This is a genomic window from Novosphingobium sp. BL-A-28-Hi1-0D (genome assembly GCF_055521755.1).
Genome location: NZ_CM145502.1, coordinates 890,520 through 1,115,326, shown reverse-complemented (window position 1 = coordinate 1,115,326; position 224,807 = coordinate 890,520). Strand labels below are relative to the sequence as shown.

At 62.6% G+C, this 224,807-nt stretch carries 209 protein-coding genes, 3 tRNA genes and 1 riboswitch (2 of these 213 cut by a window edge); of the genes, 92 read left to right on the top strand and 120 right to left on the bottom strand.

The genetic code is table 11. The features are described 5' to 3' along the window. From ACZ1JW_RS05560 to metK, 3 genes are all read left to right on the top strand, one after another. Nucleotides 1-896, top strand: partial view of a DUF4167 domain-containing protein gene (locus ACZ1JW_RS05560; protein ID WP_465142274.1) — the 3' portion only. The gene continues 49 nt to the left of window position 1, outside the view; the window shows 896 of its 945 coding nt (coding positions 50-945); its start codon lies beyond the left edge, outside the window; it ends in the stop codon at nt 894-896. A gap of 61 nt (nt 897-957) precedes the next feature. Continuing rightward, the gene (gene lnt / locus ACZ1JW_RS05555) at nt 958-2,565 is read left to right on the top strand and encodes an apolipoprotein N-acyltransferase (RefSeq protein WP_465142273.1); all 1,608 of its coding nucleotides are present in this window, start codon (nt 958-960) and stop codon (nt 2,563-2,565) included. A gap of 72 nt (nt 2,566-2,637) precedes the next feature. After that, nucleotides 2,638-3,849, top strand: a complete 1,212-nt coding sequence (gene metK, locus ACZ1JW_RS05550) for a methionine adenosyltransferase (RefSeq protein WP_465142272.1) — start codon at nt 2,638-2,640, stop codon at nt 3,847-3,849. A 77-nt stretch (nt 3,850-3,926) separates the two neighbouring features. On the opposite strand, the gene ACZ1JW_RS05545 is transcribed toward metK, so the two are convergent. Next, nucleotides 3,927-5,441: a DEAD/DEAH box helicase gene (locus ACZ1JW_RS05545; RefSeq protein WP_465142271.1), complete on the bottom strand. Its 1,515-nt coding sequence runs from the start codon at nt 5,439-5,441 to the stop codon at nt 3,927-3,929. 327 nt (nt 5,442-5,768) lie between these two features. Here ACZ1JW_RS05545 and ACZ1JW_RS05540 point away from each other — a divergent pair, with 327 nt between their 5' ends. Further along, nucleotides 5,769-7,079, top strand: coding sequence for a M20/M25/M40 family metallo-hydrolase (locus ACZ1JW_RS05540; RefSeq protein WP_465142270.1), 1,311 nt, complete (start codon nt 5,769-5,771; stop codon nt 7,077-7,079). Beyond that, the gene (locus ACZ1JW_RS05535) at nt 7,076-7,264 is read left to right on the top strand and encodes a DUF1289 domain-containing protein (RefSeq protein ID WP_465124498.1); all 189 of its coding nucleotides are present in this window, start codon (nt 7,076-7,078) and stop codon (nt 7,262-7,264) included. Before ACZ1JW_RS05540 ends, ACZ1JW_RS05535 begins: the two co-directional genes overlap by 4 nt. On the opposite strand, the gene ACZ1JW_RS05530 is transcribed toward ACZ1JW_RS05535, so the two are convergent. Continuing rightward, nucleotides 7,237-8,571 (bottom strand): alginate export family protein, encoded by a 1,335-nt coding sequence (locus ACZ1JW_RS05530; protein WP_465142269.1) that lies wholly within the window; start codon nt 8,569-8,571, stop codon nt 7,237-7,239. The genes ACZ1JW_RS05535 and ACZ1JW_RS05530 overlap by 28 nt on opposite strands. A gap of 89 nt (nt 8,572-8,660) precedes the next feature. Then, nucleotides 8,661-8,863, top strand: a riboswitch (yybP-ykoY riboswitch). A gap of 11 nt (nt 8,864-8,874) precedes the next feature. Here ACZ1JW_RS05530 and ACZ1JW_RS05525 point away from each other — a divergent pair. Together ACZ1JW_RS05525 and ACZ1JW_RS05520 are read left to right on the top strand one after the other, a co-directional pair. Beyond that, nucleotides 8,875-9,450: a TMEM165/GDT1 family protein gene (locus tag ACZ1JW_RS05525; RefSeq protein ID WP_465142268.1), complete on the top strand. Its 576-nt coding sequence runs from the start codon at nt 8,875-8,877 to the stop codon at nt 9,448-9,450. 38 nt (nt 9,451-9,488) lie between these two features. After that, complete coding sequence (locus tag ACZ1JW_RS05520) at nt 9,489-9,980, top strand: MmcB family DNA repair protein (RefSeq protein ID WP_465124501.1); 492 nt, start codon at nt 9,489-9,491, stop codon at nt 9,978-9,980. Here the strand turns inward: ACZ1JW_RS05520 and ACZ1JW_RS05515 are convergent. Then, nucleotides 9,977-10,372: a hypothetical protein gene (locus ACZ1JW_RS05515; RefSeq protein ID WP_465142267.1), complete on the bottom strand. Its 396-nt coding sequence runs from the start codon at nt 10,370-10,372 to the stop codon at nt 9,977-9,979. The two genes, ACZ1JW_RS05520 and ACZ1JW_RS05515, sit on opposite strands and share 4 nt — an antisense overlap. A gap of 140 nt (nt 10,373-10,512) precedes the next feature. Between ACZ1JW_RS05515 and ACZ1JW_RS05510 the strand changes: the two genes are divergently transcribed. Both ACZ1JW_RS05510 and ACZ1JW_RS05505 read left to right on the top strand, forming a co-directional pair. Further along, a tRNA-Arg gene (locus ACZ1JW_RS05510) sits at nt 10,513-10,589 on the top strand. A 153-nt stretch (nt 10,590-10,742) separates the two neighbouring features. Further along, nucleotides 10,743-12,005: a tyrosine-type recombinase/integrase gene (locus ACZ1JW_RS05505; RefSeq protein WP_465142266.1), complete on the top strand. Its 1,263-nt coding sequence runs from the start codon at nt 10,743-10,745 to the stop codon at nt 12,003-12,005. On the opposite strand, the gene ACZ1JW_RS05500 is transcribed toward ACZ1JW_RS05505, so the two are convergent. Further along, on the bottom strand, nt 12,002-12,904 hold the full coding sequence (locus tag ACZ1JW_RS05500) for a hypothetical protein (RefSeq protein ID WP_465142265.1): 903 nt from the start codon (nt 12,902-12,904) through the stop codon (nt 12,002-12,004). The genes ACZ1JW_RS05505 and ACZ1JW_RS05500 overlap by 4 nt on opposite strands. Nucleotides 12,905-12,961: 57 nt before the next feature. Next, nucleotides 12,962-13,561, bottom strand: a complete 600-nt coding sequence (locus ACZ1JW_RS05495; RefSeq protein ID WP_465142264.1) for a tyrosine-type recombinase/integrase — start codon at nt 13,559-13,561, stop codon at nt 12,962-12,964. A gap of 712 nt (nt 13,562-14,273) precedes the next feature. Between ACZ1JW_RS05495 and ACZ1JW_RS05490 the strand changes: the two genes are divergently transcribed. The 4 genes from ACZ1JW_RS05490 to ACZ1JW_RS05475 all read left to right on the top strand — a co-directional run bounded on the left by ACZ1JW_RS05490 (nt 14,274) and on the right by ACZ1JW_RS05475 (nt 16,125). Continuing rightward, nucleotides 14,274-14,471, top strand: a complete 198-nt coding sequence (locus ACZ1JW_RS05490; RefSeq protein WP_465142263.1) for a hypothetical protein — start codon at nt 14,274-14,276, stop codon at nt 14,469-14,471. After that, a complete protein-coding gene (locus ACZ1JW_RS05485) occupies nt 14,468-14,659 on the top strand; it encodes a hypothetical protein (RefSeq protein WP_465142262.1) in 192 nt (63 codons plus the stop codon). Before ACZ1JW_RS05490 ends, ACZ1JW_RS05485 begins: the two co-directional genes overlap by 4 nt. A gap of 115 nt (nt 14,660-14,774) precedes the next feature. Continuing rightward, nucleotides 14,775-15,413, top strand: a complete 639-nt coding sequence (locus ACZ1JW_RS05480; RefSeq protein WP_465142261.1) for a hypothetical protein — start codon at nt 14,775-14,777, stop codon at nt 15,411-15,413. Between the two features lie 412 nt (nt 15,414-15,825). Further along, entirely contained in the window at nt 15,826-16,125 is a 300-nt protein-coding gene (locus ACZ1JW_RS05475) for a hypothetical protein (protein ID WP_465142260.1), read from the top strand. A gap of 2 nt (nt 16,126-16,127) precedes the next feature. Here ACZ1JW_RS05475 and ACZ1JW_RS05470 read toward each other — a convergent pair whose 3' ends face one another. The 5 genes from ACZ1JW_RS05470 to ACZ1JW_RS05450 are packed head-to-tail and all read right to left on the bottom strand — an operon-like array spanning nt 16,128 to nt 23,302. Beyond that, nucleotides 16,128-16,811, bottom strand: a complete 684-nt coding sequence (locus ACZ1JW_RS05470; RefSeq protein WP_465142259.1) for a hypothetical protein — start codon at nt 16,809-16,811, stop codon at nt 16,128-16,130. A 9-nt stretch (nt 16,812-16,820) separates the two neighbouring features. Beyond that, nucleotides 16,821-17,549 (bottom strand): M48 family metallopeptidase, encoded by a 729-nt coding sequence (locus ACZ1JW_RS05465; RefSeq protein ID WP_465142258.1) that lies wholly within the window; start codon nt 17,547-17,549, stop codon nt 16,821-16,823. Next, a complete protein-coding gene (locus tag ACZ1JW_RS05460) occupies nt 17,549-20,572 on the bottom strand; it encodes a type I restriction endonuclease subunit R (protein WP_465142257.1) in 3,024 nt (1,007 codons plus the stop codon). Before ACZ1JW_RS05460 ends, ACZ1JW_RS05465 begins: the two co-directional genes overlap by 1 nt. Further along, the gene (locus tag ACZ1JW_RS05455) at nt 20,572-21,807 is read right to left on the bottom strand and encodes a restriction endonuclease subunit S (protein ID WP_465142256.1); all 1,236 of its coding nucleotides are present in this window, start codon (nt 21,805-21,807) and stop codon (nt 20,572-20,574) included. Before ACZ1JW_RS05455 ends, ACZ1JW_RS05460 begins: the two co-directional genes overlap by 1 nt. After that, on the bottom strand, nt 21,797-23,302 hold the full coding sequence (locus ACZ1JW_RS05450) for a type I restriction-modification system subunit M (protein WP_465142255.1): 1,506 nt from the start codon (nt 23,300-23,302) through the stop codon (nt 21,797-21,799). Before ACZ1JW_RS05450 ends, ACZ1JW_RS05455 begins: the two co-directional genes overlap by 11 nt. Nucleotides 23,303-23,650: 348 nt before the next feature. On the opposite strand from ACZ1JW_RS05450, the gene ACZ1JW_RS05445 reads away from it, so the two are divergent. Continuing rightward, entirely contained in the window at nt 23,651-24,415 is a 765-nt protein-coding gene (locus tag ACZ1JW_RS05445; protein WP_465142254.1) for a TIGR02391 family protein, read from the top strand. Here the strand turns inward: ACZ1JW_RS05445 and ACZ1JW_RS05440 are convergent. Then, nucleotides 24,412-24,915 carry a hypothetical protein gene (locus ACZ1JW_RS05440; RefSeq protein WP_465142253.1) on the bottom strand — a complete coding sequence of 168 codons (504 nt, stop codon included), beginning with the start codon at nt 24,913-24,915 and terminating at the stop codon, nt 24,412-24,414. The two genes, ACZ1JW_RS05445 and ACZ1JW_RS05440, sit on opposite strands and share 4 nt — an antisense overlap. Before the next feature lie 682 nt (nt 24,916-25,597). Between ACZ1JW_RS05440 and ACZ1JW_RS05435 the strand changes: the two genes are divergently transcribed. From ACZ1JW_RS05435 to ACZ1JW_RS05425, 3 genes are all read left to right on the top strand, one after another. Beyond that, nucleotides 25,598-25,966, top strand: coding sequence for a hypothetical protein (locus ACZ1JW_RS05435; protein WP_465142252.1), 369 nt, complete (start codon nt 25,598-25,600; stop codon nt 25,964-25,966). A 10-nt stretch (nt 25,967-25,976) separates the two neighbouring features. Beyond that, on the top strand, nt 25,977-26,318 hold the full coding sequence (locus tag ACZ1JW_RS05430; protein ID WP_465142251.1) for a hypothetical protein: 342 nt from the start codon (nt 25,977-25,979) through the stop codon (nt 26,316-26,318). A gap of 760 nt (nt 26,319-27,078) precedes the next feature. Further along, complete coding sequence (locus tag ACZ1JW_RS05425; protein WP_465142250.1) at nt 27,079-28,056, top strand: bile acid:sodium symporter family protein; 978 nt, start codon at nt 27,079-27,081, stop codon at nt 28,054-28,056. Nucleotides 28,057-28,093: 37 nt separating this feature from the next. Here the strand turns inward: ACZ1JW_RS05425 and katG are convergent, their stop codons facing one another. Further along, a complete protein-coding gene (gene katG / locus ACZ1JW_RS05420) occupies nt 28,094-30,313 on the bottom strand; it encodes a catalase/peroxidase HPI (protein ID WP_465142249.1) in 2,220 nt (739 codons plus the stop codon). 548 nt (nt 30,314-30,861) lie between these two features. Between katG and ACZ1JW_RS05415 the strand changes: the two genes are divergently transcribed. The 4 genes from ACZ1JW_RS05415 to ACZ1JW_RS05400 all read left to right on the top strand — a co-directional run bounded on the left by ACZ1JW_RS05415 (nt 30,862) and on the right by ACZ1JW_RS05400 (nt 34,860). After that, nucleotides 30,862-32,286, top strand: a complete 1,425-nt coding sequence (locus ACZ1JW_RS05415; RefSeq protein WP_465142248.1) for a tyrosine-type recombinase/integrase — start codon at nt 30,862-30,864, stop codon at nt 32,284-32,286. A gap of 38 nt (nt 32,287-32,324) precedes the next feature. Next, nucleotides 32,325-32,663, top strand: a complete 339-nt coding sequence (locus tag ACZ1JW_RS05410; protein ID WP_465142247.1) for a type II toxin-antitoxin system RelE/ParE family toxin — start codon at nt 32,325-32,327, stop codon at nt 32,661-32,663. 5 nt (nt 32,664-32,668) lie between these two features. Then, the gene (locus ACZ1JW_RS05405; protein WP_465142246.1) at nt 32,669-32,992 is read left to right on the top strand and encodes a helix-turn-helix domain-containing transcriptional regulator; all 324 of its coding nucleotides are present in this window, start codon (nt 32,669-32,671) and stop codon (nt 32,990-32,992) included. A 140-nt stretch (nt 32,993-33,132) separates the two neighbouring features. Continuing rightward, nucleotides 33,133-34,860 carry a competence protein CoiA family protein gene (locus ACZ1JW_RS05400; protein ID WP_465142245.1) on the top strand — a complete coding sequence of 576 codons (1,728 nt, stop codon included), beginning with the start codon at nt 33,133-33,135 and terminating at the stop codon, nt 34,858-34,860. A 66-nt stretch (nt 34,861-34,926) separates the two neighbouring features. On the opposite strand, the gene ACZ1JW_RS05395 is transcribed toward ACZ1JW_RS05400, so the two are convergent. From ACZ1JW_RS05395 to ACZ1JW_RS05350, 10 genes are all read right to left on the bottom strand, one after another. After that, nucleotides 34,927-36,129, bottom strand: a complete 1,203-nt coding sequence (locus ACZ1JW_RS05395; protein WP_465142244.1) for a MalY/PatB family protein — start codon at nt 36,127-36,129, stop codon at nt 34,927-34,929. 15 nt (nt 36,130-36,144) lie between these two features. Then, a complete protein-coding gene (locus tag ACZ1JW_RS05390) occupies nt 36,145-37,359 on the bottom strand; it encodes a metal-dependent hydrolase family protein (RefSeq protein WP_465142243.1) in 1,215 nt (404 codons plus the stop codon). Then, nucleotides 37,337-38,578 (bottom strand): purine-cytosine permease family protein, encoded by a 1,242-nt coding sequence (locus ACZ1JW_RS05385; protein WP_465142242.1) that lies wholly within the window; start codon nt 38,576-38,578, stop codon nt 37,337-37,339. The genes ACZ1JW_RS05390 and ACZ1JW_RS05385 overlap by 23 nt, the downstream gene beginning before the upstream one ends. Nucleotides 38,579-38,651: 73 nt before the next feature. Next, the gene (locus ACZ1JW_RS05380) at nt 38,652-40,325 is read right to left on the bottom strand and encodes a hydantoinase B/oxoprolinase family protein (protein ID WP_465142241.1); all 1,674 of its coding nucleotides are present in this window, start codon (nt 40,323-40,325) and stop codon (nt 38,652-38,654) included. Nucleotides 40,326-40,336: 11 nt separating this feature from the next. Further along, nucleotides 40,337-42,385, bottom strand: coding sequence for a hydantoinase/oxoprolinase family protein (locus tag ACZ1JW_RS05375; protein ID WP_465142240.1), 2,049 nt, complete (start codon nt 42,383-42,385; stop codon nt 40,337-40,339). Nucleotides 42,386-42,389: 4 nt separating this feature from the next. Continuing rightward, the gene (locus ACZ1JW_RS05370) at nt 42,390-42,716 is read right to left on the bottom strand and encodes a cupin domain-containing protein (protein ID WP_465142239.1); all 327 of its coding nucleotides are present in this window, start codon (nt 42,714-42,716) and stop codon (nt 42,390-42,392) included. Nucleotides 42,717-42,727: 11 nt separating this feature from the next. Next, nucleotides 42,728-43,519: an aspartate/glutamate racemase family protein gene (locus ACZ1JW_RS05365; RefSeq protein WP_465142238.1), complete on the bottom strand. Its 792-nt coding sequence runs from the start codon at nt 43,517-43,519 to the stop codon at nt 42,728-42,730. Nucleotides 43,520-43,608: 89 nt separating this feature from the next. Beyond that, nucleotides 43,609-45,735 carry a TonB-dependent receptor gene (locus tag ACZ1JW_RS05360; protein WP_465142237.1) on the bottom strand — a complete coding sequence of 709 codons (2,127 nt, stop codon included), beginning with the start codon at nt 45,733-45,735 and terminating at the stop codon, nt 43,609-43,611. Nucleotides 45,736-46,034: 299 nt separating this feature from the next. Beyond that, a complete protein-coding gene (locus ACZ1JW_RS05355) occupies nt 46,035-48,710 on the bottom strand; it encodes a LuxR C-terminal-related transcriptional regulator (RefSeq protein ID WP_465142236.1) in 2,676 nt (891 codons plus the stop codon). Between the two features lie 27 nt (nt 48,711-48,737). Further along, nucleotides 48,738-49,217, bottom strand: a complete 480-nt coding sequence (locus ACZ1JW_RS05350) for an Lrp/AsnC ligand binding domain-containing protein (protein WP_465142235.1) — start codon at nt 49,215-49,217, stop codon at nt 48,738-48,740. A gap of 114 nt (nt 49,218-49,331) precedes the next feature. Between ACZ1JW_RS05350 and putA the strand changes: the two genes are divergently transcribed. Together putA and ACZ1JW_RS05340 are read left to right on the top strand one after the other, a co-directional pair. After that, on the top strand, nt 49,332-52,442 hold the full coding sequence (gene putA / locus ACZ1JW_RS05345; protein WP_465142234.1) for a bifunctional proline dehydrogenase/L-glutamate gamma-semialdehyde dehydrogenase PutA: 3,111 nt from the start codon (nt 49,332-49,334) through the stop codon (nt 52,440-52,442). A gap of 14 nt (nt 52,443-52,456) precedes the next feature. Then, entirely contained in the window at nt 52,457-53,530 is a 1,074-nt protein-coding gene (locus ACZ1JW_RS05340) for a Glu/Leu/Phe/Val dehydrogenase family protein (RefSeq protein ID WP_465142233.1), read from the top strand. A 24-nt stretch (nt 53,531-53,554) separates the two neighbouring features. Here the strand turns inward: ACZ1JW_RS05340 and ACZ1JW_RS05335 are convergent, their stop codons facing one another. Genes ACZ1JW_RS05335 through ACZ1JW_RS05320 form a run of 4 tightly spaced genes read right to left on the bottom strand, consistent with a single transcriptional unit; the run spans nt 53,555 to nt 57,787 of the window. Beyond that, nucleotides 53,555-54,856, bottom strand: coding sequence for an MFS transporter (locus ACZ1JW_RS05335; RefSeq protein ID WP_465142232.1), 1,302 nt, complete (start codon nt 54,854-54,856; stop codon nt 53,555-53,557). Next, entirely contained in the window at nt 54,853-55,827 is a 975-nt protein-coding gene (gene lhpI, locus ACZ1JW_RS05330) for a bifunctional Delta(1)-pyrroline-2-carboxylate/Delta(1)-piperideine-2-carboxylate reductase (RefSeq protein WP_465142231.1), read from the bottom strand. Before lhpI ends, ACZ1JW_RS05335 begins: the two co-directional genes overlap by 4 nt. After that, nucleotides 55,824-57,095, bottom strand: coding sequence for an NAD(P)/FAD-dependent oxidoreductase (locus ACZ1JW_RS05325; protein WP_465142230.1), 1,272 nt, complete (start codon nt 57,093-57,095; stop codon nt 55,824-55,826). Before ACZ1JW_RS05325 ends, lhpI begins: the two co-directional genes overlap by 4 nt. 5 nt (nt 57,096-57,100) lie before the next feature. Beyond that, complete coding sequence (locus ACZ1JW_RS05320) at nt 57,101-57,787, bottom strand: GntR family transcriptional regulator (protein WP_465142229.1); 687 nt, start codon at nt 57,785-57,787, stop codon at nt 57,101-57,103. A gap of 164 nt (nt 57,788-57,951) precedes the next feature. On the opposite strand from ACZ1JW_RS05320, the gene ACZ1JW_RS05315 reads away from it, so the two are divergent. The 3 genes from ACZ1JW_RS05315 (at nt 57,952) to ACZ1JW_RS05305 (ending at nt 62,359) form a co-directional block, all read left to right on the top strand. Continuing rightward, nucleotides 57,952-58,947 carry a dipeptidase gene (locus tag ACZ1JW_RS05315; RefSeq protein ID WP_465142228.1) on the top strand — a complete coding sequence of 332 codons (996 nt, stop codon included), beginning with the start codon at nt 57,952-57,954 and terminating at the stop codon, nt 58,945-58,947. Nucleotides 58,948-59,095: 148 nt separating this feature from the next. After that, the gene (locus tag ACZ1JW_RS05310) at nt 59,096-61,339 is read left to right on the top strand and encodes a TonB-dependent receptor (protein ID WP_465142227.1); all 2,244 of its coding nucleotides are present in this window, start codon (nt 59,096-59,098) and stop codon (nt 61,337-61,339) included. A gap of 123 nt (nt 61,340-61,462) precedes the next feature. Further along, nucleotides 61,463-62,359 carry a LysR family transcriptional regulator gene (locus ACZ1JW_RS05305; protein ID WP_465142226.1) on the top strand — a complete coding sequence of 299 codons (897 nt, stop codon included), beginning with the start codon at nt 61,463-61,465 and terminating at the stop codon, nt 62,357-62,359. Here ACZ1JW_RS05305 and ACZ1JW_RS05300 read toward each other — a convergent pair. The 13 genes from ACZ1JW_RS05300 to ACZ1JW_RS05240 form a co-directional block, all read right to left on the bottom strand. Beyond that, on the bottom strand, nt 62,347-62,574 hold the full coding sequence (locus tag ACZ1JW_RS05300) for a DUF2274 domain-containing protein (RefSeq protein ID WP_465142225.1): 228 nt from the start codon (nt 62,572-62,574) through the stop codon (nt 62,347-62,349). The genes ACZ1JW_RS05305 and ACZ1JW_RS05300 overlap by 13 nt on opposite strands. Further along, on the bottom strand, nt 62,574-63,779 hold the full coding sequence (locus ACZ1JW_RS05295; RefSeq protein ID WP_465142224.1) for a TraB/TrbI/VirB10 family type IV secretion system protein: 1,206 nt from the start codon (nt 63,777-63,779) through the stop codon (nt 62,574-62,576). The genes ACZ1JW_RS05300 and ACZ1JW_RS05295 overlap by 1 nt, the downstream gene beginning before the upstream one ends. Continuing rightward, nucleotides 63,776-64,753, bottom strand: a complete 978-nt coding sequence (gene trbG, locus ACZ1JW_RS05290) for a P-type conjugative transfer protein TrbG (RefSeq protein WP_465142732.1) — start codon at nt 64,751-64,753, stop codon at nt 63,776-63,778. The genes ACZ1JW_RS05295 and trbG overlap by 4 nt, the downstream gene beginning before the upstream one ends. A gap of 41 nt (nt 64,754-64,794) precedes the next feature. After that, a complete protein-coding gene (gene trbF, locus ACZ1JW_RS05285) occupies nt 64,795-65,478 on the bottom strand; it encodes a conjugal transfer protein TrbF (RefSeq protein ID WP_465142223.1) in 684 nt (227 codons plus the stop codon). A 3-nt stretch (nt 65,479-65,481) separates the two neighbouring features. Beyond that, the gene (gene trbL, locus ACZ1JW_RS05280) at nt 65,482-66,798 is read right to left on the bottom strand and encodes a P-type conjugative transfer protein TrbL (protein WP_465142222.1); all 1,317 of its coding nucleotides are present in this window, start codon (nt 66,796-66,798) and stop codon (nt 65,482-65,484) included. Nucleotide 66,799: 1 nt separating this feature from the next. Then, nucleotides 66,800-67,141, bottom strand: coding sequence for a putative entry exclusion protein TrbK-alt (gene trbK-alt / locus ACZ1JW_RS05275; RefSeq protein WP_465142221.1), 342 nt, complete (start codon nt 67,139-67,141; stop codon nt 66,800-66,802). 5 nt (nt 67,142-67,146) lie between these two features. Further along, nucleotides 67,147-67,902, bottom strand: coding sequence for a P-type conjugative transfer protein TrbJ (trbJ, locus tag ACZ1JW_RS05270; RefSeq protein ID WP_465142220.1), 756 nt, complete (start codon nt 67,900-67,902; stop codon nt 67,147-67,149). Nucleotides 67,903-67,907: 5 nt separating this feature from the next. Continuing rightward, nucleotides 67,908-70,367, bottom strand: a complete 2,460-nt coding sequence (gene trbE, locus ACZ1JW_RS05265) for a conjugal transfer protein TrbE (protein WP_465142219.1) — start codon at nt 70,365-70,367, stop codon at nt 67,908-67,910. A gap of 4 nt (nt 70,368-70,371) precedes the next feature. Further along, complete coding sequence (locus ACZ1JW_RS05260) at nt 70,372-70,647, bottom strand: VirB3 family type IV secretion system protein (protein ID WP_465142218.1); 276 nt, start codon at nt 70,645-70,647, stop codon at nt 70,372-70,374. Then, nucleotides 70,647-70,976 carry a TrbC/VirB2 family type IV secretion system protein gene (locus tag ACZ1JW_RS05255; protein WP_465142731.1) on the bottom strand — a complete coding sequence of 110 codons (330 nt, stop codon included), beginning with the start codon at nt 70,974-70,976 and terminating at the stop codon, nt 70,647-70,649. The genes ACZ1JW_RS05260 and ACZ1JW_RS05255 overlap by 1 nt, the downstream gene beginning before the upstream one ends. Before the next feature lie 2 nt (nt 70,977-70,978). Then, nucleotides 70,979-71,959 carry a P-type conjugative transfer ATPase TrbB gene (trbB, locus tag ACZ1JW_RS05250; protein WP_465142217.1) on the bottom strand — a complete coding sequence of 327 codons (981 nt, stop codon included), beginning with the start codon at nt 71,957-71,959 and terminating at the stop codon, nt 70,979-70,981. Between the two features lie 255 nt (nt 71,960-72,214). After that, entirely contained in the window at nt 72,215-72,598 is a 384-nt protein-coding gene (locus tag ACZ1JW_RS05245; RefSeq protein WP_465142216.1) for a CopG family transcriptional regulator, read from the bottom strand. Further along, nucleotides 72,595-74,580 (bottom strand): conjugal transfer protein TraG, encoded by a 1,986-nt coding sequence (locus tag ACZ1JW_RS05240; RefSeq protein WP_465142215.1) that lies wholly within the window; start codon nt 74,578-74,580, stop codon nt 72,595-72,597. The genes ACZ1JW_RS05245 and ACZ1JW_RS05240 overlap by 4 nt, the downstream gene beginning before the upstream one ends. 217 nt (nt 74,581-74,797) lie before the next feature. Between ACZ1JW_RS05240 and ACZ1JW_RS05235 the strand changes: the two genes are divergently transcribed. The 8 genes from ACZ1JW_RS05235 to ACZ1JW_RS05200 all read left to right on the top strand — a co-directional run bounded on the left by ACZ1JW_RS05235 (nt 74,798) and on the right by ACZ1JW_RS05200 (nt 88,337). Next, nucleotides 74,798-75,802, top strand: a complete 1,005-nt coding sequence (locus ACZ1JW_RS05235; RefSeq protein ID WP_465142214.1) for a nucleoid-associated protein — start codon at nt 74,798-74,800, stop codon at nt 75,800-75,802. Beyond that, nucleotides 75,789-76,979 carry a hypothetical protein gene (locus tag ACZ1JW_RS05230; protein WP_465142213.1) on the top strand — a complete coding sequence of 397 codons (1,191 nt, stop codon included), beginning with the start codon at nt 75,789-75,791 and terminating at the stop codon, nt 76,977-76,979. The genes ACZ1JW_RS05235 and ACZ1JW_RS05230 overlap by 14 nt, the downstream gene beginning before the upstream one ends. A 112-nt stretch (nt 76,980-77,091) precedes the next feature. After that, nucleotides 77,092-78,648 carry a site-specific DNA-methyltransferase gene (locus ACZ1JW_RS05225; RefSeq protein ID WP_465142212.1) on the top strand — a complete coding sequence of 519 codons (1,557 nt, stop codon included), beginning with the start codon at nt 77,092-77,094 and terminating at the stop codon, nt 78,646-78,648. Continuing rightward, nucleotides 78,648-81,323, top strand: coding sequence for a DEAD/DEAH box helicase (locus tag ACZ1JW_RS05220; protein ID WP_465142211.1), 2,676 nt, complete (start codon nt 78,648-78,650; stop codon nt 81,321-81,323). Before ACZ1JW_RS05225 ends, ACZ1JW_RS05220 begins: the two co-directional genes overlap by 1 nt. 126 nt (nt 81,324-81,449) lie before the next feature. Next, a complete protein-coding gene (locus tag ACZ1JW_RS05215) occupies nt 81,450-82,076 on the top strand; it encodes a DUF2026 family protein (RefSeq protein WP_465142210.1) in 627 nt (208 codons plus the stop codon). A 326-nt stretch (nt 82,077-82,402) separates the two neighbouring features. Further along, the gene (locus ACZ1JW_RS05210; protein WP_465142209.1) at nt 82,403-84,277 is read left to right on the top strand and encodes an ATP-dependent nuclease; all 1,875 of its coding nucleotides are present in this window, start codon (nt 82,403-82,405) and stop codon (nt 84,275-84,277) included. Nucleotides 84,278-84,285: 8 nt separating this feature from the next. Next, nucleotides 84,286-86,115, top strand: a complete 1,830-nt coding sequence (locus tag ACZ1JW_RS05205; protein WP_465142208.1) for a UvrD-helicase domain-containing protein — start codon at nt 84,286-84,288, stop codon at nt 86,113-86,115. Nucleotides 86,116-86,396: 281 nt separating this feature from the next. After that, nucleotides 86,397-88,337, top strand: coding sequence for an ATP-binding protein (locus ACZ1JW_RS05200; protein WP_465142207.1), 1,941 nt, complete (start codon nt 86,397-86,399; stop codon nt 88,335-88,337). A 150-nt stretch (nt 88,338-88,487) separates the two neighbouring features. Here the strand turns inward: ACZ1JW_RS05200 and ACZ1JW_RS05195 are convergent, their stop codons facing one another. From ACZ1JW_RS05195 to ACZ1JW_RS05150, 10 genes are all read right to left on the bottom strand, one after another. Beyond that, nucleotides 88,488-90,179, bottom strand: a complete 1,692-nt coding sequence (locus ACZ1JW_RS05195; protein WP_465142730.1) for a relaxase/mobilization nuclease domain-containing protein — start codon at nt 90,177-90,179, stop codon at nt 88,488-88,490. A 292-nt stretch (nt 90,180-90,471) separates the two neighbouring features. After that, nucleotides 90,472-91,173: a lytic transglycosylase domain-containing protein gene (locus ACZ1JW_RS05190; protein WP_465142206.1), complete on the bottom strand. Its 702-nt coding sequence runs from the start codon at nt 91,171-91,173 to the stop codon at nt 90,472-90,474. Nucleotides 91,174-91,176: 3 nt separating this feature from the next. After that, nucleotides 91,177-91,506 carry a DUF736 domain-containing protein gene (locus tag ACZ1JW_RS05185; RefSeq protein ID WP_465142205.1) on the bottom strand — a complete coding sequence of 110 codons (330 nt, stop codon included), beginning with the start codon at nt 91,504-91,506 and terminating at the stop codon, nt 91,177-91,179. Nucleotides 91,507-91,509: 3 nt separating this feature from the next. Further along, nucleotides 91,510-92,100 carry a S26 family signal peptidase gene (locus ACZ1JW_RS05180; protein WP_465142204.1) on the bottom strand — a complete coding sequence of 197 codons (591 nt, stop codon included), beginning with the start codon at nt 92,098-92,100 and terminating at the stop codon, nt 91,510-91,512. Beyond that, a complete protein-coding gene (locus ACZ1JW_RS05175; protein WP_465142203.1) occupies nt 92,097-92,636 on the bottom strand; it encodes a DUF2840 domain-containing protein in 540 nt (179 codons plus the stop codon). The genes ACZ1JW_RS05180 and ACZ1JW_RS05175 overlap by 4 nt, the downstream gene beginning before the upstream one ends. Before the next feature lie 146 nt (nt 92,637-92,782). Continuing rightward, a complete protein-coding gene (locus ACZ1JW_RS05170; RefSeq protein ID WP_465142202.1) occupies nt 92,783-93,661 on the bottom strand; it encodes a replication initiator protein A in 879 nt (292 codons plus the stop codon). An 8-nt stretch (nt 93,662-93,669) separates the two neighbouring features. Continuing rightward, entirely contained in the window at nt 93,670-93,942 is a 273-nt protein-coding gene (locus tag ACZ1JW_RS05165) for a helix-turn-helix transcriptional regulator (protein WP_099185576.1), read from the bottom strand. A gap of 133 nt (nt 93,943-94,075) precedes the next feature. Further along, the gene (locus ACZ1JW_RS05160) at nt 94,076-94,576 is read right to left on the bottom strand and encodes a DUF2285 domain-containing protein (protein WP_465142201.1); all 501 of its coding nucleotides are present in this window, start codon (nt 94,574-94,576) and stop codon (nt 94,076-94,078) included. Next, complete coding sequence (locus ACZ1JW_RS05155; protein WP_465142200.1) at nt 94,521-94,835, bottom strand: transcriptional regulator domain-containing protein; 315 nt, start codon at nt 94,833-94,835, stop codon at nt 94,521-94,523. Before ACZ1JW_RS05155 ends, ACZ1JW_RS05160 begins: the two co-directional genes overlap by 56 nt. A 168-nt stretch (nt 94,836-95,003) precedes the next feature. Beyond that, nucleotides 95,004-95,270 carry a DNA -binding domain-containing protein gene (locus tag ACZ1JW_RS05150; RefSeq protein WP_465142199.1) on the bottom strand — a complete coding sequence of 89 codons (267 nt, stop codon included), beginning with the start codon at nt 95,268-95,270 and terminating at the stop codon, nt 95,004-95,006. Nucleotides 95,271-95,492: 222 nt separating this feature from the next. Between ACZ1JW_RS05150 and ACZ1JW_RS05145 the strand changes: the two genes are divergently transcribed. Continuing rightward, entirely contained in the window at nt 95,493-95,720 is a 228-nt protein-coding gene (locus ACZ1JW_RS05145) for a helix-turn-helix domain-containing protein (RefSeq protein WP_465142198.1), read from the top strand. 49 nt (nt 95,721-95,769) lie between these two features. On the opposite strand, the gene ACZ1JW_RS05140 is transcribed toward ACZ1JW_RS05145, so the two are convergent. The 11 genes from ACZ1JW_RS05140 to ACZ1JW_RS05090 all read right to left on the bottom strand — a co-directional run bounded on the left by ACZ1JW_RS05140 (nt 95,770) and on the right by ACZ1JW_RS05090 (nt 109,312). Next, entirely contained in the window at nt 95,770-96,090 is a 321-nt protein-coding gene (locus ACZ1JW_RS05140) for a DUF736 domain-containing protein (RefSeq protein ID WP_120222423.1), read from the bottom strand. A gap of 609 nt (nt 96,091-96,699) precedes the next feature. Then, nucleotides 96,700-97,101 carry a hypothetical protein gene (locus ACZ1JW_RS05135; RefSeq protein ID WP_465142197.1) on the bottom strand — a complete coding sequence of 134 codons (402 nt, stop codon included), beginning with the start codon at nt 97,099-97,101 and terminating at the stop codon, nt 96,700-96,702. Nucleotides 97,102-97,248: 147 nt separating this feature from the next. After that, nucleotides 97,249-97,413 (bottom strand): hypothetical protein, encoded by a 165-nt coding sequence (locus ACZ1JW_RS05130; RefSeq protein ID WP_325465746.1) that lies wholly within the window; start codon nt 97,411-97,413, stop codon nt 97,249-97,251. Nucleotides 97,414-97,630: 217 nt separating this feature from the next. Then, nucleotides 97,631-98,332, bottom strand: a complete 702-nt coding sequence (locus ACZ1JW_RS05125; RefSeq protein WP_465142196.1) for a hypothetical protein — start codon at nt 98,330-98,332, stop codon at nt 97,631-97,633. A gap of 27 nt (nt 98,333-98,359) precedes the next feature. Then, nucleotides 98,360-99,271, bottom strand: coding sequence for a DUF2493 domain-containing protein (locus ACZ1JW_RS05120; RefSeq protein WP_465142195.1), 912 nt, complete (start codon nt 99,269-99,271; stop codon nt 98,360-98,362). Between the two features lie 308 nt (nt 99,272-99,579). Beyond that, nucleotides 99,580-100,629 (bottom strand): DUF7146 domain-containing protein, encoded by a 1,050-nt coding sequence (locus tag ACZ1JW_RS05115; RefSeq protein WP_465142194.1) that lies wholly within the window; start codon nt 100,627-100,629, stop codon nt 99,580-99,582. A 1-nt stretch (nt 100,630) separates the two neighbouring features. Then, nucleotides 100,631-104,968, bottom strand: a complete 4,338-nt coding sequence (locus tag ACZ1JW_RS05110; RefSeq protein WP_465142193.1) for a strawberry notch-like NTP hydrolase domain-containing protein — start codon at nt 104,966-104,968, stop codon at nt 100,631-100,633. Nucleotides 104,969-105,009: 41 nt separating this feature from the next. After that, a complete protein-coding gene (locus ACZ1JW_RS05105; protein WP_465142192.1) occupies nt 105,010-105,228 on the bottom strand; it encodes a DUF6117 family protein in 219 nt (72 codons plus the stop codon). Nucleotides 105,229-105,291: 63 nt separating this feature from the next. After that, the gene (locus tag ACZ1JW_RS05100; protein WP_465142191.1) at nt 105,292-107,379 is read right to left on the bottom strand and encodes a ParB/RepB/Spo0J family partition protein; all 2,088 of its coding nucleotides are present in this window, start codon (nt 107,377-107,379) and stop codon (nt 105,292-105,294) included. A gap of 129 nt (nt 107,380-107,508) precedes the next feature. Then, a complete protein-coding gene (locus tag ACZ1JW_RS05095; RefSeq protein WP_465142190.1) occupies nt 107,509-108,702 on the bottom strand; it encodes a DUF932 domain-containing protein in 1,194 nt (397 codons plus the stop codon). Nucleotides 108,703-109,237: 535 nt separating this feature from the next. Further along, nucleotides 109,238-109,312 (bottom strand) — tRNA-Gly (locus ACZ1JW_RS05090). 217 nt (nt 109,313-109,529) lie between these two features. On the opposite strand from ACZ1JW_RS05090, the gene ACZ1JW_RS05085 reads away from it, so the two are divergent. Beyond that, a complete protein-coding gene (locus ACZ1JW_RS05085; RefSeq protein WP_465142729.1) occupies nt 109,530-110,426 on the top strand; it encodes a tetratricopeptide repeat protein in 897 nt (298 codons plus the stop codon). A gap of 5 nt (nt 110,427-110,431) precedes the next feature. Beyond that, complete coding sequence (locus tag ACZ1JW_RS05080) at nt 110,432-111,061, top strand: LON peptidase substrate-binding domain-containing protein (RefSeq protein WP_465124558.1); 630 nt, start codon at nt 110,432-110,434, stop codon at nt 111,059-111,061. Between the two features lie 151 nt (nt 111,062-111,212). On the opposite strand, the gene ACZ1JW_RS05075 is transcribed toward ACZ1JW_RS05080, so the two are convergent. The 7 genes from ACZ1JW_RS05075 to ACZ1JW_RS05045 all read right to left on the bottom strand — a co-directional run bounded on the left by ACZ1JW_RS05075 (nt 111,213) and on the right by ACZ1JW_RS05045 (nt 116,403). Continuing rightward, nucleotides 111,213-111,833: a MarC family protein gene (locus ACZ1JW_RS05075; RefSeq protein WP_465142189.1), complete on the bottom strand. Its 621-nt coding sequence runs from the start codon at nt 111,831-111,833 to the stop codon at nt 111,213-111,215. Nucleotides 111,834-111,837: 4 nt separating this feature from the next. Continuing rightward, complete coding sequence (locus tag ACZ1JW_RS05070) at nt 111,838-112,611, bottom strand: hypothetical protein (RefSeq protein WP_465142188.1); 774 nt, start codon at nt 112,609-112,611, stop codon at nt 111,838-111,840. A gap of 176 nt (nt 112,612-112,787) precedes the next feature. Then, nucleotides 112,788-113,681, bottom strand: coding sequence for a bifunctional methylenetetrahydrofolate dehydrogenase/methenyltetrahydrofolate cyclohydrolase FolD (gene folD / locus ACZ1JW_RS05065; protein ID WP_465142187.1), 894 nt, complete (start codon nt 113,679-113,681; stop codon nt 112,788-112,790). A gap of 22 nt (nt 113,682-113,703) precedes the next feature. After that, nucleotides 113,704-114,003 carry a YggT family protein gene (locus ACZ1JW_RS05060; RefSeq protein ID WP_465142186.1) on the bottom strand — a complete coding sequence of 100 codons (300 nt, stop codon included), beginning with the start codon at nt 114,001-114,003 and terminating at the stop codon, nt 113,704-113,706. A gap of 178 nt (nt 114,004-114,181) precedes the next feature. Beyond that, complete coding sequence (locus ACZ1JW_RS05055; RefSeq protein ID WP_465142185.1) at nt 114,182-114,691, bottom strand: hypothetical protein; 510 nt, start codon at nt 114,689-114,691, stop codon at nt 114,182-114,184. A gap of 61 nt (nt 114,692-114,752) precedes the next feature. Then, nucleotides 114,753-115,661 (bottom strand): acetylglutamate kinase, encoded by a 909-nt coding sequence (gene argB / locus ACZ1JW_RS05050; RefSeq protein ID WP_465142184.1) that lies wholly within the window; start codon nt 115,659-115,661, stop codon nt 114,753-114,755. Nucleotides 115,662-115,737: 76 nt separating this feature from the next. Then, the gene (locus ACZ1JW_RS05045; RefSeq protein WP_465142183.1) at nt 115,738-116,403 is read right to left on the bottom strand and encodes a queuosine precursor transporter; all 666 of its coding nucleotides are present in this window, start codon (nt 116,401-116,403) and stop codon (nt 115,738-115,740) included. A gap of 85 nt (nt 116,404-116,488) precedes the next feature. Between ACZ1JW_RS05045 and ACZ1JW_RS05040 the strand changes: the two genes are divergently transcribed. Next, nucleotides 116,489-117,745 carry a NupC/NupG family nucleoside CNT transporter gene (locus ACZ1JW_RS05040; RefSeq protein ID WP_465142182.1) on the top strand — a complete coding sequence of 419 codons (1,257 nt, stop codon included), beginning with the start codon at nt 116,489-116,491 and terminating at the stop codon, nt 117,743-117,745. Nucleotides 117,746-117,862: 117 nt separating this feature from the next. Here ACZ1JW_RS05040 and ACZ1JW_RS05035 read toward each other — a convergent pair whose 3' ends face one another. Continuing rightward, nucleotides 117,863-118,474 (bottom strand): 5'-methylthioadenosine/S-adenosylhomocysteine nucleosidase, encoded by a 612-nt coding sequence (locus tag ACZ1JW_RS05035; RefSeq protein ID WP_465142181.1) that lies wholly within the window; start codon nt 118,472-118,474, stop codon nt 117,863-117,865. Between the two features lie 158 nt (nt 118,475-118,632). After that, entirely contained in the window at nt 118,633-121,209 is a 2,577-nt protein-coding gene (gene mutS / locus ACZ1JW_RS05030) for a DNA mismatch repair protein MutS (protein ID WP_465142728.1), read from the bottom strand. A gap of 155 nt (nt 121,210-121,364) precedes the next feature. Between mutS and ACZ1JW_RS05025 the strand changes: the two genes are divergently transcribed. After that, complete coding sequence (locus tag ACZ1JW_RS05025; RefSeq protein WP_465124569.1) at nt 121,365-123,023, top strand: hypothetical protein; 1,659 nt, start codon at nt 121,365-121,367, stop codon at nt 123,021-123,023. Between the two features lie 160 nt (nt 123,024-123,183). Further along, entirely contained in the window at nt 123,184-125,448 is a 2,265-nt protein-coding gene (locus ACZ1JW_RS05020; RefSeq protein ID WP_465124570.1) for an NADP-dependent malic enzyme, read from the top strand. 142 nt (nt 125,449-125,590) lie between these two features. On the opposite strand, the gene thiS is transcribed toward ACZ1JW_RS05020, so the two are convergent. Together thiS and ACZ1JW_RS05010 are read right to left on the bottom strand one after the other, a co-directional pair. Beyond that, nucleotides 125,591-126,586: a sulfur carrier protein ThiS gene (gene thiS, locus ACZ1JW_RS05015; protein ID WP_465142180.1), complete on the bottom strand. Its 996-nt coding sequence runs from the start codon at nt 126,584-126,586 to the stop codon at nt 125,591-125,593. Between the two features lie 43 nt (nt 126,587-126,629). Then, nucleotides 126,630-127,001: a MerC domain-containing protein gene (locus ACZ1JW_RS05010; protein ID WP_465142179.1), complete on the bottom strand. Its 372-nt coding sequence runs from the start codon at nt 126,999-127,001 to the stop codon at nt 126,630-126,632. 129 nt (nt 127,002-127,130) lie between these two features. Between ACZ1JW_RS05010 and ACZ1JW_RS05005 the strand changes: the two genes are divergently transcribed. Continuing rightward, nucleotides 127,131-128,195, top strand: a complete 1,065-nt coding sequence (locus tag ACZ1JW_RS05005; RefSeq protein ID WP_465142178.1) for a COX15/CtaA family protein — start codon at nt 127,131-127,133, stop codon at nt 128,193-128,195. Further along, nucleotides 128,192-128,524: a divalent-cation tolerance protein CutA gene (gene cutA / locus ACZ1JW_RS05000; RefSeq protein WP_465142177.1), complete on the top strand. Its 333-nt coding sequence runs from the start codon at nt 128,192-128,194 to the stop codon at nt 128,522-128,524. The genes ACZ1JW_RS05005 and cutA overlap by 4 nt, the downstream gene beginning before the upstream one ends. A gap of 6 nt (nt 128,525-128,530) precedes the next feature. On the opposite strand, the gene ACZ1JW_RS04995 is transcribed toward cutA, so the two are convergent. Then, nucleotides 128,531-128,983 (bottom strand): DUF2442 domain-containing protein, encoded by a 453-nt coding sequence (locus ACZ1JW_RS04995; RefSeq protein WP_465142176.1) that lies wholly within the window; start codon nt 128,981-128,983, stop codon nt 128,531-128,533. Next, the gene (locus ACZ1JW_RS04990; protein ID WP_465142175.1) at nt 128,980-129,207 is read right to left on the bottom strand and encodes a DUF4160 domain-containing protein; all 228 of its coding nucleotides are present in this window, start codon (nt 129,205-129,207) and stop codon (nt 128,980-128,982) included. Before ACZ1JW_RS04990 ends, ACZ1JW_RS04995 begins: the two co-directional genes overlap by 4 nt. Before the next feature lie 190 nt (nt 129,208-129,397). Between ACZ1JW_RS04990 and rplM the strand changes: the two genes are divergently transcribed. The 3 genes from rplM to ACZ1JW_RS04975 all read left to right on the top strand — a co-directional run bounded on the left by rplM (nt 129,398) and on the right by ACZ1JW_RS04975 (nt 131,275). After that, nucleotides 129,398-129,877 carry a 50S ribosomal protein L13 gene (gene rplM / locus ACZ1JW_RS04985; RefSeq protein ID WP_011446923.1) on the top strand — a complete coding sequence of 160 codons (480 nt, stop codon included), beginning with the start codon at nt 129,398-129,400 and terminating at the stop codon, nt 129,875-129,877. 2 nt (nt 129,878-129,879) lie between these two features. Next, a complete protein-coding gene (gene rpsI / locus ACZ1JW_RS04980; protein ID WP_465124578.1) occupies nt 129,880-130,422 on the top strand; it encodes a 30S ribosomal protein S9 in 543 nt (180 codons plus the stop codon). Between the two features lie 157 nt (nt 130,423-130,579). Continuing rightward, entirely contained in the window at nt 130,580-131,275 is a 696-nt protein-coding gene (locus ACZ1JW_RS04975; protein ID WP_465142174.1) for an HPP family protein, read from the top strand. A 2-nt stretch (nt 131,276-131,277) separates the two neighbouring features. On the opposite strand, the gene ACZ1JW_RS04970 is transcribed toward ACZ1JW_RS04975, so the two are convergent. Beyond that, nucleotides 131,278-131,913 (bottom strand): SOS response-associated peptidase, encoded by a 636-nt coding sequence (locus ACZ1JW_RS04970; RefSeq protein WP_465142173.1) that lies wholly within the window; start codon nt 131,911-131,913, stop codon nt 131,278-131,280. A 48-nt stretch (nt 131,914-131,961) separates the two neighbouring features. Between ACZ1JW_RS04970 and ACZ1JW_RS04965 the strand changes: the two genes are divergently transcribed. Together ACZ1JW_RS04965 and ACZ1JW_RS04960 are read left to right on the top strand one after the other, a co-directional pair. After that, nucleotides 131,962-132,726 carry a class II aldolase/adducin family protein gene (locus tag ACZ1JW_RS04965; RefSeq protein ID WP_465142172.1) on the top strand — a complete coding sequence of 255 codons (765 nt, stop codon included), beginning with the start codon at nt 131,962-131,964 and terminating at the stop codon, nt 132,724-132,726. 32 nt (nt 132,727-132,758) lie between these two features. Further along, complete coding sequence (locus ACZ1JW_RS04960; protein ID WP_465142171.1) at nt 132,759-133,268, top strand: (2Fe-2S)-binding protein; 510 nt, start codon at nt 132,759-132,761, stop codon at nt 133,266-133,268. Nucleotides 133,269-133,324: 56 nt separating this feature from the next. Here the strand turns inward: ACZ1JW_RS04960 and ACZ1JW_RS04955 are convergent, their stop codons facing one another. Then, nucleotides 133,325-135,406 carry a TonB-dependent receptor gene (locus ACZ1JW_RS04955; protein ID WP_465142170.1) on the bottom strand — a complete coding sequence of 694 codons (2,082 nt, stop codon included), beginning with the start codon at nt 135,404-135,406 and terminating at the stop codon, nt 133,325-133,327. 200 nt (nt 135,407-135,606) lie between these two features. On the opposite strand from ACZ1JW_RS04955, the gene arsC reads away from it, so the two are divergent. Continuing rightward, nucleotides 135,607-135,948 carry an arsenate reductase (glutaredoxin) gene (gene arsC / locus ACZ1JW_RS04950; RefSeq protein WP_465142169.1) on the top strand — a complete coding sequence of 114 codons (342 nt, stop codon included), beginning with the start codon at nt 135,607-135,609 and terminating at the stop codon, nt 135,946-135,948. 845 nt (nt 135,949-136,793) lie between these two features. Here arsC and ACZ1JW_RS04945 read toward each other — a convergent pair. From ACZ1JW_RS04945 to ACZ1JW_RS04930, 4 genes are all read right to left on the bottom strand, one after another. Continuing rightward, the gene (locus ACZ1JW_RS04945) at nt 136,794-136,925 is read right to left on the bottom strand and encodes a hypothetical protein (RefSeq protein ID WP_465142168.1); all 132 of its coding nucleotides are present in this window, start codon (nt 136,923-136,925) and stop codon (nt 136,794-136,796) included. Nucleotides 136,926-137,198: 273 nt separating this feature from the next. After that, nucleotides 137,199-138,329: a M14 family metallopeptidase gene (locus ACZ1JW_RS04940; RefSeq protein WP_465142167.1), complete on the bottom strand. Its 1,131-nt coding sequence runs from the start codon at nt 138,327-138,329 to the stop codon at nt 137,199-137,201. Next, entirely contained in the window at nt 138,326-138,919 is a 594-nt protein-coding gene (locus ACZ1JW_RS04935; RefSeq protein WP_465142166.1) for a DUF4136 domain-containing protein, read from the bottom strand. Before ACZ1JW_RS04935 ends, ACZ1JW_RS04940 begins: the two co-directional genes overlap by 4 nt. Nucleotides 138,920-139,003: 84 nt before the next feature. Beyond that, nucleotides 139,004-139,672: a DUF4136 domain-containing protein gene (locus ACZ1JW_RS04930; protein ID WP_465142165.1), complete on the bottom strand. Its 669-nt coding sequence runs from the start codon at nt 139,670-139,672 to the stop codon at nt 139,004-139,006. A gap of 118 nt (nt 139,673-139,790) precedes the next feature. Between ACZ1JW_RS04930 and galE the strand changes: the two genes are divergently transcribed. Beyond that, the gene (gene galE / locus ACZ1JW_RS04925) at nt 139,791-140,792 is read left to right on the top strand and encodes a UDP-glucose 4-epimerase GalE (RefSeq protein ID WP_465142164.1); all 1,002 of its coding nucleotides are present in this window, start codon (nt 139,791-139,793) and stop codon (nt 140,790-140,792) included. On the opposite strand, the gene ACZ1JW_RS04920 is transcribed toward galE, so the two are convergent. Further along, complete coding sequence (locus ACZ1JW_RS04920; protein WP_465142163.1) at nt 140,789-141,511, bottom strand: hypothetical protein; 723 nt, start codon at nt 141,509-141,511, stop codon at nt 140,789-140,791. The genes galE and ACZ1JW_RS04920 overlap by 4 nt on opposite strands. A gap of 178 nt (nt 141,512-141,689) precedes the next feature. On the opposite strand from ACZ1JW_RS04920, the gene ykgO reads away from it, so the two are divergent. Beyond that, complete coding sequence (ykgO, locus tag ACZ1JW_RS04915) at nt 141,690-141,815, top strand: type B 50S ribosomal protein L36 (RefSeq protein WP_011446910.1); 126 nt, start codon at nt 141,690-141,692, stop codon at nt 141,813-141,815. A 132-nt stretch (nt 141,816-141,947) separates the two neighbouring features. Continuing rightward, nucleotides 141,948-142,556 (top strand): HAD-IA family hydrolase, encoded by a 609-nt coding sequence (locus tag ACZ1JW_RS04910; protein WP_465142162.1) that lies wholly within the window; start codon nt 141,948-141,950, stop codon nt 142,554-142,556. Nucleotides 142,557-142,713: 157 nt separating this feature from the next. Here ACZ1JW_RS04910 and ACZ1JW_RS04905 read toward each other — a convergent pair whose 3' ends face one another. From ACZ1JW_RS04905 to pepN, 4 genes are all read right to left on the bottom strand, one after another. Further along, nucleotides 142,714-143,589 carry an OmpA family protein gene (locus ACZ1JW_RS04905; protein WP_465142161.1) on the bottom strand — a complete coding sequence of 292 codons (876 nt, stop codon included), beginning with the start codon at nt 143,587-143,589 and terminating at the stop codon, nt 142,714-142,716. Between the two features lie 272 nt (nt 143,590-143,861). Further along, nucleotides 143,862-144,491, bottom strand: a complete 630-nt coding sequence (locus tag ACZ1JW_RS04900) for a glutathione S-transferase (protein ID WP_465124593.1) — start codon at nt 144,489-144,491, stop codon at nt 143,862-143,864. A 5-nt stretch (nt 144,492-144,496) separates the two neighbouring features. After that, the gene (gene pgeF, locus ACZ1JW_RS04895; RefSeq protein ID WP_465142160.1) at nt 144,497-145,258 is read right to left on the bottom strand and encodes a peptidoglycan editing factor PgeF; all 762 of its coding nucleotides are present in this window, start codon (nt 145,256-145,258) and stop codon (nt 144,497-144,499) included. Next, entirely contained in the window at nt 145,255-147,906 is a 2,652-nt protein-coding gene (pepN, locus tag ACZ1JW_RS04890; protein ID WP_465142159.1) for an aminopeptidase N, read from the bottom strand. Before pepN ends, pgeF begins: the two co-directional genes overlap by 4 nt. Nucleotides 147,907-147,962: 56 nt before the next feature. Between pepN and ACZ1JW_RS04885 the strand changes: the two genes are divergently transcribed. Further along, nucleotides 147,963-148,811 (top strand): Rossmann-fold NAD(P)-binding domain-containing protein, encoded by an 849-nt coding sequence (locus tag ACZ1JW_RS04885; RefSeq protein WP_465142158.1) that lies wholly within the window; start codon nt 147,963-147,965, stop codon nt 148,809-148,811. Here the strand turns inward: ACZ1JW_RS04885 and ACZ1JW_RS04880 are convergent. Together ACZ1JW_RS04880 and ACZ1JW_RS04875 are read right to left on the bottom strand one after the other, a co-directional pair. Further along, on the bottom strand, nt 148,721-149,659 hold the full coding sequence (locus tag ACZ1JW_RS04880) for a DMT family transporter (RefSeq protein WP_465142157.1): 939 nt from the start codon (nt 149,657-149,659) through the stop codon (nt 148,721-148,723). The two genes, ACZ1JW_RS04885 and ACZ1JW_RS04880, sit on opposite strands and share 91 nt — an antisense overlap. Further along, on the bottom strand, nt 149,656-150,672 hold the full coding sequence (locus tag ACZ1JW_RS04875; protein ID WP_465142156.1) for a threonine aldolase family protein: 1,017 nt from the start codon (nt 150,670-150,672) through the stop codon (nt 149,656-149,658). The genes ACZ1JW_RS04880 and ACZ1JW_RS04875 overlap by 4 nt, the downstream gene beginning before the upstream one ends. An 81-nt stretch (nt 150,673-150,753) precedes the next feature. Here ACZ1JW_RS04875 and ACZ1JW_RS04870 point away from each other — a divergent pair, with 81 nt between their 5' ends. Next, nucleotides 150,754-151,044 (top strand): GNAT family N-acetyltransferase, encoded by a 291-nt coding sequence (locus ACZ1JW_RS04870; protein ID WP_465142155.1) that lies wholly within the window; start codon nt 150,754-150,756, stop codon nt 151,042-151,044. A 20-nt stretch (nt 151,045-151,064) separates the two neighbouring features. Here ACZ1JW_RS04870 and ACZ1JW_RS04865 read toward each other — a convergent pair. Then, nucleotides 151,065-151,139: transfer RNA gene (locus tag ACZ1JW_RS04865), tRNA-Thr, on the bottom strand. A gap of 154 nt (nt 151,140-151,293) precedes the next feature. Between ACZ1JW_RS04865 and ACZ1JW_RS04860 the strand changes: the two genes are divergently transcribed. The 9 genes from ACZ1JW_RS04860 (at nt 151,294) to ACZ1JW_RS04820 (ending at nt 159,174) form a co-directional block, all read left to right on the top strand. Next, on the top strand, nt 151,294-151,473 hold the full coding sequence (locus ACZ1JW_RS04860; RefSeq protein WP_465142154.1) for a hypothetical protein: 180 nt from the start codon (nt 151,294-151,296) through the stop codon (nt 151,471-151,473). 47 nt (nt 151,474-151,520) lie between these two features. Further along, on the top strand, nt 151,521-152,207 hold the full coding sequence (gene gpmA / locus ACZ1JW_RS04855; protein WP_196277274.1) for a 2,3-diphosphoglycerate-dependent phosphoglycerate mutase: 687 nt from the start codon (nt 151,521-151,523) through the stop codon (nt 152,205-152,207). A gap of 30 nt (nt 152,208-152,237) precedes the next feature. After that, entirely contained in the window at nt 152,238-152,723 is a 486-nt protein-coding gene (purE, locus tag ACZ1JW_RS04850) for a 5-(carboxyamino)imidazole ribonucleotide mutase (protein WP_465142153.1), read from the top strand. Next, nucleotides 152,723-153,781 carry a 5-(carboxyamino)imidazole ribonucleotide synthase gene (locus tag ACZ1JW_RS04845; RefSeq protein ID WP_465142152.1) on the top strand — a complete coding sequence of 353 codons (1,059 nt, stop codon included), beginning with the start codon at nt 152,723-152,725 and terminating at the stop codon, nt 153,779-153,781. Before purE ends, ACZ1JW_RS04845 begins: the two co-directional genes overlap by 1 nt. Continuing rightward, complete coding sequence (locus ACZ1JW_RS04840; protein ID WP_465142151.1) at nt 153,778-154,275, top strand: dihydrofolate reductase; 498 nt, start codon at nt 153,778-153,780, stop codon at nt 154,273-154,275. The genes ACZ1JW_RS04845 and ACZ1JW_RS04840 overlap by 4 nt, the downstream gene beginning before the upstream one ends. Further along, a complete protein-coding gene (locus ACZ1JW_RS04835) occupies nt 154,272-155,195 on the top strand; it encodes a bifunctional riboflavin kinase/FAD synthetase (RefSeq protein WP_465142150.1) in 924 nt (307 codons plus the stop codon). The genes ACZ1JW_RS04840 and ACZ1JW_RS04835 overlap by 4 nt, the downstream gene beginning before the upstream one ends. 273 nt (nt 155,196-155,468) lie before the next feature. Further along, nucleotides 155,469-158,243 (top strand): isoleucine--tRNA ligase, encoded by a 2,775-nt coding sequence (ileS, locus tag ACZ1JW_RS04830; protein ID WP_465142149.1) that lies wholly within the window; start codon nt 155,469-155,471, stop codon nt 158,241-158,243. Continuing rightward, a complete protein-coding gene (gene lspA / locus ACZ1JW_RS04825; RefSeq protein WP_465142148.1) occupies nt 158,243-158,761 on the top strand; it encodes a signal peptidase II in 519 nt (172 codons plus the stop codon). Before ileS ends, lspA begins: the two co-directional genes overlap by 1 nt. Next, entirely contained in the window at nt 158,761-159,174 is a 414-nt protein-coding gene (locus tag ACZ1JW_RS04820; RefSeq protein ID WP_144905106.1) for a DUF3035 domain-containing protein, read from the top strand. Before lspA ends, ACZ1JW_RS04820 begins: the two co-directional genes overlap by 1 nt. A 51-nt stretch (nt 159,175-159,225) precedes the next feature. Here ACZ1JW_RS04820 and ung read toward each other — a convergent pair whose 3' ends face one another. Beyond that, nucleotides 159,226-159,909, bottom strand: a complete 684-nt coding sequence (ung, locus tag ACZ1JW_RS04815; RefSeq protein ID WP_465142147.1) for a uracil-DNA glycosylase — start codon at nt 159,907-159,909, stop codon at nt 159,226-159,228. Nucleotides 159,910-160,007: 98 nt separating this feature from the next. On the opposite strand from ung, the gene ACZ1JW_RS04810 reads away from it, so the two are divergent. Then, complete coding sequence (locus ACZ1JW_RS04810; protein WP_465142146.1) at nt 160,008-161,312, top strand: UDP-glucose dehydrogenase family protein; 1,305 nt, start codon at nt 160,008-160,010, stop codon at nt 161,310-161,312. Nucleotides 161,313-161,401: 89 nt separating this feature from the next. Here ACZ1JW_RS04810 and rtcR read toward each other — a convergent pair whose 3' ends face one another. Further along, nucleotides 161,402-162,985, bottom strand: a complete 1,584-nt coding sequence (gene rtcR / locus ACZ1JW_RS04805) for an RNA repair transcriptional activator RtcR (RefSeq protein WP_465142145.1) — start codon at nt 162,983-162,985, stop codon at nt 161,402-161,404. Nucleotides 162,986-163,386: 401 nt separating this feature from the next. On the opposite strand from rtcR, the gene ACZ1JW_RS04800 reads away from it, so the two are divergent. The 3 genes from ACZ1JW_RS04800 to ACZ1JW_RS04790 all read left to right on the top strand — a co-directional run bounded on the left by ACZ1JW_RS04800 (nt 163,387) and on the right by ACZ1JW_RS04790 (nt 166,916). Continuing rightward, on the top strand, nt 163,387-164,613 hold the full coding sequence (locus ACZ1JW_RS04800) for an RtcB family protein (RefSeq protein WP_465142144.1): 1,227 nt from the start codon (nt 163,387-163,389) through the stop codon (nt 164,611-164,613). A 42-nt stretch (nt 164,614-164,655) separates the two neighbouring features. Beyond that, entirely contained in the window at nt 164,656-165,669 is a 1,014-nt protein-coding gene (gene rtcA / locus ACZ1JW_RS04795; protein ID WP_465124611.1) for an RNA 3'-terminal phosphate cyclase, read from the top strand. Between the two features lie 305 nt (nt 165,670-165,974). Next, nucleotides 165,975-166,916, top strand: a complete 942-nt coding sequence (locus ACZ1JW_RS04790; RefSeq protein ID WP_465124612.1) for a division plane positioning ATPase MipZ — start codon at nt 165,975-165,977, stop codon at nt 166,914-166,916. A 46-nt stretch (nt 166,917-166,962) separates the two neighbouring features. Here the strand turns inward: ACZ1JW_RS04790 and ACZ1JW_RS04785 are convergent, their stop codons facing one another. The 6 genes from ACZ1JW_RS04785 to ACZ1JW_RS04760 form a co-directional block, all read right to left on the bottom strand. After that, entirely contained in the window at nt 166,963-167,550 is a 588-nt protein-coding gene (locus tag ACZ1JW_RS04785; RefSeq protein WP_465142143.1) for a hypothetical protein, read from the bottom strand. Then, entirely contained in the window at nt 167,547-168,893 is a 1,347-nt protein-coding gene (locus ACZ1JW_RS04780) for a sensor histidine kinase (RefSeq protein WP_465142142.1), read from the bottom strand. The genes ACZ1JW_RS04785 and ACZ1JW_RS04780 overlap by 4 nt, the downstream gene beginning before the upstream one ends. Continuing rightward, nucleotides 168,890-169,579, bottom strand: a complete 690-nt coding sequence (locus ACZ1JW_RS04775; protein WP_465124615.1) for a response regulator transcription factor — start codon at nt 169,577-169,579, stop codon at nt 168,890-168,892. The genes ACZ1JW_RS04780 and ACZ1JW_RS04775 overlap by 4 nt, the downstream gene beginning before the upstream one ends. A 369-nt stretch (nt 169,580-169,948) precedes the next feature. Further along, entirely contained in the window at nt 169,949-170,803 is an 855-nt protein-coding gene (locus tag ACZ1JW_RS04770) for an SH3 domain-containing protein (protein ID WP_465142141.1), read from the bottom strand. 177 nt (nt 170,804-170,980) lie between these two features. Continuing rightward, nucleotides 170,981-175,840, bottom strand: coding sequence for a hypothetical protein (locus tag ACZ1JW_RS04765; protein WP_465142140.1), 4,860 nt, complete (start codon nt 175,838-175,840; stop codon nt 170,981-170,983). A 17-nt stretch (nt 175,841-175,857) separates the two neighbouring features. Continuing rightward, nucleotides 175,858-177,159 carry a tetratricopeptide repeat protein gene (locus tag ACZ1JW_RS04760; RefSeq protein ID WP_465142139.1) on the bottom strand — a complete coding sequence of 434 codons (1,302 nt, stop codon included), beginning with the start codon at nt 177,157-177,159 and terminating at the stop codon, nt 175,858-175,860. Nucleotides 177,160-177,313: 154 nt separating this feature from the next. Here ACZ1JW_RS04760 and ACZ1JW_RS04755 point away from each other — a divergent pair, with 154 nt between their 5' ends. From ACZ1JW_RS04755 to galK, 4 genes are all read left to right on the top strand, one after another. Next, on the top strand, nt 177,314-178,225 hold the full coding sequence (locus ACZ1JW_RS04755; protein ID WP_465124619.1) for a LysR family transcriptional regulator: 912 nt from the start codon (nt 177,314-177,316) through the stop codon (nt 178,223-178,225). A gap of 87 nt (nt 178,226-178,312) precedes the next feature. Continuing rightward, nucleotides 178,313-179,644 carry a family 1 glycosylhydrolase gene (locus tag ACZ1JW_RS04750; protein WP_465142138.1) on the top strand — a complete coding sequence of 444 codons (1,332 nt, stop codon included), beginning with the start codon at nt 178,313-178,315 and terminating at the stop codon, nt 179,642-179,644. Nucleotides 179,645-179,740: 96 nt separating this feature from the next. Next, a complete protein-coding gene (locus tag ACZ1JW_RS04745; RefSeq protein WP_465142137.1) occupies nt 179,741-180,766 on the top strand; it encodes a UDP-glucose--hexose-1-phosphate uridylyltransferase in 1,026 nt (341 codons plus the stop codon). Next, a complete protein-coding gene (gene galK, locus ACZ1JW_RS04740) occupies nt 180,763-181,905 on the top strand; it encodes a galactokinase (protein WP_465142136.1) in 1,143 nt (380 codons plus the stop codon). The genes ACZ1JW_RS04745 and galK overlap by 4 nt, the downstream gene beginning before the upstream one ends. An 18-nt stretch (nt 181,906-181,923) precedes the next feature. Here the strand turns inward: galK and ACZ1JW_RS04735 are convergent, their stop codons facing one another. After that, nucleotides 181,924-185,100 carry an autotransporter domain-containing protein gene (locus ACZ1JW_RS04735; protein ID WP_465142135.1) on the bottom strand — a complete coding sequence of 1,059 codons (3,177 nt, stop codon included), beginning with the start codon at nt 185,098-185,100 and terminating at the stop codon, nt 181,924-181,926. A gap of 306 nt (nt 185,101-185,406) precedes the next feature. On the opposite strand from ACZ1JW_RS04735, the gene ACZ1JW_RS04730 reads away from it, so the two are divergent. Genes ACZ1JW_RS04730 through ACZ1JW_RS04720 form a run of 3 tightly spaced genes read left to right on the top strand, consistent with a single transcriptional unit; the run spans nt 185,407 to nt 187,368 of the window. Continuing rightward, nucleotides 185,407-186,054 carry an RNA polymerase sigma factor gene (locus ACZ1JW_RS04730; RefSeq protein WP_465142134.1) on the top strand — a complete coding sequence of 216 codons (648 nt, stop codon included), beginning with the start codon at nt 185,407-185,409 and terminating at the stop codon, nt 186,052-186,054. Beyond that, complete coding sequence (locus ACZ1JW_RS04725) at nt 186,054-186,821, top strand: hypothetical protein (RefSeq protein WP_465142133.1); 768 nt, start codon at nt 186,054-186,056, stop codon at nt 186,819-186,821. The genes ACZ1JW_RS04730 and ACZ1JW_RS04725 overlap by 1 nt, the downstream gene beginning before the upstream one ends. A 55-nt stretch (nt 186,822-186,876) precedes the next feature. After that, on the top strand, nt 186,877-187,368 hold the full coding sequence (locus tag ACZ1JW_RS04720; RefSeq protein ID WP_465142132.1) for an asparaginase domain-containing protein: 492 nt from the start codon (nt 186,877-186,879) through the stop codon (nt 187,366-187,368). A gap of 263 nt (nt 187,369-187,631) precedes the next feature. Here the strand turns inward: ACZ1JW_RS04720 and ACZ1JW_RS04715 are convergent, their stop codons facing one another. The 7 genes from ACZ1JW_RS04715 to ACZ1JW_RS04685 form a co-directional block, all read right to left on the bottom strand. Beyond that, complete coding sequence (locus ACZ1JW_RS04715; RefSeq protein WP_465142131.1) at nt 187,632-188,030, bottom strand: type II toxin-antitoxin system VapC family toxin; 399 nt, start codon at nt 188,028-188,030, stop codon at nt 187,632-187,634. Beyond that, nucleotides 188,027-188,284: a type II toxin-antitoxin system Phd/YefM family antitoxin gene (locus tag ACZ1JW_RS04710; protein WP_465142130.1), complete on the bottom strand. Its 258-nt coding sequence runs from the start codon at nt 188,282-188,284 to the stop codon at nt 188,027-188,029. The genes ACZ1JW_RS04715 and ACZ1JW_RS04710 overlap by 4 nt, the downstream gene beginning before the upstream one ends. Nucleotides 188,285-188,315: 31 nt before the next feature. Continuing rightward, complete coding sequence (locus tag ACZ1JW_RS04705) at nt 188,316-188,738, bottom strand: GNAT family acetyltransferase (RefSeq protein ID WP_465142129.1); 423 nt, start codon at nt 188,736-188,738, stop codon at nt 188,316-188,318. A gap of 182 nt (nt 188,739-188,920) precedes the next feature. After that, nucleotides 188,921-189,346: a DUF6641 family protein gene (locus tag ACZ1JW_RS04700; protein ID WP_465142128.1), complete on the bottom strand. Its 426-nt coding sequence runs from the start codon at nt 189,344-189,346 to the stop codon at nt 188,921-188,923. A gap of 279 nt (nt 189,347-189,625) precedes the next feature. Further along, nucleotides 189,626-190,258, bottom strand: a complete 633-nt coding sequence (locus ACZ1JW_RS04695; RefSeq protein WP_465142127.1) for a hypothetical protein — start codon at nt 190,256-190,258, stop codon at nt 189,626-189,628. 321 nt (nt 190,259-190,579) lie between these two features. Further along, on the bottom strand, nt 190,580-190,741 hold the full coding sequence (locus ACZ1JW_RS04690) for a hypothetical protein (RefSeq protein WP_465142126.1): 162 nt from the start codon (nt 190,739-190,741) through the stop codon (nt 190,580-190,582). A gap of 82 nt (nt 190,742-190,823) precedes the next feature. Continuing rightward, entirely contained in the window at nt 190,824-191,129 is a 306-nt protein-coding gene (locus tag ACZ1JW_RS04685) for a DUF6626 family protein (RefSeq protein WP_465142125.1), read from the bottom strand. A gap of 66 nt (nt 191,130-191,195) precedes the next feature. On the opposite strand from ACZ1JW_RS04685, the gene ACZ1JW_RS04680 reads away from it, so the two are divergent. Both ACZ1JW_RS04680 and ACZ1JW_RS04675 read left to right on the top strand, forming a co-directional pair. After that, nucleotides 191,196-191,795 carry a hypothetical protein gene (locus tag ACZ1JW_RS04680; RefSeq protein ID WP_465142124.1) on the top strand — a complete coding sequence of 200 codons (600 nt, stop codon included), beginning with the start codon at nt 191,196-191,198 and terminating at the stop codon, nt 191,793-191,795. A gap of 236 nt (nt 191,796-192,031) precedes the next feature. Further along, nucleotides 192,032-192,598, top strand: a complete 567-nt coding sequence (locus tag ACZ1JW_RS04675; RefSeq protein ID WP_465142123.1) for a tyrosine-type recombinase/integrase — start codon at nt 192,032-192,034, stop codon at nt 192,596-192,598. 21 nt (nt 192,599-192,619) lie between these two features. On the opposite strand, the gene ACZ1JW_RS04670 is transcribed toward ACZ1JW_RS04675, so the two are convergent. The 4 genes from ACZ1JW_RS04670 to guaA form a co-directional block, all read right to left on the bottom strand. Further along, entirely contained in the window at nt 192,620-193,294 is a 675-nt protein-coding gene (locus tag ACZ1JW_RS04670) for a hypothetical protein (protein WP_465142122.1), read from the bottom strand. Between the two features lie 358 nt (nt 193,295-193,652). Then, a complete protein-coding gene (locus ACZ1JW_RS04665; RefSeq protein WP_465142121.1) occupies nt 193,653-194,078 on the bottom strand; it encodes a hypothetical protein in 426 nt (141 codons plus the stop codon). Nucleotides 194,079-194,515: 437 nt separating this feature from the next. Next, complete coding sequence (locus ACZ1JW_RS04660) at nt 194,516-195,757, bottom strand: tyrosine-type recombinase/integrase (RefSeq protein WP_465142120.1); 1,242 nt, start codon at nt 195,755-195,757, stop codon at nt 194,516-194,518. Between the two features lie 184 nt (nt 195,758-195,941). Continuing rightward, nucleotides 195,942-197,501 carry a glutamine-hydrolyzing GMP synthase gene (gene guaA, locus ACZ1JW_RS04655; RefSeq protein WP_465142119.1) on the bottom strand — a complete coding sequence of 520 codons (1,560 nt, stop codon included), beginning with the start codon at nt 197,499-197,501 and terminating at the stop codon, nt 195,942-195,944. Between the two features lie 421 nt (nt 197,502-197,922). On the opposite strand from guaA, the gene gluQRS reads away from it, so the two are divergent. From gluQRS to ACZ1JW_RS04630, 5 genes are all read left to right on the top strand, one after another. After that, nucleotides 197,923-198,768, top strand: coding sequence for a tRNA glutamyl-Q(34) synthetase GluQRS (gluQRS, locus tag ACZ1JW_RS04650; RefSeq protein WP_465142118.1), 846 nt, complete (start codon nt 197,923-197,925; stop codon nt 198,766-198,768). Continuing rightward, nucleotides 198,765-198,995, top strand: coding sequence for a hypothetical protein (locus ACZ1JW_RS04645; RefSeq protein ID WP_465142117.1), 231 nt, complete (start codon nt 198,765-198,767; stop codon nt 198,993-198,995). The genes gluQRS and ACZ1JW_RS04645 overlap by 4 nt, the downstream gene beginning before the upstream one ends. A 19-nt stretch (nt 198,996-199,014) precedes the next feature. After that, nucleotides 199,015-199,575: a cob(I)yrinic acid a,c-diamide adenosyltransferase gene (locus tag ACZ1JW_RS04640; protein WP_465142116.1), complete on the top strand. Its 561-nt coding sequence runs from the start codon at nt 199,015-199,017 to the stop codon at nt 199,573-199,575. A 94-nt stretch (nt 199,576-199,669) separates the two neighbouring features. Next, the gene (locus ACZ1JW_RS04635) at nt 199,670-200,542 is read left to right on the top strand and encodes a 3-hydroxyacyl-CoA dehydrogenase NAD-binding domain-containing protein (protein WP_465142115.1); all 873 of its coding nucleotides are present in this window, start codon (nt 199,670-199,672) and stop codon (nt 200,540-200,542) included. A 51-nt stretch (nt 200,543-200,593) separates the two neighbouring features. Next, nucleotides 200,594-200,914, top strand: coding sequence for a hypothetical protein (locus tag ACZ1JW_RS04630; RefSeq protein ID WP_465142114.1), 321 nt, complete (start codon nt 200,594-200,596; stop codon nt 200,912-200,914). 12 nt (nt 200,915-200,926) lie between these two features. Here the strand turns inward: ACZ1JW_RS04630 and ACZ1JW_RS04625 are convergent, their stop codons facing one another. Continuing rightward, entirely contained in the window at nt 200,927-201,280 is a 354-nt protein-coding gene (locus ACZ1JW_RS04625; RefSeq protein ID WP_465142113.1) for a hypothetical protein, read from the bottom strand. 102 nt (nt 201,281-201,382) lie between these two features. Here ACZ1JW_RS04625 and ACZ1JW_RS04620 point away from each other — a divergent pair, with 102 nt between their 5' ends. After that, nucleotides 201,383-201,730: a DMT family protein gene (locus ACZ1JW_RS04620; protein WP_465124642.1), complete on the top strand. Its 348-nt coding sequence runs from the start codon at nt 201,383-201,385 to the stop codon at nt 201,728-201,730. On the opposite strand, the gene ACZ1JW_RS04615 is transcribed toward ACZ1JW_RS04620, so the two are convergent. Continuing rightward, nucleotides 201,717-201,929, bottom strand: a complete 213-nt coding sequence (locus ACZ1JW_RS04615) for a hypothetical protein (RefSeq protein WP_465142112.1) — start codon at nt 201,927-201,929, stop codon at nt 201,717-201,719. The genes ACZ1JW_RS04620 and ACZ1JW_RS04615 overlap by 14 nt on opposite strands. Before the next feature lie 133 nt (nt 201,930-202,062). On the opposite strand from ACZ1JW_RS04615, the gene ACZ1JW_RS04610 reads away from it, so the two are divergent. Beyond that, nucleotides 202,063-202,509, top strand: a complete 447-nt coding sequence (locus ACZ1JW_RS04610) for a thermonuclease family protein (protein WP_465124646.1) — start codon at nt 202,063-202,065, stop codon at nt 202,507-202,509. Between the two features lie 3 nt (nt 202,510-202,512). Here ACZ1JW_RS04610 and ACZ1JW_RS04605 read toward each other — a convergent pair whose 3' ends face one another. After that, nucleotides 202,513-203,148, bottom strand: coding sequence for a TetR/AcrR family transcriptional regulator (locus tag ACZ1JW_RS04605; RefSeq protein WP_465124648.1), 636 nt, complete (start codon nt 203,146-203,148; stop codon nt 202,513-202,515). A gap of 194 nt (nt 203,149-203,342) precedes the next feature. Between ACZ1JW_RS04605 and ACZ1JW_RS04600 the strand changes: the two genes are divergently transcribed. Beyond that, a complete protein-coding gene (locus ACZ1JW_RS04600; RefSeq protein WP_465142111.1) occupies nt 203,343-205,091 on the top strand; it encodes a bifunctional metallophosphatase/5'-nucleotidase in 1,749 nt (582 codons plus the stop codon). A gap of 132 nt (nt 205,092-205,223) precedes the next feature. Continuing rightward, entirely contained in the window at nt 205,224-205,520 is a 297-nt protein-coding gene (locus ACZ1JW_RS04595; RefSeq protein WP_465142110.1) for a hypothetical protein, read from the top strand. Between the two features lie 376 nt (nt 205,521-205,896). On the opposite strand, the gene ACZ1JW_RS04590 is transcribed toward ACZ1JW_RS04595, so the two are convergent. The 3 genes from ACZ1JW_RS04590 to ACZ1JW_RS04580 all read right to left on the bottom strand — a co-directional run bounded on the left by ACZ1JW_RS04590 (nt 205,897) and on the right by ACZ1JW_RS04580 (nt 208,111). Continuing rightward, nucleotides 205,897-206,706 (bottom strand): DUF1295 domain-containing protein, encoded by an 810-nt coding sequence (locus tag ACZ1JW_RS04590; RefSeq protein ID WP_465142109.1) that lies wholly within the window; start codon nt 206,704-206,706, stop codon nt 205,897-205,899. Beyond that, a complete protein-coding gene (locus ACZ1JW_RS04585; RefSeq protein WP_465142108.1) occupies nt 206,699-207,310 on the bottom strand; it encodes a lysophospholipid acyltransferase family protein in 612 nt (203 codons plus the stop codon). The genes ACZ1JW_RS04590 and ACZ1JW_RS04585 overlap by 8 nt, the downstream gene beginning before the upstream one ends. 138 nt (nt 207,311-207,448) lie before the next feature. Further along, a complete protein-coding gene (locus ACZ1JW_RS04580; protein WP_465142107.1) occupies nt 207,449-208,111 on the bottom strand; it encodes a ferritin-like domain-containing protein in 663 nt (220 codons plus the stop codon). 151 nt (nt 208,112-208,262) lie between these two features. Here ACZ1JW_RS04580 and ACZ1JW_RS04575 point away from each other — a divergent pair, with 151 nt between their 5' ends. The 3 genes from ACZ1JW_RS04575 (at nt 208,263) to ACZ1JW_RS04565 (ending at nt 212,201) form a co-directional block, all read left to right on the top strand. Beyond that, on the top strand, nt 208,263-210,155 hold the full coding sequence (locus ACZ1JW_RS04575; RefSeq protein ID WP_465142727.1) for an alpha/beta hydrolase family protein: 1,893 nt from the start codon (nt 208,263-208,265) through the stop codon (nt 210,153-210,155). 78 nt (nt 210,156-210,233) lie between these two features. Next, on the top strand, nt 210,234-210,653 hold the full coding sequence (locus tag ACZ1JW_RS04570) for a DUF983 domain-containing protein (RefSeq protein WP_465142106.1): 420 nt from the start codon (nt 210,234-210,236) through the stop codon (nt 210,651-210,653). A gap of 132 nt (nt 210,654-210,785) precedes the next feature. Further along, nucleotides 210,786-212,201: a sugar porter family MFS transporter gene (locus ACZ1JW_RS04565; protein WP_465142105.1), complete on the top strand. Its 1,416-nt coding sequence runs from the start codon at nt 210,786-210,788 to the stop codon at nt 212,199-212,201. A gap of 4 nt (nt 212,202-212,205) precedes the next feature. On the opposite strand, the gene ACZ1JW_RS04560 is transcribed toward ACZ1JW_RS04565, so the two are convergent. The 4 genes from ACZ1JW_RS04560 to ACZ1JW_RS04545 form a co-directional block, all read right to left on the bottom strand. Then, nucleotides 212,206-213,510, bottom strand: a complete 1,305-nt coding sequence (locus ACZ1JW_RS04560; RefSeq protein WP_465142104.1) for a cytochrome P450 — start codon at nt 213,508-213,510, stop codon at nt 212,206-212,208. 18 nt (nt 213,511-213,528) lie between these two features. After that, nucleotides 213,529-215,070 carry an acyl-CoA synthetase gene (locus tag ACZ1JW_RS04555; RefSeq protein ID WP_465142103.1) on the bottom strand — a complete coding sequence of 514 codons (1,542 nt, stop codon included), beginning with the start codon at nt 215,068-215,070 and terminating at the stop codon, nt 213,529-213,531. A 171-nt stretch (nt 215,071-215,241) separates the two neighbouring features. After that, nucleotides 215,242-215,802, bottom strand: coding sequence for a fasciclin domain-containing protein (locus ACZ1JW_RS04550; protein WP_465142102.1), 561 nt, complete (start codon nt 215,800-215,802; stop codon nt 215,242-215,244). A gap of 33 nt (nt 215,803-215,835) precedes the next feature. Beyond that, nucleotides 215,836-216,765, bottom strand: coding sequence for a hypothetical protein (locus ACZ1JW_RS04545; protein ID WP_465142101.1), 930 nt, complete (start codon nt 216,763-216,765; stop codon nt 215,836-215,838). A gap of 73 nt (nt 216,766-216,838) precedes the next feature. Between ACZ1JW_RS04545 and ACZ1JW_RS04540 the strand changes: the two genes are divergently transcribed. Together ACZ1JW_RS04540 and ACZ1JW_RS04535 are read left to right on the top strand one after the other, a co-directional pair. Further along, nucleotides 216,839-217,522 (top strand): spermidine synthase family protein, encoded by a 684-nt coding sequence (locus ACZ1JW_RS04540; protein ID WP_144907751.1) that lies wholly within the window; start codon nt 216,839-216,841, stop codon nt 217,520-217,522. Nucleotides 217,523-218,479: 957 nt separating this feature from the next. Continuing rightward, a protein-coding gene (locus tag ACZ1JW_RS04535) for an IS5 family transposase (RefSeq protein ID WP_465140710.1) occupies nt 218,480-219,237 on the top strand; the annotation gives its coding sequence in 2 pieces (ribosomal slippage) (nt 218,480-218,813 and nt 218,813-219,237; 759 coding nt in all). Nucleotides 219,238-219,685: 448 nt separating this feature from the next. Here ACZ1JW_RS04535 and ACZ1JW_RS04530 read toward each other — a convergent pair. From ACZ1JW_RS04530 to ACZ1JW_RS04520, 3 genes are all read right to left on the bottom strand, one after another. Beyond that, nucleotides 219,686-220,258, bottom strand: coding sequence for a Smr/MutS family protein (locus tag ACZ1JW_RS04530; RefSeq protein ID WP_465142100.1), 573 nt, complete (start codon nt 220,256-220,258; stop codon nt 219,686-219,688). Then, on the bottom strand, nt 220,255-221,454 hold the full coding sequence (gene mltA / locus ACZ1JW_RS04525; RefSeq protein ID WP_465142099.1) for a murein transglycosylase A: 1,200 nt from the start codon (nt 221,452-221,454) through the stop codon (nt 220,255-220,257). The genes ACZ1JW_RS04530 and mltA overlap by 4 nt, the downstream gene beginning before the upstream one ends. A 183-nt stretch (nt 221,455-221,637) precedes the next feature. Continuing rightward, nucleotides 221,638-222,324, bottom strand: a complete 687-nt coding sequence (locus tag ACZ1JW_RS04520) for a Tim44/TimA family putative adaptor protein (RefSeq protein ID WP_465124666.1) — start codon at nt 222,322-222,324, stop codon at nt 221,638-221,640. Nucleotides 222,325-222,561: 237 nt separating this feature from the next. Between ACZ1JW_RS04520 and secB the strand changes: the two genes are divergently transcribed. The 3 genes in view from secB to trpS are tightly spaced (at most 36 nt apart) and all read left to right on the top strand, a layout consistent with a single transcriptional unit that may run on beyond the window. Continuing rightward, nucleotides 222,562-223,080, top strand: a complete 519-nt coding sequence (gene secB, locus ACZ1JW_RS04515; protein WP_465142098.1) for a protein-export chaperone SecB — start codon at nt 222,562-222,564, stop codon at nt 223,078-223,080. 36 nt (nt 223,081-223,116) lie between these two features. Then, a complete protein-coding gene (gene murJ, locus ACZ1JW_RS04510; RefSeq protein ID WP_465142097.1) occupies nt 223,117-224,688 on the top strand; it encodes a murein biosynthesis integral membrane protein MurJ in 1,572 nt (523 codons plus the stop codon). A gap of 10 nt (nt 224,689-224,698) precedes the next feature. Continuing rightward, nucleotides 224,699-224,807: the 5' end (the start) of a tryptophan--tRNA ligase gene (gene trpS / locus ACZ1JW_RS04505; RefSeq protein WP_465124670.1), read on the top strand. The gene runs 911 nt beyond the window's last position; the window shows 109 of its 1,020 coding nt (coding positions 1-109); the start codon lies at nt 224,699-224,701; its stop codon lies off the right edge, out of view.

Below are 224,807 nucleotides of genomic sequence, written 5' to 3'. Positions count from 1 at the left end.
GCAACAACAATCGCCCGCAGAACGGTGGTCAGCAGCTGAACCGGATCGACAGCCGCGCAAGGGGCAATGCCCCGCAGATGCTGGAGAAGTATCGCAAGCTTGCGCAGGACGCGCACCTCAATGGTGATCGCGTGCAGGCGGAATACTACCTGCAGTTCGCCGACCACTACTTCCGCGTGATCGCCGACACCCGCGTCCGCCAGGAAGAGCAGCGCGCCCGCCCCAATGGCGAACGCTGGCAGGAGCAGGAAACCGACGACAACGGCGACGACTTCAGCGTCGAAGGCGATTTCCCCGCCTTCGACCGCCCGAGCTCGACCCGCCACGATCGCGAAGATCGCGGCGAACCTCGCCAGCGCGACGATCGGCCGCGTGAAGACGGGCAGCGCGATGATCGTCCCCGCGAGGACCGGCAGCGCGAAGATCGCGGCGAACCCCGCCAGCGCGATGATCGCCCCCGTGAAGACAGGCCGCGCGAAGACAGGCCGCGCGAAGACCGTAACGAAGGCCGTCGCGAGCCCCGCCGCTTCGACCGTAACCGCAGCCGCGATGCCGAGGCCGAAGTCGCCACGGAAGAACGTCTCCCCGGCGAAGGCGTCCCCGCCATCGAGGGCGAGCCGATTGCCGAAGTCGCCGACAACCCGTTCGTCCGCGAAAGCCGCGCCGGCCGTGGCCTGCGTCCGCGCACCGAGCGTCGCCCCCGTCGCGCAGCCGAAGACGAGGCACCGGCCACGCTCGACGCCTCGTTCCTGCCGCCATCGATCAGCGCTCGCAGCGAGCCCGAGCCGGAAACGGCACCTGCAGCCGCTGAGGACGCACCGGCACCTGCGCCCAAGAAGCGCGGTCGCCCGCGCAAGACGCCGCTGCCCGAGGCAAGCGAACCGGCTGAAGGCTGAAATCTGACGCCGGGGGCAGGCTGCTTGCGGTCTCTCCCGGCGCACCCCATAGCAGAGGGGCATGAGCCGCTTCAGCTTCCCCCTCCGTTCTGTCTCGGGCCCGATCCCCCGCGATTCCCTGCTCACCATCGCCGCCGGAGGTCTGGCCGCCTGCGGGTTCCAGCCACTGGGCCTGTGGCCCCTCACGTTGGCGGCTTTCGCCTTCCTGATCCACCGCCTGCACGTGGTGAAGACCTGGCGGCAGGCATTGCTCGCCGGATGGTTGTTCGGGGTCGGGCATTTCACCGTCGGCAACGGCTGGATCGCCACCGCTTTCACCTATCAGGCTGAAATGCCCGCGTGGCTCGGCTGGATCGCAGTGTTCCTGCTGGCGCTCTATCTCGCGGTCTATCCGGCGCTCGCCACATGGGCCGGCTGGTGGCTGGCGAATACCCGCCGCGCCATGCTGCTGCCCGCCTTTGCCGCAAGCTGGATCGTCTCCGAATGGCTGCGTTCATGGGTCTTCACCGGCTTTGCGTGGAATCCGCTGGCGATGGTCACGCTCGGCGAATTCGAACGCCCCGGCCTCGCACTCGCGGCGCAATGGACCGGGACTTATGCGCTCTCCGGGCTCGTCGTGCTGCTCGCAGGCTGGTGGCTTTTCGCGCTCAGGGCATGGCGGCAGGGGACGAAGTGGGCCGCAGGCGCCTACGCGCTCGGCCCCGCGCTACTGATGGTCCTGCCCCTCCATGGCGAGAGGCGCGAGGGCACCTTGCCCTTCACCCTGGTCCAGCCTGACGTGCGCCAGGAACTGCTCGCCGATCCTGCCAACTTCGAGAACCAGTTCCGCCAGACCGCCGTGCTCTCGCTCGCCCGCAAGCCCGGCGAGAAGCGGCTGGTGCTCTGGCCCGAAAGCGGCGTCCCCGATTTCCTGCGCCCCGGCTACGCCCAGTTCTGGTACGACGAGACGACTTACGCCTCCGACCCCGCTCTCGCTCGCGAACGCCTTGGCCGCGTTGCAGGCAGCGGTGGACTGCTGCTGACCGGCACGACGGACCTTGCGATGAAGGGCCGCAAGGTCATCGGCGCGTGGAACGTGGTCACCGCGCTCGATTCGTCCGGCATGATCCGCGGCTCCTACGCCAAGGCCCATCTCGTGCCCTATGGCGAATACCTGCCAATGCGCGACATCCTCGAACCGCTCGGCCTGTCGCGGCTGGTCGCCGGTAGCCTCGATTTCTTCTCGGGGCCGGGCCCGCGCACGGTGGACTTCGGCCCCGTCGCGCAAGGCGGCTGGGGCAAGGCGGGCTTCCAGATCTGTTACGAGATCATCTTCTCAGGCCAGGTCGTCGATCGCGCCCATCGCCCCGACTACCTGTTCAACCCATCCAACGACGGCTGGTTCGGTGCCTGGGGCCCGCCGCAGCACCTTGCCCAGGCCAGGATGCGTGCGATCGAGGAAGGCCTTCCGGTCCTGCGCGCCACGACCACCGGGATCAGCGCGGTGGTCGATGCCGACGGCGTCGTGCGCCAGTTCATCCCACAACAGCGCGCGGGTCGGCTCGACGGCAAGGTGCCGCCCGCCCATGCGCCGACCCTGTTCGCGCGTACCGGCAACATGCTCGCGCTTGCATGGGCAGTAGCGCTTCTTTTTGTTGCACTGGTTGCAAGAGCTACGCGGAAACGCTAAGCGGGACGGGACATAAAGGTTTCTTTATATCGCTGGCTTCCTGGCATAGGCCCACTTGGCATAGGATTTCCAATGCGCACCGACTATCTGTTCACTTCCGAATCTGTTTCCGAAGGCCACCCGGACAAGGTTTCCGACCAGATCAGCGACGCCATCGTCGACCTGTTCCTGTCGAAGGACCCCGAAGCGCGCATCGCCTGTGAAACGCTGACCACAACGCAGCTCGTCGTGCTCGCCGGTGAAATCCGCTGCAAGGGCGTGTACGAGAACGGCGAATGGGCCCCCGGCGCGCAGGAAGAGATCGAGAAGACCGTGCGCGAGACGGTCAAGCGCATCGGCTATGCGCAGGACGGCTTCCACTGGGAAAAGTTCGAATTCATCAACCGCCTGCACGGCCAGTCTGCCCACATCGCGCAGGGCGTTGACGCTGGCGAGAACAAGGACGAAGGCGCGGGCGACCAGGGCATCATGTTCGGTTATGCCACCGACGAGACGCCGGGCCTCATGCCCGCGACGCTCTACTACAGCCACAAGATCCTCGAGCGCATGGCCGCCGACCGCCACTCTGGTGCGGCGCCCTTCCTCGAGCCCGATGCCAAGAGCCAGGTGACCCTGCGCTACGAAGGCTCGCTCCCCGTCGCCGCCACCGCCATCGTCGTTTCGACCCAGCACAAGGCCGGTTACGACGAGAACGATCCGGCCAAGCAGGCTGAACTCGAAGCCTATGTGAAGGGCGTGATCGCCGACGTGATCCCCCCGGTCCTGCTGCGCGAGACCGAATACTTCATCAACCCGACTGGCAGCTTCGAAATCGGCGGCCCTGATGGCGACGCCGGCCTGACCGGCCGCAAGATCATCGTCGACACTTACGGCGGCGCATCCCCGCACGGCGGCGGCGCGTTCTCGGGCAAGGACCCGACGAAGGTTGACCGCTCGGCAGCCTATATCACCCGCTACCTTGCCAAGAACGTGGTCGCAGCAGGCCTCGCCACGCGCTGCACCATCCAGATCGCTTATGCCATCGGCGTTTCCAAGCCGCTGTCGCTCTATGTCGACACCCATGACACCGGGACCGTCGGCGACGACAAGATCGAACAGGCGATCCTCGGCATCGCGAAGCTCGGTGGCCTGACCCCGCGCGCGATCCGCACGCATCTCGGCCTCAACAAGCCGATCTACCAGCCGACCGCCGCCTACGGTCACTTCGGCCGCAAGGCAGAGGGCGACTTCTTCCCGTGGGAGCGCACCGATCTGGTTGACGACCTCAAGGCCGCACTCGCCTGATCCTGCGATACGGCTGAAACACAAAAGGCCCGCTTCCGGCAAGGAAGCGGGCCTTTTCTTTGTCGGCGCCAACCAACTCAGCTGGCGCGGCGAACCTTGTTGCGGTGTGCGCCGACGCCCGGAGCGCCGCGCGGGCGGAAGTTGCGCGGCTGGTTCGGATCGCGCTCGCCACCGTTGAGGGTTGCCTCAAGCACCGGATTGCGCACGGGACCACGATCGCCCTGCGCGCCATCACGGCGTTCCTGGCGGGGCGAGGTATCGCGCGGACGACCGTCGCGGCCCTGCGCCTTGCCACCGAAGTTCTGGTTGCCGCGCTTCTGGTCACCCCTTGGCTGGCCGCTTCCGCCACGGCCACCGTTGCCACGCTGGGCGCGGGCATCGTGGCGGGCATCGCGTTCCTGCTCTTCCGGCTTGCGGCTCGGGGCAGGGAGCTTGGCGGCTTCGGCCATGAAGTTCTCAGGCAGAGCCATGGTGTCGATCTTCAGCCGCGTCAGCTTCTCGATGTCCTTAAGGTAAGGCTTTTCGTCCGGCGCGCAGAAGCTCATCGCGATGCCGTCAGCCCCGGCGCGCGCGGTGCGGCCGATGCGGTGGACGTACTGTTCGGGCACGTTGGGCAGTTCGAAGTTGAACACGTGGCTCACCCCCGAAACGTCGATGCCGCGTGCAGCGATGTCGGTGGCGACGAGCACCGGGCACGAACCCTGACGGAACGCTTCCAGCGCGGCGGTGCGCTGCGCCTGGCTCTTGTTGCCGTGGATGGCGCGGGCGTCGATCCCGGCGGATGACAGATGGCGCACAACCCGGTCGGCGCCGTGCTTGGTGCGGGTGAACACCAGCGCGAGGTCCAGTTCCTTGGTCGCCAGGAGGTTGCGGATGCGCAAGGTGAGCAGCGCCTGTTTCTCGGCCTGGTTGACGAAAGTCACGTACTGTTCGACGCGCTCGGCCGTGGTCGAGTTCGGGGCGACTTCGACGCGCACCGGGTTGACGATGAACTGCTTGCCCAGATCCTCGATCGCCTTGGGCATCGTCGCCGAGAAGAACAGGCTCTGGCGCGTCTTGGGCAGGAGGTTCGCCACGCGCTTCAGGGCGTGGATGAAGCCGAGATCCATCATCTGGTCGGCTTCGTCGAGCACGAAGATCTCGGTACGGCCGAGCGTCAGTGCGCGCTGGTCGATCAGGTCAAGCAGGCGGCCCGGCGTTGCCACGAGAATGTCGATGCCCGGCACGAGGCGGCGCGCCTGCTTGCCAATGGGCACGCCACCGAACACGCAAGCCACCGAAATGCGCAGGTTGCGGGCATAGCCCTCTATGTTGTCGGCAATCTGCGCGGCCAGTTCGCGGGTCGGCGAAAGGATCAGCATGCGGCACGAGGCCGGCTTGCGCTCGATCGGGTTGGCGGCAAGGCGGTGCAGCGAAGGCAGCGCGAAGGCCGCGGTCTTGCCGGTGCCGGTCTGGGCTATGCCGAGCAGGTCGCGGCCCTGCAGCAGCGCAGGGATCGCCTGACGCTGGATCGGCGTCGGATCGTTGTAGCCCTTGGTTTCGAGGGCGCGGAGAATGGGTTCGGCAAGGCCGAGTTCAGCAAAAAAGGACATGAATATGCTTTCGTCAGCGCATCGGCGAAAAGCCGACGCGCAAAGGGAGTTCGCTTGTGCGCTCATGCCGAAAAGGCACGAGCGGGGTCGATCGTGCGACCCATGCGTGAAAGGGGAAGCGGGCGGGGCAGAGACCGTTCGTCCGGGGCGGATTTCTGCTTGCACAGCGAAATCTCACGCCAGCACCCGGATTGCAGCGGATTGCCCGCCGCCGGTCTTGCTGCGGTGCACATAGGGACGAGTTCCCGATAAGGCAAGGAAATTCGGGCAAAAGGCGGTTGCATGGTCCGCACGAGGTCGCCAACGTGCCCGCCAAAGGAGCGGGTCATGCGTGTGTTCTTCGGGTTTGCCACTGGTCTGGCCATGCTGTGCAGCACGGCCCACGCCGCGCCATCAGGCAGCGACGCCAAGATGATCGCCACGGTCGATGCCGAACAGGCGCGCACGCTGGGGTTGCTCGAAACCATGGTCAACCAGAACTCGGGCAGCCGCAATCTCGAAGGCGTGCGCAAAGTGCGCGATATCGTCGTGCCCGAATTCACTGCGCTTGGCTTCACTTCGCGCTGGATACCGATGGAGCAGACCGGGCGGGCCGGGCACCTCGTGCTTACCCACAAGGGCCGCAAAGGTGCCAGGAAGCTCCTGCTGATCGGCCACCTCGATACTGTGTTCGAACCCGATTCCCCATTCCAGCGCTACGTTCTCAATGGCGACAAGGCGACCGGCCCCGGCGTCGGCGATGACAAGGGCGGCATCGCGGTAATCGTCGCCGCCGTCCGAGCGATGCAGGCCGCTGGCACGCTCAAGGGCGCCAACATCGAAGTCTTCCTGACCGGCGACGAGGAAGAGGCCGGCTCCCCCACCGATGTTGCCCGCGCCGATCTCGTGGCAGCGGCCAAAGCCGCTGATGTCGCGCTCGATTTCGAAGGCCTCAGCCGCGAGAACGGGCGCGACATGGGCTCCATCGCACGCCGCTCCTCGCAAAGCTGGTCGTTGACCGTCGAGGCAAAGTCCGGCCACTCCAGCGGCGTCTGGGGCGCAAACGCGGGCGACGGCGCGATCTACGCCGCCGCCAAGATTATCAATGCCTTCCGCGAGGAACTGCCCGAGCCCTATCTCACCCTCAACGTCGGCCTGATCGCGGGCGGTGCCGAAGCCGACGTGGCGGAAGACAACGCCCACGTCTCGGCCCAGGGCAAGACCAACATCATCGCGGGCAAGGTCGTCGCGCGCGGCGATCTGCGCACGCTCAGCCCCGAACAGAACGCCGCCGCGATGCGCAAGATGGAATGGATCGTCGCACGCAGCTATCCGGGCGTCACCTCCGCCAGGATCGAGTTCAGTGAAGGCTACCCGCCCATGGCCCCGACCGAAGGCAACAAGGCGTTGCTCGCCAAGCTGAACACGGTCAACGCCACGCTTGGCCTTCCCGAAATGCTGCCGCTCGATCCGATGAAGCGCGGCGCGGGCGACATCAGCTTCGTTGCTGCATACGTCGACGGGCTCGTCGGCCTCGGCCCGCACTCGACCGGTGACCATGCGCCCGGCGAGACGGTCGATGTGCCCAGCATCTGGACCCAGGCCAAGCGCGCCGCCCTGCTGATGACCCGGCTCTCGGCGGAGAAGTCCGCCAGATGAACGAAAGCGATCCGCCAAGTCCCTGCACCGGCGTCTGCAAGATCGAACCGGTCACCACGCAGTGCCGCGGCTGCCACCGCACGCTAGCTGAAATCACCGCATGGTTCACCGCATCGCCTGCGCAGAAGCACGCAATCCTGCGCAACCTTGCCGAGCGTCAGAGCGTCAGCGTAAGATCGATGTAGCCGTAAGTCGTGTTGCCAGTCGCCGGAGCATTCGGCGCATCACGCAGAAGCCCGCGCTTGAACAGCACCGCCGCCCCACCATCGATCTGCAAAATTCCCGGCACGATCCAGTGCCGCACGCGCCCTTCGATCTGGTGCCCGGCCAGACTGCCCGAAGCGCCACTCGCATCGCGTACGCCCGTTGCCGCAAACTGGTCGCGCCGGCTCTCCGCCCAGGCACTGCGCCAAGCCACGAAAGCGTCGGTCCGCTTTGACGGCGTCACTTCCAACCGCAGCGATGGCGAGACGATGTTGCTCCGCCGGAAGGGACCATAGAGCCCGTTCGGCCCGAACTCGAAGCGTCGCGCCGAATAGAGCGTGTCGAACCGGGTGAACTTGCGTGAGCTTCCCTTGTCCCCGCTCGCCGCATCGAACATCGCCACCAAGCGCGGCTTCCATCCCCCAGCAAAGGTGTAGCCCGCATCGGCATGAACGAACCACGCGAAGACATCGAGGTCGGTCCGGTCCGCCGCCCCCGCCGTCCGCCGCGCCTTGCCGAACTGCATGGCGGCTTCAATGTCGTGGTCCCAGCCGCCAGCTTTTGCCTGAACGAAATGCCGCGCACCCACCGTCCCGATCCGCCGGTTCGCCGTCGCCAGCTTGGCGCCATCGCGCTCGATCAGGCCGAAAGCATAGGGCTGAAGCGTTCCCCCAAGCACTTGCGGCAGCGTGCCATGCGCGCCAAAGAACACGACGTCGAAGCTCTCGCGATCCCACTTCACGCGATCCTCGCGAATGCCTTCCACGTCATCGGGCAGGCGCTGGTGGGGCAGGGCGAACAGGACGTCGAGCCTGCGCCCCTTGCTGCTGCCAAGCGCAAGATGCGCACCGGTGAAGGCATTGGTCGTATTGCGGAACCGCTGCCGCGCCACCATGCGCCGGTTGCCGAGATCGAGTGTGTATCGCCCGAGCGTCAGCGCGCTCTTGCTGCCGAGCCTCACCGCGACGTTGGCCTGCACCAGTTCCAGCGCGTTGACCTCGCCGCTATTGGCCGAAGAGCGCGCATCCTGTCCCCAGGCCCGCGCGTCCCACATCTCGGCATTGAACCGCACCGGTCCCGTGTCGTAGCTCGCCGCCACTTCCGTCCGCAGCGATACCATCGTGTCGGTTGCAGGAGCAGGTGCCGGCCGGAACTGCCCGTCGATCGATTCAACCCGCAGCCGTGCACTGGCGGCGATGGTGAACGGCCCCGGTGCTTCATCGGCGGCCCGCGCTGCCGTCGTGCAGCACAGCAGCGCCACACCCAGCGCCGTGGGAGTCTTCTTCACTTGGCGTCTCCGTCGCGCCCGTGGTCGGGTGGCGTACGCGCAGGCCCTTAGCCCGCCCTTGCGCGCTGCGCCATAGGCCGCTAACGCGCCCCCACGTCACTTGGGGAGTAGCCACCGCTTCTTTTGAGCGGCCCTCAGCGTCAACATGCTTGGTCGAGAGGCCATGGCGCAGGCGGCAGGACCTACGAGTCAGAAGGCTCTGGTCCACCGGGCGAGACCAATGACAGCGAACCCATCGTCCGGGCCGGGCGGAGGGGCACGCTGTCGTTGGCCTGATCGCTCCGCCCGGCCTCGGAATTGCTTATGCTCGAAGCTCTCACCACCTCCACCGCAATCGTCGCCCTCGCCGAAATCGGCGACAAGACGCAATTGCTGGCCATCATCCTCGCCACCCGGTTCAAGCGCCCGGTGCCGATCGTGCTCGGCATCCTTGCCGCCACGCTTGCCAACCACTTCCTCGCGGCCTTGCTCGGCGCGACCGCTGCCGCCTACCTCGATGGCCAGTGGTTCCGCTTCGCCGTCGCCATCGGTTTCGTCGCCATGGGCCTGTGGACCTTGGTGCCCGACAAGATGGACGAGGACGAAGCGCCCAGGCCCTCGCGCTATGGCGCTTTCCTCACCACGCTGGTCGCCTTCTTCCTCGTCGAGATGGGCGACAAGACCCAGATCGCCACGATTGCGCTCGGAGCGCGCTTCAACGATGCCATCGCTGTTACCGCCGGGACCACGCTTGGCATGATGATCGCCAACGTGCCCGCGGTGATCTTCGGCAACGAACTGATCAAGCGCGTACCCCTGGACGTCGTCCGCATGATCGCAGCAGCCCTGCTCGTCGCCACCGGCGTCTGGCTCTTCGTCCAGACGCTGGGCCTCTGGTAAGACTTTACCTGTTCGGCATTTGTTCTTAGGCTGGCGGCATGATCGAATCAGCTGTCAGCCTCGATGTTGTCGAACGGGAATCCCGCGCCGTCGCGCGCGGGATCTGCCGCCTGTTCGCGCGCAACGATATCTGGTGCCTGCCGGAGATGCCGCTGCGCTCCGGCCGCCGCGCCGATCTCATGGGCATCGATGCCAAGGGACAGGTGGTAATCGTCGAGATCAAGGTTGCCCGCGCCGATCTGCTCGGCGATGGCAAGTGGACGGACTATCTCGATCATTGCGATCGTTTCTACTGGGGTCTCGCCCCGCATCTCGATCGCGCCGTGCTCGATACCGAGGATTTTCTGCCCCACGCCTGCGGGGTGATCGTTGCCGATGGCTATGATGCCGAAATCCTCCGCCCCGCGCCAACGATCCCGCTAGCAGCTGCACGACGCAAGGCCGAAGTCGAACGGCTGGCTCGCGCTTCGCTACGCCGCCAGTTGGTCGGTCTCGATCCCCATTGCGCAAGCTGGGGCGGTCAAGGTTAGGACCTGCGTTTGATCCCCAGCGGGGGGATCAGCGCGATCAATCCCGCGCGCGCAACGAGAAACTCCTGCCACAGCGCTCCCGCCGCCGGTGCCGGTGACTGTCCCCGTGCCGAGACCGCCAGCAGCGCGGCGAGCCCCGGCTCCATGAACGCGGCCAGATCGTCGACGCCCTGCTTCGCCAGCTCGCAGCGCCAGCCGCCGGTATCGCGCATGATCGCCGGGAAATTGCGCACTTCGGGCTTGCGGATTTCGGGCTGCAATCCGGCAAGCGTGCAGACCACCGCCGCCGCGTCGTGCAGCGCAGACCACTTCATCGACATCGCATTGCCCGATGCATGGCCGAACTCGGCGCGTCCGGCCTTTGCCGGCGGGGCCGCTGGCGAATCGCTCAAAGGGGAAGGCGTTGCGTGCATGCATCCGCATTAGGCCCAGCAGCGCTACCAAATTGCTAAGCCCGCTTGGCCGTTGTTCCCGCCTGCACAAAATCGCTGGCAAGCGCGCAAACGCGCTGCTAGGTGCCGGGTCGGCCCAGGCACCCGTAGCTCAGCTGGATAGAGCGTTGCCCTCCGAAGGCAAAGGCCACAGGTTCGAATCCTGTCGGGTGCGCCATTTTCTCCCTAATAAAAACAATAACTTGGGAAAATGGCTTTGGGGCGGATCGACCCCGAAACACCCCAAATGGGGATATACAAACCTTTACAAAAACGGCGTTTCCAGACCCACCCCACTGATATATCTAGGGAAGGTGGATCGGGAGGCAGGATGGGACACTCGGTAGAGCTAAACGAAGAACGTCACGACGTTCGTGGGGATGGCAGGATCATCCTCTACAAGCGTGAGGGGTTGAAGAATCCCAAGTGGCAGGCTCGCATTCGGGTCCCGAACGCAAACGGCTATAAGATCGTCACCACCAAGACCGACAACCTTCGGGAAGCCGAGCGGTTCGCCCTCGACCTGTATGAAGATCTATACCTCCACGTGAAGTCGGGCGGGTCTGTCCAGTCCAAGACCTTCAAACAGGTCTTTGAGGAATGGAAGAAGCACCTCTCTACGATGGGAACCCATCGAGGCGGGTCGTGGAATTCGACCATCGACCGGGTGGAGACCTACGCCCTCAAGTTTTTCGGCAGCCACCGGATCAGCGCCATAGGCGAATCTGAGTTCACCGACTTCTGGGCATGGCGGAAAACCAACTTCAACAGGAAGCAGCCCTCCAACGATACCCTGCGGCGGGAGCGAACCTGCCTGATGCCGGTGTTCAAATATGCCCTGACCAAGGGCTATATTTCAAAGATGCCCGATACCAATCCACCCAAGGCAAAGAGTGAGCGTCGTCCGACCTTCACCCCTGCCGAGTGGAAGACGATCCAAACCAAACTCAAGGAGTGGGTGGCGGAAGGGAAGCATCTGGCGACATGGCGGGATCGCTACTTCGCCGGTCACGCCTTCATCGTGTTGGCCTACACCGGGCTTCGGGTGGGCGAACTACGGAACCTGCGCTGGGGTGACGTTTGGACCGTAAAGGACAAGGACGGAGAATATTACGCCGGTCGAGTGCGGGGCAAAACCGGGGGAAGGGAATTCGTGTTCCAACCGGGCAGCGAGGTCAGCATCAAGCTGCTCCACAAGCTGCGTTGTAAGGAACTCAAGGAAAAGCAGGAGCAGGACGACCCCGATGCCACGGAGATTCCGACGCCTAGCCGGGAGGACCTGATTTTCTGTCACCCGGATGGTTCGGCCATTGGCTCCTACAAGCACTCCTTCGAGTCCCTGCTCAAATTCGCCAAGGTTCCAAGGGAGAAAGAGGGGGCCAATAGGACCGTCTATTCCCTGCGCCACCTGTACGCCACGAAGCGGCTTTCGGAGGAAACCAGCCCATTCCTGCTCGCACGGCAAATGGGAACCTCGGTTGAAATGCTGGAAAAGCACTACGGTCAGACTGTCACCACTTCGCTGGCGGCCCAGATCACGAAGGCGAAGCCTGCCGATATTCCAATCGCCAGCGTGGCCGATTTACCGTTCTAGCGATCAATCAAATCCTTGAGTTCCTGCCACTTTGGGTATGGGGAAAAATCAAATTTCTTCAGTTCGGGATGAAGCGGAAAAATCTTAAACTTCGCCAATACCCGCAACAGGTAGAAGTTTGGAATGAAGGCGTAAGCGAGAAGCCTTCCGAAAATGTGATTGCTTCCCGCCACGAGGTTTTGAATAATGTTGAGATCTTGATCTTCAACGATCATCCACCCCCCTTCATCATCCTCCCGGTAAAGGGGGTTTAGCGAATGGGACGATGGGTGAGAAATCTCGCTTAACCTCGAGTACAAGGCATAGAGTCCTGCGAGGTCGGATGCTTCGAGGGTCTTTACATATTGCCATGTCGGCTTTGCCTCATGTGCCGCGGGAAGCGTGGCTCTTTCTGCCTTCGTTAGCTTCCGTCCTTGAAAGAAATGGATGATTTTCTCCTCAAACGCCTCGACGCTGTAAAGGCCGTCGCCGGAGAATCCGCCCAGTGCCGACTGGAAGCTGCTCTTGTTTTCCGCAATCGAGAAGGCAAGGTGAAATGTATCGAAATACGAGTCCGCCACAGACTCTATGAGCGCACGCATATTGTTGGCCCATGCCAGAAGGTTTTGGGCTTCATATTCTCGCCAGCAAGCATCAATCCATCGGGCATTGCGGATCATCCCCAAGATCGCCGACATATGGCAGTTGTATAGAAGCTCCCGAACGACGTGCTCGTTGATGTCCTCCGGGCAGAGGACCTTCTCCCGAACAAGGCTCAAAAAATGATCGTTATCGATGAAGTGATAACGCATGGGCAGGGAGCGATTCACCACTGCGGAAGCTACAGGGCCAAACAGCGTGGCATATCCGCCGAATAGTGGTTTGGACGATGAAAAATCTCGCATGATGCCCCACTCCATTTCTCTGCGTGGATGGAAGGATAGCTCGGCAAAGTGCGTCCCGCCAAGGACGGCGGTTTAGATCAGATCGACCACTCGTTTCCTCGCCTCACTGTCACCCTCGATGTACCGCTGGGTCGTTTGGAGCGAGGAATGCCCGGCCAGATGCTGAACGTCCCGAAGCGACCCGCCCACGGTCGAAATCTTCCGGGCGGCATTGGTGATGAAGGTCCGCCGTCCGCTATGGGATGAGCAACCAATCAACCCCAGGTCACGATACCAACGCTGGAACAGGTTTACGATGGCTTGGGCCGATGTGGCCTTGGCTCGTTCGGTCTGGATCACATGGTCGCCGGGTTCGAAGAACCTCGGGTTGTCGTTGTCCTGTTCGAACAGTTCTACCAGCGAGGCCCTCAACTGCCGATTGAGCGGGATGATCCGACCGGAGTTCCCCTTGGATGCCTCGTTGGTGAGGTGGATGAAATCCCCGACCTCGCCGTCTGCCCCCATGACCATCGACCACTTGAGGCTGGCAATCTCCTTGGCCCGAAGTCCTGCCCGGACGGACAGGAGGAATATGGTCTGGTTACGAAGCCCGTTCCGGCGTGAACGGATGTAACCTGCCACCATGTCGATCTGCTGGCGGTTGAGAATTTTTGCCTGTTTGCCCAGTGCCATCGGGTACCTGCTAGTGGTTATGAATTATCCTGTTTTTACAGTAATATAACCACTAAATAGCGTACACGCCGCTGGGTGAATTTATAACCTCACTCGATCAATGGCTTAGGGCAACTGATTATCTAATTTAACGAATATAATCAGTTGTTTGATCGGAAAAAATGTTCACCGAAACCCGCGTGGTCCCGTTTTCGGCGTATAAATATCATATACCCTGAAGGCTCACGCCAAGGTTGGACACCAGATACCAGTCCCTCTGCTGCGAAAACGAGACGTGGCGAGCAATCCTCCGGGTCAGGGCGGTTGGAATTTCCTCGTAGCCAGTGGCTGCTTGGGAACCAAAGTGGATCGGGTCATGCCCGTGAAGCACGATGGCAGCTCTGAGAACAAGCATCTGCCACCATCGACGGGTCGTCGTTCCATAGCGCCGTTGATGGACCCGCTGGAATGTAGCGGGGCATAAAAGGAGACAGGCCAACCGCCCTTACCTCAACCGAGGTTGCCCCTATGGAATGTGTGAAAGTCGATTACCGTAAGATCGATTGAACATGATGCTCCTAACGGAAGGAGTATTGTGTTCAAAATCGACCCCGTAAAATTCAATATAATGATTCTCGAGCGCAGCTCGAGTTGCCGAAGGCAATGATCCTATTGATCATTATCCAGATATAACTTCTTATAAATAAGACATCTATTTTAAGGGAGTTCAACAATGAACGATAATCAATCCAATCGAATCCAGAACACATTGGTCGCTTGTCGACTACCGTTGCCACTCAAGGAACGGGCAGAATCCTATGGGGAACGACAGGACCTCAATCTGAGCCAGATCATTCGTCGTGGCATCCTGTTGGTGCTGGATCAGGACCAGACGCAGGATCGTCCATCGAAGTGGCTAACCCAGAGATGAAAACCCTCCAGAAGCCGACGACCAACCTTGCCAGCCTGAGGTCGGTGATCACCGGCATCAAGACCGGTTCCTTTGCTGCCTATCAGGTCGAGCAGGTAGCGGATGCCCGACAGCTAGGCCGAGAGGTTGAGGCCTTTATCGGCAAGGATCTCAAATCCGTCACCGTGGTGTTGATCAAAGGCTCTTGATGTAAATCCGGACAAATCTCCGGAGAACCTCAGTCCTAAATTCAAATTCGATAATCCTCCATAACAAAAATACGGAACGAGAAATTCATCTTATCCGCAAATATGGAGTTATATAATGATTATCACCGCCAATGGACAGGTTGCCCATTCCATCAATGCGTTCAGAAATGGGGAAGATATTGTTCTTGATCACACTACTGACGGAATTTTTCCCAATTTGGATTATACCATTTCGTACAGAGTTTCAGATAGGGAGGGAAAGTCTGCCTCTTTGAAATTCAAGGGCCTTGAGTTGATCGAAGGGTTTGGGGTTGTCATGCGGCTGATCCGCCACAACCATGGCTCCTTCGACCCGCTTGCCGCCCGAGAAATGGCAAGCGCTGTCACCAACATCTGGGCCTCCCTAACCATCGATAAGTCGACTGCCATGCGTGGCAAACTCGTCGACCAGTACGGCGAACACACGGTGAATAACATTCGGGAGATGATGCGAGGGAACCGCAAGAAGCGGGATCATCTGAAAAGTCTGATCGCTGGATACATGTTTATCCGCAAGATGGCTGATGACGATGATTCAAAATTCGACCCTGAGTTTCGGGTGCTCTGCGTCAACGACATTTCGGCGCCAGAAGAATTTTGCTCTGATTGGGAAAGTCAGCCGGTTACTAAGCGCCTCGGCATCAAAAGCATCGAAGAGTTCCGGGAAATCTGCCGCAACGGCGTGATCGTACCCGAATGGAAGGCGGCTGCTTGAGGTCAGAGAGGCCTGTAATCGCTGATTGATGCCCGGTTCAACCGATTTTCAGATTCCACCATTGGACCCTCCTGAGTCAGGAGGGTCCTTTTTGTATCGGGATATCAGGGTCAGAAGCTGGCGCAGGAAAGGCGATCCGGACAATTCTTCCGACAACCTCTGTCCTAATATTGAATTCCAGAATCCTCCATTGTGAAAATACGGAAAGGAAAGAGGTTCCTCTCCAAATTGAAAATGAAGGGTATGCGATATGTTTAATCTCGATAATACAAATAATGGAAATAACATTTCATTGAACGACAATTGTTCAACGGAACATTTCATTAAACTGCTAAATAAATATGAGATTTATGATATATTTTTAGATTTTTTCTCGAAAAAATTTCCGAAATATAGGAAATTTGATCTCTCCATGAACGATCTTCACGAAAATGGTCAAATTTCCATGGAGTCATGGAAGGATGAGGTGATCAAATTTATAAAATCTAACAACGGCCCTTACGTTCCTATAAAACCCCAAGAAATTAAAATAACATTGGATGCGATTGGCGATTTTTTCGATGAAGCAGATCGAAACGATTTCACGGATACAATCCACTCCAATGAATGGGTTGCCAATTGGGATAAGCGTCACGACAAAATCGTTCTTTATCCGATCATGAGGTGGGTTAACCTAATTGTTAAGAATTCGAAACGGCTCAAGGTTTCATAGCCTTATGCGGGAAACCGCCCCTTAGAGACGGCAACACATACCTTCTCTGCTTCGACGATAGACCTCCGCATTTGCCGAAGCTGCTCTTCGGCAAAGCGGAGGTTTCCTTTTTTGTCGGTTGTCGGCGCCCGGAGCAGGTAACTCGGAAGCCACTTGGCTCGTGGTCGTTTTGCCAGTTCATCCACTACGTACTGACAGAAGCCGTGTCCGATCTTTGGTCGGCCAGCCGCCAGCCATAATTGGTACATCGTAAGGGCCTTATAGAGTGGCCGTCCCCGGAGTTCCTTGGCGTTAAACTCATACGTGCCAAAGCCCGCAGCCAGAGATTTCACAGCCTCTGGGTCTTGGCCCAATTCGAGCAGCCGGTCCCGCTGCTTTGCTTCGATAAGCGCTTTGATTTCGGGCAGGGATTTGCTGACCGCTAGGTTCAACGGCACCGACAGATTGATGACGTTAGGGGCTTTGCTGACCTTTGTGATCTCCTCCACCCGAGTTGCCCCAAACAGGTAGCCATGATCCTTCCACCAATCCCGGAAGTCGATGCCACGTGGATCACCCCAAGGCTCGTAGAAGTCACGGACCTTGGATAGGTTTTCCTGTAAGGCTGGGTTATCCAAAGCCAGCTTATAGAACTCCAGCCAGAGGCGGATGTGCTGGAGACGTGAACTGACCTGCGGTTGCTTCATCGGCTCCCCCTACAGCTTGAAACTTGGCATCAGGCTTTCCAGCCATTTTCTCCGGGCCGGGTAATCCGGCATATGCTGGGCGATGAGCGCCCAAAACGCATCGGTGTGGTTGCGATGGATGAGATGGCAAACCTCGTGGAGGACCACATATTCCAGCACGGCCTTGGGCGCTTCGATGAGGTGCCAGTTCAGCTTGATCACGCCGCTCTTGGTCAGACTGCCCCAGAGCGTATCCGAGTGGGTGATCTGGACGCCTTGGCTTTTCAGGCCGAGTTTCGCCTCAAAGCCTTTGGCCAGCGCCGTCGCCTCCCGCTTCAGGTACTTCTTGAACCAAGTGACCATGCGGACGCTCAGCATCGCCCCCATGTCCTCGTCACTGAGGTGTACGGGCGCGGTGATGCGGAACCCGTTGTTGAACTGGATATCGAAGTCCGCCACCTCGCCCCGTGTCAGCAGCACCTTGGCATTGCGACCACGGAATCGGATTTTCGCTCCGGATTGAAGGCGGTCGTAGGTGTGGCGTTCAATGTAGGCCAACCGCTCGTTCATTTCGGTCAGCTTGTTGAACACCCAATGCCGCTTCTGCTGAACGAAGGCGCAGATATCCGCGTCCTCCGCCGCCGTGGGAGCAACCACCTCGACGTTGTGCGGCGTAACGATGATGCTCTTGCGGCTGGCGAGGTCGCTGCGACGGACCGCATAGGGAATGGCAACCTTGCCAACCTGTATCTCGGCCATCACTGGAACTTCGCGTAGTTCTTGACGGCGTACTCCTCCACCGGAACCGACACTTCCTTGAAGGACGCAAGGCCATTCGTGTGCGCCAAGGCCCGCACCTGCTGGCGGAGTTCCTTCTTGAGCTGGTCGCGGGTTTGCCAACCCTTGGGGGCAGTATCGTCGCTGGCGTAGAGGTCATCCACCGCAGCGGCAAATGCCTTTAGGGTATCGGCATTACCATCGGGTTCCAGCCCCTCGACAAGGCGCAGGATGGCATATGCCCGCGCGTTCATGCCGCTATCGATGTGGGACTTTTCCTCGGCCTCAAGGTCCTTGGCTTCCTGTTCCAATGCGCTGAGCGCATCAGCTGCGGCCATCTGGCCTTCCTGAAACTTTTTGAGGATCGTCAGCACCCGCTCCGAGAATGGGCCGAACCGCAACGGGTTGTCGGCAACCTTTTCCGTCAGCACCTTTTTCAGTTCGATGCCCTTGCGGATCGCCGCCGTCTTGATGTCCGGTTCGGACTTGCCCTCGGTCTGGAAATCCTCCCAAAATTCTGGGTCGGTGATGTGCCGGACCTTACAGATCGTTGAAATGCCGGTCACGTCGAGGTGCGTGTGGAGCATTTCGCGGATTTTGTGGCTGTAGTCCTTGAGGTCTATGGATTCCCGTTCCTCAAAGGCCTGTGTGGCAACGGCGATGAAGCCCACCACCCATTTGAGGTCCGCCGTGAATTCCAAGATTTCAGGATCGGGGCTAAGCGCCTCGTAACACCGGATGAACTTTTTGGCCTTCCGCTTGAAAGTCAGCCATTCATCCTCGGTGCCGAGCGATTGGATCAGGGCATCGAACTCGCCCTTTAGCTCATCCTTTCGCGCTCCTTCGGCCCGTTTCACGACCTTGAGATAGGGCTTCACCTCGGCAAAGGCGGATTTCAATTCGTCCCGGAGGCCATCGAGGTCACGCAGCGCCCCGGCCACATCCTCAGAGCGGTAGGATTCCAAAGCATCATCAAGGCGTTTGGTGATGCCGATATAATCGACGATAAATCCGTACTGCTTGGCCGTGTTGTACACCCGGTTCGTCCGGGCAATCGCTTGGAGCAGGTTGTGTTCCTTGAGCGGATTATCGAGGTACATCACGGCCTCGATTTGCGCGTCAAACCCGGTCAGCAGCTTGTTACAGACAATCAGGAACGAGAGCGGGGAATCCTTCTTACAGAACTCCTTGATGACATCCTTCTCGGCCTGCTTGTCGAGATTGTATTCCCGAAGCCCGGCGCGGATATCCTCAATATGGGTGTCCTCGCTGGGCTTTTCGTCATTCTGGGCCGACGAAAACACACAGGCCGACATAGCGGCGGCTTTGGCTTCCGCCTCGTCCTGGGCCATCCCCTGTTTGATGAAATCGTCGGCAATCACCCGGTCTAGGGCGCGCTTGTAGAGGATCACCGCCTCACGATCGATGCCGACAATCTGGGCCTTCAGGCCATCGGGCTGGATGAACTGCTTGAAGTGGGTCCAGATGTCATAGGTGATCAGTTCCACCCGCTTCGGGTGCTTGGCGAGTTCCGCCATGCTGACCCCGCGCTCCTTGAGGCGGGCAATCACATCATCCGATTCATGGGCGAACCACTGGTCGAACAGGATGTCCATCTTCTCAGGATCGACCTGCCATTCGGTTTTCCGGCTGGTGTAGCGGATGGGAACGGTCGCCCCGTCAGCCACGGCGTCGTCGATGCCGTACTTATCAAGGTAGCCTTCCGCCGCCTCTGAAAAGTGGTTGTAGGTGTCGCGATCGCCCTTTTTGACCGGGGTGCCGGTGAAGCCGAAGAACGAGGCTTTGGGCATGGTGGCCCGCAGGTACGCGCCGAGGTTCTTTTCCTGCGTCCGGTGGCATTCATCCACCAGCACGATCCAGTTCTCGCTATCCGGGATCGCCGTTTCCGAACCTTCGAACTTCTGGATGGTGGACAGCAGGACCAGCCCCATCGTGTTCTTGTTGAGGTTTTCGCGCAGCTTGCTGCTGGACGTGATGGATATGGGATTGGGCAGGCCACAGTTGACGAAGGTCTTGGAAATCTGGTCGTCCAGATCGACCCGGTCGGTCAGTACCAACAGGTTGGGGTTGAACACTTTGGCACTCGTCAGGTGCTGCTTCAGCTTGAGCGCGGCATAGACCATAGTCAGGGACTTGCCCGACCCCTGCGTGTGCCAGATCAGGCCCTTACGGGTGTGTCCGTCCGATGCGCGGTCGAACAGCTTGTTGACCGCCCGGTACTGTTGGTAGCGGCAAATTTTCTTGATGGTCTTGCCGCTATCGGGATCGACCTCGAACACCACGAAATGCGCCAAGAGTTCCAGCAGCCGCGATGGTTCGCACAGGCAGTATAGGCCCTTCGCCAGCGGGGTCACGAAATCGGCATCGGCCTTGGGATAAGGATCGCGCCAGAAACCCCAAAACGGCGATGGTGATCCGGTCGCCCCATAGAGCGACGGCTGTGCCCCGTCGGTGACGATGTTGAACAGGTTGGAATAGAACAGCCGTGGGATTTCGTTCTCGTACAGCTTGATCTGCTCGAAGGCCTCGCCCGTTTTGTCCTTGGCCGATAGCGGCGTCTTGGCCTCGATCACCACCAAGGGAATGCCATTCACGAACAGCACCACATCCGGGATACGGTTCTTTTCCGCCTGAACCCGGAACTGGTTGGTGACGGTGAAGGTGTTATTGGCTGTGTCGTGGAAATCGATCAGGCGGATGGTGCGCTTCTTGGCCTCGCCCGCCACGGTGCGGCTGTATTCGCCCCGGAGAACCTTGGTCCATTCCTGATTGTCGCGGATGTTCAGGACATCGGCGTAAACCTGATTGGCCGTATCGCCGTCGATCCCGTTGATCCGGGCAATTGCGGCCTTGAACACATCCTTGAGAATGACCTGATTGAACCCATCACGGGCAGCTTCATTCTCGGACGGCTTCATCCATGACCAGCCGATGGCGACCAGTTCGTCGATACAGCGTTTTTCGGCCAGCAGGTATTCGCTCATTATGCGGCCACTTTCTCGGGCTGGTTGACCCTGACCCTGCCGGTCAACAGGTCATCCATGGTGCCTTTTTTGAGGGCGTGGAGGGATGTCAGATAGGCTTTTTGCCCGGCGAGCATTTGGTCGATTTCGTATGCCATCCGCGCAATCTCCTCCTGCTCCGCTCTGGGAGGCAACGCGATGTTCAGTTTGCCGATACTGCCGAGGTTCAGCCCAGCCTTTGACCCGGAATCGTTCAAAAACAACATTTGCTTCTGCCCGAAGTCAGAGGCGAGATAATAAGCGAGAAACTTTGGATAAATCTTTGCGGGTAGCGGGCGCGCCAAGGCAATGTGTTGATTGATGTAGGCTTCCCCGATGGCGTCAATGTCATCAATAATCGCGGTAATGCCCAGATCTGCCGTTATCGAAATCAGCACATCGTTTTGCTGAAGACGGGTTCGTGTTCCTTCAGAGGAGTTTTCGGGAAGGCGCACGTACACGCAATCATCCAAGTTTATTTGGATGCTATCGCGCTTAAGGTTGGTGATGCGAACGAAAAGCGCTCCCTCATCGGCATAGTATTGCGCCCAACCACGCGAACCGCTGGTAATGAAGCTTGTCAGTTCGTTAAGCGAATGGACCTCCCAATTCTCGGGAATCTCGCCCAGCGATGAATCCTTGAACTCGGTATGGCCGATGCCGCGCGTCAGCAGAGTTTGGAGCAATCCCTGCTTGACCGTCTTGGTCTGCTCGATGACCGCCTTGGTTGCCTCAATCGCGGCGTCAACCGAGCCTAGGATTTCGGCAATGCGCTGTTGCTCGGGGAGTGGCGGAAGGTTCAAGGGTCGCTGTTCGATGGCCCCCTTGGTGATGTGGATCATGGTTGATCCATTGCCCTCACTGGCCTTAATCCGATCCACATCCCACTCGAGAAAATGATAAAGGAAATGTTTGTCGACCAATGTGCGGTCGGGCATCAATTTCCATATGTGATAATGGTATATAACCTTGCCGCCATTCCAAATTTTGGGCGCGAAAGATGCTGACCACGCGTATAGAAGATCGCCATGATCACAGTATTTTTCATCGTCTAGTTCGAGATCGGAAAAGTACCAATTCTCGTTGGTGAAGAAATTGCCAACCCGCAACACAGGGTACTTCCCTGAGGCGAGCAACTCCTCCTTTTTGTACGCACGGCCATTCAAAAACTGGCAAATGTCGATCAGCCTTGTGTCGCGCCAATCTTCAGGAAGCATATCCAAGCTCCTTGAGGTGGCTCAGCATAGCCTTCTCTGCCTCATTGCGCTGGTCGATCAGTTCCATCAGCGTGGTGAGTTCTGCTGCCACATCGATGGCTTCCTGCTCCTCGGCAATCTGGACATACCGGGAAATGTTGAGGTTGTGGTCATTGCCCGCAATCTCATCCATCGGCACCACGCGGGCAAATCGTTCCTCGTCGGTCCATGCCTCATAGGCCGTAACGAACCGCTTCACGTTGGCCTCGGTAAGGGAGTTCTGGGCCTTACCTTCCTTGTATTCCTCGGCCCCGTTGATGATCAGCACCTCGCCGCGCCGGTCGGCAGGCTTGGCCTTGTTGATCACCAAGATACAGGCAGGGATGCCAGCGCCGTAGAACAGGTTCGGCGCGAGGCCGATCACCGCTTCGATGATGTCATCCTTGAGCATACCCTCGCGGATTTTTCCCTCTGCTCCGCCACGGAACAGGACGCCGTGGGGCAGCACAACCGCCATTTTCCCATCGGCCTTCAACGAAGCAATCATGTGCTGAACGAAGGCCAGATCGCCATAAGATTTCGGCGGGCAACCATACATGTCGCGCCCATAGGGGTCACCATTGGACCAGATTTCGTAGCCCCATTCCTTGAGGCTGAACGGAGGGTTGGCAATCACCCGGTCGAACTGACGCAACCCCTTTGACCCTTCAGCCAACAGGTTCTTGGGTGACCGCAAAGTGTCCCCCCGTTCGATCACGGCATCGTCGATGTCGTGGAGGAACATATTCATCTTACAGATGGCCCAGGTGTTGAGGTTCATCTCCTGCCCGTAGAGGCGGAGCGATTTGGCATTCAGGCCGCGCCGCTGGAGGTCGAGGAACGACTGGATCAACATTCCGCCCGACCCGCAGGTAGGATCGTAAACGGTGTTGCCTTCCTCCGACTTGAGGACCTGAACCATAAGCCGGACCACCCACTCGGGGGTATAGAACTCGCCGCCCTTCTTGCCGCTATCGTCGGCAAACTGCTTGATCAGGTACTCATAGGCATTGCCCAGCATATCCGCCGACACGTCGGCAGTCCGCAGGCGGTAGCGGTCAAAATGCTGGATCAGCATCTGGAGGGTTTCGTCCGGGAAACGCTGCTTGTTGTTGAAATCCACGTCCTGAAAGATGCCCAGCAACCGGGGGTTGGCATCTTCGACCTTGTGGAAGGCGCTGTTGAGGTGTTCGCCGATGTTGGTGGTGTGCTTCTTCACCTGATCCCAGAAGGCACCATCGGGGATGTCGAAACGGTGTTCGTCGGGATCGGCGGCAAGTTCGGCATCGTTGTACTGAGCCATCCGGGCGTCGAACTCCTCGGCCCACACATCGCTCAGCCGTTTGAAAAACAGCAGGCCGAAGATGTAGTGCTTGTAGTCCGAGCTATCGATCCGGCCACGCAGGATATCGGCGGCTTTCCAGAGATGGCTTTCCAACTGGGAAAGGGTAAGCCTTGAGGCGTCAGCAGTGGTCATCGAAAATAAATCCCCCATCGAATTGTCTCAGACCAGCTTAGGCTGACAGCTCATTGAATATCTTCGCCCAAGATCGGGGCGGTGTCAGGCACAAATTGTCCTCTCGGACAAAGGCACATTTTCCGGGAGTGCTGTGGTTTTTACAAATGTCGGGACTGGAATGACGGCATCCAACAGTTTGTACTAGACTGTCTTCAGGGCTTATTGGCCTTTTTTGGTTGTTCATTCCATACTTCATTAGAAATAATGTTCCCGAATATCGCGGCAGTTTGAAGCCTTATTACCATGCGGCCATCAAACTGCTACCACCAGATTGAACGCGGACGACCACCGAAGAGCGAGCCAACGATGAGCGCATTGATCCAATCGGTCCCGGATGTGGAGACCCTCTTGGCCCTTCAGCCAGAGGAGTTGGGGCGCATTCTGTTGGGCGTGGCCGCTTCTGAGCTTCAGAATGGTATGTTTCACCCCAACAACGTGACATCCGACGCGAACCTATATGGGGCGTACAGCTTCGATGCTGGCCAGCATTACCCGCAGACCCGAAAGGCAGAAATATCCATCGCCATCGGCGAGGCTTGGCATTGGCTGGAACTCAATATGCTCATTATGCCTGCTACAGATACCAACGGGCAGAACGGGTTCAAGGTCCTGACACGTCGAGGGCGCGAGTTGGCGAACTCGCCGGAAGGCTTCCGGTCCTATGCGTCTGCCGCTGAATTTCCGAAGTCGCTCCTTCACCCTGCGATACGGGAGGATGTGTGGTTGAAGTTGGCGCGGGGCGACTATGCGGACGCAGTGTTTCGGGCATTCCGAACCGTGGAGGAGAGGGTCCGAAAGGCAGGAAGCTATTCTGCTGACAAGCTTGGCGTTGACCTGATGAGGCTGGCCTTCAGGCCGGAACATGGCCCCCTTGCTCGGAAGGAGGATCACAAAGGTGAGCAGGAGGCACTCATGTCGCTTTTTGCTGGTGCCATCGGATCATACAAAAACCCGCACTCCCACCGGACGGTCGAAATGAACGATCCATGCGAGGCTCGGGAAATGGTCATGCTGGCCTCCCATCTCCTCAGAATCATTGATGAGAGGGCGTCGTATCAAGCCGCACCCTAGAACATCGCTTGTCGCTTGGCGTAGCCGATGATGTCTAGGATGTTGCTGGCAAGCGAGGAGCTTTCCTTCGTGCCTCGTTCGAGCAGAGAGGTCAGCACCTCGCTATAAGGTACGGTTCGGACACCAAGCTCGTTCATGATGTCGAGTTCGACCGGGTGCCGGGAAATACCATGTACGAGGACGTACTGCCATTCCGAACCCGGCAGAATTCCGAGCCTGCGTTCGGCCTTGATGGTCTTGGTGAACTTTTTATCGACCCATTGCTCGACGCCAGCCCGCACTTCTTCCGGCGTCCGCCGTTTCGCGCTTGGGCCACCGCCAATGTAGCCAATGGGGTTGAAGCTGATCTGGACCTCAACGTGCCATCGTTCCATCCCATCGGGGCGCTCCCGGATGGCAAGGAGGTCTATCTCATCGACGCCACACTTGATGCCCCGCATGGTGAAGAAGCCTTGGCGGTTCAGCCATTCCTCGACCAGTTGCTCGTCCAATAGTGACATGCCGCCCCCTCAATTTGGCTTATGGCTTACCAAGGGTCACGATGGCTATCAAACGGGGATCGGAGCCAAGGCACAGGTCAATGCCCGGAAAGTGGCTTGAAAGCTTATGTTTCTGGGCTAGATGAGGGCCATCGGACCTGAACAAAAGATTTTACAAAACCTATACAAATCCGAATACCGCCATTCAACCCATTGAAAATACAACATCTATTTGGTTAGTCACCGCCCTCCGAAGGCAAAGGCCACAGGTTCGAATCCTGTCGGGTGCGCCATTTCTCCCATGCTCACGCTTGTTACATCGCCGCCAAGGCATGCTGGTGCTGCAACCCGCACGGGTCGGTAGCCGAAAATGCTATTGTTGGCGCGCGTGATTTCCCCTTTGTTCCGGGTCCTTAGGGTCCAAACTCAATCAGGGCACGTTCGAGGTTCGAGGCAGAATGGCTCAGCGCAAGGAGGCAGGGCGCAGGAATATGTCGATATTTCCAGTCCTGCCGACGCGGCGATGGGCCATTCTGGCCGAACCCCTTCGGGGCGTCCAAATGGCTTCGATATCGGGCAAACCGGCCCTTGCAAAGGCAGCCAGCCTTCGCGGCGGGCCGCTTCGCCCGATATCTTCGCCATTTGGACGCCTCGAACGTGACCTGATTGAGTTTGGACCCTAAGGTCTCTCGGCAGGTTCAGGATGTCACGCGACAACGTCGAGCCCTACAGGCGGTATCTCATCAGGTTGCCCTGGTTGAAGCAGGGGATGTTCACCCCTGTCGGCGTCAACCGCGCCTATTCCCGCATTCGCGAGCGCTTCGAGCACGCCGGCTTTCACATCGCAGCCAACGACGACCGCCTGATGCGGTTTTGCGCCTATCGGGATCGCAAGGAGGGCGAATGCACATGCCTTCACGTGGTCTGGGTCAGGCTCAGCGGTCATTCGACCTACATCAGCTACGGCGTCGATCCGCGATACTTCTTCTTCTGGTTCTGCCGCCGGGGAGACCATCTCGAGAAACTGCGTCGCTGCGGGCAGGTGATCCGTGCCGCGCTCGAGGCCGACTGACCTGCGACATATGAAGCACAAGGTTCCTCCAACCGTGGCAAGCCCGGCAGAAGACATTGCCCTGTCCAGCGCGATCATCGGCATCGATCACTCGACTGGCGAAGTCGCCGTCATGGCCGCGCCGGACGAGACACGGCAACGTGACCGTTTTCCCCATGTCTTCGGCGCGTGCGATCCCTACTGGTCGGATCACGGCGAGGAAGCGTTGCGAGGAGAGTTGCTGGTGCAGATATGGCACGCGGTAACCTTGCTCGGCGTTCTCCCCTCGGCAATCCACGAAGCGCTGCTGGTCCTGCCCGAATATCGCGACCTTATGCCGATCGAGGCATTGCCCAAGCCCTACCGGAAGTAGCCTGGTCCAACTTGGCCGGAAGCAGCGCTGACGAGGTGTGTTGCGCTTCATCTTGACAAAACGAACCATATAGGTTATACGCCTCGCCCACAGGTCAGGAGAGGGCCAAAGGCCAACCCGCTCCTCTCCCTTCGGAAGCTGATGCTGTGTGCTGACGCTTCCGGCGCGATCGGTGCGGCAGGTACTCACGGGTTCAATGCGGGGCGTTAAGCCCAGACCCACCGGGCAAACCCTGTCGTTACCCAAGGACAGACAGGACACCCCAGGGCTGATAGCACGGCGCCGAACCCTGAGCGACGCTGCGGATGCGGAACCCGCCATGATTGTGCGACAGTGTCAGCACAAACGACGAGTTCTTTTCACGCAGCCGCTTGCCAAGAAGCGAAGGCAGCCCGCGAGCCGCTGCCAAAGCTTCGTCCTTTCGCATTGTCCGCCCTCAGGCTGAGCCGACAAGGGGTTCGGAACCGCCCCCCGGCCACTCGCAACCGGTCCCGCGATCTGTGACACTCCCACCGGCGTTACCGTCCGCACTCGCCAGCGGATGAACCTCCGCGTCTCCGCGCGAAACCGATCTTCTTCCCCGGCGCCATCTGCTTCCTCTGCGTCTCTGCGAGAAACAAGCATCCTGCGCCCACCCGCGAAGGCGAGGTTAGTCGCCTCCGGCGCTCTGCCAGACGACGTCTCCGACACGCCCCGCCTTGACTCCCGACTCCATGCCGCCAAGAGGTCCGCACCAGACATTGCCAAGGCAGCCCACTTGATGATCCGGCGCTTCGCCTCCCTGCTCGATCCCTTCCTGATGGCGCTGATCGCCACCGTGGTCCTCGCGAGCCTGCTGCCTGCGCGGGGGAGCTTTGTGCCGATCGTCGGCGCGGCGGCGGATGCCGGGATCGTGCTGCTGTTCTTCCTCCACGGCGCCAAGCTTTCGCGCGAGGCGATCTGGGAAGGCGCGCGCAACTGGAAGCTGCATCTTGCGGTGCTCGCGGCAACCTTCGTGCTGTTCCCGCTGCTGGGCCTTGCCTGTGGTGCGCTGCCCTTCCTTCCGCCCGAGTTCGCGGTGGGCCTGCTGTTCCTGACCCTGCTGCCCTCGACTGTCCAGTCGTCGATCGCCTTCACCGCCATCGCGCGCGGCAATGTCGCCGCAGCAGTCTGCGCGGCCTCGTTCTCGAACCTTGCCGGGATATTCGTGACGCCCGCGCTTGTCGCCATTCTGCTCGGCGGGGCGACGGGCGGCTTTTCATGGGCCTCGGCGCAGACCATCGTCCTGCAACTGCTCCTGCCGTTCATGGCCGGGCACCTGCTGCGCCCGTGGTTCGGCGGCTTCGTCACGCGCAACAAGGCGTGGCTCGGCAAGGTCGATCGTGGCTCGATCCTGCTGGTGGTCTATTCCGCGTTCGGCGCGGCCGTGGTCGAAGGCCTGTGGCAGCGCGTGCCGCCGCTCGGCCTGCTGGTCTTGACGCTGGTCTGCGGGGTGCTGCTGGCGATCGTGCTTGGCGCAACCTGGTGGCTGGCGCGCGCCATGAAGCTCCCGCGCGAGGATGCGATTGTCCTCCTGTTCTGCGGCTCGAAGAAGAGCCTTGCCTCGGGCGTGCCGATGGCGGGCGTGCTGTTCCCTGCCGCCTCGGTCGGCATCGTGCTGCTGCCGGTCATGGTCTTCCACCAGTTGCAACTGATCGCCTGCGCCCTGATCGCGCCGCGATTGGCGCAACGGGCGCCGGAACAGGAAACGGCGGCGTAGCCCGTCGCTGCGCCGCCGTTCCTTTACGTTCGACCGATCAGAACCGGTCGGCGTTCATCACCTTGGTCCATGCCGCCACGAAGTCGGCCACGAACTTGTCCTTGGCATCATCCGAGGCATAGACTTCGGCCACCGCGCGCAGCTCGGAATTCGAGCCGAACACGAGGTCGACCGGCGTCGCCGTCCACTTCAGCGCACCGCTCGCACGGTCCTTGCCTTCATAGAGCCCCGGTGTCGCCGCCTTCGCCCACACCGTGTCCATCGACAGCAGGTTGACGAAGAAGTCGTTGCTCAGCGCACCCGGACGGCTGGTGAACACGCCCGCCGCAGAGCCTCCGGCATTGGCCCCCAGCGCGCGCATGCCGCCGAGCAGCACGGTGGTTTCGGGCACCGTCAGCCCGAGCATGTCCGCCTTGTCGACCAGCGCCTCGGTCGGTCCGTAGAACGAGTCCGCCGCATAGTAATTGCGGAAGGCATCGGCCTTGGGCTGGAGGTAGCCGAACGATTCCACATCGGTCTGCGCCTGCGTCGCATCGACCCGGCCCGGCGTGAACGGCACGCTCACCTCCTTGCCCGCAGCCTTGGCCGCCTGCTCGATGGCCGCATTGCCGCCCAGCACGATCAGGTCGGCCAGGCTCACCTGCTTGCCGCCCTTGGCCGCCTTGTTGAAGCTCAGGCGGATTTCCTCGAGTTTGGCCGTCACCTTGGCCAGCTCCGCCGGATCGTTCACCGCCCAGTCCTTCTGCGGGGCAAGCCGCACGCGGGCGCCGTTGGCACCGCCGCGCATGTCGGTCGCGCGGAAGGTCGAGGCCGAGGCCCAGGCCGCCCGCACCAGCTCTGCCGTGGTGAGGCCCGAAGACAGGATGCTGCCCTTGAGCGCCGCAACGTCAGCCGCATCGACAGGCGCATATGTCGCCTTGGGCAGCGGGTCCTGCCAGGTCATCGTCACCTTGGGCGCATCCTTGCCGAGGTAGCGCGCCTGCGGCCCCATGTCGCGATGGGTCAGCTTGAACCACGCGCGGGCAAAGGCATCGGCGAAGGCCTGCGGGTTCTTCTTCCAGCCCAGCGTGATCTTGCGGAAGCCGGGGTCCTCGCGCATCGCGATGTCCGTCGTGAACATGATCGGCGCGTGGCGCACGTCAGGCCGGTGCGCATCAGGCACGAGGTTCGCCGCCGCCGGGTCCTTCGGGATCCACTGCGTCGCCCCTGCCGGGCTCTTGGTCTTGACCCACTCGAAGCCATAGAGGTTGTCGAGATACTGCGTGGTGAAGGCGATCGGATTGGCCGACCATGCGCCTTCGAGTCCGCTCGTCACGGTGTCCTCGGCATTGCCCTTGCCGCACTTGTTGGCCCAGCCAAGGCCCTGCTGCTCGATCTTGCCTTGGCCCGGATCGTTGCCAACACATTCCTCGGGCTTGCGCGCACCATGCGCCTTGCCGAAAGTGTGGCCGCCCGCGATCAGCGCGGCGGTTTCCTCGTCGCTCATCGCCATCGCACCGAAGGCGCGGCGGATGTCGGCGGCGGCGGCGAGCGGATCGGGCACGCCGTTCGGACCTTCTGGGTTCACATAGATCAGGCCCATCTGCGTCGCGCCCAGCGGCCCCTTGAGGTTGCCCTTGCCATCGCGGCGCTTGTCGTCGAGCAGCTTGGTTTCCGGCCCCCAGAACACGAGGTCCGGTTGCCAGGCATCGACGCGCCCTCCGGCAAAGCCCAGCGTCTTGAAGCCCATGTCCTCCATCGCGACATTGCCGGTGAGGATCATCAGGTCGCCCCACGAAAGCTTGCGCCCGTACTTCTGCTTGATCGGCCAGACGAGGCGGCGGGCCTTGTCGAGGTTGACGTTATCGGGCCAGGAGTTGAGCGGCTCGAAGCGCAGCTCGCCACCGTCCGAACCACCGCGCCCATCACCGGTGCGATAGGTGCCCGCGCTGTGCCAGGCCATGCGGATGAAGAACGGGCCGTAGTGGCCATAGTCCGCAGGCCACCACGGCTGCGGCGTGGTCAGCACCTTACGGATATCGGCCTTGACCACATCGAGATCGAGCGAGGCGAACTCCTTGGCATAGTCGAAGTCCGGACCATAGGGATTGGCCTTGGTCGCCTCGTTCTGGCGCAGCGCGGTCAGGTCCAGTGTCTTGGGGAACCATTCCTTCGCGGCGGGCTCGCTCGTCGGCGTTGCGGTTTCGGCCAAAGCGGCGTTGCCGAGCGGCAAGGTGGCCGCGAGCACGGCGGCAAGCGCGATCCTGCTGATCTGCATGAGTTTCTCTCCTCCTGTCGTCCCGCACGATAGCGGGCCGACAATCGAATAAATCGCTCAATGGTCACAGACCAACGGGTTAGTCCTATCACAGTGATCGGCTGGACCGTTCATCTTGTAGCAATTCAGCAATGAATCCGATGGGGAGGTGCGCGAACGAAGGCCGATGGATCCCGGCCTACGCCGGGATGACATGAAAAGAGTAGCCACACACAGCTACGTCGCCCCGGCGCAGGCCGGGGCCCACAACCTCGCCCGCAAGGCACCGCGCTTGTGAATTGAGCGGTAAGTATTCCCCGAAGGAAAGCTGTGACACCGAAACTGAAGATGTGGTGGTTGTAGAAACTGGAGCGGGCGAAGGGATTCGAACCCTCGACCCCAACCTTGGCAAGATTTCAAATTGCCCTGAAGCGGCTTTCTGATCCTACGCCAGAGCCCTACAAAACCCTTGGTTTATTGACACTTTCTAGGTCCGCGAGCAAGTTTGTCTACGCCACGAACCGCCCTCACGGTGGGATACTGGTGGTATACTAGGAGCGAGCACTGCCATGGGTGTCCGAAGCCAACTTTCACTAACCAAGCGAACGGTGGACGCAGCGCATCCGGCCGACAAGCGGTATTACATCTGGGACAGCGATCTTCGAGGGTTCGGTCTCAGGATCGAGCCTTCCGGGATCAAGACCTTCGTCACCAAGTATCGTGTGAACGGCGGCGGACGAAACGCACCCCAGCGGATTCAGACGGTCGGGCGGTATGGCACCTTGACCCCTGATGAGGCTCGCAGGAAGGCAAAGGCCATTCTTGGCAGTGTGGCCGCTGGTGCCGATCCTGCTGGCGACCTCGCCGCTCGTCGGCGCGAGATGACCATGGCCGCGCTGATCGACTTCTATGAAACCCATGGCTGCGTGGTTCAGCGCGGCAAGCGGATCGGCGAACCGATGAAGCCGCTGACCAAGGCTTATACCCTGGCCCGGCTTCGCCATCACGTTGTCCCCCTTCTCGGCAATCGCCGCGCGAAGGATGTGACCAGTGGTGACATCGAACGGTTCGCTGCCGAAGTGTTGGCGGGCAAGACCGCGAAGAATGAGAAGATCGGCCCGCGCAAGCGCATCATCGTCAAAGGTGGCCCGGGCGCTTCCCGCAAGGTCGTGCGCGACCTCTCAGCGGTATTCAGCTTCGCCAAGCGCAGCGAGATAATCGAGCGCAATCCGGTCGAGAACGCCGCCGTGCGCAAGACCGACGGCCAAAAGACCCGCTTCCTCACTCTCGAAGAGGTAGGACGTCTTGGTAGCGCTCTCGACCAGCTCGAAAGCGAAGGTACCAACATCAAGGCGATCAACATTGCCAGACTCTGGGCGCTGACGGGCTGCCGCCGCAACGAGATCGCCGGGCTCAAATGGGATGAGGTCGACTTCGACAACGGCCTGCTCGTGCTGGAGGACAGCAAGACGGGCCAGTCGATGCGTCCGCTTGGGACAGCGGCTCTGATCCTGCTCCAACAGATCGATCGCGACGAAGACAGCGAATATGTCTTCCCCGCCGATACCGGAGAAGGTCACTTCCAGGGAACGAAGACCCCATGGGCGCGGGCCATCAGAATAGCCCAGTTGCCTGGCGTGACGCCGCACACCTTGCGCCACACGATCGGGTCGACCGCGATTTCGACCGGGGAGGCTATTGCGCTCACTGGGGCTATCCTCGGCCATTCCAATCCCCGCTCGACCGCGATCTACGCCCACATCCAGCACGAGCCGTCACGCAAGGCCGCCAATCGCGTGAGCAAGAAAATCGCAGCGGCCCTGCTTCCCAGTGCCTCGCAAACCGGGCCATTGACGCTGGAAGACCAGAAGCTGCTTCAGGCGCTGAAGACCCGGTTCGGCAAGGACGACACCAGCGGCCGCAAGCTCCGCGAAGCCGTCATGGCCCTCATCGATCAACACAGCGCTCCGCAAGACGCATCTAATGCGGCCTAGACGGATGGTAACGAATATGTTACCTATGGCGGTGCAATGTGATTGTTGAGGAGTATGTCCGCGAGGATGGCACCTGCCCGTTTCGGGGCTGGTTCGATGATCTCGATGTCCAGGCCGCCGCCAAGGTTGCGACCGCTATCGTCCGGATGGAGTTGGGCAACCTGTCGAACGTCAAATGGATCGGCGGCGGGCTGGGTGAATACCGGATCGATTGGGGACCGGGATACCGGCTCTATCTGACCCAGGACGGCGATCAACTGGTCATCCTGTTTGTCGGAGGTACCAAGAAGCGGCAACAGTCCGATATCGGGCAGGCAAGTGCGCTGCTTGATGAGTACAAGGGCCGGAAGGCCAAAGCGAAGAAGGCAAGGAGCTAGGCAAAGTGGCGCTGACCCGCGATTTCAAGGAAACGGTGAAGGAGCGCGCGGCGCGCGACCCAGCCTTCGCCAAGGCCATGCTCGACGAAGCGGCAACCGCCTTTCTCAATGGGGAGCCCGAAGTCTCCCGCCTGATTCTGCGCGATCTGGTCAACGCCTCGGTTGGCTTCGAAGACCTTGCCGCCGAGACAAAGCGCCCAAGCAAGAGCCTGCACCGGATGCTGTCGGAAAAGGGCAATCCCAGCATGGACAACCTTGCCGCAATCTTCGGAGCTGTGCGCAAAAGGCTTGGTGTGTCGTTCGAAGCCCATGCCATCGAGGCCGCCTAAGTCAGTTCTCTCACTAACCTGATGGCAGAAATCCTACGACAGAGCCTCGCCGCCCTTGCCCATCGACCTTTCGCACCAGGCGCGACGGCTCCGGATTAAAGGTGCCTGCTGCAAAATGCGGCGACGGAGTAACGCGGCACGTGGACCGTGTGCCCGACCGCACTTTTGGCCCCTTTCATTGTCTCGAATGTGGCGAAGCGCTGCTCTACAGGCAGTCACGCCGTGCCCGGACCCATTTCGCACATCGCCCAGACACCACTTGTACTGGCGAAACCGCGCTGCACTTATATGCCAAGGCACGTCTCGCGGAATTGCGGGAATTCACATTCACCCCGCTCGTTCTTAGCCATTCGGGCCTTCAAGAGACTGTCTTCGAGGGCGGACGGTTTGCGCTCGATGCTGTTTGGATCGAGACAGACCAGTTCACATTCCGCCCAGATGCGACCGTTGTCATTGGCAATCGATCATTCGCCATCGAGTTCAAGGTCTCCAATGCGGTCAACGAGGATAAGCAGGCAAAAGTTGCCGCAACTCCACTTCCCATGATCGAAGTAGACTTAAACTCCATACGAGCAGGAGCGCTCAATGCGGATGAGCTCGACGAAGCCATCCTCCACGGAGCTGACCGCGTTTGGATTCATCATCCGGAGCGTGAAGAAGGACAGCGTAGACTCGATCAGCGAGTCGAGGCCCAAAGGAAGGAACGCGGTCGCCGACTAAAGTATCATATCGAAAAGAAGGTTCGGCTCGCATTCGATCGCGACGCGCACCAGGAAACCCTCAAGTGGGTCGAGGATGCCGGATTCTTGGACTTCATTGGCGTGCAGGTTGACTGCGCACACTGGTTCGGGGTCGGGCTTCCCGTTTGGCAGGCCGCTGTCCTTGAGAGCTATGTGATCGGTCCATCTCTGCAGAACTCGCCAGGTTGCAGGCTCAAGATTCGTGGAGACTGGCCGGACTACGGGGCGCTCGCAAACCGGCTGCCATCGTCGATGATAAGAACGGACTTAAGCTCCTATCGTTCGAAATCCCTCGAGGCCGCCGGATATACGGCCGAATCGTTCGGCAAACCTGATCACGCGGTCCACTACTACCTCGTCCATTTGTGCGGCGAACCTAGTTTGGTTTTTTGGGACAAGGATGAACAAGCATTCTTCGTCGAACCTGAAGTTCATGGGCGCCTCCATCGCCGACAGGAATTGCGCCGCAAACTGAGTCGAATCCTTCAGGCAGCGACAGCGCCCAATGTTGACGACGTGGTTGAGCGATGGCTGCACAGATACAACGCAGGCGGGCGATCACCGGCAGCCCTGGCAGCCGACGGAGGCGATGGATACAGGGCCCTTCTGAATCGCTTGGAAAATCTGCTGAAGATGGCGGAAGCGCGTTACGAAACGCATCTGGTGGACGACTTTTGCGGGCTGCAGTTGCAAGAGCTCTATAACAAGCGTGTAACTGAAAAGCTGTACCGAGAAGCCGAGGCCGCGCGAAAATTAGCCGAAGCGGCTGCCAATCGAACGAAGATAGTCCGCGAGACAGCTGAGGAGCGCCTTGGCGAAGAAGCGCAATCGTGGCTCGAAGGACCTTCGCAGGCAAGCAGCGCCCCGATTCATGAGTGGGCGGGCGAAAGCGATCAGAACCTGTCCACAGCGCTCTCGGAGCTTCGCCAAGCTGCTATCGCTCGTAATGCACGCCTGGCCGGAGCCAAGGCGCTTGCCGACCTGCGCAAGCAGTTGGCGGATGCGGTATTTGCTTCCACGAAGGACAAGCTGTGGGCAGATCTGTTTCTGAAATCCTGGCACGACAAATGTGACAGCCCGGCGGCGCTGAAGGACATTCTGGCCATTTTGAAAAAGTCGCGCCGATAGAACTTCACGGTTTGGCTTTGAGCGAGACCGATAGAAGTTGGGCAGCTCGAACGTCAATTCGAGCCCTCAGGCTGACAAATGGATGGCTTCAATGATCTTACCAGCTGCAGCAATCAGTTGGTTCTGAGGACAGGCGAGATTTAGTCTGATCGCCCCGGTTCCGTTGTCGATGAACATTTCGCCGCCTTCAAGGACGACGCCGCATGTTTCAAGAAAGTAGCTGGTCAGATTGACCTCGGCGGGAAAGTACGCGGATACGTCGATCCATGCGAGGTAAGTCGCCTCAGGGATCCGAAATTTGGCAAGCGGGAGCTTTGTCTTCAGTAGATCCCGCAGCGCTGCAAAGTTACCGTCCAGATAATCCCGCAACTGCTCGAGCCACGACGCACCGCCTTCATAGCCTCCAATGGCTGCTGCCAGGCCCAATGGATTGACGAAGGGATAGTGCGCTTCCCGCCAGGCTGAACGCAGGCTCCCGTCGGGAATGATGATCATCGCAGTCATCAGCCCCGCCAGATTAAACGTCTTGCTGGGCGCCATGCACGTAACGATATTTGTGTCATGCGGCCGAAGCTTCGCGAGGGGGGTATGCACGCCGCCCCGCCTGAGCAGATCGCAATGGACCTCATCCGAAACGATCAGGACGCCGTTCTCTGCGCAAAGGTCGGCAATCCTCATCAACTCATCGGCTGACCAGGCGCGGCCAGTTGGATTGTGAGGATGACACAGGAAGAACAGCCGAGCCCTTGGATCTCTGACCTTTGCGGCCAAGTCGTCGAAATCGATCCTTGGATACCAGTCGTCCATCACGAGCGGCGATGTGATCAACTGAATGTCGTTCCGGTTCGCGGCCTTGCGAAAATAGCCATATGCAGGCGAAAGGGTTACCACCCTGTCGCCTGGTCGGCACACCAGGTCGACCAGCGTATAGAGAGCAGGGATTACCCCCAGCGAGAGCTGCAAGTGCTCGCGATTGACGGACCACCCGTAGCGAGTTCCGCACCAGCTATTGAATGCGTCGAAGAGCACGTCATCAAAATGGCCCGTGTAGCCGAAGATTGGGTGAGCCAGTCTAGTAGTGATAGCTTCGACCACTGGCGGCGGCGCAGCGAACTGCATGTCCGCCACCCACATTGGCAACAGTTCCTTCGGGGTCGCAGCTGGAGGACTGTCTCCAAACAGGTATTCGGCGTAACCCTCGAGGGCCAGCGCGTTGGTTCCGCGCCGATCAATGGCCCGATCAAAGTAAAATCGACGCATCATACCCATGCCATCCGCGCATGATCACACCACTTGCCTACCGCGAGCCCATATCTGGCTGATCGCTTCGGATTCTTCGAAGAGCAGGCTGATGTCAGCGAGCGGATCGCCGTCGACGACGAGAAAGTCAGCAAACGCACCTTGCGCAATGGTGCCGAGTTGGCCCGAAAATCCTAGGATCTCCGCATTGACGGCTGTGGCCGAATTCAAGATTTCAAATGGCGTCTCCGCCTGAGCGCGCAGCCTGAACTCGTCGCGCTGATGGCGATGGAACTGGCCCAACAGGTCGGTACCAAAGCCCAGCTTAACGCCGGCCTGCCGGCAAAGACGGATCGCTTCGATCCCTTGGCCAGCAACCTGATCCAGTTTGGCGAGCAAATGATCCGGCACGCCATCTTCTTCCCCGCTTCGACGGAAGGCTTCGTATGTCGCCAGTGTCGGGACGACATAGGCGCCGGCGTCGGCGACGGCCTGGGCTGCTGCAGCGTCGATCAGGTTGCCGTGTTCGATCGTTCTGACACCAAGCCTGACGGCTCGCACAATCGTTTCTGCCGTATAGGCGTGGGCAGCGACATAGACCCGCCTGCGGTGCGCTTCGTCGACAATCGCAGCAATCTCGTCTTCCGAGAATTGGAGCATCCAGATCGGATCGCTTGGCGAAGCGATCCCGCCCGAGACGAATATCTTCAGGTGGTGTGCTCCGTGGCGGAGCGCCTCGCGAGCGGCCTTCCGAATTTGGTCTGGCCCATCGACCCGCTCCGCGAGAATGCCGCGTCCGGCGCAGCCGCATGGCGCTTCTTCTTCATGCGGCGGCCGGATATCGCCGTGACCGCCCGACTGACTGAATGCGCGACCGCAGTAGAACAGCCTCGGACCGGTGATCCACCCCTCTTCCAGGGCTCGCCAAAGACCGTAATCGCCGCCCCCGACGTCGCGTACAGTCGTGAAGCCTCGGCGGAGGGCACCCTCCATCAGGTGACGGGCCCGTTGAGCAAGGTAGGTCGGCGGCAGCTTTTCCAGCTTCACGAAATCGGTATCGGAAGCGTAGGCGTGGAAGTGCGCATCGATCAGGCCGGGCATCAGCGTGCGACCTTCAATATCGATTTCAAGATCCGCCTGACCGCTTTCGACACCCACGTCTTCGATCCGATCATCAACGACAAGCACCGAAGTCGGATCTGTCAGGCTGTCGCTTACCCCATCGAATACTCGGACGTTACGAAGCAATGTCGACGACATGGGGTCTCCTGATCAGTCGGGTTGCAAAAACAAGGGCGAAGGCAACGATGAAGCCATCAAGCGCCGAGATTGACGTAAGGCCGGTGCCAGTCGTTTGGACGATCCAGCTGGTCGCTGACGCAAGCGCCCAGACCAGCAGGTGCGGCCAGTGCCAGTCCCGCTGATTAGCTTCACGCTCGACCAGAGCTGAATGGATCATCAATGCCGTCGCGGGTGGGAAGACAATACCGAGCGTCACAAGAAATTGGACGAAGAAATCTTCCACGCCTGCGAGTGCGAGCGAGAGACCGATGGCCATCAGGACTACCGCGCACCAGGCGAAGGGAACGCGGCGCAGGATTGTCGAAATCGCGAGGGTCGATGAGTAGAGGCACATCACCCCATTCTGCATGAGGCCTATGGGCAGGATTAGGGTCAGTGCAGGAGCAACGCCGAGCGCGATCAAGATTTTCGCCGGGTCCTGGCTTCCGACGACATTGCCGCCGTAGGCGTAGGTCAACAGGACAAGAGAATAAACAAGGCCAAGTGCGAACCAAGTCGCTCCTACGGCCGGTCCCACCGAACGAACGAAGCGGCTGTAGTCAGGCATAATCAGGCAGCCTACAATGTAGCCGCCAACGATGGCCGAAACCCCCGTTCCTAGCGAGCTTCCCGAGGTCATTGGCACCTGACCGTGATCGGCCTGGACCGCATGAAAGGCTACCCAACAAAGCAGGAATCCAAGAAGCGGCAGGAACAGCACCGGAGTTTTGCCGATGACCGAAATCCCGTAGATTGTGATCGCGAGAATGCAGCCGCTGGCAACAAGGATCCCGGGCCATGCGGCAAACGGCAATCCGAAGCCATTCTCGGCTCCGCTCTTGACCAGTTGGCCGATGAAACCAAGCTCTACCGATAGCCATCCGAGCAAACCTAGAGCGACGGCAATGTTGAGCAACCGTGCCCCGGCGAGGCCAAAAGTTCGTTCGGCAAGCAAAGCGGTCGAACGTCGGGAGCGCACTCCGGCAACCGCTGCGAGCGATGCCATTCCCGCAGTAATTGCGCAGCCCAATAGGATCACGAACAGAGCGCTTGGAAATCCATAGTCCTTTCCGAGCGAAGCCCCGAGCATGATCACGGGGACTCCCATGACTGCATTGCTGACGATCATGCCGACCGTCCGCGCGGGTCGATTTGCGGCCTCGTCGGGCACCGGCTCGCGCGGATATTGGTCGCTCATGGAACGCTCTACCTTCCTCTTGGACTAGGGGCGGTCGAAGCGAGCATCTGACGCAGCACTTCGATTGCTGATGTTACTGCTCGAGGGCGTAGTCCTTCTGCGCCTGTTCCGGCGTCACGAAGCCGTTGCGGATATCCCGCAGCAGGGCATCGCGGTCGCGCTTCGCGGGATCGCCGAAGCCGCCACCGGTGGCCGAATAAAGCCGGATGACTTCGTCCCGCTTCGCGCCGACCGTGGTGCACATGGTATAGCGATCTACCGTCCCATCTAGACGATGGATTTCCGCGTAGTTGTTCGAGCCTTCCTGACCGCCGGCCATTGCCCAGGGGCGTTCAATGCTTCTTGAACAGGCGTAAGTCAGGAAGGCCTCGTCTGCCGTTACCCGGTAGTCCAGCACTACCCCCTTGCCGCCCCTGAACTGACCCGCACCGCCGTCCTGGTTGTGGAAGGCGTACTGGTCGATTTCGATTGCGTAGCGACTTTCGAACAGCTCGCAGGGGATGTTGAATGTCTCGCCATTCGCACAGCAGAACTGGCCGCTGTCCCCGTCCTGGTCATTGGACGCGCCCCAACCGCCGACGAGAGGTTCGCCCATGACGAAAAATTCGCCGTTCTCGGGTCGGATGCCGGAAATGAAGGTGGCGCCAACCGTGCGCTGGTGCCCGGCCGGAAGACGTTGCGGCAGAGCCGGAGCGAGGGCCTTCCAGAACACGTCAATCGCCGCGATCAAAGGCTCGTAATAGTTCGACACTGGCGCAGGCGCTTGGGCGCTGATGATCGTACCCGGGGGGCAGATGACCTTGAGTGGCCGGAACGAGCCTCCGTTGGCGGGGATTTCCGGATTGGTCACCGCTTTGAACAAGCAACGAGCGCCGGTAATCAGCCCGGTATAAGAGCAATTGATCGGGCCAATGCACTGGGGCGACGTCCCGGTATAGTCTACGATCATCTCGCAATCGGAGATGGTGACCTTTACCTTGATGGTGAACGGACCGTTGCCGAGGCCGTCCTCTTCGACAATGTCCTCAGCCTCGAATACGCCCTTGGGAAGCTTGACAAGCTCGGCGCGCGTCATGCGCTCGCCGTAGTCCAGCAGGTCACGCATGGCAGTGAGCAGTTGATCCTTGCCGTAGCGTTCAAGCAGTTCGCCGATTCGGCGGGCTCCGACGCGAGCCGCCGCGACCCCGGCGTGCATGTCACCGATGGTCGAGTCCGGAAGGCGAACATTGTCCCTGATGAGTTGCACCAGCGACTGGTTGATTTCGCCACGATCGTAGAGCTTGAGGAAGGTAAATCGCAGGCCCTCCTGGTAGATCTCTGTGGCGTTGGTGGAAACGCTGCCGGGCTGCGCGCCCCCAACCTCGGTCCAGTGCGCCTTGTTGACGGTCCAGGCAATCAGCTCGTCTTCGGCAAAAACCGGAACGAGGATGACGACATCCGACAGGTGTGTACCACCACCCTCGTAGGGCGTATTCGAGATGAACACGTCGCCCGGCCGGATCGAACTCGGATCGGGATAGTGCTCGAGCAGGGAGACGACAGCGGTGTCCAGTGTCGCGAGGAACGCGGTGACACCATTGCCTTGAGCCAGCAAGTTGCCCGTCGCGTCCGTTGCGCCAACCGCGAAGTCGGTGGTTTCGTAGATGATCGGGCTCATGCTCGTCCGGAGCATCGCGTTGAACATCTCTTCGCCAAGGGCGACGATGGTGTCCTTGATAATCTCGATCGTGAAGATGTCGTGCTGCATGATGCCGCTCCTCAGGCCTGGAGATGGATATGATAGTTGCCGAAGCGATCTACGCTGACCCGATGGGGCGGCGGCACGACGCAGGTTACTGACGGCTCCTGAATGATCGCAGGTCCCGCGAACTGCATTCCCGGCTCGAGTTTCAGACCATCGTAGATCGTCGCGGTGTGGATGCCGTGCTGATCGAAATCGACTTCCCGCTCGCCGATGACCGAGTCGGCAAGAACCGCGCCCGTCGACGCCTTTTCGGTGAGATCGGGTTTGGCGACCGCAACCGAAGCGACAAGGTGGAAGTTCACCACTTCCAGCGCATTATCGAGCCGGTAGGTAAACCGCTTCTCGTGGGCCGCATGGAATGAGTTGGCAGTCAGAACGATGTCGATTTCGCCAGCCGCGTCACGCACAATCGGTATTTTGACCGTATGCTCCTGCCCGATGTAGCGCACGTCGAGAAAATGCTCGAACTCAACATCGCTGCGACCATAGTCGACAGCGGCCTGGGATCGCATGGCGCTGAACGTATCGCGCAAAATCGCATTCTGCGCATCCTCAAGCTTGGTCAGACGCGTCTGAAGGTAGTCGCGGCGAAGGTCCGTAAGGAGCATGCCCCAAGCCGAGAACACCGACGAATTCACCGGCACGATGACATGCGGAACTCGCAGCTCCTCGGCCAGGGCAACGGCGTGCATCGCACCTCCACCGCCGAACGCCATGAGTGCGAAGTCGCGGGGATCATAGCCCTTGTTGGTCGATACCAGACGCAGCGCCCCCGTCATGTTGGCATTGGCGATGCGGACGATACCGCGAGCAACCTCGGCTCTCGAGAGACCCAATTGCTCCTGGAGCGGCTGGAAGGCGGCATCGACAGCAGCCCAGTCCGGATCACGCTCACCACCGACGAAGCTCTTCGGGTCAATCCGGCCGAGCACGAGGTTCGCATCGGTGGTCGTCGCATTCGTGCCGCCGCGGCCATAGGCTGCCGGGCCGGGTCGCGCGCCCGCTGACTTGGGGCCAACGTGAAGCTTCTTGCCTTCATCGACCCAGGCGATCGAGCCGCCGCCGTTGCCGATCTCCACGATTTCGGAAACAGCGGTCTGGATCGGGTAGCCAGGTGTCTTGCTGTCCTTTTCGATATGATACTCGGTCGTGACCTTGACCTCGCCATTTTCGACCAGCGTGCACTTTGCCGTCGTGCCGCCAATGTCGAGGACAATGAGGTTGGGTTCGTCGATCTTCTTGCCCATGTAGGCGGCGGCAAAAATGCCGCTTGCAGGACCGGATTCAACCATCGCGATGGGGTTCGCTTTGGCGGCTTCAGCCGTTGCGATGCCGCCATTCGACTGCATCATGTACAACGGCTCGCTGTAGCCAGAATCCTTGAGACGCGCTTCAAGGCGTTCAATGTAGCGCTCGGTGATGGGATGGACGTAAGCCGAGAGAACCGTTGTGTTCGTTCGTTCGTATTCACGCCATTCGCGGCTCACCTCGTGTGATGCGAGGACCGAGACTTCTGGCCAGATCCGACGAATCTCTGCGAGAACGAGTTGCTCGTTGGACGGCTCGACATAAGCATGGAGAAACGCGATCGCGATGGCCTCCACACCGTCAGCTTTAAATTGCTCGATGATCTGCGGGAGCGGTGACAGGTCGACCTTCCGCTTGATTGCGCCTTGGTAGGTGACCCGCTCATCGAGTTCGGCGCGCAGGTAGCGCTCAACGAAAGGCTTCGGCTTTCGAAAGTTGAAGTTGAACAAGTCGGGCCGGTTTCCCCGAGCGATTTCAATGACGTCGCGAAAGCCTTTGGTCGTGATCAGCGCGGTCTTGACGCCCTTGCGTTCAGTCAGCGCATTGATCACCACAGTCGAACCATGCGCGAAGAAGTCGAGGTCGCCGATATTGACGCCCGCTTTCGCCAAAGTGTCGAGCACGCCTTGTTCAAAGTTCGGCGGTGTGGTGTCCGCCTTCGCGGTTTGAACGGCGCCGCAAGCACCAGTGGCCGGGTCGACCGAATAGTAGACCAGGTCGGTGAATGTCCCGCCAACGTCGCTCGATGCGCGCATGGCCTTACTCCTTGTTTTCGGTAAGCAGGAAATAGACCACGCGTCCGGGCGTGATCGTCTTGGTCGCGTGAGGCTCGCCGGCCGGAATGGTCACGAGGCTGTCTTTGGTGACCAACGTCACGCCTTGCGGGGTCTCGACTTCGAATTCGCCGTCAAGAATGAAGGAAACCTCCATTCCATCATGTGTGACGAAACCTTCGGCGGGCTGCCGGACACCAGCAGGAAAGCTTGCAATGCCAAAGGTTGTGTTGACCGGTGCTCCGAAGGCCTGTTCGCCGAGATTCTCGATCTGCAGCGCGGCTTCATCCCAAGAAAATGGAAGTATCTGCATGGTTCTGGACCTCAATATGTGACTTTGTTGCCGATAGGTGCGGGCTGCTCGAAGAGCGCATATTCGGCCATTTCGGCTTCCGGTGGGGGCGCGCAGCTCCACAGGCGGCTTGGCTTGAGGTCGAGCTGGCTTTGCAGGCCACCGAGGAACTCAGCCATCTTGAAAGCGGCGATAATCGGATCGATTACCGGGATACCCAGTTCCTTTTGCACGACTTCATGCATGCCGAATGAGCAGGTGCATCCCAGGATAAGGGCTTCGGCCTTATCTTCTTCGATCGCGCGACGGCCGGCTTCCATGATCTGAGATGCCGTGTAGTCGCAGTCCTTCTGGAGATCGGGCACGCCAATATCGATGGAGCGCATTGAGGCCAGACGATCACTGTAGCCATAGGCGGAGACCCGCTCGCGCATCTGCACGGCCCACTTTTCCTGACCGATAATGACAGAGAAGCGGTTGGCGATGTTTCCGGCGATCTGAACCGCTGCCTGGCAAGGGGCGACCACAACGGTCGAGCCGGAGATTTCCCGGGCATCTTCGAGACCGGGATCGTAGAAGCATCCGATGACCATTGAGTGATAGCCCTGCTGGTCGGCCCAGCGCGCCAGGCGCACCATGTCGCCAATGATCAGGGCCGAGTAGGCACGGTATTCGAGGTGATGTGGCAAATAGGGCGTGCTGAGTGACACCACGTCGATCTGGGTGGTCGGTGCCTTAATGGCTCCCATGACCTCGCCCATGGGGTCGTCATATCCAGAGCTTCCGATCGGATTGACCCAGAGAACCTTGGTTGCCTTTGTCATACGCAATTCCTTCCCATCGCCCGGGTCGCGGACGGAGATCTTGTGCTTGAAACGAAGGCGGGGCCGCCCGCAGGCGGCCCCGGATCCGATTAGAACTTGAGGTTGAAATCCACCGACCAGGTCCGCGGCATGCCGGGATGAGCGAAGCCGCCAAGGACCCATTCGGAGTTATATTTCTTGTCGAACAGGTTATCGACGGTCCCGATCAATGACCACTTCTGGTCAGGTCCTTCAAAGCCGAAGCGAAGGTTGACCAGTTCATAGCCGTTGCGGGGAGTGGTGTTCTCCGGATCCCAATACTGCTTGCCGTGATGCTCGACGTCGGCGCGAGCAAACAGGCCGAAGCTCTGGGTCAGAGGCGCACGGTATTGCGCGCCCAGCGCCCAACTGTCCTTCGGCACGTAGGGCGTCACGTTGCCCACCAGAAGCGGGTTGACCGCGTACTGCTTCACCCGGCTGTTGGTGTAGCCGTAGTTGGCAAAGACATCGAAATTGTCGGTCAGCTTAGCCTGAGCTTCGAGTTCGAAGCCGGTGGAACGGACACGGTCGATGTTGACGAGCACCTGAGCGCCGATGGAGCCGATGAACACGAAATACAGCGGGTTCTTGTCGCGGGTGGTGTAGAACGTGCCGTTCAGGCGGAGGTGGTTGTCGAGCAGCGAGCTCTTGAAGCCGAGTTCCAGAGTCTGGACCTCTTCCTGCTTGACCACGTCTGACACACCGTTGACGCCGGCAGCGATCGCAGCGCTCGCAACACCGCTCTGGTTGAACTGACCGGAACGGAAGCCGACACCCCAGGACCCGAACAGATTGAAGTTATCACTGACCTTGTAGCGGGCGGTGAACTTGGGCTGGAACAGGTCGTAAGTGTTGGTCTTCAAGCAGGCCGTCGAGTTCGCGACCGTGCAACCGGCTGGCAGGGAACCGGTCTGGATCGGCAGGACAAACTGGCGGCGGCTGTCCTTGTCGTAACGACCAGCAACCGACAATTCGAGCTTGTCGGTTACGTCGTAGGCCAGGTTACCGAAGACCGCCCAAGCCTTGTTGTGATTGTCGTCTGCCAGGAACGAAAGCGTCGGGTTGTCCGGGTTGGTGAACTGCGGGGTGCGATAGATATCGACGATCCCCTTCAGATTATCGTCGCCCGTCGTGGTCGAGATGAAGCGCTTGGTGTCGAGGTAATAGGCCCCGACCATCCAACGGAAAGGCTGGTTCGACGGCGACGTGATGCGCAGTTCGTTGGACCAAGCCTTCACGTCCTCGTACTGCGTTTGGGTCCCGTCCGTGCCGAACACGTCAATGCTCGCGGTGTAGGGGAACTGGTCGCCTTCGACATATTCGGAAACGTGGTCGTAGGCCGTGATATTGGTGATCGTGGCGAACCCCGCGTTGTATTCCAGCTTCAGCGAAACCTGGGTGGTCTTGCGATCGCCGTGACCGAGGTTGGTCGCACAGAACGAGCGAACCACGCGATTGGCATCACCCGCCGGTCCGCCAAAGGGATTGGCAGGGTCGAGGAAGCACGGCTTGGCGGGGTCGAACTTCGAGCCCTGGTACTGGAAATTCACGCCGCCGCCGGTAGTGTGGCCGTACTGGGCCTTCAGATCAGCGGTGAAATCGGGGCCCAGCTGAGCGAAAAGTTGGCCGCGAAGATTGAGGTCTTCGACACCATCGACCTTCTTGTTGAGGTGGGTGTTGAAATAGTAGCCATCGAGATTGCGGTAGCTGCCTGACGCCCGGAAGCGCAGGGCTTCGCCCGCGACCGGACCCGACAGCGAGAAGCGGCCATGCCAGTCATTGCCACGGCCATAACCCGCAGAGGCCGAACCTTCGAACGTCTCGCTTGGCTTCTTCGTGTTGATGACGATGGCGCCGCCGATCGCGTTGCGGCCGTAGAGCGCGCCCTGCGGACCACGCAGCACTTCGATGCTCTGAAGGTCGAAGAGGTCTTGGGTGAGCTGACGGGACGTGACCTGCTGGACGCCGTCGATCACCACCGCCACAGGGCTTTCACCGTTTCGAACTTGCGACACGCCGCGCACGGTCAAGAACGACACGCCTGCGCTCTGCGACTGGTTGATCGAAATGTTCGGAGTCGAAGAAAGGAAATCGCTGACGCCAGTGATCTTGCGGTCTTCGATGGTCTTCGCGGAGAATGCAGTCACCGCAACCGGCACATTCTGGAGCGTTTCATCACGACCGCGGGCCGTAACCACGATCTCCTCGACGCCCGCATTGCTTTGAGCGGTTGAGTCCTGCGCAAAAGCAGGCAGTGACCATACCGTTGCTCCGATAGCAGTTCCGAGTAGCAGACCAATCCTGACCGTATTCCCCATTGTTCCCTCCGTGCGCCTCGACCGATCACTTCCGATTTGAGCGTTCAGCCGCATAAATTGCGTGGTCTGCACATTCATCCGCTCAACTTAGTTGGAGGCAACGAGTGGGAAGCGTAGCGGTTTATCCAAAACGGGTAGGTCGTAGGGACTTTCTCCAAAAACCTACTCGTTCGAGTAGGTCAAATCAGCTTGAGTTGTTTGGCGCGCGCAACGGCTTCGGTCCGGCGTTCCGCCCCGAGCTTCACGAAAATGTTCTTGAGATGGAATTTTACCGTGTGCTCGGTCATGTCCAGCAGCCTGGCAATTTCCTTATTCGACCGACCATTGGCAAGTTCATCAAGAACTTCACGTTCACGGACGCTCAAGCCTCCCGAATTGGAGTCATCGGCTTCCGAACCTTGCCGGGTTATGCGGTCGACAAGCGACCCTGCAAACTCGATCACCAAAATGTCGATGAAGGCATCCTGAGCGTGGCGGGTAACTGCCCGAAGAAGCGGCACAATGCCCTTCTGTCCGAGAAATGGACCTACCATGCCTTCGGGTGCCGCGACCGAAAGCGCCTCGGTTAGATCATCGATCGCCTTGCCGCGCTGTCCGGAAAGGTCGTGCATAAGGGCACGGGAGACGAGAAGGCGAACGAAGTGAAGGTTCGCGCCGAATGTCTGGGCACAAGTGATGGCTTCGTTCAGGGCATTGATCGCCCGGGAGCGGTCGATGCTTGCGTAGTATGAAGCCAGTGCCGCGCGACTTTCGAGGAAGGGCAGCCACCAGAAAGGTTCAGTTTGCCATATTCCGGTCGGCAGCTGCTGGACGAGCTTCATAGCCTTGGTGCTGCGGTCAGCGCCTTGGGTAAGCCCGACTTGGATAGAGTCCGCGATCTGAGCAAGCCGCTTTAGGCCCCTGCGGTCGGCAATCCGCTGGGCCCTTGAGACCGCGTCATCAGGGCTATCAAGGTGGTAGGCTTCGACCACCACGCCGGCTGCGAAGATATCGAACCAGCCATCGTAATGTTCAACCTGCTCAAGATCGGCGCGGGACTGTTCGGCTGTGTAGTTAGCCTGCTGGCCCATCCAGTGCTGGAGGGCTCCGGTCAGCAATCGCGAGAGAGCCCTTAGGCCAGGGTCATGGGCGAAGTTCTCTTCCGCCATGCGCCGCGCCACGCCGAAATGCGCTTCGGCGGCTTTGAGCCTGCCCTGGTACAGCGCGGCAAGGCCAGCATGGAGATAGCAGTAGTTGAGCCCCAGCACGGTCCGGGCTTCGCGCATTGTCCGCATAGTTGCTTGGGCAAGGTGGTCGGCATTAGCAAATTGTCCGACGGCGAGTTCGCAGACAATCAACTGGCAGGCCAGGATCGACCGGGTTAGCGGATCGTCGGCCGGCACTCCGGTCAACCGCTGCTGCAATCCGAGCATGTCCTGGGTCGAAACCGGCGTGTCTTCGTAGACAAAGATCAGGGTGCCGACGTTGAGAATGTCTCGCTGCAGCCTCGTCAGATCACTTTTGTGCCGAGCGTTGGCTGCCGCATCGAGAAGGGCGCGTGATTCCGCGAGCAGACCGTCTTTGACGCCAAGATAGGCCTTCGCGAGCAGGATTCTCGGGTACTGCGTGGAAACGTCGTCGGGAATGTGTTGAAGCAAGCCCCGCAGGTAGCCAATCCCACCGAAAAGAATCAGCTCCCATCCGCCAGCTTTCTCAACGAGGCTCGCACAGCGGTCAAAATCGCGCGCCTCGCGCGAGTGCCGGACTGCCTCGGCCATGTATCCGTTGTCTTCGAACCATTGCGATGCCCGGCGGTGTATTTGGACGAACGCGTCGTCGCCAAAGCGTCGGCGGAGTTCCTTCTGAAGAAATTCAGCAAAGAGATGGTGATAGCGATAGGACGAGTCATTGCCCTCGGCACGTGTAACCAGAGCATTAAGTGGCTCCAGGTTGCCCAGAAGTGTTTCACTTCCACCTTTGCCTCTAATGGCATCGGCCAGTTCCGCCGTGAAACGCTCTACGACCGAAGTGTAGCAGAGAAACTCCTGCAGCTCGTCGGGAAGGCCGCTCACGATCTGTTCCGCAAGATACGTGGCAATGTGACCGCTGTGTCCGTGAAATTTGTCGAAATGCCCCTTCGTCGGAGCATCTGTCACCACAAGCCGCGCGAGTTGAACCGCGACCGGCCACCCTTCGGTCCGATCATAGAGCAGGGAAAGCGCCTCGCTGTCGGTAGTTGGTTGAAAAACCGATGCGAGTTCTTCTCTCGAAAAGCGCAGGAATTCAGCTGTAAGTTCTTCGGCCCGACCGGACGCCAAAAGAGCCCCGATGTCGAACGGTAGCGGCGTCCTGGTCGAAGCAATGACCGTCAAGTTGCCAGGGGCGGCAGCGAGCATTTCTCTCAGTAGCGCGTCGACCTTCGGTGCATTCACCCGGTGATAGTCGTCGAGCACAAGGACGACCGGACGTTGCAGGGCTGCAACGGATTCCAGCAAGGCGGACAAGGCGGTGGAGAGACCGCCAGCAAAGAAGCCCTCCTCCGCTCCGGCCTCAAGTCCGCGCGTGGCAACGCCGACATTGGCGAACGTGGCGATCACATAAGAGAGAAATTGGGCAGGTTCGCGATCACCTTCATCAAGACTTAGCCAAGCGACTGTTGTCCCGTCCACGATCTGTTTGCGGCACCATTCTGCGACCGTAGTCGACTTGGCATATCCTGCTGGCGCTATGACAACGCCGAGGCCAAGGTCCAGCCATCCATCGAGCCGTTCGAGAAGCTTCGCCCGAAAGATCAAGCGTGCATTCTTGCGGGGCATCTCGAGCTTGGATCGAAGGATCCAGTGGCGGGATTGCTCGGCTTGCTTTGGTTCATTCATGGCTTGGCTCTCAGTTCGGTTCTTCGATCAAGCCGGAGCGACCGGAAGAATTGTGGTTTCCTTGACCTGTTCCAGCACCGCGTAGGTTCGGGTTTCGCGCACTCCGGGAACCGAAGCGAGGATGTTGCCGAGGAATGTTCTGTAGGCCGTCATGTCCGAGACCCGCGCCTTGATCAGATAGTCGAAGCCACCCGCCACCATGTGGCATTCGAGAATTTCGGGAATCGACCCGACGTGCTCGGCGAATGCGCGAAAGACATCGTCGGTCGTGCGATCGAGCAACACCTCCACGAAGATCAGGAGATCGCAGTCTAGGGCCTTGGGTTCGATGAGTGTCACCGTCGCCCGGATCACCCCGGATTCTCTAAGCCTGCGGACACGATCGTGACAGGCGGCGGGAGACAGGCCGCACGTCTTGGCGAGATCCAGATTGGTGATTCGTCCGTCGCGCTGAAGGACATCAATCAATCGGCGATCCGTTGCATCTAGCGAATATCGTTCATTCATGCTCCGATAATGGCGCGATCAATTCCGAAAGCAATGCAAAAATACGAAGCACATTCGCGCCAATCAAAGTTAGCCTGACCCGGAAGTTGCAATCCCTCCTGAAGGACGAGCGGAATGAACACGGGGCAGAACTGGGACGAACTGGACGCTGGGAAGTTTGCCGACGAGGCCGAAGTCATCGCCGGATTGCTGGCGAGCGAACCGCTGGCGGCAGACGCCAGGCAAGCCGTTGTAGAGCGGGCAGCAGAACTCGTTTCGGGCGCTCGCACCTCCGCGCGCAAGCAAGGCGTCGTCGAAAGCTTCCTCAAGGAATTTTCGCTCGGCACCCGCGAAGGCCTCGCGCTCATGTGTCTTGCCGAAGCCTTGCTTCGCACGCCTGATGCCGAAACCCGTGACCGACTGATTGCCGAAAAAATCTCGATGGCCGACTGGGCGAGCCACCTCGGCAAGTCGGACAGCCTGTTCGTGAATGCTTCGACCTGGGGGTTGATGCTCACAGGCAAGCTCGTCGATGTCGATGAAGAGGCAAAGCGGGATGTTGGCGGCTACCTGAAGCGTCTGACGGCGAAGGCCGGGGAACCAGTTATTCGCCAGGCTGTCGCGGCAGCAGTGCGTATAATGGGCGAACAGTTCGTGTTGGGGCGCACGATCGGAGATGCGCTCAAGCGCGCGAAGCGCGAAAAGATGCTCTGCTCATTCGATATGCTCGGCGAAGGCGCCCGCACTGACGACGATGCAGAGCGCTATGCGCGCATTTATGCTGAGGCGATTGAAACCGTCGGGAAGGCCGCGAACGGCAACGGCCCCGAGCAAGGGCACGGTGTATCGGTCAAGCTATCGGCACTGTTTCCCCGCTACGAAGCTGCACAAGAAGATCGGGTCTGGGCCGGGCTCTATCCGCGGCTCAAGACACTAGCGCTGATCGCCGCACGTCACGATCTCAACTTTGCGATTGATGCCGAGGAGGCCGATCGACTGGTGCTTTCGCTCAAGCTGGTCGAGCGACTGGCGCACGAGCCCGAGCTCGGTGATTGGCGCGGGCTTGGCGTGGTCGTGCAGGCGTACCAGAAGCGCGGCATCGCCGTTATCGAGCGGCTTGCGGACCTAGCGAGACGATCCGGACGGCGGATTATGATCCGTCTGGTCAAGGGTGCCTACTGGGACAGCGAAATCAAGCGCGCGCAGGTGTCTGGCATGCCTGATTATCCGGTGTTCACGACAAAGGCCGCGACAGACCTGTCATATCTGGCGTGCGCAAAGGCTCTGATTGCTTCAGCCCCCAATCTTTATCCTCAGTTCGCAACGCATAATGCGCATACTCTGGCTGCGGTTCGTCACATGGCCGAAGAAGCGAACGTATCCATCGAGCACCAGCGCCTCCACGGCATGGGCGAGGCGCTCTATGAGGCTGCCGAGATGGCTTACGGTAAGCTCACTCTTCGAGCCTATGCGCCGGTGGGTGGGCACGAAGACCTCCTCCCCTACCTGGTCCGCCGCCTTCTGGAAAATGGGGCAAACAGTTCCTTCGTCCATGTTCTGTTGGACGAGACCATTCCGGCGATCGATGTGGTGCGCGATCCGATCGCAGTGGTCGAGGCCAGCCCCGACCGCCACCCGAGACTGCCTGTTCCGCGCGACATCTATGGGCCAGATCGGATCAACCCCCTCGGCCGGGATCTCAGTCAGGCTTCGGTACGCGACAGCTATGCCCGCTATTTGGCCGACCAAGTCAGCGCACGCCCAATCGCTGGTCCGATCATCGCCGGGAAGTTGCAGGGCGATGGCGCAGTCGAAGTTCGCGCCCCAGGCCGACCCGAAGCGATAATCGGGTCGGTTGTCGCGGCCGCACCTGCGGACGTCGATGCGGCGATTACTCATGCCCGGTCCGCCCAACCCGCCTGGGACCGCTCCGGTGGACTGGCACGGGCGACTGTGCTGCGCGCCATGGGCGACGCGCTTGAAAGCGAGATGGACCAGCTCATGCCACTGCTCGCGCTGGAAGCGGGTAAGACTTTCAACGACGCTGTTGCGGAAGTTCGCGAAGCGGCCGATTTCTGCCGCTATTACGCTGTGCTCGCAGAGCGGGAATTCGGCCCGCCGCAAAGCTTGACCGGTCCGGTTGGCGAGACCAACCAGTGGCAACTGTTTGGACGCGGCGTATTCGCCTGTATCAGTCCCTGGAACTTCCCGCTGGCCATCTTCACTGGCCAGATTGCCGCCGCCCTTGCCGCTGGAAACGCGGTCGTTGCCAAGCCAGCCGAACAGACCCCGCTCATTGCGGCAGCAGCGGTCCGCCTGTTTCACGATGCTGGCCTCGATCCCAGGTTGCTGGCTCTCGTCCCGGGTGAAGGGGCGACAATCGGTGCTGCGCTGGTGGCGCATCCCGGAATCGACGGTGTCGCCTTCACGGGTGGAACCGAGACCGCCTGGGCAATCAATCGGAGTTTGGCAGCGGCGGCGGAGCAAAATCTTCGCCCGATCATCCCTTTCATCGCTGAGACCGGCGGATTGAATGCCATGTTTGTCGATACGACGGCTCTTCGCGAGCAGGTCGTCGATGACGTGATCATATCGGCATTCGGTTCGGCCGGTCAGCGCTGTTCGGCGCTCCGCATGCTGTTCGTGCCGCATGATAGCGCTGACGGCATCATCGAATGCCTGACCGGAGCGCTTGCCGCCCTGAAACTGGGCGACCCGGCCGATCCGGCAACCGATATCGGGCCGGTCATCGACGATGAGGCGCATGCAGCGCTCGAAGCCCATGTGTTGCGACTTGAGAGGGACGCCAAGGTCATTGCCCGCCATCCGGGTGCCGGGATCCCAGGCCACTTCTTTGCACCAACAATCGCGGAGGTTCCCGCTCCGGATTTCCTCGAGCGCGAAGTGTTCGGACCGATCCTTCACATCTGTCGCTACAGCCCTGATGATCTGCCCGAGTACACTGCCCGCCTCTCTGCGCGAGGCTATGGATTGACGCTCGGCGTGCACAGTCGGATCGAACGTTTCGCGCGCGAAATTCAAGCCCTCGTCCCCGCCGGAAACATCTACATCAACCGGTCGATCACCGGTGCGGTCGTTGGGGTTCAACCTTTCGGAGGGGTGGGCCTGTCCGGCACCGGGCCAAAGGCAGGTGGGCCGCACGCATTGCACCGCTTCGCAAACGAGCGCGCCATTTCGAACAACATCATGGCGCAGGGTGGCGACCCGGCCCTCCTCAATCTCTGAGCGGAGGTCGCGAAATGGAACTTGCTGCTTCCGGCGTGGATTTCCGACTTGAGAAGGTCGAGTTCGAGGGTCGCAAACAGACAGTCCTCGAGTTCAAATCAGTCGAAGGCGACGTGGCCGGCTTCATCGTCGTAGATTCCTTGGCGCTCGGCCCCGCCACCGGCGGCTGTCGCTTTGCTTCATATGCATCGCGATCTGACGCTCTTCGCGATGCGCAGCGCCTGGCGCGCGGGATGAGCTTCAAGAATGCATTGGCCGAGTTGCCTCTAGGAGGAGGCAAAAGTGTCATCGTAAGGCCCTCGGACAATTTCGATCGCGACCACGTCTTCGAAGTCTTCGCGAAGGCCCTGAATTACCTAAACGGAACATACCTGGCCGCGGAGGATGTCGGCACATCAGAGGCAGACATGGAACGCATCCAGCAAACCTCGCCGTTCGTTTTCGGACTACCGAAGGATGGCGTGAAGGCAGGTGGCAATCCTTCGCCCCGAACGGCGCAAGGTGTGTTCCTTTCCATCATGGCTCTCCTTGAGCTGAACAACATCGACCCCGCAAACGCTCATATTGCAGTGCAGGGATTAGGTAGCGTGGGACGCGAACTTTGCGGAATGTTGCTAAATCGAGGTTCGCGATTGACGGTTGCAGACGTCGATGCCGCTGCTGTCAGGCAATTCCTTAGCGCGCCGAGGCTATCTGTTGTCGACACAGGACACATCCACACAGTTACGGCAGATCTGTTCGCACCTTGCGCGCTTGGAGCCGGCCTCAACGCTCGAACCATACCGGAGTTGGGTGCGAAGATCGTCGCTGGCGCAGCAAACAATCAGCTCGAGGGGCCAGACGACGCGTTTTCCCTTGCCAGAAGAAATATCCTCTATGCGCCAGACTTCGTTGTGAATGCTGGCGGCATCATCAATGTGGCATGCGAATACCTTGGTGAAACTGAGGATCAGGTCGAGCGCCGGGTTTCGGCCATACCGGCTCGCCTCATCGGGCTCATTCACGAAGCGCATGCAAAGCACATCACGCCAAGTCAGGTCGCCGAACTAAAGGCCAATGAGAAAATTACGGAGCGGGAGCCCAGCTAGGCAACGGCCAAAAAAACCTGTCGCTCAATTCTGGTGGCCCCCGGCTCTCGACGTAGCGCGGCGCGCCAGGAGGAACAGTATCAGTGACAGTATCGAGGCTGGCACGACAACGATTGCAATTGCGACCCCGACGGCATCGGGGCGCTTGAAGCCAAACTCGGTCACCGATGCGACGATCGTGGGGCCAAGCCCAAGGCCGAGCAACGTGTTGCAGAATGCGACAAAAGACATGGCTATCCCTCGCATTTCGTTCGGCATCGCGTGCTGAAGTGCAGCAATGCCGCCAATTGCTCCGAAGGACGAGGCTAGAGTCCACAATCCCAGGCCAAACAGAACATATTCCGGCCGGGGACCTGCGACGAATGCGGCGGCAACCGCTCCAACAAGAGCCGCCCCGGCGGCTACCTTGAAGCGTGCCGGTTCCCCAAAGCGCTTTGCTGCCGCATCTGACATTGCGCCGCCGAGGACCGCTCCCGCTATGCCAGTAACCGTCGTGATCAACGAGAAGTAGCCGCCGATCTTGTCCGGACTCCATCCAAACTTGCGGGTCAATGTTGAGGGAACCCAACTGTAGAGACCGTAGTCTCCGACGGAGAGAAGAGCGACGCCAATGAGGAGAGAAAGGAGCAAGATACGCGCTGACCGGACATGAGCGATGACGGCGGCCACGCTGGCTTCGCTCTCGCGTTCTTGTCGGACAGGTTCACGGACGGTCAGCGTCAAGACCGGGATGACTAAACCTGCAAGCCCAACCAGTACCAACACGATCCGCCAGTCGGCCAGACCGGCCAGAAGCGGAACTCCGGCAAATGCTCCATGCTGGGCCGAGGAGAGCAGAGCGCCGCCAATTCCTACTGAGCCCGGACCGCCGACAACCATGCCCATCATGAAGACGCCTAGGGCAGTTCCACGCAGGTGCGCTGGGAAGGAGTCTGAAATGATCGATGCAGCCGCAGGGGCAAGCGCTGCTTCACCCACGCCAACGAGTATTCGGGCGGCAAACAACATCCAGAAACTCGGCGCTAGACCGCAAAGGAGGGTGCCGGTCGTCCAGATTATGGACCCGAGAATGATCAGGTTCCGGCGCGTTTTCCGATCCGCCAGGATGCCAAGAGGCAATCCTGCGAAGACATATACGATGGCAAATGCCGCACCTTGCAGCAGACTCGTTTGCGCGTCACCAATTCCGAGATCCCGCTGGACCGGCTCGACCAGTACGCTGAGGATCATGCGGTCGACATAGGAGACGAAGCCGGCAATGCAGAATACTGCGACCATCCACCACGCCTGTGCGCGGCCGGGAAAAGATGCGGGCGGTAAGGTCATGCGCCAGCCCCGGCTTTGAGCAAGGTGGTTGGCCTGCAAGCTCTCGCTGACTGAACCTTGTCGAGGAAGTAGCGAGCAGCTGCGATGTCGGACAAACCTGTCCCAACCGATTTGAATATCGTCACCGCTTCCGGCCCGTCGCGCCCCACAGCAGCACCTTGCACTATTTCGGCAAGTTCGGTCACCGGCTCCGAAATCCAGCCGCGATGAGCAGGCTCGATCAGATCGCCGCTTTCCTTGAGTGCGGTGGCAGTATCTATGACCAACCGAGCATCTCGAAAGAGAGCGGGGTCGGCTTCCCTCATGTGTGGTGTAAAGCTGCCGACAAAGTCGAGGTGAGTCCCCGGTTTCACCCAGTCCGCCTTGATGAGCGGCTCGCTGCTTAGCGTTGCGCAAGAAACGACATCAGCCGCAGCCGTTGCGGTCGCAAGATCCAATGCAACAGAAACTGTGCAGCCCAGGTCACCAAGGGTTTCAGCGACCATTTCGGCTTTCTCTTGGCTTCTCCCCCAAACCATCACCTTCTTGAAATTGCGCACAGAGGCGTGTGCACGGATCAGGTGAGGCGCCAGCGCCCCCGTCCCTACGACAAGGAGGGTCGATGCGTCGATGCGGCTCATATGTTGCGACGCGAGCGCCGAAATTGCGGCAGTCCGCAGAGCAGTTAAAGCACGGGCCTCTAAAATAGCAGCAGGACTGCCAGTCTGACCGTCTAGCAAAACGTAGACCCCATCGATCGTGGGTAGCCCACATTGAGAATTTCCCGGCATCACCGTTGCGACTTTGACACCGATCGCTGACCGGCCTTGCCATGCCGGCATGACGAGCAGCTTTGCATCATCATTGCCGGGCAGATCGCAATGCATGCGATCCGGGCTCTCAAATGGTTCGGAAAAAGCATGAGAAAGCGCGTCAATCAGTTCTCTCGGTCGCGAGACCCCGAATATCTCGTCATTGGTCAGAACGATCATGCCGCGCGTTCCGCGGCCGTGCCGCCGAAGCGGACGAGAGAATAGGAGTCGATGTTTGCTGGCATGGTGCCTCGAATAATGTCGCGGATGTACTCTGCGGAGATGGCCGCCTGAGTGAGTCCGAGATGCTGGTGACCAAAGGAATAGAAGACGTTCGGTGCCCCGTTCACTCGGCCGATTGCAGGCAGTGAATCGGCAAATGAAGGCCGGGCTCCTACCCAGCGGCTGAGGTTCGTCGTGTCGATGTCAGGCAGGTATCTGCCAGCCAGTTTCAAGAGATTGTCTGCGCGGCGCCAATCCGGCAGGGCATCGGGGGGGGCAAGCTCCACCGTGCCAGCAAGTCGCAAGCCGCCAGTCAATGGCGTGGCAAGAAACGATTCGTGATGGAACGAGACCGGACGGGAGAAACTCTCAGAAACGGCCGGTAGCATGACATGATAGCCGCGCTCTGCTCTCAGTGGTGCGCGCAGGTTGAACCGCTTGATCAATGCGGGTGACCACCAGCCAGCACTAATTACCGCTCGCCGTGCAGATCGGGTCTGTCCGCCACCAATGACCTGGATTTCATCAGGTCCGGAGCGGACTTCGGCGACTTCCATTTGGACGGAAACTCCGCCCCGTTCCAGAAACCTCTCCATCATCATATCGGACAAGTGCCGAGGATCGGTAATTTGGGTAACGGCAGTGTGCAGCGTAGCGCCCGCGACCTTGCCTTTGAGCAGAGGCTCAAGTTCCGCCACTTGCGATGCGTCGAGCAAATCTATCGGGACACCTTCGGCGCTAAGGGCCTCGGCGTTGGCTGTAAGGCTATCGATCGGGCGGTCAGCAGCCACAACATCCAGCATCCCTCGTTCGCGAAATAGGTGGGAATACAGGGTATCGGGAAGCAGTCGCTTCCAGGCGGGCAATGACTCTTCATTGAGCTGGATGAGGCGATCTATGGTGTGCCGTCGATTCGCCGGAAACGCATTAAGAGCGAAACGCCAAAGCCAAGGTGCGTAATTTGGGACATGGCGCCAGGGAAGCGAAAGCGGCGCCATTCGGTCCATCAACATCTTGGGAGCGCCCAGGATGTGTGCAAAGCTCGAGAGGGGGAGTACGAACGAGCTGGCGATTACGCTGGCATTTCCAGACGAACATCCAGCGCCCGGAACGTCGCGATCAATTAGCAGCACCGACATACCAGCGTCCTGCAGACATAACGCTGTTGCTATTCCGACAACGCCGCCGCCGACGATGGCCACATCTGCAGGATTTGGTTCGCTCACAGCAGTTACGCTGCTTGAGCATCGAGCATGCGCAGCAAACCCGCTTCAGCTCGTTGAATGTGATCCCGAGTAAGCGCAACAGCCTGGTTGATCGCGCCCTTGCGACAGTATTCGAGCAAACCGCCATGATCTTCCTTGGCGTTCTCGATACCGCGATCGAGCGTCAGCACAACGCGTGTGTAGCGGTCAGTATTGACGAGCAGGCCTCGGACAATCTCGATTGTCCGCTTGCGTCCAGAGGCACTGTAAAGCGCCAGATGGTACTGGGTGTTCAACTCACCCCAGCGGTGGACGTCGTAGCTATCCAGATCCGAGGCATATTCAGAGAGAATGCCTTCGGCGACCATGAAGTCGTTTTCAGTCATGTTCGGAATTGCAGCTTCAATTAGCGCGGGCTCCAGCATCGCGCGCAGCTCGAACAGCTCCTTGATCTCATCTCGCGAGAGGGCAGTGACAACATACCCCCGATGCGGATAGCTGGCCACAAGGCCTTCCGCCTCAAGGCGTGAGAGCGCTTCACGAATCGGAATCCGGCTCGTCCCGAAATCTTCCGCCAAAGCGTCCTGACGAACAGGCGTACCGTCAGCCAGTTCGCCCGAAAGAATGCGCCTTCGCAACTCGTTCGTAGCCTCATCAGCAACGGTGATCCGCCGGAGCTTGCCTGGCTTTTTGGTGGCTAAGGTTTGAGTCATGCTGCTCCGCCCGCGGCTTGGCCGGGTAAGTTTCTACCAATATGTCGCTCGTCGGATTGATACATGCGAAGCTCCGTCGTTGCAATTGGATAAAATCGCCGATAGCCAAGCTGAGAGTGCGGAGGCCACCCATGTAGGGTATTGCCTGCCCAAGAGGATGACACATGCGACCAGGCCGGGCTTACATTGTCGAGCAATTGGGTGATTCAATCGTCTGGGACAATCACGCCTGCATGCCGCTGCGCCCGGGTGACGACAGCTTTCTTCCTCAGTTGGAACGCGCGCGCGAAGCTGGGATCGATGCGCTGACCTTAAACGTAGGCTGCGGTGGCCAGGGCATCGAGGAGCACGTTCGGATGCTTGGCGCTCTTCGGCATTGGATTGGTGCCCGACCAGATAGATATATGGTTCTGGAGCATGCCGGGAATGTGCGTCAGGCCAAGGATCTGGGAAAGCTTGGCATTTGCTTCGATATCGAGGGAATGGATGCATTGGGCGGTCAGGCAAGCCTGGTCGAAGTCTACTACTCCCTCGGCGTCCGCTGGATGCTTGTCGCCTACAATCTCGCCAATCTCGCCGGCGGCGGCTGCATGGAGAATGATCAAGGACTTACCGCGTTCGGTCGGGCTGTTGTTGCGGAAATGAACCGGGTCGGCATGGTCCCCTGCGGTTCGCATACAGGGTATCGCACAGCCAGAGAGTTGATCGATGCCTCTTCGACACCGGTGATCTTCTCTCATTCGAACCCGCGCGCCTTGTGGGATCATCCGCGCAACATTCCCGATGATTTGATGATGGCCTGCGCCGAGCGCGGCGGCGTCATAGGAATCAATGGGATCGGCATCTTCCTGGGCAACAACGATTCAAGCGTTTCTACCTTTGCCAACCATATCGAATATGCCCTCGAGCGGGTTGGCGAAGATCATGTTGGAATCGCACTGGACTATGTATTCGACGATCAAGAAGTCGCGCAGTTCGCTGCAGCCAATCCCACCATGTTTCCTGCCGATGCGGGTTATGGGGCCGGCATGGCGATGATTGCCCCCTGGCAGTTCGATTCGATTCTGGAGGAGCTCTCCCGCCGGGGACTTGGTCAGCAAACACTGCAAAAGCTTATGGGTGGAAACCATTTCCGCATTGCGACTGAGGTCTGGCGGTAGGCTACCGGAGCCGGGTTGCGTGGCAAATTAGAGACATTGACCCTGCTCCTTTCACCGATGATTCCTTTGCGGGATTGAAATTGGATAAAATCTATAATAGTCGTGAGTCATCGTCGGCATAGCTGCCGCATGACCGAAAGGGGAATCAATGAGGAATTTGACATTGCGGGCAGCTCTGCTGGTCACCGTTGGCGCGCTTGGAATTACGGCTGCACCGGCCTTCGCACAGGATGCTGCGCCTGCAGGCGACACCAATGCTGAAGAAGCCACCGGCAACGATATCGTGGTTACCGCGCGCAAGCGGACGGAAACCCTGCAAGACATCCCTTCGAGCATCGCGGCCCTTGGCAATGAGCAGTTGAGCAAGCTCGGCGCGGATTCCCTTGAGCAGTTCGCTGGTCAGACGCCGGGTCTTTCAATGACCGGCAACCGCGCCAACTCCCAGATCGTGCTGCGCGGCGTGACGACCGGCCCGGTCAACCAGGATCAGGCCGAAATCAAGGAAACTGTCGGCCTCTACCTCGACGAAACGCCGATTGCCGTCCAGCGCTTCAGCCCCAACCTGAAACTCTACGATCTTGATCGCGTTGAAGTCCTCCGCGGGCCCCAGGGCACACTCTACGGTGCTGGCTCAATGGCAGGCGCGATCCGCCTCATCACCCGCAAGCCGGACACCAACGACTTTTCGGCAAGCGCCAAGGGCGAATTGGCTTCGGTTGATAATGGCGGCACGACCCGCACGATCGACGGCATGATCAATATTCCGGTGGTCCCCGATGTTTTCGCGATCCGCGCAGTCGGCTTCTGGAAGCACAACGCCGGCTTCATCGACAATGTGACGACCAAGCAGAACGATGTGAACTGGGAAGAAAGCAAGGGTGGCCGGATCGCCGCCCGGATCGTCCCCGGCCCCGCAACTACCATCGACGCGCTGGTGTCCTACCAGCACTCGCGTCACAATGCGCGTAGCGTCTATGCGCAGGAAGCTGGCTATCTCAATACGACCGTCGCGGTGAACGAGCCGTACGTCGACAAGAACTTGACCGCGTCGTTGACCGTCAATCAGGAATTCGATCCGTTCGACATGACGCTTGTCGGTTCGTACCGGAACAAGAAGCTCGACTACCTGATCGAAACCGGCACTTTCGTCAGCTTCGTGGCACCCAACTACCGCAGCCTTCCGCTCGGCGTGATCAAGAACAATGCTAACCAGGAAGATTACAGCACGGAGCTTCGCTTCTCATCGAAGCCAAGCTCGCCAGTGCAGTGGACGGTTGGCGCGTTCTATGAGGACAAGTCGAACTTCTTCGCCCAGGATCTGACCGTAGCTGGCGTCGATGCTGCCGGCGGCTTCAACAGCACTGCTTTCGGCGCGCTCAAGGATCAGCTCTACGTCAGTGGGATCAACCTAAAGGAACGCCAGATCGCACTGTTCGGCGAAGTCGTCGTCCCTGTCGGTGACCACTTGAAGGCCACTGTCGGCGGTCGCTACTTCGACGCCAAGCAGCGCTCTTCGGTCCGGTTCGGTGGCATTTTCGCCGACCCCAATGTCGGCACCTTCCCGTTCAAGAACCACGAGAGCGGCTTCAACCCGAAGTTCAACCTCTCCTATGAGTTCGACCGGGATCACATGGTCTATGCCCAGGCCGCGAAGGGCTTCCGTCTTGGCGGCACGAATGAACCCGTACCTGCAACGTCCTGTGCGGCCGATCTCGCCGCCCGCGGTCTCGCGAAGGCTCCCGACAGCTACAAGTCTGACAGCCTTTGGAACTACGAAGTCGGTGCCAAGACGAGCTGGCTCGACCGCGCGCTGACAGTCAATGTGTCGGCCTATCACATCGACTGGAAGAACCCGCAGGTCACTGCCCAGCTGGGCTGCGGCTTCAACGTCTTCGTCAATGCTGGCGGCCTGAAGATCGATGGTGGTGAACTTGAGACTGCTATTCGTCCGACCGAGGGTCTGACGATCCGCGCTGGCCTGGGTTATACCAACAGCCGTCTGACGCAGGATCTGACTTTCGTGAGCGGCCGCAAGGGTGACAATGCCCCGTTCGTGCCGAAGTGGACGATGAGCGGATCCGTTGACTACACCCACAAGCTCAGTGACAGCCTCGAAGGCTTCGTTTTCCTGAGCTATCAGGGCAATGATGTGCGGAACACGCGCTTCAATCCGACGCTTACAGCGAATAGCCGACTGCCGGCCTATGACATCATCAACGCTCGTGTTGGTGTGAATGCAGACCGTTGGTCGCTCGAACTGTTTGCGGAAAACCTCGGCAACAGCCGCGGTCTTACCAACCGCAACTTCTATCCATTCTCTCTTACCGCAATGACGCAGATGGAAGTCGTCACGCCCCGCACCATTGGGGTCGATCTGTCGGTCAAGTTCTGACGATCGCGCTGCTCGCTCCCGCCCTGCAGTCCCTTGGGCGGGAGCGAGTTGTGACTAAGGAAGTCTGGACCGAAAGAGCCAGAGGAGCCGTTCCATCCCCATTCACAAGGAATTAGCTGGGGAGTGAGCATCGATATCCGCCAACTCCGCTATGCGGTGATGACTGCGGATACGCAGAGTTTCTCGCGCGCGGCTGCCGCGCTCAATGTGAAGCAATCGACCCTTAGCCAGCGGGTCCTGCAACTCGAAGACCGGCTAGGCGTCAAACTCTTCGAACGCACTACCAGAGGTGCAGAGCCAACAGAAAATGGCCGTGTGTTCATCGAACAAGCGCGGCGCATCGTCACCGACGTTGACAACCTTCAAACCACTGCCCGGAACGTCAGCTATGGCCTGCAAGGCAGGATCGCGGTGGGTTATTGTTCGCCCTTGGTTTCCGGCAACCTCAAACTTGCCTTCTCGGATTACCTTACTCGCTTTCCCGACGTCCAGTTCGACGGGATAGAAGCCGGACCCGAGAAGCTCCTCCATGGGTTGCAGTCTCGAACGATCGATGTCGTAATCGCCCCGATTGGTTTGGTTGAGGCCGGGATCAAATCACGGCCACTTTGGTCGGAGCGCCTGTTCGCCGTGCTATTGTCCGACAATTCGCTGGCTGAGCGAGAACGGATCTACTGGCAGGATCTGCGCCGCGAGGTCTTTGTTGTACCGACGGCTGGCATAGGCCCAATCCTGGGCAATCTCCTATCCGCTCGCCTGACCGAGCAAGGTTTTCGGCCCGCCATCATCTATCAGGACACGAGCCTCGAGAGCGTGTTGAGCATGGTGACGGCCAAACGGTTCATTACCATTGCAACGGAAGCCTCACAGGGCATCGCCTGGCCCGAACTGCAGTTCCTAGAGATCTATGACTCGGTGGGACCTGCTCGGCTGGAATACGCGGTCTATTGGCGCGACGACAACCAAAACCCGGCCCTGAAGCGCTTCTTCAAACTGATTGAGGAACGCTATCCTGGCTGAGCCGCGCGCCGCCCTTTCGAGTAGCTTCGATCGGTCGCGATGAATCGCTCGAGCATTGGCGGGATCAGCCGCTCCGGCGGCGGCGCACCTTTAGCCTCGCCATCATTCAGCGCCACCGCATAGGCCAGCAGTTCGCGGTGCAGCCGGGCTGGCAATTCCACGGTGATGCGTAGAGGCTTTTCGTCAGCCAGATCAGACAACTTCAGTCTCGTCATCAGTCCGCTCCCAGCACCAGATCGCGCGTCACCAGCACCCGCACTGGAAATCCGGGGCGGATGATTATGGTCGGCTTGATATTGAGTTCGCGGCTGACAACCTGTTCGCCGGCGCGGGCGACACTGTCCTGCGTTCCTCGCCGGATCGCGCGAGCAAGGTCGCTGTCATTGCCAGCACCAGCTTCTGAACCCACGCCCAGCAAGGTTGAAACCAGCGCTGCCTTGAACACGCCGCCCCAGTGGTAGTCGGTGCCGTCCTGCAGTCCGGCAAACCCGCTTGGATCGGCCGCAGGCTGGCGTTCGAGCACGATCGAGCGACCATCAGGGAGGATCAGCCGGTTCCAGGCGAGGAGCACCCGGCTCTGACCAAAGGCGACATCGGCATCATATTCGCCGATGAGACGCGACCCCTGCGGTATCAGCAGGATGCGCCCGGTCGGGCTGTCGTAAACATTCTCGGTGACCTGCGCGGTGACGAGACCAGGCAGGTCGGAGCGGATGCCGGTGATGAGTGCGGCCGGGATGATCGAACCGGCCTGCACGACATTAGGCGAGACCAATCCGCCAAGCCGTTCGCTCGACACCGTGCGCCGGTCGCTGGCGCGGTCGAGGAATGCCCGATGCCGATCAGCGTCGGCCTTGGGTCCGGATTGCGCAGCAGGCTGAGCAGAACCTATGTCCGCCACATCCGGAAGCGCATTGCTACTGGCACCGGCAGCACCCGCTGACCCAGCGAAGAACAGGCGGCTACCTTGCGCGGCCTCGCGCTCCTGCAAGGTGCGTTGACGTGCGGCTTCGGCTGCATTTGCGGCAGGATTGGGCGGCGGCGTTCCAACTGGAGGCAGCGCCGCCACATCGCCACGCCGCTGCGCGTCGAGGATCGGTTTGCCGAGATCTCCGGGGAGCGCTGGTCCAAGTTTGGGCACCTGACCGTAGTCCTTGGGCGCAGCGGCGAGGGTGTCGGCCACCGCCATGCCGCCGGTGTTGTAGAGTTCATTGCTGCCCTTGTGGGTCTGTGGCTGCAGCGCATAGATCAGCGCGCCACCTATGATCGCGAAGGCGCTGGCCGAAGCGATCCCGATGGCCTTGCGCGACAGCCGCATGACCCGCGGCGGATCCCCGCGTAGCTTCACCGCGCTGGCGGGATCGGCCAGTGGCGCTCCCAAGCGCTCATCGGTGCCGACTTCATTGTCCGTATCGGTCATGCCCGCCCCCTGCGCTGGACGACGATCCGTACCTTGTCCTGCCCCTTGCGTCCGCCGAGCCGGAGTTCGGCCGCGCCAAACAGCCGGTCGACGATCATGTAGCGGCCCGCGACCCGGTAGTTGACCAGTTCGGCTTCGCCCTTGGCGCCGATCACGAACAGCGGTGGCAACTCGCTTTGCGCTACGCTTTCCGGAAACTCGATGAACACGCGGACGCCGTCATCAAACGCGCGCAAGGGACGCCACTCAGGCTTGTCACCTTCGATCCCATAGCGGAAGTTGAGTGCGGCAAGGTCCATGCCCGCCGCGATCGGCGCGGTTCGTTCGGCTTCGGCGCGCGCCTGACGCAGCGCGATCAACTGGTCCTGCGGATAGGTCCACGAGACCGATGCCATGTAGACTGACGGATTGGCCCTGAGTTCAAGATGATAGGTTCGCCGGTCGGTGTTGATCACGATGTTGGTCGCGATGTCGGGGCGGATCGGTTTGACCAAGATATGCACCCGCGACGCAGGACCAATGCCACTGACAGTGTCGCCGATCATCCATCGCACCGTGTCGCCAGCGGCGACTGGCCCCGAGCCGACGAGTTGCTCGCCTTCCTGCAGCGCAATGTCGGTCACCTGGCCGGGCTTGGCGTAGATCTGATAGAGCGCGCCTTCGGTATAGGGAAACACCTGGATCGCATTCACGAACCCGGCGCGCTCGGGCTGGATCCGCGCGGCCTCCATTGCCGCTCCCACCCGGTCCCGCAGAGTGGGGCGACTTTGCGGCGGGTGGGAGCGGCCCGCGGCGTGGGGAGGGATGCGCCGCGGAAGGAATTGGAGCTGGCCAGGGAGCGGAAGCGGCACCGGGATGGCCACGACGGTCCCCGCGGAGGGGTTGGCCTGTGCGACCTCGTTGGGCAGCACAGGCGATGCGGGCTGGTCCTTGGCCCACGTAACTGAAGAAAGGGCAGCGCTGCCGACGAGCATGGCAAGGGGGAGTGCGCGCAGGGCGCGGTATTGGGTGCTGATCATGATCCGAGTTCCTTCGACCAGTTGATGGCGTTGACGAAGATGCCGAGCGGGTTCTTGCGCAGGGCATCGGGAGTGCGCGGGGGCAAGACCACTGTCGTGAGGATCGCTGTCCAGCGGCTCGTCTCGGCCAGACTTCCGTCACGGTAGCGCCGTTCGACCCAGGCGACGCGAAAGCTGGTCGGCGAAGCACGGATGACGCTGGTGACATCGACCCCGACCTGTTCCTTGCCGATCAGGGCAAACGGGTCGTTGGTGCGGGCGTAATCGTTGAGTGCCAGCGCACCCTTGTCGGTGGCGAAATCGTAGGCGCGCAGCCAGTTCTGGCGCACAACGATCGGATCTTCGGGGATCGACCGGACCTGTTCGATGAACCGCGCGAGATGGAACGCGACCTGCGGGTCGCTCGGCGCAAAGGCGACATCGGCCGGGGCGACGGCCTGCGCCTCACCTAGCTTATCGACCTGCACGACCCAGGGAACGATGCTGCCGCGCGCGCCTTGCCAGATGATCCCGCCGGTGAGGCAGGTCGAAAGACCAAGCGTCCCAAAGAAGGCGAGCCGCCAACTGCGTGCCTGGATGCGGGCCGAGCCGATCCGGTCATCCCAGATCTGCGCGGCGCGCTGGTAAGGCGTTTCGGGTTCGGGGGTCTTGCCGTAGCGAATCGTTGGGCGTCGAAACATGCGTCAGTCCTTTTGCGAAGTGTCGATGGAGGCACCGCCGCCGTGGCTGTCGCCGGCCTTCAATGTGTGGGCGGCGAGCGTGGCGCTGTGGGTGATGGTCTGGCGGTTCTTCATCGCTTTGGCCCAGGCCGGTTGGCCCTGATCGGGTTCGGCAGGCGGGGGTGTCGGCGTGTTGGGTCCGGGGGTAATCGTGCCGCCCGTGTTGGTGATTGCTGCGCGGCTGCCATCGCGGAACGACTGCTTCATGCTGTCGCCAGCTTTTCGCAGCGGCGAGGTCGCGGCGCCGACTGCCGCGTCGCCAACCGCCGCCATGCCCGAACCGACTGCTGACGCGCCGGACTTGCCGGCAGAGCCGAGCGCATAGGCCATGGTCGCGCCGCCTGCGGCGCGCGAGGTGCCATGCGCGACGTTGGATGCGGCATTGGCGACTGCGCCGCCCGCCATCCTTGCACCGGCGACCGCGCCAGCGGCCGCGCCACCTGCCAGTAGCGCGGTGCCTGCAGCAGCACCGGCACCAAGCTGCGGTCCGCCCGAGACGATCCCGTTGGCTATGCCGGGGCCGAAGATGCCAAGGCCAAGCAGTGCGAGGCTGGCGAGCATGATCGACAGCGCATCTTCGATCGTCGGCTCACCCGAAATCGCACTGGTGAACTCGGAAAAGATGGTCGAACCGATGCCGACGATCACTGCGAGCACCAGCACCTTGATCCCTGAGGAGACGACATTGCCAAGCACGCGTTCGGCCATGAACGCGGTCTTGCCAAACAGACCAAACGGGATGAGCACGAACCCGCACAGCGTGGTTAGTTTGAACTCGATAAGGGTGATGAACAGCTGGATCGAGAGGATGAAGAAGGCGATGATGACCACCGCCCAGGCGACCAGCAGGATCACGATCTGGAGGAAGTTCTCGAAGAAGCTGACGAAGCCCATCAGGTCCGAGATGGAATCAAGCAGCGGGTGCGCGGCATCGAGCCCGACCTGTGCGACCCTGCCGGGCTGCAGCAATTCGGCGGTGGAGAAGCCCGTCCCGCTGGCCTTGAGACCTAGCCCAGCGAAGCTTTCGAAGACGATGCGGGCGAGGTTGTTCCAGTTGCCAATGATGTAGGCGAACACGCCCACGAACAGCGTCTTCTTGACCAGGCGGGCGATGACATCGTCGCTCTCACCCCACGTCCAGAACAGTGCGGCGAGCGTCACGTCGATCACGATCAGCGTCGTCGCAATGAATGCGACCTCGCCGTGAAGCAGCCCGAAGCCGCTGTCGATGTAGCGCGAAAAGATGTCGAGGAAGCGGTCGACGACGCCGGTGCCACCCATGTCAGTGATCCTTTGCGGGCTGGGACTCGAAGGAGAATGGCTCGGCGGGCTCCGGGGCTTCGGATGCCTCTTCCGTTGCAGCTACTGCGCCAGCGGGCTTGCCCAGGAACCGCCGCCGCTTCTCGACCCAGGCTGCCCGGCAGATGGGCGATTCCAACGCCTGCTCGCCCTGCGCGCCGCAGTCGCGCAGGGTCGCGGCAAGGGGATCGCCGTCGGGTTCGGCGACCGTGATGATCTCGGGCAGCGAGACCTTGCGCTCTTCGCGCAGCTGGAGCGCGGTCATGGTGAGGGCCACGGCGACGAAAGCCCCAGCTCCGATCCGCGCGAAGAGCTTGGTGTCCATATGCGTCAGTTCCGGAACATCTGAACCGAGGTCGCGACATAGCCGCGGCCGGGAGCGAGGAAGCGGCGCAGCTGTTCGCGGGCCTGCGCCTTGGCGGCCGCGCTGCTCGCCGCATCGAGCGTCTGCGCCCGGCCAAGCGAGGTGACGCTCGCAATCAGGTCAGCGAGCTGCTGCGACTGCACCGCGAGCAGCTGATTGCCGGCCTGTGCGGCCTGGAGGGCGCCGGTTGCCGACTGGCTTGCGGTGACGAGATCGGTCACCGCGCTCCGCGTGCCCTCGATGTTTGCGACCGCGCCGGCCTGGACCTTGAGCGCATCCTCGAACGCCGCGACGCTGTTCTGCCAGCGGCTCTCCGCACCCTGGACCATCGCGGCCTGCGGCGCGGTCAGGTCCATCGCCTTGTACTGGCGCGCGAACTCGGTCTGGATCTGCTGGACGTTGTACGCCATCCGCTGCGCCTGGCTGAGAAGCTGCTGGGTCTGCTGGATCTGCTGCTGCAGGGGGGCGAGAACAGTCGTCGGCAGGCTCGCAAGGTTGCGCGCCTCGTTGATCAGCGAGGTGGCCTGGTTCTGCAGCTGCCGGATCTGGTTATTGATCTGCTCGAGCGTGCGCGCTGCGGTGAGCACGTTCTGTGCATAGTTCGAAGGATCGTAGACGATCCCGCCGAACTGAGCATAGGCGGGTGCCGGGACCAACGCGGTCGCGGTCAGCGACAGGATCGCGGCACCCGCGACCAGAGCCTGGCGGATAGAGGATTTCATGGGCACTACTCCTTGGGTTGGCCCGCAGCGTGGCTGCAGACAGGGGGGATAGGTTCAGGAAGCATGTCGGCGGCCCAGGCGAGGCCGCGATGGCGCAGCCAGGCGGCAGCAAAGCCGGAGGGGTCATGCGCATCGGTCAATTCGCCGATCGCCAACTGGTCGGTCTTCGACGAGGTCGCGGTGAACGCGAGCGCAACCTCTCCGAGCCCCAGTTCGAACAGGCGGTTGCCGCGTGCCGACTGGCAGTAATAGTCGCGCTTGGGTGCGGCCCGCGCGACGATTTCGATCTGGCGATCGTTGAGGCCGAACCTGCGATAGATCGACAGGATTTGCGGTTCGACCGCGCGCTCGTTGGGGAGGAAGATGCGGGTCGGACAGCTCTCGATGATCGCAGGCGCAATCGCGCTGGTCTCGATATCGGCGAGGCTCTGGGTCGCGAAGACCACGCTCGCGTTCTTCTTGCGCAGAGTCTTGAGCCACTCGCGCAATTGCGCGGCGAAGGCCGGGCTGTCTAGCACCAGCCAGCCCTCGTCGATGATGATCATCGTCGGTGATCCGTCGAGCCGCCCTTCGATGCGGTGGAAAAGGTAGGAGAGCACTGCGGGCGCTGCTGTGGAGCCGGTCAGCCCTTCGGTTTCGAACGCCTGGAAACTCGCTTCACCCAGATGCTCGGCCTCGGCATCGAGCAGCCGACCGAACGGACCGCCGATGCAATAGGGTGCAAGAGCCTGCTTCAGTGCCTGGCTTTGGAGCAGCACCGCGAGCCCGGTCAGGGTGCGCTCGCCGATCGGCGCGGTGCTCAGCGAAGTCAGCGCCGACCAGAGATGCTCCTTCGTTACCGGATCAACCGTGACGCCCTCGGAAGCGAGGATCGCCTGGAGCCATTCCGCTGCCCAGTTGCGCTCGGCAGGTTCATCGATCCGCGCGAGCGGCTGCAAGAGCACCGCGCCAAGACCACCATCGGCCAGACTGGTGCCGAGATCCTGCCAGTCGCCGCGACAGGCAAGCGCAGCGGCCCGGATCGAACCGCCGAAATCGAAGGCGAAGACCTGGGCGCGCTCGTAGCGGCGGAACTGCAGCGCCATCAGCGCGAGCAGGACCGATTTGCCTGCACCGGTCGGCCCGACGATCAGCGTATGGCCGACATCGCCGACATGAAGCGAGAACCGGAACGGGGTCGAACCTTCGGTCCGCGCATAGAACAATGGGGCGGCATTAAAGTGATCGTCCCGTTCCGGCCCGGCCCACACCGCCGACAGCGGGATCATGTGGGCAAGGTTGAGCGTCGAGATCGGGGGTTGCCGGACGTTGGCGTAAACGTGTCCCGGCAAGGAACCGAGCCAGGCTTCGATGCCGTTCATGCCTTCGACGATCACCGTGAAGTCACGGCCCTGGATCACCTTCTCGACAAGGCGCAGCTTCTCGGCGGCGAGCGCGGGGTCGTCGTCCCACACGGTGACGGTCGCCGAAACATAGGCCTGGCCGACATGATCGGCGCCAAGCTCCTGCAGCGCGGCGTCGGCATCGGCGGCCTTGTTCGAAGCATCGCTGTCGAGCAGCGTCGAAGCCTCGTTGGTCATCACTTCCTTGAGGATGCTGGCAACCGATTTGCGTTTGGCGAACCATTGCCGGCGGATCTTTCCGAGCAATTTGGTCGCGTCGGTCTTGTCGAGCATCACCGCGCGGGTCGACCAGCGATAGGCGAAGGCGAGTCGGTTGAGTTCGTCGAGCAGGCCCGGGAAGGTTGCGCTTGGGAAACCCACGATCGTCAGCGTGCGCAGGTGTGCGCGGCCGAGCATTGGTTCGAGCCCGCCGGTCAGCGGCTCGTCGGCCAGCAGCGCGTCGAGATGCATCGGGGTCTCGGGTACGCGCACGCGGTGGCTGCGGGTCGAGATGCAGCTGTGGAGGTAGGTCAGCGTTTCACTGTCATCGAGCCAGCGCGCCTCGGGCACGAAGCCCTCGATCAGGCGCAGCAGCCGGTCGGTACGATCAATGAAGAGATCGAGCAGTTCCTTGGGATTGATGCCCTTCTCGGCCTTGCCCTCATAGAGCCAACTCTCAGCGCGGGCGGCGTCTTCGGCTGGCGGCATCCACAGCAGGGTCAGGAAATATCCGCTCTCGAAATGCGCGCCTTCCTCAGCGAACTGTGCCGCGCGTTCGCGCTCGACCAGCGCCGAGGCCGGATCGGGGAACTCACTTTCCGGGTAGTCCTGTGCAGGACGGCGCACTGCTTCAACGAAGATCGCCCAGCCAGAACCGAGACGACGCAGCGCACTGTTGAGCCGCGCAGTGGTAGCAATCAGCTCCGACGGCGTCGCGCTATCCAGATCCGGGCCGCGAAAACGGGCCGAGCGTTGGAAGCTGCCATCCTTGTTGAGCACCACACCCGGCGCGACGAGCGCCGCCCAGGGAAGGAAATCGGCAAGCCGGTCGGCCTTGTTCCGGTATTCGCGAAGCGAAAGCATCGGCTCAAACCCTCATGTAATTGGGAAAGCGCAGATGCCGCCGGGCGACATCGACGAATTGGGGATCGCGCCGCGCTGCCCAGACCGCGACCATGTGGCCGAGCGCGAAGAAGACGATCCCGGCGAGCCACAGTCTGAGGCCGAGACCAACCGCTCCGGCGAGCGTCGCATTGGCGATAGCGAGGCCGCGCGGCGCGCCGCCGAGCAGGATATGCTCGGTCAGCGCGCGGTGGACCGGGACCACATAGCCCGGCACGGCCTCGGGTGGGCCAAGGTCCATCAGACCAGCGCCCCGCCGCCGAACGAGAAGAACGACAGGAAGAACGACGAGGCGGCGAACGCGATCGACAGTCCGAACACGATCTGGATCAGTCGGCGAAAGCCACCCGAAGTGTCGCCGAAGGCCAGCGTCAGGCCGGTCGCGATGATGATGATCACCGCCATGATCTTGGCGACCGGACCCTGGATCGATTCCAGGATCGACTGAAGCGGCGCTTCCCAGGGCATCGACGAGCCTGCCGCATAGGCTGGGCTCGAAATGGCCAGGGCAACCATGCCGCCAAGCAGGGCGGTCGCAGCGCGGGAGCGGGTGCGAACAAGGGTTTGCATCATCATAGGTCTCCTTGGGATCGAGGGAAAATGGGAAGGATCTGGTAGTCGCCGTGGCTATCGAGGCCGCGGACTTCAGCGAGTTCGGATAGCCGCCGACCAGTGCCTTCGCGGACCAGCACGGCGATCACGTCGATGGTCTCGGCGATCAAAGCTCGCGGGACGGTCACCACCGATTCCTGGATCAGTTGTTCCATCCGACGAAGGACACCAAGCGCTGTGCCGGCGTGGATCGTACCGACCCCGCCGGGATGGCCTGTGCCCCAGGCTTTAAGGAGATCGAGCGCTTCAGCCCCCCGCACCTCGCCAATGGGGATTCGGTCTGGACGCAGCCGCAGGGCCGAGCGCACCAGGTCGGACAGCGTCGCCACCCCGTCCTTGGTTCGCAGCGACACGAGGTTGGGCGCAGCGCATTGCAACTCGCGGGTGTCTTCGATCAGCACAACCCGGTCCGAAGTCGTCGCGACCTCGGCCAGCAGCGCATTAGTGAGCGTGGTCTTGCCCGTAGAGGTCCCGCCGGCGACGAGGATATTCTTGCGCGTAGCCACGGCGCGGACCAGTTCGTTAGCCTGCCAGTCCGCCATGATCCCGGCGGCGACATAGTCAGCCAGCGTGAACACCGCGACGGCCGGCTTGCGGATCGCAAAGCTCGGCGCGGCCACAACCGGCGGGAGAAGCCCCTCGAACCGCTCGCCGCCCTCGGGCAGCTCCGCCGAAACGCGCGGAGCGCCAGCATGGACCTCGGCTCCGACATGGTGCGCGACCAACCGAATGATCCGCTCGCCATCGGCGGCGGACATCCCGCTCCCCGTATCGGCGATCCCGGCTCCCAGCCGGTCGATCCATAGCCGTCCGTCGGGATTGAGCATGACCTCAATGACCACCGGGTCTTCAAGCCAAGCTCCGATCTCGGGCCCGAGCGCTGTGCGCAGCATACGCGCACCGCGCGTTGCGGCCTCGGACCGGATCGGAATAACGCTCATCGCTGCCTCGCAATTGCGCGCTCCGACAACCGGCGCGCGTAACGAGGTGGATCAAAAGGGCATCACATCACGCCAGAGCAACAAGCATTTGGCGTGAGCAAAGCCCAGGTAATCCAAAGAAACTGCGGCGTAGTTTGCCAGCAGACGCCGATGCGACGTGTTTGAAAGGCTCGATAAATCAGAAACTGGCCACTTTCTGACATACGAAGCCGCAGATGTCAGAAACCGTGCGTCATACGGTTCAGTGGCAGGGGCTTACCGCGCGAGGCGCTGATCGCTCTCCATCCGCCGCGCGAGAGCCGAAACAAAGGCCGTAAACCGCTCTTGGGCCTGTGCTTGGGCTGCCGGAAGCTGGCTGTCCGGCAAGGCCGGGTTGGAGATGAGCCAGGTCCGCACGAACAGGGCGATGGCCTCGTTGCCGACCTCGACATGGTAATCGAGCTTGTCCAGCTGCCTTGAGATCCGGTCTAGACGCCGGCTGAAGGCGGCTTCCATTCGTTCGGAACTGTCCGGTGAGAGGAAAGATGCCAGCGCTGCCTCGACTACGGCGGCCTGCGAAACCCGTTTGCGCGACGCATAGTCAACCAACTGGTCGGCAAGCTCCGGCGGCAGGCGGAAGGTGTGGCGGGTGCGCTTCACAGATCGATCCCGTCGCCAGGATCAAGCGCCGCCGCCCGGGCAACGGTCCGCATGCGGTCAGCTTGCCGCCGGCTTTGCGCCAGGTCTTCCTCGATCATCGGTTCCTCGAACTCGAATTCGCTGACCACGCGCGGCGGGAGGACGATCTCCTCATGCTCCGGAAGTTCCGGCTCCCGCCTGATGCCGCCATTGTCCGCGTCACAATCGTCGTCGTCCAACGGAGCCGGGTGCTTCTGCGCTGTTGGCGACTGGACGATCATATCCGCCCAGGCACCGGCATTTGCGGTGTTTGGTGCGGCCTTCCGGCACTCTGGCGGCGGCAGGATGCGTGCGCTCAGTCGCCGATCCTTGAAATAGCGCGCCTTCTTCGCCCGGATCGGATGCAGCCCGGCCAGCATCACGATCTCGTCATCCGGCGGCAGCTGCATGATCTCGCCCGGCGTCAACAAGGCCCGGGCCGTTTCGGAGCGCGATACCATCAGGTGGCCAAGCCAGGGCGACAGCCGGTGCCCGGCATAGTTCTTCATGGCGCGCATTTCCGTGGCCGTGCCCAGCGAATCCGAAACCCGCTTGGCGGTGCGCTCGTCGTTCGTGGCGAAGCAGACCCGGACATGGCAATTGTCGAGGATGGCGTTGTTTTGCCCATAGGCCTTCTCGATCTGGTTCAGCGACTGGGCGATCAGAAAGGCCTTGAGGCCATAGCCCGCCATGAAGGCCAGCGCGCTCTCGAAGAAGTCGAGCCGCCCCAGCGCGGGGAACTCGTCCAGCATCAGCAGGACGCGTTGCCGCTTGCTGTTCACCTCAAGTTCTTCGGTCAGGCGCCGCCCGACCTGATTGAGGATCAGACGGATAAGCGGCTTGGTCCGGCTGATGTCGGAAGGCGGCACCACAAGGTAGAGGGTCGCCGGCTGCTTGCCCGACACCAGGTCCATGATCCGCCAATCGCATTGCCGGGTGACCTCGGCGATGACCGGATCGCGATAGAGACCAAGGAAGGACATGGCCGTCGACAGGACGCCGGACCGCTCGTTCTCGGATTTGTTGAGCAATTCGCGGGCAGCACTGGCGACCACCGGATGGACTCCGGCCTCGCCCAGGTGGGGCGTCGCCATCATGGTGGTCAGCGTCGCCTCGATGGTGCGGCGGGGGTCCGATAGGAAGGCCGCCACTCCGGCAAGGGTCTTGTCCGGTTCGGCGTAGAGCACGTGAAGGATCGCGCCGACGAGCAGCGAATGGCTGGTCTTCTCCCAGTGATTGCGGCGTTCGAGTGAGCCTTCGGGATCGACCAGCACGTCGACGATGTTCTGGACATCGCGGACTTCGGTTACGCCGCGCCGCACTTCCAGCAAGGGGTTGTAGGCTGCCGAGTTGGCATTCGTCGGATCGAACAACAGGACCCGGCTGAACTGCGAGCGAAAACCGGCAGTGAGGTTCCAGTTTTCGCCCTTGATGTCATGGATGATGGCTGAGGCAGGCCAGGTCAGCAGGGTCGGGATGACAAGCCCGACGCCCTTGCCGCTGCGGGTCGGTGCGAAGCAGAGAACGTGCTCCGGACCGTCGTGACGAAGATAGCTCTGTTCGTACTGGCCCAGCACGGCACCATGATCGCCGAGCAGTCCCGCGCCAGCAATCTCGGCCCCATCAGCCCATCGTGCGGAGCCGAACGTCGCCGTCCGTTTCATTTCGCGCGCCCGCCAGACCGACATCGCGATGGCGACAGCGACGGCGGCAAGCCCGCTGGCAGCAGCAATCATGCCGCCTGTTTCGAAGACCCCTGGGGCATAAGCTTCGAAGCTGAACCACCACCAGAAAATCGCCGGCGGCGGATAGATCGGGTGACCGAAGGCAAAGCCCATCGGTGCTCCCAGCTCGGGCTGATATGCCAGAGCCGCTGCCGTCCATTGGGTGGCTCCCCAGACACCAACTATCACGATGAACAGAACGGCGGCGATCTGCCCCCAGAGAATGCGGGTTCCTGACATGACTGCGCTCCTTCAGGGAACGCTGGTCAGACAAAAGACAGGGTTCAATACGAGATTGTCATGGGCCGCAGCATGGCGAAGGATTAACAAGGGTTCGGTGAAAATTTTACTGTTCTCGGGCATCGGCCATTGCGAACCGGACACGAAATTTACTACTCATTTTTCCATGTCGGTTTATGCCCAAGCCGATCTGTTTTATCGATAATGGAGTACGGCCTTGAATGAAATCGTAGCAATGGCCGTTCACGATCTGGAGCGTCATGACGGCGCCTACCAGGTCAAGCCGGCTACGAAGACCTTGGCTGTGACGAAAACCACGCAGCGGGTGATCGATGAGCTGTACGATCTCTACAATCGCCGAGCCACAAAGAGCCACGGCAAGTTCACCACAGCTGAAGGTTACCCCACCCAGGATCAGGTTCGCGACTATGTCGAGGATCTCGAGAAGGATTTCCTCCGCCTGACGACGCGCATGATGGAAACGCTTCGGAACCAGGCCCAAGCCAGATCAGCTTCTACAGGCGGCCATGTCCTGTTTGCCCACTTCCGGCGGGAAGCTCGTGATTATCTGCTTGTAGCTATCGTGTCGGACAAGTTGAGCGCGGCGCTCACCTCGCAGAGCGACATGAAGGATGTCAGCCACCTCGATCTCGAAGGTTTCAGGTTCGCAGGGCGGATCAACCTCACGGCCTGGGCGGCGAAGGAAGAGCGGTACATCAGTTTCCTGAAGGGCAAAGGGGATGTCTCAGAATATTTCCGTCAGTTCCTGGGCTGCGACTCCGTCGTGCAAGATCGGGTCGATACGACCAATCTCGTCAATGCTCTGAAGGAATTCGTCGTCGAAGCAGGCATGCCGGAAGCGGAGGGAAATGATTTCCTGGCACGTGCGAAAGCCATTTGTGAACGCGCTTCGCGAAATCGGGAGGAAATCGAGTTCGAGGCTCTTGCGAATGAGTTGATGCCCAAGGATCCGAAGCCCCTGAAGGATCATCTGGCTCATACAGACCGCGGCCTCAGCGATGGCTTCATACCCGATCGCCGCGCATTGGCCTCTCTGGTCCGCTTTCGTGGCAGCACGAAGCAATGGAAGGTCGAGTTTGATCGTGACGCGGTCAGCAACCGATCCGTGATTTACGATGCGAATGCCAATACGCTGACCCTGACCGGACTGCCTGAAGACCTCGTGTCGCAGTTGCGTGCCGAAGGGCTTGGCAGTGCCTGACGTTAGCTTCGCTGACCTCATAGCGCTGTATCGCCACACCCGTTTCGACGGCAACGGCGGTGGGGCTCTCTATGTCGCCAGCGAAGAGATCGCAGCCACGCTCCGCACGATCGATAGCGACCAGGACCTCTACGATCAGGTCCAGATCAGCTTGGTCGATGCTGCCGAGTTCGATGTCGGCCAAGAGGTTCGGATCAACATCGCCTCACCGAGCCACAAGCTCGGATATCTCTGCCAGAATTTCGATGCCTTGTTCAGGACACCCGGGGCCGCATTCGTCGAGCCCGAAAACTACTACGTCATCGACCCCGGCTATGCGCCAGGTGATGAACTGGTTCCCCCAGCGTTGGCCCGCTATCGTGCCTTGCTGACCATCATTACCGCACTACGCAATTCTGCAACGTATGTGAGCGAATTGCAGCGGGAACTGGTCTTTATCGGCACCGAAAAGATCGCGATTCCAGTCGAGTTCACCGAGGCCGACCTTCCATCTACGCTCGAGCATCTTTCGCAGCGCCTGCACCGTGTTCTGGACGGCCAGATCCATACGGACGAGAAATATGGCCTGCTGGCTGATGCCGTGATCGAGATGACGCGTGCCCAGCCAAGTGCCCGCAGGTTCGTCCATCTCGTCGCCAACCTCGATCATCTCTGCGAGGAGGTCGAGAAAGGCTACCGGATGTTCGTATCCAGCTTTTCCTATTCACGGATCAAGAAAGAGATTGAAGCCGCCCGCCTCGATTACATCGGCAAGATTCACAAGACGATCAGCGACATCCAAGGCCAGCTGCTCGGGATACCGGTGGCGACGATCGTGGTCGCATCGCAATTGAAAAGCCCTGGCCGGTGTGACAGCACGTTCTGGACAAACACGGCCGTGCTGCTCGGTGCCTGGGTATTTGTCGGTTTGTTGTGGCTGGCCATCAGGAACCAGAGACATACGCTTGAGGCCATCGGCACGGATATGAAGGGCCAGCGCGAGCGGCTTGAGCGCGATCACGCAGCCGTTCATGACGATTTTGTCGGAATGTTCAACGAGCTCGACAAGCGGGTAAGCTGGCATCGGTGCGTTTTGACGATTGTGGGCTGCGTTGCCCTGGTCGGTGCCGCGCTGGCGACCATGGCCTATCTGATGATGACCCCCCGAGGGTCGATCGCCTGCTTTTTGCCCGGGTGACCCGCGTCGGCCCCTTGGTGGTTATTGTCGCGGGTAAATCCATCTGCCTTGGTTTGCCCTGACCATGTGACGTCGGTAAAGCACAGCAAGGTTCAGGAGGGAAAGCAACTATATGCCGACATTGTCATGGTTGACGCGCGAAAAGGACGTGAAGAGCGCGGATGCCGTGGCTTATCGGCTGCTGGAGCGGGACGACGCGCTGTCTGTCGGTGATCCTGCTTCCGGCAACATGCTGATCCAAGGCGACAACCTGGAGGCGCTGAAAAGTCTGCTCCCCTACTATCGAGGGCAGGTGAAGTGCATCTATATCGATCCGCCGTACAACACCAGATCAGCGTTCGAGCATTACGACGACAATCTGGAGCACAGCCAGTGGCTGGCAATGATCTGGCCACGGCTGGTGCTGCTGCGCGAGTTACTGGCCGAGGATGGCAGCATCTGGGTGTCGATCGACGACAATGAAGGGCCTTATCTTAAGGTCGTAATGGACGAAGTTTTCTACCGCAGGAACTTTATTACCAGTTTCATTTGGCAAAAAGTTGACAGCCCAAATGAAAATCAGAGCAAGATCACACCGGATCATGAATATATACACGTTTATGGTAATGAACGTGCAATGGCGTCGTTCGAGCGCAAGTCCGATGAAAGTCTCTTAGACGCCTATCCTCAGCGTACACCAGAGGGCAGGCGTTACAGAGATCGCCTGCTGAAGAAGAATGGCAAAGCCAGCCTTCGCACCGATAGACCGTCGATGTTTTTCGAAATAGTTGGTCCCGATGGGTTCCCTGTCCTCCCGATTCACGATGACGGAAGAGAAGCACGGTGGTCCTTGGGAAAGGATACAGTAGATGCGCTTGTTGCAGCCAACGCTTTAATTTGGAAGCGGAGGGAGCGACAAGGCCAGGCCGTTTGGGTGCCTTACACGCGTGAATATGCACCCGACAACCCAGTTCGTCCTCACTCAACGATCTTGCTGGATGTGAAGACTTCACGCCAAGCAAAGGCTCATCAGCGCGAATTATTGCCTGGAGTAGAGGTGTTCGACACTGTGAAGCCAGAACAGTTGCTCGAGCGAATTCTTAACATAGCCACCAAACCTGGTGACCTCGTCCTCGACTCCTTCCTTGGTTCTGGGACTACTGCGGCCGTCGCGCACAAGTTGGGCCGCCGCTGGATCGGCGTCGAGATGGGCGACCACGCTGTCAGCCACTGCGCTCCGCGTCTGCGAAAGGTGATCGAGGGTGAACAAGGTGGCATTTCGCAGGCCGTCAGCTGGCAGGGCGGCGGCGGGTTTGCTTTCTACAGGCTTGGTGAGGCGGTGTTCGATGCGGACGGTGCGATCAATCCCGTCGTGACCTTTGCGCCGCTCGCAGCGCACATCTGGTTCGCGGAGACCGGGCAGCCGATGACTTGCGTCCATACCGGCCCGTTTCTGGGCAGCCACGACGGTCAGGGCTATGCCCTGCTCTACAATGGCATTTTGGGTGACAAGAGCGTGTCGGGCGGCAATGTTCTGACACGCAAGACGCTGGGCATGATCCGCAGTTCTGCCGGCGAATTCGCCGGTCCGATGACTGTCTATGGCGAGGCTAGCCGTCTGTCGCCCGAAACGCTGAAGGCCGAGGGCATCCTGTTCAAGCAGACCCCCTATGACGTGAGGGCCCGCTGATGCAACTCAAGCAATATCAGATCGACACGCTGGGCGTGCTGCGCCATTTCTTTGAGGAGGCACGGCTGCGCGGGCCGAAAGCGGCCTATGAGGCGATCACCCAGGAGCCGGAGCAAGCCAAGCGCCTGCGCGGCTATGGCGGCAAGTATGAAGCGCTGCTGGGGCAGGAAGAAATGCCCTATGTCTGTCTGCGCCTGCCCACCGGCGGCGGCAAGACGCTGCTGGGCGCGCACGCCATCGGCGTCGCTAAGGACGCGTGGATCGAGCGAGATTTCCCGCTCGTCCTGTGGCTGGTGCCGACCAATATGATCCGCACTCAGACGGCAGAAGCGCTGAACAATCCGAAGCACCCCTACCGCCGCGCGCTGGACGACCAGTTCGGTGGGCGCGTGCGGATTTTCGACATTGGCGATTTCACCCGCATCCGCCCGCACGACCTTGCGGCCAACTGCTGCATCGTCGTCGGCACACTGCAGACCTTGCGGGTGGAAAGCACCGACGGCCGCAAGGTTTATGCCCATCATGAAGAGCTGGAACCGCTGTTCAGCGAGGTGCCTCGACGCCGTGCCGGGCTGGAGACACTGGGGCCGGATGTTGCCGCCAAGGTTGGTGGCCATCCAGACGACATCCGCTTCAGCTTCGCCAACCTGTGCCATCTGCGCCAGCCGCTGATGATCGTGGACGAGGCGCACAAGGCCGTCACCGGCCTGTCCCGCACCGTGCAGGAGCGCGTGAATCCCTGCGCCATCGTGGAATTCACCGCCACGCCGCACAAGAAGAGCAACATCCTCCATTCGGTCAGCGCGCTGGAGCTGAAGGACGCGCAGATGATCAAGCTGCCGGTGCGGCTTGAGGAACACGAGACGTGGGAAGGTGCAGTTACCGGCGCGATCATGAAGCGCGCCGAATTGGCGGAAGAAGCGGTGAAGGACCGCGCGGGCTACATCCGCCCGATCGTGCTGTTCCAGGCCGAGGACAGGAACCGAGAAGTGACCGTCGACGTGCTTCGCCAGCACCTGATCGACACCCACCACATCGATCCCAAGGCCATTGCCGTCGCCACCGGGGATCAGCGCGAACTGGACGGGATCGACCTGTTCAAGCCCGATTGCCCGATCGAATATGTCATCACGGTAGAGGCGCTGAAGGAAGGCTGGGACTGTTCATTCGCCTATGTCTTCTGCTCAGTTGCCAACATCAAGAGCTCGACGGACGCGGAGCAGCTGCTCGGCCGCGTGCTGCGCATGCCTTATGCCACGCGGCGCAAGTCCACGGTGCTCAACAAGGCCTATGCGAACCTCGTCTCGAAGTCGTTTGCCGAGGCGGCGAATACGCTGCGGGACCGCCTGGTCGAGATGGGTTTCGAGGAAAGCGAAGCCGAGGCGAACATCGAGGCCGAACAGGGTTCGCTAGACGAGGGCCTGTGGGGCGAGAAGCGGCGCCCCAAGCCCACCGCACGGATCGAGATCGATGCATCGCCGGATGTGCTGGCCGTAGTGAAGGCCGCTGCGCCCGAAAAGGTGAAGATCGAAGCGGCGCCGGGTGGATCGCCTGTGATCACCGTGACGGGGTTCCTGCGGCAGGCGGAAAAGGATGTAATCTACGCCGCCCTGCCGGAAAAGGCGGCAAACGTGGTTCGCGAGGCCATTGCCCAGCACGAGCTGGAGCATGCGCACAACGCCTCTCCGGCTGAGAAGGGTGAGGAATTCGTCGTGCCTCGCCTGATGGCGGCCGTGCAGGGCGAGTTGGTTTTCGCCGATACCGATGTTCTGGGCGAATATTTCGAATGGTCGCTGGCGGATCATTCGGGGCAGCTGAGCAAAGCGGAATTCGACGTGCGCGACACGTCTGAAGCTTTCGAGATCGACCTCGATGGCGATCACCTGCTCGTCCGGCATAGCGATCAATCCGATCAGTTGATGCTCGACGTGCCAGTCGATGGCTGGACGGCCGGCGGCCTCGTCAACTTGCTCGCTAAACAGGTACGGCAGGCGGACAGCGCGATCGGCCATGGTGAAATGGTCGCCTGGCTGAGCGACGTGGTCGCCTTCCTCACCGGCCCGCGCGGGATCCCGCTCGCCGCTCTGATGCGTTGCCGGTTCATCTTGGCCCGCAAACTGCGCGAGAAGATCGCGGCGATCCGGGCCGAGGTGCGCAAGGGCGTGTACCAGCGATGCCTGTTCGCGCCGGAAGCAAAGCCGGAGTTGTCGTTCGAGAACGGCTTCCGGTTCCACGATGGCATGTTCGCCGGCGTGCCCTGTTATCGCGGAACCAAATACCGGTTCACCAAGCATTATCTCGGGTGGGACCGCGTACCGCGCTTCGACGGCAAGGGTGACGATGGCGCTGATGGTGATGAGTTCAAGGCGGCCCAGCAACTCGACAGCATTGCTGAGGTGGAATTCTGGGTCCGTAACGTGGCCAGGCACGCGGATGCCTTCTGGTTGCCACTCGCCGGGGGACGCACCTATCCCGACTTTGTCGCCAAGTTGAAGGACGGGCGCTTGCTGGTCGTCGAATACAAGGGCGACCACCTCGTCGCGGATTCGAATGAAAAGCGGGCGATTGGACAGCTCTGGCAGGAGGCCAGCAACGGCAAAGGGATCTATGTCTTCGCGGAAAAGGAACGCGATGGCATGAACGTGAAGCAGCAGATTGCGGCAGCGATTGGATAATCGCTGTCCTGTCCTACGTGACGGAGCAGTCGTTCGAAGTCGTCAGCCGGCAGACCCGTCGTCTATTCGCGCTGGAATAAGACTGGCGGCGAACTATCGACACAAAGATCAAGTTTTGGAACCCGAATGAGCAAATTTCTCCTGCCGCTGTCTGAATTCAACCGCCTCCACCAAGTCATACATGGCGCGATCCGAGCGGAGGGAAATCCGGGGCGTGCCTGCACATTGTTTGCTTGTATTGGCGCTCTGATCCTGAACAAGCACTATGGCATGAAGGCCCGTGCTGTGGCGGGCGGATTTGCGATGTGCGTCGAACCGGGGAAAAATCTCTTCTTTGGCCGCGACGCCGGTGGACGGATCGAACTGGATACCGATGCCTTCCACATGTGGATTCAGACGCCGACCCACATCATCGATTTCATGTCGCCCCTGTTCCATGAAGCCTTCGAAGAAGTGCTGTCGGACGTAGTCATTCCTCGAAAAATGTTCCAAAAGCGCCATGAGGATGAGGCGCCAAGTCTCGACGATCTCAATCGACCTGGCGATTTCTACGTCATGCCTGATACCGACCTGACAGAACGCCTAATCGACAGCATTCTGGAACGGGATATCAACCGCGATTTCTTCCACATCGTTGACCGTTGGTTTGGCAAGCGGCGCAGCAAACAGCGACCGACCATGACGATTGGCAGCAATGACGGGATCATTCGCGAGCTGAGCTTGCCCGAAACCGTCGGGCGCGGGGCTTGGTAACTGAATTTGGGCTAAGTGACTTAGCGCGCTGGCCCGGTGCTCTTGGCCTTCCTTTAGCCCTCTTTCCTAGGTCCGGCGGGTTGGACTTTCCGGAGAGTCTGCGATGGGGCTGCAAAAGGCGACATGCGGCCGTTTTATCCAAGCCGTAGCAGCGTCACCAACGTGGCCTAAAGGTGTTCAATCGGCCTCAGTGGCTGCATTTCAAAGCCCTGCCGTTCGTCCAACTCTGCAGTACTTTTGCCGGAATGGCGGGTGACGTCGGATTGAATCGGAGGTAGCTGTGAAGCAGCCAAAGCAATAGAACTGAATTGCGCTAGGGGGTTGCGTTGAAGATCTACGCCGTATCGATCGATAATTTCCGGGGCATCAGTTCTACGACGCTTGTCCTGCCTGACCACGCCGTCCTCATCGGCGACAATAACACGGGCAAGTCCTCTGTCCTCGAAGCAATAGATCTAGCGCTGGGTCCAGATCGACTGAGCCGACGCCCGCCAGTCGACGAGCATGATTTTTTTGAGGGTAATTATCTCGCCGTCGCCCCAGTGGTGCCCGAGGAAGGTGCCGAGCCGGTTGAGGGTGCGGACGCGGTCCCCGGTGAGGCGCCGAAAATCACGGTTGAAGTCACCATCATTGGCCTGTCCGAAGAACAAGAGGCTAGGTTCGGCGGGTATGTCGAATGGCTCAATGTCGCAACGGGCGATTTCTTCACCGATGCCAGCCCGGCGGGCGTCGATGCTGCGGACATCAAGGCCGCGCTACGTGTCACCTTCATCGGCGCCTATGACCCGGACGAAGACGATTTTACTGGCAATACCTTCTATTCGCGCAGCCTGACTGAAGGCGACAAGCCCGAGCCCTTCTCAAAGAAGGACAAGCAACATTGCGGCTTTCTTTTCCTGCGCTCGCTGCGCACGGGGTCGCGCGCGCTCAGCCTAGAGCACGGCAGCCTTCTCGACATCATTCTGCGCCTGAAGGAAATCCGGCCGCAGATGTGGGAAGGCACGATCGGTACGCTCGCCGGCTTCGACGTCGCAAGCGATCCGGCGCTCGGCATTTCTGGCGTGCTAGACAGCATCGACAAGTCGCTAAAGAAATATGTGCCGCGCGAATGGGGCGTGAAGCCGCACCTCAAGGTGTCGAACCTGACGCGCGAGCACCTGCGCAAGGTCGTGACCGCCTTCATCGCGACCGGCGACGGTACTCATGCGGCGCCGTTCTTCCGGCAGGGCACCGGCACGATCAACATGCTGGTCCTGGCGATGCTGTCGCAGATCGCGGAGGATAAACAGAACGTCATCTTCGCGATGGAGGAAGTCGAGACGGCAATCCCGCCCTATGCACAGAAGCGGATCGTGCACGAGTTGCGCAAGCTGGCGGCTCAGTCGATCGTTACGTCGCATTCGCCCTACGTCCTTGAGGAGTTCAAGCTGGACGAGACGGTGATTCTGTCACGGGATAATGCGGGCACACTGAGCCAGGCGCAGATCGCGTTGCCCGATAGCGTCAAGCACAAGCGCTACCGTCAGGAGTTTCGCACCCGCTTTTGCGAGGGTCTTTTATCCCGCCGCGTGCTGATCGCCGAGGGGGCGACCGAGGCCAGCGCCTTCCCCGTGGCCGCGCGCCGACTGTCCGAGCTTAATGCCGCGACCTATGCCTCGATCGAGGCGCTGGGCATCTGCATTATCGATGCAGGGACCGAGTCGCAAATCGCCGACCTCGCGCGGCTGTATAAGGGCCTTGGCAAACGGACCTTCGGGATATGCGACAAACAGACCGATCCGGCGAAGGCGGCAATCGAAGCCCAGGTCGAGCGGCTCTTCATGCACGACGAAAAGGGCATCGAGGATCTGATCCTCAAGAATACGACGCAGGAGGCGCTCGAGCGGTTCTCGGATGCGCTCGACTGGCCGTCGCACATTCTCGGCAAATATCCGGATCCCAAGGCAAATCTGATCCCGGCACTCAAAGAATATTTCGGTTGGGCCAAGGGCAACTGGGGTATCGCAGATTTTCTGGGTCAGTGTTCCGAGGCCGAGATTCCATTGTGGATCCGCGACGCGTGCATAACGCTGAAGGCCATCTGTGATCCGCCTTCCGCGCCCGTCGCGCCCCCGGCACCGTCAATACCGCCAGCGCCCCCGGTTCCGCCCGCGCTTCCGGCCGGGAATAGCGGGCAGGCCGGCCTCGGGCCCGCTGCTTAGAGGGCGGCATGGTCGAACTAACGCTGGCGCAAAAGGAAGTTCTGATCGCGGACGGGGCCCAACTCGTCATCGGCGGTCCCGGCTCGGGTAAGACCACGGTGTCGATCCTCAAGGCAGCGAAGATCGCGCGTGAAAAACTGCGGCCTGGGCAGCGCATCCTTTTCCTGAGTTTCGCGCGCGCGACCGTCTCGCGCGTTTTCGAGGCGATCAACGAAGAGCGATCGGTCACCAAGGAGGACAAGAAGCGGATCGAGGTCGATACCTATCACTCGTTCTTCTGGCGCATCCTCAAGACCCATGGCTACTTGGTAGGGTTTCCGCGGCGGATGACAATCCTGACGCCGCCGAACGAAGCGATCGCGCTGTCGTCGATCCGCAGCGGCTTCAAGGCCCTGTCGAAGCTGTCGGACGAGGAAAAAGCGCAAAAGGCGGCGTTGGAAGTTGCCGAACGCAGGCGGCTCGCGACCGAGGAAGGCAAGGTCTGCTTCGACCTGTTCGCCGAGCGCGTGGCCATCCTGCTGCACGGTTCGGCCAAAGTGCGCGAGCTCGTCTCGACCATGTACCCGTTCATCATCCTCGACGAATTTCAGGACACCAGCGCCGAGCAATGGCGCGCCGTCGAGGCGATCGGGAAGAGCAGCACGCTTATCGCGCTGGCCGATCCCGAGCAGCGCATCTTCGATTTCATCGGCGCCGATCCCGAGAGGCTGAACCACTTCAGGGCCGCGTTCACGCCGTCGGAGCACGACCTCGCCGGCGACAATCACCGCAGCAAGGGCACCGATATTGCCATCTTCGGTAATCATCTCCTCACGGGGAAGTTTCGCGACGAACCCTATCAGGGTGTGGAAGCCGAATGGTTCGCGTCGAACCCGAACCAGGCCTATGCCTCGCTTGTTGCTCAGGTGCTGAAGGCACGGCAACGGCTCCTCGCGCTAGGTCAGCGCGACTGGTCGCTTGCGATCCTAGTCCCCACCAAGCGCATGACGCGTCTGGTATCCGACTATCTGCGTGCGCCGTTCGGAAACGTGCCGCCGATCGCTCATACGGCGGCCGTCGATATGGAAGGCCCGATCCTGGCCGCCGAGGTGATAGCGTTCCTCCTTCAGCAACGTAGCCAGAATGGCTGCTTCGACGAGTTCGTCGATATGCTTTGCAGCTTCTTCCACGGACGCGGCGGCGCGACGCCGACGAAGGGCGACTTGGGGGAAGCTCAGCGGCTCAGGTCCGCACTGGAAAAGTGGAACGGATGCCTTGCAAACGGCAAGGCGACGCCGGGCAACAGCGTCCTGCAGGCGACGTTCGCCGTACACCAGGCTGCGAGTGCCGTGGTGCTGACCGGCCAGCCTGATACCGACTGGACGGCGGTTCGCGCCGTCCTCGAGGCGGGCGGCTGCAAGCGGCTCGTGGAGGTTGCCCAAGAAGCCCGTAACGTTCGCCTGCTTGAACGGGGCACGCAACTCCGTCAGAGCCTCTCCCAGGATTGGCGCGACACAGGCGGCTATAAGAACGCCCTTGCCATCACGCGTCAGTCATTCGTTCAGGAGCATTTCGCGACGGCGAACAAGCCCGAGTCAGGTGTTGTCGTGATGAACATGCACAAGGCCAAGGGTAAGCAGTTCGACGAGGTCATCATCTTTGAAGGCTGGCCGAAGCGGGTCAAAGGCGAGATCGTTGGCAACCCAGATCGGATCGTCGGCGGCAATGTGAACACCGGCCCTATGACACAGGCGCGCCAGAATCTCCGCGTTAGCGTGACCCGCGCGAAGATCCGAACGACAATCATGTCGCCCAAGGACGATATTTGCGTCCTGCTGTTCCCCGTGAAACAGAGTTGAGCAGCGAGCGCAGGGGCCTTGAGTCCGGGAGATGTCAGGAGAAAACCCGAATGACTGCTTTTGTTTGATTGCGACGATCGCGCCGCCAGTAGCGAACGTCGCAATCTGGGGCGATACGCGACGCATAGGTAAGCGTTTCCACCACAGGCGGCAGCGACCAAACCGCTCAGCTCTGTGCAGATCAGCGATACCCAAATCGACTTCTCCAAATCCGCCAACCCCGAACCCTCCATGGACTTGACCGGACCCGCTCGTTACGATGTTAGTGAGGGGGGCGTCCAATGGCGGATGACGTAGGGTTGCTGTTCGACAATCGCTTCATGGAGCGACATGCCGGTTCGATCATCGCCGACCCTGCAGTTGCGATCGTGGAACTCGTGGCCAACGCTTGGGATGCCTGGGCGACCAAAGTCGACATCGTATGGCCGGAGCGCGGGACAGACGCGGCGTTCGCAATTGAGGACGATGGAAAGGGCATGAGCGAGGCCCAGTTCCAGACCCGCTGGAAGACACTCGACTACAATCGGCTGCGGGAAGAGGGGACAGAGTCTGCCCCACCGCCCGAACTTTCCGACTTGCGGCCCCGACCCGCCTATGGCCGTAATGGCAAGGGCCGGCACGCAGCCTTCCGGTTCGGTGAAGCTTATCGCGTACGGACCTGGCGTGATGGAAACTCAGTGACGTTCGAAGTGCGCCGCGGGCTCACGCAGCCCTTCACAATCGAGCGCACAGCCGGCGAGACCGGCGTCACCGGCCACGGCACCGAGATCAGCGCAATCAATCCGCAGCCTGTTATTATGACACCTGAAGAGGCCCGCGAGGTGATCGGAACCCGCTTCTTGGCCGATCCCAACTTCACCGTGACGGTGAACAGCACCAGGGTGACGTTCGACGACATTCCCGAAGCGCATCGCCGTGAGATCGACATTGAGGTACCTGGCCGTGGCACCGCTCACCTCATCGTCATCGACACACAGAAGGCCGACAAGACGACGCGCCAGCACGGCATCGCCTGGCGGGTAAACAACCGGATCGTGGGCGTGCCGGGATGGGTGGGGTTCGACCAGGAGCGACTGGTCGACGGGCGCAGCAGCGAGGCCAAGCGCTTCATCTTCATCGTGCGCGCCGACTTCCTAGCCGCAGAGGTACTACCCGACTGGTCCGGCTTCTGGCCCAACAGCGAGGCCTGGCCGGAGACCCGGGCCCTCGTGCACGCACAGATCCGCGAGCATCTCAGCGCCTTTAGCGCAGATCGTCGGCGCGAAACCAAGGAGGCCGTCCGAGAGAAGCTCGGTCGCACCGTCGCCCAGTTGGCGCCGGTCAGTCGCGACCGCTGGAACGATTTTGTAGATCAGGTGGTGGACACCTGCCCGTCCATGAGCCTCGACACGGTCGAACAGGTCGCGGGCGTGCTCGTCAAGCTCGAACTCGCCACCAGCAAGTACGAGTTAATTCAAAAACTCGACAAGATGCAACCTGGCGACCTCGACGAGTTGAATGCCCTGCTGGTCGATTGGACGGTCCGCACCGCGAAGCTCGCGCTCGACGAGATCGCCCAGCGTCTCAAGCTGATTGAGGAGCTCGATCACAAGCTGCGCGACGAGACGATGGAGGAGGTGGGCGATCTCCAGCCGCTGTTCGACCGCAGCCTCTGGGTCTTCGGCCCCGAGTTCGAAAGCCTGGAGTTTACCAGCAACCGCGGCATGACCGAGGTGATCCAAAAGATCTACGGCCGAACTGACCAGGGCAGCCGCCTGCGCCCGGATTTCGTGATGCTGCCGGATGGCAGCGCCGGCTTCTACAGCCGCGATTCACATGATCTCGGCCATGAGGTCGACGGCGTGTCTCGCCTCGTCATTGCTGAGATCAAGAAGCCCGGGGTGCTTATCGGCTCGAAGGAGAAGCAGCAACCTTGGCAATATGTCCGCGAGTTGATGGGCAAGGGACTGGTGACCGATGCCACCGTTGTCACCTGCTATGTCTTGGGCTCGCGTATCGACCCCACCGAGATTGGCGACGAGACTAAGAACAACGGCCAAGTCACGATCCGCGCCATGACCTACTCGACCTTTGTGAAACGCGCGGAAAAGCGCCTGCTGGGATTGCGCGACAAACTGCGCGACGCGCCGTTCCTCAAGGATCACGGTATCGACCCAGAGATCTACATGCGCCCCCAGCAGCTGCCGCAGGGTGATCTCTTAGAGGAGGTCGGCGCAACCTAGTCGCCGGGAACGACTGCATGCCGGCGACAAGAAGCGGTTCGAGATCCACTCAATGACTCCGCCGAGGGTCCGTAGCTACTCGACAGCTACTAGAGTTACGAAAGATCGGTTCCCACACGTCGACCAGGCAGACATTCAGCAGCCCAAACCTCAAAGCGAAATCGACCTCGACCGAGCAAAACTCCAGTCCACCCCGCCGCGCTGGTTCACCGCCCCGGTCACGGCCTGGCCAAGCTTGCGCTCCAAGGCGGGCTGCCAAGGCACAAGCTGGAACCCAAGGCCGTTGTCGATCATGGCGAAGCGCCCAGACGCAAGGTCGACGCGCTGACGGTAAATGCCTGTGACATGCTCGCCGGGGCCACTCGATTGCCGTTCAAGCCCGGTCTGCTGCGAAAGCCTGCCCGCGGCCTCCCCCAAATCCCCCTGGCGCAGGGTCTCAAGAAGGCCGCGCGCAAACACTAACCGCCGGCCCTGCCGGGTCGCCAGACCTTCTTCGACCAAGTGTTCGGCGCGTTGTTGCAAGGCTTCCTCGACCTCCCGCCCGAAGCCTGCCCCGTGTGCCGTCGGCTCCCGTGCCACCAGTTGTTGATCGAGCCAGGTTGCCCCTTTCGCGTTGACCTGTTCTACCAATCCCAGGTCCGAACGGACCGTTAACGCGGCATGGCCCTGTCCCTTGCGATCGGTCCACTGCCGCAGTTCCACGATTGCGCCGGGCCGGGCATCACTGGTGGCTTCGAGATCGTTGAACCGGATGTGGTGCGTTCGGCCATCGATGCCATCGACAACGGCATAGGCCATGCCCGACAGCTCGTCATGAAGTCCCCTGCTGGCCAGCCTGCCGATGATCGGATCCGATGGCAGTTGGTCGTGTATGGAAAGGCGAGACAGGTCTGACCGCCACCCGTTCTCGGTCATCGAGCGATGGATCGTCTTGATGACATCGCCCCGCATTTCGAGGTCGCGCAGGGTCTTCTCGGCGTCACCGCGCAGCATCCAGCGCCCTGGCCCTGTTTCGCCTGCCAGCCCCATGCGCGCTAGCGTGTTGACCCGGCCCACAAGCAGCGCCTGACGCCGGCGGTCTTGTTCCGCCGCCGGACGCAGATCGATCACCTCAGCGCGATCCTGCATCGTGCGCAGTTGTCGGTCGAGGCCAGTCCACCGCTCTGCTGAGACCTCGCGGGCCATGGCGCGCTGAATGTCCCGCTCGCTGCGCGGCCCGAGCTCGATCGTGACCCGCTCTTCGGCCCGGGCACGCATGCCTTCGCGGATATAGTCGCGGTCGATGACCAGGTCCGCGCCGTCCGTCGCTCGCCCCCGGACCAGCAGATGAACATGCGGATTATCGGTATTCCAGTGATCCACCGCGACCCAGTCGAGCCGGGTGCCGAGATCGCGGGCCGTGTCGTCCATCAGCTCGCGGGTGAACGTGCGCATGTCGGCCAGATCGGTCGCATCTTCGGGTGACACGATGAACCGGAAGTGGTGACGGTCATCTGCGCACCGCTGCGCGAAAGCCTCGCCGTCTGCATTGTCCCCGCTGGCATCGAACAACTGCCCGCGCTCATGGTCGCGCGTCACGCCATCGCGCTCAAGGTATGAAACGTGAAGCGCAAGCGGTGCGGCCCGGAACCGCGCGCCCTTGTGACGCACGACCCTCGCCTTGATCACCACGCGGCGCTGATAAGGTGACCGCCGGGCGCGCAGCGCGGCTGCGCGGCCCCGACCATATCTTCCCGTCCCGGCAGGCTTGCCGCTCCGGCGAGCCAGCGGCGTTGCCCCAGAGCGGCGCGACGCTTTGAGCACCTTGCCGACGAACGAGGTGGCCTTGCGGTTGGCCGGCATGCCCTGGTCCCGCGATCGGCCCGGGCGGATCTCGAAGTCGTCGTCCTTCACGGCTGAGCCGAAGGGAGCGACGTCGCCTGAAGCGGCGTAAAAGAGCGGTTTCGAGAGCGGTACGACAGCACCGGGGTCCGGACGACATCGCAAATTTCTGAATTAATCCAATCACCTTCACCCCAGGCGACGTCGCCGCTTTTATCTCGCCATCGCAATACCCCCTTCCTCTCTTCCGACCTCAACCACCTCATTCGCCCGCTATTCCACGCCGCGACGCGCCAAAGGGCGAACAAGGCGATCATCGCGAACTGCTTCCCGAAACGGGCGCGAAGAGGCCGCTCAGCGGAGCATTCGGAGCTCGAGTCGATCGCGGCGGCGCGGCGGCGGCGAAGCTGCCGGATGCGTCGTCACTGCTGCCCGAACGCGCGGCGAACAGCTGGCTTTGTGCCCAGGATATGCGCACCGGTTGCATAGGCGATGCGCTGGCGACGACGGTCGCCGCGCTTGCCGACTGCAGCGCCGGTGCAATCCTGGCGACATAAGCAACCGTTTCAGTCGGGAGCGGTCGGCCTCGATCCCGCCAGCTCTCGTATCTACCCGGGCCTGCATTGTAGGCAGCGAGGAAGCCGGATGCGCCGTAACGGTCATAGAGTTCGCGCAGGTAGGAAGTTCCCGCCATGATGTTATCGCGCGGATCAAACGGGTCATTCCCAAGCCCGAACCGGTCGCGCTGGCGCGACCAGGTTGCGGGCATAAGTTGCATCAGGCCCATCGCACCGGCTGGCGATACCGCGCCGATCCGACCAGCACTCTCGGTCCGCATCACCGCGTAGATCCAGCTGTCCGGAATGCCGAAGCGCTGCGAGGCTTCGGCTACATGGTCCGCGATGGCAACGGTGCGAGGCTGCGCCTGTTCGGCAGCGGCCTGCCCAAAGGCAGGCGCGTCACCGAAAAGGCCGAGTACCAATACGCAGAAGGCAAGTGGGGCGAGCCTTGCCATCGCTCAGCTCGCTGCTTCGCGCTTGGTCGGCCGCGACCACACCAGAACGTGACCGTTGTTTTCTCCTTGGAACAGGTTGGCCCGCAGGGGCTGGATGAACATCGGGTCGTCGATCTGGATCGCGACGTATTCGCCGGCCTTCTCTCCAACATGCTTCCAGCCTGCACCGACCTCGCGGGCTTCATCGTCCGATCCTGCAATCACTCGGAAGTCCGGTGCGTTCTCGCTGTCCGAGTTGTCAGCCGGAACGAGGACAAGATCGAAGTCGAGCGTAAGCGTGGTCAAATGCCCGGCAAAGCCGCCGTCGGCGGCAACAAACAGTCCGATACGCATGGGTCAGTCTCCTTCGGTTGGTGAACTGGGGGTGGGCTTGGTGGGTGAGGCTGAGAGCGGATCGGCGAACCACTTGTGGTCGCCGTCGCCCGCTTCGTCGGTCCAGATGGGCGTCGCACGGCCGATGACGTCGGTGATGCGCAGCACGCCAAAATACCGCCCATCGAAGCTGTCGGGCGCGGCCGGGTTCATCACGAACAACTCGCCGGAGCGCAGCGTCCGGCATCCGAACCATGCAGGAAGTGGACGACCCAGACGGTCGCGGTTGCGCGCCACACCGACAAAGTTGCCGTCAATGGTCACCCCGTGACCGAAACGGCAAACGCGCTGACCGCTGACCGCCGCAATGCGCTTGATCAGAGGCACGCCTCCAGGGAGATAGCCGCGTGCCGCGAGGAACTGGCGCAGTGCGGGTTCCGGCTCGATTGCCACGCGCTCGCCGACGTGCAAGCTGGCTTTCCGCCGGATCGCGTAAAGCCCGGTCGGGACCGATGCGCTGGCATTCCACACCGCGTAGCGCGAGACCGGCACGGTGAGCGTCGCAAGTGTGGCACCAGCCACCAAGCCTGCGAGCAGGTAACGCCACCGGATCATGACAGCAGGTCCTTGCGCTGAAGCCAGGCGCGATGCCGCGCTGGCGCGTAGGCGCGCGGCACTTCGCGCGCAGCCATCCGGTTGTGGATGTGCCGCCAATGATCGGGCGCGACCTCGGTAGGGTCGATGCCCGAAGCCTCGATCGTATCGATCAGGCGGAACACCTGCTCAACTTTGGGCCAGCCATGGACGGCGAGCAGGACCTCGCCGCCGGGATCGACCTGCGTGACCGGCGTGACGGGTTCGTGCGGCTCCACTGCACGCACGATGTCGAGCGTCGAGCGGATGGTGCCGTAGTCATTGCTGGCCCAGCGCACGAGTGCGAACACCTGGCCCGGCGCATAGCTCTCGATACGCTCGCTGCGGCTGACGATCCGGTCGGCGACGGGCTTGCCGAACTTGAGCCAGTCCTCGTGTTTGCCTTCGCGCCAGAACAGCGTGACATGGGTCAGCGGTGGGCTGTCATCCGCCCTCGTTTCGGCAGGCCGACGGGGTGGCGTTTCGCCACCTGTCCACAGACGCGGTGACGTTAGCAAGAATCCGAAGGATTCTTTGTTAGCTAAGTTAAGGGCGCAAAACGGCGCAGATATCTGCGGGTTTGTGGGGCATTTCGGTTCCCGATAGTCCGAACTTCCGGTTCCTGATCGTCCGAGTCCGGCGGTTCCTGATAGTCCGTGTTTCATCACGACATATCCACAGGCTGAAGGCCGACTCGGCGCATCGCTGCGTCGAACGGATCGAGGGGAATGGAAACGAAGTTCAGCCTTTCACGGCCGAGCGCGTGATCGAGGCTGAGATTGTATCCGGGCAGCGCTTGGCGGCGGACGATGTCGCGCAACTCAAACGCGAAGCGCTTGGGTGGTGATAGCGCACCGGATTTCATGTGCAGGTGCTTGAAGTCGAAGCTCCAGCCACCTTTCTGCTTGCCACCATGCTTGCGCACGATCCGGTAGAGCCAGCGTTCCAGACCGCCGGTCAGCGCAAAGTAGGCGGGGTCGATGGTCAGGACGAGCGCCTGGTCGAGCACACCTTCGTAGAACCAGTCGGGGATGATCATCTCGATACCCGTTGCGCGGCCAGAGCCGTCGAGGCGCTCCTTCCACTCGTTGATCCAGCTGAACCGATGCCGCCGACGGGTATCGCGCTGGCGGATTGAGGTGGCGATCGTCGTCGATTGAAGGCGATCAAGCCCAGCCTTCAAGCGCTCATAGCTGGCCTTGCCGGTACCGCGCCGGGTGAAGGCGAGGATCTCATGCGGCGTGGCGGCGATCAGCCGCGAGGTCGCCCGGCCCGCATCGCGCGCCTCGACAATTTGACTGGCCACCCAGATGAGCACGTCCGCGTCCCAGATGGTCGCCATGCCGTGTTCGGCGGTCGCCTCGACGAGGATCGAGACCTCGCCCATCCGGAAGTCGATCGGACGCACCCGTTTGGTCTTGGCCAGGCTGAAGAACGGCCAGGCCATCAGATCCTGCGCGTCACGCGCGGCGATGTCGCCGCCCGCGCTGACGAACAGATCGAGCTGGCGGTTCTCGACCGGAAAGTGAGACAGGCGCGACATGGCTGACCTCAGCGGCGAACCGGCGGCGTATAGCCGTCGAGCCGCTTGGCCGGATGGACAATCCCCTTGCCAGGATCGCTGGTCGAACGGCGCAGGCCCTGTTCGGCCCAGGCGTCGAGGTCTTCGACTGAGTAGACGATCCGTCCGCCAAGCTTGCGATAGACCGGGCCCGTCCCGAAGCAGCGATGCTTCTCGAGCGTGCGGGCTGAAAGCCCCACATGCACGGCGGCATCGGGTGTCCGCAGGAACCTGGCTATGACGGGGGTGGGTCGGGCATCCATGGGCGGCCTCCGCTTGGCTTCGACCAAGACGGCGGGCTGCCGCTGGTCGCAGGCAGCAATGGCGAAGACGGAATGCCGGGAGGGAGTGACAGAATGAGCCGCGCGAATTCTGTCACCCCCAAGTGCAACTGGCTCAATCGTGCCGGAGCAATTTGCGATAACCGCTGGTCACCAGGCGCCGCGCGTCGGCGATCAGCCGCAGCGTGTGACGCCGTTCGCCCGAACCTTTCCAGGTTGCACCGGCCAGTGGTCGATGCCGAGGGAAGACCAGGCCAAAGGCGAGGTCGCGCGGCGACATCCCCGCATCGATCCCGTCCTGAATATCAAGGAGCAAGGCGAGCCGAGACCGTCTATAGGCCGACGGCGAGGCAACACGGTCCGGCCCAAGGCGAAGCCCGCGCGTCGCTCGCTCAAAGCGGGTAGCGGCGGCAAGCCGGGCAGCGGCACACAGGTCATTCTGGATGATAAGGCAATCTGGGCACTGTGGCGGAGCCGCGCGAAGGCATAGTCGCAACCGCGCCGCGCCCTTGGCGGCAACCAGATAGTGCTCATGTTCTCCGACTGCTTCGACCAGCGGCTCAAAGCCGGGAAGCAATGGGATTTCGACAATGTCGGGAGTAGTGACCACCACCACGTCGGGTGCGACGAGTGGTGACCACAGTGCAGGAGTGGTGCGAGGATCGGCATCCGGCAGAGTGGGGAAAGCTCAGCCCCCACCGCCCGGCCAGGCCCTCCTCTTCTGTCTGCGCAGAAGCAGGATTTTCAACGATCCTGCCCCGCGTCTCGGCATGATCGCGGCGATAGTCGGGATTGCGGTTCAGGAACTCCTGCGCAAAATCCGCATAGTCGTGGTCCCGGTATTTTTCTGCGGCGGAAGGTGACCGCCAGGACATTCCCCCAGACATGAGACCTCCGCGAGGCACAGGCGAACAGGCCGAAACTCAAGTCTTTGTTTGGTATGGGAAACCGGGAAGTAACGAAGATCGCAGAACTCTATCCGGATTCGCGAAGTAATTGAGGCCAATCAGCTAGGGCAAAGTCCACAGCCATTTGTGATCTCATCACGAGTTCCGTGATTTTTCAAGCAGGTGCCGATAGCCATGTGTGGTCATCCAGCGTGCGCGATCGAGGTGACGTTCGTAAACGTGGCGCGACCGATCTGGCTCTGCAACCGGGTTCAGGCCGAAAACGATTGCAGCAACTTCACGCCAGTCAGCACCCTCTTCAGCGGCATCAAGTATCCGCAAATACGTAGTAAAATGAAGCTCGTCGTATGCCGTGATGTGCTCATCGGCAGGCGGAACGTCCTCAAATGGTGGTGTCGTCATGGGCCGAGCCTTTGTTTCGACTCCTTTCACGCAGTTTTACACTTAGCACGAAAGCAGCTCCATATTGGTGAAATCTTGGCTTCTCCCCAAACGCGGAGGGCACCCTGCGAAGTCAGGGATAAGTAGTCGGCGCATGGATGCCAGCTGTCCATGCGACTGATCAAAGTGACCGCGTATTATAATACGTAGCACGGAGATACGCGACAGGTTTCTAAGCTGCGGATGGATATCCGCAAATTGTTCGGCGACAATGTTCGCCACTACCGGCTCGCCGCCGGGCTCAGCCAAGAAGCGGTGGCCGAGCGCATGGGTGTCGACCGCGCCTATGTGAGCCTGATCGAACGCGGCGAGCAGAACGCGACACTGCTCTCCGTTCACGAAGCTGCACAGGCTCTGCGGGTCAAGCCCGCCGCCTTGTTTGCAGATCCACCGGGCGGAACCGCGGTCTGAACAAGCGAATGCCCCGCCCGGCTGTGCCGGGCGGGGCCTGTCTGACCGATCAGTCGCCGTTGGTGCGGCGGGCTCGCGACCAGATCAGGTTGAAGCTCTTGCCGTCTTCGTCGTCGAACAGGTTGGCGAAGATCGGGGCGGTGAAGCTGGGATCGTCGAGCTTGACCGAAAGGTAGTCGCGGCCTTCGTTCGAACGCTTGGTCCAGGCGGCGCCGATTTCCGCGCGGCCGACGAAGACCCGGTGCGACGGTGCGTTCTCGTTGTCGCTTTCTTCGGGGACGATGCGGACGTTCTTCTGCTGCACCGACATGGTGACGATCTCGCCCTTGTATTCGTTGCCGGTCTTGGTGAAAGTTCCGATGTTAGCCATGTTCAATTCCTTCAAGTTGCTCGAACCCGCGCCCATCGCGGCCTCGATGGCTGGTTGAAGGCAGGGGCTTGCGCCCGCTGCACCGGGACGGCCGGAACGTGAGTGGAGGATGGCGGTAAGCCGGCTTTCTTGTCTCGCGAGGAATGGGGCGCAGACCCAGGGGAAGAAAGTTGGCGCAGACGCCATTGCAGCAAGGGATCAAGCGGCGAAGCCATCCCCTGCCAACCAAAGCCATTGAAGAGGCGGCATTGGGCTCGGGTTGCACTTGAGCTGGAAATCCATGGCTCTTTATCGGACCCCACAGACCGGCGCTGGAAAGAATGGGGGCCAGCCGCTGTTGGTGCCGCAGTTACGCCCGCACACCCGCATTGCGGCATCGCAAAACCGCTTGTCATCCTTCGTCCGGAATTGCGCTTGCTCGGGTCGCCAATCCAGCTTCGACCTTGGCCCAGCGGTCTCGTCCGTCAGGCGGGATTCTGACGCCGCCTTGGCAGCCACATGGCTTGATTGCGGCCAGCCCCCCCCTGATCCACCGCTGCCCCGTCCCGGCTGGCTCTGATCTGGTATGCCCTGTCCGGCACTGCCGGGCGGGGCTTCGCGTGAACGTCGTCAGCGGGCAGCGCGGCTCCACTGCGCCCATGAAGTCACAGCAATCACGGCGGCACCGATCAGCGATACGACCGTGGGCCAGATGCTGACGGGCATTGTCGCTGCGGCGATGCCATGGACCGCGTGGTAGCCAGCTAGTGCGGCCGGCAAGGCAAAGACGAGACCGATGGCGGCGCGGGAAAAGTCGGAACGGGCCAGTCCGAGCGCGATCTGGGCAAGTGCAATGGTTGCGATGCCAGCCAAGGCGGCCGCGACCAATGCGGCGACCAGGCCGTGGTGAGAATGGTATGTGACCGATGCGGCGGCGAAGGCCACGAACAGCGGCATAGCATGAACCGAGAGGCGGAATAGCAGCGCGCAGCACATGTAGACTGCGACAATTGCGAGGGTGAAACCGATCAACAAGGCGTCCTCCTTGAAATCAAGGGTAAGGGACGCGCTCTCCTCCACCACCGCAGCGCAATGTGCTCGGGCATCATAGCAGACATGCGAACAGGCCGGAATACCCGATGGGCATCCGATCTGTCCGCCAAGCGCTTGGCGACGCAGTCAGGGATTGAACGGGTCATATTCGCGAACGATGCTGCTGGCATCGCCATCGAATTCTGCCGTGGGAACCGCTGCGTAGCCGTTACCGGCATGGAACAGAGTGACGCAGACCATCAGGGTGCGGGCTAGGCTCCAGGCGTGACGCTGTGCGATGGTGAGTGACATGTTCGAGCTCCTGTCTCGGAGCAGGGACCATCCCCGCTCGACAGGCCCCGGACAGACGGCGCAAAGCCGCAATCACCACGAAGGCGCAGCCGCAGTGGCCGCACGCGGAGCGTAGCGGACCCTTCACGGGTTGATTGAAGGAGGCTTGGGGTCGGCCAACGGATTGGCCCCGAAGAGCGGGGTGGGCTCTATGCTTCGAGTTGGATCGAAGTTGTGGTTACGTTAGTTTCAGCCAGTCCCAGCCCAGCCAAGCCACCACCCAAAGCGCAAGTGCGAATCCAATCGGCTTGACTATAGATAGAAACGACGCCGTGACGAACGTGCGTGCTCCAAACCCAGCTATTCCCAACATAGCGCTCCAACCGGGCGCCTTCCGAAATTTGCCATCCTCACCTCGATTGCAAACTTGGCGTAGCAACCAAATCCGCCATCGTTCACCCAGCGTCGCTGTCATATCAATGCTTGAGACATGAGCGTAAGCGACTAAAATCTTGAGATCTCGCTCCATCCCTTCGGCTATTTTTATACCGCTGGTAGCGCCGATCTGGAGGAACACGTGGTCCTCAAATGTTCGAGCCAAGTCCGATTTGGCCGGATAGAGGATGGTCGCAAATCCAATATCACCCAAGCTGTACACTAAGGTTGGGCCATTCTCGGCTGCGGTCTTCGATCGGTCGGTTGTCAGCCGAAACATCGAGCGATTGCCAAAACTCAACTGAAGTGTGTCAGGGTTTGAGCGATCAATCCAAAAGCTATAAATGCGTTCAAGTTCGTTGAAGCCCGAAACCTGTCGAGCCCTTTGCTGAATTTCTTCATCGCTTAGGCTCTGGAGGTATGAGATTTCGTGCCGCATGTCGCGCCGACGCTGCCACTTTGCCAGGAGCGGGTTGCGTTGTGGTTCTGGTGTTTGCGCATTCATAGGGGCTTATTCGAGCTAAAAGCGGGATTATTCAATCGACCATACTGAAATCCCCATCTTGCGCGCCTTGTCGACCAGGTTGGCATTGATTCCATTGCCCGGACAGGCAACCACGGCTTTGGGCAGCACTTCGAGCATCTGATCGTTGCGGCGGAACGGTGCGGCCTTTTTGAACCGCTCCCAGTCTGGCCGGAACGGGACGTGGGTGATCTTGCGTGCACGTGCCCAGAGCGAGGCGATGTGTTCCCCACCGGTCGGATTGCCGCCGTGAAAAAGAACCATGTCGGGATATTTGGCGAGGACTTTGTCGAGCGCGGCCCAGATACGGTTGTGATCCTGGTAGGCGGGGCCAGAGGTGAATGCGATGCGGGTGCCGATCGGCAACATCGGTTCTGTCTCCGAACGACGCTTGGCAGCAAGGAAGTCGCGGCTGTCGATCATGGCGGCGGTCAGAGTGCGGTGATTGACGAGTGATCCTGTGCGCGGTGTCCAGGCTTTGCGGAAGTGGACTTCGAACTGGTCGGAAGCGACATCGCGCATGAACTCCATGGCGTTGCGGCGTTCAATGAGCCCGATGCCTTCGCGGATCAGCCGCTCGAGTTCGACCGATTTGACCTCGGAGCCGTCCTGCTCGCGCTGACTGCGCTTCTGCGCGTCCTCGTTGTCGTCGAGCTCGCGGCTGATGCGGCCTTCGGCGCGGTGGAACAAATTGCCGAGCGCCCAGCACAGGTCTTCAAGATCGGGTTCGAGCCTGGTGTCGAGCAACGTGGCGATCAAGGCGTCGAACATGTCGGCGACAGCGCCGGCTGCGATGCGCTCGTCAGGAAGCGGGCGCGGGTCGGCCTCGTCCGAGAAGGGGCGGTAACCGTAGAGGGCGATTTCATCGAGGAGATGGGCGGTTGGCGAGACTTCGAGGTCGGGTTCGTCAGGTTCGGTCATGGGATCTACTCCGGGCTTCCGTGTGACCGGGCACCTTGCCCGGCCTTCACGGCGATCCCTCTGACCGGCAGCGGCGGGGCTGCATCCCCTTGGACCGAAGAGCAGCGGAGGATGGCGGGCGGCGGCTATTTTGGTTCGCGATGGAAAGGCGCGTTCACGCGCCGCCGGAAAATAGCCGCGGACCGCCATTGCAGCCTCACGGCTGCTGGTCTCTCGGATCGCGCCTGAAGGAAGGCCGGGCGTTGCCGGTTCAGATAGCCGGGAGCCAACGACCGGACGCGTCCGCAACTCCTCCGTCTCGGCCAACCTCAGCTCTCGATGAACCTGCTGCGATCGGCCTTGTGCAATTGAGCAATGACCCGTGCACTCAATGCGGGCGCACCGTCCTGGCGTAGGTCGTCGTTGAAGTCCCCCAGTTCAGGCATGAGCGAAACCAGTTCGATCCCGGTTGCCTGCACCCGGGCGGTGAGCACCGCAAACGCGCCGTCACCAGCCTTGTCTCGGTCGCGCGCGACATAGAGGCGGCGCAGCGAGGGCGGGAACTGGATGGCGGCAAGGTGGGCGGACGAGGTGGCGGCGATCATCGGTAGGGTGGACACCGCCTCACGCAGCGACAGGACGGTCTCGATGCCTTCGCCCGCGATCATGACGTCCTCGGCCAAGCCAAACCGGATCGTATGCCCGAGGATATTGCCCATCGCGCGGCGCGGTGATGCGACGGCTGCCTTTGCCGAACCGCTTGGGTCGAGCCAAGTGCGATGCGTGCCGGTCTGAACGCCGTCACAGTCTGTCACCGCCGCGATCAGGGCTGGAAAGCTGCCGGGCGTCCCGGGAAGGTCGTCCTCGTTTGCCCGGTAATAGCAACGGGGATGGAAGCGCAATGCGGCAAGTCCACCGATTCGGGTGATGCCGCGCGCGGCAAGGTAAGTTGCCGCAAGGGTGCCAGCGAGCGGTTTTGAGGCCGTGAACAGCCGTCGTGCAGCGGTTGGCGATCCAACGCGCACGGGTGGTTGAGTTGCTAGTTGGCACGGATCGACTTCGACCGATGGCGGGAGGGACAGGAATTTCTCGGCTTCGTCGATAGTCTCGGAGAGACGGCCATGTCGCTGGTTCAAGCGAATGAGGTCGACAAGATCACCGTGTTCGCCGGTGGCGGCATCGACCCAATTGCCTATCCTGCCACGTTCCGTCTCGAACAGGCGCACATAAAGGCTGCGGCCTGGCGCACCGGCCACATCGCCGACCATCCAATACCGCCCTTCGCGGCGACCGGCGGGCAGGTAATGGCGGCAAACGGCCTGCACTTGTCTAGCAAGCCGCTCCGAGAGTTCTCCCGCCCGGGCTGAAAGCGTGCTCATTTCAGGCAGCCTTCCGGTCGAGGATGCGGGTCAGAGGATGGCGGGCGAACAGCCGCTCGATCACTTCGGTGCCGAGGATGGTGTCGTCGGGCACGAACAACCGCAACTTCCAGCTGATGATTTCGGAGAACAGCCCCATCGCCTTGAGGCGGTCGACGGCGGTGGGACCGAAGCCGATTAGTTCGATCCGGTTCACCTGCATCAGGCGCGAACGACGCAGTTGCAGGCCGTCGGTCAGGCTTAGCACGGCGTGGCCCTCGCGCAGCAGCGCCAGAACTTGCGCCGGCGCCAATTGCGGTGTGCGGGCGCTGACGGCATTCGCGGCCCATGCCAGTGACACGCGGCGACCGATGATGGTGGCCCCGTCGTCGGTGCGCAGTCGATAGACGCGCGTCGATTCCTCGGGCAGCCGTTTCCAGATCGGCAGCAGCAGCCCGGTGACGATATGCAGCTCGCTGGTATCGAACTCGGGCACCTGCGCGATTTCCTCAGCCCACGCTGCCCGGAATGCCGCCTCATCGGCAGGCTCCCAACTGGTCTCCGGGAGATGGGCGACCGCCAGATAGAGCTTCTCCATCGGCCGGATCAGGCGAACGCGCCGTTCGATCTCGCCATCGTCGAGCATGAGGCTGCGGGCGGGCAATTGCACGGCGGCGCGCTTCGAGCGGGAATTGACCAGCAGCCGCGCGCCGGGCTCGCGCAGGAGCTCAAGTGCCTTATCGATTGCCACCGGCTGGTTGCGATCCCGCACCGCGATGGTGAGCAGGCGGGTTTCTGCAGCGGTTCCCGGGTGGGTGTAAATGGTCTCGCTGTGCGCGATGGTGAAGCTGTCAGCGGTAAGCGTTTCCAGCCCGATGTCATAGGTGCCGCTCACCATCGCGCTTTCGACCTTGGCACTGAGCAGTTGCTCGAACGCCGTGAACAGCACGTTCTGCATCGCGATGGTCAGCGCCAGCAGCCGGTTGAGGAAGGTGGTGATCGGCGGCAGCTCGTCCTTCAGGCAACCACTGCCGTCGGTCAGGGACAGACCGGTCAAGCTCTCGAAGCGCCCGAGCGAGCACCCTGCCACCTTGCCCGCATAGATCAGCATGTAGAGCTGGCGCAGGGCGTCGCGGGCGTAAGGGCTTTCGAGATTGTCCTCCGGCCTGAACAGGCCTTGTCCGCCGGTCTGGCGTTGCCCCCGTGTGATCGCACCCAGTGTGTCGAGCCGCCGCGCAATGGTCGAGAGGAAGCGCTTTTCCGCCTGAACGTCGGTGGCGACCGGTCGGAACAGCGGTGGCTGCGCCTGATTGGTGCGGTTGGTTCGCCCGAGCCCCTGGATCGCGGTGTCGGCCTTCCAGCCTGCTTCGAGCAGGTAATGATGCCGCAGCCGCTGGTTACGGCTGCCAAGATCAGCGTGGTAGCTGCGCCCGGTGCCGCCGGCGTCGGAGAAGATCAGGATCTGCTTCCTGTCCTCCATGAACGCCTGCGCTTCAGCAAGATTGGCATGGGCGGGCCGGTTCTCGACCACAAAGCGCTCGCCATCTGCATCGACCTTGCGGACGATCCGCCGGGAGCGGCCGGTGACCTCGGCAACTATATCGGTTCCGAACCGCTGAACGATTTGATCGAGCGCGCCCTGGACCGGCTCCATCGATGCCAGTTGCTCGATGAGCCGATCGCGCCGTTCGAGGGCATCGCGGCACTGGATGGCATTGCCATCGGCGTCATAGGCAGGCCGTGAGGAAAGGTTGCCATCGCCATCGGTGAACGGCTCGTGGAGCTGCGTCGGGAAGCTGTGCAGCAAATAGTCTAGCACGTATTCGCGGGGAGTTACGTCGCACTGGACATCGTTCCATTCGCCCGGATCGATGTCAGCAAGACGCCGCGAAAGCAGCGCTTCCCCGGTCGAGACGATCTGCACCACGGACGCGTGACCATCGGTCAGCCCCTGCTCGATGGCCCGGATCAGGGTTGGGGTCTTCATCGCGGTGATCAGGTGGTTGAAGAAGCGCTGCTTGGCAGATTCGAAGGCCGAACGCGCGGCGGACTTGGCCTGTGCGTTCAACGTGCCGTCTGCGGCGCTGGTCACACCAGCGGCTTCGAGCGCGGCGTCGAGGTTGTTGTGGATGACCTGGAACGCACCTGCATAGGCGTCGTAGATGCGAACTTGATCCGGAGTGAGCTGGTGTTCGAGCAACTCATATTCGACGCCTTCATAGGACAGCGACCGTGCGGAAAAGAGACCGAGTGCCTTGAGGTCGCGGGCCAGCACTTCCATCGCTGCAACCCCGCCGGCTTCGATCGCCGCGACGAAATCGGTGCGCTTGTCGAAGGGGAAATCAGCACCGCCCCACAGGCCAAGTCGCTGCGCATAGGCGAGGTTTTCGACCGTGGTCGCGCCCGTCGCCGAAACATAGAGCACCCGGGCATCCGGGAGGGCATGCTGAAGGCGCAGGCCAGCACGGCCCTGCTGCGAAGGGGCTGCATCCCCGCGTTCGCTCTTGCCGCCGCCGGCATTTTGCATGGCATGGCTTTCGTCGAAGACAATGACCCCGTCGAAGTCGGTTCCGAGCCAATCGACGATCTGTTGGACGCGGGAAACCCTGCCATCGCGCGCATCGCTGCGTAGCGTGGCATAGGTTGTAAATAGGATGCCCTGCTCAAGCCGGATCGGCGTGCCCTGACGAAAGCGGGCGAGCGGGGTGACCAGCAAGGGTTCCTGGCCTAATGCCCGCCAATCGCGCTGAGCGTCCTCGAGCAGCTTGTCGGACTTGGAGATCCACACCGCGCGGCGGCGGCCCTTCAGCCAGTTGTCGAGGATGATCCCGGCAACCTGGCGGCCCTTGCCCGCGCCGGTGCCATCGCCAAGGAACCAGCCTTTGCGAAAGACGACGGCGTTATCGTTGGTCTCTGGCGCGGCCTCGACCTTGTCGAAAGTCGCATCGACCGTCCAACGGCCCGCCAGATGCCGGCAATGCGCCTCGCCAGCGTAGATCACCGATTCAAGCTGGGCGTCCGAGAGCAGGCCTTGTTCGACCAGACCAACAGGCAGGTGTGGACGATAGCTCGGCTTTGGCGGCGCGACCGAGGCCATGGCGGCGGATTGCACCAGCTTGGTTGGATGCGGCTGCGCACCCGGAATGCGGAGCGATTGCAGCGTGTAGGGCTCGTAGAGCGTTTCGCTGAGTCTGGCCGATACCTCGTCTTTCCAGTCGGCGACCTCGTAGTCGAGTAGCACGCCGGTCGGTTCAGCCGGTGCCGCGACTGCAAGTCTGGGCCGTGGTGCAGCAACCCGGCGCGATGCGCCTGGCTGGAGGGCGGGAAGTTGCTGGGCGGCGAGAGCGGCGCGGGGCGGCAGGCAACCGTTCAGCCAGCGCAGCAGGGTCGCAAGGTCGGGCGCGGTGCCTGGCGCCGCCGGGAAGGAGGTCGGCTCCGCGGCGGGCAGCTTGTCGATCACCGTCAGCCGGGTTTCGATGCTCGTGCCGTGGGGAGCGAAGACCGAGCCGGCGATCGGCGCGGTGAACACCACACGGGCTTGTTCCTGCAGCCGCACGAACCCGTCGCGCCACGCTCTGTGCTCGGGCGAGCAGTTCGCGCCGGTGATGGCGACGAGACGCCCACCGGGAGCGAGCCTCGCCACGGCCGAAGACAGGTGGCGGAATGCAGCATCCGCTACGCGCGTGTCGACACTAACGGCGGCAGAAAACGGCGGGTTCATGACGATGCAGCTCGGCACCATGCCGGGATCGAGCCGGTCGTGGATCTGCGCAGCGTCGTGCGTTGTCACGGTCGCGATGTAGAACAGCTGGCGTAGCAGCGCGGCGCGCACATCGGCCACCTCGTTCAATGCCAACCTGCTCGCGCCAAGCTCGGCCTGAATGGCGAGCAAGCCCGTGCCCGCCGATGGCTCGAGCATCTGTTCGCCGGGCACGAAGCTCGCCGCAAAGCCCGCGACCCAAGCCAGACCCAAGGGCGTCGAAAATTGCTGGTAGGCCTGCATCTCCTCGCTGCGCCGGGTCTGCGTCGGGGCAAGCCGGGCGATCCGCTCGACAAGTTTGAGCCGTTCGAACGGATCGGAAGCGTTGGCGTAGATGGCCGGGCCATAGCGCCGCAGGAACAGCATCTGCGCGACCTCAACCGCCTCGTAGGCAGTCTTCCAGTCCCAGGCTCCGGCGGCATCGGTCGCGCCAAACGCAGACTGCATGGCCGTGCGGATGGCTGCCGCGTCGATGCGGCGACCGGCGGCGAAGTGCCCGAGCAGATCATAGGCGGCAAGGATGATTGAAGCTGCGGTTTGCTCCGGGCACTGGGCGGACAGCGGGCGCGCGAAAGCACCCGCAGCAAGCGAGTTGGTCATTGGAGATATCCTTTTGAAAATGGTTTGGGGGTCGGCACCGCTCAGGCGGGCGGGACGTAGGCGTCGTAGGGATTGCCGGGGGCGAGATGACCGAATGGGGTCATGACGTAATCACCCTCATCGCGGCCGACGGCGCAGAGGACGTAGCGGGACTCGCCGCTCTCGACCTCGGTGCATTCCATCAATGCGAGATCGCCTGCCTGGGCGGCCTTCACCAGCGTCTCGAAGTTTGTGCGGGCATAGTCGGGTATGGCCATCATTTGGCTCCTTCGATGTCGAAAAATGGGCGCGGGACGGCGCGCGTGCCGCCCCGCGCAAACGCGTCATTCGGCAGCGACTGCGTAGGCGTCGTCGTGCTCGTGCTGATCGAACGGACCGTCCTCGGCGAGGAAGTCGGGCAGATCGGCGACTTGCTCGTCGGTCCCGGGCTCCGCTTTGGCTTGCGGCAGTCGCAGCGGTTCGGGGAGCCAGCCCGTGCCTGCAAGCAGGCGTTCGGCTTCGCGGGCCATGTCGCCCTTCTTGAGATGCTCGATCAGCACAGCCGTGGCGTCGCCCTTGGCTTCGCGCACTGCCTCGATGATCCGGGGCTTGGTGACGCGGCCGAGGTAGTTGTCGACCGTCGGCGCCCAGCCTGCTTCGGCCATGTCGAGCCCGACCACTCCCGCTAGAGCATCGGCGGCGGCGATCCGCTGCGCAACCCCGTGCGCGGAGATCCGCCCATCGTAGCCCTTGGTCGCCTCGAACAGCGCGTTGACGCCGAGCGACACGCAGTGGGCCAGCAGGGACATTTGCTCCTCGTGCACCATGGCCGCGAGTGCCGACCAAAGCTCATCGGGCTCGCTGGGGAGCCGATCGGCCCACTGCTCGTGCCGCTGCTGGATCGACTGGCTCCACACCGTCTCGCGCAGGTTCGGGGCGGCATTGCCAAGCCACGCCTGAGTGACGCCGATCTGCACGCAGCCAGCCTGCACATGCGACAGGAACACCGACAGGCACAGCGCGTGCAGCAGGGCAAGGAAGGCGGCATCGGGCGCATTGGCGAGCGCATCGCGCAGCGCCAGCGTGCGTTCGGCGGTGAGTTCGGACACGAGCCGGTCGGGCAGCGGACGGATGGCATCGTCTTCGTCGTCGGCCTGTTCGCCAGTCTGCACCTGGCCACCGATGCTTACAGTTGAGCCGGTGGGAGTAATTCCGGCAGCCTGGCATTCGTCGCCGTTAATAATTTCAGCGACCGGTTCATCCTCCGGGCGCACATAGCCTCGGTCGATCCGCAGCCGGCCGTCGTGCGACAGCGACACGAACACACCTGCGCGTGCCTGTTCCTCGGGATCGTAAGAGACCGGACGCTGGGTGAGCGCGGTGATGGCGGCGTCGATCTCGGTCAGGCGCGCATCGACCTCGTCGGGCAGGTCTCCGCCATCCTGATACTGCTCGCCGAGGCCGTCATATTCCTCGACCAGCGCGTCGAGCTTGGACTGCTCATCGTCGGTCAGCGGGACGGTGGTGTTAGTGATCCGGCGCTTACCGCGCTCGCAGCCGTAAGGCAGGTCGATTGCGGCTTCGACCCATTTCCAGCCTTCGGCGCCGATCTCCTCGGCAATGGTCGTCAGCTTCGCGTTGACGAGCTGTTCGACGAGAGCCGGATCTTGCAGCCAGCCATCTTGGTCAGACGAGAACAGGTCGCGCATGACGTAACCGCCCGCTTCGACATAGGTGTCGAGGCCGATGAACTGGACCCGGCGATCGCTGGCCGGGATGGCATCCTCGGTCAGCAGGCGGCGGATCTGGTAGGCAGAGGGCTGGTAGGTCTGGCTGAGTTGCTCCCAGACCTGCTCCTGGCGCGCATGGTTCTCATTGACCGTGAAGGCCATGAGCTGTTCGAGCGACATGCCATCGTCGCCGTACACTTCGAGCAGGCTGGGTGCGACCGATGCAAGCCGCAGGCGCTGGCGCACCGTCGAGACGGAGACGAAGAATCGCGCTGCGATATCATCTTCTGAGAGGCCCGCGTCGATGAGCGCGGTGAAGGCACGGAACTGGTCGAGCGGATGCAGGCCGACACGCATGACGTTTTCGGCGAGCGAGTCTTCCTCGGCGATGCCGGCCTCCCGCACCACGCAAGGCACCGGCTGATCCTTGGCCATCCTCTTCGACTTCACCAGCAGTTCGAGTGCGCGGAAGCGGCGGCCGCCGGCGGGGACTTCGAACATGCCAGTTTCCTGGCCATCCTCACCGACCACCGGCCGGACATTCAGGCTCTGAAGGAGGGTGCGGTGGTAGATGTCGTCGGCGAGGTCTTCGATCGATAGGCCCGCCTTCAGACGCCGGACGTTCTTCTGGCTCAACACCAGCTGGCTAAAAGGGATGTCGCGCGAGGAACTGAGCACGAGCTTGGGCAATTGCTTGGTCATGGTGGTTCTCCATGACGGGCCGCCTGAAAGACTCTCTCTCAGGCCCTGACCCGTCACGAAGCGAAGCGCCGCCCTCTCACTCTTGAGAAGGCAGCGCTACGCGAGGAAAACACACCGGACTGTTCGGACTCAATGAACCCGGTCGAGCAGCTTCTTCGCTTTGCCCTCCATGTCGAGCCGGGCATCCTGATGCGCTTTGCCGCGGGCGAGCGCAGTGATCCCTTGCACGAAATCGAAGATCGATTCGGGCGGTCGGCCTTCCTCGGCCAGCACCGATTCGATGATCTTACCGGTCTCGGCTTTCGAGAAACCGCGATGGCGCAGGAAGTCGCCGCGTTCCTCGTCGGTGCGGGCAACGATCCGCTCGCGCGCCGTCTTGATGCCGTTGATGAAGGGCTGCGGGGAGGAGTTGGCGAAGTTCAACAAGGCCGGCGCCGCCTCGTGGGCGAAGCGGTTGGCCGCATATTTGCTGTGCCGGATCGAGATTTCCTCGAAATCCTCGACGCCCCACAGGTTCCGGTTCTGACAGACCGCGCGCAGGTAGAAGCTTGCCATGCCGAGCGTCTTCGCGCCGACCTCGGAGTTCCAGCAGTAGAACCCGCGGAAGTAGAGATCAGGCGAGCCGTCGGGCAGACGCCCTGCTTCGATCGGGTTGAGATCATCGACCAAGAACAGGAATACATCGCGATCGGAGGCATAGAGCGTGGTAGTGTCCTTCGAGATGTCTACACACGGGTTGTAGACCCCAGTCGACCAGTCGAGCACGCCGGGTACTTTCCAACGCGTGTCACCAGTGCCGTTGCCGGCGATCTTCTGCACGGCCTCGACCAGTTCGTGATCGTAGATGCGCCCATAATCGGGGCCGGTAACCGCGCGCAGTTCGAGCCGACCGTTGTCGGTTTCGAGGGTCTTGATCTGCTCGGTCCGGTTCGAGGTCAGGCCATACTGCAGATTGATCGCGGCAAGCGGCGCGGGAAGCTGGCGCAAGTAGGCGGCAGGTGCGCCGACCTGACTCGCGAGTTGGCCGAAGCTCCAATGGGTGGGCGCGAGCGGTGCATCAGCGCCGGGCAGCAGCAGCGCCAGGCGCTCCGGATCGTTGCGGTTCGCCTCGACGTGGATGAGCGCGGCTTCTACCACCCGGGTCCGGCTGCGCTCGGAACGCCCGCGCACCGAGCTGGCCAGCTCGTTTAAGGAGAGGAACCGCTCATCATCGGGACGCGAGAACCATTCCGACGACACCCGACCAACCCGGGAGCCGCGCGAGACATCGACCTTATACCCGCCGCTGACATCGCGCCGCGCTTCGAGAACCTGCATGTTCATGGGAAAATCTCCATGACGGGCGGTCGGGAGCCTCTCTCTCGACCCTCATCCCGTCACGGCAAAGCCCGCCACGCTCTAACTCTCAGCTTCGTCTGTTCCTCGCCATTGTTGCGCGAGCGGCCAGCGAGGTTGCTCCAACGGGAAACCGCACCCTGAAAGGAGGCGGCAATTGCACACTTGCCCGCGCAGGCGGAAAGCCGGGGCCTGTCGGATTTCTATGCCTGCGCGTGAAGCCATGTCCGCCGGATCAGAGTGCGTGCGGGGCCATTTTCGTGAAACGCCGCGCCCTCAGGAGCAGGGCCGCAGGGCCTGCGGGACAGAGCGCGTCACCAGCCCCGCTCCGAATCTCGGGGCGTTGCGGGGTGCCCCCGCTCGAAGGGGTAGGCCGAGATGCGCAGCAACTCGGTCTCAGGGGAAAACTTTCCCCAAAAAATATTGGCTGTCGTTCGGTGGTATACCGGTGGGATACTGACCCAGCGCCAGCAAAAATGGCGACCCGAAGGTCGTCATAAATATTTGATTTCTGCTGAAAAACTGGAGCGGGCGAAGGGATTCGAACCCTCGACCCCAACCTTGGCAAGGTTGTGCTCTACCCCTGAGCTACGCCCGCTCGTGCGTTTCTGGCCGGTGGGAAATGCCCCGTCCGGCTGGGGTGTGGGGGCCTCTAACGGTGACTCGGGATGAGCGCAACACCAAAAATGCATCTCGGGCAAAGTCTTCGCGCAAAACCCCGTTTCCCGCCCCTTTCCCCTTGCCGAATGGACAAGCATTCCCACATGGTGCGGCACACGTGAAAGACATTCGACCGGAGACGCATCTTGGCCAGCATGGGGCTCAATCTCGACGAACAGAAGGCGGTGGACCGCTTCCGCAAGGACGTGGTCGAACCCTCGATGACCAAGCTGGTCATCCTCGATTTCTGGGCGGAATGGTGCGGTCCGTGCAAGGCGTTGACCCCGGTGCTCGAAAAGGTCGCTGCCGAATACGCCGACAAGGGCGTGGTCCTCGCCAAGATCAACGTCGACGAGGAACAGTTCATCGCCGCGCAGTTCCAGGTGCGCTCGATCCCGACAGTCTATGCGATGTTTCAGGGACAGCCCGTGGCTGACCTCACGCCAGCACGCACCGAATCGCAACTGAAGCAGTACCTCGACCAGCTTCTCGCCAAGCTGCCGGTGCAGGCAGGGGAGCCCAAGCAGGACGTGACCCCGCTCCTTGCCATGGCCGAGGAAGTGCTTGGCGAAGGCGATGGTGAGCGTGCCGCCAGCATCTTCGCCCAGATCGTCGAGATCGCGCCAGACAACGCGCAGGCCCACGCCGGCCTTGTCCGCGCGCTGATTGCTGCGGGCCAGAAGGACGAGGCTCAGGCCGTCCTTGATTCGCTCCCGCCCGAGATTGCGGGCGATGCCGTCTTCGCGCAGGCCCGCTCGGCGCTTGCTTTGGCCGAGGACGCCCCCGAGGAAGGCGAACTGGCCGCCTTGCGCGCGGCCGCAGCAGAACGTCCGGCAGACATGGACGCGCAGCTCGCCTTCGCCAACGCGCTCTATGCCAGCGGCGCGCGGGATGAGGCTGCGGCCAAGCTGCTCGCCATGATCGCTGCCGACCGCGAATGGAATGAGGGCGCGGCCAAGGCCCGCCTGCTGCAGATCTTCGAAGCCATCGGGCTCGAGGACCCGTGGGTTTCGGCCACGCGCCGCAAGCTCTCCACCGTGCTGTTCGGTTGATCGGCATGGGCGCGAGCGCAAACACGACGCGCCTGTCGATCTTCCCGCTGGCAGGCGCTGTCCTCTATCCCGGCCTGCAACTGCCGCTGCACATATTCGAGCCGCGCTACCGCGCCATGGTCAGCGATTCGCTGGCGCGTGACCGGCGCATCGCGATGATCCAGCCGCAATCGCCCGAGAACGGCGCGCCGTTGTTCCGCATCGGCTGCGTCGGCAAGATCGCCGATGTCGAGGCGCTGGAGGACGGGCGGTTCAACCTGATCCTCGAAGGCATCTCGCGCTTCCGCGTGATTCGCGAACTCGAAGTCACCACGCCCTTCCGCCAGGTCGAGGCCGAACTGATTGCCGACGACATGACCGAAGCGCTGAGCGCGGTCGAGCGCGCCTCATTCGAACAGGAATCGCGCCGCTTTGCCGAGGCGCAGGGCTACGCGGTGGACTGGGATTCGGTCGGCCGCCTGGACGACATGTCGCTGATCAACGGCGTCTCCCAGATCGCCCCGTTCGATGCGGCGGCCAAGCAGGCCTTGCTCGAAGCGGATTCGCTTGCGGCACGGTGCGAATTGCTGGTCCAGCTGATGCAGTTCTTCGGCAAGCGCGACAATGACGATGGCGGCAGGGTGACCCTCCAGTGAAACTGATCCTCCCCGTTTTCACGAAGTGCAAATGGGGAGGTGGCAGCGCGCAGCGATGACGGAGGGGAAAAAACATCCAAACCTCTCCACCCCCAGCTTCGCTGGCGGTCCCCCTCCCCGTCTGTGCTTCGCAAAGACAGGGAGGATCTTCTCAAAACTGCGCCTGAATCCCGTCGATCACGAATTGCGCCGCAAGCGCTGCCAGCAGCACGCCGAGAAGGCGGGTGATCACTGCCTCGACTTGTGAGCCCAGCGCGCGGATGATTGGGCGTGCGCCGACCAGCGCGATGAAGCTCAGCACCATGACCACCGTGAGCGCGGCGAGAATGACCAGCGTTTCCTGCGTGCCGTTCGCCCGCGCCGTCAGTAGCATGACAGACGCGATCGAGCCAGGGCCTGCGAGCATCGGCATGGCCATCGGGAAGACCGAGACGTCCTCGACCTGCGGTTGCGCGGTACGGACCTTCTCGGCGCGCTCCTCGCGCCGTTCGGTGCGCTTTTCGAACACCATGTCGAGCGCGATCAGGAACAGCATGATGCCGCCTGCGATGCGGAAGCTGTCGAGCTCGATGTGCAGTGCGCCCAGCAGGTCCTCGCCGAACAGCGCGAACACCAGCAGGATGCCGGTGGCGATCAGGCAGGCGCGCAGGGCCATGCTGAACGCCTGCTTCGCCGTCGCATTGGCGGTCAGCCCTGCATAGATCGGCGCGCAGCCGGGCGGGTCGATCACCACGAACAGCGTGACGAAGGCGGAGAGGAACAGCTGCCACATCGCGTCAGGCTCCATTGGCTTTGAAGGTGCGGGCCATGACTTCGAGCATCCGCCCGTCCTTCCACACCCACGCGGTGAAGCGGCGGCTGCCATCGGGCATCACCGTCGATCGCCAGGCGAAGCTGCCATCGCGCGACTGGCCGTCCTTGCTATCACCCCCTTCGGAGGCGGGAATGGCCCCTGCCAGCGGGCGCAGCGGCGGCAGCTTGCTGTCTTCCCTGCGCTCGCGCTTGCTGCCAGCAGGCGGCGGGGGAGGGGCGCCTTCGGAGCGACGGCGTGCGGGGCAATCGGCTACGGTGCCCTGCGCCCAGTCAACCTCGCGCAAGGGGGTGGCGAGGTCCTGCCCGTCGTCGAGCACCCACTTCCAGTCGACCTTGCCCTTGAACTGGCGCTGCCAGACGGTGACGTATTCGCCGTCTCCGCCAGATGGTCCGTGCCAGCCGCCATAAGTCAGTCCGGCAGTGCCGTCGCAGCTGATCCATGCAGATTGCGGTGCCCAGCTGACCGGCGCGGGCGGGTCCTTGCGGTCCTTGAGCAGAGTTTTGGCAAGCTTGCGTCCGCCCTCGAACATTTCCGCCGTTTCATCCGCCGTCTCGCGGAACGCGGTCCACTGGCCCTTCTCGCGGGCGAGGCGAGAGAAGGCGAGGTCTGCGGCAATCAGCGCGGAAGGGTTGGCATAAGCCCGCTGCGGACGGCCTGCGGTCTGCGGCTCGGGCGCGGATTGGGCGAGGGCGGTGGAGGCCAGAGCAAGGAATGCGAGGGGGATCAGGCGCTTCATTGAATCAGCCTAGCCGAAGCGACGGAGCATGCCCACCCCGCTGCGACTAGGTTCGCTTCGCTCTCCAAGTCTCGCGGCCCTCCCGCTTGCGGGAGGGCGGAGTTTTGGCGCTGCGCTATCACTCCCCTCCCGCAAGCGGGAGGGGTCGGGGGTGGGACGGTCCCAGAACTGACGCGTCAGACCGCGTCCGCCGCCAGCTCCAGCCCTTCATTGCGATAGGCCGCAACCAGCGCATTGCGCAGCAGCACCGCAATCGTCATCGGGCCGACACCACCGGGCACCGGCGTGATCGCCGAGGCGACGGCGGCAGCGGAAGCATAGTCCACGTCGCCCACCAGCTTCGTCTTGCCTTCAGCCGCTCCGGGCACGCGGTTGATGCCCACGTCGATCACCGTCGCACCGGGCTTGATCCAGTCGCCCTTGACCATCTCGGGACGGCCCACGGCGGCAACCACGATGTCGGCACGGCGCACCACTGCTGGCAGGTCCTTGGTGCGGCTGTGCGCCACGGTCACGGTGCAGCTTTCCGCGATCAGCAACTGCGCCATGGGCTTGCCGACGATGTTGGAGCGGCCGATGACAACGGCATCGAGGCCCGAGAGGTCGCCCAGCTTGTCCTTGAGCAGCATCAGGCAGCCCAGCGGCGTGCAGGGCACGAAGCCCGGCTGGCCCACGGCAAGGCGGCCCGCGTTGGTCACGTGGAAGCCGTCGACGTCCTTGTCGGGATTGATCGCGGCGATGACCTTCTGCTCGTCGATGTGCTTCGGGAGTGGCAGCTGCACGAGGATGCCGTCGACTGCAGGATCGGCGTTCAACTGCTCGACCATCGCCAACAGATCGGCCTCGGATGTTTCGGCAGGCAGCTTGTGCTCGAAGCTGTTCATGCCCGCTTCCAGCGTGCTCTTGCCCTTGGAGCGGACATAGACCTGGCTCGCCGGGTCCTCGCCCACCAGCACCACGGCAAGGCCCGCCTTGCGCCCGGCCTTGGCCTCGAACGCGGTGGCAAGCTCGCCCACGCGGGCGCGCAGGGTGGCGGCAAAGGCCTTTCCGTCGATTACGGCAGCAGTCATCGCAGAGTTCCTAGGATCAGTTTTACATCGATGCCGCTGATCGCTGAATGCCTTCGAGGGCCATGCTCAACAGATTGAGGGCGATAATCAGCACCATTGGTGAGAAGTCGATTGCGCCTGTATCCGGTAAAATTCTACGGATCGGGCGCAGCATCGGCTCAAGGATGACATTCAGAGCCTTCCAGACAGCCGACACAAAATTGTTGTGCAAGTTCACAACGTTGAATGAGATAAGCAGGCTCAGGACGAATTGGACAATAACCACTCTCGTGATGATGAAGACAAGGTATCCGATCATCTCGATCAACGTGTACAGCAGCATTGGCGCATTTCCCTTGTCGGCACGGATGAAGGCTGCCTTGCGGCACCTTCACGCTCCTAGCCGACCCTCTCCCCGAGCGACAAGTGCCCGTTCACCAGCGCAATGCGCCGGAGTGCGGCAGTCTGTATGCAGCACTTACCAATTTGGCAAGCAGGTGAGGGGACGGACAGCCGCCCGATCACGGCTCCAGCGTGGTGCTTTCCACGTGCCAGCGCAACTGCTCGGAAGTGGCGCCGGAAACGTCGTTCACCCGCCGCAGCACGACTTCGCCCGCGATGGTCCGGTCGCCATCGGTAACGACCATCGGGGCGGTGTAGTAGATCGACCCTGCCGCGCCTTCCTGCTGTCCCTGCCCGACCGTGACGGTGGGCGCTTTCAGCTTGCTCCAGTTCGCGGAAAAGGCCGCCTCGTCCATGCCGCTGCGCGAACCGTGCTCGCCCCAGAACGCGCGCAAGGCCCGCCAGTCGCGCGCCTCGATGGCGGCAGCAAAGGCGTCGAGCACTTCTTCGGGCCGCCGGGAAAGTGATGGCTGGGGTGTCTTGTCCGCGAGCGGCGGCTGACTGGCCGGAGCGGAAGAAGCCTCAGGCTCGCTGCCGGAGGGCGCAGGCGTTGCCGGGCCTCTCTGGCACCCGCCAAGATGAAAGACGAGCGCCGAGGCGGCTGCGAAAGCAAGAGCGGTACGGGTCATCCTGCCCTGACGCTTCGCAGCGCGCAGGGTTCCGGTGTTAATCGGAACTTCAGGCAGCCGGTCAGGCGCGGATCAGCGTGCCCGCCCCGCGCGCGGTGAAGATTTCCAGCAGCATCGCATGGGGCACGCGGCCGTCGAGCACGACCGTCGCCTCGCAGCCCGCTTCCACCGCGTGGACGCAGGTTTCGAGCTTGGGGATCATGCCGCCGCTGATCGTGCCATCCTCGGCCAGCCGCGCGATGTCGGCGGGGCGCAGGTCGGTCAGCAGGTTCTTGTCCTTGTCGAGCACGCCCGGAACGTCGGTCAGCAGGAACAGGCGCGAGGCACCAAGCGCTGCGGCGATGGCGCCAGCCATGGTGTCGGCATTGATGTTGTAGGTCTCGCCATCGGGGCCCACGCCGATCGGCGCGATCACCGGGATCATGCCGGCGTTGACGATGGTGTCGATCACGGTGGTGTCGATCCGGTCCGGCTCACCCACGAAGCCGAGGTCGACCACGATCGGATCGCCATCCTCGCCCTCGATCGCCTTGGGCGACTTCTTGGACTGGACCTTGCGGGCAAGGACCATGCCGCCGTCCTTGCCGGAGATGCCGATGGCCTTGCCGCCTGCGCGGGCGATCCAGCTGACCAGTTCCTTGTTGATCGCGCCCGCCAGCACCATTTCGGCAACGTCTGCGGTCTGCTTGTCGGTCACGCGCAAGCCGTCGACGAACTGCGATTCGATGCCCAGAGCCTTCAACATCCGCCCGATCTGCGGGCCGCCGCCGTGCACGACCACCGGGTTGATGCCCACGGCCTTGAGCAGCACGATGTCTTCGGCAAAGTCCTGCGCGAGTTCGGGATCGCCCATGGCGTGGCCGCCGTACTTCACCACGAAGGTCTTGCCGGCATAGCGCTGGAGATAGGGCAGCGCCTCGGTCAGGGTCTGTGCCTTGGCAAGCATCGCGGGGTCGTGGTTCTGGCTCATGCGCGGGCCCTTACGCGCAAAGCTTGCGGAATCCAATATTGGCGTTGCTTGAGCTGCGGCAGCTTATGCCGTCCAATCAGGATGGCCGGTCCAGCCACCTGCCGAGCTGCACGAAGACCCAGATCAGCGGCGGGACCATGATCGTGGACAGCACCAGCTTGGAAATGATCTGCCCTTCCATGATCGAAAGCAGCGGCAGGTCCTGCCCGTAGAAAGAGATCGTGATGAACAGGATCGTGTCGACCACCTGGCTGAGCATCGAGGCGAGCCACGCGCGCAGCATCAGCAGGCGTCCCCGTCCGCCCGCGATGCGCGAGAACAGGAAGACGTTGAGCGTCTGCGAGGTGCCATAGGAAATCAGCCCCGCAAACTGCATCCGCGCGCCCTGGCCGAGCAGGCGGGCAAAGGCGTCCTGGTCACCCCAGAACGGCGCGGGCGGCACCACGTCGATCACCGTCGTCAGCAGGATCATCGAGACGATCAGCGGCACGAAGCCAAAGCGGACAAGGCGGTTGGCGGTGTCCTGTCCGAACAGTTCGGCCACCGCGCTTGCCATCACCACCAGCAGCAGGAACGCGAAGATCCCGGATTCCACCGCCAGATCGCCCAGCACCGGCCAGTGCCCCAGTGACGCCAGCTTCACTCCCAGCACGCCTGCCAGCACGCACATCCCGCCATAGAGCAGCGAGACGGCGAACAGCGAACGGGGGATAGCGGGTGCGGAAGCGGCGTTATCGTGCATCCAAGGCCGATAGCGCGCTTTTCAGCTTGCGCCAATTCGCTATTAGGTTCGGCTGAAACCAGAATTGCGGAGCAAGCCCTTCCCGATGCGTGTCGCTTCAAGTCTTCTCGGGATGGTGCTCATCCTTGCCCTCGCTTTCCTGCTCTCGTCCAACCGCCGTGCGATCCGCCTGCGCGTCGTGGCCGCCGCCTTTGCGCTTCAGGCAGGCTTTGCCGCGCTGGTGCTCTACGTGCCGCTCGGCAACCGGATGCTGCAGGGCGCAGCAGGCGGCGTCGAAAGCCTGCTCGGCTTCGCCCGCGCGGGCGTGGCTTTCCTGTTTGGCCCGCTGGCTGATCCTGCCATCGGCGGCACCAGCTTTGCCATCTCGGCACTGCCGGTGATCGTGTTCTTCGCCGCGCTGATCTCGATCCTCTATTACCTCGGCGTGATGCAGCTGGTGATCCGCTGGATCGGCGGCGCGCTCGAGAAAGTGACCGGCATCAGCAAGGTCGAATCGCTGTGCGCGGCGAGCAACATCTTTGTGGGGCAAAGCGAATCGCCGCTGGTGATCCGGCCCTACCTTGCCGCGCTCAATCCCAGCCAGCTGTTCACCGTGATGACCGTGGGCATGGCGGGCGTGGCGGGCACGATCCTTGCCGCCTACGCCAGCATGGGCATCCGCATTGATTATCTCGTCGCCGCAGCCTTCATGTCGGCACCGGGCGGCATCCTGATGGCCAAGCTTATCATGCCCGACGAGCCGCCGGTCCCCGCCGAAATGGCCGACGAAGCGCTGCCCAACCCGCACGTGAAACCCAGCCTCGCCTCGGACGAGGAAGAGCGTCCCGCCAACATCATCATGGCCGCGAGCCAGGGTGCGCAGACCGGCGTGAAGCTCGCCGTCGCGGTTGGCGCGATGGTGCTGGCCTTCGTGGCGCTGGTTGCGCTCGCCAACGGCATCCTCGGCTGGATCGGCGGCTGGTTCGGCTCGCCCGAACTCTCGTTCCAGATGGTGCTGGGTTATGTCTTTGCGCCGGTATTCTTCCTTCTGGGCGCCGATGGCTGGGCCGAGGCGATGCAGGCGGGCGGGCTGTTCGGCTCGAAGATCGTGCTCAACGAATTCGTCGCCTTCATCGAACTGGGCAAGGACACCGCGCTATCGGCCCACACCGTCGCCATCGTCACCTTCGCGCTCTGCGGCTTTGCCAACTTCAGCTCGATCGCGATCCAGATGGCGGTCACCGGCGGCCTCGCCCCCAACCAGCGCCCGGTCATCGCCAAGCTCGGCCTGCGTGCGCTGGTGGCAGGGGCCCTGAGCAACCTGATGAGCGCTGCGCTGGCGGGGTTGTTCCTCAGCCTTTGATTTTGACACCACCCAAAACATCGTCGGCCCGGACTTGATCCGGGCCAAGGCTTGTTCTTCACCGCGTGCCAGAAAAGCCCAACCCCGGATCAAGTCCGGGGCGACGATGGAGTGAAGTCACCCGAAATGCGCCGCCAGCATATCCACCACCTTGGCCAGCTCGCCGTCGAGATAGCCCAGCAGCTTGTGCCAATCGTGCGCACCCGCAAGTTCGCCGGGGCCATCCGACACGCCGCGCAGGCCGATGAGCGGTATGCCAAACGTCCGCGCGGCGCGGGCGACGGCGTAAGTTTCCATGTCGACCATGTCGGCGCTGATGCGGTCCCAGCCTGAACCGCTCACCACGTCACCGCCGCTCGATAGCGTGGCCACGGGCAGGTCCAGCGGGGTTTCCAGCGGCAGGTCTTTCGGCTCCTCGAGATAGGGCACGACGCCCGGTTCGATGCCCAGCGGCGAGGCGTCCATGTCGCGCCACGATACGCTGCCGATCTGGTGGATCGATCCCAGAGCACAACGCCTCGACCCGGCCGAGCCGAGGCAGACGATCAGATCGGGCAGGGTGCCTGCTGCCTCCAGCCGCGCCAGTGCGATGCCAACGTGCAAGGCAGCTTCGACAGGGCCAATGCCGGTGATCAGCGGCGCGATGCGGGCGCGCAAGTTGGGGCCGTACTCCGGCTCTGCCGCCATGACGAAAAGCGCGCGCTTGGTGCCGAGTTGGGTCAGCTCCATAAAATCAAAACCTCCCAATTCCCGATAAAACCGTCGTCATTCCCGCGCAGGCGGGAATCCAGTTCCGACAGTTGCGCACTGGATTCCCGCCTGCGCGGGAATGACGAAATAGGGGGCGGGAATGACGAAGTGGGGAGCGGGAAAGACGAAGTTGGTCATCAACCATTGGCCTGCGCCTTCAGCTGATAGAGCAGGTCCAGCGCCTCGCGCGGGGAAAGCGCGTCGATGTCGAGGCCGTTCAGCCGCTCGCGCAGGGCATCGACCTTTTCCTCGGCGGCTTCGATGGCGGCGGCGAAGAGGGGCAGGTCGTCAAGCCCTGCGGCAAGGCCTCCGGTTGCGGCGCGGCCTTTTTCCAGCTTTTCGAGCACGGACTTGGCGCGCTTGATCACCGGGGCCGGAACGCCTGCCAGCCGCGCCACGGCAAGGCCATAGGACTTGTCCGCCGGGCCTTCCGCCAGTTCGTGCAGCAGCACCAGATCGCCCTTCCATTCGCGCGCACGGACATGGTGGAGCGAGAGCGCCTCGCAGGTCTCGGCCAGCCGGGCGAGTTCGTGATAGTGCGTGGCGAAGAGGCAGCGGCACTGGTTGATCGAATGGATCGCCTCGGCCACCGCCCATGCCAGCGACAGCCCGTCATAAGTCGACGTGCCGCGCCCCACCTCGTCGAGGATCACGAAGCTGCGCTCGGTCGCCTGAGACAGGATCGCCGCCGTCTCGACCATCTCGACCATGAAGGTTGACCGGCCCCGTGCCAGATTGTCCGACGCACCGACGCGGCTGAACAGGCGGTCGACCAGACCGATCTTTGCGGCCTGCGCGGGCACGAAGCCGCCTGCCTGCGCCAGCAGCACGATCAGCGCATTCTGGCGCAGGAACGTCGATTTACCGCCCATGTTCGGACCGCCGACAAGCCACAGACGATCCTGCGCACCCAAGGCGCAATCGTTGGCAACAAAGCGCTCGCCCCGCGCTGCGAGCGCCGCTTCCACGACAGGATGCCGCCCGCCGGTGATCTCGAGGCAAGGCTCGTCCACCACGCGCGGCAGGGCCCAGCCGCCTTCCGCCGCGCGTTCGGCCTGTCCTGCCGCAACGTCGATGCGGGCGAGCGCGGCGGCGGTGGCGGCAATCGCCTCCTTGGCGCGCACGGCATGGGCGACCAGTTCCTCGAGATGCGCTTCTTCCGCCGCCAGCGCATGGCCGCCGCTCTCGGCAATGCGGCTGGCTTCCTCGTGCAAGGCAAGTGCATTGAAGCGCACCGCGCCCGCCATGGTCTGGCGATGGGTGAAGCCGGTTTCGGGGGCCATCAGCCGGTCGGCGTGCTTGGCGGGTACCTCGATGAAGTAGCCCAGCACGCCGTTGTGCCGGATCTTCAGCGCCGAAATGCCGGTATCGTCGCGGTACTTGGCCTCAAGCGCGGCAATCGCGCGGCGGGCATTGCCCGATACGCGGCGCAACTCGTCGAGCGCGGCGTCATAGCCTTCGGCGATGTAGCCGCCCTGCGAACGCTCGGTAGGCGGGGCGGGCACCAGCGCGCGGGCATAGAGATCGCACAGCGCGCCGTGGCCCGAGAGCGAGGGCAGGAGATCGACCATCGGGCCGGGCAGGTCGCTGCGGGTGCGCAGCATGTCATGCAGGCGGCGTGCTTCGGAAAGCCCGTCGCGCAACTGGCCGAGATCGCGCGGACTTCCGCGTCCGGCCACCACGCGCCCGAGCGCACGACCGACATCGGGCAGGGCGCGCAACACGTCGCGAATATCGCCGCGCAGCAGCGGGTCGTCGTGCAGCCAGCTGACCAGTTCCAGCCGCCGGTTGATCGCGCGGGCATCGGTCAGCGGGGCGGATAGGTCGTCGGCCAGCAGGCGTGCGCCCGCGCCGGTCACGCAACGGTCGATCGCCTCCACCAGTGAGCCGCGCCTCGTACCGCCCGAACTGACGAGGATTTCAAGGCTGCTGCGAGTCGCCTCGTCCATCGCCATGTGCGTGCCTGCCTCGCGCGCGACAGGCGGGAGGAGCAGCGGCAGGCTTCCTCGCCCGACATGGTCGAGATATGAGAGCAGGCCGCCCGCCGCGGCCAGCATGGCGCGGGTGAACTGGCCGAAGCCGTCGAGCGTGGAAACGCCATGCACGGCCTTGAGCCGCACTTCGCCCTCATCGCTGCCGAACGAGCGATTCGGGCGCGGCACGCAATCGACCGGCGCTTCCTCCCACGATTCGGGCGCAACCACTTCGCTTGCGCCAAGCCGCGCCAGCGCCGCGCCCATGTACTCGGGCGTGCACTCTTCCAGCTCCATCCGCCCGGTCGAAATGTCGCAGGCCGCAATGCCCACCACCCCACGCACTTCGCATACCGCCGCCAGCACATTGGCCCGGCGCGGTTCGAGCAGGGCCTCTTCGGTCAGCGTCCCCGCCGTCACGAAGCGCACGATGTCGCGCGCCACCAGTGCCTTGGAACCCCCGCGCTTCTTCGCTTCCTCGGGCGTTTCGACCTGTTCGGCGATGGCCACGCGGCATCCGGCCTTGATCAGGCGGGCAAGGTAGCCTTCCGCCGAATGGACCGGCACCCCGCACATCGGGATCGGCGCGCCACCATGCTCGCCCCGGCTGGTCAGCGCGATGTCGAGCACTTGCGCGGCGATCTTGGCGTCGTCGAAGAACAGCTCGAAGAAGTCGCCCATGCGATAGAACAGCAGGCAATCGCCAGCCTGCTGTTTAAGCGCAAGATATTGCGCCATCATCGGAGTTGGGGCATTAGGGGTCACGCGCACGTGGCTAGACGAGCGCGACGTGTTTCTCAAACCATCGACATCGGATATCCGCAACTCCTGCGTCATCTTGCCCAAGGGCAGGCTAGCAGCGAGACGGTTCCGGTCTTGTGGGGGGTATTTAAGGTTTGACGCAAGTCCGCGACAAGGATGGGCTGCCCGCCTGGCTCAATGGTCTCAAGACCGTGTGGGCCCGCGCCGGAGCGCTGCCGTGGCTCTCGGGCCCCGGCATCCTCATCGCCGTGCTGCTGGTCTGCCTGCCCTTCGCGCTTGTCGAAGTGCCGCCGCTGATCGACGTGCCGGGCCACATGGGCGCCGCCGCGATCGAGGCGGCAGGCCCCGGCAATCCGCTCGAAAAGTACTTCACTTGGAAGTGGGTGTTCACGCTGAACATCGGCGGCGGCGTGCTGATGAAGGTGCTCGGCGCCCAGTTCGGCATCCTTGCCGCCGGGTGGTGGAGCACGGTGCTGGCAACCGGCCTGTTTGCGGGCGGCTGCCTGTGGACCATCCGCATGCTCAACCCCAGGGGCGGGCACGCGGCAGCATGGTCGCTGATGTTCGTGTTCAGCTTTCCGCTGCTCACCGGCTTTCTGAACTACATCCTCGCCACCGGTCTTTCGCTGACCGCGTTCGGCGCCTCGCTGTGGCTCGAACAGAAGAACCCCAAGGCCCGCGCCGCCATGCTGATCGTGGCGCAGCCGGTTGCGATGCTGTGCCACGCGATTGGCGGGCTGCTGCTCGCGCTGCTGGTCGGCGCACACGCCCTTGGTCGCGCGATGGACGAACTGCCCGCAGGCTGGCGCTGGCGTGACCTGACCAACCGCCAGTGGCTCGCCACGCTCGATTGGAAGGCCATCGGCCTGCGCCTGTGGCAGGCGTGCTGGCCGCTGCTCGCCACCGTCGTCACGATCCTGCTGTGGAAGGCGTTCTCGCCCCCGGTCAAGTCGATGAACGTGTGGCGCTGGGACCAGAAGGCGTGGTCCTTCGTGCTCACGCTGCGCGATCAGTCCAAGCTGCTCGATTTCGGCACCTCGATCATCGCCGGGTTGCTGGTGCTGGCAGGGCCGTTGCTCGGTGCGAAGTGGCGCTGGGGGCAGGGCCTGCCTGCGCTCACCGTGTTCCTGCTGTTCCTCGCCATCCCCAGCGACATCAACGGCTCCTCCTTCGTCGATATCCGCATCCTGCCGGTTGCCGCCATGCTCGGCCTCGGCCTGCAGGACTGGAGCGGTGCGCGCCGTCCCGCATGGGCCAAGGCAGTCGCCTATGTCGGCATGGCGCTGCTCGCGGTGCGCCTTACCGTCACGGCGTGGAGCTTCAACGGCTATGCCGAGGACTACAACAAGCAGCTTTCGGCGCTGACCCATGTCGAACCCGGCAGCCGCGTGCTCGCCTTTGTCGAGCATTCCTGCCTCGATGAATCCTGGCGCAACACCCGCCGCGATCACCTCGCCAGCCTTGCCAGCCTTTACCGGCAGGCCTGGGTGAACGACAACTGGGCGGTCCCGGGCCTGCACATGGTGGTCCCGCGCTTCCGTCCCGGCCGCAACTTCACTGCCGATCCTTCCGAGTTCGTCTGGTCGCGCCGTTGTGCCGGCGGCTGGCGGCGCACGGTCGACAGCGCGCTCAAGTTCGCGCCGATCGAACGCGTCGACTATGTCTGGCTGATCGATACCGGCCTGCCGCACCGCGCCGATCCGCGCCTGCAGCTGGTCTGGCAGGAAGGCCGCAGCCTGCTGTTCAAGGTGCGCCCGCTCGGCATTCCGACGTGGAAGCCCAAGGACTTCTGAACGCGCAGCCCCAGCTTGCTTCGGATCGTCCGCCTTCCGTAGTCCGCATTCGGTTTGTTCGATAGTATTGCATCATATTTGCAGCGTTTGCGCGCCTTGACGTAACGTCCAAGGTCGGACACTGCCGACACAACAAGTCCGGCCAGATACGGGGGGAACCATGTCCGAGGAAAGCAACGTCCGCTTCACCGAACGCGAGGCGCTTTTCTACCACAACACGATCCGCCCCGGTAAGATCGAGATCATCGCGTCCAAGCCCATGGCGACGCAGCGCGATCTCAGCCTCGCCTATTCGCCCGGCGTTGCGGTTCCGGTCCGCGCCATCGCCGACGATCCCGCCACGGCTTATGATTACACCGCCAAGGGCAACCTCGTTGCGGTGATCTCGAACGGCACCGCGATCCTCGGCCTCGGCAATCTCGGTGCGCTGGCGTCCAAGCCGGTGATGGAAGGCAAGGCCGTTCTGTTCAAGCGCTTCGCCGACGTCGATTCGATCGACATCGAACTCGACACCGAAGACGCCGACAAGTTCATCGAAGCCGTGGCCCTGATGGAGCCGAGCTTCGGCGGGATCAACCTTGAGGACATCAAGGCGCCCGAATGCTTCATCATCGAGCAGGCGCTGAAAGAGCGTCTCAAGATTCCGATCATGCACGATGACCAGCATGGCACCGCGATCATCTCGGCAGCGGGTCTGCTCAATGCCTGCCATCTGACCGGGCGCAAGCTCAATGAGGTCAAGGTCGTGGTCAACGGCGCGGGCGCAGCCGCCATCGCCTGTACCGCGCTGATCAAGGCCATGGGCGTGCGCCACGACAACGTGATCATGTGCGATCGTTCGGGCGTGATCTTTCGCGGTCGCGAAGGCGGTATGGACCAGTGGAAGAGCGCGCATGCGGTCGACACCACTGCGCGCAGCCTCGAAGACGCACTGGTCGGTGCCGACATCTTCCTCGGCCTTTCGGCCAAGGGCGCCTTGAAGCCTGAATGGATGGCGAAGATGGCCCCGCAGCCGATCATCTTCGCCATGGCCAACCCGGACCCGGAAATCACCCCGCCCGATGCCAAGGCAATCCGCCCGGACTGCATCGTCGCCACGGGCCGTTCGGACTATCCGAACCAGGTCAACAACGTGCTCGGCTTCCCGTTCATCTTCCGCGGCGCGCTCGACGTGCGCGCCACGGCGATCAACGAGGAAATGAAGATCGCCGCAGCCGAAGCCATCGCCCAGCTTGCGCGCGAACCCGTCCCCGAGGAAGTGGCCGCCGCTTACGGCATCAACCACACCTTCGGTCTCGACTACATCATCCCGGCGCCGTTCGATCCGCGCCTGATGGAAGTCGTATCCTCTGCCGTCGCCAAGGCGGCGATGGATTCGGGCGTCGCCCAGAAGCCGATCGAGGATTTCGACGCCTACCGCACCAGCCTCAAGGCGCGTCTCAACCCGACGACTTCGGTGCTGACCAACGTCTTCGCCCAGGCCAAGGACAACCCCAAGCGCGTCGTCTTCGCCGAGGCCGAGAACGAGGTGGTGCTGCGCGCCGCGATCCAGTTCAAGGACTTCGGCTATGGCACCCCGGTGCTGGTCGGCCGCACCCAGCCGGTGCTCGACCTGCTGACAGAACTCGGCGTCAGCGATCCGTCATCGTACGAGATCCACAACTCCGCCGTCTCGCCGCTGGTGCCCGAGATGGTGACCTACCTCTATGAACGCCTCAAGCGCCGGGGCTACATGGAGCGCGACGTCAAGCGCATGGTCAACCAGGACCGTAACGTCTTCGCCTCGCTGCTCGTCGCACTGGGCCATGGCGATGCGCTGATCACCGGCATGACGCGCACTTTCGCGCAGTCGATGAAGGAAGTGCGCCGCGTGCTTGATCCCAAGCCCGGCCACCTGCCCTTCGGCATCCACCTGATGGTCGCCAAGAACTACACCGTGTTCCTTGCCGACACGACGGTGAACGAGCGTCCCTCGGCCGAGGACCTTGCCCAGATCGCACGCGAGACTGCCGCCGTCGCCCGCCGCATGGGCCACGAACCGCGCGTGGCGTTCCTGTCGTACTCGACCTTCGGCAATCCCTATGGTCGCTGGCTCGAATCGATCCGCGGTGCTGTGGCGATCCTCGATGCCGACAATCCCGGCTTCGAATACGAAGGCGAAATGGCGCCCGACGCAGCCTTGAACCCCAAGGTCATGGCAAACTATCCGTTCAGCCGCCTGTCGGGCCCGGCCAACGTGCTGATCATGCCCGGCCTGCAATCGGCCAACATCTCGGCCAAGCTGCTCCGCGAACTCGCGGGCAACGCCGTGATCGGCCCGATGCTGATCGGCATGGAAAAGCCCGTCCAGATCGCGCCGATGACCTCGCTCGCGCCCGACATCCTGACGCTCGCGGTGCTCGCGGCGGCGGGGGTTGTGGGGTAATGCCCACCCCCGACCCCTCCCGCTTGCGGGAGGGGGGTAAGAAGGTGGCGTTTGCACCCTCCCGCAGGCGGGAGGGTCGCGAGACTTACTGAACGCAGTGAAGTTCGTCGCAGCGGGGTGGGCACCCCGCGCAACGCCTGCCTCAGATCAACCCCGCAAGCGGGCTCGACGGATCGGCATACCTGCGGCGCTGCATCCGCCCGGCAAGGTAGGCGTCGCGCCCGGCCTGTACGGCAAGCTTCATCGCGCGGGCCATGCGGATCGGGTCCCTGGCTTCGGCGATGGCCGTGTTCATAAGCACCCCGTCGCAGCCCAGCTCCATCGCCACGGCCGCTTCCGATGCGGTGCCAACGCCCGCATCGACCAGCACCGGCACCTTGGCGCCTTCGACGATCAGCCGCACCGTCACCTGATTCTGGATGCCAAGGCCTGAGCCGATCGGCGCGCCCAGCGGCATCACTGCCACCGCGCCTGCATCTTCCAGCTGCTTGGCGGCAATCGGATCGTCGACGCAGTAGACCATCGGCAGGAAGCCTTCCTTGGCCAGCACTTCGGTCGCGCGGATCGTCTCGATCATGTTGGGATAGAGCGTGCGCGCTTCGCCCAGCACTTCGAGCTTCACCAGGTCCCAGCCACCCGCCTCGCGCGCCAGACGCAGCGTGCGGATCGCGCTTTCGGCATCGAAGCAGCCTGCGGTGTTGGGCAGGTAGGTGATCTTCTTGGGGTCGATATAGTCGGTCAGCATCGGCGCCTTGGGGTCCGACACGTTGACCCGGCGCACCGCCACGGTGACGATCTCCGCGCCCGAAGCCTCGACCGCCGCAGCGTTCTGTTCGAAGTCCTTGTACTTCCCCGTGCCCACGATCAGGCGCGAGGTGAAGGTGCGGCCCGCAACGGTCCAGGTATCCTTTGAATCCGTCACGTCGCTCTGTCCTCCACCTACGAAATACACGATCTCCAGCACGTCCCCCTCGGCAATCGCCACATCGGCCAGCGTGGAGCGGGGCACGATCTCGCCATTGCGCTCGACCGCGACCTTGGTCGGCTCCAGTTCGAGGCTGCGCACGAGATCGGCAACCGATCCGGGCGCGGCGCGGCGGGGTTCGCCGTTGACGGTAAGGGATAGCAGTGCAGTCATGCGGCCCGCTTTAGCGGCGCGCGGGAAGGGTGCAAGTACGGCCTTAGTGAGAATGCCGCATGTTGATGATGTGCGCGGTTGCCACCAGCAGCACGCCGCATACCGTCAGCACCACTTCGGCATCGCCATGGCCCACAGCCACCGCGCCGCCCATCAGGGCAAGGCCGGTGCCGCCAATGGCCAGTGGCAGGAACCGCCCATGCCGCAGCGCGCCAATGCCGATGGTCGCCGCGCCGATTACCAGCGCGAAAGCGAGGCCCCAGCGATGAATGTCGGGGTTCAGCAGCACGCCGCCGCCAAGGCCCAGCATGCCGACAAGGAAAATGCCGGCGACACAGTGAATCAGGCACAGCCCCGAAAGGAGCACGCCGATCCGGTCGAGCCGGGCACGCAAGGCAAGCAGGGCATCACTCATCGCCAAGGTATATATGTTATACTGTATCATCCGGCAAGGGCGCGCTGCAGATTCATTTGGAAGATCCGCCATTCGCCTGTCCCACAATGCCTCTTGCGAATTGGCGAGGGCAGGAGCAGGGGCAGCCGCATGAGCCTCAGCGTCACGCCCAAGCTGCGAAACGATGCCACCGCCCTTTCGCGCTGGCTGTTCATCGTCGCCTTCATGGTCCTTGCCATCGTCGTGGTAGGCGGCATCACCCGTCTCACCGAATCGGGCGTCTCGATCACCGAATGGAAGCCGGTCAGCGGCACGCTGCCGCCGATCACCGATGCGCAATGGCAGACTGAATTCGACGCCTATCGCGCCACGCCGCAGTACCAGCTGGTCAACGGCCCGGCGGGCATGACGCTCTCCACCTACAAGTTCATCTTCTTCTGGGAGTGGGTCCACCGCCTGCTCGCCCGCACCATCGGCCTCGTCTTCGCAGCGCCGCTCGCATGGTTCTGGATCAAGGGCCGCATCCCGCAAGGTTACAAGCCCCGCCTGCTCGCATTGCTGGCATTGGGCGCTCTTCAGGGGGCGGTCGGCTGGTGGATGGTCAAGTCCGGCATCGTCAACGACGTGAAGGTCAGCCACTTCCGCCTCGCCACGCACTTGCTGGTGGCGCTGGCCACGCTCGCGGGCCTCGTCTGGACCGCGCTCGACCTGATCGCGCTGGGCAAGACCGAGGGCCGTTCGAAGCTCCGTGGCCTCGGCCTTCTGGCCCTCGTCATGCTGGTGCTCCAGCTGTTCTACGGCGCGCTGGTAGCTGGCCTGCGGGCGGGCACTTCGGCAGGCGGCGGCTGGTTCAATTGGGAGGCCTGGCCGCTGATGCAGGGCAAGGTCTATCCCGATGGCGTCGACTGGGCGCTCGGCGCAGCCCACGCGCTGCTGTCCGACGTCTTCCTCGTCCACTTCATCCACCGCTGGTGGGCATGGGCGGTAGTCGGCGTTCTGGTGCTTGTGGCCCGCCGCCTTCGCAAGACGGACCGCAAGGCCTCGATCGTCCTCCACTCGGTGTTCGGCACGCAGGTCCTGCTCGGCATTCTCACCGTCTGGAGCGGCGTCGCCCTCTGGCTCGGCGTGCTGCACCAGCTGGTCGGCGCGCTGCTTGTGGCGACGACCGTGTGGTGCGCCCACATCCTTGGACGCCCGAAACAAGGCGCGCAATGAGTACCGCGCTGATCTGGTGCCCCTTCGGCGACACGGAAAGCGCCGAGGCGGTCGCTGGTCAGCTGCTCGACGAACGCCTGATCGCCTGCGCCAATATCCTTCCCGCCGTCCGCTCGCTCTACCGCTGGAACGGCGAGCGGGGCGAGGGAAGCGAAGTCGCCGTCCTGTTCAAGACCCGCGCCGATCTGCTGGACGCCGCCGTGGCGCGACTGGAATCGCTGCACCCCTACGATGCGCCTGCGATCTCGGGCTGGCGCTGCGATGCGGCGGGCGAGGCGACGCTGGGCTGGCTGGAGGTGGATTGCGGCGGGCTGGCCAGAAAATCCTGACCCTGTTCAGGCTGCCTGATGCAATCCCTCGCTCACTTCCCAGCCTCGGCACGCCAGAAGGACCGGTTTGGGCACCTTCTTCTCGCCATTGGAGTAGTAGGCGATCATCCGGCGGGATATGCCCAAGGCTTCTGCCGCCTTTGACAGCGACAGAGCATGGCGCACGCGCCATTCGAGGAACACGCGGGTGTCTTCGTGGCCATTGGCTGACAGCGTTTCCAGCCAGAGCATGTCTGCGCCCATTTCGGCACCTGATGGCCAGCAAAGGCTGTGCCCCCAGTCACCCACTTCGACACGGGCAAACTCTTCGGGATCGCGCAGCGAGGCAAAGGCGCGGTCCTGCAGCACTTCGCCAAGATCGATATCGGCAGATGCTCCATCGGACCAGTCAAGGTGAAGCGTAGCGGTGCCAATCGGTTGGACCCGTTCGATCGTGCGGGTCTTGTCGATGCTGCTCATCCGTTCAACTCCTGCCATGTCTGCATCAGCAAGGCCTGATTGGGCCGCGCCCATTCCAGTGCCGCGCCAAATACAGATGCGGGGACTGTGCCCACGATCAGGTCAAACGATGCAATCGCAACCGAGCACCGAAAGTCCGGCCCTTCGATATGAAAATGCGGTATGCCGTGATCCCGGGCATAGACCGCGATTTTCCATCGGGCATTGCGGTGCATCGTGACCATGATTGATAGTAGTGCAACTGTTGCACTAGTTCAAGCTTGTAGCCTCATAACGGTATTATTTTACCTCTCCGAAAACCCGCAGTTTGCTTGACTCTTGTGGGGCTTTGCAACAAAGGCGCGCTTCCTTCGTCGTGAAGCAAGCGGATTCCCGCCCGGATCGACGCACTGAAATCCAGGGAACCGAAGCGCCATGAAGGCTCTCAGCAAGGTCACCCGGTCGATCAAGCCGGCCGAGGTGGAAAAGAAGTGGCATCTTATCGATGCCGAAGGTCTGGTGGTCGGCCGTCTCGCCGTCATCATCGCCAACCATCTGCGCGGCAAGCACAAGCCGAGCTTCACCCCGCACGTCGATTGCGGCGATCACGTTGTCGTGATCAACGCCGACAAGGTCCGTCTCACCGGCAACAAGCTGAAGAACAAGACCTACTACAAGCACACCGGTTATGCCGGCGGCATCAAGGAAGTCACCGCGGACAAGGTCCTCGGCGGCCGCTTCCCCGAGCGCGTGCTTGAAAAGGCGGTTGAGCGCATGATCCCGCGCGGTCCTCTCGGCCGTGCGCAGATGCGTGCCCTTCACCTCTATGCCGGTGCCGAGCACCCGCATGGCGGCACCCAGCCGGTGGCGCTCGACGTCGCCTCGATGAACCGCAAGAACAAGGTGGGTGCATAATCATGGCCGAAACCGAAAACACCGTCTCCAGCCTCGCCGATCTCAAGGATCTGACGGCTGCTGCCCCGGTTGCCGCAGCTCCCGCCGAAGCTGGTGAAGTTGTCGCTCCGGTCCGTACCGGTCCCGCTGCCGTGATCCGCGCCCGCGAAGTCGACGCGCAGGGCCGTTCGTACGCCACCGGCCGCCGCAAGGACGCCGTGGCCCGCGTGTGGCTCAAGCCCGGCTCGGGCAAGGTCACCGTCAACGGCCGCGATCAGGAAGTGTACTTCGCCCGTCCGACCCTGCGTCTGGTGATCAACCAGCCGTTCGAAGTCGCCGGTCGCGAAGGCCAGTACGACATCGTCTGCACCGTCAAGGGTGGTGGCCTCTCGGGTCAGGCCGGCGCGGTCAAGCATGGCATCGCCCAGGCCCTGTCGAAGTTCGAACCCGAACTGCGCAGCGCCGTGAAGGCCGCCGGCTTCCTTACCCGCGACCCGCGCGTCGTCGAGCGTAAGAAGTACGGCAAGGCCAAGGCCCGCAAGAGCTTCCAGTTCTCGAAGCGCTAATCGCGGCTTCTACTGGCAGTTCTCGAAGCGCGCACTTTGCGCCTTCGCTGCAAGGCAAAACAGAATCAAGGGGTTGGCTTTCGGGCCAGCCCCTTTTTTCTTGCTTGCGGCAAAGCACCGTCGCATCGCTGATTTGGACGAGAGGAGACCGCACCCCATGATCAGGCTGCCGCGCCCCGCCGCATGGGGACAGCTACGCTTTGGCGGACGCCTGGGCTGGGCGCGCGGTGCGGTGGGGGCGCTGTTCGGCGTCGCGCTCGCAGCCGTGCTCGGCAAGCTGATGCCATCCGCGCCACAATGGCCTTGGATCGTGGCGCCGGTGGGAGCGTCCGCCGTGCTGGTCTTTGCCGTACCCGCAAGTCCGCTGGCGCAGCCGTGGTCGGTGCTGGGCGGCAGCATGGTTGCGGCCCTGACGGGATTGTTCGTGGGTCATGTCATCGGCGATCCGCTCACCGCAGCAGGCATCTCCGTGGGCCTCGCCATCGCGACGATGACTCTGGCGCGCTGCCTGCACCCGCCGGGCGGGGCCTGTGCGATCCTCGGTGCGCTTGCGGCGACAAGCCCTGCCGGTGACTGGACCGGGTTGCTCCTGCCACTGCTGGTCAATCTTGTCGCGCTGGTCTTCGCAGGCTGGCTCTACAACAACGTCACCGGCCACCCCTGGCCGCACATTCCGCTGCAGGCTCCGCCGATGCCAAAAGGCACTTGGGCCGGCACCTACGAGCGCGCCGACCTCGACGCGGTGCTCGAAGACTGGGACGAAGTGCTCGACGTTGCGCCTGCCGATCTCGACGCGCTGTTCCGCGCGGTAGAGCGCCGAGTGCTGCGGCGCTGGGAGGACGATCTCAAGTAGGTTCAGAACAGGCTGGGCTGCTCCGGCTTGCGCGGAGGCGGGGGCGGAGCCTCCTCTTTTTCCTCCACATCGATTTCCATCATCTTGTCGTCGGCAAAAGGCACCTGCATTCCGGCGGCGAGCTGTCCTTCCGCCGTGAGCCACTGGTGCGCGGCTTCTGCCGTGCCAAGGATCACGGGCATCGCCTTGGGATGGACCCGGCCCACCACCGCATTGGCCTCGCAGGTCAGGAAAGCAAAGCGCGGGCCCTCGGCGGTCGGTCGCCACAGCCCGGCAAAGGCGAACAGGTCCCGCTCCTTCAGCGCGAACCAGTGCTTGCGCTTGCGGCCCGTCGCGGGATCGGGCGTGGCCGACCATTCCGAGAAGGCGGTGACGGGCACGATGCAGCGCCGGTTCGGGTCCCCCAGCGCATTGCGCCACATCGGCGAGGCGAGGTTGCGGATGTTCGTCACCGGGCGCTTGATTTCACCGAACGGCGGCCAGCCCCAGCGCATCGTGCCCAGCCGTCGTGCGGGGCCACGCGCGATCAGCACCGGCGCCTCGGCATCAGGATAGATTTCATGAAACGCGGGCAGATTGACCTGCGCATTCGCCACCGGCGCGAACATCTGCGCGATGGCTTGCACGTTGCTGGTCATGCGATACAAGTTGCACATAGCAACCAGATCATAGTCGGAGAGAGCACCATGGCTAGCCTGATCAGGCCCAACATTGAATGCAGCGATGCCGAATGGCAGGCTCGACAGGAACTCGCCGCCTGTTACCGCATCTACGACCACCTCGGCTGGTCGGAATCGATCTACAACCACATCTCCCTGAAGGTGCCGGATGAAGAGGGCGCGTTCCTGATCAACCCCTTCGGCCTGCTCTACTCCGAGGTGACCGCCTCGAATCTCGTCAAGATCGACATCGACGGCAACAAGCTCGATTCCAGCCCATATCCGGTGAACCAGGCAGGCTTTACCCAGCACGCCTATTTCCACCGCCACCTACCCTGGGCCCACGCCATCGCGCACGTCCACACCACCGAGACGATGGCTGTGTGCAGTCTCGAGGAAGGGCTGATGCCGATCAACTTCTATGCCTGCAACTTCATCGGCCAGCTCGCCTATCACGATTTCGAGGGCGTGACGGTGCGCGCCGAAGAGGGCGAGCGCCTGCTGGCAAACCTCGGCGACAAGCGCATCCTCATGCTCAAGAACCACGGCCCGGTCGTCCTTGCACAGACCCTGCCGCAGATGTTCATCATGCAGTGGAGCCTCCAACGCGCCTGCGAGATCCAGATGGCGACGCTTGCGATGGGGCGTCCGCCCATCCATGTTCCCGAAGACGTGATCAAGGTCCACCAGCGCGATCTGGGGCAGGTCAATGCCGGAGGCCGTGTCGGCGAGGCGGATTTTGCCGCGTGGACCCGCCGGATCGACCGGATCGACCGCAGCTGGCGGGATTGATTGAAGCGGCAACGGCGGGCTAAGCCACGGCCATGGCCCGCCTTACCGTCAACAACCAGCCCGTGCAGTATCGTCTTGAGGACGACACCCCGCTGCTCTGGGCGCTGCGCGATGCGGCGAACCTCACCGGCACCAAATATGGCTGCGGCACCGGCGAGTGCGGGGCCTGCATGGTCATCGTCGACGGGCAGGCTATGCCGAGCTGCACACTTTCGTTGGGCGAGGCCGAGGGCCGCAACGTCACCACGATCGAAGGGCTTTCGGGCGACCGCTCGCATGCCGTTCAGCAGGCGCTTGTGGCCGAGCAGGCGATCCAGTGCGGCTTTTGCACGCCCGGCATCGTCATGGCCGCCGCCGCGCTGCTGACCAGCAACGCCAGCCCGACCGACGACGCCATCGCCCGCGCCATCACCAACATCTGCCGCTGCGGCACCTATCCGCGCCTTACCCGCGCGATCCAGCGCGCCGCCCGCGTGACGCGCGGCGAGGAAACGATCAGTGCAGCCCCGCCGCCTGCGATCGTTGCTCCGGGGGCGGGTTAAAAGGGGTTGGCGCCCCCTCCCGAGGGATTGGGGAAGGAGAGGGCGCCGGGGGGTCTTCAGAACTTTGCGCGTACCGTCAGGCGGGCGTTGATCGGCTCGCCGGTGGAAATGTTGTTGTCGGTGTGCGCAGCGGGGAAGTAGTCGACGTCGGTCAGGTTCTCGACATTGAGCTGCACCGAGATCCGGTCTGACAGATCGTAGAACACCGCCGCATCGACGCGGGTGAACGCAGGCAGCGTCACCGCATTGCTGATCGTCGTGAAGCTCTTCGACTGGTGCGTCAGCCCGAGGCCCAGGCCCAGTTTGTCGGTCACGTCATAGCGCGTCCATGCCGATGCCTGATGGCGCGGTAGCTGCGAGAGCTTGCGTCCCGCAGGCGCTGCAGTGGTGGCCGAACGGACCTCGCCGTCCTGCAGCGTGTAGCCAAGGCTCAGCTGCAGTTGTGGGAGCACGCGACCTGCCAGCGAAAGCTCGATGCCCTTCGTCCGGGTCTTGCCGGAAAGCTCGGGGAAGCCTGTGACCGGGTTGTTGAAGCGCGAGTTCTCGCGATCAAGCTGATAGACCGCAGCAGTGAAGGCAAGGCCGGGGTTCACGTCCCACTTCACGCCCGCCTCGAGGTTCTCGAACTGCTCGGGCGCCAGCGTTGCCTGCGTGGCATCGAGCGCGCCGAACTGGTCGCCCGATTGCGGCAGGAAGGTGCGGGTGAAGCTGCCGTAGAAGCTGACGTTTTCCTGCGGCTTGAGGATCACTCCAAAACGCGGCGACCACTTGCGGTCGGTGCGCGAAGCACCCACGCCGTTGATCGCGTTGCGCCCGGTGATGCGAAACTCGTCATAGCGGACGCCTGCCACCAGTTGCAGGAACGAGGCGAGCTCGATCTGGTCCTGAATATAGGCCGAAAGCGTACGCACGTCGGTGCGGCTGTTGGTGACGAGCGGGCCATAAGCCAGCGCCGGGATTGCCAGCCGCTCGGCCAGCGTCACCGTGTCGCTGGCGGTGTTGCGGCGCGTCGAATGCGTGTCCTGATCGGCCACTTCGAAGCCCGCGAGCAGGGTGTGGCCGATGCCGCCGGTCTTGCCGGTCCAGACGAGGTTGGCCTGCCCGATCCAGCTGTCGCGCAGCGTGCCGCTCTCATAGCCCGAAAGCGCGACGGTGTTGGTCACCGTGTTCACTGCACCGGCTGCGAAGATGTTGCCATAGAGTTTGTCGGTATGGCTGTACTGCCCGAGCACGTTGAAGCTCAGGCCATCGGCCAGCTCATGATCGAGCCGCGCCTGCGCGATGTGCGCCTTCACCGTGGCGATGTTGGTATCCGTGCGGCCGAAGAAGGTATCGTCATAGCCGGTCAGCGGCTTGCCGTTCAGCGATGGCACGCCGCGATCGGTGATGCGGCGGTCATCGTCGTAGTTGTAGGAAAGCTCGATGCGCGTCTTCTCACCGGGCTGGAACGCCATCGTCGGGTTCACGCCGATGAAGCGGCCTTCGAAGGCCTGGCGGTGATTGTCGAATTCCTCGTAGGTGCCGTTGAAGCGCGCGCCGACGGTTTCGCTGAGGGGCTGGTTCCAGTCGGCGGCAAGGGCAAAGGCGCCGAAGCTGTCGACATTGGCGCTGGCCTCGCCCTTCTCGCGGGTGAGGTCGGGCGTCTTGCTGACGCGGTTGATCACGCCCCCGCCGCCGCCACGGCCGAACAGCAGCGCGTTTGCGCCCTTCAGCACTTCGACGCGCTCGATATTGTAGAGCGAGCGGTAGTACTGCGTGTCGTCGCGCAGACCATCGAGGTAGAAGTCTGCGGTCGTGTTCTGGCCGCGCAGGGTGATCTGGTCGCGGTGGCCTTCGCCCTGGCCAAGGACCACGCCCGGAACATAGCGCAGCGCGTCACCCAGCTGCGTGATGCCCTGATCGTCAAGCTGTTCGCGCGTCAGCACGGTGATGGTCTGCGGCACGTTGACCAGCGGGGTAGGGGTCTTCACCGCATTGGCATCGACCGGGCGATAGCCATCGGCGGTGCCGGTCACCACGATAACCGTGTTGCCGCTCTCGGCATCCAGCGCGGCGTCTGCAGGGATCACGTCCTCGGCGAAGGCAGCGGACGGCATCAGCATGGTTCCGGCGAGCAGCAGGCTGGAAAGACGGTTCACGGTAGTCCCCTTGGCAGTCACTTGTTTGCGATAATCATTCGCAAGAAGGCGAGTATTGCGACTCAATCGCAGTTGCAAGGAGTTTTTTGAGAATTTTTCGCAATAACATTGACCTAGATCAAAGCGGGCGCGCAAACGCGATGTTGCGGCCCCGGTTCGCGGGGTTATGAGGCTCAGGAACGCACACGCAGGAGGCACCGATGAAGGCGACGATCTGGCACAACCCCAATTGCGGCACTTCGCGCAACACGCTGGCGATGCTGCAGGACGCGGGCGCGGACGTGACGGTGATCGAATACCTCAAGACCCCGCCCACCGCCGAAAAGCTTGCCCAGCTTTACCGCGATGCCGGCCTCACCCCGCAACAGGGCCTGCGCCTGCGCGGCACCGACGCCGAGGAACGCGGCCTGCCCTCAGCCGATGACGCCACGGTGCTGGCCGCCATGGCCGCCGAACCCAAGCTGATCGAACGCCCGCTGGTCGAAACCGACAAGGGCGTGCGCCTGTGCCGCCCGAAGGAAAAGGTGCTGGAACTCTTGTAGGGGCACATTGGACGGAGGCCCTCGCCGCCTCAACCAACCCCAAACCCCCTCGACACCCCCGTGTCTAGCACGAGGCAACGGGTGGATTGTGTGCGACGGTTCTCGGAGCCTGTCACTTAGCGGCAGTAAAGGCTCTGATATGAGCCGCAGCACCCGTCGTGGTTCCAGGCGAGCACCACAGTCCGCTATCCACCTGCGATCGACAAAAGCTGCCTGTCAGAACACGACGCCCTTGCGGTCGTAGCTGACCAAGACCAAATCAAAGTATGAAACGCAGATGTTCCTCTCGCATTAAATGGTTCGTTCTCGCTGCTGTGGTGCTCTCATTGCTCGTTGCTCTGACATGGCAAAGCATCATGTTCGGCATTGCTTTCGCATTTGCGGAAGAAAGGCCCGCACTCCTTCGGGACGCAAGTTGGGACGCACCAGTCTTGGCCTTCAACCAAAGATTTAGCGTGGGGACACCGGAGACTGATCTCTTGCGGTGGCTTGATGACAACAAGTTCGAAGACATTCGTAAAGGCAGAGCGAGCAGGACCATCGACGGGTTGCCGTGCCGAGAGAAAGTCGAGGTCTCGTGGACCGCTGTTGATGGGATGATAAGCGAAAGCAACGCTATCGTTTCGGGAGCGGGCTGTCTGTAGTCCGATGGCAGCAAACCACCCATAAGCGGTCGTTCACACCCACCAAACGGATCACAAAACCGGACGTAACCCTGAACTTGTTTAGCTTCACTGGCCTACGGCTCAGGGTCCGTCTCCCGAAGCTAGCCGCAGTTCGGTCGGCACCATGGATACTGAAACAAGTTCAGGATGACGAGGTGCAAGGTGTCAGCGACCAGCGGTTCAGAAAAACAGAAACGGCTTGCCCGCCATTATCAACGCTCCAGCGCAGCCGAGCACGATCGCCTTGCGCGCAAGGTCCTGCAGCGAGAGGTCTGCGAGGGGCGCGTGGATGAGGGCGATGGTGCGGGCCATTTGTCGGACATGCGCCATGACCTCTTAACGTTGCGTAAAGGGGAAGCGCAGCGAGAAGGATTGGCACGCAAAGACGCCAAGACGCAAAGGGGGTCGCGTTTGGCCCAAAGCTCCCCCTCAGCCGAAACGTTCGTCGGCTCAGGCTACAGCGCTCCAAGCGCAACATCTTCGCGTCTTTGCGTGAGATATCTCTAACTAACCTCACGCCATTCAAAGACGCAGTCGTCGCAAGCCCACCCCCAAGCCCCTCCCGCTTGCGGGAGGGGAGAAAGGTTAGCCCTCCAGCCACTCCAGCAGCGACGCCAGGCAATCCCGCGCCAGCAGCTTCGAGCGTTCCGGGCTCCAGCCCTGTTCCTTGCAGGGCAGGTCGTCGTTGTCCTTGAACGGCATTTCCAGCGTCATCGCCACGCAGCCGAAGCGGTGGGCGACCTGGTTGGTGGACATCGTCAGGTTGGCGCGGCCCGGGGCAGCGACGGGATAGCCGCGCCGCGTCTGGAAATCGGGGGTGCGGCGTTCGAGGATGCGGCGGTAGCGTTCGTAGGATGCGCCAAGCTCGTCAGTCCACGAAGGGATGCCTTCGAATCCGGCGAGGAACACGTGCGGGATCGCCTCGTCGCCGTGGACGTCCATGGCAAAGTCCACGCCGGTCTCGTCCATGGCATTGCGGATCGCCAGCACTTCGGGCGAGCGTTCCGGCGTCGGCTCATGCCATTCGCGGTTGAGGTTCACGCCCACGGCATTGGTGCGCAAATGGCCACGGCACGAACCGTCCGGATTGGCATTGGGCACCACGTGGAAGCGGCAGAGCTGGCGCAGGCGGCGGCCATGCGGGTCCGCCGGATCGGTCAGCAGGTCAAGCGCGCCTTCGATCCACCATTCGGCCATCGATTCGCCGGGATGCTGGCGGGCATAGAGCCAGACCTGCTTCGGGCCTTCGCCAATCTCCAGGCAGTCGATCGGCTGGCCTTCGATGCTGGTGCCGAGGCAGCGATGGGTCACGCCCGGCAGCACCGCTGTCTGCGCCACCAGATCGTGATGCCGCTCCATCGAATAGGGCGCAAAATAGGCAAACCAGCAGGTGCCCGCGTCCGGCGTGTGGCAGATTGTCAGCGTGCCGCCATCCTCGCCCGGATCATAGCGGGTATCGGTCCGGCCCCAGTATTCGCGATCTTCAGAGAACGCCGCGCGGTATCCCGGCCAGCCGCCGGGATAGGCCGAATTGCCAAGCCCGGTGATCTTCAGCTCCAGCTCACGCCCGGCCACGCCATCAACGCGGAAATGGAACCACTGGAAGAACTCGGAATCGCGGTCCTTGCGGATCGCCAGCCGTGCACTCGCGCCTGAAACCGAGAGCACTTCGATATTGCCGGAATCGAACGCGGCATTGATGCGGATGTCATTCATTTAACGGTGATAGTCTCACCCGACGTGCCGGGGAAGCCCGAGAACAGGGCATGGGCAAGGCGCGGCGCGGCCACGGCCGGTTCGGCTTCCTTGGCCTTGGCGTTCTCGCGGTTGTCGGCGCGGCCTTCCCACAAAGCCTCGCCGGTCTTGCGGTCCCGGATGCGTACTGACAGGCGGGTGACAACGTATTCCTTCGGTCCTCCGCCAAGGTTGAAGCCGAGGCCCAGCCCCAGGCCGCCGCCATAGCTTCCGGTCGATCCGCCGACGCCCACGCTCACCGGCCCGCGCTGCTTCTCGCGCTTCTGCACTTCGCGGTCGACGCGCACTTCGGCCACGACATCAACCGCGCCCGGTGTCGCACTGCCGAAGCCACTGGCCATGAGCTCCTTGCGGACGGCGTCCAGCCACACCTGATTTTCGAGGCTCGCCGCGTCAGCACCCGGCGCAGCTTCCACCATCACCGCCACGCCTTTCAGTCGGGGCAAGGTCTGGTCCGTGTGGAAGCGGGTCACGTCTATCGGCGCTGGCTTGGCCATGACCGGGGTCGCGGCCAGAAGGCCAAGAGCAATTGCGGCGGAAAGGCGGTTCATTGGCTTGCGTCCCGTTGTCATGGCCATCATCATGGCGACAGTCGTGCTACGCTCTGCCGTCCGCCGCAATGCCAATTGGCACAATCAGCTCGCCGGCACGACCTGCGCGTCGGCAAACTTGGCAAAGAGTGCGGACGCCAGCCGCGCCGCCACCGCACCGTTGTTCAACCCGTCATCGTCCTCGCGCGTCTGGGCTTCGGCATGGCCTTCCCACAGCACGCGATTGCTCGCCTTGTCGCGGATGCGCACGTCGAGCCGGGTCGAGACGATGGCCTTCTTCGCCTTGGTCAGGTCGATGTTGAGCGCCATCGCGGTGTAGTTGCCGCGATTGGAAACGCCCACTTCCATCGCGCCCGAAACCGGCTTGCGCTTGGGCTCTTCGGGCACGACTTGTTCGTGGCGAATGCCGATCTGCGCGATCTGGCCGCCTTCCGCGCCGCTCACCGCCGTGTCGTATCCCAGCTTGGCCAGCTGATCGACGACCGCCGCTTCATAGACCGGCAGTTTCCATTCGGCCTCCGTGCCATCGGCTGCGGCCACGGTGATCGGCCCTTTGCCCAGCAGTGGTGCGGCATCGGCGGACTGGAACGCCTCGACCTCCAACTTCTTTGCTGGCTCGATAGACCGCCTGCCATCTTCCCCGCGCAAGCGCTGGTCCATCGGACCATCCCATCGCCCGCCCATCGGCTGGGCCATGGCTGTTCCGGCAAACACAAGGGTCGCAACGGCGGAGAGAAGCAGTTTGTGGTTCATTCGTATTTTTCCCGTAAGGGGCTGATGCGGACCCGCCCGAGCGTGTAAAGCGCACGCGCTGTCGCAGTCATGAACGCGGTTGCGGGGCAAACCCTGCACGCAAAGGAGCAGAACGCCAATGTCGAAGGTCCCCGTACTCGTCACCGGCGGCGCAGGCTATATCGGCAGCCATGCCGTGCTGGCGCTGAAGGATGCGGGCTATCCCGTCGCGGTGATCGACAACCTGACCACCGGCTTCCGCTTCGCCGTGCCCGATGGCGTCGCCTTCTATGAGGGCGACATCGAGGACGGCGCGCTCCTCGCACGCATCTTTGCCGAACAAGGCATCCGCGCCGTGATGCACTTTGCCGGGTCGATCATCGTGCCCGAATCGGTCGAGAACCCGCTCAAGTACTATCACAACAACACCGCCAAGAGCCGCGCGCTGATCGCAGCTGCGGTGGATGCTGGCGTCCCGCACTTCATCTTCTCCTCAACGGCGGCGACTTACGGCATCCCCGAAGTCTCCCCCGTCACCGAAGACAGCCCCAAGCGGCCGATCAATCCCTACGGCATGTCCAAGCTGATGACCGAGACCATGCTGGCCGACGTCGCCGCCGCGCACCCGCTCAACTACTGTGTCCTGCGTTACTTCAACGTCGCAGGCGCAGACCCCGAGGCACGCACCGGCCAGTCCACCGCCGGCGCCACCCACCTGATCAAGGTCGCGGTGGAGGCGGCGCTCGACAAGCGCGCGTCGGTCGGCGTGTTCGGCACCGATTTCGCCACGCACGACGGCACCGGCGTTCGCGATTACATCCACGTCTCGGACCTCGCCGCAGCGCACGTCCTCGCATTGGAGGCGCTGATCGCCTCGCCCACGCAATCGCTCACCATGAACTGCGGCTACGGGCGCGGCTTCTCGGTTCTCGACGTGCTCGACGCCGTGGATCGCGTAACCAACCGCAAGATCGTACGCGAATTGCAGGGCCGCCGCGCGGGCGATCCCGATTCGCTGATTTCCGACAACAGCCGCATCAAGGCGACGCTGCCGTGGCAGCCGAAGTACGCCGATCTCGACCTTATCGTCGCGCATGCCCTGGCGTGGGAGCGCAAGCTGGGCGAGGTTCGCGGCGGCTAACCGCCGATCGTCCGGAACACCCCGTCCGGCTTACAGAAGAACCGCCCCTGCCGTCCGGCGGTCTTCTCGATCGTTTCCCACTCGTCCATCCGGTCGGTCCCGAACGTGAGCGACAGGAACACCGCGCGCTCGTCAAGCCTGCCGGTCGCGGTCGAGTGGAGGAAGCCCGAGCCGAAGGCCACGCCCTTGCCCATGCGGTAACGGTACTCACGTTCGTCGCCATGGACCGAGCGATAGGCCAGGCCCATCGCACAGGCATTGTCCGTCAACGGGGCCATGACCGTGAAGGCGGTGTTCTGGGGCGTCAGCCAGTCATGGTGCATGTCATGCGCGGTGCAGTGGCTGCGCGTCACGAAAAACCCGGAATAGAGCCGGATCTGCGAATCATGCGCGACAAACGGTGCGACCGCCTCGTCCAGTTTCAGTCGGCGAAACAGGTTCTCGAACCAGCGGTACGCGGCCTCGTCGGCATTGCTGAGCCAGCAGATGTCACTTTTCCAGCCAGATGGGCGCTGGTTGTAGAGCCTCACGCCGCCCGGCAGCGCATAGACGGTATCGTTTGCCTCCATCGCGCGCAGGGCGTCTGCCAGTGGTGCAAGCTCGGCCAGAACCGCGTCCGGCATGTCGAACTCGAGCACGTTCATCGCCATCAGCGCGGGGTTGAGGAATGTCGATTGCCCCGGCTTGTGCAGCAGCCCTGCGATGGTCGAAGCACTCATCCGCCCGGTTTCCGTCCTTGCCTTGCGGGACAGGCCCCGCAAGCTTCAGGATTCGCACGGCATGGGCAGGCGGGCAAGCGCCATGAAAGCGACCTGCAGGGTTGACTTGGGGTATTGCCCCCACTAACGGCGTCGCTTCAGTTTTCGGCCCGGTCAGCTTCGGGCAAAGGGATTCGACATGAAGATTCGCAACAGCCTGAAGTCGCTCAAGGACCGCCACCGGGACAACCGCGTCATTCGCCGTCGTGGCCGCGTCTATGTGATCAACAAGACCCAGAAGCGCTTCAAGGCGCGCCAGGGTTGATCTAACCAGTTTCGGTGCAGTCTCGCGACGGCGGGGCTGCATCGGAAACCTGCAGGCTGGAGACCCAGCCACGCTGCCCCCGCCCAAACGCGGGGGCGCAGTCGTTTATGGGCCACCTTCGGTGAGGCTGCGATGGGCGTAGAGGCAGTAGTCTGGGACATCGGCCGCGTGCTGGTGCAGTTCGACCTTTCCGGTATCTACACCGAAGCGATCCCCGATCCGGCCGAACGCGCTCGATTCGTATCGCAGGTTGTCACCGAGGACTGGCACGCCCAGCACGATGAAGGCGTGTCATTCTCGGAAATGGTCATCACCCGCACCGCGCAATTCCCGCAATACGCCGATCTGATCGCGCTCTACGCCAGCAACTGGCTCGCCAGCCTGCCGGGGCCAGTGCCGGGCACGCACCAACTGGTCGAGCGCCTCGCCGCCAAGGACGTGCCACAATATGCGATCACCAATTTCGGTATCGATTCGTGGAACCTGTTCCGCCCGACTTTCCCGATCCTCGATCACATGCGCGACATCGTGATCTCGGCAGTCGAGCGCCTGATCAAGCCTGACCCCGCGATCTTCCACCTCGCCGCCTATCGCTTCGGGCGCGCGCCCGAAACGATGCTGTTCATCGACGACAATACCGCGAATGTAGCTACGGCCCGCTCACTCGGGTGGAACGTCCACCACTTCACCGACGACCCGGACGTTCTGGAAGCGCGGCTCGACGCACTGGGGCTGCTCTGAAGGTCTATGTTCTCTCCCCTTCAGGGGAGAGATACGCAGGCTTGCCAGCTTGTCTGGCTAGCCGAAGTTGAGAGGGGCGCGGAGCGTAGCGCCAGTCCCCTCTCCCCTCTCCCAACCCTCTCCCCTGAAGGGGAGAGGGCTCAGGCGGTCGGTCACATCAAAGCCCGTCGATGGCCTTGCTCACCAGAATGTTCACCGCCACGCGGCGGTTCTGGGCCTTGCCTTCCTCGGTCGAATTGTCCGCTGCCGGATCGGACTCGGCCATCCCGGTGGGCGTCAGCATGCGGTAGGGCGCCCAGCGGCACTGCTGCTGGAGGAAGTTGATCACGCTCGCCGCGCGCTTCTCGCTCAGCGTCTGGTTGTATTCCTCGTCACCGACCGAATCGGTGTAGCCCACCACCAGCATCAACGCGTTCTCGGTGCCGTTCGCCATCTGGGCGGTCTGGCACAGTTCGGCCTTGGCCTGCGGGGTCAGCGCATATTTGCCGGTGTCGAAATAGACGTTGGTCGTGGCCTTGATGTTGTACTTGTCGATATCGCCCATGCGGCCCTTGAGCGCGGCGGTGGCGGCGGTCTGCTCGGCAAAGCCCTGTGCGGTGCCGTTGCGGATCATGTTGGCGGTCTTGAAATCACCGTTCCTGAAGGTGATCTGGCTGGCCAGCAGCGTCTCGCCTGCCTGCATCGTCTTCACCGAAACCGGCAACCCGTTGAGCAGGTTCGCCGTCGTCAGCTTCTTCGAGCCGAACAGGCCTGAACTTGCCTTCACCACGGTCGCGTCATTCACGAAAACCACCGTGCTGGTGCCATCGTCGGCGGTCACCTTCATCTTGTCGCCCTTGCGCGCGGTGATGATGCCCTTGACCTCGGGCCCCTTGGTCATCGCCGCCGTATCGGGCAGGACTTCGCCTTCAACGATGATGTTGGGGTCCTGCATGCCGTTTTGCTGGGGCTGGGCGACTGCAATGGCCGAAACAGACGCAGCGGCGGCGGCCAGCAAGATCATTCCTGCACGCCGGGGGGAAGTGGTAGTCATCGAAAACGCTCCTTGCGACCTTCAAAAATGCGTCGGTGTTGCGGCCAAACTTTCGCCTGCATGAACGATCCCGCCCGGGAACCCGATTTCGGGCACTGACAGCACCAGCCTTGCGACGAACCGAGTGGGCCGTGCGCGTGCAGGGGACGGATGGAAGGCCTTTCTTCCCCTCTCCCGCAAGCGGGAGGGCGCTTTCCAATACTCCCCTCCCGCAGGCGGGAGGGGTTGGGGGTGGGCCAGCAACGCCAGCGGCAAAAGACAAATCCGCAGCCTCAACCAACCGGAAACACCACCGGCAAATCCCCCTCGCGCCACGGCGCAAACTTGCCCATCACGCGCGCGAACAGGCCGGATTCCAGATGCCCCGCCAGCCAGCGCTGCACATGGGGCAGGGGCTGCTGGTCGAACCACTCGCCATCCACCGCGGCAAACTGGCGCACGAACGGCATCACCGCCATGTCCGCCAGCCCGCGCGCTTCGCCGCAAAGCTGCGGACCAGCGGCAAGCCTTTCGTCGAGTTCGCGCAGGAACACCATGCCGCTCTCCCGGTGCGCAACAGCATCGCTGCCATGCCGTTCGGGATACTTGTAGCGATCAAGGTCATGCTTGAACGGCCCGTCGTTGCGTTCGATCAGCGCGGCATCGTCACGCTCCAGCCATCCCTCTGGATCGCATTGCGCCAAGGCCCAGCGCATCACGTCAAGGCTCTGCTCGATCACCGTACCATCGGGCAGGACCAGCACCGGCACCGTGCCCTTGGGCGAGGCTTCAAGCATCGCGGGCGGCTTGGCCGACAGCTTGATCTCGCGCAGCTCCAACTGCAGCCCGCTCACCGCAATCGCCAGTCGCGCCCGCATCGCATAGGGGCAGCGGCGAAAGCTGTAGAGCACCGGCAGCGCCATGGCGTTCAGGCCGGCAGCGCGATCAGCGAGATCTGCCGTCCGTAGCCCGGCTCCTTGCGATGGGTGGCGCGGCGGAACGAATAGAAGCGCTCCTCTTGCGCGTAAGTATCCTCGCCCAGCATGCCGACCTTGCCCAGCCCCGCATCACGCAGCCGCGATGCGACGTAGCCTTCAAGGTCGAACCACGCATGGCCTTCGCGCCCGGCGCGGAAGAAGCGTTCGTTTTCCGCTGCCTGTTCAAGGAACCGCGCCTCGAAGCCGGAGTCCACTTCATAGCTCTTCTGCGCAATGCAGGGGCCGACCACGGCGGCGATGTTGTCGCGTGTTGCGCCCAAGGCCTCCATTGCCGCGATGGTGGCGTCGGTCACGCCGGTGAAAGCGCCCTTCCACCCGGCATGGGCCGCGCCGACCACGCCCGCCACGGCATCGCAGAACAGCACTGGCGCGCAGTCTGCGGTCAGCACGCCGAGGACAATGCCGCGACGGTCCGTCACCAGCGCATCGGCTTTCGGGCGATCCGCATCGGCCCAGGGCTCGGTCACCGTAACCACATCGGGCGAATGGATCTGGAAGCAGGTCTGCAAGGTCCCGCCCGGCAGCACCGCCTCCACCGCCCGGCGGCGGTTTTCAGACGTCAGCGCCGGATCGTCCTCGCTGTAGCTGACGTTGAGCCCGGCAAGGTCACGCGTGCTCACCCCGCCCTTGCGGCCAAGGAAACCATGCGCCGCGCCCGACAGCAGCGGATGGGTCAGCGCCTCAACGGTCACGCCTCGAGGCTCTTGCTCACCTGCTCGCGCACATCGCGCGACAGCGTCGGCTCGGCGGCGATCCGTTCCAGTTCCGCCCGCATCAGCGCGGCGCGGGCCTCGTCCACCTTCTTCCAACGGCCAAGGTAGGGCACGAAGCGCGCCGCCACGTTGCCGTTGATCGGATCGAGCCGGAGGATCAGGTCCGCGATCAGCCGGTAACCCTCGCCGCCGTCCTTGTGGAATGCCTGCGCATTGGCCGCAAAGGCCATCCACAGCGCGCGGACGCGGTTGGGGTTGGTCATGGTGAAGTCGGGATGCTCGGCCAGAGCCTTCACATGCTCGGTCGCCTTGGGATTGAGCGAGCCCGCCTGCAGCGAGAACCACTTGTCGATCACCAGCATGTTGCCGGCAAAGCGTGCGTGGAAATCGGCCAGCGCCGCCTCGCGCTCGGGGCAATCAAGGCTGCACAGCACCATCAGCGCGCCCTGGCGGTCGGTCATGTTGGTGGCGGCATCGTACTGCGCCTTGGCCCGGCGTGCGGCTTCGGCAGGGTCGGCCGCGCCGAGATAGACGAGCGCTTGCGTCTTGCACTTGCGCGCGCCCCGTGCCTCGGCCTCGAGGCTGTAGGGAACCGCGGAAACACGGTCATGCAGCGCGAGCCACTTGTCCTTGAGCGTCGCGCCCAACCAGCGCTTGAGGCCTTCGCGCTCGGCAAAGATGCGCGTCGGGTCGGCGCGGTTCAGCTGTTCGGCAAGGTAGGCTTCGCCCGGAAGGATCAGCAACTCGCCGCGCATCAGATCGTCGAGCGCGGTGTCATCAAGGATCGCGCCCATCGCCGCGCCGATCGCGGCCTGCGATGCCTCGCGGTTCTCCAGCGTCCCCGCCACCGCGCCGACAAGATGCCGCACGATCAGCTGCTGCATTGCTTCATAGCGGGCGAAGGGATCGTCGTCGTGGCGGGCGAGGAAGACGAGGTCTTCGGTGGTCACCGGCGCGACGATCTCGACCGGGGCGGAGAAACCGCGGTTGATGGAAAGGACGGGAAGCGAATCGAAACCGTCGAAGGTGAAGGACTGCTCCGTTTCGGTGAGGACGATCAGTTCCTCGCCGTGGTGCTTGCCGGTCTCGCGGTCGAACAGCGCGACGCGCAGCGGGATCACGAAAGGCTTCTTCTGCGCCTGCCCCGGAGTGGGCTGAGTTGCCTGTTTGAGGGTGAGAGTTACCGCTCTGCCCCCGAGAGTTGCCCCTTCGCCTTCGAGAGTTGGATTTGCATTTTCGAGCGTCATTTCGACGCTGACTCGCGGCGTTCCGGCCTGCTCGTACCAGTTGCGGAACTGCTTCAGGTCCAGCCCCGCGCCATCTTCCATAGCCTTTACAAAGTCTTCGCAGGTCGCCGCCTCGCCGTCGTGGCGGTCGAAGTAGAGCGTGGTGCCCTTGAGGAACCGCTCCATGCCTGCCAGCACGGTCATCATGCGGATCACCTCGGCGCCCTTGTTGTAGACAGTCGCGGTGTAGAAGTTGCTGATTTCCTGATAGGAATCCGGCCGTATCGGATGCGCCAGCGGCCCCGAATCCTCAGGGAATTGCACGGCCCGCAAGATACGCACATCCTCGATCCGCTTGACCGGAGCGGAGCCGCGATCCGCGCTAAACTGTTGATCTCTAAGGACTGTGAAGCCCTCCTTGAGCGAGAGCTGGAACCAGTCGCGGCAGGTCACGCGGTTGCCCGACCAGTTGTGGAAGTACTCATGCGCCACAACGCCCTCGATCGCGTCGTAATCGCCATCGGTCGCGGTCTCGGGATCGGCGAGAATATAGCGCGTATTGAAGACGTTAAGGCCCTTGTTCTCCATCGCGCCGGCGTTGAAATCGCTGACCGCGACGATGTTGAAATCATCAAGGTCATACTCGCGGCCATAGACATCCTCGTCCCACTTCATCGAGGCGATGAGCGAGCGCATGGCGTGGTCGGTCCGGGCCTCGTCGCCGGGGCGGACATAGATCGCAAGGTTCACCTTGCGGCCCGATTTTGTCGTGAAATTATCGCGGTTTGCGACGAGTTCACCGGCGACCAGCGCGAACAGGTACGAGGGCTTGGGCCAGGGATCGTGCCACTCGGCCCAGTGGGTTCCGTCGCCATTTTCGCCCGCAGCGGTGGGGTTGCCGTTGGACAGCAGCACGGGGAACAGCGCCTTGTCCCCGCTCATCCGCACCGAATAGACCGAAAGCACGTCGGGCCGGTCGGGGAAGAAGGTGATGCGGCGGAAGCCTTCGGCCTCGCACTGGGTGCAGAGCAGGCCGTTCGAGGCGTAAAGCCCTGAAAGCTGAGTATTTTCCGATGGATTGATCAGCGTTTCGATGCCGACGTCATGCGCATCGCCGGGTAGTTCGATGACGAGGTCGGTGCCGTCCATGTGCCAGTCGTTGTGCGCATGGCCGTCGACCGTGACGGCCTTGGCCTCGATCGCATCACCATTGAGACGCAGCAGCGAAGTGCCTGATCCAGCAGCATTCTTCGCAACCTTCAGCGTTGCCTGAACCCGCGTCGCATCGAGCGAGAGCGCGAAATCCAGCGCGATCTCGGGGACGAGCCATTCGGGCGGACGATAGTCCGCGCGGTGGATCACGGTGGGGGCGATGACGGGCTGGCCGGAGAGATCGTTCATGGACATGAACTTAGGAAGTGGTGCGCAATGCGGCAATCGCGGTTATCAGGCTTTTGATGGGAAACTTGCTGATCTTCGGAATGGGCTACACCGCGCAGGTGATTGCGGAACGGTTGCGGGCGCAGGGCTGGACCGTGCGCGGGACGGGCAGCGCGGGCGATATCGCCTTTGCCGACCGTGCTGCGGTGGAGGCGGCGCTGGCGCAGGCGACGCATGTCCTGTCCTCCGTCCCGCCACTTCGCGAGGGCGGCGATCCAGTGTTGCAGGCCTATGTCGAGGCGATTGCCGCCGCGCCGCTCGCAGCCATCGGATACCTCTCCTCGACCGGCGTCTATGGAGATGCGGGCGGGGCGTGGGTGGATGAAGGCTCGGTTGTAGGCACCGGGCGGCGATCGGCGCGGACTCAGGCGGATCTCGACTGGCAGGCGCTATCGCCAAAGGTGCGGGTCTACCGCCTGCCCGGCATCTACGGGCCGGGGCGCAGCGCGCTCGAGCGGGTGGCCGAGGGCAAGGCGCATCGCATCGATATTCCGGGGCAGGTTTTCAGCCGGGTACATGTCGAGGACATCGCCAGCGGGGTGATTGCCGGGTTTGCGGGGCCTGCGGGCATCTACAACCTTGCCGACGATCTGCCCTGCAGCCAGAACGCGGTGATCGAGGAAGCGGCGCGGATTCTCGGGGTGCAACCTCCGCCGATGCAGTCGCTGGAGGAGGCCAACCTCTCGCCCATGGCACTGGCGTTCTATGCCGAAAACCGCCGCGTGGCGAACGGCAAGGCCAAGCGCCTGCTTGGCTGGAAGCCCGCCTTTCCGACCTATCGCGAGGGGCTGCGCGCCCTTAGCGCCAGCACGAGGCCGACCATCGCCAGTGCCGATCCGGCCAGCGCGAGCACCGACCAGCGATAACCCTCGAACGCGGTCGAGAGCAGCATCGCGACGACCGGCACCAGCACCCCGTTGTAGGCCCCGCGCCCTGCGCCCAGGCGCTGCAGCAGGCGGAAATAGAGCGGGAAGGTGACGACCGATCCGACGATGCCCAGATAGAGCACGCCGAACACATAGCCGGGGCGCGGATCGAACTGCGGCGGTCCTTCGACGACCCACGCGAAGGCTCCGTCGAGCACTGCACCGATCAGCATGGCCCAGCTCAGCATCGGCACCATGGCCACGCGCCTTGCCACCGGGCTGGCCTGCAGCACATTGGCAGACGAGGCGCTGAACAGGGCGGCGGTGGTCAGCGCGATGCCGGTGAGGACCTGACCTTCGGGCGGGGCCATGCGGTATTCGTGGAGCAGCAGCAGGGCGATGCCCGCACCTGCAACCAGCGACCCGCCGATGAACCCGCGCGTGACCGGCTGTTTGAGCACGACCCATGCCATCAGCGCGTTGGGCACCACCAGCAGAGCGAAGAACACGGCGACTATGCCCGATGTCAGGTGATGTTCGGCGCGGTAGACGAACTGGAAGTTCATCACGAACTGCAGCAGGCCGAGGAGGGCCGCGACCTTGAGGCCTTCTGCATTGAGGCGCAGCGATTCCCGCCGGACCAGGGCAAGCACGCCCATGCCGATGGCCGCAGCGACGAAACGCCATGTGACCGACCAGCTTGGCGGGACGCTGCCGATCTGGTCCTTGATCACCAGCCAGGTCGATCCCCAGATCAGTGCGACGAGGAAGAACGGGCCTGCGACGTCCCACTGCCAGAAGCGGGCCTGACCGGGTAATTCGCGTCCGGGTAGTTCCTGCTCGCTCATAGCGCGGCAATGGCGCGGGCAAGCGCGGAGACTTCGGCGGGATCGCTGTTCCATGCGGTGACGAGGCGGGCGGCACCAGAGACACCCTCGGGCGCGGTCCAGTCGTAGAAATCGAAGCCCTGTGCGCGAAGCGTTGCCTGCTCGGCGGGCGAGAGCACGACGAACAGTTCGTTCGCCTCCACAGGGTGGAACAGGCGCTCGCCGCAGGCCTGTGCGATTTCCTGCGCGGCAGCGTTGGCGGCGCGGGCGTTTTCGAGCCAGAGGTCGCCCTCGATCATCGCGAGGACCTGCGCGGCGAGGTAGCGGCCCTTGGACTGCAGGTGTCCGGCACGCTTGCGGCGGTAGCGGACCACGTCGGCCAGTTCCATGTCGAAGAAGACCAGTGCCTCGGCATTCATGCCGCCGTTCTTGACGCAGCCGAAGGTCAGCACGTCGACGCCTGCCTGCGCGGTGACTTCGGCCGGACGGCAGCCAAGGTGCGCGACGGCATTGGCAAAGCGCGCGCCGTCCATGTGCAGGCCAAGCCCGCGCCCCTGGGCGAGCGAGCCGATCCGGGCGACTTCCTCCGGCGTATAGACCCGGCCATATTCGGTGGCCTGCGTGATCGAGATTGCGTGGGGCTGGACCTGATGGACGTCGTTGCGGATCGGGTCGATGACCTTGGCAATGCTCGCGGGCGTCAGCTTTGCGCCTTCGCCGTCTGCCAGCATCAGCTTGGCACCATGCATGTAGAAGCCCGGTGCGCCGCCCTCGTCCATCTCGATATGCGCCTCGCGGTGGCAGACCACGCCGCCGTGGGGCGGGACCATTGCGGCAAGCGCAAGGCAGTTGGCCGCCGTGCCGGTGGCAACCCACAGCGCGGTGCATTCGGTGCCGAACAGGTCGGAAAATGCCTCGTCCATGCGTTGTGACAATGCATCGCCGTCGTAGCCCGAATCGGGCGCATCGGCGGCGTGCATCGCGGCCCACAGGCGGGGGTGGACGGCGGCGGCATTGTCGGAGAAGAACTTCATGGGAAACCGCAATGTGACCCTGCGCGTTTCGGGTCAAGCGACCCCGAAGTGCCGGGGTGCAAAGGGCAAGGAATTTACCGCATGGCAGATGTCGTCATCACCCACCTCGATCAGGGATCGCGCGGGGAATACCACGCCAAGGTGGAAGGCAGCGAGGCGATCGGGCGGCTGACCTATCAGCGGAACGGCGATTTGGTGGTGGCCGACCATACGCTGGTGCCGACCGAGATCGGCGGGCGCGGCGTGGCGGGCGAACTGGTCAAGGCGCTGATCGCGGACGCGCGCAAGTTCGGGTTCAAGATCGAGCCACAGTGCAGCTATGTCGAGGCCGCGTTCCGGCGTCACCGGGAATGGGCGGACCTCAGGGCCTGATTTTCCGAAGTCCGGGGAAATGGTGCTGCTGGGGAGGATTGAACTCCCGACCTCAGCCTTACCAAGGATGCGCTCTACCACTGAGCTACAGCAGCACACCATTTCCGCTTGGCCACTCCGGCACCGGTGACGGGCGGGGTGGGCAGGGGCGCGCTAATGACGGGGGGGGCTGGCTTTGTCAAGCGACGTTCGGGGCCAAAGTCCTGCAGGGCTTGCAGTAAGGCGGGGATCGCTGCAATCAGGCGGGCAATGAGCGAACAAAAGTCCACGATTAGCCGCGAGGAACGGCTGGCCGCGCGACTGCGCGAGAACCTGAAACGGCGCAAGGCGCAGGCGCGTGCTCTGGAAGCCGTTGCAGGCGCGGCCGATGCAGTGGTGTCCGAATCGCCCGATTCGCCGGAAACCGGGCTTTCCAATCCGGCCGCCTGACGCTAGGGGCGCGGTTCCTTTTTGTTAGTCAGCTACAGGATGCCCCGATGCCCCGCCTGATCCTGATTCGCCACGGCCAGTCGCAGTGGAACCTCGAAAACCGCTTCACCGGCTGGTGGGACGTGGACGTGACCGAGAAGGGTGCGGCTGAAGCGTTTGCGGCGGGCAAGTTGCTCAAGGACAAGGGCGTGCTGCCGACGCTGGCCTTCACCTCGCTGCAGACGCGCGCGATCAAGACGCTGCATCTGGCGCTTGAGGCTGCCGGTCGCCTGTGGGTGCAGGAAGACAAGGACTGGCGCCTGAACGAGCGGCACTATGGCGGGCTGACCGGCCTCGACAAGGCCGAGACCGCGGCCAAGCACGGCGACGATCAGGTCAAGGTGTGGCGCCGCAGCTTCGACGTGCCGCCGCCGCCGCTGGAAGCGGGCAGCGAGTTCGATCTCGCGTCCGATCCGCGCTATGCCGGGATCGCGGTTCCTGCGACCGAAAGCCTCAAGGATACCATCGCGCGCGTGCTGCCGTGCTGGGAAGAGAAGATCGCGCCTGCGCTGCGCGCCGGGGAGACGGTGATCGTCTCGGCCCATGGCAATAGCTTGCGCGCGCTGGTCAAGCATCTGTCGGGCATTTCGGACGAGGACATCACCGGCCTTGAAATCCCGACCGGGCAGCCGATCGTCTATGAACTCGACGACAATCTTGCCGAGATCGAACGCTACTACCTCTCGGAGCGCTGAGCGCCCGAAAGCCTGAAGGGGGCAGGGGAGATGTCTGAGAAGCCGCAAGTTGCCATCGTCATGGGCAGCCAGTCCGACTGGGAGACGATGAAGAACGCGTCTGCCGTGCTGGAGAAGCTGGGCGTGGCGCATGAATGCCGCATCGTCTCGGCGCATCGCACGCCCGAGAGACTGGTGAGCTTTGCCAAGGGCGCGCACACGCAAGGCTTCAAGGTGGTGATTGCGGGCGCGGGCGGCGCGGCGCATCTGCCGGGCATGGTCGCCTCGATGACGCACCTGCCGGTGCTGGGCGTGCCGGTGGAATCGAAGGCCTTGAAGGGCATGGATTCGCTGCTTTCGATCGTGCAGATGCCGGGCGGGATTCCGGTTGGAACGCTTGCGATCGGCGTGCCGGGTGCGACGAACGCGGGCATCCTCGCGGCTTCGATTCTGGCGACTTCGGACGAGGCGCTGGCGCAGCGTCTGATCGCCTTCCGCACGGCGCAGACCGAATCTGTGGCGGAGAAGCCGGTCTGATGATTCCTCCCGGCGAGACGATCGGCATCCTCGGTGGCGGCCAGCTCGGCCGGATGATCGCGCTGGCGGCGGCGAACCTGGGCTATCGCTGCCACGTCTATGCGCCGGAAGCGGATTCGATTGCCGCCGATGTCTGTGCCGCGTTCACGCAAGGCGAGTATGACGACGAAGCGGCGCTGGCAGCTTTTGCCGCGCAGTGCGCCGTGGTTACCTATGAGTTCGAGAATGTGGCGGCTGCGCCTCTGGCGGCAGTGACGACCCACGCGCCGCTGCATCCTCCGGCCAAGGCGCTGGAAGTGGCGCAGGACCGGGTGAACGAGAAGTCGTTCGTGGAAGGCTTGGGCGGTCGGCCTGCGCCTTGGGCCACGGTCGATTCGATGGAGGATCTGCGCGCAGCGGTCGCCAGCATCGGCGCGCCGGGCATCCTCAAGACGCGGCGCGATGGCTATGATGGCAAGGGCCAGTGGCGGATCATGCAGCCGTCCGATGCGGAAGCCGTGGAGCTTCCCGGCAAGCCGCTGATCTACGAAGGCTTCGTGACGTTCGAGGCGGAGTTCTCGGTGATCCTCGTACGCACCGAGGCGGGCGAGGTGCGGTTCTGGGATAGCGCCGAGAATGTGCACAAGAGCGGTATTCTGGACCGTTCGACCGTACCTGCATCGCCGGTTATCGTGGCGCAGGTGGAAGATGCGCGGGCGCTCGCGGCGAAAGTGGCCGATGCGCTGGGCTATGTCGGCGTGCTGACGCTGGAATTCTTCGCCACGGCGGACGGCCCGGTGTTCAACGAGATGGCCCCGCGCGTGCACAACTCCGGGCACTGGACCATCGAGGGCGCGCTCACCAGCCAGTTCGAGAACCATGTGCGCGCGATCTGCGGGCTGCCGCTGGGCTCGACTGCACTGGCGGCCAAGGGCGTGGTCATGGACAACCTGATCGGCGACGATGCGCACGATTGGCCCGCGATCCTTTCGGACCCTGCCAACCACTTGCACCTCTATGGCAAGGCGGCAGTGCGGCCCGGGCGCAAGATGGGCCACGTGACGCGGCTGGTGCTGTGAGCGGGGTACGGCCCGGACTCTTCCTGATCTACGCCCGCGCCACCAACGGCGTGATCGGCAAGGACAATGCCTTGCCGTGGCGGCTGCCTGCGGACTTGAAGCGGTTCAAGGCGCTGACGATGAACAAGCCTATGATCATGGGCCGCAAGACTTTCGAGAGCCTGCCGGGACTGCTGCCCGGTCGCCGCCATATCGTGCTGACCCGCGATGGCGGGTGGAGCGCCGAGGGGGCGGAAGTGGCGAAGAATGTCGAGCAGGCGCTGGCGCTGGCGCATGAGGGCGAAGTTGCCGTCGTCGGCGGGGCGGAGATCTACCGCCTGTTCATGCCCCTTGCCGAACGCGTGGAATTGACCGAGATACACGGGGCGTTCGAGGGGGATACCGTGATGGAGCCGCTCGGACCGGAGTGGATAGAGGTATCGCGCGAAGTGCATCAGGCGCAGGATGAAAGACCCGCTTTCGATTTCGTCACTTACGCCAAGGTAGGCGCATGATCCGCCTCGACAGCCTGCAGCCGGTGCCGGAAACGATGCGTGGCGGCATTGTCGCGCTGGGCAATTTCGACGGGTTTCATCTGGGCCATCAGGCGGTGGTGGGCGAGGCGATCCGTTGGGCCAGGGCGGAAGGGCGTCCGGCTATCGTCGCCACGTTCGATCCGCATCCGGTGCGCCATTTCAAGCCCGATGCCGAGCCGTTTCGCCTGACCACGCTGGATCAGCGGCAGGAGTTGTTCGGCGCAGCCGGGGCCGATGCCATGCTGGTGATCCACTTCGGCGCGGATGTGGCGGGCATGACCGCGCTCGAATGGATCGAGGCGGGGCTGGTCGGGCATCTGGGTGCCGTGGGCGTGGTGACGGGTGAGGACTTCACCTTCGGCAAGGGCCGCAGCGGCAATGCGCAGGTGCTGCGTGAAGATGGGCCGCGCTTCGGGCTTTCGGCTCGCGCGGTGGGGCCGGTCACGCTGGAGGGCGAGGTCGTCTCATCCAGTCGCATCCGCGAAGCGCTGAAATCAGGAGATTGCGAGACGGCGACGAAGCTGCTGACGCGGCCTTTCGCGATCCGCGGGCCGGTGCAGCATGGCGACAAGCTGGGGCGCACGATCAACTTCCCGACCGCCAACCTCGACATCGGCATGTACCTGCGCCCGCGCTATGGCATCTATGCGGTGACTGGGCGTTTGCCGGATGGTCGTCTGCTTAAGGGCGCGGCGAATCTGGGCATTCGCCCGACCTTCGATCCGCCCAAGGAACTGCTCGAGCCGCACTTTTTCGATTTCTCGGGCGATCTCTACGGGCAGGAAATCGAGGTGGCGTTCCACCACTTCCTGCGGCCCGAGGCGAAGTTTGACGGGCTGGATGCGCTGGTGGCGCAGATGGAGCGGGACTGCGACGAGGCTCGGCGGCTGCTGGCGTAGCGGTGGTTCTGTTTCACGCAGAGACGCGGAGAAGAAGTAGAGACGCAGAGATGCTGCGCCTGGCCGACAGGCTCTTTGTGCCGACGACCTGACGCAACACGCAAGCGCCGAGAATCCCAAGCGGCTTCGCCGCAAGCGCGACTTCTGTGCGTCTCTCTTCTTCCTCCGCGTCTCTGCGTGAAACAGCCTGCCTTTCCCCTAACGCAGTTCCTACCACCCCACCACGCCAGAAAAATTGCGCAAAGGCCGCCGCAGCGCTAAGGCCCGCCGGTCATGACTGAACCACGCGACTACAGACCGACCGTCTTCCTGCCGAAGACCGATTTCCCGATGAAGGCTGGCCTCCCCCAGAAGGAGCCGGTCATTCTTTCGCGCTGGCAGGACGAGGGCATTTACCGCAAAGTTCGCGAGGCGCGCAAAGGCCGCGAGAAGTTCATTCTCCATGACGGCCCGCCCTATGCCAATGGCGACATGCACATCGGCCATGCGCTGAACCATATCCTGAAAGACATGGTCTGCCGCACCCAGACGCTGCTGGGCAAGGACGCGCCCTATGTTCCCGGCTGGGACTGCCATGGCCTGCCCATCGAGTGGAAGGTCGAGGAAGAGTACCGCAAGAAAAAGAAGAACAAGGACGAGGTTCCGCCAAAGGAATTCCGCGCCGAATGCCGCGCCTATGCCCAGAAGTGGGTCGACGTGCAGCGCGAGCAGTTGAAGCGCCTCGGCATCAATGGCGATTGGGACAACCCCTACCTGACGATGGACGCCCAAGCCGAGGGAACCATCGTGCGCGAACTGCTGAAGTTTGCCGAAAGCGGCCAGCTCTATCGCGGGGCCAAGCCGGTGATGTGGTCGCCAGTTGAAAAGACCGCGCTGGCCGAGGCTGAAGTTGAATACGAGGATATCGTCTCGACCCAGATCGACGTGGCGTTCGAGATTGTTGAGTCGCCGATCGCGGAACTGGTCGGCGCGCATGCGGTGATCTGGACGACGACGCCGTGGACGATCCCGGTGAACCAGGCTTTGGCTTATGGGCCGGAGGTTGAGTATGTGCTCGTCGGTGACTCTGGCGAGCCTGCAATGCTGCTTGCCAAAGAGTTGGTGTTGAACGGCGATGTTCTTCATCGGCTCGGCAAGGCGCGCGAAATCGATGTGCTCTGGCAAGGCAAAGGCTCTGACCTCGCCGGAACGATCTGCCGCCACCCGATGCACGCGCTCGGCGGGTTCTTCGCCAAGCCGCGTCCGATGCTGCCGGGCGATTTCGTCACCACCGACAGTGGCACCGGCCTTGTTCACATGGCGCCCGATCATGGCGAGGACGACTTTGCGCTGTGCAAGGCGCACGGGATCGAGCCGGTGTTCGCGGTGCAGGGCGATGGCAAGTATCGCGAGGACTGGGCATGGCTCGGCGGGCAAGGCTCGGTCATCAACCCCAAGTTCAATGCGCCCGACGGGCCGATCTGTGAGGCCCTGCGCGAGGCTGGCGGGCTGCTGGCGGCGAGTGCCGATTACAAGCACTCCTATCCGCATTCGTGGCGTTCGAAGGCCAAGGTGATCTATCGCTGCACGCCGCAGTGGTTTGTGCCGATGGATCGCGAGGCCGAAGGCGGCACGCTGCGCGAGAAGGCCACCAAGGCCATCGCCGACACGCGCTTCGTGCCAGAGAAGGGCCGGAACCGCATCGGTGCGATGGTTGAAGGTCGTCCGGACTGGGTGCTGTCGCGCCAACGCGCGTGGGGTGTCCCGATCACGCTGTTCGTGGATCGCAAGACCGGCCAGTACCTCAACGATCCCGAAGTGAACGCGCGCATTGTCGCCGCCGTCATGGCCGAGGGCGTGGATGCGTGGGACGAGGAACGGGCGCAGGAGTACCTAGGCGAGAAGTACAAGCTCGACGATTACGAGCGCGTCACCGACATCTTGGACGTGTGGTTCGATTCCGGCTCCACCCATGCCTTCGTGCTGGAATCGGGGCGCTGGCCGGACCTGCAATGGCCTGCGAACCTCTATCTCGAAGGGTCGGACCAGCATCGCGGCTGGTTCCAGTCCTCGCTGCTGGAATCCAGCGCCACGCGCGGGCGGGCGCCTTATGATGCGGTGCTGACGCACGGGTTCACCATGGACCAGAAGGGCATGAAGATGTCCAAGTCGCTCGGCAACACGATCAGCCCGATCGATCTGATGCGCGATTACGGCGCGGATATCCTGCGGCTCTGGGCGCTCTCGGTCGATTTCACCGAGGACCACCGCATCGGCAAGGAGATCCTGCAGGGCGTTGCCGACCAGTATCGCAAGCTGCGCAACACCTATCGCTATCTGCTGGGCGCGCTGGACGGTTTCAGCGAGGACGAACGGCTGCCAGTGGCGGATATGCCCGAGCTGGAGCATTACATGCTCGGCCTGCTTGGCAAGCTGGATGCGACGCTGCGGCAGGCGGTCGAGGACTTCGACTACAACACCTATGTCCGCGCGCTGACCGACTTCTGCAATGAAGACCTCTCGGCCTTCTTCTTCGATATCCGCAAGGACTGCCTCTATTGCGACGCGCCGACTGACCCGAAGCGCCGCGCCTATCGCACCGTGCTCGACACGCTGTTCCACGCGCTGGTCCGTTATGGCGCGCCGGTGCTGGTGTTTACATCCGAGGAAGTGTGGCAGTCGCGCTATCCGGGCAGCGACAGCGTGCATCTGCTGGAATGGCCGGAAGTGCCTGCGGTCAGCGTGGACGAGGCCCGCTGGACCGAATTGCGCGCGCTGCGCCAGACGGTGAACGAAGCCATCGAACCGCTGCGCCGCGAAAAGGTGCTGGGTTCGGGGCTTGAGGCGGTCGTCACCGTGCCGGAATCCGCTCCGGAAGCCGATCTGGCGGAGCTGTTCATCACCGCGACAGTAATGCGCGGGCAGGGCAGTGACGTGACCGTCACCCGTTCCACCGACCACAGGTGCGGCCGTTGCTGGCGCCTGCTTCCGGAAGTCACGGAAGACGGCGCGCTGTGCGACCGTTGTGACGAGGTCGTGGCGCAGATCGACGCGGGTGCAGCCGCCTGATGTTGACGCGTCCGCGCATCGAGGGGCTGGGCCTTGCGCTGCTGGCTGCGGTGGTCGACCGGATCGTGAAGGCGATCATGGTCGGCCCGCTGATGCTGCGCGATCGTGCGGTGATCGATCTGCTGCCGTTCTTCGACTTGCGCTATGCCGAGAACGAGGGTGTTTCCTTCGGGATGTTCACCGCGACCTCGATGGAAATGCGCTACGGCCTGATCATCGTGACCGCGCTGATTGCCGTGGGCGTGACGGTGTGGATGCTGCGCGAGACCTTGCGGGGCGACATCCTTGCGCTCGGCCTCGTGCTCGGCGGGGCGCTCGGCAATATCTATGACCGGCTGATGTTCGGCTATGTCATCGACTATGCCGACCTGCACATCGGCGCGTGGCGGCCTTTCGCCATCTTCAATCTGGCCGACGTGGCGATCACGTTCGGTGTCCTGATACTGCTTGCTCGCTCGTTCAAATCGCGCGAAAAGCCAAACGATAGCGGCGACCATACCGCCACGGAGAATGCATGATGCGTAAAGCTGCCGCCCTTGCTCTTGTCGTCTCGGCGGCGACTCTTCTGTCGGCCTGCGGTGGCGGCGGTTCGCTGTTCAACCGTGACCGTCCTGACGAAATGGCCGTGACCCGCGCCGCACCGCTGGTGGTGCCGCCCGATTTCGCGCTGACCCCGCCGAGCCCCGGCGCACCGCGTCCGCAGGATTCGGAAACCGGCAAGCAGACGCTCGAAACCCTGTTCGGCGGCCCTTCGGCGCGTTCGAGCGTGGAAACGGATGCGATCAACCGTTCGGGTACGGCGGCTGCCTCGATCCGCTCGACCGTGGGCGATCCGGGCACGCAGACCGTGGCCAAGGGCCAGGTCGTGCGCGACATCCTTTCCGCGCCGGAAGGTGACGGGCAGGCTGCTTCGGCTGCGATCCCGGGCTGATCTTCGGCTTGATGAACTGACGAAAGGCCCCGCTCCGGCGGGGTTTTTGCGTCACACCCGCCAGTCTATCGCCCCGCGTCCCTGAGCTTCAAGGAATGCGTTCGTCTGGCTGAAGGGCTTGGAGCCGAAGAAGCCGTTGTGCGCCGACAGCGGGCTGGGGTGCGGGGCTTTCAGCACCAGATGCGGGCCATTGGCGAGACCGGCGACGCGCGCGGCCTTCTTCTGCGCGTGGCTGCCCCACAGGATGAACACCGTGGGATCGGCGCGCGCGGCGACGGCTTCGACGGCGGCGTCGGTGAACAGTTCCCAGCCCTTGCCCTGATGCGATCCGGCATTGGCCGCTTGCACCGTCAGCGCGTTGTTGAGCAGCAGCACGCCCTGCTCTGCCCAGTGCGTGAGGTTGCCGTGGGCAGCTCGGGGGATGCCGAGGTCGGCTTCGAGTTCCTTGTAGATGTTCACCAGGCTCGGCGGGATCTTCACGCCGTGCTGGACCGAGAAGGCGAGACCATGGGCTTGCCCCGGGCCATGGTAGGGGTCCTGCCCGAGGATGACGACGCGCACCTTGTCGAGCGGGGTCATCGCCAGCGCGGCGAGGCGTTGCCCGCGCGGCGGGTAGATCACCTTGCCCGCGCGCTCCTCGGCTTTGAGAAAGCCGCCCAGCGTGCGCAGCGGCGGCGATTGCAGGACAGTTTCGAGCGCGGGGCGCCAGGATTCGGGGAGAGTTGTGGTGGTCATGTTCCCGAAAGGTTAGACGCGTAGGAAGCCCGCCCGCAAGCAGGGTTCCGGGAATGGCTCCCGCTTGCTAACAGCGCTGTGCTGTACGGAGTGCTTTGATGAAGATCGCAATGGTTGGCTCGGGCTATGTCGGGCTGGTTTCTGGAGCCTGCTTTGCCGATTTCGGCCACGACGTGGTCTGCATCGACAAGGACGAGAGCAAGATCGAGCGCCTGCGCGCAGGCGTTATGCCGATCTACGAGCCGGGCCTTGCAGAGCTGGTCGCAGCCAACGTGAAGGCGGGGCGGCTGTCGTTCTCGACCGATCTTGCCGCATCTATCGAGGGCGCGGCTGCGATCTTCATAGCCGTGGGCACGCCTTCGCGGCGAGGTGATGGGCATGCCGACCTGACCTATGTCTATGCGGTGGCGCAGGAGCTGGCAGCCAACATCACCACGCCGACGGTCGTCGTGACCAAGTCGACCGTGCCCGTGGGCACTGGCGACGAGGTTGAGCGGATCATCCGCGAGAGCGGCACTGACGTGAAATTCGCCGTGGTGTCCAACCCCGAATTCCTGCGTGAGGGCGCGGCCATCGGCGATTTCAAGCGGCCCGACCGCATCGTCATCGGCGCAGAGGAAGAGTGGGCGCGCGGCGTGATGCGCGAGGTCTATCGCCCGCTGTTCCTCAACCGCGCACCGATCCTGTTCACTTCGCGCCGCAGCAGCGAACTGATCAAGTACGCCGCCAATGCCTTCCTTGCGACCAAGATCACTTTCATCAACGAGATGGCGGACCTGTGCGAAAAGGTCGGCGGCGATGTGCAGGACGTGGCGCGCGGCATCGGGCTCGACAATCGCATCGGCTCGAAGTTCCTGCACGCAGGTCCGGGCTATGGCGGCTCGTGCTTCCCCAAGGATACGCTGGCGCTGCTCAAGACGGCCGAGGACTTTGGCAGCCCGGTGCGGTTGGTTGAGGCCGTGGTCAAGGTCAACGACAGCCGCAAGCGCGCGATGGGGCGCAAGGTGATCGAGGCTCTAGGCGGCGATGCCCGGGGGAAGCGCGTGGCGCTGCTCGGCCTGACGTTCAAGCCCAACACCGATGACATGCGCGATGCGCCGTCCATCGCCATCGTGCAGACGCTGCTTGATGCGGGTGCCGAAGTGCTGGCCTACGATCCCGAGGGCATGGAGGCGGCCGCCGCGATCATGCCCGACGTTAAGATGGTTTCGAGCACATACGCCGCCGTCGAAGGAGCGGACGCCGTGGCGCTCGTCACCGAATGGGATGCGTTCCGCGCGCTGGACTTTGCCCGCGTGAAGAAGCTGATGAACGCGCCGGTGCTGGTCGACCTGCGCAATGTCTATGACCCGGCAGAAGCACGCGCGGCGGGCTTTGCCTACAGCAGCGTGGGCCGGGTCTAGGTGTTTGGTCCGGGCACGTTGGCGGCGGAGGCTGCCTGAGCTGGGTCAGGATCGCTTGCCTTTTGGCCGGCAGGTTGGCTGTGGCGAGCTCAGCTCAGACGCTCCCAGGACAGACCAAAACGGCCAAGGTACTTGCGCAAGCGATCGGCATCATTGGTACTGGCGCGCTTGGTGCGCGAAGCGGCAAAAAGCAGGCGTCCCGCTTCGGACAGCGAACGGCTGGCTCGGCAAGTTGCAACGACATACGCCAGCTGGACCCGATCAAACGGATCAAGATCTGCGCGTTGCCGATCATCCAGCAGCGTGTCGAGGTCGTCTGCCGGACGCTCGTTGCCGACCCAAAGTCGCCTCAATCGCGCAATCTCTGTGGCAACCACGTCACTGTCGATGCGGCCTTTGGGCGAAAACGTCGCCATTCGGGTGATACTTGCGGCAAGGTCGCGGAAGTTGCCCGGCCATTGCGCCTCGTTCGAGACGGCAAAGGAAAGATACCGGTCGCGGGCTTCCTTGTTGAAGGTCACGCGTTCGCCTTCGCGTTCGGCATGGCGATCAAGTTCGTAATCCAGGTTCGGCGCAATGTCCTCGCGACGTTGGGCAAGTCCCGGCAGCGTGAAAGTCCACAGATTGAGCCGGGCGTAGAGGTCTTCGCGGAAGGTGCCGTCTGCCACGCACCGGGCTAGATCGCGGTTTGTGCCGGCGATCAGCTGGAAGTCGCTCTCTGTCTCACGGTCGGCACCGACGGGCAGGAAGCGCTTGTCCTCGATTGCGCGCAGGATCATCGCCTGCTCGTCGAGGCCGAGCTCGCCGATTTCGTCGAGGAACAGGAGGCCGCCGTCCGCTGTGCGCAGCAGACCCGGGCGGTCGGCCGCGGCGCCTGTGAATGCACCCTTCTTGTGGCCGAACAACGCAGACATCGCGCTGTCGCCGCGCAAGGTCGCGCAGTTCACTTCGACGAACTGTCCGCTGACCTGGCGCTTCAGCTTCTTCAGTTCGAAGATCCGGCGCGCAAGCTGGCTTTTGCCTGCACCTGTCGGCCCCATCAGCAGGATCGGCGCACGGGTGCGGCTCGCGACTTGCTCGATCTCTTCGATCATCGCGTTGAACGCAGGATTGTGCGTTTCGATGCCCGACTTGAGGAACGAGGTACTCGCCTCAGCCTCGCTGGCAAAGCGTGTGGCAATGCTGTCGTAACGCGACAGATCGAGGTCGATGACGCTCCATGTCCCTGCAGCGTCAGGAGCGCCACGCTTGGGTTGCGTCTGCAGTAGCCGCCCCGGAAGGTAATGGGCTTCCGTCAGCAGAAAGAGGCAGATCTGTGCGACGTGAGTGCCGGTGGTGATGTGGACAAGCAAATCCTCGGCATCAGGATCAAACGGCTGCGCGCGCGCGAAATCGAGAAGCTTGCCGTAAACTTCCTCGAAATCCCAAGGGTCCGCAAAGTCGATCACATGATGCTCGACGTCCGTCTCGGGGGATACGGACGCGATATCCTCGGTCACGTACTGGGCAAGGCGTCTGTGAGCCGTGCCGTGGATCATCACGAAGCGATCCACGCGCAGGTCTTCGTGCATGCACAGCCCCACTGATGGCCGCCACTTCATCCAACGTGAAGGGCCGAACTTGGACGCATCCAATGTGGAGCCGAGAAAGCTGATGACGGTGACAGGCTTCATGCGCCAGATTTCTATCATCTTATCCTATGGGATACAAATTGGACACCGCCTGATAAAGTGCCGTGCAAACCGAAATCCCCCAGTTCATAAAAATACCATTATATCTCAGTATCGTACTTTCTCTCGAAGCAGCCCTCATCCAAACTGGCACGGTACCTGCTGATACTTCTGTGTCGGGTAGGTCGAACAGCCCGGCACAAGCGGAGCCGCAGGGCGGTCGGAATGGGCCGACCGCCCTCAAGGTCCTAGACAGGGTGTAGCTCGGATGCGCCAGAGCGCCGGCCTTGGGAGCCGGAGGTCGGTGGTCCGAATCCAGCCCCGGGGCAACCGGAGAAGCTCAGGAGAAATGTCTCGCCAAAACCTCGGCGCCAGCACCATGATGCAACCAAAGGAGGCCGATCGTGGCCGATACGACTTTCGAATTCCAGCACGTGCCCGGCGGGGTGCCGATCAAGATGTGGACGCGTGGCGTGCCCGTCGAGGACGAGGCGCGGGCGCAGCTGACGCGTGCGGCGCAGATGCCGTTCATCTTCAAGCACGTGGCAGCTATGCCCGACGTCCATGTCGGCATCGGCGCGACTGTGGGGTCGGTCATCCCGACCAGGGGTGCCGTCATTCCGGCAGCCGTTGGCGTCGACATCGGCTGCGGCATGATGGCCGCGCGCACTTCGCTGATGGCACACGACCTGCCCGATACGCTCGATGGCATCCGCTCTGCGATCGAGCAGGCAGTTCCGCATGGGCGCAGCGTCGGACGCGGGCAGCGCGATCACGGTTCGTGGGGCTCGCCGCCCCCGGCGATCGTCGATGCCTGGGCAGTGCTCGTGGCGCGGTTCGAGGCGATCTGCGCCAAGTTCCCGCGGCTGAAGAACACCAACAACCTCACGCACCTCGGCACGCTGGGCACGGGCAACCACTTCATCGAGCTGTGCCTCGATCAGGAGGCGCGCGTCTGGGTCATGCTGCATTCCGGTTCGCGCGGGGTGGGCAATGCGATCGGCACGTTCTTCATCGAGCTCGCCAAGCAGGACATGCGCAAGTGGCACATCAACCTGCCCGACCAGGATCTCGCCTACTTCCCGGAAGGAACCGATCACTTCGATGACTACGTCGAAGCGGTTGGCTGGGCACAGGACTTCGCCGCGCTGAACCGCCGCATGATGATGACCAACGTCATCGCCGCGCTGCGGACAAAGATCGCCAAGCCCTTCGAGGCTGAAATGGAAGCGGTGAACTGCCATCACAACTATGTGACGCGGGAAAACCACTTCGGCGAGAACGTGCTCGTGACCCGCAAGGGGGCGGTGCGTGCGGCCAAAGGCGTGCTGGGGATCATCCCGGGCTCGATGGGAGCGAAGAGCTTCATCGTGCGCGGATTGGGCAACCCGGAGAGCTTTGACAGCTGCAGCCACGGCGCGGGCCGCGTCATGAGCCGCACCCAGGCCAAGAAGCTGGTGTCGCTCGACGAGCATATCGCCGATACCGAGGGCGTCGAGTGTCGCAAGGACGCTGGCGTGATCGACGAGACGCCGCGGGCCTACAAGCCGATCGAAGCCGTGATGGCCGCACAGGCCGATCTGGTGGAAATCGTCCACACGTTGAAGCAGGTCGTCTGCGTGAAGGGCTGATCCCCTTCATGCAGGCCGCCAAGCCTCCTGATTGGTAGACAGATGATTACGATCGACGGTTCGGAAGGCGAAGGCGGGGGCCAGATGGTGCGCAATTCGTGCGCACTCGCGCTGGTCACCGGGCAGCCCTTCCGCATCACCGACATCCGCGCCAGGCGCCCGAAGCCGGGATTGATGCGCCAGCACGTCACGGCGGTAGAAGCGGCAGCGGCGATTTCGGGCTCCGAATGCACGGGTCTTGCGGTGGGCAGTTCGGAACTGACGTTCCGTCCCGGTCGCACCATCCCCGGTGAGTACCACTTTGCGGTCGGCACGGCAGGCTCGACAGGGCTCGTATTGCAGACCGTGCTGTTGCCGCTTGCGCTGGCAGGTGGCCCGTCGCGCCTCGTGCTCGAGGGTGGGACGCACAATATGCTCGCGCCTCCGTTCGAGTTCATCGAACGCGCATTCATGCCGATCATCAACCGGATGGGGCCGCAAGTCTCAGTACGGCTGGTCCGTCATGGCTTCTATCCACGCGGCGGCGGCAGGATCGAGGTGGACATCGTACCCGCGCCGTTGACGCCCTTGGATTGCACCGCACGTGGCGACAGACTTGGCGTGTCTGCCACAGCGGTCTTTTCGGCACTTCCTGGCGAAATCGGGGAACGCATGCTGGCGCGGACGCGGCGCGATCTTGCCGATTGGCCCGAGGAAGCGTTTCGCATGTGTCAGGTCCCGGCAGACCAGGGGCCTGGCATCATTCTCCTCCTCGAAGCCCGATACGCCAACGTCACCGAGATCGTGAGCGCATTTGGCCAGCTTGGCGTAACTGCCGAACGACTGGCGAAGACCGCCGCCGCTCGCATGCAAGGGTATGCAGAATCCTCCGCTTTTGCAGGCCCTTACCTTGCCGATCAGTTGGTGCTTCCGTTCGTGCTTGCGTCAGGTGGTGCGTTCACGACCGTGAAGCCGAGCCAGCATCTGCTGACGGCGATCGACATAGCCAGGAGCTTTACGGGTCGGCGTTTGGAGATCGCTAAGCAGGATGGACATCACGTCATCTCAGTCGGGTAAAGTCACGCAGGTCGCAGACCGGGTTTCTGATTTGGGAGACTGACCAAATCAGGTTCTTGTTTGGCTGACGGGCCACGCAAGTCTCCTCATCCCGATAGAGAGAGTAAGCCCATTCTTGCGCATCGCCCGCATAGAGCGGTTTCCACCCGCTCTAAGGCATGCTGCCGTAACCTCATGGTCTATGCCGATAGAGCCAAACGGCTGTTGATACCATCGGACGCGTGCCTGATGATGCCAGAACAGTTCCCGTGTGAAAGCGTCGGATAAACGGCTCTGCCAAGAGCGGCGAGCCGGAAAGGTCTCAGGTGAACACATCTGCATCCGGCTGGGGTGACGGCTCGGTACCCTCGGTGATCCTGGGGGAAGTCGTCAGTCGACCGCGCATTCCGGCACATGTCATCGTCTTTGCCAACGAGAAGGGTGGCGTAGGCAAATCCACCTTGGCAATGCATGTCTGCATTGCGCTGAGCTATTCAGGTGCGAAGGTTCTTGCAGTTGATCTGGACCGCCGACAGAAGTCGCTGGCCAGTGCGCTTGATGTACGGTCTGGCACTGCAGGTGCCCTGCGGATCGAACTTCCAAGCCCTCGGCATCTCGTGCTCGAAAAGCAAAGTGGCGCGCTGTTGCATCAGGAAATCAACCGTCTGGGGGGCGGCGTCGATTTTGTTGTCATCGATCTGCCCGGATCGGATTCCACGACTGCGCGCTTTGCCATGGCGATTGCCGACACTCTCGTGACGCCTGTCGGCAACTCGACGTTCGATACAACGGGTCTCGGGAAGATAAATCACGTAACCCGGCAGTTTGCCGGCCCGGGCCAATTCGGAGCCCTGGTGTCCGAGCTTCGGGGTGAGCGAGCCCGCTTGGGTCTGCCGCCGATCGATTGGCTGGTGCTCAAGAACCGCGGACGCAGCAGCGACCAGCGACTAAGCGCCCAGACCGATGATGCCCTGCGCCAGATGGCCGCTGCGATGGAGTTTCGAATCGCAGCAGGGCTCTCCGAAAGACTTGGCTTTCGTGACCTTCTGTCATTTGGCCTGACCTATCTGGACCTGAGCAGGATTCCCAGCCTCGGCAAGCGGCGTCACGATATCGAGGACAATATCGTGACCTTGCTGGCGGCCCTGAACCTGCCCGGCTTCGATGTGATGGAGAATTCCGGCCCCCGCTCGAGGACAAGACCGCAGCTTCTGAAGAGCGCCGAGGAAAGATACGTCCGATCACTTCATGCGCATCTCGGGAAGTGATCAAGCGCAACGGTAACGCCCTACAGTCTCGATCACCGCTGCGGCCTCAGTCGATCACGAGATAATAGCCCGCAGCGTTGCTCGAAGGATTGGTCAGCACGATCTCGAAGCGTCCGCTGAACAGCGGCGTCCACATGCATTCGCGGGTGCGCGCCTTGGCGGGCGGGCAGACCGGCTTGGCCTCGCCGTCTAGCACCGTAAAGTCGAGTCCCGCCTGTCCCGGCGTCGCCACTGCCACGCGCGCCGATCGGCCACCGTCGAACAGCTGCGGCAGGCGCACCGTCGCGCCGGGGTTGAGCATGCCCGCCTTGTAGGCAGGCCCCAGCACGCGCCCGCGATAGGGCGGCGTCTTTGGTATTGCGGCCTTGCTGCGCCACGTGGCCGCCGGGTCCGCCTCGCCCGCCATGGGCCGTGCGCCGAACGCATCGAGCGCGGCAAGGATCGCGCCCAGCCGTTTGGGATCGCCCTGTGCGGCATCGGCATCGGCAAGCAGGCTCGCCACCGCCTCGGCCGGTTCTGCCGTGCCCGACAGCACCACGCGAACCGGCACTTCGCGCGCGGCGCGGGTGTGATCGGCAGCGCAACCGCCGAGCGCGAGAGCGCAGGCAAGGCTCAGGGCTGAAAGGACTTTCATGGGGCAGGCTCCAGGATGAATTGCGCGCCGCGCGGGGTATCGCCCAGCCTCAGGACAAGGCCGTGGCGCTCGGCAATGGCGCGGGAAAGGGCAAGGCCGAGGCCGTGGCCGGGCCGGTCGCCGGGAGCGGTTGCACGCGCGAAGCGTTCGAACACGCGGTCGCGCTGGTCGCGGGGAATGCCGGGGCCGTCGTCCTCCACCGTCACTTGCGGGCCGGGGCGCAGGATCAGGCGGACGCACCCGCCTTCGGGAACGTACTTGATCGCATTGTCGAGCAGGTTGGACAGCAGCCGAGTGATCTGCATCCGCTCGCCCAGCATGGTCACGCCCTTGGCAATCGACGTTTCGAGAGTCAGCCCGGCGTCCTCGGCACTGCCTTCGTAAAGGTCCGCAAGACTGGTGACGAGCGCGCTCATGTCGATCTCGGCGAGGCCCGCCAGATCGCCCCGGCGGCTCTCGGCAGAGGCGATGTCGAGCAGCGAATCGAGCATCGACAGGATCGCGCGAATATCCTCGCGTGACTGGCCGATCGGCCCGCCCGCGCCTTCAGGCCGGGCCTGCATCGCCGTGCCCAGGCGGTTGTCGAGGTGCATCAGCGGGGTGCGGACTTCGTGCGCGACGTGTTCGGACACCTGCTTGTAGGCCTTCAGCAGTTGCGCCTGCCGCGCCAGAAGCCTTGCGCCGTGGCCTGCCACTTCGTCGATCTCGTCGCCGCCACGCAGGCGGGCGGGAAAGCTCGCGGCGCGCCCGTCCGCCGCCGCTCCAAGCGCCGCGTTCACAGCGTCCATCCGCCGCGCAAGATGCCGCGCCGTGATCCACGCAACGAAGGCCACCGCCCCCACGATCGCCGCGCCCACGGCAAGGAACGCGGCTGACAGCACGGCAAGCGCGGACCTGTCGCGGTCGTACTCGCGCGCCACCAGCAGTTGCAGGTCCGGGGCAAGCTTGGCCCCTTGCGCATAGACCTCGGTGCCATCGCCCAGCGTCACGAACCCCTCTTCTGAGCGCGCGGCATTGAGCTCGGGCCAGCGCTTCACGTCGCCCGCCAGCAAGCGCCCCGCGCCATCGGCGACCATGTAGTGCGATCGCCGTCCTTCGAGGCTGACCACGTCCTGCCGGTCGGCCACGCGACGCAACAGTTCCTCGCGGCCCGCCGTCGCATAGATGTCGATCAGGCCTGCCAGATCTGTCGAGACGGTGGCGGAAAGCGAAGTGCGGGTCTGGCGCTGGACGGTGATCGTGGTGACCGCAAACAGCACGCCCACCGCGATGACCGCGATCAGGATCGAGGCCGTCGTCAGCTGGCCGAAGATCGACCGGGCACGGACGCGCGCAGGCTTCATTCGCCTCTCGTCAGGCGGTATCCCGCACCCCAGATCGTCTCGAGCGCAGGTGCGGCAAAGCCGTCTTCGAGCTTGCGGCGCAGGCGGCCGATGTTGACGTCGACGACGTTGGTCTGGGGATCGAAGTTCATGTTCCACACATCGCGCAGCAGCATCTCGCGCGTCACCGTCTCGCCCGCGTTCTCCATGAAATAGCGGAACAGCGCGAATTCCTTGGGGCTGAGCGCGATGTGCTTGCCCGAACGGAACGCGGTGCGGGCCTTCACGTGGCATTCGAACGCGCCGTAGATGATCACCGCGCCGTGGACCGCACCCGCTGCCCGGCGGTGCAGCGCCCGCAGCCGGGCCACCAGTTCCTGCGGTTCGTAAGGCTTGGCGAGGTAATCGTCGACGCCCGCTTCCAGCCCCTCGATGCGGTTCTCGCTGCGCCCCAGCGCCGAGAGCATCAGCACCGGTGTGCCCACGCCCGCGGCGCGCAGGCGCGAGACGATGGTCAAACCGTCGATGTCGGGCAGCATGCGGTCGAGGATGATCACGTCAAAGTCTTCGGCCCCGGCGCGCTGCAACCCTCCGGTTCCGGTCTGCTCCCAGGCCAGCCGGTCGCCATCGGCGAGCACGAGGTCCTGCACCGCCTGCGCGGCGCGCGGATCGTCTTCCACATACAGGATGTTGAGACCGCTCTTCATTCTGGAACTCCGGGGCTCGACCTCTGCCACATGGCCGAACCGTCCGACGCGATCATTTCACGCCGGACGGTGGCCATGCAACACTTCGTTTCGTGCGCAGGAGCCAGATGACGCTAGGTTGCATCGCCGGGATTGCGTCAGGAAGCTTCTCGGCAAGGAACTTTGCGCAGGCCGGGCTGGTTGCCCCGGACAAGCAAAGTGACGCTGTCCGAGGGGCTTCCTGACGCCACCCCGAAGGGGCGGGCCGATTTTGGCCCATCGCAGCGTCGATCGTCGGTCACTATGGACGAGCATGGCTCCCTCCTCTCTCCTCGCGCTGGGCCAAAATCGGCTCCGTCACGACGATGCAACCTAGCGTCATCTGGCTCTTCAGCGCATGTCCTCTACCGAGACCCAGCCCTTGGTGCCGAAGCTGTCCTGGACCTCGATGAACAGACCTTGCCGCTGACCGGTGGGGGTGAGAGCGGTTCCGGCGCGCACGGTGCGAAGCGTTGCGGACTTGAGGTCGGCGGCGGCCAGCATCTTGGTGTCGATCGCCGTTGTCGCGGCTACTGGCGCGGGAGCCGGTGCCGGGGCGAGCGCTGCGGCAGGAACGAGCGAGGCGAGCGAGGGGCCTTGCGCCGATATGCCATTGAAAGCCTTGACGAATGCCTCGATCAGCATCTGCCCGTCCTTGCTCCCGGCATAGGCCGCGCCGGTCGCGCCGCTGGCCACGGCGCCGATGGTTCCGCCGCCATTTCCGAAAGAAATCGTGGTCTTCTTGACCTCGCCCGCGCCCGAAGCGACGGTCTGGCCATTGGCCGGGCTGATCAGGCGGATGCCCGCGGCCACCACCTTCTTCTTGCCGCCAAAGCCGCCGAACATGCCGAGCATCGAGCCGCCGCCGGGAATCCCGCGCAGCATCCCGCTCGCCGCGCCCGAGCGGACGAGGCCTTCCATGGCGACGCCCTTGGCGGTTTCGATGGACTTGTCGACTTCTTCCTTGTCGCCCGCGATCACGTTCATCAGGAACGTGGCGGGCTTGCCGCTGGCGGGATCATGGAGCGCGAAGCAGCCGGATTCACGGGCCATCGCGGCGATCAGTTCGCGCGGCGAGGACAGGCCGTACTTGGTCCAGCCTTGCGTATCGCCATCGACCAGCGCGACCGTGCCGTAGCTCGTTTCGCACTTGTTGAGCGTGACGGGCGGTTCCTTGTCAGCTGCCAGGGCGGCGGTTGAAACCATTGAAAGTACGGTGAAAGCAAAGGTCCTGCGAAGCATCGGTCATCCCCTTGAAACCGGGCCGCACCCCTCGTGCGGCCCTTTTCCAACTCTGGGGTAACTCTGCGGCAACTCCCCCCTGACTCCCACACAACTGTCCCGTCACTCTCGTGACAAATGCGGTCATCTTGGTTGACGTTCTCAGGGTGCCTTCGGACCGAACGCGATGGCACCTGCAACATTGCCGGTGGTCGTCTGGAGGAAATACCCGACGCCGGCATGAGACGCGCCGTTGCCAGCGAGGAACCCTTCCATCGAAACGCCCGAGGCCCCCGTCAGAGTCATCTGGCCGGTGCCGGCCGCGAACGTCGTTCCGCTTGTACGGAGCGACAACGAGGGGCTTGCCGCGCCGCCTGCTGTCGACATCGTCACGGCCGAGCCAGAGACCGTCAGCGCCGCTTCGAACCCGACCTTGGCGGCAGTGAAATCGACCGAGAGCTTGGCGCTGTCGAGCGTGCCGACGACCGCGTCGCCTGTTGCCGGACGGGTGCTGCCGACGAGGGCGTAATCGACCTTGCCGCTGGTCGGCACGTTGGTGGCAGGCGTGCCCCAGACTTGCGCGAGGCCACCTGCGCCGAGCGTGGTGTTCCCCAGCTGGCCAAGGCTGGTGACCCCGCCGTTGACCCAGCGTGACCATGCAATCACGCCACCTGCGGTGCCGTTGTCGGTGTTGGTCGCGCCGTTGAGTTTGTAGAACCCGTCGATCTGCGAAATCTTGCCGTCGCTGGTGGCGGTGACATTGGTGGTGTTGTCGAACGTGGCGAACCTGCCGCCGCCCACAAAGCCGACGTACTTGGCGGTTCCGGTGGGAGCGGCGGTCGTTCCGGTGCTCCCACCAGTGCCAGAACCGGTTCCCGTTCCGGCGCCCGTCCCCGAACCCACCTTGAGCGCTGCTGCGCCGATGATGTTCTTGCCGCTGCCTGCGGGGCTGACGGCGGTGTAGGTCAGGCCGATCTTGTCGGTGCTGCCTGCCCAGCTGCCGAAGGCGGCGATGTAGCAGGTGCCGGTGGAGCAGGTGCCGGAATGATCGTCACCCGGCACCACGAAGCTGAAGCTCTGGTTCGAGAACACGTTGAAATCACTGGTCGATTGCGTGATGTCGGCAAGGCCGCCGGGCGTTGCGAAGTCGAAGGTATAGGCCCCGCCGCCCGCGCCGCCTGTTGGCATCACGATCTTCGCTTCCATCCCGACCTTGGGCACGGCGAGCCCGAAGTTGACTTTGAAGCTGCCGGTGAATGTGCCGGGTGCGCCCGATCCGTCGATCCACGTCGGCTTGGTCGCCGCATAGAGATCGTACTGGATGATCCCCGTCGTCGGAGCGGCAAAGCCGGTCGGCAGGGCGCTAGTCATTACGTAGTGGAAGCCCTGATTGGCATTCAGGGTGAAGGGGTTGGCCCCGGTGTTGGTGCCATTGGACCAGCGACCGAGCAGCACATCGGCATCGCCTGCCACGTCGCCGATGGTCATCGTGCCCGGCGTGCGGGTGAAGTTTCCGGCGCGGGTATAGCTGGTCAGCCCGCCATTGCTGTCGAGCGTATAGGCCAGCGCGCTGAAGCCCGATTCGCTGCCCGCGAGCAGGGTCCCGCTCGACAGGCGCAGCGTCGTGATGAAGTTGATCCGCGGATTGGTGCCGGTGAAGCCCCCGGTGTAGCTGGTGAGAACGCCGCCCGTGCCCGTGCCCCCGCTGCCCGTGCTTCCGCCCGGTAGCGTGCCCTCCTTGCCGAAGATCACCGCGCCCTGAAGGCGGCCTGCGTTGAACGCGCCGCCGTAGGTCTGATACATCAGGCCGAGGCGCTCTTCGGGCCTGGTTCCAGCAAAATCGCCGTAGAGGCTGATGTTGCAGCCGGTGCCGCCGGAGACGCAGGCCTGCCCGGTGCCGGTCATGCCGGTGCCGAAGAAGTAGTTGCCGAGGCTGTCGTAGATCACCTCCTGCATCTGCCCGCCCGCATAATTGGGCGTGCTGAAGGTGTAGGTCACATCGCCGCTGGCCTCGGGCATGACGATCGTGCCGAGCGTGCGGAAGGTCAGCCGGGTGTTGTTGCTGGAAAAGCCGATGGTCAGCGCTGCATCGAAAGTGCCCGGCGCGGTGCGCCCGTCGGAATAGACCGGACGCGTTGCCGCCAGCACCTTGTAGTCGATGGTGCCCGAAACCGGCAGCGTTCCCCCCTTGGGCGCGAGGACCACGTAGGGCAGGCCATTGTTGGTGCCAAAGCCAAACTGGCTGTTCTTGAAGCGGGCATTGCCATCGTAGAAACGGCCGACGATGGCGCTGGCATCGCCTGCTATGTCCGTGACCTTTGCGCCAAGCGTGCCGATGTCGCCAGCCGAGAACAGCGAGCCATCGGCATTGATGTTGGGCGTGGAGTTGGCCGGCTGGATGTTCCCGGCGTGTCCGGCGATGGCCTTCGATCCCGATGCGTTCGAGGGGAAGCCGCCGGTGTAGGTGGTAAGCCGCGTGCCGCCCGTACCGCCTCCGGTGCCACCGCCTGAACCCGGAAGGCCTGAGAACAGGTCCGGATTCCCGCCGCCCGCCAGATAGACGTAGAAGCTCTGGATGAAGGCCAGCGTCGTGCCATCGAACAGCGCGGCGAGGACGCCCGCATCGGTCAGCGCCTTGAGGTAGGCGAGGATCTGCGCCTGCGTGAGCGCGGTGTATTCCGAAGGCTTTCCGCCGCCTGCGAGGAAGGCGTAGTAGGCTTCGAGCGCGGTGACGTACGTCGCATAGACCGGCAATGCCGAATAGCCATCGGGCGTGCCGCCGCCTGCGAGGAACGCGTAGTAGGCGGTGAGGAACTGGGCTTGTCCTGCCAGCAGCGTGGAGAGCTTGCCGCTGTCGATCAGCGCCTTGATGTACTGCTGCAGCAGGGCAAGGTCTGCGCCGGTATAGGCGCTCGGCACGCCGCCTGCCTGAAGGTAGGCGACATAGGCCGAAAGCGCATCGGCAAAGGCCTGATAATTCGGCGGGGTGGGCAGGCCGGTGTAGAGGTCGGGGTTTCCGCCATTGGCAAGATAGGTGAAGAACGCCGTGTAGAAGCTGGCAAGCTGGCCGAGGAAGGCCTCGTTCGCGCCGACCGCCGAAAGGGCTGCCAGATACTGCCGGATCTCGTCCTGCGTCAGCGCGGTATAGGCCGAGGGCAGGCCTCCGTTCTGGAGGAAATCGTAATAGGCCTGCAGCGCGGTGGCGTAGCCGGTGAACACGTTGAACGGCAGGCCCTGCCACCCGTCAATCGTGCCGCCGCCTGCAAGGTAGGCAAGGTATTGCGCATAGAACGTGGCAGTGTTGCCCAGGAAGCGGTCAAGCGCGCCCGCTGCGGCCAGCGCATCGAGATACTGGCGCAGCACGGCAGGATCGAGCGCGGTATAGGCGGACGGCAGGCCCCCTGCGGCAAGATAGGCCTGATAGCTGTCAAGCGCCTGTGCGTATCCGGCAAAGACGTTGGCGGGCAGGCCCTGCCAGCCGTCGATGGTGCCGCCATCTTTCAGATAGGCAAGATACTGCGCATAGAACGTCGCCTGTGCGCCCAGCACCTGTTCGAACAGGCCGGTGGCCTGCAGCGTTTCGAGGTACTGGCGCAGCGCGGCGGGATCGGCGCCTTCGTACTGGCTCGGCAACTGGCCGCTCTTCAGATAGGCGAAATAGGTGGTCAGCGCAGTGCGGTACTGCTGGATGAAGGCCGTGCCGCCATTGGCGAGATAGGCCTGGAGCAGCGCACGGTCGCTTTCGGCCAGACGGACGAGCAGGCCGGAATCGTTGAGGAATGTGATGTAGGCGGAAAGCGTCGCCTGGGTTGCCCCTTCGAAGGCCAGCGGATCGCCGCCGCTGCGGATGAAGCTGAAATAGGCTTGGGTCAGCGAGGTATAGCGCGCGACGAACTGGTCAGCGTTCCCGCCGCCAAGGATGAAGGCGAGGTAGGCGTCGACCAGCACGCGGTTCTGGCTCGACAGCGCGGCAAAGCCATCGGTGCGCGAGCGGTAGGAGATGAAGGCGTTGATGTCGGTGAGCGAGGTTCCGCTGAACGACGAGGGTGCCGCGCCCGAGCGGACGAGATCGAGGAACTGCACCATCAGTCCGGCATAGACGGTGAGGAACTGCGCCTGCGACTGGCCCGAGGCGAGGTAGTTCAGGTAGGCGCGGATCACGTCGGCCTGGGCCTGGTTGAACGGGCGGCCGCCGTAGAGGCTTTCCAGCCGCGCGGCATAGGCGACGAGGTTGGCGAGATCGTCCGAGGGGAAGGTCTCGAGCGACGGATTGGCAACCGCTGCTTCAATGCGCTGGCCCGAAGAGACGATGTCGCCCGAGGCTCCGGCGGCGGCGAGCGCTTCGCCAAGCACCACCGGCACGCCGTTCTGCGCAGCAGCGGCTGGACCGCCATTGCTGATCGAAGCGACTTGCGGTTCAGGGGCAGGCGTAGGTGTGGGCGTCGGGGCCGGTGTTGCAGCGGCAAGCTGGGCCTGACGCTGCGGCGTCATGCGCGGTGCGGGGGCGACCGGGGCCGAGGTGGCAAGGCGCGGGTGACCATTGGCGACTTCCCACGCCTGTCCGGCATTGAAGCGCTTTTCCTCGCGCCCGTTGGCGATGGAGGCAAGGCCGGTGAGGACGCGGCCCGTCGCCTTGGTCTTGCCGCTGGCGTCGGTATCGACCGAGAAGCTGCCCGAGGAGCCCGCACCGCTGATCTTGCCGGTGCCTTGCCCGCCAAGACGCACCACGGTTTCGCTCATCCCTGTGCCGGTCACGGTGACGTTGCCCTTGAACAGGTCGACCGTGCCATCGGGGCGCAGCTGGAACTCTGCGCCTTCGACGAAGGACAGCATCGCGCCGCTGGACAGGCGGATCTGGGTGACGCCCGAGCCTTGGGTCACGCGCTCGCCGCGCAGGGCGGCGGCGGCAAGGTCGGCGTTGTCGGCAAAGACCACTTCCTGTGCTTGCGCGCGGGTGGCGAGCGCCAGGCTGGAGGCTCCGATCAGGAGGGCGGTGAGGGTGCGTGTGGCGGGGGTGTTCATGGGACTTGTCTCCCGGATCAGAATTCGAAGCGCGCGCCGGCCTGCACGGTCCAGCGTTCGTGATCGTAAAGGGCGATGTTCGACCAGTTGCGCGACCATGTCGCCTTGGGCTGGAGGAACAGGCGCGGCAGGACGGCGATCTTGACCGCAGCGGTCAGGTCGACGCGCTCGTCATGGCGCTTGCGCATGAACAGCAGGTCGGCGCGGTCATAGCGGCGCAAGTCGAAGGCAATGCCGCCGACGACCGCGACCTTGGGTGCGATCTGGATTTCAGCGCCCGCGCTGGCTCCGGCGAAAGTGTTGGATTCGGCATCGCCTGCCTGTTTGCGGGTTTCCTCGTGCCCGCCGATCAGGTTGACCGAGAACTGCCGCGCAGCAAGGCCGAGGCCCACGGCGAAGCGGTCTGCATCGCGCAAGGGGTCGCGGTCGTAGTCGAAGCGGGTGTACTGGACGGAGGCGGAGAGGGCTTTGCCCCCGTCCAGCATGTGGGTGTACTGGCCGATCGCGCCATAGGCGGTGCGGAAGCCTCTGTGGCCGAGCCAGTACTTCTGCACCTGCCCCGAAAACGAGGCCACATCGCGGTTGGCAAACGTGTGGGCAAAGCCTGCGGTGCCGGTGAGGCTGGCCTGGTCGAAGGCGGCGCTGTCCAGATTGTCGCGGAAATTGCCGAGCAGCGAGCCGAACACGCGGTCCTGCCGCGAGATCGCGCTGACCGCGCTGACGCCGCCCGACAGGTCGTAAAATTCGTCCTTCTGCGCGCGCGCACCGTTGCCCAGCGTGCCGGGACCGAGCGCGGCGAAGAGCGGGATGGTGATCGAGGTCAGCTGGGTGGCCGAGTTGATGTTGCTGTCATGCCCGAAGGCGGCCTCAGCGAACCCTGACACATCCGAACCGCCTCCCTTGATCTGCTTGTCGAACTGGCGGACGAAGCCGGTGAAGCGCTGGCGCACAGGGTCGGGGATCGTCGGATCGTCGACCACGGTGGCGAACTGCGCACGGGCGGTGTCGATGTCTCCGGCAAGCGCATAGGCGCGGGCAAGTTCGGCGCGGGCCGGGGCGTTGTCGGGCTGGCGGGCGAGGACGCGCTGCAGGGCGATGATGGCTTCGCCATAGTGCCCGGCATCGGACGCGGCGAGGCCGAGGGCGTAGTCGAACGCCGGGTCTCCGGCCTTGGCGCGTTCCTGCGCGGCGAGGGTGGTGTAGCGGGCTTCGGCCTCGTTGGCGCCGGTGGCTTGTTGGCCGAACGCGGGCGCGGGAAGCGCTGCCGCCACGGCCATGGCGCAGGCACTGGCCTGCAGGAAAAGATGCTTGGTCGCCATCGTACCCCTCGCGACTGGATGATGGCGTTTCAGCTATCGCGCGAGGCCGGGGATGTCCGATGACAATGGTTGTTAGGCGGGTGACAAGGCCTGTCGGGCGGCTTGGAGGGCTGTCACATAGACAGACGCTATGCTTGCGCGGTAAGGTATCGACATGAGTGACCAGCCTTCACGCCTCCCCATCGATCCTCGCGCTGTCGCGACCTTCTGGCGGGTTTGCGAGACGGGATCGATCAGCGGGGCGGCGCGGGCGATGAACCTTTCGCAGCCCTCCGTCTCGAACACGATTGCGCTTCTGGAACAAAGGCTTGGCGTCACGCTCTTTGCCCGCGCGCGCAGCGGCATCGTGCTGACGCGCGAGGGTGAGGCGCTGCGCGATCGGGCCGAGGCGATGGTGCGCCTGCTGGAGACGGCGGCGGTCGAGGTGGACCATGCCGCGCGCAACGTGGCGGGGCCGCTGCGGATCGGCGGAACGCCGGGTGCGCTGGTCAGTCTCCTGCCGCAGGCGGTGGCGCGGCTGGAAGAACGCGTCGGGCCCTTCGCGCTGAGCGTGATCGAGCGGCCGGACCCGCAACTGGCCGACCTGCTGCGTACCGGCGCTATCGACCTTGCTTTCGTGACCACCGAGATCGAGGAGTGCCCGGCGGACCTTGTCGAGGTGACGGCGTCGCGGGATTCGTTCTCGCTCATCGTCGGGCGGCGGCACGATGCGCTGGGCGATGCGCTCTCGCTGCGCGACGTGGCCGAGCTGCCGTGGGTCCTGCCAGAGGCGCAAGGCGCGTTCCGGCGGCAGGTCGATGCACTGTTCCTCGCCGCGGGCGTGCCGGTGCCGCAGAACGTGATCCGCTGCGATTCGCTGCTCACCACCAAGGCCATCGTCCGGCATAGCGACCGCGTGACCGTGCTGCCGCGCACGGTCGCTGCTGCAGAGCTGAGCATCGGTGTGCTGCGCGCCATCGCCATTGCCGAGGCGACGTTCGAGCGCAGCGTCGGCGTGCGCCACCTTGCCGACCGCCGGCTGCCGCCGCTGGGCCGCGCCATGCTCGAGGTTCTGGCCGAGTTATAGCCTGCGGCAATGGCTGGGCGATAATCCGGTATTTTACCTTATGTTGAGGCCGTCGTAGGTCCTCCTGCAAAGCCTTGGGGAGAGACCATGTTCGATCGTCGTACCGTGATTGCCGGGGGCGTTGCGCTCGCCGCTGCTGCGCCGCTGTCTGCCGCGAAGAAGCCGCTGGGCAAGCTGGCCAGCCCCTCGTTCCCGCAAGGCTTCCTGTGGGGCGCATCGACCGCGCCGCACCAGATCGAGGGCAACAACACGACGTCCGACCTGTGGTATCTCGAACACCAGCAGCCCACCGTGTTCCAGGAGCCTTCGGGCGATGCCGCCAACAGCTTCCTGATGTGGGAGCGCGACCTTGATCTGGCCAAGGCCATCGGGCTCAACACCTATCGCTTCGGCGTGGAATGGGCGCGGATCGAGCCGGCCAAGGGGCAGTTCAGCGAGGCGATGCTGGGGCATTACCGCCGGATTATCGAAGGATGCCGCGAACGCGGCCTCGCCCCGGTCGTCACCTACAGCCACTTCAGCGCGCCCTTGTGGTTCAGTGCGCAGGGCGGCTGGACCAATCCTGAAAGCGCCGAGCTGTTCGCGCGGTATTGCACCCGCGTCACGCAGGCGATGGGCGCGCAGATGCACAGTGCGATCACGCTGAACGAGCCGAACATCCTGCTGCTGCTGAAGGCCCTGCTGCCCAAGCCCGTGTGGGACATCCAGAAGCTGACGCTGGAGACAGCGGCCAAGCGCTTGGGCGTGACGCGCTTCGTCTGCGGCAACGTGGCAGGGTTTGAAGACCTCGACGATCTCCAGACCGGCCTGCTCGCCGCGCACAAGGCCGGGCGCGCTGCGATCAAGGCGGTGCGGGCCGACCTGCCGGTGGGCGTCTCGCTCGCCATGATGGACGATCTGGCGGTGGGCAAGAAGTCGATCCGTGACCGGATGCGGGGCGAACTCTACGGGCCATGGCTCGAACTCGCCAAGGCCGACGACTTCATCGGCGTGCAGAACTACGAACGCGCGCTGTGGGGCGACAAGGGCAAGCTCCCCGCACCCGAAGGCAGCGTGCGCAACTGGTCGGGGAGCGAGGTCTGGCCGGGCTCGCTTGGTGGCGCGGTGCGCTATGCCCATGCGGCCACCGGCAAGCCGGTGCTGGTGTCCGAACATGGCGTGGGCACCGATGACGACGCGGTGCGCGCAGCCTTCATTCCGCCAGCCTTGGCAGGTCTGAAGCAGGCGATGGACGATGGCGTGCCTGTGATCGGCTATTGCCACTGGTCGCTGGTCGACAACTTTGAATGGATCTTTGGCTTCCGGCCCAAGTTCGGGCTTGCCAGCTTCGACCCGGTCACATTCGAGCGCAAGGCCAAGCCGAGCGCGGCAGTGCTGGGTGCGATTGCCCGATCCAATAGTCTGGGGCCAACGCCCTGACCTGAACCACGAAATCGAATTCGCCGTGCGTCGGGTTTCATGGCATGTTAGGAGTTGGCAATCGATTGCAATAACGTGCCACGGAGAGGCCCTGACATGTCCCAGTTCGTGCCCGACGATCATCCGCATCGTCGCCAGAACCTGCTCAATGGAAAGTGGGTGCTGGTCTCGCCGCACCGCGCCAAGCGGCCGTGGCAGGGCGAGACGGGCGAAGTGGTTGCGGCGCAAGGGCCGTCCTATGATCCTTCGTGCTACCTCTGCCCCGGCAATGCCCGCACCAGTGGGGAGCGTAATCCCGACTATCCGGGCGCATTCGCCTTTGACAACGATTTCCCCGCGCTGATGCCCGACAACCCGGCACCGCAGGGCAACGACCCGGTGTTCCGCATGGCAGAGGCGCGCGGCACCGCGCGGGTGATCTGCTATTCGCCGGACCATTCGAAGACCATGCCGGACATGGACCTGCCCGCGATCCGCAGTCTGGTGGACTGCTGGGCGCAGGAGAGCGCCAGCCTTGCCACGCGCTTTGCCAACGTGGCGGTGTTCGAGAACAAGGGCGCGATGATGGGCTGTTCGAGCCCGCATCCCCACGGCCAGATCTGGGCGAGCGACTTCGTGCCGAGCGAAGTTGCCGACGAGGATCGCGAGCAGGCGGCGTGGCGGGCCAGCCGCGGCCGGGTGCTGCTGGACGAAGTGGCGGAGCGCGAACTGGCTGCGGGCGAACGCGTGGTTGAGGCCAATGAGCACTGGCTGGCGGTGGTGCCGTGGTGGGCGGTCTGGCCGTTCGAGATCCTGCTGATCGCGCGCGACGATGTGGGGCGGATCGAGCAGCTGTCGGACGCGGCCCGCGATGCGCTGGCCGACATCCTGCGCCGGGTGACGCGTCGTTATGACGGGCTGTTCCAGACCAGCTTTCCCTATTCGATGGGCTGGCACCAGTGCCCCGGCGGCAGCGCCGATCCGCACAGCTGGCGGCTCCACGCGCACTTCAATCCGCCGCTGCTGCGCTCGGCCACGGTGCGCAAGTTCATGGTCGGCTTCGAGATGTTCGCCGAAAGCCAGCGCGACCTTACGCCCGAGACGGCGGCGGCCCGGTTGCGCGCGGTGGAGATTGCGGCATGAGCGATCTTGGCGAACGGTTGCTTGGCGGCTTTGCCGAAGCGTTCGGGGGAGAACCAGCGTTGGTCGTCCGCGCACCGGGGCGGGTCAACCTGATCGGCGAGCACACCGACTACAACGACGGCTTTGCCATGCCCATCGCCATCGGCCAGGAAACCCGCGTCGGGTTCCGTCCGGGCGGCGAGGCATTGCGCGTGGCGGCACTCGATTTCGGCGAGAGCGACAGTTTCGATCCCGTTGCGCCTTCGCACAGCAGCGGCGGTTGGCGCGACTATGTGCGCGGGGTGGTGGATCAGTTGCGGCAGGCAGGGATTGTCGTGCCCACCGGTGAGCTTGCCATCGCCGGGTCGATTGCCAAGGGTACCGGCCTGTCGTCCTCGGCCTCACTGGAAGTGGCGATTGCGCGGGTGATCCTCGAAGCGGTGGGGGAGACGCTGGATGCAGTGCAACTCGCGCTGCTCGCCCAGCGTGCCGAATGCGATTTTGTTGGCGTGCGGTGTGGCAACCTTGACCAGATCGCCTCGGCGGCGACCACGCTTGGCCATGCGCTGCTGATCGATTGCCGCACGCTCGCGCTGCGCCAGATCGCGATGCCCGATGATGCCGTGGTGATGATCGTGCAGTCGGGCGTGGTGCGCGGGCTGGTCGATGGCGAATACAACCGCCGTCGCGAGGAATGCGAATCCGCGGCGCGGGTGCTGGGTGTGCCGGCCCTGCGCGATGCCGACGAGGCCATGCTTGAAGCTGCGCGTGGGCGCATGGAGGAGAACACTTTCCGCCGCGCCCGCCATGTGGTGACGGAGAACCGCCGCACGCTCGATGCGGCACAAGCGCTTGAGTCCGGCGATCTGGTGCGGATGGGCGCGCTGATGCGCGAGAGCCATGTCTCGCAAGGCGATGACTTCGGCATCACCGTGCCGGCAACCGATTCGCTGGCTGACCTGATGAACGCGGCCATCGGCGAGGAAGGCGGCGCGCGGCAGACCGGTGGCGGCTTTGGCGGCGCGGTCGTGGGCCTGATGCGCAAGGACCGCGTCGGGGCAATGCGCGACGCGGTCCTTGAAGGCTATCGCACTCCGGCAGGCGAACCGCCGCTGGTGTGCATCGAAACGCCTGCGGCCGGGGCGGGACCGGTCAGCTGACCAGTCCCGCCTGCCCGATCAGAACGCGACGCTGAGCGAGGCGCGGATCGAATAGTCGACGCCGCCCTGGATCTGCTCGGCCCCACCTGCAACCTGCCAGGTGTAGTCCATCCCGCCGAGCAGCACGCGAGCTTCGCCGGTCCAGCCGGACTTCATGCGGTCGGCCACAAGACGGAACTGGTCGCCGTCCGTGAAATTGGCCACCGTATCGCCAAGCTTTCCGGCCAGGCGCGAGCGGTAGCCGCCTTCGAGTTCGAGAGTCAGCGGGCGCTCGTCACGGTTGACTTCGCCCGCGCTCCACGATGCGGTCAGGCTGCCGGTGCCGGTGAGCAGGTCGGAAGTGCGCTTGGCCACGGTCAGCGCGATTTCCTCGTCGCCGCTTTCGGTGAAGCCCTTTTCGCTCAGGCGGTAGTAGTCGAACTTGGCCATCGGTTTGAGCGAGAGATTGCCGCCGAGATTGGCCTTGTACGACACACCGCCCTGACCGCCGACGGTCCAGCCCTTCCACCGACCATTGGCGCTGTAGGATAGCGCGGCGCTGCTGACTTCGCCCGTGAACAGGCGCGTGGAATCGAGTGAGACGCGCCCGACCGATGCCTTGGCGTAGGCATAGAGCGGTCCGGACGCGAGGCGCCAGAACAGCCCGAGTTCGTAGTTGCTGGCATCGGTCTTCTGGTAGTTCGACGTTGCGATATCGCCCTTGGTGTAGAGGAACGACAGGCCCGCATAGCCTGCGCCGATATTGCGCTCGAGACCTGCCGAAAGGCCCCAGCCCTTGACCTTGAACGCGGCGGTGCCGGTCTGGTCCTTGGTGCCGCGGAAGTAGATCGGCTCGAGCCAGCCACCCACATCGCTGATGTCGAAGATCGAGCTGTCGTCCATCAGGTGGCGCGAGCCGATGCGGCCCGAACGGGTGACGAAATCGAACACGCCGCCGGCATAATCCGGCAGGAGCTGGTTGAACTGGCCCTGCAGTGCGGCCTCGTCGTCCACCTGCAGGAAGCTCGTGCCCAGATTGCTGAACTCGGTGCCCTGCGCGTAGATCGCGTCATAGGCGGCGGTCAGCGGTGCGCTGAGCCCGAGCTGCGCGGCGGTCTTGCGGGTGACTGCCAGCACCAGCGTTTCGCCGACCCGGCTGATCGCGCCGTTGAACAGCACCGGCAGCTTGGTGTTCGTGGCATCGAACACCGGCGAACCGGTCAGCGTTCCCGCGGTGAGGATCGTATAGTTGCCCACCGCCTTGTCGAGCGAGGAGATCGTGGCCGTGACCTTCGATCCGCTGGCGAACGTCGCGGTGTTGACGTTGATCTTCGATGCGGTGCCGGTGGTGCCGTCGATATAGACATTGAGTGCACCGCCCGAGTTGACCGTCAGGCTGTCGAACGAGAGCGTCGTTGCGCTGCTCGCGCCGAATTTGCCGCCGTTGACGGTGACGTCCAGTTGGCCCGCATTGGCGAGTGTGCCTGCGAAGGTCGAACTGCCGCCGAGCGTGAGCGTGCCAGCGTTGCCGGCCAGATCCAGCTTGCCGACGAAGAACGCGCTGTCGCTCATCGCCATGGTTGCGGTGCCGCTGCCGAAATCGATGTTGCCGATGTAGCCGCTGTCACCAGAAAGCAGGACCGAATCGTTGCCCGCGCCGAGGAAGCTGTTGCCGTAGATCCGGCCCGAGGCGACATCGAGCACGTCATTGCCGCTGCCGGTGTGGATGTTGCCGGTGATCGAGGTGTAGATCGTCGGGTTGTTCGGGTTGTACCCGCTCGCCGCCTTCTCTGCGTCCTGCGCCTTCTTGTCGATGGCGTTGAGGTACTGCTTGATCGTCACGCCAGTGGTGTTGGCGGTGAGGTCGATGGCGCGCAGATCGTCGCCGCTCGATCCCGTGACCGCGATGAAGCCCGTGTTATTGAGCGTGGTAAGCGTGCCCGACTTGTCCTGGATGGCATAGGCCGCGCCTTCGCCGGGCGAAGACAGGACCGCCTTGATCGAGCCGCTGTTCGACAGGGTGGGCACGGTCGAACCCTCGTTGATAAGGATGCCGACGGCCTTCTGGTCAACCGACGTAGCCGTGATCGTGCCCGATACGCCGATGCCGTTGGCCATCGAAACCGCGCCGCCCTTGCCGCCGATCACGACGGCATAGGCATCGGTCTTGCTGTACACCGAACTGGCCGTGATGCCGCCATCGAGTGCTAGCGAGAACTCGCCGTCGCGGCCCTTGACCTTGCCGATGACGATGTCGTTCACGCCGCCGACGAGCAGCGCGGGGCTGTTGCCGACCGAGCTGATCGAGCCCGTCACTTCCGAGGAGTCGGCGACACCGTCGTTGTCCTCGTCGCTCTTGGTGCTGTCGAGGTCGTAAGGGGCCGCATCAAGCAGAATGCCGCCTGCCACGCTGCCGTTGATCTCGACAGCGGCCTTGCCGGTGCGCAAGTCGGTGCGTGAGAGCGCCTTCGACGCGCCGGCATCGTTGGTGTAGCTCGAGCTTTGCGAGATCGCGCCCTGGATGCGGACCGAACCGCCCACGTCGCCGCCGACGACGAGGCCCTGCGCGCCTGCGCCGACCACTGCGACCGTGCCTTCCACCGTCACGTTGCCCGAGACGCCCTTGGTACCGATGCCGACGCTGTTGTCGCCCAGCACCTTGATCGTGCCGGTGTTCGAGATGCTGCCGGTGATATTCGATTTGGCGACGATGCCGCCCGAGTTCAGGCCCTCGACATTGATCGTACCGGTGTTCTTGATCGTCGCAGTTGTGGTCGCGCCTGCGCCTACGAGAATGCCGTAACGGTTGCTGGCCGAAGCGATCGGGCCATCGACAGTGCCGTTGCTGTCGGTATCCGCGCCGTTGAAGCTTTCGGACACAGTGATGGTGCCACCGTTGGTGACGGTGGTGTTGCTGCCCGCCTGAATCACGATGCCGGCATCGTTGTCCTTGCCGCCGGTGTTGGTGATCGTGCCGCCCGAAGCCACCGTCGCGGTGTTGTTCGAATCGACCGTGACGGCAGTTCCGCCGCTATCGAGCTTGATCGTGCCACCGCTTGCGATCGTGACGTTTCCAGCAGTCGAAGTCTTGAGCGGCGTGGTCGTGCTGGTGCTGACGGTGGTATCGGCAAGCGCGGCCTGCGGGGCCATGAACGCGAGAGCGATGGACGCTCCGGTCAGCGTCGACAGGATGGTGGTGCTGCGAAGACGGTCCATAAACCCCTCATGAATTCCAGAAAGATGACCCGCGCCGGGGTGCGGTCGGCGCGGGTCCAGTGCCCGGACGACGAGGGGCGCCCCGCTGTCCGGTCGACAGGTCGGAGGACTCTTGGCCGCAAAGCCGTTCGCCTCCGCAGCGTCTAACGGGGATCGCGCAGCAACCCTTCGCAACCTGCGTGAAAAACCTATGAAAAGGTTTCTGGTTGTTTGCCGTAAATCTGGCGTTCACCCGGAAACCGGCAGTCAGGCACGGTCCCGGCGCAGTCCGTGTGCAGGGGCAATGGTGCGAAACGGCAGGTAATCGTGACGTTTTACGGCGACGTGCGTCCGGAAGCGGTCCCGGCTGATGACAGCCTGGTCGCGGCGACAGATCCGATTCATCGCGAAGCGCTCGACGATGCAGCGCTGATGCGCGAAGTCGCGCGCGGATCGGTCGAGGCCTTCACCATCCTCGTCGACCGGCATTCTCCCGCGCTCTACCGTGTGGCGATGCGCATGCTGTCCGATGCGGCAGAGGCCGAGGACGTCGTGCAGGACTGCTTTGCGCGATTGTGGCAGAACGCGCCGCGCTGGAGTCCGAGCGGGGCGGGCCTCGTCGGCTGGCTGCACCGAGTGACCATGAACCTGTGCTTTGATCGCAAGCGCCGCTTTCGCGTGGTCACGGTCGAAATGCTGCCCGATCCCGCCGACGAGTCTCCCCTCGCGGATCGGCGAATCGAGGCGGATCAGGCGTCAGAGGCTGTGGCGGCTGCGCTGGCGGACCTGCCAGAGCGTTATCGGGCTGCGCTAGTGCTCTGTTATTATGAGGGATTTTCAAACGCCCTTGCAGCGCAGGTGCTTGATCTCAATATCAAGGCAATGGAATCGCTGTTGTTCAGAGCGCGCCGGCAGATGCGCACGCTGCTTGAGGCACGCGATGTGTCGTGCGCCGATCTCGAGGCGCAAGGCTGATGGGGCGCAGGGTTCCAGCCTCGCCCGCACAGGCCGAAGCGGCGCTCGATGCCGCGCTGGCTCGTGCTCCCCGCCCGGCGTTGCCTCCGGGCCTGACCGCGCGGATCGTGGCGCAGGCGACGGCGCTGCCACAGCTTCCCGCAGAGGGGCCGGTCGAGCCGCTAGAGGCTGCGCCGCGCACCTCAGCCAAGGTCATTCCGTTCCAGACTGCTCCCGCCACGCCTGTCGCAGCGTCACGGCCGGTGAGGGCTCGCCACGGCCTCCTCGCAGGAGGCTTTGCCGCGATCGCTGCAACGGTTGCCGCCGTGGTGCTGATCGGCCAATCGGGCCAGCAGGTCGCCCCGACGTCCGCTCCCGCACCGATGATCGCCCAGCGCCAGAACGCGCCTGCACCGGTACAGGCGGCCCCTGCTGCCACGCCCGAGACCCGGCTGGCAGCAGCTCCTGCAGCGCATTCCCGTGCGCCTGCGGAGGGGGCATCTGCCGTCACTTCACCGTCCGAACCTGCGCCTACTGCGGCCCCATCTGCAGCGCCGGAAACTCAGCTGGCCGCAACCGTCCCTCCAGCGCCGCGGGAATCCGCCGGGCCAACGTCCGATCCTTCGCCGCGTCCCAACCCGCGCGGGCTGATGGGCCCGCCAGCGCCGCAGCAGGGCTGGGCGTTTGGTGGCGGGGTGCCAGGTGGCGGGAGCATGCCGGGCGGGCAGTCGCTGCCAAGCCAGACCACCGGCTCCGCGCCCCCGCCGCCGCCACCTCCCGGACACTGACCCCTTCTGGTCACTGGCTCTATGCGCGGTTCGGCCAGTCCGCTAAAGCTTTGCCATGCAACAAGAACCGATCCTCGTGCTGACTACCGGCGGCACTATCGACAAGGCCTATTTTGACGCGCTCAGCGAATACCAGATCGTCGAGAGCGGCATCCCCGCGCTGATCGCGCAGGCCCGCGTGGCGCTGCCGTTTCGGGTGATGGAACTGATGCGCAAGGACAGCCTCGAACTGACCGACGCCGACCGCGACCTGGTCGCCGCCGCCGTGCGCGAGGCCCCGGAGCGGCATGTCGTGATCACCCATGGCACCGATACGATGACCGACACCGCCAAAGTGCTGAGCACGATTGCGGGCAAGACCATTGTCCTGACCGGCGCGCTATCTCCCGCCCGTTTTGCCGAGACCGACGCCCCCTTCAACCTCGGCATGGCGTTTGCCACCACGCAAGTCGCCGCGCCGGGCGTGTGGATCGCGATGAGCGGGCAGGTGTTTGACGGGCTGAAAGTCCGCAAGGACCGCGCGGCGGGGAAGTTCGTGGCGGTTTAGAGCGGTTTCCACCCATTCTGGTTCGCCGGGACGGAGCCTGATTTGGTTCAGTGCAAGGAGGCAGGCCGCAGGGATATGTCGATATCTCAAGGCCTGCCGACGCAGCAATGGACCAAATCAGGCCCGCCGCAAAGCGGTTGGGCCGGGAAGGCCACTGGCAGCGTTGCCGCGCTTGCAGGGGCAACAAGCCCCTGCTGCACACCGCGCCTCCCCAGTGACCTTCCCGGCGCAATCACGGTGAACCAGAATGGGTGGAAACCGCTCTAATTTGCTGCGGGCGTGATGTCCGTCGCCGCGAAATCATTGCCCTTGAACAGCAGCGGCAGGCCGCGCGCCTTGGCCAGAGCATAGCTGAACAGATCGCCGAAATTCAGCTGCGCCGGATGGCCGTTGCCCTTGCCGTATTTCAGGAAGGCTTCGTGGGCGATTGCAGAGTCCGCTTCGGTTACCGGCTCGATCTGAATGCCCGCTCGCTCAATCAGGGCGTGCAGCAAATCGACCATGGGGTCGCCTGCCATGCGCCGGGTAACAATTCTAGCTTCAACGAGTGTGGCTGCGCTCATCACTGCGGCCGGAGCAGAGTCGAGGATTGTCTGGAAGTGCTCGCGCTCAGATTCACCGAACAGGATTGCAATCAAGGCCGACGTATCGACGGCCATCATACAGGCAAGCCATTCTCATCCCATTCGAGTTCCCACGGACCCTCCTTCCGGGGAAGGGCATCAGCGCGCGCCAGAATCTCGTCGATCTTCCGGCGTCGCTCTGCGCGGTCCGCTTCGTCAAGCTTGGCAACCGGGGTAAGCCGGACCTGCGGTACGCCGTCATGGTCGATGACCACCTCTTCCCCGCGCAGCGATGCCGCGATGAGCTTGGAGAGGTTGGACTTGGCCTTGCCGATGTTGACGTGGATGGTCATGGCTTGAAGATGCCTTGGCCAAGGGGCTTGGTCAAGGTGCCTGAAAGCGCTTGCCCAACGTCACCACGTCCTGAACTTCATACCCCAGTGCCGCGTAGAACCCCCGCGCCACGGCGTTGTCGCCGCGCACCATCAGCTGGATCTTGGGGCTGCCGCGCGCCTTGAGCCAGTCTTCGGCGGAGTTCATCAGCCTGCGGCCGATGCCGTGCCCGCGCCGGTCAGGCATGGTGGCGAGGTAATAGACCCAGCCGCGATGCCCGTCGAATCCGACCGTCACGCTGCCGATCAATGCTCCGTCATCGTCCGCCAGCAGCACTGTGGACGTCGGCGTTGCCAGCGCGAGATCGAAATCGGCGCGTGGATCGTTCCACGGGCGCGTCAGTCCGGCAGCTTCCCACAGCGCGACCGTGGCTTCACGGTCAGCCGCAGTGGCGGCGCGGACGCTTACTCCCACTCGATAGCAACCCGAAGTATTTTCCATTACATTTCAGTGCCTTAGAGATAGAAGAGTAGCTTTGTGCAACTCTGTGAAAGCGATCTTTATTCCACGTTTTCATAGACTTATCTAAGTCTTTGGACCTTTGTGTCGTAGATACACAATGTGTCACTCATCAACTTGCACAAAGCTCGCGATTCCTATGATCGCTTTGCCTTTCGACCAGCAACCGTGACACCTTCGAGTGCAGTATCGAGTTCACCATTCAAGACCGCATCCTTCACCTGCGTCAAGATCGATGCAATCTCCGAAACATCCGAGCAAGCGATAGCATTCTTGCCCTTCGCAAGCTCGATTGGCTTGCTGCCATAGCGAACAGTTAGCTGCGCCGAACCATCGCTGTTCGTCACCCACCAACGCTTGACCCGCTTGGCGACCTCTCGCCGCTGCTGATTGCCATCACTGTCAGTAACAGCGACGATCTTCGTGGGAGCATATGCTGCATCAGTTACTAGTTTGATCTGCTGATCGATCTTGTCGGCCAGCTTGCGACGACGCACGAAGATGCGCCCTTGTGCTGTCTCTGGCCGAAACTCGACCAGCTTGAGAGAAGCGATAATCGCCATTGTGTCCTCCGTTTCGAGAACACGATTCTGAATCCATCACTATGATATTCCTACCTTTTCCTCATCCTGTCCTTCAGCAGCCGCAATTTCTCAGCGATATCAGCGTCCGACGATTCCGTTGGCGGATTCTGAATGCGCTCAATCTCAGCTTCCACAGCGCGAATCTTGCACTGCCGCCTGCTATCCACCATCCCCGCTACGCCACCACTCTGACTCTCGAAACTGCGACTAGTAATCGCTCTTGGGACGCTGATGGGATCGAGGGGGATGCCAACATTCTCAGTCATCTTGCTCTGATATGCGCTTTATCTCTCGGGCAGTTTTAGAGCATCCAGAATGGCCATTTGCAGCGCAAATTTGGTCCAATCGCTTTTCTTCATCTGAGCGACCATCAACGTCACTAGCCCAGTCAGAAATCCTCAAAACAATAAGTAGGCATAGTGTAATCGGAATTGCAAACCACAAAAACGAAATAATATTCTCTTTTATTTTCTTCATATAACTGCGTTCATCATATTCTCGCATATAGCTTGTATAAGGAACGTAATTGCTCTCAGGAATAACATTAAATTCCTCTAATGTGATGTTATACTTTTTTAGTAGATTGCAAACGTAATTCTTAGAAACCTGCTTTTCTGCACGTTTTGCAATATCGACAAACCCTTGAGAAATATACTTCTCAGCTATAGCATTCTTGATTTTATAGAATTCGGGTGACGATTTCGTTATTTCTTTACTAATCTGAGTGCCCCTAAAAGGCTCAAGCGCCATCGAGTCCACTATGGGCCCACTCTTTTCAATTTCATTACAAAACCTTCCTGGAATTACCCACTCACAAGCTATAGCTAGCCTCATTTCCTCTTTTATAGTTCTTAAAGTTGGCGCCACGCCGATTCCAGTATCGTCCATCATTCTCCCCAACCCCCAATCTGCTCAAACGCCGTGTGCAAGCTACCAGCCCAAAATCATGCAATCCATCCCTAATGCGCGCCAGCCAGAATGGCATAGAATCTACGATCTATAACATACTGCCAGGAAACGTAGTATTTGTGCAGGTTCGAGCGCAGAAAACAAATCGGTCGACGGTCAAGATGCCCGAAAATACGCTGTCTTATAATAGAAGCGCGTACTCAGGAGCGACGGCGACGAAAAAGGCAAGGCTTGCGCTAGGACGTAGATCGGAAGTGGCTTGTTACCGTGATTGACAGATTACGCCACAGCGTACGCCACCACTCAGCCATTGCGCTTAGCTTCTACGCTGACCCGCGCGCCTGTGAGATTGAAGTACTGCGCGTTGGCGACGCTTTCGACGCACAGGGTCAGCCAGGTGCTATGCTCTCGATTCTGCACGATTTCTCCACGCCTCAATCGACCCAACAGATCATTGAGCTTCACCAGTCGCAGCGTCGTCTTTTACCGTCATTGCCATCCCACCAAGCAAACCAAGCCAACCAAGCCCATCTCGCATGTCAAGCGCCTACGCGATCACCTCAAACTCTACACTGTCAGCATCAACCAAAGCACGGCACTTGCCACTCATGGCAATGAACTGCTCTGCAAGATTCTGATAGTGCGGTACCGATCGCAACTGCTCCGCAGCGTTCATCAAACGACTTGCGCAGACAGCGACAGCTCCCAGACTGGGCTCTGATCCTGCTGAACGCAGCTTGCGAATATAGCTCTCAGAAGCGCCCAGCCAATGCTCACTGAATTCACTCTCCGTTGACGTAATTCCCTTACTTTCAAGAAAAATAAAAACATCATTTAATGTATCTTTTCTCATCTCACCGCACCTCCAATGATAAATAAATCAAGTGAACTTATCACTTTATTTATCGGATTCGTAAAGATGACAGAAAATTACTTATTGCGAAAAGGCTGGGCGAAATGGACTTCTTCATATGACTGGGATGTATGTGGCACTCTAAACTTCGCAACAGGACGTAAAGTTGGCATCGACGAAGCTCAACGACGATGGTCTCGTTTTTGGGGCAAGGTAGATCGTATCTGTTATGGGCAGTCACGCAATCAGCAGCAGCGTCTCGCGCGGTTTGTCTACACGCACACAGGTAGCAACGGCGACAATTTTCACTCGCACTTTCTGGCTCGGGCAGTCGGGGATGCGAAGGAATTCTGCATACTATTGAATGCACTTTGGGTTGGCATGGAGCACGCTGGCGCTGCGATAGCTGAGCAAAATGAGATTCTGCCAATCTTCAGCAGCGAACGAGCTTCATGGTATCTGCTTCACGAAGATCATGATGGCGCAATGGACGGCTTCAACGACAAGCTGACGCACACCGAGTATCAACCAAAAATGCGTGACAGTGCGCTGATCGATCTGCGATCAGCAGCAGATCGCTTCCAGCACATCTCAGATGCGACGACTGCTTACGACATGCATCTCGCACGGGCTGAGCAGCGATACATCAGACGCAACGCAAACTAACCAGACAGCCATGCTGCGGTGAAATCGTGCGTCTCATGGAGAAGACATTGCTCTCGGTATTCTGAGCGCAAGTCTTCATGCTGTCCAAAAGATATATTAAGAAATGACAAGAAGTTTGTGAAAATCAAACAGGTCATTGGCCTTGCTCGATTTATGAAAAATACGATTTCGGTAGGACCAACCATCTGATTAATTTATATTTCTCTCATAGGAAATGTTAATCGGACGCAGGAAAAATGGCAAAGGCAAAGGTTCTCAGCAAGGACGAAATCAAGCGTGTCATGAGGATCGCTGGCACAGGCAGAAACGGTCTTCGTGATCGTGTCGCGCTGTCACTCAGCATCCTGGCTGGTATGCGCGTCGGTGAGATCAGCAAGCTCACGATCGGGGACGTTCGGGATCTTGATGGCAGGGCAGTCAGCGTCATTCATCTCACGAAGCATCAGACGAAGGGAAATCGTGCACGGAGGGTCTTTGTCAGCGACGAGCTGCGCAAATTGCTGACCAGCTATCTCGCTACAATCAGCGAACTCGATGGCAGCAAGGCTCTCATTCGGAGCACTCGCACTGGAGGACATTTCAGCAACGTGTCGCTGAGCTTGAGGATCAAGGCGATCTATCTCGCTGCTGGAATCAGCACATCAAGTCACGCGGGCAGGCGCACGTTTGCAAGTCAGAAGAACGCGCTCGGCATTGGGATGCGAACGATTCAGCATCTGCTTGGTCATGCTAACATTCAGACAACGGCATTGTACTGCGACGTGTCTGACGATCAGTTGGCGAACGCGGTGAACAAATTTTGAACGTCAAATCATCGCAAAAAGTTAATAAAGGATAGAGCTTCTTCTCGATCTAACGTAAAGGATATAAGTCATGAATAAAAATGCAGCCATCGGAATTTTCGATCCATCTATTTCTGGAACGGAAACTTGTGTATTTGTATTATTGTTAAGTTGACGCTGTGGCCCGAGCCAACTGTCCAGCCAATAAGTAAATCCAGAAAGTCGCTGACTCTTAAACCAAGAATCATCAAGATTATTGTACATTGCTGAAGTTTCCCAGTCTTCTGGAAGGTAGACTGCTCCAACATATTGCATTTTATTATCTGACCACGTCTCTCCTGAAAGTGTGTTCCAAGCTCTATAAAAATATGCGATTCCATATGTGCCGTTGCCAAACACTACGTGTTCCGCGCTACTACCTGCGAAATGGTTTACGCCAGACGTATTTGTATTAGAAAAATTTTGTCCAAACCAGTTTCCATCTGTCGGAGATCCCAAATAGCTAGTATACGTTCCATCAGTATATTCTTGGAAATTTATCTGGTCTTGATAAGGAAATGGCTGATTATAGTATGGACTAACATTTTGTGCAATTGCTGAATTGCTGTAAGCAAAAGCCATTGCAGCGACGGCCGCAAAGGCGATCTTTATGGTTTGCATTATTTTCTCTCCAGCATCGCAATATTGGGTGGCGACTTCCAAAATTGGTGAAAACACTGCTCGCGCTCTGCGAGAATAGACGTATAGCGCCTATCGAACCTAATGAAAGTGACGCATTTTGTCACAATTAAAATGCTGGCTGGGGGCGATGCAAGTATAATATTTATTAGACGAATTTCATTATGCACATGGCTGTTACGGCTATGCTCTTGAACTAAGTTCGAGCCCAGACGCACTCAATTATCGAGCCCCATCCTGATGGCACAATCCCGAAATGCCTCGTGATCGTTCGAGTTTAGACTAGGATCTTCCATATAGAACATCGTCTCATTCATGATTCCGTTTGCGCCCTGCCGCGCCAGTTCCAAGCCCCCAATCTCATATAGGTCGTAGAGCGATTCTCGAAGCTGCGCCTTCACGATGCAATTGCCTTCGCAGCCCGACGAAAATCGTTCTCGTCAGTGCCCGCCCCATATGCCTTCTGACGCAGCGCTTGCCCCTGCGATCTCAACGATGGCTCAGCCCGCATGATGCCCTGTTGGATCCGAGAAATGCCCTGCGAGCTTCCAGCAGCGCCAGCATGAGCATCTGGGGTAGTAGCAGTGCTGTCAGGGGTCTTTTTCTTCTGAGGAACGTTCTGAGACGAAGCCTTCGGCGGTTTGGCTGATCGTGGACGAATCTGCTTCGCCAGCGCAGCATTCTTCGCCGCCAATTTCCCTGTCAGCTCCGATGCCGCAGCCAGCAGCATGTCAGCATCCATTTTGATCGTCTTGCTCTCAGCCTCGTCTGCCGTGTCTAGTAGCAGTGCCAGCCAGCGTTTGAATTCCTCTCGTGCGTCCATGTGATACACCCTTTCTGAGTGTATTTATCACTTCACCGCTCGTCTCTGTCTTTCGACCTTTTGCCCACCAATCCCGATGCAGACTGCCAAGAATGCCCAACACAATTTGCTGCTGAAGAACCAGTCATATAAGTGATCAATCAAGCCAACTGAGGATTGCGGATTGTCGTTGCCAATTATGAAATGAAATGGAATTAGTATTATTGTTATGGCTAATGTGTGTGCTAAAAATATAGAAAGACCGAATATAGCGCTCATCGCGCCGTAAGCATAGAACTCGAAAATGAGCGAAGGTAACTCTTTTAGTTCATCATATTTATTTTTCATAAGGCACCCATTCATGAGACTTGCAGATTAAAAATCTGCGCCAATTCAAGTTCATTGCTTCAAGTTCATTGCAGTTTTTAGCGTGAATTGCAAAAATCCACAGATTAAATTTAGACAGGGACAATCGTTCCGTCAGCTTTGCGCTTGTAGTCAGCGACAGCGTTCGAAAGCCTGCGATCATCGTTCAGATGATAGTATGTCTTGTTGATTTCCGTCTCACTCGTGCCGCACATTTCCGCGACCTGCTGAAATGACAAGCCTGCCATGACGCGCTGCGTGATCATGAAGTGCCGCAAGCTGTAAGGAACGATCTTCCGCTCTTTGCGATCAGTGATCCCAGCCATCGTTGCGAGCTTGTCAAAATGATAAGCCACAGTGCGATTCGTCAGCCGCGTTTTGCCGTCAATGCTGAAGATTAAATCCAGGTCGCTCTTGGGCTTCAAAAGTTCTTTGAGACGAGTAAAATAAAATCCGCCGCGCGCTATAATTTTGCGATCTTTCCTGACCTTGCTCGTCGCTTTGCGAACAAAGATTTCCGCATAGTGCTTTGCTTCAGTATCACCGACGCGCTTGTGCATGAACGTCTTCACGTCCGCCCATCTTAATTGCTGCTGCTCTCCAGTCCGAAGCCCCGCGTTCGCTGCAATGAGAATATATTCGCGCATGATCTGACGGATCAGCATCTCATTAGGATCGATATGGTTTTTTGATGGATCAATGTAGTTTCGCATCGCAGTGGTCAGAGCGTTATACTCGTCATTGCTGAGCGTAGCTCGCCTGACCGCCTCGTTATCGATTTCATACTTGTTGAGCTTGGGGAAATCGAAGGCTTCAACGACAGCTTCTTTCTTTTTGAAAAGAAAGGCCATCATCGAGTTGATGGTCGATTGCTCGTTCGCCAGCGTCGTGTGAGATGCACCGCGTTTCCCGTGCTTCATCCGATAAGCGAAATACCCTTCCGCTGCGCTGCGATCCAACTCCTTCAGCCGCGTGTCACGCTTCTTGTAATCAAGCCAGTGATTGAGATGTGTCGTGATCGTGCCAAGCCGACCTTTCGTGATCGTGCCCAGATCGACCAGTTTTTGCTTGTCTGCGAGATAGAGCTTCACGCCATCTTCGACCGTGATCGAGAAATACTTTTTCCCGACCATCTGTTCCGCACGAAGCTGAATGTAGCGTTCTTCTGCACGACTTTTTGCCGTCTCAAGATCGCGCGTTTTCAACGATTCCCGAACGTATTTTCGCTCGCCGACGAGCCACATCCGAAAGTGCCAGTAGTCACCGCGCTTCTCGATGCGCACCTTGTCGAACAGCCAGATTATACCTTCGCTTGCCTTAACCCGATGAGACATTAGCCATTCCCAGCTATGCGAACCCAAACACCAACGTCGCCTACGTTCGAGAGTAGAGACGAGAATGTGTAAGTCCTTGTGCAACTGCAAGCGCACTGAGACTGGAAATCAACGGTTTTTTCTACGTCGCGAAAGTTATGTGTAACTAAATAACTCAATAAAATCAGTTATTTAGTTACCAGTTCTACTCCCACTCGATCGTGCCGGGCGGCTTGCTGGTGTAGTCATAGACCACACGGTTGATGCCCTTGACCTCGTTGACGATGCGCGTCGCCACGCGGCTGAGGAAGCCTGCGTCGAACGGGTAGATGTCGGCGGTCATGCCGTCGGTGCTGGTCACCGCGCGCAGGGCGCAGACGTTGTCGTAGGTGCGCCCGTCGCCCATCACGCCCACGGTCTTGACCGGGAGCAGCACGGCAAAGGCCTGCCAGATCGCGTCATAGAGGCCCGCGTTGCGGATCTCCTCGAGGTAAATCGCGTCGGCCTTGCGCAGCACGTCGCAGCGTTCGCGCGTCACTTCGCCGGGGATGCGGATGGCAAGGCCGGGGCCGGGGAAGGGGTGGCGGCCGACGAAGATGTCGGGCAGGCCCAGTTCGCGGCCCAGCGCGCGCACTTCGTCCTTGAACAGTTCGCGCAGCGGCTCGACCAGCTTCATGTTCATGCGCTCAGGGAGCCCGCCGACGTTGTGGTGGCTCTTGATCGTGACCGAAGGGCCGCCGGTGAAGCTGACCGATTCGATCACGTCAGGATAGAGCGTGCCCTGCGCGAGGAAGTCCGCACCGCCAACCTGCTTGGCCTCGGCCTCGAACACGTCGATGAAGGTCTTGCCGATGAATTTGCGCTTGGCTTCGGGGTCGGTGACGCCAGCTAGGCCGCCGAGGAACAGCGCCGAGACGTCCTTGTGGACCAGCGGGATGTTGTAGTGGTTGCGGAACAGGCTGACGACCTGTTCGGCCTCGCCCATGCGCATCAGGCCATGGTCGACGAAGACGCAGGTCAGCTGGTCGCCGATGGCTTCGTGGATCAGCACCGCGGCAACGGCCGAATCGACGCCGCCCGAAAGGCCGCAGATCACGCGGCTGGAGCCGACCTGCTCGCGGATCTCGGCGATCTTGGTGCGGCGGAATTCGGCCATGCTCCAGTCGCCGCTGCAGCCGCAGACGTGGCGCACGAAGTTGGCGATGAGCTTGCCGCCATCGGGGGTGTGAACCACTTCGGGGTGGAACTGGGTGCCGTAGTACTTCTTCTCGTCGTTCGCGATCACGGCAAACGGCGCGCCGTCCGAAACCGCGACGATGCGGAAGCCGGGAGCGAACTGGGTGACCTTGTCGCCGTGGCTCATCCACACCTGATGGCGCTCGCCCTCTTTCCACAGGCCGTCGAACAGCACGCAAGGTTCGGTCACGGTGAGGAAAGCGCGGCCGAATTCGCCCGAATCGCCCGGCTCCACCTTGCCGCCAAGCTGATGGCTCATGACCTGCTGGCCATAGCAGATGCCAAGGATCGGAAGTCCGCTGTCGAACAGCACCTGCGGCGCGCGGGGGCTGCCATCGGCAGGTACGCTGGCGGGCGAACCCGACAGGATGATGCCCTTGGGCTTCATCCGGTGGAACGCGGCTTCGGCCTGGCTGAAGGGCGCGATCTCGGAATAGACCCCGGCTTCGCGCACGCGGCGGGCGATTAGCTGCGTAACCTGACTGCCGAAGTCGACAATGAGGATCGATTCTGAAGGCTGGATGCTCATGGCTGGCCGATAGTGGCAGCGGGCATTTCTGTCCAGATGGCGGGCGAATTGTGACAGTTGCGTTACATGCAACCGCAAGTGCCTCGTTCGCACTTGCAGCATACGCATATGGGCGTATTTGCGCCCCCAGTTCCGATGCTTCCAGCCCACCCTGCCGGATGAACACGAACTGGGAGGATGACCTGCAAGGTGAACTCAACAGGAGGAACACCATGCGCGCCATTACGGCAATCGCGCTCCCGATCATTCTCGCTGCTGGTCTAAGCAGCCTGATGTGGACTGCCACGCTCGCCTGAGCTGGCAAGAGACGCGTTAAACGACAAAAGCGGCTGCCCCGGCGGGGCAGCCGTTTTGTTTATCGGGCGCATCCCTTTTTGACGGGCTTTCCAAGCAGCGTTCCCGCGCGCTAGGTCTCGGCGTAATGACCGTTACCCGCTTTGCCCCAAGTCCCAACGGACCGCTCCACCTGGGGCATGCGTTTTCCGCAATCGTGGCACATGACCGGGCGATTCGCGATCAGGGCGAGTTCCTTCTGCGGATCGAGGACATCGACGGTGCCCGCTCGCGCCCCGAACTTGCTGCCGAGTTCCGCGCAGACCTCGAATGGCTGCGGCTGACGTACCGCGAAGTCGCGCCCCAGTCCTCGCGCATCGCGGCCTATCGCACCGCTGCCAACGAGTTGCGCGCGATGGGCATTCTCTATCCCTGCACCTGCACCCGCGCCGAAGTTGCCGCCGCTGCCGTGGCCCATGGCCCTGACGGTCCGCTCTATCCCGGCACCTGCCTGCGCCGTGGTCCTACACCGGGACCGCAAGTCGCTTGGCGGCTCGACATGGAGCAGGCGACGCTGCTGGCGGGGCCGCTCGAATGGACCGACGAGCGCCATGGCGTGCAACTCGCCCGGCCCGAGCTGTTCGGCGACGTGGTGCTGTGGCGCAAGGATGCGCCCGCAAGCTACCATCTTGCCGCAACGCTCGACGATGCCGCCGATGGCGTGACGCATGTGACGCGCGGGGTCGATCTGTTCCGCGCCACGCACATCCATCGCCTGCTCCAGCACCTGCTCGGGTTGCCGGTGCCGGTGTGGCACCATCATCCCGTCCTGGTAGAGAGCGACGGGCGCAAGCTCGCCAAGCGCCGCGATGCTCCAGCGCTGGCCGACCGGCGGCGTGCCGGGGAAGATGGGCGCGCGGTGGCCGCAGAGGTGCGCGCTACCCTATTTGACACTGGTATTTCCCTGTCCGACGCCATAGATCGGCAACCATGAACTATGTCCTGATCACGCTGATCATCGTCTTCACCGTCATGACGGTAGTGTCGCTCGTGCGCGGGATCATCGCGTTCCTGAACAGCACCAAGGAAGACCTGGACCGCGATCCGGCGCAGGGCGCAACCGCGAACCAGCTCCTTCAGAACAAGATGATGTTCAACCGCATCAAGTTCCAGGGCCTTGCCGTGCTGACCGTCGCGATCCTGCTCGCCTTCTCGCGCTGAGCCGTAAGGCACCCCGATCATGGTCAAGCTCAACAAGATCTACACGCGCACTGGCGACGATGGCACCACCGGCCTCGTCGATGGCTCCCGCCGCGCCAAGCATGATGCCCGGATGCAGGCCATCGGCGAGGTGGACGAGGCCAACAGCATGATCGGCCTTGCCGCCGTGGCCGCCTCGGACACCACCTCGCGCAACCTGCAGCGCATCCAGAACGACCTGTTCGATCTAGGCGCGGACCTTGCCACGCCGGGTCAGGACTTCACGCCTTCGGAAATGGTCCTGCGCGTGGTGGCAAGCCAGGTCGAGTGGCTGGAATCCGCCATCGATGCGCTGAACGAAGGCCTGCCACCGCTGACCAGCTTCATCCTGCCCGGCGGTTCCGAAGCAGCTGCGCGCATCCACATTGCCCGCGCCACGGTGCGCCGGGCCGAGCGCAGCGCGGTGGCGCTCGCCGATGCCGAGCCGGTCAATCCGCAGGCGCTCGCCTATCTCAACCGGCTTTCGGACTACCTGTTCGTGCTCGCCCGCGCGACCAATGCCGGCAACGATCCGCTCTGGGTCCCCGGCGCTTCGCGCTAACCCGGAACACGCCTCGCGCTAGGAGCAGGTGGACTTGGGCTACGCGGCTCGCTAGTCGCCTTCCCGCATCTCATTCACAGGCGGGGATTTCCACATGATCAGGACGGTTGCAGTGATCGGCGCGGGCCAGATGGGTTCGGGCATTGCGCAAGTTGCGGCGCAGGCGGGCATGAAGGTCCTGCTGGGCGACGTCTCGATCGAGCTGGCTGACAAGGCGCGCGACAAGATCTCCAAGGGCCTCGCCAAGCTCGTCGAAAAGGGCAAGGTCGATGCCGCACTCGCCGCCTCGACCGTGGCGAACCTGCACAGCTTCTCCGATCACGCCGCGCTTGCCGAGGCCGATCTGGTGATCGAGGCTGCGACCGAGCGCGAGGACATCAAGCACAGGATCTTCGAATCCGCGGGCAAGCACCTAGCCCCCCACGCGATCATGGCGTCGAACACCTCGTCGATCCCGATCACCCGCATGGCCGTGTCCTCGCCCGATCCGGAACGCTTTATCGGCATCCACTTCTTCAACCCGGTCCCGCTGATGAAGCTGGTCGAGGTCATCCCCGGCCTTGCCACCTCGGTTGCCACGATCGAGGCGGTGCGCGGGTTCGTCGGTGACATCGGCAAGGAAATCGTGCTCTCGCAGGACGAGCCGGGTTTCATCGTCAACCGCATCTTCGTGCCGTTCATCAACGAGGCGGCCTTCGTGCTCGGCAGTGGCACGGGGTCGATCGTCGACATCGACAAGGGCGTGAAGCTCGGACTCAACCACCCGATGGGGCCGCTGGAACTTGCGGACTTCATCGGGCTCGATACCCTGCTCGAGATCATGAAGATCTATCTCGCCTCGACCGGCGACCCGAAGTACCGCCCCGCACCGCTGCTGCAGAAGTACGTCGAAGCGGGCTGGCTCGGTCGCAAGACGGGCCGGGGCTTCTACGACTATTCGGGCGACGTGCCGGTTCCTACCCGCTGATCCGGAACGGGCGGTCGGTCAGGGCGTAGTCTCCCTCGAAGGAGACTTTCCGTGACCGACACCCGCAAGCCGCTTCCCATAGCTGACGATTCCTCGCCCGAGACCGTCAACACCGAACAGGAAGACGGCGATACGCAAGCGCAGACCGTCGCCGACGAAGCCCTGTCGCGCGCCACCAGCGTGCTCGGCGAGCAGGATCTCGGCGACAAGGTTCGCGGATCGGGCGACGAGGAGGACGACATGCCCGACCTCGTCGATCACATGAAGCAGATGGTCAGTTCGGGCCGGATCGACATGAGCGCCTATCGCGGCGAGCGCAGCGATGACGACGAGGAAGGCATGTACGGCGAGGATGGCATCGAGGACGGCTGAGCCGCCCTCGGACTATTGCTCGGCTCCGACAGCCGGGTCGCCCGGGCCGGGATCGGCAGGCGGCTCGGCTTCGTCGTGCTGCGGACCGTCAGGATCGGCACCCGGCGGTAGTTCGCGCAGTTCGACCATCTGGCCGTTGCGCTCGATTTCGCCGATCAGCCGTCCCTTGCCATCGGCCACATCGCCATCGTCCGCCCACTTCTTGAAATCGGCATCATCGGTGCGGGTCGCAGTAGCAACTGTGCTTGCTTCGGCGGCAGGCGCATCGGCATTATCGATGCCGGTTATCACCAAGGCAGCCACGGCCAGCACGCTGCCGACCAGCAGCAGCGCGGCGTAGCGGTAGGTCGATCTGGACTCAGCCATGCGATGCGGTCTCCCCACAAGACGTGGGTTTTCTACGGCTGAGGCGTTAACATTCAGCCAAGGACTCCATTCCAGCGCCTATTCAATCGGACATTCTCGCCCATGACCACTGTCGTGCTCCTCGTGCTCTCGAACCTGTTCATGACCACGGCGTGGTACTGGCACGTGCGCGGCGGGGCACAGGCGGTTGAGGCGCGGCCGCTCATGGTGGTCATCGCGATCAGCTGGGGCATCGCGCTGTTCGAGTACTGCCTTGCCGTGCCTGCCAACCGGATCGGCACGCTCAACGGCTGGAGCGCGGGCCAGCTCAAGATCGCGCAGGAGGCGATCGCGCTGGTCGTGTTCGGCGTTTTCATGGTGGTGGTGCTGAAGGAGCCGCTGCACTGGCGGCACCTTGCCGCTTTCGCCTGCATCATGGCGGCGGTCGGCTTCCTGTTTACGGGGAAGTAGCCCCCGCATCCTTCGCCCCGTCTACAGGAGCATCCTTTGCCCAGGGATCGACGTGGGCCGGCTTGGGCTTGGCGGGTTTGCTGCCGTCATTCTCGTCTGCCGAGGGGACGAGCGACCAGGCCAGCACGAGCATGGAAGCCGCCCACCACAAGGCGCGCCAGCGGCTGGCAAAGACAGTGGTGATGCGCGGGCCGAACATTAAACCATTTTGGCAGAATCTGGTTATCCAGTAGTTACCCTGAGCCGAAACACTGAGCCGTCCACCTGAGCCCCAACACTGAACGTGCTCCTACGGAGGCGCGTCAGTCCCTCGTCTTCTGCAGATTTCGCCAATGAACAAATGGACTTGCCTGCTCGCAGCGACGCTTGGCCTCGCCCCGCTCACCGCCTCTGGCGAGATTTCTGCTGCCGCATCTTTGCCCGACAGCGCCCGCGCGCGCTTTGAAATCTGCGCGCCCGGCCCCCGTGTGACCTGCGTCGTCGATGGCGACACCTTCTGGCTCGAGGGCACCAAGATCCGCATTGCCGATATCAACACCCCCGAGACGTCGCAGCCCGGCTGCGCTGCCGAGGCGGAACTCGGCAAGCGCGCCACCCGGCGTCTGGTCGAACTGCTGAACGCAGGACCTTTCGCACTGGAAGTGAATGGCCGCGAGACGGACCGCTATGGCCGCGCCTTGCGCGTGGTCACGCGCAAGGGCCGAAGCCTCGGCGCAATCCTCGAGGCGGAGGGCCTCGCCGAGCACTGGAAGGGCCGCCGCAGCGATTGGTGCGCCTGATTCTCAGGCCGCGCGCAGTCCCGTGACCGCGCGTGCGCCGCGGTCCTGCGCGGAAAGGCCGTCGAACACCGCATCGATGATCCGCGCCAGCTTGTCCTCGTTGAGCCGCTCCATGAACATGGTCATCGTCTGGAGGGCACAGTACGGCGCGCACATCTGGTTGACGAGGCTGATCGTCTCGTCGACCTCGAGCCCGGCGAAGTGCCCGTCGCTCATGCCTTCGCCGATGATCTCGCCAAGGTAGTGGTCGGCAAGGTCGATATAGCTGCGCACCTGCTCGAAATAGTCGCTGCCCACCTCGATATAGGTCTGCAGCTTGGCCGGGTCCGCTTCCCATTTCTTCTTCATCACGAGGAAGCGGCGCGCGAAGAATTCATACATCTTCCGGCGCGGCGGCAGGTCGCTCGCCAGCACTTCTTCCATGATGTCGGCCATCGGCTTGAACCAGTGGTCGGCAATCGCCTCCATCAGTTCCTCGCGGCTCTCGAAGTAGCGCGAGAGGTGGCCTTGCGAGATTCCGGCGCGGGCAGCCAGTTCGGAGAGGTTGAGCCCGACCGCGCCGCGCTCTTCGACCATGGCCTGCGCAAGCTCGACGAGCCGGCTGCGCGTCGCGTCTTGGTCGGTTCCGGTCTGTGCCATGGCGGTCGCGCGTCCTGAGTCTGGGCCTTTTCGCATTGTAGGGATGCGCGGGGGCGCAGACAATGGGGGTGCAGGCCAAGGACGGGAGGCCGCATACGAAGTCATGTCAGGCAGATACGGCCTTCAAAGCGCAACACCGATGGGCTAGGCGAAGCGTAACCGGTTGCACCCGTTACGATAAGGTCGCTCTTACGATGCTGCTTCGCACGCGCCTGCTGATTCCTGCTGCCCTCTCTCTGCTGCTGGGCGCCTGTGCCGCGCCTATGGCCATCTCCGACAGCGCAGGCCCTGTTGAAGTCGGCATAATCGGCATCAACGATTTCCACGGCAGCCTCGAACCGCCGCGCCAGGCGGTGAACGTGGCCGATGGCAAGGGTGGGATCGTGCCGGTTCCGGCGGGCGGCGCGGCATGGCTTGCCTCGGCCATCGATTCGATCCGGGCGAAGCATCCGCGCTCGATGACCGTTTCGGCCGGCGACATGATCTCCGCCTCGCAGCTCGCCTCCTCGCTCTATCTCGATGAGCCCGCCATCGGCGTGATGAACCGCATCGGCGTGGACTTCAACGCGGTGGGCAACCACGAGTTCGACAATGGCCAGCAGGAGCTGCTGCGCAAGCAGAACGGCGGGTGCGAGAAGTTCACCCAGAAGCAGCCCTGCGCCTTGGAGCCCTTCACTGGCGCAACCTTCAAGTACCTCGCCGCCAGCACGAAGCGGGCCGATGGCTCGACGCTGTTTCCCGCAACCGGGCTCAAGACCTTCGGTTCGGGTAAGCGCGCTGTCACGGTGGGCGTGATCGGGCTGACGCTGAAGGGCACGCCCAATCTGGTCAACCCGACTGGCATCGAGGGCCTGACCTTCGCGGACGAGGCGGATACGATCAACGCCGCCGTGCCGCTGCTCAAGGCGCAGGGTGCGGACGCCATCGTCGTGCTGATCCATGAAGGCGGGCGGACCAAGGGCGATCCGAACCCGCAAGGCTGCACCGACTTTGCCGGAGACATCCGTCCGATCCTCGACCGGCTCGACACGCGCGTGGACGTGGTCGTCTCGGGCCACACGCACTGGGCCTATGTCTGCGATTACGCGCAGCTCAACCCGGCCAAGCCCTTCCTGCTGACCAGCGCGGGCGTCTATGGCGAACTGGTCACCGACATCACGCTGACCATCGATCCAGTGGCGGGGCGCGTGGTTTCGAAGCGGGCCGAAAACGTGATCGTGCAGTCGGTGCCCTACACCTCCACGCGCGGGCCGCTTGGCAACACGCCGCTGTTCCCGCAATTCCAGCCGAGGGCCGACATCGCGCAATACGTGGCGAAATACGTCGAGGCATCGAAGGCATATACCCAGCGCCCGATCGGCAAGATCGACCGCCCCGCGCCCAAGAACGAGGGCGCGGACGGCGGCGCGGGCGGCCCGCTGGGCAACCTCATCGCCGATGCGCAACTGGGCGCCACGCGCGACAAGGGCGCACAGATCGCCTTCATGAACCCCTTCGGCATCCGCGCTCCGCTGGTCCCGGCGGCGGACGGCACGCTGACCTTCGGCGACATCTACCTTTGCCAGCCCTTCGGCAACAACGTGGTCACCGAAAGCATGACCGGCGCGCAGATCAAGGCCGTGCTGGAAGAGGGGCTGGACGATACCGGCCCCAAGCAGGCGCTGGCGCCGTCAGCAGGCTTCGAGTTCCGCTACGACCCCGCACGGCCTGCGGGGGATCGCATCGTGACGATCACGCTCGACGGCAAGCCGCTGGACATGGCGAAGACCTACCGCGTGACGGTGAACGGATTTCTGGGGCTGGGCGGAGATGGGTTCTCGGGTTTCACCGGCAAGCCTGACACGGTGACCGGCCCGACCGACATCGACGCACTGGAAAGCTGGATCAAGGCAGTGCCGTTGCGCACAGTGCCGCAGGATGTGCGGGCTGGGGTGGTGAGGTAGCCGCCCAAAAGTTTGGGAGGAAAATTGTAAATCTCTGCCCGACTAGTGACTTGTGCAGTCTCGTTGCGCTCTATCTTTTGTTCATGCGAGAAGTTGCTAAACTGCTCTGACGTTGGCGAATGAGGAAAGAGCATGGCAAAGAACTGGCGTAAAAAGTCATTGGCGTTAGCAGAATGGACAGCGCTCCAGAACGATTTCGCAAATCTTCAAATGATGACTGGTGCTCCGGAAGATTTGGCGATGTTCGCTGTGGGACATGCTGGTGAGCCTATTGACGACATTTACATTACAGGACCCGGCATCGAAGCGATTGAGGCGCGGTCACCAGGAGGTTGGGTGGATGCAGCCGCGCCAACTGGCCCTGACGTTTCTTTGTTGGTCGGCGCAGGTGATCCATGGAGCCTATTTGGCATCCAAACACCAGTCTGACGAGGCAGCGTTATGGATTGGTTCCGGGGTGGGCTTGCCGCTGCGATAACAACGGCTATCTCCGTTGTACCGTTCTTTCTTTATCTGCGACGAAAAAAGCAACGAGAGGCAGAGGGGGTTAATGTAGCGGAAGCTGAAATGAGACGTGCTCAGCGTATTGTCAGCTCAATCGGAACGGCGGCGGTCCATCTACTTCAGCTTTCAGGAGGGTTGGCTGTCGGCATATCAATGTTCGCGCTCCTTATCTTCATAGGCTCTGGATCGATCCTACCCAAGTATGAGGAGCTTTTATTGTTCACGTTACTGTTTCTCGGTGGTTGGGTCGTGTTCGTTTGGTGTCTCCGGATTACAGATGCGCTAGACGAGAAGAAGTAACCTACCCCCGCTTCGGCCACCAAGGCACAAACCCCGAAGTCCGCTCGACGTATTCCTTATACCCCGGCCGCCGCTCTTCCATGCCCTTTTCGAGCAGCGGCTTGCCCGACCATTTGGTCAGGGTGAAGGTCAGGAACACCGGCCCGATCACGCTCGCCAGCGCGACCCACAGGCCGGCGTCGGCGGCGGCGAGCCAGATGCCCCACCAGACGCAGGCGTCGCCGAAGTAGTTGGGGTGGCGGGTGTAGCGCCACAGGCCGGTCTGGAGCACGCGGCCCTTGTTGGCGGGATCGGCGCGGAAGGCGTTCAGCTGCGCATCGCCCACCGCCTCGAACACGATGCCGACCAACCACAGCGCGGCTCCGGCCAAGGCCAGTGCGCCCAGCGGTGCAGGCCTTCCGCTGGCGAGGATGCCGAGTTGTGCGGGCAGGCAAGTGATGAACAGCAGCAGCGCCTGCGGGGCGAAGACGAACTTGAGTGCGGCAGAGGCGAACCGGCCTTCCGCCTTGGCCTTGCCGAGCATCTTCGCATAGCGCGGGTCCTCGCCATGGCCGCTCCAGCGGGTGTAGAGGTGCCACGCCAGCCGCGCCGCCCAGATCATCGCCATGGCAGCAATCAGGCTCGCCCGCGCGCCGGGGCCGCCGCCCACATGCAGCCAAGAGGCCAAGGCCAGCACGCCCATGCCGCCGCCCCACACCGCGTCGATGAAGCTGACGTCGCCAATCTTCACCGCCACCCGCCACAGCAGGCCCATGCCGACCACGAGGATCGCGACGTTGATCAGCAGGGCGAGGAGCAGCGTATCAGGCATCGGACATCTCCGGCATTTCGGTCAGGCCCCGGCCGGGATGCTTCGGCGTGACCTTGCGGTAGATCTCGAAGATCTTGCGCATGTCCGCCTCGTAATCGCCAGATGGCCAGATGGCCGGGCCGAGGCCACCGGTCCTGGTGCCATAGTCCATCATGCCCACGACCATCGGCACCTTGGCCTTGAGCGCGATGTGATAGAACCCGCTGCGCCACTGGCCAACTGCGCTGCGCGTGCCTTCGGGCGCGATGGTCAGCATGAAGCGGTCACGCCGGGCAAACTCGGCGACCATCGCGTCCACGACGTTGCGGCGTGCCGAGCGGTCAATCGAAACCCCGCCCATGTCGCGCATGAAGCCGCCCAGCGGCCAGCGGAACAGGCTGTCCTTGGCCATGAAGTGCGGCTTGAGGCCAAGGTCCTCGGTCAGCCCGATGAAGTAGAGGAAGTCCCAGTTGGAGGTGTGCGGCGCGGCGATGATCACGCAGCGGCCGTCCTCGGGCGGCGTGCCATGCGCCTTCCACCCGCGCATGCGATAGAACGTGACCAGCGCCTTGCGCACGATCCGCGATAGCAGGCTGGGCCTGCGGTCCTCGATTGCCCCGACCATTTGATACTCCCCATGTGGGAGACTAGCGCGGGTTTTGGAGGCTGTCTAACGCTCGCCAGAATGTTGCACATGGTTTCGTCATTGCTTCGCTACGCTCGCAATGACGAGGAAATCGGAACGAGCGAATCGACTGCGATTTCAAGCCTCCGCCGCATCCGGCCACGCGGCCATCCGCGGCGTTGAGCGGCGCAGGAACAGGCTGGGCAGCTTGACCAGCATCAGCGACTTGTGGATCCAGTAATCGGCCCAGCGCTCGCGCCATTTCGCCTTGGCGCGCCCTTGGCCGTCGAGCCATGCGGCGTAGGGCATCCAGTGGTCGGGCTCGTCCTTCTCGACCACTTCGAAGATGCGCTTCATCGCCTTGTCCGAGCGGACGTGGCGGTTGGCGAGCAGCACTTCGACCTGCCGCATCCCGCGCTGTTCGGTGAGCATGATCACGCGGCACAGCTTTTCGAAGGCATCGGGGCTGGCAATCACGCCCTGCGTATCGAGGTCGTCGATGGAGCAGCCGAAGACCTTGAAGATGAACCGGTCGATGTGCCCGCAGGTGCTGTCGACGGCGAGCGGCATCGTCCCGCGCAATTCGAACCAGCGCTTGAACATGACGTAGTGCTTGCGCTCGTCCCCCCGGTGCTTCTCGATCGCGGCGATGAAGGCGGGATCGTCGGGACATCGCACCCGCACCGCCTCGAGCACGCGGTCGAGCGAAGTGTAGCCGCGATGCTCGTTGTAGAGGTAGATCGAGGCGAGCACGTCGAGAAAGCGGGCGCGGAAGAGATCGCGCAAGCGGAGACGGGACAATGTCAAAGATTTGGTCATGCTGGGCATCGTGTCATGCTGACGCTTCGCAAAGTGACTGTAAAATGAACAAAATCAATCTTGATCAATACTTCTTCATGGTCAATGAATATCGCTCCTGAAGGGAGTGTGGATTTTGCGTCGATTTATCGTGATGGTGCTTGGTGTTCTTGCAGTTCTCGCCGGAGCATCTCCAGCGGTTGCCGAACGACCAGCAGCGGACTTTGCCCGTCTGCCGATGCTTGAAGCGCCAAGTCTGTCGCCGAACGGCAAGCTGGTCGTCGCGATGGCCTCGATTGCGGGCAAGCAGGAGCTGGTCATCATCAAGGCCGACGGCGGCGGACTGCAGGCGCGGTTGCCCGTAAAGGACGTGGACGTGCGCTATGTGCGCTGGGTCAATGACGAATGGCTGATCGCCACGGTCGGAGTGGAAATCCCTGCCATGGGCGGCATGGGCCTCGGCACCCGGCTGATCGCCTTCCGCACAGACGGATCGGACGCACACTTCCTGATCGACCGGCGCGATGGCGGTGCGGGCTTCAGCATGGCCGATGTGCTCTGGGTGGCACGGGACGGCTCGCCGCGCATCCTGCTCGCCTCGCAGACGTCGTTCTACCTTGCCGACGAGGGTTTCTGGCCGAACGTATCGATGGTCGATGTCGCGACGAACACATTCAGCAAGCTGGTCTGGCCGCGCGAGGGCGTGCAGGACTGGTATGCCGATCGCGATGGCAACGTGCGTCTTGGCATCGGTATCGAGAAGGACGGTTTGCGTTATCGCGCGCTCTATCGCGCCAGCAACAAGGACAATTTCGACGAGTTCGCCAATGTCCGGCGGACCGAGGAGCTGATCGTTCCTGACGTCATCCTCGCCGACGGATCGGCGATCGCTTTCAGCACCCGGAGCGGAACCAACGCCGCCTACAAGCTCGATCTCAAGACCATGCAGGTCGGCGAAAAGCTGTTTGATGCCGGTGCCTACGACATGTCGAACCTCTTTCTCGACAAGCAGCAGACCCGCGTCCTCGGCTACGGGTTTACCGATACGCGCTTTCGCACGGTATGGATCGACGAGGGCCGGAAGAAGATTCAGGCGCAGCTGGAGGCGAACTTCCCCGGCAAGCAGATCCGCATCGTCAGCCTCAGCGAGGACGAGAAGGTCCTCCTGTTCAAGGTCGAAAGTCCTTCTGCACCGGGCGCCTACTATGTGTTCGAAGCCGGCCAGCCACTCACCCGGCTTGCGCTTGAAAACGCGACGCTCGGGACAAGAGCGCTGGCACCGGTCAGGACCGTTGCCTACAAGGCCCGCGACGGGATGGACCTGACTGCGGTGCTGACTCTGCCCGCAGGCGTCGACGCGAAGAACCTGCCGGTAATCGTGATGCCCCACGGTGGTCCCGCCGCGCGCGACGACGAGAGCTGGGATTGGTGGGCGCAGTTCCTGGCCGATCGCGGCTATGCGGTGATCCAGCCCAACTTCCGCGGTTCCACCGGCTTCGGCACGGCATTCCAGCAGGCCGGTGCGGGCCAGTGGGGCTACAAGATGCAGGACGATGTCGACGATGCCCTTGCCTATCTCGGCAAGGAAGGCATCGGCGACGTCAAGCGGGCTTGCGTGGTCGGCGGTTCCTACGGCGGGTACGTTGCCATGCGCGCGGCCGAGCGCAATCCGGACCTCTATCGCTGCGCGGTGAGCTATGCCGGGGTTGCCGATCTGCCCGAGATGATCAAGTACGACCGCAACTTCATCGGCGGTCTTGGCAGCACCGAATACTGGCGCACGCGCGCAGAGGACCTGTCAGAAGTCTCTCCGAACAACCACGCTTCACGGACAGCAATTCCGATTCTGGTGATCCACGGCAAGAAGGATCGGCGCGTTCCGTTCGCGCAGTCGAAGAACTACGTCGACAGGCTCAAGAAGGCGGGCAAGGCGCACGAGTTCTTTATCCAGCCCGAGGGCGACCACTTCTTCAGCCGCGAGGAAGACCGGCTGACCTTCCTGACCCAGATGGAAGCCTTCCTCGACAAGCACAACCCGGCGAACTGATCGCGGCCTTCGGGCTTTGCGGTTGCGCGGTGGAGGCCTATGGGGGCTGCAACCGCGCAACTGCAGGGCGTTCGTTTCATGGCCTTTTTTACCCAGAACCCCAAGTTCGACTGGATCCTTCGCTGCGGCTGGAAGGGCCTGTGCCCGAAGTGCGGCAAGGACCCGATGTTCGCGGGCTGGCTCAAGCTGCAGAAGACCTGCCCGGAATGCGGGCTGGATTACCGCTTTGCCAATGCCGACGATGGTCCGGCCTTCTTCGCGCTGTGCATCACGGCTTTCCCGCTGACCTTCTTCGCGGTCTGGCTGGAGGTTGCCTACGCGCCGCCGTGGTGGGTCCATGTGCTGACATCGGTGCCGATCCTCGGGATCGGCTGCCTTGCCACGCTGCGACCGTTCAAGGGCTGGCTGGTCGCCTCGCAATATGTGAACAAGGCAACCGAGGCTGGCACCGAAGGCCTGTGGGCCAAGCTCCACGCACGCGAGGACGAAGCACAGTAAGGCAATCGCCCGAAGGCAGACGTATGCGTTGATTGCAGATTGCCGCAAACCGGTTAGGCATGGCCCAAGATGATCCCGGGGAACGTTCACGCATTGGGGGACGTGACGCCTGCGGGACAATTGGAGAGCGGAATGTCTCAAGGCAACGGCGCACACGGCGCAGGCGGCAACCTCGGGTTTATCGGACTGATCGTCGCGGTCGCCACCATCGGCGGCTTCATGTTCGGCTACGATTCCGGCGCGATCAACGGCACGCAGGACGGGTTGAAGCATGCCTTCGGGCTGGGCGAGGCCGAGCTGGGGCTGACGGTCAGCTCGCTCCTGCCCGGCTGCGCGCTGGGCGCGTTCCTTGCCGGACGCTTTGCCGACATCTGGGGCCGCCGCGCGGTGATGATGATGGCGGCGGCGCTGTTCGTGCTATCGGCGCTCGGCTCGGGCGCGGCGCCTTCGGCGCTGGTGCTGGCCTTTGCACGCTTCCTTGCAGGCGCGGCGGTTGGCGCGGCGAGCGTGCTTTCGCCTGCCTATATCTCCGAAGTGACGCCTGCCCATATTCGCGGCCGTCTGTCGAGCGCGCAGCAGGTAATGATCATTTCCGGCCTCACCGGAGCGTTCCTTGCAAACTACTGGCTGGCAGGAGCCGCCGGGTCCTCGCTCGGGGCGTTCTGGGGCGGTTATCCTGCGTGGCGCTGGATGTTCTGGGTTCAGGCGGTCCCGGCGTTGCTGTTCCTGGTGACGCTGCTGCTGATCCCGGAAAGCCCGCGCTTCCTTGTCGCCAAGGGCCGGATCGAGGAGGCACGCGGCGTGTTGGCCAAGCTGTTCGGCGCTGCTTCTGCCGATATCAAGCTCGCCGAAATCCGGGCCTCGCTCGCGGTCGACCATCAGCCGAGCCTTGCCGATATCCAAAAGCCCGGCGGCGGCTGGCGGCCGATCGTGTGGGTGGGCATCGGGCTCGCCGTGTTCCAGCAGCTCGTCGGCATCAACGTGGTGTTCTACTATGGCGCGGTGCTGTGGCAGGCGGTTGGCTATTCCGAAGCCGATGCGCTGAAGATCAACATCCTGTCGGGCGTGGTCTCGATCGCCGCCTGCCTTGTTTCCATCGGGCTGGTCGACAAGATCGGGCGCAAGCCGCTGCTGCTGATCGGCTCGGCGGGAATGACGGTGACGCTGGGCGTGCTGGCCTGGTGCTTCGCGCAGGCCTCGACCGGAGCGGACGGCGCGCTGGTCCTGCCTGACGGCGTCGGAACCATCGCGCTCTATGCGGCGAACCTCTACGTCGTGTTTTTCAACATGAGCTGGGGCCCGGTGATGTGGGTCATGCTGGGCGAAATGTTCCCCAACCAGATGCGCGGATCGGCGCTGGCGGTGGCGGGCGCGGCGCAGTGGCTGGCGAACTTTGCGGTCAGCTCGAGCTTCCCGTGGATGGCGGGCAACATCGGCTTGCCGGTGACCTACGCCGCCTACACCGCTTTCGCCGCGATCTCGCTGGTGTTCGTGTGGACCTCGGTCAGCGAAACCAAGGGCAAGGAACTGGAGGCGATGGAAGGGTAAAGGCTCAGGCCGCCTTCCACCGCACCGGCAGGGCCTTGAACCCGCCGACGAAGGTGGAGTTCACGCGGCGCGGTTCTCCCGCAAGTTCGAGGCTGTCAACGCGGTCGAGCAGCACGTCGAGCAGGATGCGCATCTCAAGGCGTGCGAGGTGCAGGCCGAGGCACTGGTGCGAGCCTGCGCCGAACGCTGCGTGGCGGTTGGCCGGGCGCGTGGGATCGAACTTGCGCGGATCGGGGAACTGCGCCGGATCGTGGTTCGCCGCGACATAGTTGAGCATCAGCCAGTCGCCCGCAGCGATCTGCTGGCCGCCAAGCTCGGTGTCGGTCGCTGCCGTGCGCATGAAGTGCTGCACCGGCGTGGTCCAGCGGATCGCTTCCTCGACGATGCCCGGCAGCAGGCTGCGGTCGGCCTTGGCGCGGGCGAAGAGGTCCGGATCGCGGGCGAGGGCGAGCACGGCACCGGCGGACGAGGCCGAGGTGGTATCGTGCCCTGCGCTGGCGATGATAGTGTAGTAGCCTGCCGTATCGCGATCGCTCATCGGTCCGCCGTCGATCACTGCGTTGGCGATGACCGTGGCAACGTCCTCGCTCGGGTTGCGCCGACGTTCCGCGGCAAGGGCTGCAAAGTATCGTTCGAATTCGGCAACTGCCCCTGCAAATATCGCCGCGATCTGCTCGGGTTGCAGGTCCTTCATGCCTGACTGGTTAAGATCCTCGTCCTGTGCCCCGAACAGTTGCTGGGTAAGGAACAGCATTTTGGGTTCGTCTTCGGGCGGCACGCCGAGAATCTGCATGACGACATGGAGCGGATAAGGGGCAGCGACAATCGCCACGAAATCACCCTCTCCTCCATTGGCGTCGCCAGCCGCCACCATCCGGTCGATGGATTCGTTGGCGATCCTGCGGATCTCGCCGTCCAGTTTCGACAGGTTCTTGGGCATGAACCAGTCCTGCGTCAGGCGGCGCAGCTTGGGATGCTTGGGCGCGTCCATCTGTACCAGCGATTCCACCAGATGCGGGCTGCCGCCGGTGATCGAGCGGGCGAACGCGTCGGCAACGCGCAATGTGAAAATAGGGGACTTCGGGTTGTTGAGGAACGTCGCATTGTCCTTGCTGACCTTCATCACCTCGTCAAAGCCCGATACCAGCCAGAACGGCTCGTGCTCGTCACCGGGCGCGACGACGCGGGCGACCGGGGCATTCGCGCGCAGGGTGTCGAACTGGTCGAGCAGCGGGTCCCACGCGCCGTAGGACTTGGGATCGATCACTGCGCGGCCCAGTTCGGGCGCGACAAGGGGGAGGCTGGCCATGGTTCGGGTCCTTGTGAGTCAGGCGTTCGCGGCTTCGTAGGCCTGCTTGTATTCGTCGCGCAGCAACCGCTTGAACAGCTTGCCGGTGGGCTCGCGGGGAAGCTCGGCGCGGAAGTCGATCTGGCGCGGCATCTTCACGCGCGAGAGCTGCGGTCCGAGCCAGTCGGCGAGTTCGGCAGCGAGCGCTGGCCCCGCTTCGGCCATGTCGCGCGGCTGGACGACGGCAACGACCTTCTCGCCCATGTCGGGATCGGGCGCGCCGATTACCGCGACGTCCGCCACCTTGGGGTGGGTGACGAGCAGGTTCTCGATCTCCTGCGGGTAGATGTTCACCCCGCCCGAAATGATCATGAAGCTCTTGCGGTCGGTCAGGAACAGGTAGCCGTCCTCGTCGACCCAGCCGACGTCGCCGAGGCTGGTCCAGCCGTGCTTGTTGGTGGCATCGCGGGTCTTGTCGGGATCGTTGTGATAGCTGAACGGGCTGCCGCCTTCGAAGAAGACCTGGCCTTCGCTGCGAGGCGGAAGTTCGTCACCCTCCTCGTTGCAGATGCGGATCGTGCCGAGGATCGCGCGGCCGACCGAGCCGGGGCGCTGCAGCCATTCCTCGCTGGTGATGAAGGTGAACCCGTTGCCCTCGGTGCCGGCGTAATACTCGCGCAGGGCCGGGCCCCACCATTCGATCATCGCCTGCTTGACCGGCACCGGACAGGGCGCGGCAGCATGGATCGCGCACTTGAGCGTGGAGGTGTCGTACTTCGTGCGGACGTCGTCGGGCAGCTTGAGCATGCGGACGAAGTGCGTCGGCACCCACTGGCTGTCGGTGACCTTGTACTTCTCGATCAGTTCGAGCGCGTGTTCGGGTTCGAACTTCTCCATCGCGACGACCGTACCGCCCATGCGGTGGATGGTCATCGACCAGCGCAAGGGGGCGGCGTGGTAGAGCGGGGCGGGGGAGAGATAGATGGCATCGCCGGTGATGCCGAAAGCTTGGGATGCGATGCCGATCAGCGAGTTGACCGCGCCGATCTCAGGGTCTTCGGGCAGGGGAATGCGCACGCCCTTGGGCTTGCCGGTGGTGCCCGAGGAATAGAGCATGTCGCAGCCCGCGCGCTCGTCGGCGATGGGCGTGGTGGGCATGGCATCGAGCGCGGCGTCGAGCGAGAGTGGTCCTTGCGTATCGAGGCGGAGCTGCGGAACGTCCGGCGAAAGCTTGGCCACTTCGTCGAGCACCGGCGCGGTATAGGCCGAGCCGATCAGCAAACGGCTGCCGCTGTCCTGCGCGATATAGGCGATCTCGGGCGCGGCGAGGCGGCTGGAGACGGCGACATAGACGAGCCCTGCGCGCTGCGCGCCCCAGGCCAGCGAGAAGAAATCGGCGCGGTTTTCAAGGCACAGCGCGATGGTGTCACCGATCTGCAAGCCCCGTGAGCGCAGCAGCTGGGCGAACTGGTTGGAGCGGGCGTCCATCTGCGCATAAGTCACCACCTCGCCGCTGCCGCCCATGATCACGGCGGGGCGGTCAGGGTTGCGGGTGGCGTGGTACTTGGGGTGGAAGTGCACCGGCCTCGTCCTCTCGTGTCGCGGCGGACTCATGCCGCCGTTTTGCGAGAGATTAACCGATCAGTTAAGCTGCGCAACCGCGATTTGCGCGCACACCTGTCGAGGCCTGTCGCAATTCTTGCCCGATCCTTTCATGCTGCGGCGATCCGCCAAACCCGTCACTTCGCCAGGTTACTTCGGCGCAGGCAGTACCCTGTCGATCGGATAGATCACGCCATTGCGCGCCATGATCGGCTCACCGACAAGCTTGGGCGCGTCATCGCCTTGCCCCAGCCGGACTTCATTGCCCTGTCGGGAGAGCGCGATGGGCTCGCCGCCAAGCGTGGCGAGGCGGACGGTGCCCTTGGTGCGGTCCAGCCCCTGCTCCAGATCGCTGCGCCCGACATAGCCCGGCGAGAGATGCTGGCTGACCAGCGCGAGTAGCTGCACTTTGCCCTCGTCGCTCTTCAGTGCGGTGCGATCAGCCTCCGGCAGCGCGGCGATGGCTTCATTGGTGGGCGCGAACAAGGTGTAGCTGCCGACGCCTTCGAAGGTCTTCTCGAGCCCTGCGGCCTTGACCAGTCCGGCGGTCTCCGAAAGGTCGCTGCTGTCATCGAGCGCGTCGAAGAGGTCCTTGTCCGTTGATGCCTGCGCGGCGGCAGTGCTGCCTTTTGCGTCGGGCGCCGAATCGTTCTTGTCGCAGCCTGCCAGCCCCAGTGCGGCGGCGGCGATCAGCATGGGCCAACGTACCATTTGCATCCCCTATTTCTGTTCTGTTCTGGCGGTTCAGGCGATCAGTTCGATCACGGTGCGGACCAGCTGCGTGGTCGGGTCGACTTCGTAGACGTAGCCGTCGCTGTAGCGATAGAGGCTCTCGGGCGTATCGGCGTAGCGGTCGCGCCAGGTGGGGGGCACGTTGTAGAAGTCGTAGCCTGCGGGCATCGGCTGGCCGACGGACCACTGGTCGCCCGTCAGCAGCGCGGCGATGCCCTGGATCAGCTGCGACTGCGGATCGACCTCGAAGATTGCGTTCTGGGCGTAGCGATAGGTGTTGCGATCATCGAAGCCGTAGAAGCGGTCGTAGTAGGTCGGCACGGCGTAGTCGGTGTACTGGCCTGGCCAGACCTGACCGCCGAACAGCGCGCCGCCTAGCAGCGGCACTATGCCCGAGACGAGGCCGGTGCTGCCGACGCGGTACATGTAGCCGTTGCCGTAGCGCCAGTCGTTATCGTTGCCGAGGTAGCGCACGGGGTACCAGTCGCCCCAGCTGCGCGGGGCCGAAAGCTTTTTTGCCTGTCCGGGGGGCAGGCAACCGTTGTTCTTCTTCGCAAGGCCCGGCGGGCAGTTGGTCGATACGGGGATCAGGAAGCGGCGGTCGTCGTAGCGATAGCGTCCGTCCTGCCACTGGCGGCTGGCGACGCGTATGATGTCGCGGTCGCCGCGTGCGATCTGGCGGTCGGGCTTGTCGTTCCTGTCGGGGCGAAAATTCTTGTCAGTATTTGCGCGCATCGCTTTTTCAGGCCGCGCATCGGCGTGCTTTTCGGGGCCGCGGACCTTGTCCAGGCCGCGTTCGGCCTTGGCCGACTTGCCGGCTTTCTCGGCCTTAGCAGGGCCGCCCCCGTGGCCACCGTCGTGTCCGTTGCCCTTGCCCTGGGCGAGGGCAGGCGCGCCGATGGCAAGGGTGGCAGCGCCAGCCATGAGCAGAAATAGCCGCATAATCATTCTCCGGAACCGTCGTGCCTGACAACGTGCGCCTTGTCCCTGCGGTTCCCGCGCTCTAGGGCGAGGCATGATTGCACGCGAACTTCTCGGCACCGCGCAGGTGCCCGATGGCGAAGAGCTCAAGCTCTACAGGCACGACCGCGATTTCATGATCGTGCTTGGCCACAACGAACTGATGAGCACGCGGCAGAACGGCTCGGAGATCGCGCTCGCAACACAAAGCTGGGCGCGGATAGCCAAGGCACAGCGCCCGGCGATGCTGATCGGCGGCTATGGCATGGGCTTCACCCTGCGCGCCGCGCTGGAGAAGCTGCCGTCCGATGCGCATGTGACCGTGGCCGAACTGGTGCCCGAGATCATCCAGTGGGCGCGCGGGCCGATGAAGGAGCTGGAAGCGGGCTGCCTCGACGATCCGCGCGTGCGGCTGGTGATGACCGACGTTGCCGACGTGATCTCGGCCAATGCGCTCTCGGTGGGCGGCACGGGCTACGACGCGATCCTGCTCGATGTCGACAACGGGCCGGACGGGCTGGTGCGGACGAAGAACAACCGGCTCTACACGATGCGCGGGCTTCGCACCGCGATGGACGCGCTGCGCCCCGGCGGCGTGCTGGCGATCTGGTCTGCGGCGCGCGACCCGAACTTCACCCAGCGGCTGAAGGCAGCGGGCTTCGATGTGGACGAGGTGGAAGTGCGCGCGCGGACCAATGGCAAGGGCGCCAAGCACGTGATCTGGTTTGCGAGCGTTTGATGCATAGCGCGGGGGTCTGCCCACCCCGCTGCGACTAGGTTCGCTTCGCTCTCCAAGTCTCGCGGCCCTCCCGCCTGCGGGAGGGCTGGATGAAGCGCTGCGTGTCTCTCCCCTCCCGCAAGCGGGAGGGGCTGGGGGTGGGCATCGCGGATACGCGATAAAGCAAAGCATCCGCTGGCGAGTGCGGACGGTAACGCCGGTGGGAAAGCACAGATCGCGCGACCGGTGCGGTGCCGTCGTGGCACGCGCGGGGAGGGCGCGGGACCGGTTGCGAGTGGCCGGGGGGCGGTTCCGGACCCCTTGTCGGCTCAGCCTGAGGGCGGACATATGTGAAAGGACGAAGCTTTGGCAGCGGCTCGCGGGCTGCCTTGGCTTCTTGGCAAGCGGCTGCGTGAAAAGAACCTGTCGTTTGTGCTGACACTGTCGCACAATCATGGCGGGTTCCGCATCCGCAGCGTCGCTCAGGGTTCGGCGCCGTGCTATCAGCCCTGGGGTGTCCTGTCTGTCCTTGGGTAACGACAGGGTTTGCCCGGTGGGTCTTGGGCTTTACGCCCCGCATTGAACCCACGCGCACCTGCCGCACCGATCGCGCCGGAAGCGTCAGCACACAGCATCAGCTTCCGAAGGGAGAGGAGCGGGTTGGCCTTTTGCCCTCTCCTGACCTGTGGGCGAGGCGTATAACCTATATGGTTCGTTTTGTCAACCCACAAGCTAACTTCGTCATTCCCGCGCAGGCGGGAATCCAGGTGGGGCGAGGTTGTCGTCGCGATGCGACGGTGTTGTTTGTCGCTGGATTCCCGCCTGCGCGGGAATGACGAAGGGCGCGTGGATTCCGGGGCGACGGACATCGGCCATTCTTAGCTATTACGGCTGCTTGAATTTCCATTCTTTCTCTAGGCTCAGGACCCATTGATTGGCTGAGGGGGATGTGATTCAGGCTCCGCGAGGAGACTGAGCATGAGCGACCTGTACTGGCTGACGGACGAGCAGATGGCTCGCCTTTCGCCGTATTTCCCCAAGAGCCACGGCAAGCCGCGGGTTGACGACCGGCGGGTTCTGAGTGGGATCATCTTCGTCAACCGGAACGGCCTGCGCTGGCGGGATGCGCCAAGGGAGTATGGGCCACACAAGACATTGTATAACCGATGGAAACGGTGGGGCGCGATGGGCGTGTTTGGCCGGATGATGGAAGGCCTGTCCGCCCAGAGGGCCGAACCTCAGACACTCATGATCGACGCGACCTATCTCAAGGCTCACCGCACGGCTTCCAGCCTTGGGGTAAAAAAGGGGATCTTGGGCGCCTGATCGGACGGACCAAGGGTGGCATGAACACCAAGCTTCACGCGATAACCGATGCCAACGGCCGCCCCCTGAGCTTCTTCATCACGGCCGGCCAAATCAGCGATTACACCGGCGCAGCGGCCCTGCTCGACGACCTGCCCAAGGCACAGTGGATGCTTGCCGATCGGGGCTATGATGCCGAGTGGTTCAGGGACGCGCTTGAGCAAAAGGGCATCAAGCCCTGCATTCCGGGCCGGAAATCCCGCTCCATCCCCGTCAAGTACGACAAGCGCCGATACAAGCGGCGCAACCGCATCGAGATCATGTTCGGCCGTCTCAAGGACTGGCGACGCGTGGCAACGCGATACGACCGCTGTCCAACCGTCTTCTTCTCCGCCCTCGCACTCGCCGCAACCGTGCTCTTCTGGCTGTGATCAGTGAGTCCTGAGCCTAAGTACCGTTTCAGCTTTTCAGCATTGGCCCTTCCCGAAAATCTGCTGGAACCAATCCAGACGTGAAACTCGGATTTGGAAGTGGCATTTATGGCTTTGACATATGTAGTATCGCCGCACGTGGACATGCGAGTTATTACTCTTTGTCCAAAGGAATCGGCCGTCATTGCCGATTGGACCTTCAATTCACTCTTCTCGCTGTTCGCGAAGGCCGATAAGTCGATGATAAAGCGGCCGACTTGCTTCTCGTCTATCTGAGCTATTCCGGCATAAAAATCCGAATAAAAGATGGGACAAATTCCCGGATTGGAAGTCGGCGAAACTGCCAGAAGCAGGGCCACAAGGCTGCCAACGGTCAATATGATGCTGCGTCTTTTGCTGGCCGTCATTCCAGGCTCCGTCGATCTACGATCTTGATGGAGTTCCGCGCTCACCGCCCCTTCCGCAGCACAATATACACCGCCCCCGCACCCCCATGCCTCGGCTGCGCGGGCCTCACCGCCGCGATCTGGCTCGCATGGGGGCTGTGGGCGAGCCAATCCAGCAGTTTGGCGCGGATGACGCCTCGGCGGTTGCCGCGTTGGTCTTGTTCGTCGTGGGGGCGGGGTTTGCCGGCGATCAGGAGCATGACGCGGGCGCCCATGGCGATGGCCTGGGCGATGCTGCCGGTGAGGCGGGCGTGGGCGGCGTCGAGGGTGAGGCCGTGGAGGTCTATGGTAACGTCGGGGGTGATTGGCCCTCGTGCCAGCTTGCGGTCCCAGCTGGAATCGAGGCCGTGGTTTTGCAGGGGGCGGGCGACGGGTGTCGGCGTTGGCGTGGGAAGCGGCGGGGGGACGCGGCCTTTCACGCGCTTTGCCGGTGGCGGCGGCGGGAGCGTGATCGCGGGCGTTGCTTCAAGCGCCTTTGCTTTGGGGCGGGGCGGGTGGAGCGGGGTGATGGTGGCGGCGACCTTGTTCCACAGGTCGGCCTCCTCTGCTGAGAGGCCTCGGGGCGCCCTGCTCACTGCTGGCCGAGACGCGCCAGCGTCCCCTTGGGCAGGAGGATGAGGGCGCGGCCCCGCGCGCTCATGCCGCCCGCGATCTGGCGGGCTTCGAGGCCTGCGCCCCAGAAGCTGTCAAAGCGGTTGGCGCCCTGGATCGCGCCGCCGGTGTCCTGCGCGACCCATAGGCCGCTGGCTTCCTTGCGGTCTACCTGCAGCCAGACGGGTGCGCCCAGCGGCACGAAGGCGGGGTCGACCGCGACGGTGCTGCGGCCCGCGATGGGCACGTTCAGCGCGCCGACCGGGCCGGGACCGGCCAGTTCGCGGAAGAAGACGTAGCTGCGGTTCTGGCGCATCAGCTGTTTGCCGGCGTCGGGGAAATCGCGCAAGTATTGCTGGATGCCCTGCATCGAGCCGGAATACTGGCCGGGCGATGAGCCGATCAGCCCGCGTTCGCGCATCAAGGAGCCGATGCCGGTGTAGGGGTGGCCGTTCTGTCCGGCAAACCCGAGGCGGATCACGCTGCCATCGGGGCCGCGCAGGCGCCCCGAGCCCTGAATCTGGAGGAAGAAGAACTCGACCGGATCGGCGGCCCATGCCAGTTCGAGGCCCTTGCCTGCGAGCACGCCGTCATCGATCTGGCCGCGATCATAGTAGGGGGTGAATACGCCCGCGTCGTCGTAGCGGCCCCATGGCATCCTGCCATCGGGCTGGGGTTGCGCGTCGCCGGGGTTCGCGCGGACGAGGTCTTTGGGCAGGGCATAGACCGGAACGTCGAAACCCGGCTGGCGGGTGCGGGAGCCTGCGATCTCGGGCTCGAAATAGCCGGTGACGAAAGCCGCGCCATCGCCGACTTCGGCGGTTTCGAAATAGGTGGTGAAGAACCGCGCGGCCTCGCCCTCGGGCCAGGTGGGGGCGGCGGCGCAGGCGGGGGCCCAGTCCTCGGGGCGGGTGAGGCCGGAATTGTCGGTGCGCTTGGTGACGCGGGGGCAGGACTTGGCGAAGGCCTGCAGCGCGGCGGCGGTGTTCTCGGGCTTGAAGCCGAGGCCTGCGGCAACGGGGCCGCGCATGACGCCGGTGAGCGCGGCGTTGGCGGGTTTGACGGTTGGCGGCGTGGGCGGGGTGACGGGGCGCGGGCCGGCGGTTTCCGGGACAAGCCGCACGCAGCCGCCAAGCAGGGTGAGGGCAAGGAGGGTTGCGAATTTGGCTTTGCCGATCATTCGCCATCCTCCTCCAAGCGCGCCATTCCCAACTTCGTCATGCTGAACTTGGTTCAGCATCCATCTTTCGGCCTGCACCGTCCGTGGGTGGGGAAAGATGGACCCTGAAACGAGTTCAGGGTGACGAAATGCGGAGGCCATAGTTGGAGACTACAGCGGTACGCCTTGCTGGCAAGTGGCCGATCAGGCCTCGTCGGTCTCGTCGAGCAGCCAGTCGGGATCGCGCGAGGTGAGGTCGCGGCTGAAGGTCCACAGGTCGCGTGCTTCGATGGCATCGTCGAGCGAACCGGCGATGACCTGACCTTCGGCGTTGCGGGTGACCGAGGCGATGTCAGCCAGGAAGCGGACGGTGATGCGCGCGGTGCGGCCTTCGATCGAGGCGGCGACGATGCGCGCTTCCTCGATGCGAATCACGCGCGCGTCGATCACTTCGCCAGCTGCGGTGCGGGCATCGATCGCGGCGGTGAAGCCTTCGAGCACGTCAGCGTCGCAAAGCTGGGCCAGCTCGTCCTTGTCGCCACGCCAGAAGGCTTCGAGGATCATGGCATAGGCGCCCTTCGACCCGGCGAGGAACTGGGCGACATCGAAGCGGCGATCAGCCGAAATGATGGCGCGCACGCCAGCTTCGGCGCTGTTGTCGAACGTGTTGATTTCAGGCGCTGCCAGCTCACGCGAGCGGGGAGCGGCCGAGCCACCCGCTTGCGTCACGGGCGGCTGGGCGGCCTTGGGGTTCTGCGCGGAGGGATCGGGCTGTTCGATCCGGCGGCGCATCGGCTCCTCGTCACGCTCGGGCCGGCGGCCGAGGACGGAATAGAGACGCAGGCCGAGGAAGGCTGCAATCATCGCCAGGATCACAATTTGAACAATCACGCGCAAGATTCCCGAACTGTCCATGGCCTGCAAGAGCGCATGGCGTCATTCCAACGTGCCTCAAATAGGTACGGATTACAAATGAACAACGCGTGCATGGCCCTTTGGGCTGATCACTTGGGCTGAAATTTCGCCCGTCTGTGGCAGTTTGGTTCCAGAGAAAGGCGGATTGCGGGGCAAACCCCATGGTGCTAGTCGCGCCGACCAAGGGAAACCCAGACAGAAAGCACGTCTCTCATGGCCGACGAAGGCAACATCATCTCGAATCTCAACCTTGATGGCCCGATGCCGAACGGTGAGGATACCTCGCCCGCGATCGGCCTGATCTCGCAGTACGTGAAGGACCTTTCGGTCGAAAACCCGAATGCGCCCGAATCCTACCAGTGGACCGAAGCGCCCGACATCGCAGTGGACTTCAACATCTCGGCCCGCGCGATCCAGCCCGAGATCCACGAGATCGAGCTGAAGATCAACGTGACCTCGAAGGGCGCGCAGGGCACTGCGTTCATCGTCGAGCTGGCCTATTGCGGCCTCATCGGCATGCGCAACGTGCCCGACGATCAGGCCCATCCGTTCCTGTTTGCCGAAGGTCCGCGCATCCTGTTCCCGTTCGCCCGCCGCATCATCGCCGATGCCGTGCGCGATCTGGGCTATCCGCCGCTGATGCTCGAGCCGGTCGACTTCACCGGCCTGTACATGCAGCAGCTGGCGCAGGCCCAGGCGACGGCAGAAGCGACTCCGGCCGGTCAGGCCTGATCTGACACCTGATCCGGTGGCCCGAGGGATGCGCCCATGAACCTCCTCAAGGCCACCGGTTCGATTGGCGGGCTGACGCTGCTCAGCCGCATTCTGGGCCTCGTGCGCGACAGCCTGTTCGCGCGGTTTGTCGGCGCGGCGTTTGCTTCCGACGCGTTCCTTGTCGCGTTCCGGCTGCCCAACATGTTCCGCGCGCTGTTTGCCGAAGGGGCGTTTGCCAGCGCCTTCATCCCGATGTTCAACAAGAAGGTCGCCGACCCCGAGGGCAAGGGCCTGCGCGACGGGCTGGACTTTGCCGAGGCGGCGCTGGCGGTGCTGCTGCCGGTGCTGCTGTTCATGACGGTGGTGCTCGAGGTCTTCGCCTGGCCGGTGACGCTGCTGCTTTCGGGCAGGTTCAACGGGGTGAGTGCGGATCAGTTTGCCTATGCGGTGGAACTGTCGCGCTGGACGATTCCCTATCTGATGCTGATCAGCATCGTCTCGCTGTTTGGCGGCATTCTCAATTCGCTGGGCAAGTTCTGGGTCAATGCGGCGGCGCCGATCCTGCTGAACCTGACGCTGATCGTGGCGCTGCTGGGCTTCCATTCCGACGATCCGCTGGTGACCGCGCGCAATCAGGCGATTGCGGTCTCGGTTTCGGGCGCGCTGCAGCTGGCGTGGCTGGCGTGGGCCTGCCGCAAGAATGGCGTGCGGCTGCGTTTGCGGCGTCCACGGTTTTCGCCGGAAGTGAAGCAGCTGCTCAAGCTGATCCTGCCGGCGGCAGCGGGTGCAGGGGCGGTGCAGATCAATCTGGTGATCTCGACCGCGCTTGCCGCATCGCTGCTCGATCATGGCTCGGTCACTTATATCTACATGGCCGACAGGCTGAACCAGTTGCCGCTGGGGCTGATCGGCATCGGGCTTGGCACCGTGCTGCTGCCGACGATCTCGCGCCAGTTAGGCGGGGGCGAAGAGGCCGCCGCGATGGAGACGCAGAACCGGGGGATGGAGCTGGCGCTGCTGCTGACGCTGCCCGCGACGGTCGCGCTGGTGCTGTGCGGCGAGCCGATTGCTGCGGCGCTGTTCGGCTATGGCAAGTTCGACGCCAACGACACGCACTTTACCGCGCAGGCGCTGGCGGCGTTCTCGATCGGCCTTCCCAGCTACATTCTGGTGAAGGTGCTGACGCCGGGTTACTACGCGCGGCAGGATACCAAGACGCCGGTGCGATATGCCACGATCTCGATGGTGGTGAACCTCGTCGGCAATCTTGCGCTGATCGTGCCGCTCAAGCACATGGGCCCGCCGCTGGCGACGGCCATCGCGTCGACCGTCAACGTCTGGCTGCTCTATCATACGCTGGTCAAGCGCGGGCACTTTGCGGCGGACGCCAGGCTCAAGCGGCGGACGGTGCGGCTGGCGCTGGCGGCGGTGGCGATGGGGGCGGTCCTCTGGGCAGGACAGGGGCTGGTGATGCCCTATGTCCATGGCACATGGACTATCCGGATCGCGGCGATGGCGTCTCTGGTCACGTCCGGGGTCGTCGTCTATGGCCTTGCCGCCGTCCTGACCGGGGCTTTCCGGGTGGACGACCTCAAGCTTCTCCTGCGGCGTCGCCGCTCCAACTGAAGGCAGTCAAATGCGTATCGTTTCGGGCATCCAGCCAACCGGCAATCTCCACCTCGGCAATTACCTGGGTGCGATCCGGAACTGGGTGCGCATGCAGGACGAATGGTCGGCCAAGGGCG

Bases quoted from the DNA above. Each gene is read 5' to 3' on its own strand.
- lnt (WP_465142273.1), top strand. From the start codon at position 958: ATGAGCCGCTTCAGCTTCCCCCTCCGTTCTGTCTCGGGCCCGATCCCC.
- metK (WP_465142272.1), top strand. From the start codon at position 2,638: ATGCGCACCGACTATCTGTTCACTTCCGAATCTGTTTCCGAAGGCCAC.
- ACZ1JW_RS05545 (WP_465142271.1), bottom strand. From the start codon at position 5,441: ATGTCCTTTTTTGCTGAACTCGGCCTTGCCGAACCCATTCTCCGCGCC.
- ACZ1JW_RS05540 (WP_465142270.1), top strand. From the start codon at position 5,769: ATGCGTGTGTTCTTCGGGTTTGCCACTGGTCTGGCCATGCTGTGCAGC.
- ACZ1JW_RS05535 (WP_465124498.1), top strand. From the start codon at position 7,076: ATGAACGAAAGCGATCCGCCAAGTCCCTGCACCGGCGTCTGCAAGATC.
- ACZ1JW_RS05525 (WP_465142268.1), top strand. From the start codon at position 8,875: ATGCTCGAAGCTCTCACCACCTCCACCGCAATCGTCGCCCTCGCCGAA.
- ACZ1JW_RS05520 (WP_465124501.1), top strand. From the start codon at position 9,489: ATGATCGAATCAGCTGTCAGCCTCGATGTTGTCGAACGGGAATCCCGC.
- ACZ1JW_RS05505 (WP_465142266.1), top strand. From the start codon at position 10,743: ATGGGACACTCGGTAGAGCTAAACGAAGAACGTCACGACGTTCGTGGG.
- ACZ1JW_RS05500 (WP_465142265.1), bottom strand. From the start codon at position 12,904: ATGGAGTGGGGCATCATGCGAGATTTTTCATCGTCCAAACCACTATTC.
- ACZ1JW_RS05495 (WP_465142264.1), bottom strand. From the start codon at position 13,561: ATGGCACTGGGCAAACAGGCAAAAATTCTCAACCGCCAGCAGATCGAC.
- ACZ1JW_RS05490 (WP_465142263.1), top strand. From the start codon at position 14,274: ATGAACGATAATCAATCCAATCGAATCCAGAACACATTGGTCGCTTGT.
- ACZ1JW_RS05485 (WP_465142262.1), top strand. From the start codon at position 14,468: ATGAAAACCCTCCAGAAGCCGACGACCAACCTTGCCAGCCTGAGGTCG.
- ACZ1JW_RS05480 (WP_465142261.1), top strand. From the start codon at position 14,775: ATGATTATCACCGCCAATGGACAGGTTGCCCATTCCATCAATGCGTTC.
- ACZ1JW_RS05475 (WP_465142260.1), top strand. From the start codon at position 15,826: ATGAACGATCTTCACGAAAATGGTCAAATTTCCATGGAGTCATGGAAG.
- ACZ1JW_RS05470 (WP_465142259.1), bottom strand. From the start codon at position 16,811: ATGAAGCAACCGCAGGTCAGTTCACGTCTCCAGCACATCCGCCTCTGG.
- ACZ1JW_RS05465 (WP_465142258.1), bottom strand. From the start codon at position 17,549: ATGGCCGAGATACAGGTTGGCAAGGTTGCCATTCCCTATGCGGTCCGT.
- ACZ1JW_RS05460 (WP_465142257.1), bottom strand. From the start codon at position 20,572: ATGAGCGAATACCTGCTGGCCGAAAAACGCTGTATCGACGAACTGGTC.
- ACZ1JW_RS05455 (WP_465142256.1), bottom strand. From the start codon at position 21,807: ATGCTTCCTGAAGATTGGCGCGACACAAGGCTGATCGACATTTGCCAG.
- ACZ1JW_RS05450 (WP_465142255.1), bottom strand. From the start codon at position 23,302: ATGACCACTGCTGACGCCTCAAGGCTTACCCTTTCCCAGTTGGAAAGC.
- ACZ1JW_RS05445 (WP_465142254.1), top strand. From the start codon at position 23,651: ATGAGCGCATTGATCCAATCGGTCCCGGATGTGGAGACCCTCTTGGCC.
- ACZ1JW_RS05440 (WP_465142253.1), bottom strand. From the start codon at position 24,915: ATGTCACTATTGGACGAGCAACTGGTCGAGGAATGGCTGAACCGCCAA.
- ACZ1JW_RS05435 (WP_465142252.1), top strand. From the start codon at position 25,598: ATGTCACGCGACAACGTCGAGCCCTACAGGCGGTATCTCATCAGGTTG.
- ACZ1JW_RS05430 (WP_465142251.1), top strand. From the start codon at position 25,977: ATGAAGCACAAGGTTCCTCCAACCGTGGCAAGCCCGGCAGAAGACATT.
- ACZ1JW_RS05425 (WP_465142250.1), top strand. From the start codon at position 27,079: ATGATCCGGCGCTTCGCCTCCCTGCTCGATCCCTTCCTGATGGCGCTG.
- katG (WP_465142249.1), bottom strand. From the start codon at position 30,313: ATGCAGATCAGCAGGATCGCGCTTGCCGCCGTGCTCGCGGCCACCTTG.
- ACZ1JW_RS05415 (WP_465142248.1), top strand. From the start codon at position 30,862: ATGGGTGTCCGAAGCCAACTTTCACTAACCAAGCGAACGGTGGACGCA.
- ACZ1JW_RS05395 (WP_465142244.1), bottom strand. From the start codon at position 36,129: ATGGGTATGATGCGTCGATTTTACTTTGATCGGGCCATTGATCGGCGC.
- ACZ1JW_RS05390 (WP_465142243.1), bottom strand. From the start codon at position 37,359: ATGTCGTCGACATTGCTTCGTAACGTCCGAGTATTCGATGGGGTAAGC.
- ACZ1JW_RS05385 (WP_465142242.1), bottom strand. From the start codon at position 38,578: ATGAGCGACCAATATCCGCGCGAGCCGGTGCCCGACGAGGCCGCAAAT.
- ACZ1JW_RS05380 (WP_465142241.1), bottom strand. From the start codon at position 40,325: ATGCAGCACGACATCTTCACGATCGAGATTATCAAGGACACCATCGTC.
- ACZ1JW_RS05375 (WP_465142240.1), bottom strand. From the start codon at position 42,385: ATGCGCGCATCGAGCGACGTTGGCGGGACATTCACCGACCTGGTCTAC.
- ACZ1JW_RS05370 (WP_465142239.1), bottom strand. From the start codon at position 42,716: ATGCAGATACTTCCATTTTCTTGGGATGAAGCCGCGCTGCAGATCGAG.
- ACZ1JW_RS05365 (WP_465142238.1), bottom strand. From the start codon at position 43,519: ATGACAAAGGCAACCAAGGTTCTCTGGGTCAATCCGATCGGAAGCTCT.
- ACZ1JW_RS05355 (WP_465142236.1), bottom strand. From the start codon at position 48,710: ATGAATGAACCAAAGCAAGCCGAGCAATCCCGCCACTGGATCCTTCGA.
- ACZ1JW_RS05350 (WP_465142235.1), bottom strand. From the start codon at position 49,217: ATGAATGAACGATATTCGCTAGATGCAACGGATCGCCGATTGATTGAT.
- putA (WP_465142234.1), top strand. From the start codon at position 49,332: ATGAACACGGGGCAGAACTGGGACGAACTGGACGCTGGGAAGTTTGCC.
- ACZ1JW_RS05340 (WP_465142233.1), top strand. From the start codon at position 52,457: ATGGAACTTGCTGCTTCCGGCGTGGATTTCCGACTTGAGAAGGTCGAG.
- ACZ1JW_RS05335 (WP_465142232.1), bottom strand. From the start codon at position 54,856: ATGACCTTACCGCCCGCATCTTTTCCCGGCCGCGCACAGGCGTGGTGG.
- lhpI (WP_465142231.1), bottom strand. From the start codon at position 55,827: ATGATCGTTCTGACCAATGACGAGATATTCGGGGTCTCGCGACCGAGA.
- ACZ1JW_RS05320 (WP_465142229.1), bottom strand. From the start codon at position 57,787: ATGACTCAAACCTTAGCCACCAAAAAGCCAGGCAAGCTCCGGCGGATC.
- ACZ1JW_RS05315 (WP_465142228.1), top strand. From the start codon at position 57,952: ATGCGACCAGGCCGGGCTTACATTGTCGAGCAATTGGGTGATTCAATC.
- ACZ1JW_RS05310 (WP_465142227.1), top strand. From the start codon at position 59,096: ATGAGGAATTTGACATTGCGGGCAGCTCTGCTGGTCACCGTTGGCGCG.
- ACZ1JW_RS05300 (WP_465142225.1), bottom strand. From the start codon at position 62,574: ATGACGAGACTGAAGTTGTCTGATCTGGCTGACGAAAAGCCTCTACGC.
- ACZ1JW_RS05295 (WP_465142224.1), bottom strand. From the start codon at position 63,779: ATGACCGATACGGACAATGAAGTCGGCACCGATGAGCGCTTGGGAGCG.
- trbG (WP_465142732.1), bottom strand. From the start codon at position 64,753: ATGCTCGTCGGCAGCGCTGCCCTTTCTTCAGTTACGTGGGCCAAGGAC.
- trbF (WP_465142223.1), bottom strand. From the start codon at position 65,478: ATGTTTCGACGCCCAACGATTCGCTACGGCAAGACCCCCGAACCCGAA.
- trbL (WP_465142222.1), bottom strand. From the start codon at position 66,798: ATGGGTGGCACCGGCGTCGTCGACCGCTTCCTCGACATCTTTTCGCGC.
- trbK-alt (WP_465142221.1), bottom strand. From the start codon at position 67,141: ATGGACACCAAGCTCTTCGCGCGGATCGGAGCTGGGGCTTTCGTCGCC.
- trbJ (WP_465142220.1), bottom strand. From the start codon at position 67,902: ATGAAATCCTCTATCCGCCAGGCTCTGGTCGCGGGTGCCGCGATCCTG.
- trbE (WP_465142219.1), bottom strand. From the start codon at position 70,367: ATGCTTTCGCTTCGCGAATACCGGAACAAGGCCGACCGGCTTGCCGAT.
- ACZ1JW_RS05260 (WP_465142218.1), bottom strand. From the start codon at position 70,647: ATGGACCTTGGCCCACCCGAGGCCGTGCCGGGCTATGTGGTCCCGGTC.
- ACZ1JW_RS05255 (WP_465142731.1), bottom strand. From the start codon at position 70,976: ATGCAAACCCTTGTTCGCACCCGCTCCCGCGCTGCGACCGCCCTGCTT.
- trbB (WP_465142217.1), bottom strand. From the start codon at position 71,959: ATGAGCGTTATTCCGATCCGGTCCGAGGCCGCAACGCGCGGTGCGCGT.
- ACZ1JW_RS05240 (WP_465142215.1), bottom strand. From the start codon at position 74,580: ATGTCAGGAACCCGCATTCTCTGGGGGCAGATCGCCGCCGTTCTGTTC.
- ACZ1JW_RS05225 (WP_465142212.1), top strand. From the start codon at position 77,092: ATGCCGACATTGTCATGGTTGACGCGCGAAAAGGACGTGAAGAGCGCG.
- ACZ1JW_RS05220 (WP_465142211.1), top strand. From the start codon at position 78,648: ATGCAACTCAAGCAATATCAGATCGACACGCTGGGCGTGCTGCGCCAT.
- ACZ1JW_RS05215 (WP_465142210.1), top strand. From the start codon at position 81,450: ATGAGCAAATTTCTCCTGCCGCTGTCTGAATTCAACCGCCTCCACCAA.
- ACZ1JW_RS05205 (WP_465142208.1), top strand. From the start codon at position 84,286: ATGGTCGAACTAACGCTGGCGCAAAAGGAAGTTCTGATCGCGGACGGG.
- ACZ1JW_RS05200 (WP_465142207.1), top strand. From the start codon at position 86,397: ATGGCGGATGACGTAGGGTTGCTGTTCGACAATCGCTTCATGGAGCGA.
- ACZ1JW_RS05195 (WP_465142730.1), bottom strand. From the start codon at position 90,179: ATGCCGGCCAACCGCAAGGCCACCTCGTTCGTCGGCAAGGTGCTCAAA.
- ACZ1JW_RS05190 (WP_465142206.1), bottom strand. From the start codon at position 91,173: ATGGCAAGGCTCGCCCCACTTGCCTTCTGCGTATTGGTACTCGGCCTT.
- ACZ1JW_RS05185 (WP_465142205.1), bottom strand. From the start codon at position 91,506: ATGCGTATCGGACTGTTTGTTGCCGCCGACGGCGGCTTTGCCGGGCAT.
- ACZ1JW_RS05180 (WP_465142204.1), bottom strand. From the start codon at position 92,100: ATGATCCGGTGGCGTTACCTGCTCGCAGGCTTGGTGGCTGGTGCCACA.
- ACZ1JW_RS05170 (WP_465142202.1), bottom strand. From the start codon at position 93,661: ATGTCGCGCCTGTCTCACTTTCCGGTCGAGAACCGCCAGCTCGATCTG.
- ACZ1JW_RS05165 (WP_099185576.1), bottom strand. From the start codon at position 93,942: ATGGATGCCCGACCCACCCCCGTCATAGCCAGGTTCCTGCGGACACCC.
- ACZ1JW_RS05155 (WP_465142200.1), bottom strand. From the start codon at position 94,835: ATGTCCTGGCGGTCACCTTCCGCCGCAGAAAAATACCGGGACCACGAC.
- ACZ1JW_RS05150 (WP_465142199.1), bottom strand. From the start codon at position 95,270: ATGACGACACCACCATTTGAGGACGTTCCGCCTGCCGATGAGCACATC.
- ACZ1JW_RS05145 (WP_465142198.1), top strand. From the start codon at position 95,493: ATGGATATCCGCAAATTGTTCGGCGACAATGTTCGCCACTACCGGCTC.
- ACZ1JW_RS05140 (WP_120222423.1), bottom strand. From the start codon at position 96,090: ATGGCTAACATCGGAACTTTCACCAAGACCGGCAACGAATACAAGGGC.
- ACZ1JW_RS05130 (WP_325465746.1), bottom strand. From the start codon at position 97,413: ATGTCACTCACCATCGCACAGCGTCACGCCTGGAGCCTAGCCCGCACC.
- ACZ1JW_RS05125 (WP_465142196.1), bottom strand. From the start codon at position 98,332: ATGAATGCGCAAACACCAGAACCACAACGCAACCCGCTCCTGGCAAAG.
- ACZ1JW_RS05120 (WP_465142195.1), bottom strand. From the start codon at position 99,271: ATGACCGAACCTGACGAACCCGACCTCGAAGTCTCGCCAACCGCCCAT.
- ACZ1JW_RS05115 (WP_465142194.1), bottom strand. From the start codon at position 100,629: ATGAGCACGCTTTCAGCCCGGGCGGGAGAACTCTCGGAGCGGCTTGCT.
- ACZ1JW_RS05110 (WP_465142193.1), bottom strand. From the start codon at position 104,968: ATGACCAACTCGCTTGCTGCGGGTGCTTTCGCGCGCCCGCTGTCCGCC.
- ACZ1JW_RS05105 (WP_465142192.1), bottom strand. From the start codon at position 105,228: ATGATGGCCATACCCGACTATGCCCGCACAAACTTCGAGACGCTGGTG.
- ACZ1JW_RS05100 (WP_465142191.1), bottom strand. From the start codon at position 107,379: ATGACCAAGCAATTGCCCAAGCTCGTGCTCAGTTCCTCGCGCGACATC.
- ACZ1JW_RS05095 (WP_465142190.1), bottom strand. From the start codon at position 108,702: ATGAACATGCAGGTTCTCGAAGCGCGGCGCGATGTCAGCGGCGGGTAT.
- ACZ1JW_RS05085 (WP_465142729.1), top strand. From the start codon at position 109,530: ATGGGGCTCAATCTCGACGAACAGAAGGCGGTGGACCGCTTCCGCAAG.
- ACZ1JW_RS05080 (WP_465124558.1), top strand. From the start codon at position 110,432: ATGGGCGCGAGCGCAAACACGACGCGCCTGTCGATCTTCCCGCTGGCA.
- ACZ1JW_RS05075 (WP_465142189.1), bottom strand. From the start codon at position 111,833: ATGTGGCAGCTGTTCCTCTCCGCCTTCGTCACGCTGTTCGTGGTGATC.
- ACZ1JW_RS05070 (WP_465142188.1), bottom strand. From the start codon at position 112,611: ATGAAGCGCCTGATCCCCCTCGCATTCCTTGCTCTGGCCTCCACCGCC.
- folD (WP_465142187.1), bottom strand. From the start codon at position 113,681: ATGACTGCTGCCGTAATCGACGGAAAGGCCTTTGCCGCCACCCTGCGC.
- ACZ1JW_RS05060 (WP_465142186.1), bottom strand. From the start codon at position 114,003: ATGCTGCTGTACACGTTGATCGAGATGATCGGATACCTTGTCTTCATC.
- ACZ1JW_RS05055 (WP_465142185.1), bottom strand. From the start codon at position 114,691: ATGACCCGTACCGCTCTTGCTTTCGCAGCCGCCTCGGCGCTCGTCTTT.
- argB (WP_465142184.1), bottom strand. From the start codon at position 115,661: ATGAGCCAGAACCACGACCCCGCGATGCTTGCCAAGGCACAGACCCTG.
- ACZ1JW_RS05045 (WP_465142183.1), bottom strand. From the start codon at position 116,403: ATGCACGATAACGCCGCTTCCGCACCCGCTATCCCCCGTTCGCTGTTC.
- ACZ1JW_RS05040 (WP_465142182.1), top strand. From the start codon at position 116,489: ATGCGTGTCGCTTCAAGTCTTCTCGGGATGGTGCTCATCCTTGCCCTC.
- ACZ1JW_RS05035 (WP_465142181.1), bottom strand. From the start codon at position 118,474: ATGGAGCTGACCCAACTCGGCACCAAGCGCGCGCTTTTCGTCATGGCG.
- mutS (WP_465142728.1), bottom strand. From the start codon at position 121,209: ATGATGGCGCAATATCTTGCGCTTAAACAGCAGGCTGGCGATTGCCTG.
- ACZ1JW_RS05020 (WP_465124570.1), top strand. From the start codon at position 123,184: ATGTCCGAGGAAAGCAACGTCCGCTTCACCGAACGCGAGGCGCTTTTC.
- thiS (WP_465142180.1), bottom strand. From the start codon at position 126,586: ATGACTGCACTGCTATCCCTTACCGTCAACGGCGAACCCCGCCGCGCC.
- ACZ1JW_RS05010 (WP_465142179.1), bottom strand. From the start codon at position 127,001: ATGAGTGATGCCCTGCTTGCCTTGCGTGCCCGGCTCGACCGGATCGGC.
- ACZ1JW_RS05005 (WP_465142178.1), top strand. From the start codon at position 127,131: ATGAGCCTCAGCGTCACGCCCAAGCTGCGAAACGATGCCACCGCCCTT.
- cutA (WP_465142177.1), top strand. From the start codon at position 128,192: ATGAGTACCGCGCTGATCTGGTGCCCCTTCGGCGACACGGAAAGCGCC.
- ACZ1JW_RS04995 (WP_465142176.1), bottom strand. From the start codon at position 128,983: ATGAGCAGCATCGACAAGACCCGCACGATCGAACGGGTCCAACCGATT.
- ACZ1JW_RS04990 (WP_465142175.1), bottom strand. From the start codon at position 129,207: ATGGTCACGATGCACCGCAATGCCCGATGGAAAATCGCGGTCTATGCC.
- rplM (WP_011446923.1), top strand. From the start codon at position 129,398: ATGAAGGCTCTCAGCAAGGTCACCCGGTCGATCAAGCCGGCCGAGGTG.
- rpsI (WP_465124578.1), top strand. From the start codon at position 129,880: ATGGCCGAAACCGAAAACACCGTCTCCAGCCTCGCCGATCTCAAGGAT.
- ACZ1JW_RS04975 (WP_465142174.1), top strand. From the start codon at position 130,580: ATGATCAGGCTGCCGCGCCCCGCCGCATGGGGACAGCTACGCTTTGGC.
- ACZ1JW_RS04970 (WP_465142173.1), bottom strand. From the start codon at position 131,913: ATGACCAGCAACGTGCAAGCCATCGCGCAGATGTTCGCGCCGGTGGCG.
- ACZ1JW_RS04965 (WP_465142172.1), top strand. From the start codon at position 131,962: ATGGCTAGCCTGATCAGGCCCAACATTGAATGCAGCGATGCCGAATGG.
- ACZ1JW_RS04960 (WP_465142171.1), top strand. From the start codon at position 132,759: ATGGCCCGCCTTACCGTCAACAACCAGCCCGTGCAGTATCGTCTTGAG.
- arsC (WP_465142169.1), top strand. From the start codon at position 135,607: ATGAAGGCGACGATCTGGCACAACCCCAATTGCGGCACTTCGCGCAAC.
- ACZ1JW_RS04945 (WP_465142168.1), bottom strand. From the start codon at position 136,925: ATGGCCCGCACCATCGCCCTCATCCACGCGCCCCTCGCAGACCTCTCG.
- ACZ1JW_RS04940 (WP_465142167.1), bottom strand. From the start codon at position 138,329: ATGAATGACATCCGCATCAATGCCGCGTTCGATTCCGGCAATATCGAA.
- ACZ1JW_RS04935 (WP_465142166.1), bottom strand. From the start codon at position 138,919: ATGAACCGCCTTTCCGCCGCAATTGCTCTTGGCCTTCTGGCCGCGACC.
- ACZ1JW_RS04930 (WP_465142165.1), bottom strand. From the start codon at position 139,672: ATGAACCACAAACTGCTTCTCTCCGCCGTTGCGACCCTTGTGTTTGCC.
- galE (WP_465142164.1), top strand. From the start codon at position 139,791: ATGTCGAAGGTCCCCGTACTCGTCACCGGCGGCGCAGGCTATATCGGC.
- ACZ1JW_RS04920 (WP_465142163.1), bottom strand. From the start codon at position 141,511: ATGAGTGCTTCGACCATCGCAGGGCTGCTGCACAAGCCGGGGCAATCG.
- ykgO (WP_011446910.1), top strand. From the start codon at position 141,690: ATGAAGATTCGCAACAGCCTGAAGTCGCTCAAGGACCGCCACCGGGAC.
- ACZ1JW_RS04910 (WP_465142162.1), top strand. From the start codon at position 141,948: ATGGGCGTAGAGGCAGTAGTCTGGGACATCGGCCGCGTGCTGGTGCAG.
- ACZ1JW_RS04905 (WP_465142161.1), bottom strand. From the start codon at position 143,589: ATGACTACCACTTCCCCCCGGCGTGCAGGAATGATCTTGCTGGCCGCC.
- ACZ1JW_RS04900 (WP_465124593.1), bottom strand. From the start codon at position 144,491: ATGGCGCTGCCGGTGCTCTACAGCTTTCGCCGCTGCCCCTATGCGATG.
- pepN (WP_465142159.1), bottom strand. From the start codon at position 147,906: ATGAACGATCTCTCCGGCCAGCCCGTCATCGCCCCCACCGTGATCCAC.
- ACZ1JW_RS04885 (WP_465142158.1), top strand. From the start codon at position 147,963: ATGGGAAACTTGCTGATCTTCGGAATGGGCTACACCGCGCAGGTGATT.
- ACZ1JW_RS04880 (WP_465142157.1), bottom strand. From the start codon at position 149,659: ATGAGCGAGCAGGAACTACCCGGACGCGAATTACCCGGTCAGGCCCGC.
- ACZ1JW_RS04875 (WP_465142156.1), bottom strand. From the start codon at position 150,672: ATGAAGTTCTTCTCCGACAATGCCGCCGCCGTCCACCCCCGCCTGTGG.
- ACZ1JW_RS04870 (WP_465142155.1), top strand. From the start codon at position 150,754: ATGGCAGATGTCGTCATCACCCACCTCGATCAGGGATCGCGCGGGGAA.
- ACZ1JW_RS04860 (WP_465142154.1), top strand. From the start codon at position 151,294: ATGAGCGAACAAAAGTCCACGATTAGCCGCGAGGAACGGCTGGCCGCG.
- gpmA (WP_196277274.1), top strand. From the start codon at position 151,521: ATGCCCCGCCTGATCCTGATTCGCCACGGCCAGTCGCAGTGGAACCTC.
- purE (WP_465142153.1), top strand. From the start codon at position 152,238: ATGTCTGAGAAGCCGCAAGTTGCCATCGTCATGGGCAGCCAGTCCGAC.
- ACZ1JW_RS04845 (WP_465142152.1), top strand. From the start codon at position 152,723: ATGATTCCTCCCGGCGAGACGATCGGCATCCTCGGTGGCGGCCAGCTC.
- ACZ1JW_RS04835 (WP_465142150.1), top strand. From the start codon at position 154,272: ATGATCCGCCTCGACAGCCTGCAGCCGGTGCCGGAAACGATGCGTGGC.
- ileS (WP_465142149.1), top strand. From the start codon at position 155,469: ATGACTGAACCACGCGACTACAGACCGACCGTCTTCCTGCCGAAGACC.
- lspA (WP_465142148.1), top strand. From the start codon at position 158,243: ATGTTGACGCGTCCGCGCATCGAGGGGCTGGGCCTTGCGCTGCTGGCT.
- ACZ1JW_RS04820 (WP_144905106.1), top strand. From the start codon at position 158,761: ATGCGTAAAGCTGCCGCCCTTGCTCTTGTCGTCTCGGCGGCGACTCTT.
- ung (WP_465142147.1), bottom strand. From the start codon at position 159,909: ATGACCACCACAACTCTCCCCGAATCCTGGCGCCCCGCGCTCGAAACT.
- ACZ1JW_RS04810 (WP_465142146.1), top strand. From the start codon at position 160,008: ATGAAGATCGCAATGGTTGGCTCGGGCTATGTCGGGCTGGTTTCTGGA.
- rtcR (WP_465142145.1), bottom strand. From the start codon at position 162,985: ATGAAGCCTGTCACCGTCATCAGCTTTCTCGGCTCCACATTGGATGCG.
- rtcA (WP_465124611.1), top strand. From the start codon at position 164,656: ATGATTACGATCGACGGTTCGGAAGGCGAAGGCGGGGGCCAGATGGTG.
- ACZ1JW_RS04785 (WP_465142143.1), bottom strand. From the start codon at position 167,550: ATGAAAGTCCTTTCAGCCCTGAGCCTTGCCTGCGCTCTCGCGCTCGGC.
- ACZ1JW_RS04780 (WP_465142142.1), bottom strand. From the start codon at position 168,893: ATGAAGCCTGCGCGCGTCCGTGCCCGGTCGATCTTCGGCCAGCTGACG.
- ACZ1JW_RS04775 (WP_465124615.1), bottom strand. From the start codon at position 169,579: ATGAAGAGCGGTCTCAACATCCTGTATGTGGAAGACGATCCGCGCGCC.
- ACZ1JW_RS04770 (WP_465142141.1), bottom strand. From the start codon at position 170,803: ATGGTTTCAACCGCCGCCCTGGCAGCTGACAAGGAACCGCCCGTCACG.
- ACZ1JW_RS04765 (WP_465142140.1), bottom strand. From the start codon at position 175,840: ATGAACACCCCCGCCACACGCACCCTCACCGCCCTCCTGATCGGAGCC.
- ACZ1JW_RS04760 (WP_465142139.1), bottom strand. From the start codon at position 177,159: ATGGCGACCAAGCATCTTTTCCTGCAGGCCAGTGCCTGCGCCATGGCC.
- ACZ1JW_RS04755 (WP_465124619.1), top strand. From the start codon at position 177,314: ATGAGTGACCAGCCTTCACGCCTCCCCATCGATCCTCGCGCTGTCGCG.
- ACZ1JW_RS04750 (WP_465142138.1), top strand. From the start codon at position 178,313: ATGTTCGATCGTCGTACCGTGATTGCCGGGGGCGTTGCGCTCGCCGCT.
- ACZ1JW_RS04745 (WP_465142137.1), top strand. From the start codon at position 179,741: ATGTCCCAGTTCGTGCCCGACGATCATCCGCATCGTCGCCAGAACCTG.
- galK (WP_465142136.1), top strand. From the start codon at position 180,763: ATGAGCGATCTTGGCGAACGGTTGCTTGGCGGCTTTGCCGAAGCGTTC.
- ACZ1JW_RS04735 (WP_465142135.1), bottom strand. From the start codon at position 185,100: ATGGACCGTCTTCGCAGCACCACCATCCTGTCGACGCTGACCGGAGCG.
- ACZ1JW_RS04725 (WP_465142133.1), top strand. From the start codon at position 186,054: ATGGGGCGCAGGGTTCCAGCCTCGCCCGCACAGGCCGAAGCGGCGCTC.
- ACZ1JW_RS04720 (WP_465142132.1), top strand. From the start codon at position 186,877: ATGCAACAAGAACCGATCCTCGTGCTGACTACCGGCGGCACTATCGAC.
- ACZ1JW_RS04715 (WP_465142131.1), bottom strand. From the start codon at position 188,030: ATGATGGCCGTCGATACGTCGGCCTTGATTGCAATCCTGTTCGGTGAA.
- ACZ1JW_RS04710 (WP_465142130.1), bottom strand. From the start codon at position 188,284: ATGACCATCCACGTCAACATCGGCAAGGCCAAGTCCAACCTCTCCAAG.
- ACZ1JW_RS04700 (WP_465142128.1), bottom strand. From the start codon at position 189,346: ATGGCGATTATCGCTTCTCTCAAGCTGGTCGAGTTTCGGCCAGAGACA.
- ACZ1JW_RS04695 (WP_465142127.1), bottom strand. From the start codon at position 190,258: ATGATGGACGATACTGGAATCGGCGTGGCGCCAACTTTAAGAACTATA.
- ACZ1JW_RS04685 (WP_465142125.1), bottom strand. From the start codon at position 191,129: ATGAGAAAAGATACATTAAATGATGTTTTTATTTTTCTTGAAAGTAAG.
- ACZ1JW_RS04680 (WP_465142124.1), top strand. From the start codon at position 191,196: ATGACAGAAAATTACTTATTGCGAAAAGGCTGGGCGAAATGGACTTCT.
- ACZ1JW_RS04675 (WP_465142123.1), top strand. From the start codon at position 192,032: ATGGCAAAGGCAAAGGTTCTCAGCAAGGACGAAATCAAGCGTGTCATG.
- ACZ1JW_RS04665 (WP_465142121.1), bottom strand. From the start codon at position 194,078: ATGGACGCACGAGAGGAATTCAAACGCTGGCTGGCACTGCTACTAGAC.
- ACZ1JW_RS04660 (WP_465142120.1), bottom strand. From the start codon at position 195,757: ATGTCTCATCGGGTTAAGGCAAGCGAAGGTATAATCTGGCTGTTCGAC.
- guaA (WP_465142119.1), bottom strand. From the start codon at position 197,501: ATGAGCATCCAGCCTTCAGAATCGATCCTCATTGTCGACTTCGGCAGT.
- gluQRS (WP_465142118.1), top strand. From the start codon at position 197,923: ATGACCGTTACCCGCTTTGCCCCAAGTCCCAACGGACCGCTCCACCTG.
- ACZ1JW_RS04645 (WP_465142117.1), top strand. From the start codon at position 198,765: ATGAACTATGTCCTGATCACGCTGATCATCGTCTTCACCGTCATGACG.
- ACZ1JW_RS04640 (WP_465142116.1), top strand. From the start codon at position 199,015: ATGGTCAAGCTCAACAAGATCTACACGCGCACTGGCGACGATGGCACC.
- ACZ1JW_RS04635 (WP_465142115.1), top strand. From the start codon at position 199,670: ATGATCAGGACGGTTGCAGTGATCGGCGCGGGCCAGATGGGTTCGGGC.
- ACZ1JW_RS04625 (WP_465142113.1), bottom strand. From the start codon at position 201,280: ATGGCTGAGTCCAGATCGACCTACCGCTACGCCGCGCTGCTGCTGGTC.
- ACZ1JW_RS04620 (WP_465124642.1), top strand. From the start codon at position 201,383: ATGACCACTGTCGTGCTCCTCGTGCTCTCGAACCTGTTCATGACCACG.
- ACZ1JW_RS04615 (WP_465142112.1), bottom strand. From the start codon at position 201,929: ATGTTCGGCCCGCGCATCACCACTGTCTTTGCCAGCCGCTGGCGCGCC.
- ACZ1JW_RS04610 (WP_465124646.1), top strand. From the start codon at position 202,063: ATGAACAAATGGACTTGCCTGCTCGCAGCGACGCTTGGCCTCGCCCCG.
- ACZ1JW_RS04605 (WP_465124648.1), bottom strand. From the start codon at position 203,148: ATGGCACAGACCGGAACCGACCAAGACGCGACGCGCAGCCGGCTCGTC.
- ACZ1JW_RS04600 (WP_465142111.1), top strand. From the start codon at position 203,343: ATGCTGCTTCGCACGCGCCTGCTGATTCCTGCTGCCCTCTCTCTGCTG.
- ACZ1JW_RS04595 (WP_465142110.1), top strand. From the start codon at position 205,224: ATGGCAAAGAACTGGCGTAAAAAGTCATTGGCGTTAGCAGAATGGACA.
- ACZ1JW_RS04590 (WP_465142109.1), bottom strand. From the start codon at position 206,706: ATGCCTGATACGCTGCTCCTCGCCCTGCTGATCAACGTCGCGATCCTC.
- ACZ1JW_RS04585 (WP_465142108.1), bottom strand. From the start codon at position 207,310: ATGGTCGGGGCAATCGAGGACCGCAGGCCCAGCCTGCTATCGCGGATC.
- ACZ1JW_RS04575 (WP_465142727.1), top strand. From the start codon at position 208,263: ATGGTGCTTGGTGTTCTTGCAGTTCTCGCCGGAGCATCTCCAGCGGTT.
- ACZ1JW_RS04570 (WP_465142106.1), top strand. From the start codon at position 210,234: ATGGCCTTTTTTACCCAGAACCCCAAGTTCGACTGGATCCTTCGCTGC.
- ACZ1JW_RS04565 (WP_465142105.1), top strand. From the start codon at position 210,786: ATGTCTCAAGGCAACGGCGCACACGGCGCAGGCGGCAACCTCGGGTTT.
- ACZ1JW_RS04560 (WP_465142104.1), bottom strand. From the start codon at position 213,510: ATGGCCAGCCTCCCCCTTGTCGCGCCCGAACTGGGCCGCGCAGTGATC.
- ACZ1JW_RS04550 (WP_465142102.1), bottom strand. From the start codon at position 215,802: ATGGTACGTTGGCCCATGCTGATCGCCGCCGCCGCACTGGGGCTGGCA.
- ACZ1JW_RS04545 (WP_465142101.1), bottom strand. From the start codon at position 216,765: ATGCGGCTATTTCTGCTCATGGCTGGCGCTGCCACCCTTGCCATCGGC.
- ACZ1JW_RS04540 (WP_144907751.1), top strand. From the start codon at position 216,839: ATGATTGCACGCGAACTTCTCGGCACCGCGCAGGTGCCCGATGGCGAA.
- mltA (WP_465142099.1), bottom strand. From the start codon at position 221,454: ATGATCGGCAAAGCCAAATTCGCAACCCTCCTTGCCCTCACCCTGCTT.
- secB (WP_465142098.1), top strand. From the start codon at position 222,562: ATGGCCGACGAAGGCAACATCATCTCGAATCTCAACCTTGATGGCCCG.
- murJ (WP_465142097.1), top strand. From the start codon at position 223,117: ATGAACCTCCTCAAGGCCACCGGTTCGATTGGCGGGCTGACGCTGCTC.